At 34.2% G+C, this 230686-nt stretch carries 181 protein-coding genes and 5 tRNA genes (1 of these 186 cut by a window edge); 91 read left to right on the top strand and 95 right to left on the bottom strand.

Annotation, left to right across the window (positions count from 1 at the left end; all coding sequences use genetic code 11):
• Together B4N66_RS01365 and B4N66_RS01360 are read right to left on the bottom strand one after the other, a co-directional pair.
• On the bottom strand, positions 1 to 660 hold the beginning of the coding sequence (locus B4N66_RS01365; protein WP_291091950.1) for a peptide MFS transporter. It extends 948 nt beyond the left edge of the window; 660 of the gene's 1608 nt are visible here — the first part of the coding sequence; its start codon is at positions 658 to 660; its stop codon lies beyond the left edge, outside the window.
• A gap of 8 nt (positions 661 to 668) precedes the next feature.
• Positions 669 to 2843: a S9 family peptidase gene (locus B4N66_RS01360; RefSeq protein WP_291091949.1), complete on the bottom strand. Its 2175-nt coding sequence runs from the start codon at positions 2841 to 2843 to the stop codon at positions 669 to 671.
• 183 nt (positions 2844 to 3026) lie between these two features.
• On the opposite strand from B4N66_RS01360, the gene B4N66_RS01355 reads away from it, so the two are divergent.
• Together B4N66_RS01355 and B4N66_RS01350 are read left to right on the top strand one after the other, a co-directional pair.
• On the top strand, positions 3027 to 4343 hold the full coding sequence (locus B4N66_RS01355; RefSeq protein WP_291091948.1) for a hydroxymethylglutaryl-CoA reductase, degradative: 1317 nt from the start codon (positions 3027 to 3029) through the stop codon (positions 4341 to 4343).
• Between the two features lie 6 nt (positions 4344 to 4349).
• Positions 4350 to 5261 (top strand): GYDIA family GHMP kinase, encoded by a 912-nt coding sequence (locus tag B4N66_RS01350; protein WP_291091947.1) that lies wholly within the window; start codon positions 4350 to 4352, stop codon positions 5259 to 5261.
• Between the two features lie 53 nt (positions 5262 to 5314).
• Here B4N66_RS01350 and B4N66_RS01345 read toward each other — a convergent pair whose 3' ends face one another.
• The 7 genes from B4N66_RS01345 to B4N66_RS01315 all read right to left on the bottom strand — a co-directional run bounded on the left by B4N66_RS01345 (position 5315) and on the right by B4N66_RS01315 (position 12977).
• A complete protein-coding gene (locus B4N66_RS01345) occupies positions 5315 to 7417 on the bottom strand; it encodes a peptidylprolyl isomerase (protein ID WP_291091946.1) in 2103 nt (700 codons plus the stop codon).
• Positions 7418 to 7582: 165 nt separating this feature from the next.
• Positions 7583 to 8854, bottom strand: coding sequence for a hemolysin family protein (locus tag B4N66_RS01340; RefSeq protein WP_291091945.1), 1272 nt, complete (start codon positions 8852 to 8854; stop codon positions 7583 to 7585).
• A 6-nt stretch (positions 8855 to 8860) separates the two neighbouring features.
• Entirely contained in the window at positions 8861 to 9052 is a 192-nt protein-coding gene (locus B4N66_RS01335; protein ID WP_291091944.1) for a hypothetical protein, read from the bottom strand.
• Between the two features lie 12 nt (positions 9053 to 9064).
• Positions 9065 to 9619, bottom strand: coding sequence for an LPS export ABC transporter periplasmic protein LptC (lptC, locus tag B4N66_RS01330; RefSeq protein WP_291091943.1), 555 nt, complete (start codon positions 9617 to 9619; stop codon positions 9065 to 9067).
• 3 nt (positions 9620 to 9622) lie between these two features.
• Positions 9623 to 10978, bottom strand: coding sequence for a tetratricopeptide repeat protein (locus B4N66_RS01325; RefSeq protein ID WP_291091942.1), 1356 nt, complete (start codon positions 10976 to 10978; stop codon positions 9623 to 9625).
• 18 nt (positions 10979 to 10996) lie between these two features.
• Positions 10997 to 12250 (bottom strand): OmpP1/FadL family transporter, encoded by a 1254-nt coding sequence (locus B4N66_RS01320; protein WP_291091941.1) that lies wholly within the window; start codon positions 12248 to 12250, stop codon positions 10997 to 10999.
• The gene (locus B4N66_RS01315; RefSeq protein WP_291091940.1) at positions 12243 to 12977 is read right to left on the bottom strand and encodes a type III pantothenate kinase; all 735 of its coding nucleotides are present in this window, start codon (positions 12975 to 12977) and stop codon (positions 12243 to 12245) included. The genes B4N66_RS01320 and B4N66_RS01315 overlap by 8 nt, the downstream gene beginning before the upstream one ends.
• A 122-nt stretch (positions 12978 to 13099) precedes the next feature.
• Between B4N66_RS01315 and B4N66_RS01310 the strand changes: the two genes are divergently transcribed.
• A tRNA-Phe gene (locus B4N66_RS01310) sits at positions 13100 to 13172 on the top strand.
• A gap of 51 nt (positions 13173 to 13223) precedes the next feature.
• On the opposite strand, the gene B4N66_RS01305 is transcribed toward B4N66_RS01310, so the two are convergent.
• From B4N66_RS01305 to B4N66_RS01285, 5 genes are all read right to left on the bottom strand, one after another.
• Positions 13224 to 16043 carry an AsmA family protein gene (locus B4N66_RS01305; RefSeq protein WP_291091939.1) on the bottom strand — a complete coding sequence of 940 codons (2820 nt, stop codon included), beginning with the start codon at positions 16041 to 16043 and terminating at the stop codon, positions 13224 to 13226.
• Between the two features lie 112 nt (positions 16044 to 16155).
• A complete protein-coding gene (locus B4N66_RS01300; RefSeq protein ID WP_291091938.1) occupies positions 16156 to 19041 on the bottom strand; it encodes an alpha-amylase family glycosyl hydrolase in 2886 nt (961 codons plus the stop codon).
• 65 nt (positions 19042 to 19106) lie between these two features.
• Positions 19107 to 20195: a SusE domain-containing protein gene (locus tag B4N66_RS01295; RefSeq protein ID WP_291091937.1), complete on the bottom strand. Its 1089-nt coding sequence runs from the start codon at positions 20193 to 20195 to the stop codon at positions 19107 to 19109.
• A 17-nt stretch (positions 20196 to 20212) separates the two neighbouring features.
• The gene (locus tag B4N66_RS01290) at positions 20213 to 21754 is read right to left on the bottom strand and encodes a RagB/SusD family nutrient uptake outer membrane protein (protein ID WP_291091936.1); all 1542 of its coding nucleotides are present in this window, start codon (positions 21752 to 21754) and stop codon (positions 20213 to 20215) included.
• Between the two features lie 11 nt (positions 21755 to 21765).
• Positions 21766 to 24858 (bottom strand): SusC/RagA family TonB-linked outer membrane protein, encoded by a 3093-nt coding sequence (locus B4N66_RS01285; RefSeq protein WP_291091935.1) that lies wholly within the window; start codon positions 24856 to 24858, stop codon positions 21766 to 21768.
• A gap of 226 nt (positions 24859 to 25084) precedes the next feature.
• On the opposite strand from B4N66_RS01285, the gene B4N66_RS01280 reads away from it, so the two are divergent.
• The 15 genes from B4N66_RS01280 to B4N66_RS01210 all read left to right on the top strand — a co-directional run bounded on the left by B4N66_RS01280 (position 25085) and on the right by B4N66_RS01210 (position 51783).
• Positions 25085 to 26110 (top strand): LacI family DNA-binding transcriptional regulator, encoded by a 1026-nt coding sequence (locus B4N66_RS01280; protein WP_291091934.1) that lies wholly within the window; start codon positions 25085 to 25087, stop codon positions 26108 to 26110.
• A 199-nt stretch (positions 26111 to 26309) separates the two neighbouring features.
• The gene (locus tag B4N66_RS01275; protein WP_291091933.1) at positions 26310 to 27656 is read left to right on the top strand and encodes an MFS transporter; all 1347 of its coding nucleotides are present in this window, start codon (positions 26310 to 26312) and stop codon (positions 27654 to 27656) included.
• On the top strand, positions 27656 to 28312 hold the full coding sequence (gene pgmB, locus B4N66_RS01270; protein ID WP_291091932.1) for a beta-phosphoglucomutase: 657 nt from the start codon (positions 27656 to 27658) through the stop codon (positions 28310 to 28312). The genes B4N66_RS01275 and pgmB overlap by 1 nt, the downstream gene beginning before the upstream one ends.
• An 81-nt stretch (positions 28313 to 28393) precedes the next feature.
• The gene (locus tag B4N66_RS01265) at positions 28394 to 30697 is read left to right on the top strand and encodes a glycoside hydrolase family 65 protein (RefSeq protein WP_291091931.1); all 2304 of its coding nucleotides are present in this window, start codon (positions 28394 to 28396) and stop codon (positions 30695 to 30697) included.
• Between the two features lie 90 nt (positions 30698 to 30787).
• Complete coding sequence (locus B4N66_RS01260) at positions 30788 to 31192, top strand: GxxExxY protein (protein ID WP_291091930.1); 405 nt, start codon at positions 30788 to 30790, stop codon at positions 31190 to 31192.
• Between the two features lie 129 nt (positions 31193 to 31321).
• Positions 31322 to 33178 carry a glycoside hydrolase family 13 protein gene (locus B4N66_RS01255; RefSeq protein ID WP_291091929.1) on the top strand — a complete coding sequence of 619 codons (1857 nt, stop codon included), beginning with the start codon at positions 31322 to 31324 and terminating at the stop codon, positions 33176 to 33178.
• Between the two features lie 3 nt (positions 33179 to 33181).
• The gene (locus B4N66_RS01250; RefSeq protein ID WP_291091928.1) at positions 33182 to 35581 is read left to right on the top strand and encodes a TIM-barrel domain-containing protein; all 2400 of its coding nucleotides are present in this window, start codon (positions 33182 to 33184) and stop codon (positions 35579 to 35581) included.
• Positions 35578 to 37227 (top strand): alpha-amylase family glycosyl hydrolase, encoded by a 1650-nt coding sequence (locus B4N66_RS01245; RefSeq protein ID WP_291091927.1) that lies wholly within the window; start codon positions 35578 to 35580, stop codon positions 37225 to 37227. The genes B4N66_RS01250 and B4N66_RS01245 overlap by 4 nt, the downstream gene beginning before the upstream one ends.
• A gap of 143 nt (positions 37228 to 37370) precedes the next feature.
• Positions 37371 to 41078 (top strand): BamA/TamA family outer membrane protein, encoded by a 3708-nt coding sequence (locus B4N66_RS01240; RefSeq protein ID WP_291091926.1) that lies wholly within the window; start codon positions 37371 to 37373, stop codon positions 41076 to 41078.
• 240 nt (positions 41079 to 41318) lie between these two features.
• Positions 41319 to 42005, top strand: a complete 687-nt coding sequence (locus tag B4N66_RS01235; RefSeq protein ID WP_291091925.1) for a glycerophosphodiester phosphodiesterase — start codon at positions 41319 to 41321, stop codon at positions 42003 to 42005.
• The gene (locus B4N66_RS01230; protein WP_414654069.1) at positions 42005 to 43213 is read left to right on the top strand and encodes an NAD(P)/FAD-dependent oxidoreductase; all 1209 of its coding nucleotides are present in this window, start codon (positions 42005 to 42007) and stop codon (positions 43211 to 43213) included. The genes B4N66_RS01235 and B4N66_RS01230 overlap by 1 nt, the downstream gene beginning before the upstream one ends.
• Before the next feature lie 79 nt (positions 43214 to 43292).
• Positions 43293 to 45605 carry a DUF7619 domain-containing protein gene (locus tag B4N66_RS01225; RefSeq protein WP_291091924.1) on the top strand — a complete coding sequence of 771 codons (2313 nt, stop codon included), beginning with the start codon at positions 43293 to 43295 and terminating at the stop codon, positions 45603 to 45605.
• Positions 45606 to 45709: 104 nt separating this feature from the next.
• Positions 45710 to 48766, top strand: coding sequence for a DUF7619 domain-containing protein (locus B4N66_RS01220; RefSeq protein WP_291091923.1), 3057 nt, complete (start codon positions 45710 to 45712; stop codon positions 48764 to 48766).
• A 3-nt stretch (positions 48767 to 48769) separates the two neighbouring features.
• Positions 48770 to 49423 carry a choice-of-anchor J domain-containing protein gene (locus B4N66_RS01215; protein ID WP_291091922.1) on the top strand — a complete coding sequence of 218 codons (654 nt, stop codon included), beginning with the start codon at positions 48770 to 48772 and terminating at the stop codon, positions 49421 to 49423.
• Positions 49420 to 51783 carry a DUF7619 domain-containing protein gene (locus tag B4N66_RS01210; RefSeq protein ID WP_291091921.1) on the top strand — a complete coding sequence of 788 codons (2364 nt, stop codon included), beginning with the start codon at positions 49420 to 49422 and terminating at the stop codon, positions 51781 to 51783. Before B4N66_RS01215 ends, B4N66_RS01210 begins: the two co-directional genes overlap by 4 nt.
• Positions 51784 to 52031: 248 nt before the next feature.
• Here B4N66_RS01210 and B4N66_RS01205 read toward each other — a convergent pair whose 3' ends face one another.
• A complete protein-coding gene (locus B4N66_RS01205; RefSeq protein WP_291091920.1) occupies positions 52032 to 52532 on the bottom strand; it encodes a DUF456 domain-containing protein in 501 nt (166 codons plus the stop codon).
• A gap of 59 nt (positions 52533 to 52591) precedes the next feature.
• On the opposite strand from B4N66_RS01205, the gene B4N66_RS01200 reads away from it, so the two are divergent.
• Complete coding sequence (locus B4N66_RS01200; RefSeq protein ID WP_291091919.1) at positions 52592 to 53071, top strand: hypothetical protein; 480 nt, start codon at positions 52592 to 52594, stop codon at positions 53069 to 53071.
• Here B4N66_RS01200 and B4N66_RS01195 read toward each other — a convergent pair.
• The gene (locus B4N66_RS01195; RefSeq protein ID WP_291091918.1) at positions 53068 to 54159 is read right to left on the bottom strand and encodes a glycosyltransferase; all 1092 of its coding nucleotides are present in this window, start codon (positions 54157 to 54159) and stop codon (positions 53068 to 53070) included. The genes B4N66_RS01200 and B4N66_RS01195 overlap by 4 nt on opposite strands.
• Positions 54156 to 55088: a lysylphosphatidylglycerol synthase domain-containing protein gene (locus tag B4N66_RS01190; RefSeq protein WP_291092042.1), complete on the bottom strand. Its 933-nt coding sequence runs from the start codon at positions 55086 to 55088 to the stop codon at positions 54156 to 54158. Before B4N66_RS01190 ends, B4N66_RS01195 begins: the two co-directional genes overlap by 4 nt.
• Positions 55089 to 55141: 53 nt before the next feature.
• Between B4N66_RS01190 and ruvC the strand changes: the two genes are divergently transcribed.
• On the top strand, positions 55142 to 55699 hold the full coding sequence (gene ruvC, locus B4N66_RS01185) for a crossover junction endodeoxyribonuclease RuvC (RefSeq protein ID WP_291091917.1): 558 nt from the start codon (positions 55142 to 55144) through the stop codon (positions 55697 to 55699).
• A 24-nt stretch (positions 55700 to 55723) separates the two neighbouring features.
• Here the strand turns inward: ruvC and B4N66_RS01180 are convergent, their stop codons facing one another.
• Positions 55724 to 56260: a DUF6252 family protein gene (locus B4N66_RS01180; protein WP_291091916.1), complete on the bottom strand. Its 537-nt coding sequence runs from the start codon at positions 56258 to 56260 to the stop codon at positions 55724 to 55726.
• 154 nt (positions 56261 to 56414) lie between these two features.
• On the opposite strand from B4N66_RS01180, the gene B4N66_RS01175 reads away from it, so the two are divergent.
• The 4 genes from B4N66_RS01175 (at position 56415) to B4N66_RS01160 (ending at position 59756) form a co-directional block, all read left to right on the top strand.
• Complete coding sequence (locus B4N66_RS01175) at positions 56415 to 57293, top strand: DUF6252 family protein (protein WP_291091915.1); 879 nt, start codon at positions 56415 to 56417, stop codon at positions 57291 to 57293.
• A 105-nt stretch (positions 57294 to 57398) separates the two neighbouring features.
• Complete coding sequence (gene hemW / locus B4N66_RS01170; protein WP_291091914.1) at positions 57399 to 58532, top strand: radical SAM family heme chaperone HemW; 1134 nt, start codon at positions 57399 to 57401, stop codon at positions 58530 to 58532.
• An 87-nt stretch (positions 58533 to 58619) separates the two neighbouring features.
• A complete protein-coding gene (locus tag B4N66_RS01165) occupies positions 58620 to 59384 on the top strand; it encodes a cyclase family protein (protein ID WP_291091913.1) in 765 nt (254 codons plus the stop codon).
• Between the two features lie 6 nt (positions 59385 to 59390).
• On the top strand, positions 59391 to 59756 hold the full coding sequence (locus B4N66_RS01160; RefSeq protein ID WP_291091912.1) for an MmcQ/YjbR family DNA-binding protein: 366 nt from the start codon (positions 59391 to 59393) through the stop codon (positions 59754 to 59756).
• A gap of 110 nt (positions 59757 to 59866) precedes the next feature.
• On the opposite strand, the gene B4N66_RS01155 is transcribed toward B4N66_RS01160, so the two are convergent.
• Both B4N66_RS01155 and B4N66_RS01150 read right to left on the bottom strand, forming a co-directional pair.
• Positions 59867 to 60967: a DUF4407 domain-containing protein gene (locus tag B4N66_RS01155; RefSeq protein WP_291091911.1), complete on the bottom strand. Its 1101-nt coding sequence runs from the start codon at positions 60965 to 60967 to the stop codon at positions 59867 to 59869.
• 395 nt (positions 60968 to 61362) lie between these two features.
• A complete protein-coding gene (locus B4N66_RS01150) occupies positions 61363 to 62751 on the bottom strand; it encodes a dipeptidase (protein WP_291091910.1) in 1389 nt (462 codons plus the stop codon).
• A gap of 541 nt (positions 62752 to 63292) precedes the next feature.
• Between B4N66_RS01150 and B4N66_RS01145 the strand changes: the two genes are divergently transcribed.
• Positions 63293 to 63374, top strand: a tRNA-Leu gene (locus B4N66_RS01145).
• A 100-nt stretch (positions 63375 to 63474) separates the two neighbouring features.
• On the opposite strand, the gene B4N66_RS01140 is transcribed toward B4N66_RS01145, so the two are convergent.
• Together B4N66_RS01140 and B4N66_RS01135 are read right to left on the bottom strand one after the other, a co-directional pair.
• Positions 63475 to 64476: an OmpA family protein gene (locus B4N66_RS01140; RefSeq protein ID WP_291091909.1), complete on the bottom strand. Its 1002-nt coding sequence runs from the start codon at positions 64474 to 64476 to the stop codon at positions 63475 to 63477.
• Between the two features lie 4 nt (positions 64477 to 64480).
• A complete protein-coding gene (locus B4N66_RS01135) occupies positions 64481 to 66820 on the bottom strand; it encodes a hypothetical protein (protein ID WP_291091908.1) in 2340 nt (779 codons plus the stop codon).
• Between the two features lie 823 nt (positions 66821 to 67643).
• Here B4N66_RS01135 and B4N66_RS01130 point away from each other — a divergent pair.
• Entirely contained in the window at positions 67644 to 70358 is a 2715-nt protein-coding gene (locus B4N66_RS01130) for a gliding motility-associated C-terminal domain-containing protein (protein WP_291091907.1), read from the top strand.
• A gap of 130 nt (positions 70359 to 70488) precedes the next feature.
• On the top strand, positions 70489 to 72615 hold the full coding sequence (locus B4N66_RS01125) for a M3 family metallopeptidase (RefSeq protein WP_291091905.1): 2127 nt from the start codon (positions 70489 to 70491) through the stop codon (positions 72613 to 72615).
• A gap of 74 nt (positions 72616 to 72689) precedes the next feature.
• Here B4N66_RS01125 and B4N66_RS01120 read toward each other — a convergent pair whose 3' ends face one another.
• The 5 genes from B4N66_RS01120 to mvaD all read right to left on the bottom strand — a co-directional run bounded on the left by B4N66_RS01120 (position 72690) and on the right by mvaD (position 77079).
• The gene (locus B4N66_RS01120; RefSeq protein ID WP_291091903.1) at positions 72690 to 73049 is read right to left on the bottom strand and encodes a nuclear transport factor 2 family protein; all 360 of its coding nucleotides are present in this window, start codon (positions 73047 to 73049) and stop codon (positions 72690 to 72692) included.
• A complete protein-coding gene (locus B4N66_RS01115; RefSeq protein WP_291091901.1) occupies positions 73049 to 73954 on the bottom strand; it encodes a pseudouridine synthase in 906 nt (301 codons plus the stop codon). The genes B4N66_RS01120 and B4N66_RS01115 overlap by 1 nt, the downstream gene beginning before the upstream one ends.
• A gap of 66 nt (positions 73955 to 74020) precedes the next feature.
• A complete protein-coding gene (locus tag B4N66_RS01110; protein ID WP_291091899.1) occupies positions 74021 to 74941 on the bottom strand; it encodes a geranylgeranylglycerol-phosphate geranylgeranyltransferase in 921 nt (306 codons plus the stop codon).
• A gap of 80 nt (positions 74942 to 75021) precedes the next feature.
• Positions 75022 to 75960 (bottom strand): mevalonate kinase family protein, encoded by a 939-nt coding sequence (locus B4N66_RS01105; protein ID WP_291091897.1) that lies wholly within the window; start codon positions 75958 to 75960, stop codon positions 75022 to 75024.
• Between the two features lie 30 nt (positions 75961 to 75990).
• The gene (gene mvaD / locus B4N66_RS01100) at positions 75991 to 77079 is read right to left on the bottom strand and encodes a diphosphomevalonate decarboxylase (protein ID WP_291091894.1); all 1089 of its coding nucleotides are present in this window, start codon (positions 77077 to 77079) and stop codon (positions 75991 to 75993) included.
• A gap of 86 nt (positions 77080 to 77165) precedes the next feature.
• On the opposite strand from mvaD, the gene B4N66_RS01095 reads away from it, so the two are divergent.
• Positions 77166 to 77642 (top strand): TspO/MBR family protein, encoded by a 477-nt coding sequence (locus B4N66_RS01095; protein WP_291091892.1) that lies wholly within the window; start codon positions 77166 to 77168, stop codon positions 77640 to 77642.
• Positions 77643 to 77682: 40 nt separating this feature from the next.
• Here B4N66_RS01095 and B4N66_RS01090 read toward each other — a convergent pair whose 3' ends face one another.
• The 5 genes from B4N66_RS01090 to B4N66_RS01070 form a co-directional block, all read right to left on the bottom strand.
• Positions 77683 to 78255: a pseudouridine synthase gene (locus B4N66_RS01090; RefSeq protein ID WP_291091890.1), complete on the bottom strand. Its 573-nt coding sequence runs from the start codon at positions 78253 to 78255 to the stop codon at positions 77683 to 77685.
• A 223-nt stretch (positions 78256 to 78478) separates the two neighbouring features.
• Positions 78479 to 78552 (bottom strand) — tRNA-Asp (locus tag B4N66_RS01085).
• An 86-nt stretch (positions 78553 to 78638) separates the two neighbouring features.
• Positions 78639 to 79565 (bottom strand): DUF58 domain-containing protein, encoded by a 927-nt coding sequence (locus tag B4N66_RS01080; RefSeq protein WP_291091888.1) that lies wholly within the window; start codon positions 79563 to 79565, stop codon positions 78639 to 78641.
• Positions 79566 to 79632: 67 nt separating this feature from the next.
• Positions 79633 to 80427 (bottom strand): SDR family NAD(P)-dependent oxidoreductase, encoded by a 795-nt coding sequence (locus B4N66_RS01075; protein ID WP_291091886.1) that lies wholly within the window; start codon positions 80425 to 80427, stop codon positions 79633 to 79635.
• 132 nt (positions 80428 to 80559) lie between these two features.
• On the bottom strand, positions 80560 to 83562 hold the full coding sequence (locus B4N66_RS01070) for a tail fiber domain-containing protein (protein WP_291091884.1): 3003 nt from the start codon (positions 83560 to 83562) through the stop codon (positions 80560 to 80562).
• A 147-nt stretch (positions 83563 to 83709) separates the two neighbouring features.
• Between B4N66_RS01070 and B4N66_RS01065 the strand changes: the two genes are divergently transcribed.
• Both B4N66_RS01065 and B4N66_RS01060 read left to right on the top strand, forming a co-directional pair.
• On the top strand, positions 83710 to 84414 hold the full coding sequence (locus tag B4N66_RS01065) for a LytR/AlgR family response regulator transcription factor (protein WP_291091882.1): 705 nt from the start codon (positions 83710 to 83712) through the stop codon (positions 84412 to 84414).
• On the top strand, positions 84411 to 86384 hold the full coding sequence (locus B4N66_RS01060) for a tetratricopeptide repeat-containing sensor histidine kinase (RefSeq protein ID WP_291091880.1): 1974 nt from the start codon (positions 84411 to 84413) through the stop codon (positions 86382 to 86384). Before B4N66_RS01065 ends, B4N66_RS01060 begins: the two co-directional genes overlap by 4 nt.
• Before the next feature lie 60 nt (positions 86385 to 86444).
• Here B4N66_RS01060 and trxA read toward each other — a convergent pair whose 3' ends face one another.
• From trxA to B4N66_RS01040, 4 genes are all read right to left on the bottom strand, one after another.
• A complete protein-coding gene (gene trxA, locus B4N66_RS01055) occupies positions 86445 to 86762 on the bottom strand; it encodes a thioredoxin (protein WP_112085032.1) in 318 nt (105 codons plus the stop codon).
• Positions 86763 to 86883: 121 nt separating this feature from the next.
• Positions 86884 to 91398, bottom strand: coding sequence for a DNA polymerase III subunit alpha (dnaE, locus tag B4N66_RS01050; protein ID WP_291091877.1), 4515 nt, complete (start codon positions 91396 to 91398; stop codon positions 86884 to 86886).
• 168 nt (positions 91399 to 91566) lie between these two features.
• Complete coding sequence (locus tag B4N66_RS01045) at positions 91567 to 91941, bottom strand: RNA recognition motif domain-containing protein (protein ID WP_291091875.1); 375 nt, start codon at positions 91939 to 91941, stop codon at positions 91567 to 91569.
• Positions 91942 to 92089: 148 nt separating this feature from the next.
• Complete coding sequence (locus tag B4N66_RS01040; RefSeq protein WP_291091873.1) at positions 92090 to 92587, bottom strand: DUF6252 family protein; 498 nt, start codon at positions 92585 to 92587, stop codon at positions 92090 to 92092.
• A gap of 205 nt (positions 92588 to 92792) precedes the next feature.
• Here B4N66_RS01040 and B4N66_RS01035 point away from each other — a divergent pair, with 205 nt between their 5' ends.
• The 3 genes from B4N66_RS01035 (at position 92793) to B4N66_RS01025 (ending at position 94725) form a co-directional block, all read left to right on the top strand.
• On the top strand, positions 92793 to 93377 hold the full coding sequence (locus B4N66_RS01035) for a 30S ribosomal protein S16 (protein ID WP_291091871.1): 585 nt from the start codon (positions 92793 to 92795) through the stop codon (positions 93375 to 93377).
• A gap of 12 nt (positions 93378 to 93389) precedes the next feature.
• Positions 93390 to 93914 (top strand): ribosome maturation factor RimM, encoded by a 525-nt coding sequence (gene rimM / locus B4N66_RS01030; protein ID WP_291091869.1) that lies wholly within the window; start codon positions 93390 to 93392, stop codon positions 93912 to 93914.
• A gap of 148 nt (positions 93915 to 94062) precedes the next feature.
• Entirely contained in the window at positions 94063 to 94725 is a 663-nt protein-coding gene (locus tag B4N66_RS01025; protein ID WP_291091867.1) for a tRNA1(Val) (adenine(37)-N6)-methyltransferase, read from the top strand.
• Here the strand turns inward: B4N66_RS01025 and B4N66_RS01020 are convergent, their stop codons facing one another.
• The 4 genes from B4N66_RS01020 to B4N66_RS01005 all read right to left on the bottom strand — a co-directional run bounded on the left by B4N66_RS01020 (position 94726) and on the right by B4N66_RS01005 (position 104533).
• The gene (locus tag B4N66_RS01020; RefSeq protein WP_291091865.1) at positions 94726 to 95523 is read right to left on the bottom strand and encodes a tetratricopeptide repeat protein; all 798 of its coding nucleotides are present in this window, start codon (positions 95521 to 95523) and stop codon (positions 94726 to 94728) included.
• 135 nt (positions 95524 to 95658) lie between these two features.
• Positions 95659 to 96909, bottom strand: coding sequence for a gliding motility-associated C-terminal domain-containing protein (locus tag B4N66_RS01015; RefSeq protein WP_291091863.1), 1251 nt, complete (start codon positions 96907 to 96909; stop codon positions 95659 to 95661).
• Between the two features lie 54 nt (positions 96910 to 96963).
• Positions 96964 to 98217, bottom strand: a complete 1254-nt coding sequence (locus B4N66_RS01010; RefSeq protein WP_291091861.1) for a hypothetical protein — start codon at positions 98215 to 98217, stop codon at positions 96964 to 96966.
• Between the two features lie 10 nt (positions 98218 to 98227).
• Entirely contained in the window at positions 98228 to 104533 is a 6306-nt protein-coding gene (locus tag B4N66_RS01005) for a hypothetical protein (protein WP_291091859.1), read from the bottom strand.
• Positions 104534 to 104919: 386 nt separating this feature from the next.
• On the opposite strand from B4N66_RS01005, the gene B4N66_RS01000 reads away from it, so the two are divergent.
• The 5 genes from B4N66_RS01000 to B4N66_RS00980 all read left to right on the top strand — a co-directional run bounded on the left by B4N66_RS01000 (position 104920) and on the right by B4N66_RS00980 (position 110787).
• A complete protein-coding gene (locus tag B4N66_RS01000) occupies positions 104920 to 106098 on the top strand; it encodes an acyl-CoA dehydrogenase family protein (protein ID WP_291091857.1) in 1179 nt (392 codons plus the stop codon).
• A gap of 111 nt (positions 106099 to 106209) precedes the next feature.
• A complete protein-coding gene (locus B4N66_RS00995; RefSeq protein ID WP_291091855.1) occupies positions 106210 to 106998 on the top strand; it encodes a DUF3050 domain-containing protein in 789 nt (262 codons plus the stop codon).
• A 54-nt stretch (positions 106999 to 107052) separates the two neighbouring features.
• Positions 107053 to 109086 carry a M43 family zinc metalloprotease gene (locus B4N66_RS00990; protein ID WP_291091853.1) on the top strand — a complete coding sequence of 678 codons (2034 nt, stop codon included), beginning with the start codon at positions 107053 to 107055 and terminating at the stop codon, positions 109084 to 109086.
• An 82-nt stretch (positions 109087 to 109168) separates the two neighbouring features.
• Positions 109169 to 110077: a serine/threonine protein phosphatase gene (locus tag B4N66_RS00985; RefSeq protein WP_291091851.1), complete on the top strand. Its 909-nt coding sequence runs from the start codon at positions 109169 to 109171 to the stop codon at positions 110075 to 110077.
• Positions 110074 to 110787: an SGNH/GDSL hydrolase family protein gene (locus tag B4N66_RS00980; RefSeq protein ID WP_291091849.1), complete on the top strand. Its 714-nt coding sequence runs from the start codon at positions 110074 to 110076 to the stop codon at positions 110785 to 110787. Before B4N66_RS00985 ends, B4N66_RS00980 begins: the two co-directional genes overlap by 4 nt.
• On the opposite strand, the gene B4N66_RS00975 is transcribed toward B4N66_RS00980, so the two are convergent.
• From B4N66_RS00975 to B4N66_RS00940, 8 genes are all read right to left on the bottom strand, one after another.
• Positions 110788 to 111126, bottom strand: a complete 339-nt coding sequence (locus B4N66_RS00975; protein ID WP_291091847.1) for a ferredoxin — start codon at positions 111124 to 111126, stop codon at positions 110788 to 110790.
• 72 nt (positions 111127 to 111198) lie between these two features.
• A complete protein-coding gene (locus B4N66_RS00970; protein ID WP_291091845.1) occupies positions 111199 to 112257 on the bottom strand; it encodes an NAD(P)/FAD-dependent oxidoreductase in 1059 nt (352 codons plus the stop codon).
• Positions 112258 to 112531: 274 nt separating this feature from the next.
• Positions 112532 to 112771, bottom strand: coding sequence for a NifU family protein (locus tag B4N66_RS00965; RefSeq protein ID WP_248432573.1), 240 nt, complete (start codon positions 112769 to 112771; stop codon positions 112532 to 112534).
• On the bottom strand, positions 112771 to 113916 hold the full coding sequence (locus B4N66_RS00960) for an Mrp/NBP35 family ATP-binding protein (protein WP_291091842.1): 1146 nt from the start codon (positions 113914 to 113916) through the stop codon (positions 112771 to 112773). Before B4N66_RS00960 ends, B4N66_RS00965 begins: the two co-directional genes overlap by 1 nt.
• A 297-nt stretch (positions 113917 to 114213) precedes the next feature.
• On the bottom strand, positions 114214 to 115515 hold the full coding sequence (locus B4N66_RS00955; RefSeq protein WP_291091840.1) for a TolC family protein: 1302 nt from the start codon (positions 115513 to 115515) through the stop codon (positions 114214 to 114216).
• Positions 115508 to 117937, bottom strand: a complete 2430-nt coding sequence (locus B4N66_RS00950) for an ABC transporter permease (RefSeq protein ID WP_291091838.1) — start codon at positions 117935 to 117937, stop codon at positions 115508 to 115510. Before B4N66_RS00950 ends, B4N66_RS00955 begins: the two co-directional genes overlap by 8 nt.
• An 11-nt stretch (positions 117938 to 117948) precedes the next feature.
• Complete coding sequence (locus B4N66_RS00945; RefSeq protein WP_291091837.1) at positions 117949 to 118653, bottom strand: ABC transporter ATP-binding protein; 705 nt, start codon at positions 118651 to 118653, stop codon at positions 117949 to 117951.
• A 23-nt stretch (positions 118654 to 118676) separates the two neighbouring features.
• Positions 118677 to 119921, bottom strand: a complete 1245-nt coding sequence (locus B4N66_RS00940) for an efflux RND transporter periplasmic adaptor subunit (RefSeq protein ID WP_291091836.1) — start codon at positions 119919 to 119921, stop codon at positions 118677 to 118679.
• 142 nt (positions 119922 to 120063) lie between these two features.
• Here B4N66_RS00940 and B4N66_RS00935 point away from each other — a divergent pair, with 142 nt between their 5' ends.
• From B4N66_RS00935 to B4N66_RS00920, 4 genes are all read left to right on the top strand, one after another.
• Positions 120064 to 121416, top strand: a complete 1353-nt coding sequence (locus tag B4N66_RS00935) for a sigma-54-dependent transcriptional regulator (protein WP_291091834.1) — start codon at positions 120064 to 120066, stop codon at positions 121414 to 121416.
• A gap of 12 nt (positions 121417 to 121428) precedes the next feature.
• Positions 121429 to 122757: a sensor histidine kinase gene (locus B4N66_RS00930; RefSeq protein WP_291091832.1), complete on the top strand. Its 1329-nt coding sequence runs from the start codon at positions 121429 to 121431 to the stop codon at positions 122755 to 122757.
• A 60-nt stretch (positions 122758 to 122817) separates the two neighbouring features.
• Complete coding sequence (locus tag B4N66_RS00925) at positions 122818 to 123402, top strand: hypothetical protein (protein WP_291091829.1); 585 nt, start codon at positions 122818 to 122820, stop codon at positions 123400 to 123402.
• Between the two features lie 71 nt (positions 123403 to 123473).
• On the top strand, positions 123474 to 124238 hold the full coding sequence (locus tag B4N66_RS00920) for a hypothetical protein (protein ID WP_291091826.1): 765 nt from the start codon (positions 123474 to 123476) through the stop codon (positions 124236 to 124238).
• 49 nt (positions 124239 to 124287) lie between these two features.
• Here B4N66_RS00920 and B4N66_RS00915 read toward each other — a convergent pair whose 3' ends face one another.
• Genes B4N66_RS00915 through trmB form a run of 3 tightly spaced genes read right to left on the bottom strand, consistent with a single transcriptional unit; the run spans position 124288 to position 125946 of the window.
• On the bottom strand, positions 124288 to 124617 hold the full coding sequence (locus B4N66_RS00915; protein ID WP_291091823.1) for an MGMT family protein: 330 nt from the start codon (positions 124615 to 124617) through the stop codon (positions 124288 to 124290).
• An 11-nt stretch (positions 124618 to 124628) separates the two neighbouring features.
• Entirely contained in the window at positions 124629 to 125261 is a 633-nt protein-coding gene (locus B4N66_RS00910) for a LysE family transporter (RefSeq protein WP_291091821.1), read from the bottom strand.
• 10 nt (positions 125262 to 125271) lie between these two features.
• Positions 125272 to 125946 carry a tRNA (guanosine(46)-N7)-methyltransferase TrmB gene (gene trmB / locus B4N66_RS00905; RefSeq protein ID WP_112084914.1) on the bottom strand — a complete coding sequence of 225 codons (675 nt, stop codon included), beginning with the start codon at positions 125944 to 125946 and terminating at the stop codon, positions 125272 to 125274.
• An 86-nt stretch (positions 125947 to 126032) separates the two neighbouring features.
• On the opposite strand from trmB, the gene B4N66_RS00900 reads away from it, so the two are divergent.
• Positions 126033 to 127097, top strand: a complete 1065-nt coding sequence (locus B4N66_RS00900; protein WP_291091814.1) for a glycosyltransferase — start codon at positions 126033 to 126035, stop codon at positions 127095 to 127097.
• Here B4N66_RS00900 and B4N66_RS00895 read toward each other — a convergent pair.
• Both B4N66_RS00895 and B4N66_RS00890 read right to left on the bottom strand, forming a co-directional pair.
• Positions 127071 to 128114, bottom strand: a complete 1044-nt coding sequence (locus B4N66_RS00895; protein ID WP_291091812.1) for a sensor histidine kinase — start codon at positions 128112 to 128114, stop codon at positions 127071 to 127073. The two genes, B4N66_RS00900 and B4N66_RS00895, sit on opposite strands and share 27 nt — an antisense overlap.
• 69 nt (positions 128115 to 128183) lie before the next feature.
• Positions 128184 to 128867, bottom strand: a complete 684-nt coding sequence (locus tag B4N66_RS00890) for a response regulator transcription factor (RefSeq protein WP_291091808.1) — start codon at positions 128865 to 128867, stop codon at positions 128184 to 128186.
• Between the two features lie 182 nt (positions 128868 to 129049).
• Between B4N66_RS00890 and B4N66_RS00885 the strand changes: the two genes are divergently transcribed.
• From B4N66_RS00885 to B4N66_RS00860, 6 genes are all read left to right on the top strand, one after another.
• A complete protein-coding gene (locus B4N66_RS00885) occupies positions 129050 to 131851 on the top strand; it encodes a TonB-dependent receptor (protein ID WP_291091805.1) in 2802 nt (933 codons plus the stop codon).
• 35 nt (positions 131852 to 131886) lie between these two features.
• Positions 131887 to 133299, top strand: coding sequence for a hypothetical protein (locus tag B4N66_RS00880; RefSeq protein WP_291091803.1), 1413 nt, complete (start codon positions 131887 to 131889; stop codon positions 133297 to 133299).
• Between the two features lie 71 nt (positions 133300 to 133370).
• A complete protein-coding gene (locus B4N66_RS00875; RefSeq protein ID WP_291091802.1) occupies positions 133371 to 133946 on the top strand; it encodes a hypothetical protein in 576 nt (191 codons plus the stop codon).
• A gap of 96 nt (positions 133947 to 134042) precedes the next feature.
• Positions 134043 to 134384 carry a T9SS type A sorting domain-containing protein gene (locus B4N66_RS00870; protein WP_291091799.1) on the top strand — a complete coding sequence of 114 codons (342 nt, stop codon included), beginning with the start codon at positions 134043 to 134045 and terminating at the stop codon, positions 134382 to 134384.
• Positions 134385 to 134485: 101 nt separating this feature from the next.
• The gene (locus B4N66_RS00865) at positions 134486 to 136162 is read left to right on the top strand and encodes a T9SS type A sorting domain-containing protein (protein WP_291091794.1); all 1677 of its coding nucleotides are present in this window, start codon (positions 134486 to 134488) and stop codon (positions 136160 to 136162) included.
• A gap of 69 nt (positions 136163 to 136231) precedes the next feature.
• Entirely contained in the window at positions 136232 to 137212 is a 981-nt protein-coding gene (locus tag B4N66_RS00860; RefSeq protein WP_291091792.1) for an acyl transferase, read from the top strand.
• Between the two features lie 27 nt (positions 137213 to 137239).
• Here B4N66_RS00860 and tyrS read toward each other — a convergent pair whose 3' ends face one another.
• Positions 137240 to 138547 (bottom strand): tyrosine--tRNA ligase, encoded by a 1308-nt coding sequence (gene tyrS, locus B4N66_RS00855; RefSeq protein WP_291091790.1) that lies wholly within the window; start codon positions 138545 to 138547, stop codon positions 137240 to 137242.
• A gap of 162 nt (positions 138548 to 138709) precedes the next feature.
• Between tyrS and B4N66_RS00850 the strand changes: the two genes are divergently transcribed.
• The gene (locus B4N66_RS00850; protein WP_291091788.1) at positions 138710 to 139714 is read left to right on the top strand and encodes an NAD-dependent epimerase/dehydratase family protein; all 1005 of its coding nucleotides are present in this window, start codon (positions 138710 to 138712) and stop codon (positions 139712 to 139714) included.
• Here B4N66_RS00850 and B4N66_RS00845 read toward each other — a convergent pair.
• The 3 genes from B4N66_RS00845 to B4N66_RS00835 are packed head-to-tail and all read right to left on the bottom strand — an operon-like array spanning position 139686 to position 142222.
• Positions 139686 to 140144: a DUF4296 domain-containing protein gene (locus tag B4N66_RS00845; protein ID WP_291091786.1), complete on the bottom strand. Its 459-nt coding sequence runs from the start codon at positions 140142 to 140144 to the stop codon at positions 139686 to 139688. The genes B4N66_RS00850 and B4N66_RS00845 overlap by 29 nt on opposite strands.
• A gap of 3 nt (positions 140145 to 140147) precedes the next feature.
• A complete protein-coding gene (locus B4N66_RS00840) occupies positions 140148 to 141485 on the bottom strand; it encodes a dihydroorotase (protein ID WP_291091780.1) in 1338 nt (445 codons plus the stop codon).
• Positions 141486 to 141496: 11 nt separating this feature from the next.
• Entirely contained in the window at positions 141497 to 142222 is a 726-nt protein-coding gene (locus tag B4N66_RS00835) for a polyprenol monophosphomannose synthase (protein ID WP_291091778.1), read from the bottom strand.
• Between the two features lie 108 nt (positions 142223 to 142330).
• Here B4N66_RS00835 and B4N66_RS00830 point away from each other — a divergent pair, with 108 nt between their 5' ends.
• Positions 142331 to 142993, top strand: coding sequence for a DUF4271 domain-containing protein (locus B4N66_RS00830; protein ID WP_291091776.1), 663 nt, complete (start codon positions 142331 to 142333; stop codon positions 142991 to 142993).
• Positions 142994 to 143012: 19 nt separating this feature from the next.
• Positions 143013 to 143762, top strand: coding sequence for a uroporphyrinogen-III synthase (locus tag B4N66_RS00825; protein WP_291091774.1), 750 nt, complete (start codon positions 143013 to 143015; stop codon positions 143760 to 143762).
• A 75-nt stretch (positions 143763 to 143837) separates the two neighbouring features.
• Here B4N66_RS00825 and pckA read toward each other — a convergent pair whose 3' ends face one another.
• Positions 143838 to 145463 carry a phosphoenolpyruvate carboxykinase (ATP) gene (gene pckA, locus B4N66_RS00820; protein ID WP_291091772.1) on the bottom strand — a complete coding sequence of 542 codons (1626 nt, stop codon included), beginning with the start codon at positions 145461 to 145463 and terminating at the stop codon, positions 143838 to 143840.
• Positions 145464 to 145541: 78 nt separating this feature from the next.
• Entirely contained in the window at positions 145542 to 145928 is a 387-nt protein-coding gene (locus tag B4N66_RS00815) for a DUF423 domain-containing protein (protein WP_291091770.1), read from the bottom strand.
• Between the two features lie 122 nt (positions 145929 to 146050).
• On the opposite strand from B4N66_RS00815, the gene B4N66_RS00810 reads away from it, so the two are divergent.
• Positions 146051 to 147421, top strand: a complete 1371-nt coding sequence (locus B4N66_RS00810; RefSeq protein WP_291091768.1) for a saccharopine dehydrogenase family protein — start codon at positions 146051 to 146053, stop codon at positions 147419 to 147421.
• Here the strand turns inward: B4N66_RS00810 and B4N66_RS00805 are convergent, their stop codons facing one another.
• On the bottom strand, positions 147422 to 148024 hold the full coding sequence (locus B4N66_RS00805) for a tRNA (guanine-N1)-methyltransferase (protein ID WP_291091766.1): 603 nt from the start codon (positions 148022 to 148024) through the stop codon (positions 147422 to 147424). It abuts the gene before it with no gap.
• Between the two features lie 185 nt (positions 148025 to 148209).
• Here B4N66_RS00805 and B4N66_RS00800 point away from each other — a divergent pair, with 185 nt between their 5' ends.
• Complete coding sequence (locus B4N66_RS00800) at positions 148210 to 148680, top strand: Lrp/AsnC family transcriptional regulator (RefSeq protein WP_248432505.1); 471 nt, start codon at positions 148210 to 148212, stop codon at positions 148678 to 148680.
• A gap of 359 nt (positions 148681 to 149039) precedes the next feature.
• Here the strand turns inward: B4N66_RS00800 and B4N66_RS00795 are convergent, their stop codons facing one another.
• From B4N66_RS00795 to B4N66_RS00770, 6 genes are all read right to left on the bottom strand, one after another.
• Entirely contained in the window at positions 149040 to 149735 is a 696-nt protein-coding gene (locus B4N66_RS00795) for a zinc metallopeptidase (RefSeq protein ID WP_291091762.1), read from the bottom strand.
• 128 nt (positions 149736 to 149863) lie between these two features.
• Positions 149864 to 150502 carry a hypothetical protein gene (locus tag B4N66_RS00790; RefSeq protein WP_291091760.1) on the bottom strand — a complete coding sequence of 213 codons (639 nt, stop codon included), beginning with the start codon at positions 150500 to 150502 and terminating at the stop codon, positions 149864 to 149866.
• Between the two features lie 33 nt (positions 150503 to 150535).
• On the bottom strand, positions 150536 to 151498 hold the full coding sequence (locus B4N66_RS00785) for a Na/Pi cotransporter family protein (RefSeq protein WP_291091757.1): 963 nt from the start codon (positions 151496 to 151498) through the stop codon (positions 150536 to 150538).
• Between the two features lie 103 nt (positions 151499 to 151601).
• Positions 151602 to 152285 (bottom strand): hypothetical protein, encoded by a 684-nt coding sequence (locus B4N66_RS00780; RefSeq protein ID WP_291091755.1) that lies wholly within the window; start codon positions 152283 to 152285, stop codon positions 151602 to 151604.
• Positions 152286 to 152394: 109 nt separating this feature from the next.
• Positions 152395 to 153036: a hypothetical protein gene (locus B4N66_RS00775; protein ID WP_291091753.1), complete on the bottom strand. Its 642-nt coding sequence runs from the start codon at positions 153034 to 153036 to the stop codon at positions 152395 to 152397.
• A gap of 144 nt (positions 153037 to 153180) precedes the next feature.
• The gene (locus tag B4N66_RS00770) at positions 153181 to 156285 is read right to left on the bottom strand and encodes a leucine--tRNA ligase (protein WP_291091752.1); all 3105 of its coding nucleotides are present in this window, start codon (positions 156283 to 156285) and stop codon (positions 153181 to 153183) included.
• A 150-nt stretch (positions 156286 to 156435) separates the two neighbouring features.
• Between B4N66_RS00770 and B4N66_RS00765 the strand changes: the two genes are divergently transcribed.
• Genes B4N66_RS00765 through B4N66_RS00735 form a run of 7 tightly spaced genes read left to right on the top strand, consistent with a single transcriptional unit; the run spans position 156436 to position 160237 of the window.
• Positions 156436 to 157311 carry a cell division protein FtsX gene (locus B4N66_RS00765; RefSeq protein WP_291091749.1) on the top strand — a complete coding sequence of 292 codons (876 nt, stop codon included), beginning with the start codon at positions 156436 to 156438 and terminating at the stop codon, positions 157309 to 157311.
• Positions 157312 to 157326: 15 nt separating this feature from the next.
• On the top strand, positions 157327 to 157587 hold the full coding sequence (locus B4N66_RS00760; RefSeq protein WP_291091747.1) for a DUF3098 domain-containing protein: 261 nt from the start codon (positions 157327 to 157329) through the stop codon (positions 157585 to 157587).
• Positions 157588 to 157606: 19 nt separating this feature from the next.
• Positions 157607 to 158401 carry an undecaprenyl-diphosphatase UppP gene (uppP, locus tag B4N66_RS00755; protein WP_291091746.1) on the top strand — a complete coding sequence of 265 codons (795 nt, stop codon included), beginning with the start codon at positions 157607 to 157609 and terminating at the stop codon, positions 158399 to 158401.
• 3 nt (positions 158402 to 158404) lie between these two features.
• Complete coding sequence (truB, locus tag B4N66_RS00750; RefSeq protein WP_291091744.1) at positions 158405 to 159100, top strand: tRNA pseudouridine(55) synthase TruB; 696 nt, start codon at positions 158405 to 158407, stop codon at positions 159098 to 159100.
• A gap of 44 nt (positions 159101 to 159144) precedes the next feature.
• Positions 159145 to 159309, top strand: coding sequence for a hypothetical protein (locus B4N66_RS00745; protein WP_181456875.1), 165 nt, complete (start codon positions 159145 to 159147; stop codon positions 159307 to 159309).
• Positions 159285 to 159617: a type II toxin-antitoxin system RelE/ParE family toxin gene (locus B4N66_RS00740; protein WP_291091739.1), complete on the top strand. Its 333-nt coding sequence runs from the start codon at positions 159285 to 159287 to the stop codon at positions 159615 to 159617. Before B4N66_RS00745 ends, B4N66_RS00740 begins: the two co-directional genes overlap by 25 nt.
• Complete coding sequence (locus tag B4N66_RS00735; RefSeq protein WP_291091737.1) at positions 159614 to 160237, top strand: YiiX/YebB-like N1pC/P60 family cysteine hydrolase; 624 nt, start codon at positions 159614 to 159616, stop codon at positions 160235 to 160237. The genes B4N66_RS00740 and B4N66_RS00735 overlap by 4 nt, the downstream gene beginning before the upstream one ends.
• Here B4N66_RS00735 and B4N66_RS00730 read toward each other — a convergent pair.
• Positions 160229 to 160843, bottom strand: a complete 615-nt coding sequence (locus B4N66_RS00730; RefSeq protein WP_291091735.1) for a thioredoxin family protein — start codon at positions 160841 to 160843, stop codon at positions 160229 to 160231. The two genes, B4N66_RS00735 and B4N66_RS00730, sit on opposite strands and share 9 nt — an antisense overlap.
• 95 nt (positions 160844 to 160938) lie before the next feature.
• Here B4N66_RS00730 and B4N66_RS00725 point away from each other — a divergent pair, with 95 nt between their 5' ends.
• From B4N66_RS00725 to B4N66_RS00690, 8 genes are all read left to right on the top strand, one after another.
• A complete protein-coding gene (locus B4N66_RS00725) occupies positions 160939 to 161733 on the top strand; it encodes a patatin-like phospholipase family protein (protein WP_291092041.1) in 795 nt (264 codons plus the stop codon).
• 65 nt (positions 161734 to 161798) lie between these two features.
• Positions 161799 to 162506 carry a UMP kinase gene (pyrH, locus tag B4N66_RS00720; protein WP_291091733.1) on the top strand — a complete coding sequence of 236 codons (708 nt, stop codon included), beginning with the start codon at positions 161799 to 161801 and terminating at the stop codon, positions 162504 to 162506.
• A gap of 48 nt (positions 162507 to 162554) precedes the next feature.
• Positions 162555 to 163118, top strand: coding sequence for a ribosome recycling factor (gene frr / locus B4N66_RS00715; protein ID WP_291091731.1), 564 nt, complete (start codon positions 162555 to 162557; stop codon positions 163116 to 163118).
• A 72-nt stretch (positions 163119 to 163190) separates the two neighbouring features.
• Complete coding sequence (locus B4N66_RS00710; protein WP_291091729.1) at positions 163191 to 165671, top strand: DUF5686 family protein; 2481 nt, start codon at positions 163191 to 163193, stop codon at positions 165669 to 165671.
• A 99-nt stretch (positions 165672 to 165770) separates the two neighbouring features.
• Positions 165771 to 168182 (top strand): efflux RND transporter permease subunit, encoded by a 2412-nt coding sequence (locus tag B4N66_RS00705; protein ID WP_291091727.1) that lies wholly within the window; start codon positions 165771 to 165773, stop codon positions 168180 to 168182.
• A 48-nt stretch (positions 168183 to 168230) separates the two neighbouring features.
• Entirely contained in the window at positions 168231 to 169679 is a 1449-nt protein-coding gene (asnS, locus tag B4N66_RS00700; protein WP_291091724.1) for an asparagine--tRNA ligase, read from the top strand.
• An 87-nt stretch (positions 169680 to 169766) separates the two neighbouring features.
• Positions 169767 to 171230, top strand: coding sequence for an RNA polymerase factor sigma-54 (gene rpoN, locus B4N66_RS00695; protein WP_291091722.1), 1464 nt, complete (start codon positions 169767 to 169769; stop codon positions 171228 to 171230).
• A gap of 5 nt (positions 171231 to 171235) precedes the next feature.
• Positions 171236 to 171841 (top strand): hypothetical protein, encoded by a 606-nt coding sequence (locus tag B4N66_RS00690; RefSeq protein ID WP_291091720.1) that lies wholly within the window; start codon positions 171236 to 171238, stop codon positions 171839 to 171841.
• Here B4N66_RS00690 and B4N66_RS00685 read toward each other — a convergent pair.
• The 9 genes from B4N66_RS00685 to B4N66_RS00645 all read right to left on the bottom strand — a co-directional run bounded on the left by B4N66_RS00685 (position 171836) and on the right by B4N66_RS00645 (position 178178).
• Complete coding sequence (locus B4N66_RS00685; RefSeq protein WP_291091718.1) at positions 171836 to 172522, bottom strand: porin family protein; 687 nt, start codon at positions 172520 to 172522, stop codon at positions 171836 to 171838. The genes B4N66_RS00690 and B4N66_RS00685 overlap by 6 nt on opposite strands.
• 75 nt (positions 172523 to 172597) lie before the next feature.
• Complete coding sequence (locus B4N66_RS00680; RefSeq protein WP_291091716.1) at positions 172598 to 173071, bottom strand: ExbD/TolR family protein; 474 nt, start codon at positions 173069 to 173071, stop codon at positions 172598 to 172600.
• Positions 173072 to 173088: 17 nt separating this feature from the next.
• A complete protein-coding gene (locus tag B4N66_RS00675; protein WP_291091714.1) occupies positions 173089 to 173700 on the bottom strand; it encodes an ExbD/TolR family protein in 612 nt (203 codons plus the stop codon).
• A gap of 3 nt (positions 173701 to 173703) precedes the next feature.
• A complete protein-coding gene (locus tag B4N66_RS00670; RefSeq protein ID WP_291091711.1) occupies positions 173704 to 174117 on the bottom strand; it encodes a hypothetical protein in 414 nt (137 codons plus the stop codon).
• A gap of 18 nt (positions 174118 to 174135) precedes the next feature.
• A complete protein-coding gene (locus B4N66_RS00665) occupies positions 174136 to 174948 on the bottom strand; it encodes a MotA/TolQ/ExbB proton channel family protein (protein WP_291091708.1) in 813 nt (270 codons plus the stop codon).
• Positions 174949 to 175027: 79 nt separating this feature from the next.
• Positions 175028 to 175118, bottom strand: a tRNA-Ser gene (locus B4N66_RS00660).
• Between the two features lie 75 nt (positions 175119 to 175193).
• Positions 175194 to 176222, bottom strand: a complete 1029-nt coding sequence (locus tag B4N66_RS00655) for an asparaginase (protein ID WP_291091706.1) — start codon at positions 176220 to 176222, stop codon at positions 175194 to 175196.
• Entirely contained in the window at positions 176212 to 177348 is a 1137-nt protein-coding gene (locus B4N66_RS00650) for a 1-acyl-sn-glycerol-3-phosphate acyltransferase (protein ID WP_291091705.1), read from the bottom strand. Before B4N66_RS00650 ends, B4N66_RS00655 begins: the two co-directional genes overlap by 11 nt.
• Before the next feature lie 62 nt (positions 177349 to 177410).
• Entirely contained in the window at positions 177411 to 178178 is a 768-nt protein-coding gene (locus B4N66_RS00645) for a TatD family hydrolase (RefSeq protein WP_291091704.1), read from the bottom strand.
• 87 nt (positions 178179 to 178265) lie between these two features.
• Between B4N66_RS00645 and B4N66_RS00640 the strand changes: the two genes are divergently transcribed.
• The 3 genes from B4N66_RS00640 (at position 178266) to B4N66_RS00630 (ending at position 180733) form a co-directional block, all read left to right on the top strand.
• A complete protein-coding gene (locus B4N66_RS00640; RefSeq protein ID WP_291091702.1) occupies positions 178266 to 178703 on the top strand; it encodes a retropepsin-like aspartic protease in 438 nt (145 codons plus the stop codon).
• 36 nt (positions 178704 to 178739) lie between these two features.
• Positions 178740 to 179702, top strand: a complete 963-nt coding sequence (locus B4N66_RS00635) for a T9SS type A sorting domain-containing protein (protein WP_291091700.1) — start codon at positions 178740 to 178742, stop codon at positions 179700 to 179702.
• 83 nt (positions 179703 to 179785) lie between these two features.
• Positions 179786 to 180733, top strand: a complete 948-nt coding sequence (locus B4N66_RS00630; protein ID WP_291091698.1) for a DUF4476 domain-containing protein — start codon at positions 179786 to 179788, stop codon at positions 180731 to 180733.
• 70 nt (positions 180734 to 180803) lie between these two features.
• Here the strand turns inward: B4N66_RS00630 and B4N66_RS00625 are convergent, their stop codons facing one another.
• The 4 genes from B4N66_RS00625 to B4N66_RS00610 all read right to left on the bottom strand — a co-directional run bounded on the left by B4N66_RS00625 (position 180804) and on the right by B4N66_RS00610 (position 191100).
• Positions 180804 to 184841 (bottom strand): fibronectin type III domain-containing protein, encoded by a 4038-nt coding sequence (locus B4N66_RS00625; RefSeq protein WP_291091696.1) that lies wholly within the window; start codon positions 184839 to 184841, stop codon positions 180804 to 180806.
• A gap of 142 nt (positions 184842 to 184983) precedes the next feature.
• Positions 184984 to 186690, bottom strand: coding sequence for a helix-turn-helix domain-containing protein (locus B4N66_RS00620; protein ID WP_291091695.1), 1707 nt, complete (start codon positions 186688 to 186690; stop codon positions 184984 to 184986).
• Between the two features lie 207 nt (positions 186691 to 186897).
• Positions 186898 to 188127 (bottom strand): 2-oxoglutarate dehydrogenase complex dihydrolipoyllysine-residue succinyltransferase, encoded by a 1230-nt coding sequence (gene odhB, locus B4N66_RS00615; RefSeq protein ID WP_291091693.1) that lies wholly within the window; start codon positions 188125 to 188127, stop codon positions 186898 to 186900.
• Between the two features lie 201 nt (positions 188128 to 188328).
• Positions 188329 to 191100, bottom strand: coding sequence for a 2-oxoglutarate dehydrogenase E1 component (locus B4N66_RS00610; protein WP_291091692.1), 2772 nt, complete (start codon positions 191098 to 191100; stop codon positions 188329 to 188331).
• A gap of 118 nt (positions 191101 to 191218) precedes the next feature.
• On the opposite strand from B4N66_RS00610, the gene B4N66_RS00605 reads away from it, so the two are divergent.
• On the top strand, positions 191219 to 191764 hold the full coding sequence (locus B4N66_RS00605) for a hypothetical protein (RefSeq protein ID WP_291091690.1): 546 nt from the start codon (positions 191219 to 191221) through the stop codon (positions 191762 to 191764).
• On the opposite strand, the gene B4N66_RS00600 is transcribed toward B4N66_RS00605, so the two are convergent.
• Both B4N66_RS00600 and B4N66_RS00595 read right to left on the bottom strand, forming a co-directional pair.
• A complete protein-coding gene (locus tag B4N66_RS00600; protein ID WP_291091688.1) occupies positions 191748 to 192098 on the bottom strand; it encodes a hypothetical protein in 351 nt (116 codons plus the stop codon). The genes B4N66_RS00605 and B4N66_RS00600 overlap by 17 nt on opposite strands.
• 285 nt (positions 192099 to 192383) lie before the next feature.
• On the bottom strand, positions 192384 to 193358 hold the full coding sequence (locus B4N66_RS00595) for a polyprenyl synthetase family protein (RefSeq protein ID WP_291091686.1): 975 nt from the start codon (positions 193356 to 193358) through the stop codon (positions 192384 to 192386).
• 185 nt (positions 193359 to 193543) lie between these two features.
• On the opposite strand from B4N66_RS00595, the gene B4N66_RS00590 reads away from it, so the two are divergent.
• Genes B4N66_RS00590 through B4N66_RS00570 form a run of 5 tightly spaced genes read left to right on the top strand, consistent with a single transcriptional unit; the run spans position 193544 to position 200819 of the window.
• The gene (locus tag B4N66_RS00590; RefSeq protein ID WP_291091684.1) at positions 193544 to 194143 is read left to right on the top strand and encodes a TetR/AcrR family transcriptional regulator; all 600 of its coding nucleotides are present in this window, start codon (positions 193544 to 193546) and stop codon (positions 194141 to 194143) included.
• Between the two features lie 15 nt (positions 194144 to 194158).
• Positions 194159 to 195505, top strand: coding sequence for a TolC family protein (locus B4N66_RS00585; RefSeq protein WP_291091683.1), 1347 nt, complete (start codon positions 194159 to 194161; stop codon positions 195503 to 195505).
• Between the two features lie 28 nt (positions 195506 to 195533).
• Positions 195534 to 196700: an efflux RND transporter periplasmic adaptor subunit gene (locus B4N66_RS00580; RefSeq protein ID WP_291091681.1), complete on the top strand. Its 1167-nt coding sequence runs from the start codon at positions 195534 to 195536 to the stop codon at positions 196698 to 196700.
• Positions 196701 to 196724: 24 nt separating this feature from the next.
• A complete protein-coding gene (locus tag B4N66_RS00575; protein WP_291091679.1) occupies positions 196725 to 200195 on the top strand; it encodes an efflux RND transporter permease subunit in 3471 nt (1156 codons plus the stop codon).
• Between the two features lie 54 nt (positions 200196 to 200249).
• Positions 200250 to 200819 carry a hypothetical protein gene (locus B4N66_RS00570; protein ID WP_291091677.1) on the top strand — a complete coding sequence of 190 codons (570 nt, stop codon included), beginning with the start codon at positions 200250 to 200252 and terminating at the stop codon, positions 200817 to 200819.
• Between the two features lie 49 nt (positions 200820 to 200868).
• On the opposite strand, the gene B4N66_RS00565 is transcribed toward B4N66_RS00570, so the two are convergent.
• A complete protein-coding gene (locus tag B4N66_RS00565; RefSeq protein WP_291091675.1) occupies positions 200869 to 201222 on the bottom strand; it encodes a toxin-antitoxin system YwqK family antitoxin in 354 nt (117 codons plus the stop codon).
• 553 nt (positions 201223 to 201775) lie between these two features.
• On the opposite strand from B4N66_RS00565, the gene aspS reads away from it, so the two are divergent.
• From aspS to B4N66_RS00535, 6 genes are all read left to right on the top strand, one after another.
• Positions 201776 to 203527: an aspartate--tRNA ligase gene (gene aspS / locus B4N66_RS00560; RefSeq protein WP_291091673.1), complete on the top strand. Its 1752-nt coding sequence runs from the start codon at positions 201776 to 201778 to the stop codon at positions 203525 to 203527.
• A 4-nt stretch (positions 203528 to 203531) separates the two neighbouring features.
• Positions 203532 to 203765, top strand: a complete 234-nt coding sequence (locus B4N66_RS00555; RefSeq protein WP_248436691.1) for a hypothetical protein — start codon at positions 203532 to 203534, stop codon at positions 203763 to 203765.
• Between the two features lie 85 nt (positions 203766 to 203850).
• Positions 203851 to 204048, top strand: a complete 198-nt coding sequence (locus B4N66_RS00550) for a cold-shock protein (RefSeq protein WP_112084984.1) — start codon at positions 203851 to 203853, stop codon at positions 204046 to 204048.
• Positions 204049 to 204345: 297 nt separating this feature from the next.
• On the top strand, positions 204346 to 204849 hold the full coding sequence (locus tag B4N66_RS00545) for a GNAT family N-acetyltransferase (protein WP_291091667.1): 504 nt from the start codon (positions 204346 to 204348) through the stop codon (positions 204847 to 204849).
• Positions 204850 to 205203: 354 nt separating this feature from the next.
• Positions 205204 to 206469 (top strand): Y-family DNA polymerase, encoded by a 1266-nt coding sequence (locus B4N66_RS00540; RefSeq protein ID WP_291091665.1) that lies wholly within the window; start codon positions 205204 to 205206, stop codon positions 206467 to 206469.
• Positions 206470 to 206532: 63 nt separating this feature from the next.
• Complete coding sequence (locus B4N66_RS00535; protein WP_291091663.1) at positions 206533 to 206967, top strand: LexA family protein; 435 nt, start codon at positions 206533 to 206535, stop codon at positions 206965 to 206967.
• Between the two features lie 20 nt (positions 206968 to 206987).
• Here the strand turns inward: B4N66_RS00535 and B4N66_RS00530 are convergent, their stop codons facing one another.
• The 9 genes from B4N66_RS00530 to B4N66_RS00490 all read right to left on the bottom strand — a co-directional run bounded on the left by B4N66_RS00530 (position 206988) and on the right by B4N66_RS00490 (position 216832).
• Positions 206988 to 207884 carry a WG repeat-containing protein gene (locus B4N66_RS00530; protein ID WP_291091661.1) on the bottom strand — a complete coding sequence of 299 codons (897 nt, stop codon included), beginning with the start codon at positions 207882 to 207884 and terminating at the stop codon, positions 206988 to 206990.
• A 152-nt stretch (positions 207885 to 208036) separates the two neighbouring features.
• On the bottom strand, positions 208037 to 208453 hold the full coding sequence (locus B4N66_RS00525; RefSeq protein ID WP_291091659.1) for a hypothetical protein: 417 nt from the start codon (positions 208451 to 208453) through the stop codon (positions 208037 to 208039).
• Between the two features lie 88 nt (positions 208454 to 208541).
• Positions 208542 to 209423: a DUF808 domain-containing protein gene (locus B4N66_RS00520; RefSeq protein ID WP_291091657.1), complete on the bottom strand. Its 882-nt coding sequence runs from the start codon at positions 209421 to 209423 to the stop codon at positions 208542 to 208544.
• A 188-nt stretch (positions 209424 to 209611) separates the two neighbouring features.
• Positions 209612 to 210046: a hypothetical protein gene (locus B4N66_RS00515; RefSeq protein ID WP_291091655.1), complete on the bottom strand. Its 435-nt coding sequence runs from the start codon at positions 210044 to 210046 to the stop codon at positions 209612 to 209614.
• 11 nt (positions 210047 to 210057) lie between these two features.
• Positions 210058 to 213630, bottom strand: coding sequence for a tail fiber domain-containing protein (locus B4N66_RS00510; protein ID WP_291091653.1), 3573 nt, complete (start codon positions 213628 to 213630; stop codon positions 210058 to 210060).
• Positions 213631 to 213884: 254 nt separating this feature from the next.
• Complete coding sequence (locus tag B4N66_RS00505; RefSeq protein ID WP_291091652.1) at positions 213885 to 215639, bottom strand: sensor histidine kinase; 1755 nt, start codon at positions 215637 to 215639, stop codon at positions 213885 to 213887.
• Positions 215640 to 215649: 10 nt separating this feature from the next.
• The gene (locus B4N66_RS00500) at positions 215650 to 216276 is read right to left on the bottom strand and encodes a response regulator transcription factor (protein WP_291091650.1); all 627 of its coding nucleotides are present in this window, start codon (positions 216274 to 216276) and stop codon (positions 215650 to 215652) included.
• 152 nt (positions 216277 to 216428) lie between these two features.
• Positions 216429 to 216722 (bottom strand): GIY-YIG nuclease family protein, encoded by a 294-nt coding sequence (locus tag B4N66_RS00495; RefSeq protein WP_291091648.1) that lies wholly within the window; start codon positions 216720 to 216722, stop codon positions 216429 to 216431.
• Between the two features lie 30 nt (positions 216723 to 216752).
• Positions 216753 to 216832, bottom strand: a tRNA-Leu gene (locus B4N66_RS00490).
• Positions 216833 to 216986: 154 nt separating this feature from the next.
• Here B4N66_RS00490 and B4N66_RS00485 point away from each other — a divergent pair.
• The 4 genes from B4N66_RS00485 to B4N66_RS00470 all read left to right on the top strand — a co-directional run bounded on the left by B4N66_RS00485 (position 216987) and on the right by B4N66_RS00470 (position 220110).
• The gene (locus B4N66_RS00485; protein ID WP_291091646.1) at positions 216987 to 217928 is read left to right on the top strand and encodes a ribose-phosphate pyrophosphokinase; all 942 of its coding nucleotides are present in this window, start codon (positions 216987 to 216989) and stop codon (positions 217926 to 217928) included.
• An 84-nt stretch (positions 217929 to 218012) separates the two neighbouring features.
• Positions 218013 to 218621 (top strand): 50S ribosomal protein L25/general stress protein Ctc, encoded by a 609-nt coding sequence (locus B4N66_RS00480; RefSeq protein ID WP_291091644.1) that lies wholly within the window; start codon positions 218013 to 218015, stop codon positions 218619 to 218621.
• 322 nt (positions 218622 to 218943) lie between these two features.
• Positions 218944 to 219567 (top strand): aminoacyl-tRNA hydrolase, encoded by a 624-nt coding sequence (gene pth, locus B4N66_RS00475; protein WP_291091642.1) that lies wholly within the window; start codon positions 218944 to 218946, stop codon positions 219565 to 219567.
• A gap of 39 nt (positions 219568 to 219606) precedes the next feature.
• Positions 219607 to 220110 carry a hypothetical protein gene (locus B4N66_RS00470; protein ID WP_291091640.1) on the top strand — a complete coding sequence of 168 codons (504 nt, stop codon included), beginning with the start codon at positions 219607 to 219609 and terminating at the stop codon, positions 220108 to 220110.
• Positions 220111 to 220177: 67 nt separating this feature from the next.
• Here B4N66_RS00470 and B4N66_RS00465 read toward each other — a convergent pair whose 3' ends face one another.
• Together B4N66_RS00465 and B4N66_RS00460 are read right to left on the bottom strand one after the other, a co-directional pair.
• Positions 220178 to 223465, bottom strand: a complete 3288-nt coding sequence (locus B4N66_RS00465) for a reprolysin-like metallopeptidase (protein ID WP_291091638.1) — start codon at positions 223463 to 223465, stop codon at positions 220178 to 220180.
• 107 nt (positions 223466 to 223572) lie between these two features.
• The gene (locus B4N66_RS00460) at positions 223573 to 226269 is read right to left on the bottom strand and encodes a reprolysin-like metallopeptidase (RefSeq protein WP_291091636.1); all 2697 of its coding nucleotides are present in this window, start codon (positions 226267 to 226269) and stop codon (positions 223573 to 223575) included.
• A gap of 164 nt (positions 226270 to 226433) precedes the next feature.
• On the opposite strand from B4N66_RS00460, the gene B4N66_RS00455 reads away from it, so the two are divergent.
• The 3 genes from B4N66_RS00455 (at position 226434) to bioB (ending at position 229874) form a co-directional block, all read left to right on the top strand.
• Positions 226434 to 227363: a bifunctional riboflavin kinase/FAD synthetase gene (locus tag B4N66_RS00455; RefSeq protein ID WP_291091634.1), complete on the top strand. Its 930-nt coding sequence runs from the start codon at positions 226434 to 226436 to the stop codon at positions 227361 to 227363.
• Entirely contained in the window at positions 227363 to 228697 is a 1335-nt protein-coding gene (locus tag B4N66_RS00450; protein ID WP_291091632.1) for an HTTM domain-containing protein, read from the top strand. Before B4N66_RS00455 ends, B4N66_RS00450 begins: the two co-directional genes overlap by 1 nt.
• A 91-nt stretch (positions 228698 to 228788) precedes the next feature.
• A complete protein-coding gene (gene bioB / locus B4N66_RS00445; protein ID WP_291091630.1) occupies positions 228789 to 229874 on the top strand; it encodes a biotin synthase BioB in 1086 nt (361 codons plus the stop codon).
• Positions 229875 to 229961: 87 nt separating this feature from the next.
• Here bioB and B4N66_RS00440 read toward each other — a convergent pair whose 3' ends face one another.
• Complete coding sequence (locus B4N66_RS00440; RefSeq protein WP_291091628.1) at positions 229962 to 230294, bottom strand: DUF6252 family protein; 333 nt, start codon at positions 230292 to 230294, stop codon at positions 229962 to 229964.
• Positions 230295 to 230686: the final 392 nt, after the last annotated feature.

The following is a 230686-nucleotide window of genomic DNA, read 5'->3' as shown; positions in this document are numbered from 1 at the left end:
TTCTCCTTTACCTTGAAAATATTTTCTTCCATAAATAAATGTAATTAGACCAAAAAACATCCCGACACCTGCTGCCCCAAAGCCATAACTCCATCCGTATTTTTCTCCTAACCAAACACAAATTATAGTAGAAAGAACAGAACCTAAATTAATACCCATATAAAAAATAGTAAAACCTGAATCTCTTCTGTTATCACCTTTTTCATAAAGTTCACCTACTAAAGATGATATGTTTGCTTTTAAAAACCCAACTCCTATTATGATAAAAGCCAGAGATAAATAAAATACTTGTAAAGCAAAAGTATCTTGTTCGATTACACCTTGAATTGATTTTGTGGCTGCATTTCCTTCATAAGCCATTCCAATATGACCTAAAACTAATAAAATACCACCGAAAACAATAGCTTTTCTAAATCCAAGATATCTATCGGCTATAAAACCTCCAACAACTGGAATCGCATACACTAAAGCGGCATAGCTACCTACTAACAAATTACTATTGGAATCGGTAAAAAGATGATATTTCGTAAGATAAAAAACCAACAACGCCTTCATCCCATAAAATGAGAAACGTTCCCACATTTCTGTAAAAAATAAAATAAAAAGTCCGATTGGATGTCCGAATAATTCTTTTTTGTCCAGCGAAGTATCGTTTGTCATAAGTTTGATTATAAATTAGCTTTAAGGTAGTTAGTCATTTTAGTATATAATTGTAAGCGTATTTTTCCGCCGTAAATTCCATGATTGGTATCTGGATAAATAGCTTGGTCAAATTGTTTGTTGGCCAATTGCAACGCACGAATCATACGAGTTGCATTTTGAAAATGTACATTGTCATCTGCCGTTCCGTGAATGATCAGGTAATTTCCTTTTAATTTATCAACGTGATTGATGGGAGAATTATCATCATACCCACTTGCGTTTTCTTGTGGCGTTTGCATATATCGTTCCGTATAAATCGTGTCATAAAAACGCCAATTGGTCACAGGAGCAACGGCAATGGCTGTTTTAAATACGTCATTTCCTTTTAAGATACAGTTGCTTGACATAAATCCTCCGTAACTCCAACCCCAAATTCCAATTCGGGTTTTGTCGATGAAAGGATAATTTCCGAGAACTTTTGCGGCATCAATTTGATCTTCAACTTCGTATTTTCCTAACTCTTTTTGAGTCACTTTTTTGAAAGCTGCTCCTTTGAATCCGGTTCCTCTTCCATCTACACAAGCTACCAAATAGCCTTCTTGAGCCAGCATCATATGCCAAAAATCATTCGCTCCCAACCATTGATTGGCAACTTGTTGTGAACCCGGTCCGCTATATTGAAATAATAATAATGGATATTTTTTAGAAGCATCAAAATCTTTTGGTTTGATGATGTAAGCATTTAATTTATGCCCTTTTTCGGTCGTTAATTCGAAAAATTCTTTGGTGGGAAGATTGTAACTTTCTAATTTGGAAGCTAATTCTTTATTATCAACTATGGATTGAACTTGCTTTCCGTCTTTGGAATTGTGTAATGTGAACGAAGTTGGTTCGGTTGAACTGGAAAAAGAATTGATAAAATATTGAAAATTCGGACTAAAAGTTGCCTTGTTGGTTCCGGTTTTATTCGTTAATCGAACTTTATTCTTTCCGTCTAATTTGACTTTATAAACATCACGATTAATTGAACCATTTTCAACCGATTGATAATAAACTTGTCCATTTTTCTCATCAAAACCGTAATAGGAAGTCACTTCCCAATTTCCTTTCGTGATTTGATTGCGAAGTTTTCCGTTTTTGTCGTAATGATAAATGTGATTAAATCCGTCTTTTTCGGAAGTCCAAATAAAACTATTGTCTTTCAAAAAGGTCAAATTATCGGTTACATCAACATAAGCGGCATCTTTTTCATTTAAAACAACTTTTGTACTGCCGGTTTTAGCATCAACAAAAAGTAAATCTAAATTATTTTGATGACGGTTTAACACTTGAATGCTTAATGCATTGGCATCATTTGTCCATTTCATTCGAGCAATATAAAAATCATTATACTGACTCAAATTGATGTTTTTGGTTTGATTTGAAGCTATTTCATACGTATGCAAAGAAACCAACGCGTTTTTTTCGCCCGCTTTCGGGTATTTAAAAACTTCTTGCGAAGGATATAATTCTTTCCCAAACACATCCATTGAAAATTCAGGAACATCAGTTTCATCAAATTTAATGTAGGCTAAATGTGTGCTTGAACTATTCCAATCAAAAGCTCTTACGAAAGCAAACTCTTCTTCATACACCCAATCGGTAATTCCGTTAATGATTTGATTTTTCTTTCCATCAGTAGTAATTTGAGTATGTTTATCGGAAGCTAAATCATACACATATAAATTATTTTCAAAACCGTAGGCAATCTTTTTTCCATCCGGCGAAAACGTTGGTTCTTGAATTTTATAATCGGCTACTTTTTGTAATTTCTTCGATGATAAGTCATAAATATAAAAATCAGCCACAGAAGAATGTCGGTAAATTTGTTCCGAATTCAAAGCAATCAGCAATTGCGTTTCAGTTGAATTGAATGTGTAACTATCAATGGATTTTAATTCTGAATGATTTTTCGTATCAACAAGCGTGCTCACTTTCTTCAACGTAGCAAAATCGTACAAATCGATTTGAAAAGTATTGGAATTTCTGTCAAAATTTAAAACAGTATATTGATTGGTATTTTTGAGAGCTTGCAAAGCGTCCATCCCTTTTGTTCGGAAAGTTCCTGAGGACCAGATGTCTTCTAAAGTAATTTTTTGCTGAGCAATGGCGGTCGCCGATACAAGAAGTAAGAAACAAACGAGTTTTGAGAATTGATTCATTTTTGATGCATTAAAAAAAGATTCAATTTTAGTGAAAAATTCGGAATAAATCGTGTTTTTTTCTGTTAAATAGCAATTTTTGGAATTTTGAATGGTTTGGAATTAAAAGAATCTTATTATCATTTTGAAAAACCGCTCTAAAATTTTTTCTTCATTATCTTTGCACCACAATAAGCAACAAAAATGAACCACGAAATTTCCGGATTTTCTAAATTATCCAAAGTTGAAAAAATTGAATGGATTGCAAAACAGTATTTTTCACAACCTGAAGAAGGTATTTCATTAATCAAAAACTATTGGAATACAGATGAAAAACTGCAACAATTGCACGACGAATTCATCGAAAATACGATTTCCAATTTTTATTTACCGTTGGGAATTGCACCGAATTTCAACATCAACGGAAAAAATTATACCGTTCCGATGGTGATTGAAGAAAGTTCGGTTGTGGCGGCTGCGGCTAAATCGGCTAAATTCTGGTCGAAACGTGGCGGATTTAAAACGACGGTTTTGAACACCGAAAAAATCGGACAAGTTCATTTTATTTATAAAGGGGATAAATCAAAATTAGTTGCTTTTTTTAATCAAACGAAACCAAAATTCTATTCAGAAACGGAAAGCATTACTAAAAATATGCAAAAACGCGGTGGCGGAATTTTGGATATTATATTGAATGATAAAACCGCTGAACTCGAAAATTATTATCAGTTGCATGCTACTTTTGAAACCAAAGATAGCATGGGAGCAAATTTTATCAATTCCTGTCTGGAACAATTTGCCAAAACCTTGAAACAAGAAGCTCAAACTTTTGAAATTTTTTCGGAAGAAGAAAAAAACATCGAAGTGGTGATGAGTATTTTATCGAATTATGTGACGAATTGCATTGTTCGAGCAGAAGTTTCCTGTTCAATTGAAGATTTAGCCGAAAAACAAATCGAAAACCCAAAAGAATTTGCCGAGAAGTTTGTTCGAGCCGTTCAAATTGCACAAATTGAACCTTATCGTGCCGTAACGCACAACAAAGGCATTATGAACGGAATTGATGCCGTAGTTTTAGCAACCGGAAACGATTTTAGAGCTGTTGAAGCCGGAGCACACGCGTACGCAAGTCGAAATGGAAAATACAGTAGTTTATCGCACGCTAAAATTGAAAACGGTATTTTTAAATTTTGGTTAGAAATTCCATTAGCACTAGGAACCTTGGGCGGATTAACCTCGTTGCATCCATTAGTGAAATTGAATTTAGAAATTTTAGAAAAACCATCGGCTCGCGAATTAATGCAAGTTGTTGCCGCTGTTGGATTAGCACAAAATTTTGCTGCCTTGCGATCATTGACTACGAAAGGAATTCAGGAAGGTCATATGAAAATGCACATCAACAATATTTTAAATCAATATCATGCTACTGCAGAAGAGAGAATAAAAGTAGCGGAGTATTTTAAAGATAATACGATTTCACACGCTTCTGTAGCGGGATTTTTGGAAGAAATTAGAAAATAAATCACCTTGAAACAAATCTTTTACAGCAACGGAAAATTACTCTTAACCGGAGAATATGTAGTTCTTGATGGAGCTTTAGCTTTAGCTTTACCAACAAAATATGGACAGAATTTAACCGTAGAAACAATTCCATCAAAGCAAATTCTATGGAAAAGTTTTGATCAAGACGGAAGCACTTGGTTTGAAGATGAATTTACGTTTGACGAAATCATCAACAAACCTTTTGATGCAGAAAATTCAGTTCGAAATACGTTGCTGGAGATTTTGAATGAAGCTTTTCAAATGAATCCGGATTTTTTAGATAAAAATGGTTTCAAGATCGAAACCAATTTGACTTTTCCAAAAAATTGGGGTTTGGGCACTTCTTCCACATTAATCAACAACATTGGGCAATGGTTAAACATCGATGCTTTTGAATTGTTGAACCGAAGTTTTGGCGGAAGTGGCTATGATATTGCTTGTGCAAAAAGAGATTCGCCAATCGTTTATCAATTATTAAATAATCAACCTCAGTTTAAAACGGTTGAATTTTATCCGGAATTTCGAAACAACTTGTATTTTGTTTATTTGAACCGAAAACAAAGTAGTAAATCGGCCATTGCCAATTACATCAACAACCAACACAACATTGGAAAAACCATTGAAAAAATCAATAAGATTACAAATTCTGTCCTTTCCTCTTCCGATTTAAAGTCCTTTGTTTATGATATGGAAAAACACGAGAGTATTATGAGCGAGGTGCTGGAAACCATTACCATCAAGGAAGCCTTTTTTTATGATTTTAAAGGCGTAATTAAGAGCTTAGGAGCTTGGGGTGGAGATTTTGTGCTTGTCGTTTCAAAAGATGATCCCAGCGGGTATTTTAAAGAACGAGGTTTTGAAACTATTCTTCGTTATGATGAAATGATATTAAAATAAAAAAATCCCAACCTTATGAAGAGTTGGGATTTTAAATTCAATACAGTTTAGAATTAATAATTAAACTGCAATCTGTTATCTTTAATTTTAGCTTTATCTTTTAATGCTCCAAACACTCTACCTACAGCAGAAGCGTTTTGAGATTTTAAAGTATTCACTTGAGTTGTAAAATCTTTAGCAGGCAAAGGCTCTGTTACTTTAGTAGTTTTAACCACAAATACACTCGCATTACCTTCAATTGGTGCAGAAAGTTTGTTTGCTGCCGTTCCAAAAGCTGTTCCAACTACTTTAGGCTCATATCCCGCAGAAGCTACTGATGGATTTTCTAACGTAACATCTGTAGCCGTTTGCACTTGAACAGCATTAGCTTGAGCAATAGCCTCCAATGAAGTTGCTTTCATTTTTGCCATGATTTTCTCAGCTTTCTTTTTGTTCTTTAAAATTGGTTCTACTTGAATTCTTGCGTCTTCAATAGCTAATAAACCTTCTTCGTTTACCTTTTTCAATTTAGCAATTAAGTGACCCACTTTAGGTAATTCGAAACGTTTTACATCATTCACATCCGTATTTTTTTCAAAAGCCCAACGAATAACTTGTCTTTGCGAACCATATTGACCTAACATTTCGTCTAATGCTTTTACACGAACAGATGGATTAACGGTTAATTTAGCTTCTTTTGCAGCAGTTTCAAATGATTTTTCGTTAGCCGCTAATTCAAATTTCACTGCGTTAGTATATGCATTTTCAGAAGTTTTTTCTGAAGCTTCAATTTTTTGAGCGATAGTTGCTAATCGAATTGCATCTTGTTTGTCGGTTACTTTGATGATGTGATAACCAAATTCAGTTTCTACTAAACCAACTTTTCCAATTGGATTGTTGAAAACGAAATCATTAAATGCAGGAACCATTTGACCAGGTCCGAAGAAATCTAAATCTCCACCTTTTTGTGCAGAACCTTGATCTTCAGAAGCTGTAAATGCTTGCATTGTAAATGCGTCAGGATTTGCGGTAACTTCTGCCAAAATTCCTTCTGCTTTCACTTTTGCTTCTTCTTTAGTTCTGTCTTCTTTTGGTTGAGCTCTTGAACCTGTGAAACTGATTAAAATATGACTTGCCCTTGCTTTTGCTCCTGCTTTTCTTCCCATCGAACGGCTTAAAGCAAAATACTCACCATATTGATATGGACCATAAACTTGTCCATCGGCTAAGTTGAAAATAGCTTCTGCATGTTCAGCGGGTAAATCTGATTTTCCGATATAAGTTGAATCGTAAGGAAATTGAGAATTTTCATTTACAAATTTAATAACATCAGTTGTAGCTGAAAAACTTGGAATAGTATCATTTGAATTTGTTTCCTTATTATAGATTGCTCTTGAAGTTAAGAATGAATTCAATTTATTTTTGATATCATTTTTATCAGCTTCAGAAGGTTGATCCTCAATAACAACATATTCTATTTCGCGAGTTTCGTCTGCTTTGTATTTTTTCTCATTCTTTTTCATGTACTCGATAATTTCTGCATCAGAAACTTTCACATCGCTGTCTTTTACTGAAGAATAAGGAACGGCAACAAAATCAAAAGTAACTTTTTTGTTTTCTAAATTATATTTGAATTTAGCATCATTTTGAGTTGTAAAAAATCCTGACTTAACCAAACTGCTGTACAATTGGTATTTTGCATTGATATTTGCATTTTCTTCAACATTTTGAAAATAGTCCTTTTCTTGTTGATTTGAGCTTGCTTTTATGTATTCTCGGTATTTATTGATATCAAATTGCTGTAATTCATTTTGAAAAGAAGGATTTTGGCCAAAATTAGGGTCTGATTTCAATGTCTCAATCAAGTGGTTTTCACCAATTCTGATGCCTAACTTTTCAAGTTCTTCTGTTAATAAGGCAAGGTTGATTTCTTGATTCCAAACTTGATTAACCGCTTGGGTGTTAGACATTCCTTGACCTGATTTTTCTGCATTTCCTACTTTCATTCTAAATTCTTCAAACGGAATATCTTTCCCATTAATGGTTCCCACATTGTTTGAAGTTTGGCTAAAACCGCCACTTTGAATTACATCTGCTAATACAAAAGAGAATAATGCCAACGCAATAATCACTATAAGAATAAATGAACGTTGTCTAATTTTTCCTAAAATCGCCATTTCTATTTATGTTTAATTTTATTTCAGTTTGCGAAAATACAATTATCTGTGAAATAATTATAAAGAATTCAATATATTTTGTGGATTTTTTACACAGCGAAAAATAATGCTACTCAATAAAGAAGAATATTCGCTTTTATAACTTCAAAAGCCAATTGATTTAATTTAATCTGAAAAATCAATTATCATTTTTACCAACTCAATTTTCTTGTTAGAAGCTTCTTCCACTAAAAACTGAAAATTATCAATTTCTATCACTTCGCCTTTTTGTGGAATTTCTTTAACATGATCAACAATAAATCCTCCTAAAGTTAAATATGAATCATCTTCAGGGATATTTAATTTATATACTTCATTAATATATTCAACATCCAAACGAGTAGAAAATCTGAACTCTTTTTCACTTAATTGTTCTTCAATCAACGTTTCATCAGAATCGTGTTCATCTTGAATTTCTCCAAAAAGTTCTTCAACAATATCTTCAATGGTAATCATTCCGGAAGTTCCGCCATATTCATCTAACACAATAGCAACACTTTTTCTTTTTTTGGTTAAAAGGTTCATGACATCTTTTATAAACATTGTTTCTGGAACAAATTCTACCGGAATCATGACCGATTTGATTGTTCTGGGTTTTCGAAACAATTCAAACGAATGCACATAACCAATAATATCATCTAATGAAGATTGATAAACCAGTACTTTAGAAAAACCTGTTTCAATAAAAAGTGCTTTTAATTCTTTAACCGAGTCATGAATTTCTACGGCAGAAATTTCGGTTCTTGGAATCATAATATCCCGAGCTTTTACGCCTGAAAATTCTAAAGCATTTTGAAAGATTTGAATTTCAGAATCAACCGTATTGTGGTCTTCAACTGAATTCATTTGCTCTGAAATAAAATTTCCTAATTCTACTTTACTGAAAAAAAGTTGTGCTTCATCTCCTTCGGTTTTGAATAGTTTTCTAAGAAAAAAGTCGGAAATCCAAATTACAAAAGAAGAAATATAATAGAGTAATTGATAAAAAACATAAGCAGGAACAGCAAATATTTTAATAAAGGTATTGGCATAAATTTGAAAAAACACTTTTGGTAAAAATTCGGCTGTAACCAAAATAATTGCTGTTGAAATAAGTGTTTGAATCATTAAAACCTGAAATGGCAAATCATCACTATTGATGAATTGTGGGTAAATTAATTTAATAATTAAATCACCCATAGTAAAGCCATAAATTACTAAAGTAATATTATTTCCCACCAACATAGAGGCGATGAACTTTGATGGATTTTGGGTTATTTTGGTTAAAATTTTAGCCACAAACCCATCTTGCATTTTTTCAATACCCAGATACACTTTATTGGAGGAAACAAAAGCAATTTCCATTCCGGAAAAAAATGCCGAAAGCAGTAAACAAATTAAAATTATACTAATTTCCATGACGTTTTATTTTTTGTCACGATTATCCATTTTATTTAAAAATCGTCTTCTGAAAAAGAACATAAAAATGGCCATCGCTGCAAAAAAGAACATCAACCACGGACTTTTTTCCTCGGAGTTTAAATTTGTAAAACCTTGGTAAATAAAAAATCCGGCTGCAAAAAGATAAAAATATTGAATGTATTTTAAGTAAGTCATGTTTGTTGTCGTTTATTCGGCTTCGTTAATTACACCGGAAACTTTTTGAAAGTTTATTCGTTTAAAATCTTTACTAAAATCTAAACCATCACCTTGGGTTTCTCCTTTGTATGGGTCTGTAAATTTAAACTTTTTTTCTGTAAAAAACCATTCGTTTTTTTGGTCGTAATACAATTGTTCTGTTTCCAAATATTGCCCTCCTTCAGATGTCATTCTAACATTGCCTTGCATGTCAATAATATCTGTTCCTTTGAACGTAACGGCATAATCCGATTTGATAAAGTTTTTTTTACCATCTTGATCATACAATGTGACTTCAATTCCTTTTGGAAACTCTGTAAAAGGATAAAGAACTGTTCCGTAATCCATCATTTTCGGACTTACCATAATGGCTTTAATTCTACCGGAGTCGGTATATTTTAGATTGACAGAATCTGCTTCGCCGGAAGCCATAAATTCTGACACATTAATCCGTTGGATATCCTTAAAATTGCTTTGGCAACCAAAAAACAATGTCACAGCAAAAACTGTGACACTGATATTGATTATTTTGTGTATGCGAAGCATAGTTTATAAGTTAGGAACAGTAACGCTTCTTCCCACCCAACAACTAAAACGGATTGTTTCACCTGCTCTACCTGAACTATGAATTTCAGCTCTTGTTGGAGCTAATTTATCATACGATGATGCTGCTGCGTTACCAGATGATGTTCCTGCTTTTCTAGCAGTTTGAGACGCTAACCAATAGATCGCTCTTTTTTCGAAAGGATCGTTTCCACATTCGTTAGCACTGTTTGCGTAAAGCTGAGCGATAAAAACGTGAGCTTCTCCATAAGATGGCTTTGCAGCTAATGCTTTTTCTGCATAAGATCGTGCTTGAGATTTATTACTGCTACCATATATATTTCTTGCAATAGTGTAATATACGTTTGCCTTTTTAGTATTGTCTTTTTGCAATTCAGCAGACTGGTTAAAATACTCTAATGCTTTAGTTGTATTCTTTTTGTTGTAAAAAGAAACACCAAGATTATAAGCAGATTCTGCAGTTGGGTTTAACGCATGTAATGCATCTGAAATTTTAGAAAACAATGGATCAGAAGCACATCCTTTTTTATCTAAACGATCTGCAGCTCTTTTTAACCATTCTGCGTCACCTTTTTTCTCTTCAAAGCTTGCTCCTAAAAATGGCACCAATCGATCACATGTTGACAATTGAGCAATTTTATTATCCATGCTCGTTCTGATAGTTTGAAAAGCGTCTAAGTTAATTTGGTTAGCATTCTTAACGCTAGCTTCTTTTTTAGTTAACTCTGTACCGGTTTCTTCTTTTTGTAAAATAACATCTAACTCATCAGAAAGTTTTTTCTCTTCTTCATCAATTTTATCTGAAATTTCATCATACTTGTTGAATAAATCTTGTAACTGAATACCTTTTTTACCTGATTCAAAATCATTTACATAAATTTCAAAATAAACATATAATGCTTTTGCATTTGTAAAGTTAGCTCTATCTGTTTTGAAAGCATCATCAAGTATATTATACACTTCTTCCGGAGTTCCAACATTGTTTTCGAACAATGCCATTGCTTTTCTTACTTTATTTCCTCTGTTATTGTCAGGAAAATGAGTATCAAACTCTCCATACATTTTTACCAAATCACGAACTTCAGTTTCTTTTTCAGCAGGTGTTTTGGCATTTTCAATACGGTAATTTAAAATTTGCTCTCCTCTAATATATATTGCATTGTGAAAAGATGCACAATTTTTTCGAGAATACATCCATGGTTCATAAGCCGCTGTAAAATCTTTTGCTTTACAAAGCTCATTAAAAATGGATAATTTTTCTGCACAATCAGCGGCGTTCTGAGCCTTTCCATTCATCATTCCAATTAGAAACGCAAATACAATAATTAATTTAGTTTTCATAGTTATAAAATTTCTGTATTATTCATATTTTCTTTTAACAAACCATCTATCATTTAATGATAAACTTATAAATACATTGGTGTAGTTCTCTTCTACCAGTCCGGCATTGGTTGTTCCTCTTTTTCCATACTCAAAACCTACATTGATATTTGAAAAACTTCCCCCAAGTGGTAGACCTAAACCAAAAGTTATGCCATAATTATTTATTGACTCATTGTTTATGATTAAACCGGTGTTTTCATAATTAAAACCTGCTCTGTAAGTAACTCTTTCCAAATATCTATTAAATGAATTATATTTAGGAATATAATATCCTCCTAAACTAAACTTAGTAGAATTTTCATACTCCACATTATCAATATCATTAAAACGATTTCCAAAATTACTCGTTTGTTGTAAAGTAAGTTCAGTTCCAACTGCCCATTTTCTAACTTCACCAATACCCGCACCAAAAACATATTTTGAAGGCAATTTAAGTTTTGATGTGCTCACTTGAGTTATACCGTCTTCTTGGGGAATTACAGCAAAATTTGTTGTCACTAAAACAGTAGTAATATTTCTTTCATTATCAATATTCAAAGAACCCTCAGGTGAATAGGCCAAACTTCCAAAAAGGGTTAATTTTTCAGTGATTTTTCTATTATACATTGCACCAAAATTAAAATTAACACCTCTTACTCTACTCGTGTTTAATTCTCTTGTGCCATATTGAATGACAGGAATAAATTCGACTGAATTTGTTGAAATATTTCCAAAATTATAATTTATATCGGCACCAATGCTCAAATTATCATTAAATTTATATCCCAGTCCACCAAAAAATCGATTCACACCACCTTCCCCAAAATATTTTGAACTTGGTTGAGAGGAATCTTCATTAACGTTTTCAATTTTATATCCAACTGATGAAAAAGGAAGAAGACCAAGTGCCGCACCAAATTTCTTAGATATTGGCATAGCGACCACTAAATAATCAATAGTTGTTCTTGTTGCTTTTTCTGACTCTGCATCAGTTTTTAATTTTACATTATTATAATTTGCTCCGACTGCGAAGGTTGTAAATTTTAAATGTGAAAACGAAGCCGGATTTTGTAAATTTACATGAATTGAATCGCTAAACACACTAACACCTCCCATTGAACGATTTTCTACAGCACCTTTAAATTTTACATCTCCAATTCCGTAAAAAGAATAAGGAGAAGCTGTACCTTCCTGAGCCCACGTTACTGCTGATAAAAATAAGCAAAAGCCTATCAGAATTTTTTTAATCATTTTTGATTTTATATTGAAAAAATTTATTCAAACTATCCAAAAGGAAATTTGAATTGGCAAATATGGTATTTTTTAATCTTTTTGCCAAAAAAACAGTGTCTCCTCCCGTTAAAATTATGGTAAAGTTTTCATATTGCTGTTTATAACGGTCTATAAAGCCATCCATTTCACAGATTAAACCATTCACTACTCCCGAATGAATGGACTGATTTGTTGAGTTACCAACTAAGTCAATAGGCTCTTCAAGTGTTAACAATGGTAATTTCGCTGTAAACTGATGTAACGATTCATACCTAAGTCTAAATCCTGGCGAAATAGCTCCTCCCCAATAATTATCATTTTCATCTACAAAGTCGTAAGTAATACATGTTCCTGCATCAATAATTAAACGATTTTGATTTGGATATAACAGTGTTGCTCCGGCTGCTAGAATCATTCTGTCAACTCCTAATGTTTTTGGTGTAACATACTTATTTTGAAAAGGAAAACTATCTAAATTGGAAACAAAGTGGACATTTAGAGTGTTTGAGAGTGTTTGCAAATCAAAATTTAAATCTTTTGCAACTGAAGAAATGATTAAATCAGTGATTTTTGGATACGAGAAAAAAATATTTTTAAAATTATTTTCAGCTACTTCATCAGTAAACACATAAGACTCCATGAGTGTATTAAGCTCATAAACAGCACATTTAATTCTAGTATTTCCTATATCAACAACTAAAACCATAGTTTACATTTCTGCCGACGAAGGTACGAATAGATTTTTTTTAATAATTGTTTTGTATAAAATAAAAATCGTTCTATATTTGCACCCGCAATCAACAAGCAGTAATGCTCAAAATTGCAAAAGGTACCTTAGCTCAGATGGTAGAGCAATGGACTGAAAATCCATGTGTCCCTGGTTCGATCCCTGGAGGTACCACAAAAACCCGAATAGGAATATTCGGGTTTTTTGTTTTTACTACATTCTGATTTAATCCGTTTCTAGCGAATCTTTTACTGTTTGAGGTTGCAATTCATCAGAGACAATTGAAGTTGTTGTGGTTTTGACTACGGGTTTTGCTAACTCCATTCCTTCCACATATTCGGTTTCCTCTAAATCTTCAGTTTTTTTACCGATACCAATTTCGGGATTTTCTTGTGTTCCGGTAACTTTTATTGGAATTCCGATGATTCCTAATGGCGGAAGACCAATTCGCATTTTCAAATTAATTTTTCCGTCAAAACTCGTTTCTCCCTCAATTCTGGGTCTAAAACCGGCAGCTTTAAATTTGAACCGCTCAATTTGAATCAAATTATTTTTTACTGTTGTTTTGATGTCGATTTTGGAAATATCCGGATCTTTTAAAGCGGCTGTTTCTGTTTTTTGACTAACTACGTTGAATAGTTTAAATCCTTTCATCTTTACATTTTTAACAGAAAGTGTTCCTCCTCCAACTAACGAAGGAAAAACAGGCGTCATGTTTCCATCTAATTTTCCGGAAATTTTGTAGTCTAATGAAACGATTCCTTCTGCATATTCTGCCGCAGAAGCCATTTCACGAAATAGTGCAATTTCATTGTAAGCTCGCTTTATATCAAAATCGTTGGCTCTAATTTTATAATCAAAATCAGCTCTGGTTGGCGTTTCGTGGAAATAAACTGCATCCATACTCACTTTTGTTCCAATTAATGAAAAACTAGTGTTTTGTAGGAACAATTTTCCTTGGTTAACATTTACTTTTCCTACCAAATTTTCGATACTCAAATCATCAAAATTGATTTTTTTTACGTTAGCATTCAAATCAAAATTAAATTTAGATGGAATTACGACCACGCCACTTTGATCTGTAATGTCTTTTGCTTCTTGTGTTTCATTTGCAAAAGCCATGAATTCATTAATTTGAATAAAATCGGAATCAACAGAAAAACTGCCATTCAAAATCTCACTATCCGAAAGTGCAAAATTGATGACATTTTCCATATAACCATTCATTTTGAAATCAGATTGCCCGTAGGAAGCGATAAAATTATTGAAATTCATCTTATCCTGATTAAATATAAACAACCCTTCACTGATTATAAATGGTTTAGGTAAAAATTCAGAATTAATCTTAATTTCTTTAAGTTCTAATGTTCCATTATTATTCAAATTGCCATATTTGCCTGATGAAGCATCACTTTGTTTACCTTTAAATGCCACATCCATTTTAGCAAAACCGGTTACACCTAATCCTTTTTTCGAAAAAACTTTGTAGATTTTTTCGATGTTTAATTCGCCTTTTGCTTTGATGTCATAGGCAATATCTTCAAAATTTTGAAGTGATGCATACAGATTAAAAGGTTTTTCTTCAAATTCTAATGAAGCGGGAGAAATTAGTAAAGTTAAATCGTTGAGTTGGCCTGTAGCATTGTTTGCAACGGCTTTAAAATTGATATTTTTAATAGGATTTGGATAATAGAGTGACTTTACAAAACCATTTTTAAGTTCTAAATTACCTCTCGTTTCGGGAAATTTTTTCTTTTCCTTGTTGTATTCTCCTTTGGAAACTATGTTAGCAGAAAAACTTCCTTTTAAATCGATATTTTCAATTCCTAGAGCCTGATCCAATTTAGCTAAATCTAACTTTGATCGAATTCTGGCATCAATCTTTGGACTTGACAAACCATTAACTTTTACATTTCCGTTGAAAAAATCTTTTCCAACATCAAAGTAGATGGAATCTATTTTTAAAACCAGCTTTTCTGTATCTAAAGAAGGTAATTTCGTGTCAAAATTCAGGAAAATATTCTCCGCAGGAAGTGGTGCTTTGTTGTATGAAATAAATCCATCTCTAATTTTCATATTAAAGTGAATATCCGGTTTTTTATTTTCTTCTGCAATGTATTTCCCTTTTAACGAAAAAAGCAAATCAGTTTTTCCTTTGATGTTTGTTTTGGTTAGCCAAGTAATGAATTGTGGCGGTAAGGCCGTAAAAAAATCATTAAGTTGACTGTTTTGTGATTTTACATTGAAATCTAAATCGTATCCATTTTTCAAGAAATCTAACTTCCCTTTAAATTCAACCGGGAGTTTATTTATCATCAAATTATTTTCTTCAAAAATTAAGGATAGAGAGTTGGTGTTTATTTTGGTAATGAGTTCTGCGTTTACATTTTTATTTTTTAAATAATCTTCGTTTCCAAATGAAAAATCGAAGCCTTCAATTTGAGCTTTGGTTTTTAAATCGAAAATTGACTCGTGTAAATCTCCTTTGCCCAAATAATTAAATTCTTTGGCTTTGATGAGCATTTTTGCAGATTGATCTTCATAATTCAATCGTATTTTTTTTATGTCTATACGTTCCAATTTTATAGAAGCGGAAGTTGAGTCTGTCGATTCTTCATTACTTGCTGAAACATACACATTGTAATTAGGCTGACCCTTTTTGTTCACTTTTATATTGATAAACCCATCTGCAACAAAGACTTTGTCAATTTTAATTTTTTCATCAAAAAAGATAGATTTTACATTAATTCCGAATGCGATTTCTTTAGCAGAAATTAAAGTATCTTTCTGAAAAGGAGCCGAACCTTTTAATAAAAACTCATCTAAAGTTAAGGTTAATGAAGGAAAATGAGTAAAAAAAGAAAGATTGGTTTCTTTAAAGCTTAATTCTCCATTTAGCTTTTCGTTTGCAAAAGACTTAACCTTGTTCGTTATGGTTTCGGGAAAAAGTGTAGGCAACAAAAAAAGCAACAACAATAATACTACTAAAGTGATTCCTGTTATTTTTAGCACCTTAAAAACGATTGTTTTTATTGACTTTTTCATAGCACGAAATTAAATCATTCGTACCGAATTTACAATAGTTTTAAAAAAACAAAAAACCCAGCTAAATAACTGGGTTTAATGGCATTGTAATATAATTAACTAACTCTCAATATTAATTTTTGAGTAACTTCATCGTTTTTTCACTTCCGTTTTCATCGGCTGCTTTAACAAAATAAATTCCTTTGTTTAAATCACTTACATCAAAAGAATAGTTGTTATCAAACGAATTATTGAATGATTTTACCAATTGTCCTGTTACAGAGTAAACTTCAACTTTTGTTGTAGCAACTGAAATAGTAAACGATCTAGAAGTTGGGTTTGGAGCCAACGTCACGTTAGAATTCATTTCATAATTATTGGTAGACAAAGTGGAAGGTTGATTTCCATAAACTCTGAATTGTCCTGGTTGAAGATTGATAGCTGTTGTAGTGTTTGTGACAGTAATTGGAGTGTCGTCCATCAAATTATACCAAGTTCCCGTGTATGGGAAATCTGGGGTAATGTTTTGGGCTGCAACTGAAAAATTAGCTAAAATCACTACATTTTTTAATTGAGAAGCAGGTAAAGAATTATCGAAAACATAAATTCGTTGACGAATATTACTACCATTTGGACTAATTGAGTATTCTCCATTGAAGACCGGTTCGTTGATTTTTAATTTAATCATTCTTGCCCAGTCGTCATAAATAGCTGTTCTTCTTGGATCTGAAAGCCAATTTTGTGTCCACTGAACTTGTTCTTTGGTATCTAATTTACAATCGCCCGGCAAAAACGAACCTTCATCATTAATAGAGCCATCAGGACAGGTATAAATGGATTGATTATTACCTAATTCTCCAAAATGCCAAATCATTTTTGGTCCTGGAACTAAGATGCTGGTTGCTCCTATAGCTCCCATTCTTGCTAAAGCATTAGTCAGGTTTCCATTAACAGGTGCTGAACCTCCACCATTTCCATAGGTAATTGCTTCATACATTAAACGGTCTTTATCGTGGCTTTCCGGATAACCAATCAATCTTTTTCCAGCAAAACCTCTGCTTACATGCCCCATTCTAGTAATATTTTGGGTAGCAAATCCCATGGCAAGTTCTTTGTATTGTGTATACATTTCTCCCCACATCAAAATTCCTTTACCTTCGTTTAATTTGTAATTTGCCCACTGTTGTTCTTCGTTGTCAGACCCTAAATGCTCAAAAATTACAATATGATTTGGATCTAAACTCCAAGAATAATCAGCGTAGTCTTTTAAAACTTGTACTCTATCTGCTTGATAAGCATTGGTACATCCGTCATCACCACCGGTACAATTTTGGGTAAATCCTTTGGTTAGATCCCATCTAAAGCCATCGATTTTAAATTCTTCAACCCATTGTTTGATAACTCTTCTTGTGTAATATTGAGTTAATGCAGATTGATGATTAAAATCGTCCCCAACACTATAACTATGTCTAGCTGTTGTATTGTAATAAGGGTTGTCAGTAGAAGGTGGTCCCCAACCGTCAGCTTCAGGATCATTCATCCACATTCTGATTCCTGGATTTCTTCCGAAAGAATGATTTAAAGCTACATCTAAAATAACTGCTATTCCATTTTGGTGACATACATCTATAAATTCTTTAAATTTTGCAGGTGTTCCATAAAATTTGTCTAATGCCATGTGAAAAGAGGTATTATAACCCCAACTTTCATTACCTTCAAACTCCATAACAGGCATAAGTTGAATGGCATTAATTCCTAAATCTTTAAAATAATCAATTTTATTAATAAGGTCTTGATAATTTCTATTTGCATCAAAATCTCTTACTAAAACTTCATAAACTACTAAATTATCTTTACTTGGTTTTACAAAATTTAAAGTAGCATCACTCCAGTTGTAAGGAGTTTGACCGGTTTGTAGTACGGTTACTTCTCTTTCTTGACCTGCTGGAAAAGGCGGTAAATTTGGATAAGTAGCTTCTGGTATCCATTGATCATCAAAAGGAGACAAAACTAATGTTGAATACATATCAGCTGTTTTGACTAAAACAGGTGAGTTTGCAACAGGGGTTTGATCAACTACCCAATATTGGTAAGTATAAATTTGACCCGGTGTTAATCCGGTTAATTCTAACCAAAAAATATTTGTTGATGGATCTCTTTTCATTGCATATGAAGTATCAGGTTGCCAATTATTAAAACTTCCTGCAACATACACAAAATCTTTTCCGGGAGCATTCAATTTCAAAGTTGCTTTTGTTGGATCGGATGGGTTATAATTGATACCATCTTCTAATCCGGTTGGTATTGCTTGTGAAATTGTTCCTGGATTTACAACTGCACTAAATCTTCTTGTAATTGTTGAGGAGCCTAATGTTATTTGTAACTCATAACTTTGATTAGAAGTAATATTTGTATGATTGAATGCATAACTTGAAGTTGAAGCATTTGTATTAATAGTCACTCCATTTGCTTTTAAAACATAGCTAGCATTTCCGCCGGTGTTTGTAGCCGCAACAGAAATATTCCCGCCTGAATTAATGATTGTAGAACTGTTATTACCTGGAGAAGTTAAATTAACTTGAAAAGTTCCTACATTAAAAATAAAATCTCCACAAGAAGGAGGTAATTTTAATGTTTGAGCTCCATTAGCATTCCTAAATACCATTCCTAACTTAGTAGCATTTGCTTGTTGAGTAGCATTTATACCAAAATAAGTACTTGGTGTCAAAGTAATTGACCATGTACCATTTCCATTATTCGTCATTAAACCAATATTGTCATCTTGACCCCAATTTCCAATAACAGCAAAACCAAAAGCATTTGTATCGTCTCCAATACCGGCATGCATATATACTTTAGTGGGATTGGGTGCTATTTGATTACAAGCTTGAGCAGCAGTAGAAACTGTAATAGTAATTTGATCATCAACATTAAATGATGCCGGCGTTATTGTTACCTGACCAAATGATAGTGATGAAATAAAGGTTAATAAAAAAGTAAAAAAATAATTTCTTTTCATAGTAGTAATTTTAAATGATAAAAAAGGGCTGTAGGAATACAGCCCTTTTTATTTAATTAACTTTCTTAAAGAGCTATTAACTCATAAGTATATTGTCTTGGATTAGACAAGTCTAAAATAACTTTATAATTTCCTTCAGGACCATCAAATGTTAAGTCTCCACCACCTAATAGAAATCCATCTTCATCCACAGTTCCAAAATCGAAACCATTACTCCACGCATTATTCCCTCTGAATTTAAAAAGACCAGGAGTCATATATATACTGGCTAATTCTAGTTTTTTTGTAGTAGGATTATATATTAAATCAGTATCAGAATCCCATCCTGTAGGTGTTGCTGCACCAATAATTCCCCAGCTAACTTGAACAGTTGAATACGTTAAACCGTCAGGATTTGTTGCGGTAACTTCACCAGTGTTAGCTCTTACTCTGTAATATCCGGGAGTTGCTACGCAATTAGATTCGTTTTCATGTGCTAAGATCCCTGAAAAATCACCATTGTCTCCCCAATCTTTATTTCCCCATTCAAAAACTCCATCTAATGGTTCAACAAATTTAAACTGAGTCTCAAGCCACATATATCCTTCAAAATCAGTTTTACCAAAAGCTGATGCAGAAATCCTTGGTGCAACCGAGGGTCCACCATCCCAATCTGGCCCCAAGTGGTTACCAGGAACAGCCAACTGTGGTAAGTCTAATGTAAACGGTATTACAGCCAAGCTAATTGTATTTGAATACATTGGCATTGAATCATTACTTCCCAAATATGCTTTAATTCTAACATCTATATTTGAAGAAACAAAAGGTACTGCTCCAATTTCTAACATTGCAGCGTTCATTTCAGAAACAGTTACTTTTCTAAAGCGTTGAGTAGATGGTCCAATTTCAGAAACTGCCGCAAATTCTGTACCCGCCAGTGCAAATTGCAGCACATAATTTACTTCCGTTTGAACATCATAATCAGCATGATTCCAAACAAATGTTGTGGCTTCTGCCTCTGTATTCTCTGGAGAGAGGTTGTACTCATTTCCGCTTTCAGGGGTTAATAATTCAGGTCCTCCTGTAGCAGTTGCAACAGAAAAATCGTCATTTTCACATGACACTGCAATCAAAAAAAGTGATGCAAATGATAAGCTTTTTAATATTTTTTTCATTTCTATTTTTTTTTAAATTAATATCCTGGGTTTTGTGTTAAATTAGGGTTTGCTCCAATCGCAGATTGGGGGATTGGGAAAAGGTTGTAGTGACTAGGAATAGATGTCCCATTAACATTATTTCCTTTCCAAGGCCATAAATAGCTACCGCCAGTAAATTTACCAAATCTGATTAAGTCTGTTCTTCTGTGACCTTCAAAATTTAATTCTCTACCTCTTTCTTCAATGATAAAATCAAGTGTTAATGCACCTGGTGTAATTTCACTAGCGTTAGATCTTGTTCGAATTTGGTTAACATAATTTACTGCTTGCGTAAGATTTCCGCCAGCTGCTCCTCTAACCACACACTCTGCATACATTAAATAAGCATCTGCTAATCTAAATAATGGGAAATCTGTTCCTGAAAATTCAGTTTGACCTGAAGAAGATCCAAAATTAGAATTTCTAAACTTAATTGATGGATAACCATTGTTCCACTCTTTGTAGTCGTTCATTTCAAAAGTGTGACCTGCTGTCCAAAAAAGTGAAGCTCTTATGTCTGTAGAGGTATTCAAATTACCAAACAAACCATACCATGCTTTGGTTGCTCTGTGTCCACCCCAACCTGCAGTTGCTCCGTAGTCGGCCAAATTCATTGTTTCTGGATTTAAACTTCCATTTACAATATAAGTAGTATTTCCATAACTTTGACTTACCAAAGCATCAGCAATTAATGGATAAATTATTTCTGGTGAAGTATGATTATCTCCAGAAAATATTCTAACAAAATTAGGGTCTAAAGAATAGTTCCCTTCCGTAATAACTTTATTAGAATAAGTTAAAGCCTCATCGTATCTAGCGACACCAGTGTAAACTTCAGCATTAATATACAATTTTGCTAATAACATTCTAGCCGCAGATTTATTTGCTCTACCATAAGAATTGTTATCAGGAAGTTTAGTTTCGGCATCCAATAATTCTGCTTCAACAAAATCGAATAATTCTTGACGACTAGATTGTGGCAATGGAGAACCTGAGCTTGAGTTCTCCTCAGTAACCAAAACACCCTTTCCAAAACAATCAATCATGTAAAAGTATGCAAGTGCTCTTAAAAATTTAACTTCTCCAACGACTTGATCTTTTTCAGGAAAATCAATAGAATTTAGAACAGGTAATAAATTATTACATTGTGGAACAGTGTAATAAACTCGATTATATAAATACCTGAAGAATTTATTGTTAGCATCCCAACCAGATGTTGTAGTTAATTGGTCTAAACCATCATCTCCCCATCTGTTTTTAATACCATCTGCTGTAAACTCTTGCAGATTTATAATACCTCTTAAAAAGGGAGATTCTCCAGCATCATCACCAGATATATCAGAACTTCCTGGTCCATTTGGTCCTGACAACGCAAAAGAGCCATATAATTTTGACATAATACCATCAATCGCATTGGGATCTTGTTGTAAAAGTTGATCCAATGACAACTCTACTTTTGGCACGGTATCCAAATCATCTGAACAAGACAATCCGGCCAAAAGCAGAATACTTAATCCGTAAAACTTAATTTTTTTCATATTTATTTTTTTTAAAAATCAAAACTTAATCCAACAGTATATACTCTTGGTCTAGGATAGAAATTATTATCAATTGAGTTAAAATTCTCAGGATCTTGACCAGAGTATTTTGTTATTATAAATGGATTATTTAAAGCCGCATAAACTCTCAATGATGTTGACTTATAAAATTTATTAAATCGATATCCTAAGATAATGTTTTCACAACGCAAGAAGGTAGCATCTTCAAGAAAATAGTCAGATAATGGAATATTACCATTTATATTTATAAAATTATCATCTGCTTCTCCCGAATAAAAATCCAAGACGTTACTCAAGCTGTTATTATTTACAGGAAGAGCTCTATCTACCCAACCGGAGGTAAGTTTTCTAGAATTATAAACTTGACCACCAATTTGTCCTCTAAAACTTGAACTTAAATCCCAATTTTTATAATTGAAATTAAATCCAAATCCAAATGTCCAATTAGGTCTTAATGCCTTATAGTATCTATCTTCATTAGTAATTTGTCCATCTCCGTTTCTATCTACATAAGCTCCAACAACAGGATTTCCTGAGCCATCATATAATTGACGAAAAACCCAAGCTGAATAAGGCTGTTGACCTACTGCATGGTTTGCCAAGAATAGACCTGTTTGCACAGGTAATCTTGACTCACCGGCTTGAATAGATTGAACATCTTCTAAATTTGTAACTTCTGAAAAGTTGTAGGCCATGTTAGAATTAAATTCCAAACTTGCACTTTCTGTTTTCAAAAGCTTTAATCCTAAATTAAGCTCAAAACCTTTACTATCCGTATTACCAACATTCTTTACAAAAGCGTTTGTTAGCCCTTGTCCAGGTGGTAAATCGACTCTTGCGAGTAGGTCTGATGTCTCTCTGGAATAGAAATCTAAACTACCAGTTAAAAAAGAATTTTTAAACAAATCAAAATCAATACCAACGTTATACGATGTTGTTTTTTCCCATGTCAAATCCTCGTTAAAAGGTATTGCAGAATATAGATTAGAACCCGGTAAGTACTGACTGGCATTACTTCCTAATCCAAATAATGGAATAGAAGGATAGTATCCCACAATTCCAGTAATATCTTGTTGTCCAGTTTTACCCCAACCTAGTCTGATTTTCAAATCGTTTACCGCTTTGGAATCTCTTAAAAAAGTTTCTTCTTTAACTTTCCAAGCAACTGCTGCTGCTGGAAAATAACCCCATCTATTCTCTTCTCTAAATAATGAAGATCCATCTGCTCTTAATGAGAAAGTAAATAAATATTTATTAACTAAATCCAAATTCATTCTTCCGAAGTAAGACTGAAGATTTAATACATTGTAATATCTATTAGTCGGATTTTGTTCATTTATTTCTGGTTCTCTAATACCAGAGTCTATGTTATATCTAAAACGATCACTGAATCCATCATTTTTGAAATTCTGATAAGAATAACCTCCTTGAACGTCAATATTAGTAATAATACTATTTTCCATCCTTTTGCCATAGGCTAAATAAGCATCCATAGTTGTGTTGGTAATTCTTTGCTTCTCAAAATAATTCAATCCTGGATTAAACACATAATTTGTATTAGGGTCTGTTCCTTGATTAAACCTATAAGTAGCAATTGAATTGTTTCCAAAATTTTGTCTTATTAAAGATTGAGATGCATCCAAACCAAGGTTTACGATAGCTCTCAATTCAGGTAGAAAATGCATTTTATAATCAAACTCAACATTCGTTAACAATCTTTGATTTTTTTGAGGATTACTTTGTTGTTCAAGTAATGCCAATGGATTAGCTTGTCCATTTAGTATATTTCTATTTCCATTTAAGAGTAAATCCTGATAGTATCCTCCAAAAATATTAGAAGGAGAATTATCATATATTGGTTTTGTTGGGTCCATATTTATTGATCCACCAAGAGCTCCACCTTCATCGATGTTGTTTTTTAAACTGTGAATTCCTTTTAAATTGAAATCAATTTTTAAATGATCTTTTAAAAGTGTAGGTGTAAATTTCAAAGAGTAAGTAAAACGCTCATAATCATTTGTTTTCACCAATCCTTCGTTTTTAGTGTAACCAAAAGATCCTCTAAAAGGAACTTTTCCACCTAAATTAGCATTCGCACTGAAATTATGATCCGTTGAAAAAGAATTTCTAAAAATAGCATCCTGCCAATCCGTATCATAAATAATTCTTCCTTCAATTTGCGGAGTTGCTAAATCATCTGTTGTACCTAAAGGTGCGTCAGGATCTGCAACACCCAAAAGATTGGTAAAAGACGGGTGATACTCTTGAATAAATCTCACAAATTCCCCTGAATTCATCACATTAATTTTTTTACCAACTTGGCCAAAAGAAAAGTTAGAGGAATAATTGAATGTTGGAGCACCTTTTGAACCTTTTTTGGTGGTAATAATAATAACACCATTTGATGCTCTTGAACCATAGATAGCAGTTGCGGAAGCATCTTTTAATACTGTAAAACTCTCAACATCATTAGGGTTAATTAATGACAATGGATTACCCACACCTGCTGGATTAACATTGTCTACAGGAATTCCATCAATCACAATTAATGGATTGTTGTTGGCACTAATAGATGAACCACCACGGATCCTGATGTTTGGTGCAGCATCCGGCTGACCACCATTTGAAGTAATTCTTACTCCAGCAGCTTTACCAGTTAATAACTGATCAGCAGAAACAATAGCTCCTTTGTTAAATTCTTTAGAAGTCACTTGAGTTACCGATCCAGTTGCGTCTTTTTTCTTAACTGAACCATAACCAATCAAGACAACCTCCTCAAGATTATCTACTTCTTCTTCAAGTGAAACATCAATTGTTTTTTGAATAGAGTAAGGCACATCTATTGTTTTGTAACCAATAAATGTAAACTCAATCACTTCTCCACTATTCACATTTGACAGCATATACTTACCATCAAAATCGGTTGTAGTACCCTTTGTAGTACCTTTAATAATTACGTTTACTCCCGGCAAGGGTTGTCCAGACGATTTGTCGGTAACAACACCACTTACAGTGCTCTGAGCCAGCACACTTAGCGGCAGTAGTAGCAATAAAAATAACAACTTTTTAGAAATTGTTTTCATACAGTTTGTTTAGGTTAAAAATTGTGTTTTTTGCTTGTATTTTTGACTTCGAATGTTAAATTTAAGTAAAATTTTTGTCTTTTTGAATAAACATTTGTTAAACAGCCTCCGAAAACGTTTTCGTGTTGAAAACTTTTACAATAATGCTTATTTTTAAGCTAAAAATTCCGATTCTAAAAAATAAAATTTATCTTTATTCGCAAATCATTAATAAGCCCAAAAAAACATGAAAAGAAAAGTTACATTAAAGCAAATTGCAAAAGAATTAGATGTTTCCATTTCTACCGTTTCAAAATCATTAAAAGACAGTGCCGAAATAAGCGAAGATACCCGTCAAAAGGTGCAAGCTTTTGCTAAATTATACAACTACAAGCCTAACAACATTGCACTTAGCCTAAAAAATAAAAAAACTAAAACAATTGGAATTATTATCCCTGAAATTGTACATCATTTTTTTGCTACCGTAATCAGTGGTGTAGAAAATGTGGCAAATGAGCACGGCTATAACGTAATAGTTTGTTTATCAGACGAGTCCTTTGACAAAGAAGTCATCAACATGGAAATGTTGGCCAACGGAAGTATAGATGGATTCATTATGTCACTATCAAAAGAAACACAACAAAAACGCGATTTTCACCATATTTCGGAAGTTATAAATCAAGGCATGCCCGTGGTGATGTTTGACCGCGTTACCAATGATATTTTATGTGATAAGGTGATTATTGATGATAATTTATCCGCCATTCAAGCGGTTCAAACGCTTATCGATAAAGGTTTGAAAAAAATAGCTCTAATAACTACTGTAGATTATGTCAGCGTTGGAAAATTGAGAACCGAAGGTTATCTGAAAGCTTTAAAATCAAATGACATTAAAATTGATGAGAATTTAATTCTTAAAATTGAAGATATTGAACATTGTGATGAAGCGATTGACAATCTAATCAACACTCAAAAAATCGACGCTATTTTTGCAGTAAACGAACTTTTTGCTGTCACCGCTATCAAAGCAGCTTTAAAAATAGGTTTAAAAATTCCGGAAGATATTGCTGTTATCGGCTTTACAGACGGAATTATTTCTAAATATTCTTCCCCAAGCATTACAACCGTGAGTCAAAACGGAATAAAAATGGGCGGAAAAGCAGCGAAAATGCTGATTGAAAGGTTGGAAAGTGAAGACGAAGATGACGAACATTACAGAACAGAAGTTATAGAAACTCATTTGGTCGAAAGAGAATCTACGCCAACGTTGTAGTAACTGTAAACCATTGATTTTATTGACTTTGAAAATTATAAATCAGAAAAATGACTTTCATAATTTTTTTAAAAAAATAATTTCGCTTTAAAAAAAAACTATATTTGTACTAATTATCAAAGCTTGTATTTTTACTTCGAACCTAAGTTTTGATAAGCCATAAACCGCTTATCGTATTATTAATCAATTAATTACGATAATGGAAAAGCGTAAGTTAAGTTTCTGGGAAATTTGGAACATGAGTTTCGGTTTCTTGGGGATACAAATGGGTTTTGCCCTTCAAAATGCAAATGCCAGTAGAATTCTTCAAAAATTTGGTGCCGATGTTCACGAACTTTCGTGGTTTTGGATTATTGCTCCACTCACTGGATTAATTGTTCAACCAATTATCGGTCATTATAGCGATAATACTTGGGGTCGCTTTGGAAGGAGAAAACCGTTTTTCTTACTTGGTGCTGTTCTTGCATCGGTTGGTTTAATTTTAATGCCACAGTCTGAAATTTTCATAGCATTTTTACCTGCTCTTTGGGTTGGTGCCGGAATGCTTATGATTATGGATGTTTCTTTTAACATTGCGATGGAGCCTTTTCGTGCTTTGGTTGGAGACAATCTTCGAACTGATCAAAGAACACTAGGTTTTAGTGTGCAAACAGCTTTAATTGGAATGGGAGCTGTTGTCGGTTCCATTCTTCCTTCTTTTTTAAGATGGGCTGGTGCCACAGGCGAAACCGAAAGCGGAATTCCAAATGATTTAATTTGGTCATTCGTTATTGGTGCAGCCATTTTAATTATTACCATTTTGGTTACTGTAATTACTACACATGAATATTCGCCACAAGAATTAGAAAATTTTACAGACGAAAAAGCTCATAAAGATGCGATTGGTGATGAAAAACCAGCAAGATTGTTAGACATTTTTGAAGATTTTGCCAAAATGCCAACCACTATGCGACAATTAAGTATGGTGCAATTCTTTTCTTGGTTCGGACTTTTCGGAATGTGGGTATTTACAACTCCAGCTATTGCTCAACATATTTATGGTTTGGCATCAGATGATGTGAAAAACCCATTGTTTGATGATGCTGGAAATTGGGTTGGAATTCTTTTTGGGGTTTACAATTTCGTTTCGATGATTTTTGCTTTTACACTTCCATATATTGCGAAACAAATTGGACGAAAGAAAACACATGCAATTTCTTTAATTATTGGTGGAATCGGTTTAATATCTGTGTACTTCATGCCAAACAAAGATGCACTAATTTTTTCGATGATTTGTGTCGGAATTGCTTGGGCGAGTATTTTATCAATGCCTTATGCCATTCTTGCCGGATCAATTCAACCTAAGAAAATGGGAGTTTACATGGGAATTTTCAATTTCTTTATCGTAATTCCGCAGATTATTAATGCCCTCATTGGAGGATTACTTGTTAAATATTTATATAATGATCATGCCATTTTTGCTTTAGTAACTAGCGGTGTCAGTTTTTTAATTGCCGCAGCCTTAGTTTACAAAGTAAAAGATGTGGATGATGTAGTACAAAACTAATGAATCAAAAATGTTTCATATTCGACCTCGACGGTGTAATCGTTGATACAGCAAAATATCACTATTTAGCTTGGCAAAAGGTTGCTCACCAACTTGGAATCGAATTTACGCCCGAACACAACGAAGAACTAAAAGGTGTAAGTCGTGTTCGATCACTCGACCTCATTTTAGCCTTAGGAAATATGGAAGCTTCTCAGGAAGACAAGAACAGATGGCTCGTTCAAAAAAACGAAGACTATCTTTCCTATTTGGTGAATATGGACGAAAGTGAAATCTTGCCGGGAGTTTTACCGGTTCTCATTTATCTTAAAGAAAACAACCAAAAAATCGTATTGGGTTCTGCCAGTAAAAACGCAAAACCAATTTTAGAAAAAGCAAAAATTATTGATTATTTTGATGCTATTGTGGATGGAAACGATGTATCAAATGCCAAACCGGATCCGGAAGTTTTTATTCAAGGAGCCAAAAAAGTGAATTTTTCAAACGAAAAATGTATCGTTTTTGAAGATTCTGTTGCCGGAGTTCAAGCCGCAAATATTGCCGGAATGACGAGTGTTGGAATTGGAGAAGAAAGTATTTTAAATGAAGCTCAATTCGTATTTCCTGATTTTACACACATCGATTTGAATTTTATACAAAACCTAATAAATAAATAGTAAAATTTTAATGTTATCAAGATTTTGAAATTATTCAACAAAAACTTGAAACTTGAAACTTGAAACTTTAAACTAAAATTAATGAACCAAGATTATATCATACCAGATAACTGGTCGATTATTGAAGAAGGATTTGAACAAGACCTGGTTAAGTCTTCCGAAAGTTTGTTCAGCATTGGAAACGGTGCGATGGGACAACGTGCAAATTTTGAAGAATATTATTCCGGAAAAACGTTCCAAGGAAGTTATATTGCCGGAATTTATTATCCCGATAAAACAAAAGTGGGTTGGTGGAAAAACGGTTATCCCGAATATTTTGCCAAAGTGCTTAATGCTCCAAATTGGATTGGTATTAACATCGAAATTAACGGTGAAAATTTAGATTTGGCCAATTGTGCAGCAGTGAAAAATTTTCGTAGAGAGTTGAATATGAAAGAAGGTTGGTATCATCGTTCTTTTACAGCAACCCTTCAAAACGGAACTGAAATTGAAGTGCAAGTTCATCGTTTTCTTTCATTAGATTTGGATGAAGTGGGTGTAATTAATTATCAAGTTACTGCTTTAAATCAGGATGCTAAGATTGTTTTCAAACCATATATTGATGCTGGTGTTCACAACGAAGATGCCAACTGGGAAGAAAAATTTTGGGAACCATTACATGTAAAAAATAATGGAAACGAAGCTTTTGTAACCGCAAGAACCTTCAAAACACATTTCACGGCAACCACTTTTATGCAAAACATGATTTTGGTGGATGGGAAAAATGTAAATGCATCTCCATCCAACGTTACGTCTTCCAATGATAAAATTGAATTTTCGTATGAAGTTTCAATTGCCAAAAACCAATCAGCTACCATTCAAAAAATAGGTGGTTACACGGTTTCGATGAACCATGAAAATACAGAAGAAGCAGCTAAAAAAGTTGTATCTGAAGCAATTTCCATCGGTTACAACCAACTATTAGAAGACCAAATCAAAGCTTGGGCAAAAATTTGGGAAATGAGTGACATTACCATCGATGGTGATGTGAAAGCTCAACAAGGAATTCGTTTCAATATTTTTCAATTAAATCAAACCTATTTAGGGAAAGATTCTCGTTTAAATATTGGTCCAAAAGGATTTACCGGCGAAAAATATGGTGGATCAACTTATTGGGATACGGAAGCTTATTGTATTCCTTTTTATATGGCAACCAAAGACCAACAAGTAGCCAGAAATCTATTGACTTATCGCTACAATCATTTAGAAAAAGCGATTGAAAATGCTGCAAAACTAGGTTTTAAAAACGGAGCTGCTTTGTATCCGATGGTGACTATGAACGGCGAAGAATGCCATAACGAATGGGAAATTACGTTTGAAGAAATTCACCGAAATGGTGCGATTGCTTTTGCTATTTTTAATTATTACCGTTTTACTGGAGATTACAGCTATATTCCTGAAAAAGGTCTTGAAGTTTTAATCGGAATAGCTCGTTTTTGGCATCAAAGAGCCACCTACTCTACCTATCGAAATCAATATGTAATTTTAGGTGTAACAGGTCCGAATGAATATGAAAATAACGTAAATAATAATTTTTACACTAATTATATTGCAAAATGGTGTATTGATTATACGATCGACCAAATTCAAAAAATTGAAAAAGAATATACATCGGATTATACACGAATTTTAAATAAAGTAAAACTTTCTGTGGCTGAAATTAACCATTGGAAAGAAGTTGCCGATAATATGTATTTTCCTTTTTCGGAAGAACATGATGTGTATTTGCAACAAGATGGTTTCTTAGATAAAGAATTAGTAAAAGTTTCTGATTTGGATAAAAGTCAGCGACCTATTAACCAAAAATGGTCGTGGGATAGAATTTTGCGTTCGCCTTATATCAAACAAGCTGATACTTTACAAGGGTTTTATTTCTTTGAAGATCATTTCACAAAAGAACAATTAGAGAAACATTTTGATTTTTACGAACCATTTACCGTTCACGAAAGTTCGCTTTCGCCTTGTGTCCACTCAATTCAAGCTGCCGTTTTGGATAGAATGGAACAAGCATACACGTTCTATTTACGAACTTCTCGTTTGGATTTAGATGATTATAATAAAGAAGTGCACGAAGGTTTACATATCACGTCGATGGCCGGAACATGGATGAGTATAGTAGAAGGTTTTGGTGGAATGCGGGTTAAAAATGAAACCCTACATTTTGAACCAAAAATTCCAACACAGTGGAAAGGATATTCGTTTAAAATTAATTTCAGAAATCAAATTTTAAAAGTTTCTGTTCAATCTAATGAAACGAAATTTTCTCTGGAAGGAAACAAACCAATTACTGTTTTTGTAAAAGGAAAAGAAATCTTGGTTGAACCGAATAGTTTGGTAACGGTTTAGCTTTAACATTAAGGAGTTAAGGTTGTTTCATTAAGAAAATTAAGTTTAAATTTTTGTAACAACCTAAACTCCATATTTGATTTTATCAATATGACAAAAAAAGAAGTAACCCAATTGAGTTATGATATTGTTGGCTGTGCGATTACCGTTCACAAAACATTGGGGCCAGGTTTACTTGAATCAGTCTATGAAAAATGCCTTCAAAAAGAGTTAGAGTACAATGGTTTTTATGTTGAAACCCAGAGAAAAATTAAATTAGAGTATAGAGATATATTGATTGAAACGGAATTAAGACTCGATTTAATTGTAAACAACACCATAATTGTTGAAATAAAATCGATTGAAAATTTACTTCCTGTTCATGAAGCTCAATTATTAACATATATGAGCTTGCTTGAAAAACCGCAAGGATTGTTAATCAATTTTTATACTGATAACATTACAAAATCAGTTAAACCTCTGGTTAATGAGTGTTTTAAAACACTTGAACCTTAATTAAATTTTATTCGGTTCATAACTTAATAACCTTAATGTAATTGTCTTCTTAATGTTTAAAAGCATTTCTGTTTTGTATTTCTTAATGTCACTTAATGAAACAACCTTAACTTCTTAATGTTAAAAAAAATGAAAAAGCTACTTATTTTTTTACTATTTTCAACAGTTGCAATAGCTCAAGTCAATCGAATTGAACCACCTAACTGGTGGACAGGATTTAAAAATGAAAACCTGCAATTGCTCGTGCATCATCCGAACATCGGAAATGCAACTCCAAAAATTTCATACGATGGTGTTTCAATTATCAAAGTTCACAAGGCCAAAAGTCCAAATTACTTATTCATCGATGTAAAGATTGCTCAATCCACCAAACCCGGAAAATTCAATATCATTTTCGAATCGGAAAAAGGAAAAAAAATCACACAATCGTACGAATTAAAACCGAAATCAAAACCTTCTGAAGATTTCATCGGTTTCAATAGTTCTGATGCCATTTACCTCATCACACCCGATCGTTTTGCCAACGGAAATGAAGCGAATGATGTCGTGAAATCAATGCAAGAAACTACGTTAGACAGAACTCACGATTATAAACGTCACGGTGGCGATATTCAAGGAATTACAAACCATATTGATTACATCAAAAACTTAGGATTTACCGCTATTTGGCCAACTCCGGTTTTGACGAATGATATGAAAAGCGGTTCGTATCACGGCTATGCAATGACCGATTTTTATCAAGTAGACCCACGATTTGGAACTTTAGCGGATTATAAAATTCTATCCGAAAAACTTCATCAAAACGGCATGAAACTCATTATGGATCAAGTGGCCAATCATTGCGGTAGCGAACATTGGTGGATGAAAGATTTACCTTTTTCAGATTGGGTAAATTATCAAGAACTGTTTGAAAAAGAAAAAAAATACGTCACTTCCAATCACCGAAGAACAAGCAACCAAGATTTGTATGCTTCAGAAAAAGATAAAAGAGAAATGACAGACGGTTGGTTTGTTTCTACAATGCCTGATTTGAATCAACGCAATCCTTTTCTAGCGAGATACATCATCCAAAACAGCATTTGGTGGATTGAAACACTTCATTTAGGCGGAATTCGTCAAGATACTTATCCTTACCCTGACAAAATTTTTATGTCGAATTGGGCAGGTGAAATTATGAATGAATATCCTAATTTTAATATTGTTGGCGAAGAATGGAGTTCGAATCCGTTGCTCATTGGTTATTGGCAAAAAGGTGCAAATAATAAAGATGGCTACGAATCCAATTTGCGTTCGACGATGGATTTTGCTATGCAAACACTCATTCCGCAAGCCATTAAAGAAACAGAAAGTTGGGATAAAGGTTTGGCGAAAATTTACGATGGTTTAGCCAACGATTTTCATTATGCTTCGCCAAAAGACATTATGATTTTTCCTGACAATCACGATATGGATCGCATTTTTACACAGATGGAGGAAAATGTAGAAAACACAAAAATGGCTTTGGCTACTTATTTAGTTTTACCAAGAATTCCGCAGTTGTATTATGGAACAGAAATTCTAATGCAAAACACAGCTAAACCCGGTGATCACGGCTTAATCAGAACCGATTTTCCCGGAGGATGGAAAGGTGATAAAGTAAATGCTTTTACCGGCGAAGGACTTTCTTCAGAAAAAAAAGATATGCAAAGCTATTTGACTAAAATTTTAAATTACAGAAAAAACAGTAAAGCCATTCACGACGGAAAAACGATTCATTTTGCACCAAATAATGGCGTTTATACCTTATTTAGAATGTTGAATGATGAAATTGTTGTTTTAATTTTAAATAAAAATGAATCTGCAAAAGTTGATCTTTCTACTTATAAAGAATTAGGTTTTGAAGGTAAAAAAATGAAAAACATTGTAACCGGAGAAGAAATTATTTGGGATAAAGAATTGACTTTAAACAAAAAAGGAGCCTATCTTTTTACGACAAAAATGAATTAAAGAATGAAAAAACTCTTTTTACTATTATTACTTTCAACAATTGGATTTGCTCAAAATGTAAATCGAAAATACATTTCGCATCAATTGAATGAAAACGTTTTGGAAGTAAAAACTTCAGATGGAATGTATTTTCTTCAATTATATAATGATAAAATTGTTGAAACTTCTTTCGTTCCAAACGGTGAAAAATTCAATCCAAATTCGCACGCTGTTGTTTTAAAACCGGACAATAATGGTTTTCAATTTAAACAATCAACGGATTATTTAGAGATTAAAACAAACGATTTAGAAATTCAAATTGCAAAGTCACCTTTTAAAATTTCGTATTACAAAAAAGGTGAATTATTACTTTCTGAAAAATTAGGTTATTTCAAACGCAAACACGAACCGCTTGAAAAAGTAAAAGGAAATATTGTGTATGATTCAACAGAAGTCATTCAATTCAATATCAATGCAACCGAAAAACTGTATGGTGGCGGAGCAAGAGTTTTAGGCATGAACCGTCGTGGCAACCGATTAGCTTTGTACAACCGTGCCGATTACGGTTACGAAACCCGTTCCGAATTGATGAATTTCACTATTCCAATCGTCATATCTTCGCAAAAATATATGGTTCATTTTGACAATGCTCCTATTGGTTATTTAGATTTGGATAGTAAAAAAGAAAATGTCTTAGAATACGAAACCATTTCCGGCAGAAAAACCTATCAAGTGATTGTAGGTAATACGTGGGAAGATTTGATTTACAATTATACCGAATTAACCGGAAGACAACCATTGCCGCCTCGTTGGGCTTTGGGTAATTTCTCCTCACGTTTTGGTTATCATTCCGAAGCGGAAGCACGAAGAACCATTCAAAAATTTCAAGATGAAAACATTCCGGTAGATGCCATTATTTTAGATTTATATTGGTTTGGAAAAGAATTGCAAGGCACAATGGGAAATCTAGAAGTGTATCGCGACAGCTTTCCAACATTTGAAAAAATGGTGGATGATTTTTCTAAAATGGGCATCAAAACCATTCCGATTACCGAACCATTTATTTTAACGACTTCCAAAAAATGGCAAGAAGCCGTAGATAAAAAAATCTTAGCAACAGATTCTATCGGAAATCCTTTTACGTATGATTTTTATTTTGGAAATACCGGAATCATTGACATTTTTAAACCAACAGGAAAAAATTGGTTTTGGGATATTTATAAAGGATTAGCCAACAAAGGCGTAAGTGGTGTTTGGGGCGATTTGGGTGAACCCGAAGTGTTTCCTGCCGCTGCTCGAACTTTTGGCGGAACAGCCGATGAAGTGCATAACATTTACGGACACAATTGGGCAAAATTGGTTTTTGAAGGTTATCAGAAAGATTTTCCAACGCAAAGACCTTTTATTTTGATGCGTTCCGGTTATTCGGGTTCGCAGCGTTATGGAATGATTCCGTGGAGTGGCGATGTGAATCGAACTTGGGGCGGATTATCCGGTCAAGTGGAAATTTCATTGCAGATGGGAATGCAAGGTTTGGCTTATATGCATTCTGATTTGGGCGGATTTGCGGGTGCCAACTTAGATGACGAATTATATGTTCGTTGGTTGCAATATGGTGTTTTCAATCCGATATTTCGGCCGCATGCACAATCAGATGTGGCTTCTGAACCGATTTTCAGAAGTGATTGGGCGAAAAATTTAGCGAAACAAACGATTGAATTACGCTATCAAATGCTTCCTTACAATTATAGTTTGGCTTATGAAAATTCGCAAACGGGAAAACCGTTGATGCGTCCACTGTTTTTTGAAGAACCTGAAAATGAAGCACTATTGACTAAATCAGACGGATATTTGTGGGGAAAAGATTATCTGGTTTATCCGATTATGGAAGCAAAACAGAAAGTAAAAGAAGTTTATTTTCCTAAAAATGGAGATTGGATAGATTTTTATTCGAATAAAAAACACGTCGGTGGTTCAACCGAAAAAATAAATGTATCTGAAAATCATATTCCAACTTTTGTGCGAAGTGGCGTTTTGATTCCGATGACAAAAATTGTGCAAACAAGCAACAATTATCAAAATTCAAACTTAGATTTACATCTTTATTTTGATGAAAAAGTAACGTCAAGCGAACGGCAATTCTATTTTGACGAAGGAAATAATTCATCTGAAAATAATCCGGAATTGCTTACTTGCGAAACAGAAATTTCCAAAGAAGAACTATTGATTTCAATGGAAAGTAATTCATTACAATCAAAAGGGAAAAACGGTAAATTTCACATTTATCATTTGAATAAAAAACCGAAATCCATCATCGTCAATAATAAAAAAATGAAATTTCAATACAACAAAAAATCAAAAAAATTGGAATTTGATTATTTGCTAAGTACTAATAAAATGAACATAAAAATTAAATTAAAATGAAACAATTCTTTTCCACACTAATCTTATGTTGTATGATTGCAGGATGTTCACCAAAAAAAGAAACCGTTCAAGTGGAAACACCTTTTGTTTGGGAAGGTGCCAATTTGTACTTCCTACTTATCGACCGATTTAACAACGGAAATCCTGAAAATGACTCAATCATTCGAAGAGATAAAGAAACCGGCGTACTTCGTAATTTTATGGGTGGCGATATCAAAGGGATTACGCAAAAAATTGACGAAGGCTATTTTACCGATTTGGGAATTAATGCCATTTGGATGACTCCTGTTGTGGAACAAATTCACGGATCAGTGGATGAAGGAACCGGAAATTCGTATGGTTTCCACGGCTATTGGACGAAAGATTGGACAAGCATCGACCCAAGTTTTGGATCAAAAGATGATTTGAAAGAATTGGTTGAAAAAGCTCACGCCAAAGGAATCCGAATTGTGTTGGATGCCGTGATTAATCACACCGGGCCTGTAACCGAATTAGATCCTGTTTGGCCTGAAAGTTGGGTGCGAACCGGTCCAAAATGTTCGTATGACACGTATCAAAACTTCATTGATTGTACGTTAGTTGAAAATCTTCCGGACATTAAAACCGAAAGTAATGAGGATGTTGAATTGCCTCCAGCTTTAGTTGAAAAATGGAAAAAAGAAGGTCGTTACGAACAAGAAGTTGCCGAGTTAGATGAATTTTTCAAACGAACAGGTTATCCAAGAGCACCGAAATACTACATTATGAAATGGTTGTCCGATTACATCACCGATTATGGAATTGATGGTTATCGAGTGGATACAGTAAAACACACCACCGAAGACGTTTGGGCTGATTTTGAAAAAGTGTGTAAAGACGCTTTTGCACAATACAAAAAAGACAATCCTGCCAAAGTGCTAGACGATAATGAATTTTTTATTGTGGGTGAAGTGTACGGTTACGGCATCAGTGGTAAACAACTTTATAATTTTGGCGATAAAAAAGTGAATTACTTTGAAAACGGATTTATTTCACTCATCAATTTTGATTTTAAAGGCGATGCCAATAAACCGTACGAAGAACTTTTCAATACTTATTCTTCGGTTTTAAGTTCCGATTTAAAAGGGTTGAGTGTGATGAACTATGTTTCTTCGCACGATGATGGCTGGCCATTTGATAAAAAAAGAGAAAAAGCATTTGATGCCGGAACAAAATTATTACTAACACCCGGAATTTCACAAGTCTATTATGGCGATGAAACAGCTCGGTCATTAGAAATTGAAGGAACCGAGGGCGATGCTACCTTACGTTCGTTTATGAACTGGGAAGACATCAAAACCAATGAAAACACCAAAAATGTATTGACGCATTTTCAAAAAATAGGTCAGTTTAGAAAAAACCATCCGGCTGTTGGAGCGGGAATTCATAAAGAAATTTCTAAAGCTCCGTTTTATACTTTTAGTAGAACATTTACCAAAGGTGATTTTACAGATAAAGTGGTAATTGGTTTGGAATTGCCTTTCGGTAAAAAAGAAATCAATGTCTCAACCATTTTTGAAGATGGCACAGAAGTTCACGATGCTTTTTCCGGAATTTCAACTACCGTAAAAGATGGAAAAGTGATGATTGATAGTCAAATGGGAATTGTGTTGTTGGAGAGTAAATAAATTCAAAAATACTTTTACTTAATCAAAAGCGTTTATAATCAAACAGATTGTAAACGCTTTTTTTAAATCATTTTTTTTAGAGTTAAAAGATTACTTGCTTTATTCCTATATTTGAACACATCAATAAAAAACAACTTTTTTTAATGAAATTTTTCAGCATAAATCATGTTTCAAAGCCACTTCGACAACGAATTGTTCTATTGTTTTTTATTGGATTATTGACCGGTTGCACTTCCTACAAAACTCAAATGGGAAGTCAGGCAACATCGTTTTATAACAATCAAACGCTTGATACTACGACTATTGTTTATTCGGTTTTTTTAACCGGAAATGCAGCTAATACTCAAAATGACGAAGCAACTCCTTCCCTATCCAATTTTAAAAAAAGATTGGAAAAAGCTTCAAAAAACAGTACAACTCTTTTTTTAGGCAATACTATTTTTCCGTTAAACGGATTCAATCAAAACAAAACAAAAGCCGAAGAAAAAATAACCAATCAATTAAATTTAACCGAAAAATTCAAAGGAAAAGTATTTTTTATTCCCGGCAAAAGCGATTGGGGAAATTCAACTTCTTCCATTTTTGCTCAAGAAAATTTTATTTCAAAATATAAGAAAAAGGAAAGCCAACTAATTCCTCAAAATGCATGTGGTATTGAATTTATATCGCTGAGCAATGAAGTTGAATTGGTTGCCATCGACTCGCAATGGTTTCTGGAAGATTGGAATGAGCACACCGAAATTAACAAAGGATGCAGCATTAAAACCCGAGAACAATTTTTTGATGAACTCGACAGTCATCTATTGGAAAATCAAGAAAAAACAATTCTCTTAGCCATTCATCATCCGCTTTTGAGTAATGGAATTTATGGTGGTCAGTATTCCTTGAACGAACAACTTTTTCCGTTTGACACGAAAATTCCTCTTCCAATTGCCGGAAGTGTTTATAATCTTTTCCGAAAAGCAAGCGGCTATAAAATCGAGGATTTGCAACATGCTTCCTATCGCGAAATGGCCGATAGAATAAAATCTACTGTGCAAAAATACAATCATGTTGTCGTAGTTTCCGGTCATGAACAAAATTTGCAGTACATCAACAAAGATGGTATTCAACAAATCATTAGTGGTTCCGGTGCTCATTTTTCAGCAGCAAGAGCAGTTAACCCAAAAGATTTTAGCTATGGTGGCTATGGTTATGCCGTGTTGGATGTTTATGAAAACGGAGCTTCAACCGTTTCTTATTACACTACTTCTAACCGAAAAGAAGTATTGTTATTTAAACAAAAAATAAGAGAACCTGAACTAAATATAAAGCATCAAAATTATCCGAAACAATTTGAACCAACCATAAAAAAATCTATTTTCGGAAAACCGGTTAGCCGAAAAAGCGACGTTTATCAATTCCTTTGGGGAAAACATTACAAAAGCTATTACAAACAAGAAATTGCATTAAGAACTGTTGGTTTAGACACGCTTTATGGCGGTTTAAAACCCATCGGTTTGGATAATGAAGGAACAACAAACTCCCTTTTACTAAAAGATAAAAATGGAAAAGAATTTGTGATGACTCCGCTTGAAAAAGATGCTTCTTCGTTTTTTAAATCGTTGGCTTATAAAAATGAAAAGCAAAAAAATCAGGCCGATAATGCTCTTTCAGAAGATTTTTTGAGGGATTATTTCACCACAATTCATCCGTTTACGCCGTTGGTTATTTCCGGACTTTCTCAGGCAATTGGCGTTAGTTCAACACAACCGAAATTATTTTACATTCCTAATCAAAATAGCTTAGGCAATTACAACGAAAATTTTGGGGGTAATTTATATTTTATTTCAGAAAAAATAAATTCTTCGCAAAAAAGTCTTTCTTCTTTTGGAAAACCGTCTTCCATTATTGATACGGATGAAATGCTTCACAACATTAGAACCGATAAAAATCATGTGGTAGATCAAGAAAAATATATTAGAGCCCGACTTTTTGATATGCTCATCGGCGATTGGGATAGGCAAGAAAAAAACTGGCGTTGGGGAGTTCATCAAGAGAAAGAGAAAACTATTTACCGCCCGATTTCGTTTAATCGCGACCAAGCTTTTGCCAAATATGACGGAGCGTTTTTGTGGCTGTTGAAAAGTATTCCGGCTATGGGTCAAATGCATTCCTATACCTACAATCTAAAACAAACCAAAAATTTCAATAAGCAAGCGTATGCTTTAGATTTGGCTCTTTTATCGGATATTGATGAAAAAGCATGGGAAAAACAGGCAAAATTTATTCAGGACAATTTAACTAACGACGTTATCAATAAAGCATTTCTACAATTGCCTTATAAATTGCAAGACGAAACCACTACAAAACTCAAACTGTACTTAAGAAACCGTCTTAAAAAGTTAAATCAAACAGCACAACATTATCAGAAGTTGTTAGACAAAAAAACATTAATAGTTGGAACCATGCAAGATGATGTTTTTGTGATTAATCGTTTATCCAATGGCAGAACTTCTGTTGTGGTTTATAACGGAAAGAAAACACCTGCCAACATTATTTTTGAAAAAACATTTACCAAAAAACAAACCAAAGAAATATGGCTTTTTGGATTGGAAGGAAAAGACGAATTTAGTATGGAAGGGAAAGAATTTAAGAACATCAAAATTAGATTAATTGGTGGTTTAAACCAAGATTCGTATGTGATTGAAAACGGTAAAAAAGTCAAAATTCATGATTTTAAATCGAATAATATTTTAAATGTAGACAAAAACACAACTGTTTTACTTTCAAACGATTATGAAACGAATACCTACAATTATAAAAAACCAAATTTTGATGAATTTACCGGAGTTCCTTTAGTTGGCTATAATCCCGATGACGGCATTCGATTAGGAGTTCGTTTGGATTTTACCAAAAAAGGATATTTAGGCAATCCATTTTCACAAAAACACACAGCCGATCTCAACTATTATTTTGCAACCAAAGGATATGAATTAGGTTATTCCGGCATTGTAAAAAAAGCATTTTCCCTTTTTGATTTAGTTATTGACGCTCAAGCAACCAGTTCTAATTTTGTACAGAACTTTTTTGGTTTTGGAAACGCAACTACCAATGATGCAGATGAATTTGATTTTAATCGAGTTCGCATCGCTTCCTATAAAGTGAGTCCGGGTCTAGTCTGGCAAAAAACCAAAAGCTCAAGTTTTACCGGTCGTGTAAATTTTGAAGCCTACAAAGTAGAAGACACTCCCGATCGATTTATTACAACCGATGTTGTAAATGACCGTGTTTTTGATTATCAAAATTTTGCCGGAGTTGGATTAGAATATCAGTTTAAAAATTATGATAATCCTTTTATTCCGTCTTTGGGAATGGGCTTTCAGATTTTAGGAAAATGGAATGCTAATTTAGGTGATTTTTCAAGACAAGTTCCTTCGGCAGAAGCTGCTGTAAATTTTGTTTTCCGATTGACACCCGATTCTCAATGGATTTTAGAAACAACTATCAAAGGAAAATCACTTTTCAGTTCAACGTACGAATTTTATCAAGCGGCCAATTTGGGTGGCGATAATGATTTGCGAGGTTTTAGAGACAATCGTTTTTCCGGAAAAACGGCGGCTTTTCAAGGAACCGATTTACGATACGCAATCGGACAAATTAAAAATCCTTTTGCTCCTGTTAATTACGGTGCTTTTGTTGGATTTGATTACGGAAGGGTTTGGTTTCCTGGCGAAAGTACTTCAAAATGGCATCAATCTTCCGGATTTGGATTATGGCTGAATAGTAGTAACATGATTTCTTCTACAATTTCGTATTTTCATTCAAGTGATGGCGGAAGGATTGCTTTTGGGATGAAGTTTAATTTTTAATTTCAATGATGATGTTGACACGGATTAGCTCAGATCTATAAAAATCAATTAAGAATAGTATTGAAAGAGAATATTAGTGTAAATCTGTGAAATTCGTGTCAAAATAAAATTAACCTAATCTTGATGCTGAAAAATAAGCTTTGTGAAATTGATTTCTAAACTTTGTGAAAATCTTTTCCAATGAAACCAAATTTCTATTTGTTAGTTATCTTCGCTTTAACATTACAGAATTGTTCTAAAATGAAAAAACCGCTTAACATTGGTCACCGAGGTGCCATGGGTCATGAAACAGAAAACACGATTGCTTCCGTTAAAAAAGCATTGGAATTGAATGTCGATATGATTGAAATTGATGTTTTTTTGATAAAGAGTGGCGAATTAGTCGTTTTTCATGATGAAATATTGGATAGCTTAACCGATACTTCGGGAAAAATTGAAGAATTTACGTGGGAAGAATTACAAAAAGTTGTGGTGAAAGGAAATCATCAAATTCCAACGTTAGACGTAGTAATCGAAACTACAGACAGATTAGTTGCGTTAAATATCGAATTGAAAGGAAAAAATACAGCTGAACCTACTTTCCAATTGCTCCAAAAATACTTTCAAAGAGGTTGGAAAAAAGACGATTTTGTTATTTCTAGTTTCTTATGGGATGAATTAGAAGCTTTTAGAAAATTAGATAAGCAAATTCCCATTGCAATTTTAACTGAAGAAAATCCGTTAGATGCAATTGCAATAGGAAAAAAGTTAAAAGCTGTTGCCATCAATCCTTGGTGGAAGACCTTGACAAAAGAAAACGTGCATCAAATTCACAACGAAGGTTTTCTTATTTATACCTACACAGTTAACGAACCTACAGACATTAAATTTGTAACAGAATTGGGTGTGGATGGAATTTTTTGTAATTTCCCCGAAAGATTACACTAATGTATGATGTCCTGATTGTAGGTGGTGGTGCAGCCGGTTTTTTTACCGCTATCAACCTCGCCGAAAAAAACCCTAATTATAAAATTGCCATTTTGGAACGTGGGAAAGAAGTGCTCACGAAAGTGCGTGTTTCCGGTGGCGGAAGATGCAACGTGACGCATGCGTGTTTTGTTCCGAATGATTTAGTGAAATTTTATCCGCGGGGCGAAAAAGAGTTGCGTGGTCCGTTTCATCAATTTTGTTCCGGAGATACGATTGAATGGTTTGAAAAACATGGTGTAGAATTAAAAATCGAAGAAGACGGACGAATGTTTCCGGTTTCAGATTCTTCTCAAACGATTATTGATTGCTTTTTAAATGCAACCAAAAAACATAAAATTGAAATTCTAACCGGACAAAGTGTGCAGTCTATTTTCCGTTCGGAAGATAATTGGAAAGTGGAAACTAATCAACAAACTTTTCGATGTGACAATTTAGTGATGACTACCGGAAGTAACCCAAAAATTTGGGAAATGTTGGAAAAATTAGGTCATACGATTGTTCCTCCGGTTCCTTCGTTATTTACATTTAATATCAAAGACAATCGAATTAAGGATTTGATGGGTGTTTCAGCTTTTGCCTCAGTAAAAGTGCAAAACTCAAAACTTTCGGCTTCGGGACCGCTTTTGATCACGCATTGGGGAATGAGTGGTCCGGGAATTTTGCGACTTTCCGCTTGGGGAGCTCGAGAGTTATTTGATAAAAATTATCAATTTATTTTGGAAGTTAATTGGCTCAACGATTCCACTTTTGAAGAAACTGAAAACCAATTGAAAGAACTCAAATTGGAACACGCCAAAAAAGTAGTAGCTAAAAAATCCCCTTTTGATTTCCCAAATCGATTATGGGAAAGTTTGGTTCTAGCTTCCGAAATTTCAATGGAAACAAAATGGGCAGATTTGTCTAAAAAACAACTCCAAAATTTAGCTTTACAACTCACCAATGGAAAATTTCAAGTAAATGGAAAAAGCACTTTTAAAGAAGAATTTGTCACAGCAGGAGGAATCGATTTAAAAGAAATTAATTTTAAAACAATGGAAAGCAAATTACTACCAAAAGTATTTTTTGCAGGAGAAATTGTGAATATTGATGCTATTACGGGTGGGTTTAATTTTCAAAATGCGTGGACGAGCGGGTTTATTGTGAGTGAGAGTGTCAACAAATTCTAGTTCAAACCTGAAGAATTCTCATTCCCATAATTATAATTGTCTAAAAATCAATTATATTTGATTAACCAAAACCAATACGATGAAAAAAACTTTACTTTTTCTTTTTCTTCTTTTAGTATCGAATTCATTTTTTGCTCAAATTACAACGCCTCCCGATTTAACTGCATGTGGTCTAGGCGGAGCAGCAGTATTTGATTTAACTATAAATCAATCAGTAATTTTAAGTAGTGTTTCAAATCCAAATGACTATACTGTTACTTATCATGAAACGCAGTTAGATGCAGAGAATAATGCTACTTCCATTCCGAATTCATCTTCCTTCATGAACATTAATAATCCGCAAACAATTTATGTTAGAGTAGAAAATATTGAAACAAGTGAGGTTGAATTTACCTCTTTTGAATTGTTAGTAAATCAAACACCTTTACCATTGGCAGCTGCTCTTTTTTGGTGTGATCCAATGGAATTAGCTATTTATAGTTTAGAAGAAGCTATTCCTCAAATTACTAACGGTGCATCCTCATTAACTGTAAGTTTCCATGAAACATTAAGTGATGCAGAATTTAATTCTAATGCAATTCCAAATGACATATATGCTCCAATGCAATTTCCAGTTCAAATTTTATTTGCACGGGTAGAAGATTTTTTTACAGGTTGTTTCGCAATAACAACCCTTACTTTAAACACAAACAATTGTAATCAATTCTGCTCTGCTCCTATTCAATTAACACTTTCAAACGTTACTGATACTTCTGCTACAATTAATTGGTCTTCTGAACCTAATAGTAGTAATTCCTATTGGCAAATTTCAATCGTTCCAGTTGGACAACAACCCGATCAAAATACTACTATTGTTTCTCAGTTAAATTCATTTACAGTTACCGGATTAACCCAAAATACATGTTATTCTTTTTATGTTAGAACAGTTTGTTTTGGTGTGCCTGGAGATTTTCAAGTAAGTGAATGGTCAGTTCCATTAGAGTTTTGTTTAATGGATTGCACCAACAACGGTCAATGTCCGGAACAATTAAATTTAATTGCATTTGTTGACGAAAATAATAATGGTATAAAAGAGGGAGATGAAATACTATTTAACAGCGGTTCATTTGTTTATGAAATAAATGATTCAGGAGAAACTATTTATGGAAATTCCGGAAATGGTAATTTTACAATTTTTGAACCTAATCCCGATAACAATTACCACTTTAGTTTTGAAGTAAACGAAGCTTTTTCTGCTTATTTTTCATCCACCACAACTTATTCGGATATAACTGCTCCGATAGGAAGTGGTACTTCAACCTATTATTTTCCTATTACTATAACTCAACCGTATGCCGATGTAAGTGTTACGCTATTTGCCAATTCGCAACCAAGACCCGGATTTACTTACACAAACACTATTGCTATCAAAAACAATAGTTATACAACTGTTCCATTCGGAAATATAAGTTTTACAAAAGATAATGATGTCACTATTATTTCTGTTTCAGAAATTAGCATTGTATCAACTGCTGAAGGATTTGATTATAGTTATTCGGATTTGACTCCATTTGAAACTCGTTATGTAAATGTTACGATGCAAGTGCCAACCATTCCAACAGTAAATTTAGGTGATATTTTGACCAACTCTGTTTCTATTGAAGCGATTGAAAATGAGGTTAATTTAGCCAATAACATTTCTACACTTTCTCAGATTGTGATTGGTTCGTATGACCCAAACGACAAAAATGAATCGCATGGTGGGAAAATTGTGTTTGCCGATTTTACAGCTGACGATTATTTATATTACACCATTCGTTTTGAAAATACCGGAACAGCCGCTGCAGAATTTATTCGAATTGAAGATACATTGGAAAACAGTTTAGATGAAACGACTTTTGAAATGCTAAACGCCAGTCATCAGTATAATGTAAGAAGAACTGATAATCAATTGGTTTGGAATTTCTTAGATATTGATTTACCACCAACTATTGAAGATGCAGAATTAAGTCATGGTTTTATTCATTTCAAAATCAAACCAAAACCTGGATTTGCTCTTGGCGATGTAATTGAAAACACGGCAGAAATTTATTTTGATTACAATCCGCCAATCATAACTAACACCATAGAAACTGAGTTTGTAGAAAATTTATCGGTTGCGGATTTTTCTGTTTCAACAGTGGTTTTGTATCCTAATCCCGTGAAAGATTCTTTTCAAATAAAACTAAATGGAAATGATTCTATTCAACGAATTTCGATTTTTGATATGGTTGGAAAAAGAATTTATTACAAAGAAAATTTGAATTTAAATTCAACTTCGGTTGATGTTAATAATTTCAATAGTGGAATTTATTTGGTTGAAGTGATTACTACATCGAATCAAAAACTAGTCAATAAAATTATTAAACAATAAAAGTTTCACTAGATTCTGAATTTTATTCAAACACAAAATATTATCATTCAAATAATTACAATTACCTAAAAATCAATTACTTTTGATAACCTAATCATTCAAAAATGAAAACAAAATTACTTTCTCTGACTTTATTTCTTTTTTTTGTTGCTTTTGGAACCCAAGCACAAGTTCAATTAACAGCTTGTGATACTGAATTCAACGGTTCTCAAACATTTGATTTAACAACTGTAATTCCTGAATTGTTGGGGAATGAAAATCCGGAAGATTTTTCAGTGACTTTTCATATCAGTCAAACAAATGCTATTGCAAATATAAATCCAATTCAAAACCCGACTAGTTATGTTAACGTTTCAAATCCACAACTAATTTGGGTGTCTTTTACCAATAATTCCACATCAGAAGTTACAATTAACTCGTTTTCATTACAAGTAAACCCTCTTCCGATACTTGCAATGGAAGTTGCTTCAGCTTGTGACGAAAATAACGATGGGTTTGCCAATTTTAATTTTGGTCTTGTTATGGACTTTACCTATCAGGCAAACAACGCAACTCCTAATACTATGTTAATTGAGTTTTATGAAACACTCGAAGACATGCAAACACAATCAAACCCTTTAGGTTTCAACTATACAAATATATATCCAAACCAGATTATTTATATCCGAATTGAGAATTTATTGACCGGATGTTTTTGGGGTGGTGAGTTCTTTTTGATGGTTGAAGATTGTTCTACAAGTTGTGAAATACCTACAAATTTAAGTTCAACCGGTATTTTTGAAAGCGGTGCTGTTTTAGGATGGACAAACCAATCCACCAGCAATACATTAAACGAAATCATTGTACTTCCTGCTGGTTCTCCTACCCCTGATCAAGGTTCACAAGGTTTTGTGATTGCCGCTAATCCATTCACTATTACAGCTCTTACTTGTGATACTGAATTCACTTTTTATGTTCGTTCCATTTGTGAAGATCAATCAACGACGGAGTGGTCCGAAGGACATACTTTTACAACTGCAGCTTGTGGCTCGACTGTTAATCCATACGTTAGTGTAAACACAACAACTTTTACACCGGAACAAATTTTAAATAACATCATTTTAAATTCAAGTTGTGGTATTATTGACAACGTAGTAACACAAGGGCCATGCGGCGTGGGCTATTTTAATGCTAATGATAGTGATTTTCCATTTGAACAAGGAATGATTATCAGAAGTGGACAAGCTTCTTTATCCCAAGGTCCATATTCCAATATTACAGGTACTTTGACTTCAAATTGTTCATTAATTGGTGATGCTCAATTAACTTCAATTATGCAGGCCAATGGTCAAAGCGGTTCCATCAATGATGTCTCTTTTGTTAAGTTTGATATTGTACCTACTTCCAATATTTTAAGTTTTAATTTTATTTTTGCTTCAAATGAATATGGCGAATACCAGTGTCAGTTTTCAGATGTTTTTGGTTTTATTTTAACTGATTTAACAACCAATCAAACGATAAATATTGCGGTAGTTCCGGGAACAAACACACCTATATCGGTTACAACCATACGAGATAGTGCCTATAACAATAGTTGCCCTTCTGTAAATTCGCAGTTTTTCAGTACATATAATGTTGGAAATTCATCAACGAGTTTGAATATGCGTGGTTATACTGTTCCGATGACTGCAATAGCTTCTGTCATTCCAAATCACACTTATTCGTTAAAATTAGCGGTTGGCGATTACCAAGATAACTCTTATGATTCTGCCGTTTTCATTGAAGGTGGTAGTTTGGCGTTAGGTAACCAATGTAGAGAAAATATACAAATCATTACCTTTTTAGATTCCAATAACAACGGAATTAAAGATGCAGGTGAGCCTAACTTTTTAAATGGTAATTTGAATTATCAATTAAATAATACCGGAGATACTGTTTCGGCTACATCGCACAACGGTGTGTTTTATATTTTCCCTGATAATGAAACAGATACTTATGATTTTGATTATTCAATTTATTCAGAATTTGCAAGTTTTTATGCAGAACCTATTAGTTTTGATGATGTTGTCTATTCTCAAACAGAATCAAATGTGTATTATATTCCAATTGTAAATACGACACCTTATAATGATGTAACGGTATCTTTAGTAGCTACAAACCAACCGGCAGCCGGATTTAATTATATTAACAAAATCTATTATTCAAACAACGGTATCGCTCCGGCATCCGGTACATTGAGTTTTGAGAAAGATCCTGCTTTAACCATAACCAACATTTCGGTTGGAGGAACAACTAATCTACCATCCGGATTTACGTTTGATTATGTAGATTTAATGCCATCTGAAACAAGAACAATTACCGTTATGATGAGTGTGCCGCCGATTCCAACGGTTGCTATTGGAGATTTGGTGACCAATTCTGTTTCTATTTCCAGTTTGACAACGGATGCTAATCCAGATAATAATTCTGCTTCGCTAACAAAACCAATTGTGGCTTCGTATGACCCAAATGATAAAAATGAGTCACATGGTGATAAAATTGCATTAGCAGATTTTACGGAAAATGATTATTTATATTACACGATTCGTTTTCAAAATACTGGAACTACCAATGCTACTTTTGTTCGGGTGGAAGATGTGTTGGATGCTCAATTGAATCCGGAAAGTTTGCGAATGATTGCAGCCAGTCATCCGTATGTTTTGGAACGCATTAATAATGAATTGGTTTGGAAATTTGACAACATTCAGTTAGTCCCACAAATTGTGAATGAAAATGCCAGTATCGGATTTGTACATTTCAAAATCAAACCAAATCAGGGTATTGCTGTTGGCGATATCATTCCAAATACGGCTGACATCTACTTTGACTTTAATCCGGTGATTGTGACCAACACATTTGAAACCGAATTTGTAGAAACGTTAAGCACACCTGATTTTACAAATTCAACTGTTGTACTTTCTCCGAATCCGACGAAAGACCGACTTCAAGTTCAATTGAATGGTAGTGAGACTATCGCACAAATTTCAGTTTATGATGTGATCGGAAAACGAGTTTATCATAGAAACAAAGTTGAACTAAATTCAACTTCTATTGATTTTTCTAGTTTACATCAAGGCGTTTATTTGGTGGAAGTGATTACGACTTCTAATCAGAAATTGGTCAATAAGGTAATTAAAAATTAAACCATGAAAAAAATAGTTCTACTCATTATTCTCATTTCTTGTGTAACAATTTCACGGGCTCAACTTTTTGAAGATTTTGAAGGAGACACTTTTCCACCGGAAGGTTGGTTAGTTACATCAGTAAGTAATTTTCCAGGTAATAATTGGACAAGAATTGGCACTAGCACTTCACCTCCAACAGTTTATAATGGCAATTGGGCTGCATTCGTTAATGGTGTTGAAAACATAGGATCAGGTAATACAGCTGAAAAATGGCTTATTTCTAAACCAACAACAATAACAGGAAATTCCATTTTATCATTTTGGTCAAGACCTACAATAAACGGTTTTCAAAATACAACCTATCAGGTCAGAATTCTGGCCAACGGAAGCCAAGATGATCTAGCCTCATATGAAATTTTGGCAGAATATATTGATAATGAGGAACCGCTGTTCTATGTAAACAAGAGTATTTCATTGGAAGAATATGAAGGACAAACTATTCATATTGCTTTTGTAATTGTAGTGAACCAACCTACAGCTGCACCAACAGGAGAAAGATGGATTATTGATGATATTTCTTTTGTTGATGAAGTAGTAAACACCGTCTGTGAAGTTCCAATCAATCTTTCTGCCACAAATGTTAGCGAAATTGGAGCGGAATTGAATTGGAATTGAATTGGACAAATATTTCATCAAACTTATTTCATCAAGTATACATTACAGTAGCAGGAGGAAATGAACCAACGGAAGGTACAGTTGGTTTAACAACTAACTCTAACTCTTTTGCCGTCACTTCTTTGAATTGTAATACTGAATACACATTTTATGTCCGTTCGCGTTGTCAAGATCAAACCTTTACAAACTGGTCTACTGGATATAATTTTACAACAGCTACTTGCGGAAGTTTTGATGACCCTATTGTAACAGTGAATACATTTTTATATACACCTGAACAAATAGTAAATGACGTTATTCTAAATTCCAGTTGCGGTATTATTGATAACGTAGTTACTCAAGGAACTTGTGGTGTAGGATATTTTAATGCAAATGATAGCGACTTTCCATTTCAAGAAGGGCTAGTCATCAGAAGCGGACAAGTTAACTTATCTCAAGGTCCATTTGTTAACGAAAACAATTTTCTTTCTTCAACTTGTTCTCAAACTGGCGACCCACAATTAAATGCTATTTTGCAATCTAGTGGACAAACTGGAACGATTAATGATGTTTCATATGTTAAGTTTGATATTGTACCAACTTCCAATATTTTGAGCTTCAACTTTATTTTTGCCTCTAACGAATACGGTCAATTTCAATGTAGTTTTTCAGATGTTTTTGGTTTTATCTTGACCGATTTAACAACCAATGAAACTATAAATATTGCGGTAGTACCGGGAACGAACACGCCTATTTCTGTTACAACCATTCGAGATAATACGAATAATAATTCCTGTGCTTCTGTTAATCCACAATTTTTTAGTACTTACAATGTTGGAAGTGCTAATGCCGGATTGAATATGCGAGGCTATACCATGCCTTTAACAGCAATAGCCTCTGTGACCCCTAATCATACTTATTCGCTAAAATTAGCTGTTGGTGATTATGGAGATACACAATATGATTCTGCCGTTTTTATAGAAGGAGGAAGTTTATCTTTGGGAAGTCAATGTAGAGACAACATTCAATTAATCGCTTTTTTGGATTCTAATAACAATGGAATTAAAGACACAGGGGAACCCAATTTTTTAAATGGTACACTTGATTACCAAATGAATAATACCGGAGATATAATTTCTAATACATCCTACAACGGCATACATTTTATATTTCCTGAAAATGAGACAGACACCTATGATTTTAGCTATGTCATCTACTCAGAATTTGAAGGCTTTTATGCAGAACCTATTAGTTTTAATGACATTACTTTTTCTGCTTCTGGTTCAAATGTTTATTATATTCCAATAGTAAATACTACTCCCTACAATGATGTAGCAGTTTCATTAGTGACGGCTAACCAAGCAGTAGCCGGATTTAATTATATTAACAAAATCTATTATTCAAACAACGGTATCGCTCCGGCATCTGGTACATTGAGTTTTGAGAAAGATCCTGCTTTAACCATCAGCAACATTTCGGTTGGAGGAACAACGAATCTACCAACCGGATTTACGTTTAATTATACGGATTTAATGCCATCTGAAACGAGATCGATTACTGTAACGATGAGCGTGCCACCCATTCCAACGGTAGCTATTGGCGATTTGGTGACCAATTCGGTTTCGATTTCCAGTTTAACTACGGATGCTAATCCAAATAACAATACTGCTTCGCAAACAAAACCAATTGTGGCTTCGTATGACCCGAATGATAAAAATGAAGCACATGGTAATAAAATTGCTTTAGCAGATTTTACTGAAGACGATTATTTGTATTACACCATTCGTTTTCAAAATACAGGAACTACCAACGCCACTTTTGTTCGTGTAGAAGATGTGTTGGATGCTCAACTAAATCCGGAAAGTTTGCGAATGATTGCAGCCAGTCATCCGTATGTTTTGGAACGCATTAATAATGAATTGGTTTGGAAATTTGACAACATTCAGTTAGTACCACAAATTGTAAATGAAAATGCGAGTATTGGATTTGTACATTTTAAAATTAAACCGATTCAAGGCATTGAAGTTGGTGATATCATTCCTAATAAAGCTGATATTTACTTTGATTTTAATCCGGTGATTGTCACCAACACGTTTGAAACCGAATTTGTAGAAACGTTAAGCACACCTGATTTTACAAATTCAACTGTTGTACTTTCTCCGAATCCGACGAAAGACCGACTTCAAGTTCAATTGAATGGTAGTGAGACTATCGCACAAATTTCAGTTTATGATGTGGTTGGAAAACGAATTTTCTATAAAGAAAACCTGAATTTAAATTCAACTTCGGTTGATGTTTCAAGTTTTAATAAGGGAATTTATTTGGTGGAAGTATTGACGAGTTCTAATCAGAAATTGATTAATAAGATAATTAAGCAATAATTTTTTCAATGATAGAAATAAAAAGGGTGAAAGAAATTTTGCCCTTTTTTTATGGATGATTTTGTGGTTAATCAACTTTTCCTTTGAAGCACTTCACCCCTGCCCGGGATTGAAACGGAAAGCCCGGAACAAAAAAACATTAATTTTCTTGAATCAAAAAAGCGACCAAAGGAAGCTCTTTTTGGTTTATAGAAAATTGTGTTTTTTTGTGAGGACTTGTAGTGAAAAGCCCGATAAGGCCCAAAAAATTAAAATAATTCGCTTCGGTATTCCCAAACTTTAAGCAGAAATAAACCGAAAAACACAACCGACACGACAAATTTCATAAACGTTGAAGCCAAAAAACCAATGAATGAACCAGTTGCAGCTTTGAATGCTTTTTGAGAATCTTTGGAATCATTGATCATTTCGCCTACAAAAGCTCCTACGAACGGACCAATGATAAATCCGAAGGGAATGGGAGCCAAAATGCCTACAACTAAACCAATGTTCGTTCCCCAAATACCATATTTACTGCCACCAAACCGCTTAGTTCCTTTTGCAGGAATGACGTAATCGAGAATGCCGACAAGGAGTGCAACAAATAAAGTTACGCCCAAAACGGTGTAGCTCATCGGCACGGCTTTGGTGAGATACAATAACAAAAGTCCGACCCAACTAATCGGTGGTCCGGGCAAAACGGGCAAAAAACTGCCGAGAATGCCAATTATCATTAAAATGAATGCGATGATTAAAAGTGCGATATCCATAAAATAATTTATTACTTTTGGTTAATCAAAAATACGCGTTGTTTTATTACAAACGAAAAATGAACAAATTTCTTTCGGTTTTTTCTTTATTATTTCTTTTGGTTTCGTGCCAATACTTCGAAAAGCGTGTGCCTTCGGAGGACGAATTATTACAAAAAAGATTGAAGGAAATCAATTGGAACGAAGTCACCGTCTATCCGTCTGTGGCGGAATGCGATAGTATTTTGGATAAAGAATTGCAGAAAGAATGTTTTTTCAACTATCTAACTGAAATCATTCACCAAAAAATTGCTCCGGATTCATTGCAAACCAACACAAAAATTCTGGATACCATTGAGGTAAGAGTGACTGTTTTTCCGGATTCTAAAATCACGTTTGAACCGCTTTTCCCCACTGATAGTTTAGCTTACGATAAGCAAAAAACTGATAGTATTATCAAAGCAAGATTAACCGATTTTCCTAAAATTGAACCCGCTCAAAAAGAAGGAATTCCGGTGAAAACGCAATTTATTTTGCCTGTGATTTTGAAAGCAGATTAAGATTTAAAACTTCTCCCCTTCCATTCATATTTTCCAAATAAGGAATAAAATGCGACGGTCGAACTGAAAAACGGATAAACTAAAGCCGTTAACAAAGTATTTTTGATTTTTATTTGATAAAATCGTGCGGTTTGATTGGCCAACATTAAATCGGAAATAACTTTTATAAGAAGTAAAATTATCATTTCAAAAAAACCAAAGACAATCAGAATAAGCGAAAGGATGAAAGCTAAATTTGCTAAAAAAACTGTCATCGCAACAAGTTTTCCAAAACCGGAAGAATATGCTTTTGATTTTCCGGCCCAACGAATACGTTGCTGAAAAAGTTCTGACCAATTTTCTGCTGGATTTGTTATTACTTTAAAATCTTTTTTGGGTAAAAACCCAACTTCAGCGGGAAAATTTTTAACCGCTTTTTGTAATAAAAACACATCGTCGCCGCTAGCAATTTTTTCATTTCCTTCAAAACCATTGAGTTGTTGAAAGAATTTTTTTGAATACGCAAAATTGGCTCCATTACACATGAAACCCAAATCAAAATCAAAACTTCCAATGGTGACAGCTTGCAAACTAATCATTTCAATTTGCTGAAAATCAAATAAAAAACCAGACTTATTTTTAAAAAAAACCGGTCCACAAACCATTTCTTTTTTTGTGTTTTGTATGTAATTATTCAAATCCAGAAGCCAGTTTTCAGGAACAATGCAATCCGCATCGGTTGTAATAATCCACTCAAATTTTGAATGAAGAATCGCAGTTTGAATAGCATCTTTTTTTGGTGAGGTTGATTGTCTTTGATTCGCAATCATTTGAACTTGAAACTTGAAACTTGAAACTTGAAACTTTTCTATCGACTCATCATCAACCAAAATCACTTCAAAATTCTCAATCGGAAAATTTAAATTTTCAATAGATTTTAAAAGAATCGGAAGGTTTTCAGTTTCATTTCGAAACGGAACAACGATGGAAAATGAAAGCTTTGCGTCTGATGAATTTTCATTTGATTTTGGCACTTTTTTAAATCCCATCCAAAAGAAAATCATCAAAAAAACATAAACCGAAATCACTAAAATTAGTAGATAAATCATAACTCTAATTTAGGTTTAAATTTCAGTACAAAAAGGCTTCCTATTAAAACCGGAATAACCAAATTCAAAAGCCACATTAATGTTGTTATGGAAACAATTGTCCATTGATTAACACCTAATTTACCAAATAAAACAACGGCTACACTTCCTTTTATCGCTACATCCATCAAATGAATACTTGGAACTATTGAAGCTAAAAAATACATTGAAAAAATGGTTGCTAATGCTAAAGAATACGAAATTTCAACTCCAAAAATCATCAATAAAAAATAGAATTGATGAGAGAAAATCAGAAATCGAATAACCGACAATTGTTGTGTTATTATCAATGAATTTCTAGAAAACGACTTTACTTTTTTGATTAATTTTTCAACCGAAAAACCATAAATATTTATTCTATTTCTGAAAACGAAAAAAAATAAAAAAATAAAAAAAAATGAAAGAAAAACAATTCCAATTTTATAACTGAAATAATCATAAAACAAACCTGTGATGAACAATCCTAAAACACCAAAAAAAACAGTTGTAGCCATTTGGGAACTGTTTCCTATAAAATTAAGCAGAATAATTTTTTTGGTTTCTGATTTTGGAAAATACAGCATTTTAGCTCCGTATTCTCCCACTCGATTGGGTGTAAATACCGAAGCGGTTAATGAACCTAACGATTGAAATGCAGCTTCCTTCAAAGAAATTTTATAAAAAGTATTGACTAAGTTTTGCCATTTCAAAATTTCAAAAAACCAATTTAAAACGCTTAAAAAGACAATTCCGACTAAACTAAAAAAGGTAAATTTAGTCGAGACAACTTGCCAATCGTCTAAGTTTTTTTTGCTCAATTCAGCATACAAATAATAAAAAGCAAAGCCCACAATCAAAAGTTTGACGAGAACCAGCAGGAATTGTTTAGCTTTGTAAGGAATTGAATTCATCAACACAAAGAAACAAACTTTAACCTGAAACATTAAACTTTAAACAAAAAAGATTGGCAAACGAACGCATCATCTTAGGCATCGACCCCGGAACGACCATTATGGGATTTGGTTTGATAAAAGTCGTGAACAAAAAAATGGAATTCATTCAGTTGAACGAATTGATTTTGAGTAAATACGACGACCATTACACCAAGTTAAAAATCATTTTTGAACGCACCATCGAATTGATTGAAACTCATCATCCGGATGAAATTGCGATTGAAGCTCCATTCTTTGGAAAAAACGTACAATCGATGCTCAAACTCGGTCGAGCTCAAGGAGTGGCGATGGCAGCAGGATTATCGCGACAAATTCCGATTACAGAATACGAACCTAAAAAGATAAAAATGGCGATTACCGGAAACGGAAATGCGAGTAAAGAACAAGTGGCTAAAATGCTACAACAGTTGCTTGGTTTGAAAGAATTACCAAAAAATTTAGATTCTACCGATGGTTTGGCGGCGGCGGTTTGTCATTTTTTTAATTCGGGGAAAGTAGTTGGAGAGAAAAGTTACTCAAGTTGGGATGCTTTTGTGAAGAATAATGAAAAAAGAATAAAAAAAAGCTAGATTCACGATCTAGCTTTTAATTTTTTAGTCTACTGCTTCGTACTGATAACGAAATTTTCCATTTGTTATCGTATAATTTATAACCGGACTTGGTAAATCCGGGCTGTCTGAAGTTGTAAACTCAAAAGTTCCTTTTACAATTTTAGTACTTGTATTAACTTCTGTAATTACAACTGTTCCTTCCACTGTATCTTCACCTTCATCATTACTGTTATCAATTAAGTCTATGGTATGTGTTGTGGGGTTAAACATATCCTCAGAAACTGGGTAAGTTCCAACTGCAATTTGAGATCTTTTTAACCATAAGTTAATTTCAGGATTACCAAAAACTCCTCCTGATCTACCTTGAAGCAATACATATTCTTCTATCGGAAAAACGTTAAATACATTTGTATTAGAAAACATGTTGTTGCCAAAGGGCGTATTAGCTTTAAACTCTGAACCGTTGATACTTGCCGTCATTGCAAATTCTGGAATAGCCTCTGCACCGGGCCCATCATCAGAAGAACAAGAAAATAACACAAATGGTAATGCTAATAATAAAGTTTTAATTTTTTTCATTGAATAAGTTTTAAATTTTGGCTAATATATAATAAATCCTACGTTTAAATATTTATTTTTAAATAAATATATTTTAATCAAATTAGATGAAAATTCTCAATTAAAAACAAAGAAATATATATATTTACAACCTAACATTTCTTAAACCATAAACATGAAAAAAATTAAATTATTATCATTTGTCTTTCTCATTGCTTTATTAACTTCTTGCTCATCAGATGATGGCAATGGTGACAATTCAGGGCCATTTACGCAATTTTTTGAACATTCTTTTGAAGGCCAAGAAATTAACATCACCCAGTGGCAAGCTGTAAAATCAGAAAACAATTTGGAAGTTTTAGGAACAAGTCCGGATGGAAGCTCTATCTCTGTTAGTTTCAATAAGTTTGGAAATGTCAATGATATCAGCACAACACCTGCCATTTCATCATCAGATCCTTGGATGTTTAGCTACTATAATTATTCATCAAACTACATTGATTTTGAATTAGTTTCTATTGATGAAGTGAATAAAAGAGTAGAAGTTAATTATTCCGGAAAAGTATATGAAGATGCTTACAATATTACATCTTCTTTTTCTACCATTGAAGGTAGTTTTCATGTTAACTATGTTGAAGCTACTCCACAACTTTCAGGATTACAGTTTACAGCAAAATTACAGAGTCAAGATTGGCATTCTGTTAAATCTGTTACATCACGCACAGGTTCAGGATTAAATGATTATTCCTTGCAACATGCCAGTGATGATGAATATGTGCTTAGTTTAAAATTCAATCACGAAACTACAAATGAAGGGGTTTACAACTTTTCTTCATCAGCAGAATCAAATAAAGTGGTTCTACTGAAATATAATACAACTTCTCACGAATATATTGAATATGAATGTGCAGGAACTTTAGATTTAACCGAAAAAACAAGTTTAGGCTTCTTTTATTTAGTAGAAGGCACATTCAGTTTTACAGCCACAAATCCTGATGACAACACTCAAATTCAGGTTACAAATGGTGTTTTTAAAGACATTTATACTTATTAATACAACAATAAAAAGAGCAAGTTAAAAAACCTTGCTCTTTTTTTTAACTTATAAAGTCAATACGAATACAATAGTATATTGTATAATTGTATATATTTTTTTTTAATGTCTGGCATCTACATCCATATTCCCTTCTGCAAACAAGCTTGCCATTATTGTGACTTTCACTTTTCAACATCAATGAACAAGAAAGACGAAATGATTTTGGCTTTGGCTAAAGAAATTCAGTTGCGAAAAGAAGAATTCAAAAATGAAATAGTAGAAACTATTTATTTTGGTGGAGGAACTCCAAGTGTATTAGCGATTGAAGATTTGCGATTGTTGATTGATGAAGTTTTTAAAAATTATAATGTTGTTGAAAACCCAGAGATTACTGTCGAAGCAAATCCTGACGACTTATCGAATAATCGAATAATCAAACTATCCAACAATCGAATTAATCGTCTCTCCATCGGCATTCAATCCTTTTTTGAAGACGATTTAAAACTGATGAATCGTGCTCATAATGCCGAAGAAGCCAAAAATTGTTTAGAACAAGCAACAAAACATTTCGATAATATTTCACTCGATTTGATTTATGGAATTCCGGGAATGAGCAACGAAAAATGGATTCAAAATATTGAAACTGCTTTGTCGTTTGGCATTCCGCATATTTCGAGTTATGCGTTGACGGTGGAACCAAAAACCGCTTTACATTCATTTATTCAAAAAGGAATAATTTCTGCACCGGAAGACGAAGTAGCTCAGGAACATTTTGAAATTTTAGTTGAAAAACTGGAAGAAGCCGGTTTTATTCATTACGAATTATCCAATTTTGGGAAGGAAAACTATTTTTCTAAAAACAATTCGAGTTATTGGTTGGGTAAAAAATATATCGGAATTGGTCCGTCTGCTCATAGTTATGATGGAGAAAAGCGAGGTTGGAATGTGTCTAATAATACGATGTATATCAAAACCATTCAAGAAGGAAAATTACCAATTGAAACCGAAACGTTGTCCAAAACCGATCGATATAACGAATATGTGATGACAGGATTGCGAACCATTTGGGGAATTTCTTTAGATAGAATTCAAACTGAATTTGGTCAAACCTATTTAGATTACCTCAACCAACAAGCTGCCAAATACATTGAAGATCATTTGCTTTTTGTAGATGAAAACATTTTGCGAACCACACGAAAAGGAAAGTTTTTGAGTGATGGGATTGCATCAGACTTATTTTTATTAAATTTGGAGTAAAATGGAACGCTGATTTTACGGATGCTAGCAACGCTGATTAATTCGTAAATATCCGCGTTAGAATATCCGGTAAACCCGCGTTCAACTATGCTAGCAACCATCACCCACCAAAACAAAACCTTCCAAGTAGATTTATCAAAACCCATTGATATTTCACTTCCATTATCCAATACTGAAAACAATCCGATTGCGTGGTACATTGAAAAACCGCAGATTGAACCCGTTCGTTTTGGTTCGTGGGTGGGAAGTGTAAAAGGCGGTGCGACCACTAATTTCAACAACATCTTTTTTAATCCACACGGACATGGAACGCACACGGAATGCTTGGGGCATATTACGAAGGAATTTTTCAGCATCAATCAAGCTCTGAAAACATTTTTCTTTACAGCAGAGTTGATTTCCATTCAACCCGAGAAAGTAGGGGAAGATTTTGTGATTACGAAAAATCAAGTTGAAAAAGCATTAGGTAATGCAATTCCGGAAGCAATTATCATCCGCACATTACCCAATTTACACGAAAAAAAATCAAAAAATTATTCGCATACCAATCCGCCTTATTTGCACGAAGAAGCAGCCATTTTTATTCGTGAAAAAGGAATTCAGCATTTACTTATTGATTTACCAAGTGTTGACAAAGAAAAGGACGAAGGCAAATTATTAGCTCACAAAGCCTTTTGGAATGTGAAAGATGTGAATAATTTAAATGAAGATGCTCGAAAAAACGCAACGATAACTGAATTGATTTTTGTTTCGGATGATATAGAAGATGGAAACTATTTGTTGAACTTACAAATTGCCTCCTTTGAGAATGATGCGAGTCCTAGTAAACCTATTCTCTTTGAACTTTTATAATTTATCATGAACATCGAACAACTTTATCAATTCTGCTTATCCAAAAAAGGCGTCACCGAACATTTCCCTTTCGATGAAGACACCTTAGTTTTTAAAGTGGGTGGAAAAATGTTTTGCCTAACTTCTTTAAAAGATTGGGAAGGTGGAACTCCTTCGTTAAATTTAAAATGTGATCCTGAAAGAGCTTTAGAACTTCGTGCAGAATATGATGCTATAACCGCAGGCTATCACATGAGTAAAGTGCATTGGAATACGGTTGCTTTTCACAGCGATGTGGATAATAAAATGATGCGGGAGTTGATTAACCATTCGTATGAATTGGTTTTCAAAAGTTTGACGAAGAAGTTACAAAGTGAAGTCGAAAATTCTTAACTGCAAAGTTCACAAAGGATTACGCAAAGAACGCTAAAAAACATCTTTGTGAACTTAATGAAACCTTAGCGTACTTTGCGGTTGAATAAAACTTTTAGCGGTTAAAAAACTTAAAGTGATTTTTTCTGCTTTTCCACAAAACCATCTGCTTGTAATTCTAACAATTCGATAGCTCGTTTTTTCTTGTAATCGTATAAACCTTTATCTTCTCGAATATCGGCATAGACTTTATCGTAGATGGAAGCATCGGTTTGTTTTTGCAAATCACTTTGGTATTTGTTTTGGGATAAAACGTTTTTAACTGCCAACTCGCCTTCTTCTTGTTTAAAATCATATTCGCCTCGTGGTGACAATAATTTGGCAATAATTGGAGACGTTTCGATGGCTAAGAAAAGTAACATGATGAAAAAAGAAGGCAACCATGGTAATTTATCTAATGCATTGATTCGAGCCATTAAACCATCAAATCCATCAATGATGGGTTGTGTTTCGGCAATTTTTTTATCTAAATCGGTTTGAAGTAGTTTTCCCTTTTCTTCCAATTCAGTAATTTTTGTTTGATTAGTTACTTTTAGAGTAGCTAATTCTTGTAAAGCTGCATCGTGTTTTTCGCGTTTTTCTTTGTAAACCGGACCTTTTCCGAGTTTTTTTGTCCCGGCGGTTCCTTCAGCTTCGGTGATGAAAACGGAATATAAATCGTTGACTTCTTTTTCTTTTTTTAAGATGTCTGATTTTAAACTATCGATTTGAGCTTTGTTTTGATCAACGTCGGATTGAAAATAATTGGCGACTTGCTTTTTATTATTCATTGCCATTTCGTTTTTTTCTTTCAACAAAACGGTATTGATTTCCTTTTCAAAAATTTTGATTTCCAACGGTTTTGAAATGACGATAGCGATGATAACCGCCAACACAATACGGGGTGAAGCCTGTATGAATTCATCCAGAAAGCTATCTCTTTTTTTGATGGTGGAAACAATAAAACGGTCGAGGTTAAAAATGAGTAAACCCCAAACGAAACCAAAAAATATAGCGGTGTAAACGTTATCAAAAACGGTGTAAAGAGCATAACTGCCGGCAATAAAAGCCATAACTGCCGTAAAGAAAACCGTTGCACCAATTCCGGCATATTTGTTTTGTTCGCCGTTTGAACAACTTTCGATGATTTGCTTGTCGGAACCCGAACAAAGCAGGAAGAATTTTTTGAGCATGATGATTGATTTTGATGATGATTGATACAAATTTAACGCCAAAAGTTTTAAATTGTTGTGATTCAGTTTATTTGTTTCAGGTTTAAAGTTTCAGGTTTCAGGTTGAAATGTTTTGATAGCACAATTTGCACCCGGGATGGCAGCGGAAAGCCCGGAACAAAAAAATGCCAATTTTCTCAAGCCAAAAATGCGACCAACGGAAGCTCTTTTTGGGTTGTAGAAAATGGCATTTTTTGTGAGGACTTGCAGCAAACAGCCCGAAATGGGGCCAAAAAAAATCCGCTTACTCTAATGAATTAGCGGTTTTAATGTTTTGCGTCTCTGCGACTTTGCGAGATTATTTCACGCAAAGTCGCAGAGACGCAAATATCTATTTTGTTAAAAAAAGCGTGATGCTATTTACTCAACTCAACAAAATATTTATAAAACAACGGAATGGTTTCGATTCCTTTTAAGTAATTGAAGATTCCGAAATGTTCGTTTGGTGAATGGATGGCGTCGCTGTCGAGACCGAATCCCATTAGGATGGTTTTGGATTTTAATTCTTTTTCGAACAGAGCGACAATTGGGATACTTCCACCGGAACGAACCGGAATGGCAGGCACTCCGAAGGTTTCGGTGTAAGCTTTGTTGGCCGCTTGATAACCGATGCTGTCGATTGGCGTGACGTAACCTTGCCCGCCGTGGTGTGGCGTCACTTTTACTTTTACCGATTTTGGAGCGATACTTTCGAAGTGATTTTTGAACAATTCGGTGATTTCTTGCCAATCTTGGTTAGGCACTAATCGCATAGAAATTTTGGCAAATGCTTTGCTGGCAATTACGGTTTTTGCTCCTTCGCCCGTGTAGCCGCCCCAGATTCCGTTAACGTCTAACGTTGGACGGATGGAATTGCGTTCGTTTGTGGTATATCCTGCTTCGCCATGAATATCATTGATATCTATTGATTTTTTATAGTTATCGAGTGAGAACGGTGCTTTGGCCATTTCGGCTCTTTCCTCCAACGATAATTCTTCTACTTTATCATAAAAACCGGGGATAGTAATGTGATTATTTTCATTGTGAAGTGACGCAATCATCTTGGTCAAAACATTGATTGGGTTGGCAACCGCACCGCCATAAAGTCCGGAATGCAAATCGCGGTTGGGTCCGGTCACTTCGACTTCTACATAACTTAAACCGCGTAAACCGGTGGTAATCGACGGTTGTTGGTTGGAAATCATTCCGGTATCGGAAATCAAAATTACGTCGTTGGCCAATTTTTCTTGATTGCGTTCTACGAACCAGCTTAGGCTTTTTGAACCGACTTCCTCCTCGCCTTCAATCATGAATTTGACGTTGCAAGGCAAGCAATTGTTGGCAATCATATATTCAAACGCTTTCACGTGCATGTACATTTGACCTTTGTCGTCGCAAGAACCACGGGCGAAAATTGCTCCTTCCGGGTGAATTTCGGTGGTTTTGATGACCGGTTCAAACGGTGGTGAAGTCCATAATTCCATTGGATCGGGTGGTTGAACGTCGTAATGACCGTACACTAAAACGGTTGGTAAATTCTTGTCGATGATTTTTTCTCCGTAAACGATTGGGTATCCGGGTGTTTCACAAAGTTCTACGAAATCGCAGCCGGCTTTTTCGAGGCTGGTTTTTACGGCTTCGGCTGTATTGATAACATCTTGTGAATAAGCAGAATCGGCACTTACAGAAGGTATTTTTAGTAATTCGATGAGTTCGTCAATGAATCGTTCTTTGTTTTGTTGAACGTAGTTTTTTATGTTGTTCATAGTAAAATATATAATAAAATCAAAGATACAAATTGAAATTACAAATTCCAATTGGATAAATTTTTAGATTCTTCTTTTGACACGGATTGCACGAATTGTCACGGATTAAAAAATTTCACAAATCCTATAAAACTTAAAAAATAGAAATCTCATAATTTTACTTCATCATCTGCATCCCTCTCCTTTGGAGAGGGGTTGTGGGTGAGATTTATTTGACACGGATTGCACCAATTGTCACGGATTAAAAAATTTCACAAATCCTATAAAACTTAAAAAATAGAAATCTCATAATTTTACTTCATCATCTGCACCCCTCTCCTTTGGAGAGGAGCTGGGGTGTGGTTTATTTGACACAGATTGCACGAATTGTCACGGATTAAAAAATCTCACAAATCCTTTGTAAGTTAAAAAAAATGGAGATTGTAGGGTTCGAATAGTTAAGAATAATAATTTTCTTGATTTTTAAATTTCTGATTTGGTATTTAAAAAATATAACTATATTTGCACCCACTTATTGAAACAGCTACTGTTTTATTCGCCCGCGGGTATGGTGAAATTGGTAGACACGCCAGACTTAGGATCTGGTGCCGCAAGGTGTGAAGGTTCGAGTCCTTTTACCCGCACTTTTTAAAAATGCAAAACCCTTAAAACCAGTGTTTTAAGGGTTTTTTTTTAAACCTAACAACTCTTCTTTTTAAGAACTAAGTTTTCTTTTTATCTACTTTATTTTACAATAATCGACATGTCTACACGTCGTCCGTGTTGTTCTGAAGACGAATGGTCTTCACCTCTAAACGATGTGATGATTCGAGTTTTTGCTATTCTGTTGTTGATGAAAACATTCTCCACAACTTCTGCTCTTTTCATGGAAAGTTGTTTATTGTAATTTATTTCTCCTTTTGGGCTTGCCCAACCTTCCAGCATTACTTTTGCTTCGGGATATTTCAACAGAATCTGTGTTAAATCTTGAATGTATTGATAATATTCGGCATCTAATTGTATTGAATTATTATCAAAATAAACTTGCTGTTTAAAGTACGACTTGTTTGTTTCTAGTTTTATAAGTTTTTCTGTTTTGACCACTTTTGTAGTCGTTTTCATTTTCAATTCCAGACTATCTAACTGACGACGAACATCTGACAGCCTATCATTAATTCTACTTAAACTATCTACATAGGATTCATTTTGATAAATTTCCTTGCTGGGTTTTGCATTTCGCAACATATCAATTTGATCTTGTAATTCTTTAATTTTTTTCTCATTGGAAGGAATAAATGTGGTTGTGCTTTGATTATTTGGAGTATAAATAGGATTAGGAGATGAATTACCTGGAATGATAAAGGTTGAATTATCTCTATTTATCGAAGGTAATGCGTTGTTATTATAACTAAGATTGTCTATTCTTTGGTTCAAATAACGTAATTCCCGAACTAATTGCTGATTTGAAATGTCATTGTATCCCATGTTTTGAACTACCGAACGTTGTTGATGTTTTAATCTCAACTCGGCCAAATCTTGTTTCAATTGTTTGTTTTCTCTCTCTTTGAGTTGTGAGCGTCTTGCTTCTGCCACTGTATTCAAAAAAGAAGTCAGTTCAGAATTTGTCATCACAATAGTACTTTTTTCAGCAGTCTTTTCGCTTTGTGCAAAAAGACTAACTGAAAACAATACAACTACAGAAAGAACAATTATTTTAAATTTGTCTACTGTGTTTTGCTGTCTCATTATCTTAAAAATTTAATTTATAGCCAATCGATATTCTGTGTATATCTACAAAGTTATGAGCGGTATAATCTGCAAATAACTTGCCTCCTAATAGATTAAAAGTAGTTCCTATCACTAGGTTTGGACTAAAAGTGCTTTCTCCAACTGCATCGTTATACCCAATTCCTAAACCAGCATAAGGCACACCAATGATTCCTTTATTTACTTCAAAAGGCAATACAACATTGGCGTTAATTCCAAAACCAGTATTTTTCCCCGGTGCTAAATAGAAATCCGGCATGAATTTAAATGGGGTATTTGTAAAAGCATAATTCCCTCTAACCCCTATAATGAGAGCGATGTCATCTGCTACTACAAATCCGGTGAAAACCGAAATTCCTTCATTCAATACATATCCGGTTGCAACAGCTGGACTATTCACTTCAGATTTTACCACTGTATTTCCTTGTTTATCCGTTTGCACTATTATTTCAGTTGGCTGCACCACTTGCGGCACAACAGCAGGTTGTTGACCTGAGGAAATTACGACGGTTTTATCTTGATTTTGTGCTGCACCCAAGTTATTGATTCTATTAGTGTTGCTATCAATTTTTGAATTGAGCTCATTTAATTTGTCAAGAATTCTTTGAGACGCATTTTCTTGACGTTCAGGCGTAAGGTTTTCTCTGTAAGTTCCTGTATTTACCTCTAACAGTAAACGTTCTAATCGATCCATACGGTCGTCTATTGTTTGTGTTTTACGTACATCTTCATCAACACCTTGGATCACTTTTTCGATAAGCTGTTCAAGTTCTTTTGGAGTCATTTCAACTCTGGATTCAGAATCGGTTTTTTTATCTTTACTCACCGGTTTCTCGTTGACTGCAGATTTAACCTGTTGTTCATTTTCTTTTCCAGCTTTCTCGTATTCTTTATTAAGTTGTTCCTCATCCATTTTACGTTCTAATTCTTTTTTCTCTTCAATAATTTCAACCGCTTTTTTGGTATCATTATTTTTGTAAGCATCAGACAATTCAGATTCCAACTCATCAATTCGCTGTTTATACATTTCTGTTCTTTCTTGAACTCTTAAATCGATTTCTCTTTTCAACAATTCATCTGTATCATCTGCTTTTTTACCGAATTGAAAACGGATTCCCGCAGAATACATGGTGTGTTGTCTCAATTCGTCAGGTGAAATACTGTTTTCCAAATCGGCATTAGCACGGTCTGAGGTAAACATCATATTCACATCGCCAAAAATTTCAACATTTCTTGTAACCGGCACATTTAAACCCAGACCACCTTTTGCAAAATATCCCGAAGAGGCACCCGTTAATCCGTTTGCTCCAACATAACTATTACTGTTGACATTTAGATATCCACCACCTACACTAATGTAAGGCACTAGACCACGAGAAACATTCAGTTTGGCAATAAAATCACCACCATACATTGCCATATCATCCCAATCCAGAGAAATTTGCTCATCTCTTGTTGCTTGATAATAGAAACCTCTAATGCCGATGTAATTATTTAAATCAAAACCTACTTTACCTCCTAAAAAGTAAGAGTCTGCCAAGTTGGTTTTGTTGTCAAAGTTGATATAAGCACCTGCCGGCTGTATAATTAATTTAAAACCGCCCATACCTCCCGAAAACTTGTTTCGATAGGCTCTGTCTAGAGGACTCAATTCTTCTGGGCTGCGTCCGCCAAGGTAAAGTTGTAAACCTGCCAAAACCGACCAGTTGTACATTCGCGTTTTATTGTTATCATTTAACCAGTTTTCAATATCGCTTTGATCTTGTCCGTCTTGGAATAAAACCGAAGCAGGATTCATATTGAAAATGGTGTTTTTAGCTTCTAAACTTAAGAAAAGTCTTCTGCCTAGTTTGATTTGTGTTCCTAGTCCAGCATTTATATAAATTTGTTCTGATTTAAGTTCTCTAGTAGGAGCACTAGTACTTGCTACATCTACAACTAATTTTTGTACACCACCACCAAATGTAATATAGGGAACAAATGTGCCTCGAGTTGGGATATTAGCTTTAAATTCTCCACCGATGCGTTCAATATCAACTGATCGAGAATTAAAGTTATTGACAAAATTATCAGAGAAGAAATCAAATCCTTCAATCGTATTCTTCAAATCTGAGGATCTTTCATAAATACCCCTTAATTCTATCGATTCACCAAAGCCAAAACCTACTCTAGCTCCATACATGACACCATCTTCAATGGCCGTGTTTTTGTCAAACCAATTGTAGCTAGCGATAGGTTGTAACGTAAGCGTTACATCTTTCATCTGTGCATTACTATTAGCTCCAAAAAAAGCTAACAGGCAAGTAATCGTAATTTTTTTCATGTTGTTAAAATTTATTCTTGTTAAATGGAAAAGCAACTCGGAAAAGATTTAAGATTTTTAAATTTAAAATCAATTGACTTTTTCTAGAATTAAAGTCATTAAGTGGAGAATGAAAAATGAATATTTTTAAATCTTCATCGTTTAATATGAAACACCGGCTTTATTTTGTTCGCTGTTACACTTTTTTAGTTGGCTTTATCAATGTTTAGCCATTGCCGCTTTTTGTGATTTTATTTGGTAGAATATAGTATTTATATCTATGCCGCAATTCCGGTGTAAAGGTACTTTATGCTTTTCGCTAAACCCTTACATAAGTTCTCCATAATCTTACAGAAATACCATGATTTTGTCGTTTTAGTCGGAATTTGATAAAAATCTATTAACAAGAAAACCTCCAAACAATTGCTGTTCTTTACTTGAAAGAAAAGCTTTGACAAACCTTAGAGCTATTTTACGACAGATCAAATAGTTTCGAAAGAACCTCGTTTTTAGTTTTAATTATTAAAACAAACGAAATTTCTGCAACAAATTCTAGCTCATTTTTAGCTTCATACACTTGCTAAAAAGTGAGGAAAATGGGTGCAATACAAAACGAAAGCACGTTGTATCTGATGAAAAAAGTTTAAGATTTTTCCTTTGTTTATTCAAAAAATCAATTTTATTAATTACGTTTTTTATTAATTTCTACTATGCGAAAATTTATTTATCAAACTATAACGTTTGAGATTTGATTTTTATAAAATTTTATTCTTAAAATATTCAGATTTTAATAAAATTAACTAATTTAGAAAGTTATTTAGTTTATTCATTACAAACCTATTTTATGAAACGAATTCTACTCCTTTGTTTATTTTTATTTTCTGCCAAATCGAGCTTACTTAACGCACAAAATTTTGGCACTTTTGCTTCTGCAGTTTGGATTACCGATTGTAATACCTCCAACTTTTTTAATACAACCGGAGAAGGTGCAAGCATCATTGGTCCGGTAGAAAATACTTTTACAGAGACAAATTTTGGTGTTTTTACTCAAAATTCAGGCACATTTATTTTACGTGGTGGCGAAGTGAAAACGTTTAAAAACAGTAGTGGAAACGCATGTAGTGTTCGAATGAATTATAGAATTTATTTGGAATCGGAAACTCCGGGTGCATTTTCAATAATTGATTTTCCTTTTTTTGAGGATTGTAATGTCGGTTCAAGTGAATTTCCATCCGGTGGACCGTGTGGTGAAGGCGATCAAAAATGGCAACGCGTAATTGCTGATGGAGAAACAACTCCTTTTTCGCCAATTGATTTAACGAATTTTAATCCAGGCAATTATGTTTTAGAAGTTTTTTATGACGCAACCGGCGATTTAAATTCGAATTCGGAGTGTAATGATACAGTTTTTGTAAATAATTCTGGCGAGAATTTTAAGGCTTATTTTGCCATCACAGAACAACCCGCATTTATTTTTGAAAACCCAACTACTTGCGATGGTTCAGAAGGAAGCATTACCATTTCAAATCTAAATGCCAATTCAGTTTATTTATTTTCATATTCGGATGATGGAGATACGATTGGTCCGAATTCAATTACGGCTGATGAAAACGGGAATTATTTGATTTCGGATTTGAATGCAGGCATCTATTCTGATTTTAATTTCATTATAAATAATTGTACTACAACTTCAAATATATCCATAAATTTAACTGACCCGATTGTCAATCCACCAACTTCGGTGGGAAATCAGACGGTATGTGAAGCTAGCCCAATTCAAACATTAACAGCAAATGCAACTACATCAGATGGTTCAATCGTTGTTTGGTATGATGCTGCTATGGATGGAAATATAATTACAAACCCAACTTTAGAAACTGTTGGAAGTATAACTTATTATGCTGAAGCACAAAATGAAACTTCCAATTGTATAAGCTCTACTCGAACAGCAGTTACGTTAACCATCAATCCTGCTCCTAATGCTCCAACCGGAGAAACGACTCAAACGATTTGTAGTCCTTTGGCAGTGATTTTTACACTAAATAATTTAATAGTTAATGGAGCCAATTTACAATGGTATGCAGATTTAGAAGGAACAATTCCTTTACCTTCAGACACTCCTTTAGCAAACAACACAACTTATTATGTGACTCAAACTGTTGATGGATGTGAAAGCAATGAATATCTAGCTGTATTGGTTATTTTGAATCAATTTGTTACTCCAACTTTTGCTTTTGAATCGGAATTAACCATTTGCGAAAATGACACTGTTCCGGTTTTAGAATTAATTTCTACTAATGGAATAGAAGGGAGTTGGAATCCCTCTTCAATTGACAACACGCAAAATGGAATTTATACTTTTTTTCCAACGGATGAATGTGCAACTAGTTTCACTTTAACCGTAACGATTACATCACCAGCGATACCAACTTTCAATTTTGAAAATGAAATTACAATTTGTACTGTTGCTCAAGCTCCAATCTTACCTATAACAGATAACAATGGAATTAGTGGCGAATGGAGTCCTGCTGTGATTAGTGAAGAAAATGGAAACACCTATACTTTTACTCCAAATGAAAATCAATGTGCTGATTTTTTCACACTAAATGTAATTATTAGTTCGTTTCCTTCGCCTGTTTTTAATTTTGGAAATACAATCACAATTTGTTCTGGAGATGATGTTCCGGTTTTGCCAGAAGTTGACAACAATGGAATTAATGGTTTTTGGGATCCTGCTGTAATTGATAATACAGCCGGAAACACCTACACTTTTATAGTAAATAATTCCGAATGTGCTTCTAATTTTACATTAGTAGTCACAGTAAATCAACCAACTACACCAACATTCTCATTACCGGAGTCTGTATGTTTCAATAGTGAATCATTTTCTCTGCCAACGATTTCAGATAATGGAATTGAGGGAGTTTGGAATCCTTCCGAAATTAATACAACACAAGAAATTAATTATATTTTTACTCCCAATTCTACTTTTTGTACCGATGAAATAACTACTTCTTTCATTATAATTGATGAATTTTCAATTTCTTTTGTTGAAAAATGTGAAAACAATGAATTTTCAGTTGAAGCAATTATAGATGAAAATATCGTTGGAACCAATTATGTCTGGATGAATGAAAATAATCAAACTATTGGTTCAAATTCGCCATTTCTAAATGTGACACAATACATCAGAAGTACTACTGAAACGGAGACATTTCCGTTAAATTTTTCTGTTACAGTTACAAATTCTGATGGTTGTATAAGTTCACAAAGTCTATCAATTGAAAATATTTTTTGTGGTATTCAAAAAGGGATTTCTCCCAATGGAGATAACTTAAATGACTATTTTGATTTGGCTTTATTGGATGTTGAAAAACTTAGTATTTTTAATCGTTATGGAAGAAAAGTATATTCACTAAACAATTACACCAATCAATGGTATGGTCAAACCGATGACGGAAAAGAACTTCCATCTGCAACATATTATTATGTGATAGAATTTAAAAATGGCGAATCAAAAACCGGATGGATTTATGTAATGCGAGAGGAAAGTCGATAAAATAATTTTATCCCAATTTAAAAAAAAGCTAATCGATTCATTTTGATTGGCTTTTTGTCTTAAAAATAAGTTAATCTAAAAAAGCTACCATCAAAAAATCACTACTTTGGCTTTTTAATTTATGTTACCAATGAAAAATAAAATTATTTTACTGATGCTTATGGGATTATCTGTTAGCCAAGTTGAAGCACAAGAACTCAAAAAATCATTTTCCTCTAATCCTTTTTTTAATTCGTACAATACTCCTTTTAATGTTCCTCCTTTTCATTTAATTAAAAATGAACATTTTAAACCGGCTATTGAAGAAGGAATTAAAAAACAAGAGGGTGAAATAAAAGCCATTACAAATAACAAAAATGTTGCTACGTTTGACAACACCATTTTAGCGTTGGAAAATTCAGGTGAATTATTGTCGAATGTTTCCACTGTTTTTTATAATTTGAATTCGGCAAATACGAACGAAGAAATTCAAAAAATTGCGACTGAAGTTGCACCGCTAATGTCCGCTCACGGAGACAATATTAACTTAAATGAAAAACTATTTGCCCGAGTTAAAACAGTTTGGGAACAAAAAGACAAACTGAAATTAAATCCGGAACAAAGTAAATTGTTAGAAAAAACATATAAACGATTTGTTCGAAGCGGAGCCAATTTAAATGAAAAAGACAAACAACGTCTTCGTGATTTAAACAGTGAATTAGCAGTTTTAACATTGAAATTTGGTCAAAATATTTTAGCCGAAACCAACAATTACGAATTAGTTATTAATTCTAAAGAAGATTTAGCCGGTCTTTCTGATGATTTAATTGATGCCGCTGCAGCTACTGCAAAAGCAAAAGGAAAACCAGGAAAATGGGTAATCACTTTATCGAATTCAAGTGTGATGCCGTTTCTTCAATATTCTTCGAACAGAAAATTAAGAGAAGAAGTTTGGACAGCCTATAAAAACAGATGCAACAACGGCAATGAATTTGACAATAACACCATTGCGGTTCGTTTAGCATCGATGCGTGCTGAAAAAGCAAAATTATTAGGTTACAAAACACATGCTCAATATATTTTAGAAGAAAGCATGGCAAAAACTCCTGAAAAAGTAATGGAATTTTTAAACCAACTTTGGGAACCAGCCTTAGAAAAAGCAAAAGTGGAAGAAGCTGAAATCAAGCAAATGATGGCTTCTGAGGGAATAAAAGATGACGTTCAGCCGTATGACTGGCGTTATTACAGCGAAAAAATCAGAAAACAAAAGTTTGATTTAGACGAACAGGAATTACGTCCTTATTTTAGTTTAGAAGCAGCAAGCGAAGGTGTTTTTATGGTTTGTGAAAAATTATACGGACTAAAATTCAAAGAATTAAAAGATGTTCCAACCTATCATAGCGATGCCACTGTTTGGGAAGTAACCGAAAAAGACGGAAAACATGTTGGGATTTTATACATGGATTTTTATCCAAGAGATTCAAAACGTGGTGGTGCTTGGATGACATCGTATCGTCCGCAAAAAACAGTAAACGGAAAACGAATTGCTCCGGTAATTTCTATTGTTTGTAATTTCTCTAAACCAACCGAAAACACTCCTGCTTTATTTACTTTTGATGAAGTAACGACTTATTTTCATGAATTTGGTCATGCCTTGCACGGATTATTATCTGATGTAACTTATCAAAGTTTAGCTGGAACAAGTGTTTCAAGGGATTTTGTTGAATTACCGTCACAAGTAATGGAAAACTGGGCATCTGATCCTGAAGTTCTAAAAATGTATGCTAAACATTATAAAACAGGACAAGTGATTCCTGATGCATTAATTCAAAAATTGGAAAATGCAGGTACTTATGGGCAAGGTTTTGCTACAGTTGAATATTTAGCTTCTGCCTTTTTAGATATGGATTTTCATACTTTGGAAGGAACAATTTCAGGTTCTGCCAATCAGTTTGAATTGAATTCTATGAAAAATAAAGGTTTAATAAAATCAATTATTCCGAGACATAGAGCAACTTATTTCAGTCATGTTTTTGCAGGAGGATATTCTGCTGGCTACTACAGCTATATTTGGTCTGGAGTTTTAGATACTGATGCCTTTGATCAATTCAAAAAAACATCATTGTTTAATACTGCAAAAGCAAATTCATTCCGAAAAAACATATTGGAAAGAGGTGGAACAGAAGAACCAATGGAATTATATAAAAAATTCAGAGGAGCAGAACCAAGCATTGAACCACTGTTGAAAAAACGAGGCTTAGACAAAAAATCAAAATAATTATATAGGTTAGGTTAATTTAATTCGAAAAAAATCCCGAGATGATTATCATTTCGGGATTTTTTGATTTTATTTTATCCGTGGTAAACTCTTGAGAAAACTATTTTACCATCTCTGATTTCAAGTACTTCTGCAACCAACAAATCTTCTTCATCGTTCACAGATCGAATATATTCCATAAAAACCCGGTCGGAATTAGCTGTTAGCGAAGTGACTTTATACTGTAAAGAAGGCAATCGATCAAAAGCATCTTTCCACCATTCTCTCAAAGCATCTTTTCCGGTTACAAAACCATTTGTCTCAGGCTTTTTAATTTTCAATTTCGGACTGTAATGTTGAGCATTATCATCATAAAGCGATAATAATTGTTCTAAATTATGCTGATTAAAAGCATAAAACCATTTGTAGGCGATAGACGTTGCTTGTGAATTCATTAATAATTCTTCAAGTTAATGATTTCCTGCTCTGTCAAAAATCGCCAATTCCCTCTTGGTAAATTCTTTTTGGTTAATCCCGCAAACGAAACGCGATCCACTTTTAAAACATCATATTTGAATTTTTCAAAAATAGCACGAACCACTTTTACGTTTGGAGTTCTAAGTTTTATTCCAATCTCTGTTTTTGGCTGATCTTCGATATAACTAATTTCATCTACATACAATTTATGTTCATCAAATGAAACGCCACCGGCAATCTTTTCTAAATCTTCAAATTTTAGATTTTTATCTAATGTAACCTGATAAATTTTAGTCGATTTTTGATTTGGCAAACTGAATTTACGAATCATATCAGTATCATTCGTAAACAACAAAAGTCCGGTTGTATTTTTATCCATTCTACCAATCGCTTGCACTTTGGCTTGCGTAGAATTTTTGATTAATTCAAAAACATTTCGCATATCGCGATCATCTTCCACGGAAGTGGTAAAGTTTTTCGGTTTATTCAATAAAATATATTCTTTCTTTTCGGGAATAATCGTTGATCCGTCAAAATTAACGACATCGCCAGGCTTAACTTGATAGCCCATTTCAGTGATAACGACACCGTTTACTTTTACGTTTCCTGATTGAATGTAGATATCGGCATCACGACGCGAGCACGCACCGGAATTGGATATGTATTTATTTAAACGAATATCGTCTGATTTTACTTTTGGTTTAGCCGCCGGAGTTGCTGCTGTAGTTTTTGACCCAGTAATTTTTGCCGCTGTTGAAGTTGCTTTTTTAGGCTTTTGCGAACGCTTATCCATCGCTGGTTTTGGCTTACTAAAACCCGTTGATTTGCCCTTTGTAGTTCTGTTGGAAGTTGATTTTCTGTTGCTTCCGTCTTTCTTGTCCATCCTTGAAAATTTTTGCAAAGATACGCAATTGGAAATTGGAATCGGAAGTTGTTTTACTTTTCAGTTTTATATATCCAAAACATCTCTTCCGTGCACCAAAACGGAAGGTTTAATAAGAACAATACTAAAAACGCCTGCAACGATGATAAACTTTATGATGTTATGTAACAGCAGATAATTTTCTTTAGAATCCGATTTCCATAATTTGATTAAGAAGAAAATTAAAATGATAAAACTTGTATAAAAATAAACATCCATATAACCAACATCATAAATTTCAATTAGAATATACACTGGAATTACTGTGCATAAAACCAGAAAAGTGATGATTTTTTTAGAAAAAGATTCGCCTAAAATAACCGGAATCGTTCTATAATTTTGTGCTAAATCACCAATAATATTTTCTAAATCTTTGATCATTTCCCGAATCAAAATCAGTAAAAACAAGAAAGAAGCATGGGCAAAAATGACGTAATATTTTTCATTATTTAAGTTAAAAATAATGGAATCAATTTTTTGGTAATACAACAGAATGGCAAAAAAAGGTAAAATTGCCAACAAAGCAGCCGTAATATTTCCGATAATTGGGTATTTTTTTATCTTATGCGAATAAAACCAAATCAGAAAAATGTAAGCAGAAAAAAAGAAAACAGCTCGCCAAGAAACCAATGTTGCAATCAGAAATACGAAAAAATTAAGTCCGAAATAAACTTGCAATTTAGTTTTTTGCGAAACCAATCGATCCAACATTGTTTTATTGGGTTTATTGATTAAATCTTTCTGACTGTCGTAAAAACTATTAATGATATAACCTGATGCGATTGTTAACGTAGAAGCCAATACGATAATAAACAGATTGAAATCTAAAATGACATCCAAAGCCCTCGTGTTAGGCGACAAAATAAAAATCGCCGAGAGGTATTGAGCTAAAATAATAATCGGAATATTATAGCCTCTTACCACCGAAAACAAACTGATTATTTTCATTAAAATCAATTTATTTTTTCTGGATAATGCCATAGTTTAAAGAAAAAATCAAGTGGAATTCTTGATTTTTATTAGGTTTTTTAAAATTGATAAACAACTTCTAACTTATAGTCTTTTAGCGATGCTTTGGCTTTTTCCAAATCTTGTGTAAAACCAAGAATGTAGCCACCACCACCTGAACCACAAAGTTTTAGATAATAGTCATTTGTATCGATTCCGTTTTGCCAAACATTGTGAAATTGTTCTGGAATCATTGGTTTAAAATTATTCAACACCACTTTAGATAATTTTTTGGTGTTGCTAAAAAGAGATTTCATATCGCCTTGTAAAAAGTTTTCTACGCAGGCGTCAGTATGTTTAACAAATTGTGTTTTAAGCATTTTTCTAAACCCTTGGTCTTTCAAGTTTTCCATAAAAATATTGACCATTGGAGCAGTTTCTCCAATAATTCCGGAATCCAACAAAAACACAGCACCTTTTCCGTTCGTAACTTGAGACGGAATTCCGGTTGGTTCAATGTTATCTTTTGAATTGATTAAAATCGGCAAACTTAAATAGCTATTCAGTGGATCTAAACCTGAACTTTTGCCGTGGAAAAACGATTCCATTTGCGAAAAAACTGCTTTTAATTGCAATAACTTTTCGCGGGTTAAATTCTCTAAAACAGTGATTTTATTGTTGGCATATTTATCATAAATAGCAGCCACTAAAGCACCGCTACTTCCAACACCATAACCTTGCGGGATTGAAGAATCAAAATACATTCCTCTATCAATATCTTGCTGAAGTAATTCTAAATTGAAAGTCACCAACTCCGGTTGCTCGGCTTGCAATTGCTCTAAATGAGCAGTAAATCGTCGTAAACTTTCATTCGATTTAATTGCTTCCGGCGATGGATTTTCACTCACTTTCAATGCTCCGTTATAAAAATTATATGGGATAGAAAGTCCTTTTGAATCTTTAATGATTCCGTATTCTCCAAAAAGAAGAATTTTTGAGTAAAAAAGTGGTCCTTTCATAGTAACTTTTATGTTATTGTGTAAAGATAATTAAAATTTGTTGAATTGAACTGCACCCAAACCAATTTCATCGCAAATATACTGTTCGTTTTGACAATGCACAACTAATTCATTCTTAATAAATTGCAAAACTTCTTCACGAACGTTTGCGGGATAAAGCACATGTACATTTGCACCGGCATCTAAAGTGAAACAAACTTGAATGACTGTTTCTTGCCTAAATTTCCAAATTTTGTTGATGATTTCTAATGTATTAGGTTTCATCAAAATAAAATAGGGCATTGAAGTCATCATCATCGCATGCAGTGTTAAAGCTTCACTTTCCACTAATTTGACAAATTCATTCACATCACCATTCGCTAAAATGGTTTTGATTTGCGACAAATTTTGATGAGCCTGTTCAAATCGTTTCTCGGCATACGGATGACCATTCATCAAATCGTGACCTAACGTGCTGGAAACTTGTTTTTCGCCTTTATCTACTAATAAAATCGTGTCTTGGTAATTTTTAAAATTTGGATGAAGTTCAGAAAATTCAATCCCAAATAAATCAGAACTGTTTTCAGTTTGCTGATGATTTCCCCAAATTACGACTTCGCCTTTTATACTTCTGCAAGCACTTCCTGAACCTAATCGGGCTAAAAAAGAAGCTTTTTGGTTAAAATATTCCTCTGTCATTTCAGGATTTAATTCCTTTTCCAAACTCATAAAATTCACTGCCAACGCAGCCATTCCGGAAGCTGAAGAGGCAATTCCTGAACTGTGTGGAAATGTATTTTGTGTATCAATCGTAAAATGATATTCTTTTAAAAAGGGCAAATAGACTTCAACTCGCTCCAGAAATTTTTGAATTTTTGGTCGGAATGATTCTTTTGGTTTTCCTTCAAACAATAAATCGAATGAAAAATTATCCTTTTTTTCAATTTTAGAAAAAGACAATTTTGTGATGGTTTTACAATTTTTCAACGTAAAACTGATGGACGGATTGGCGGGAATTTGATTTTCCTTTTTTCCCCAATATTTCACCAAGGCAATATTGCTGGGAGCCGACCATTCAAAACTTCCATATTCGACCGTTTTCGGATAATTTTTAGGAATAAAATCTGAAGGTGACAGCATTCGATTTATTTTTGGGCAAAGATACATTTTTTGAATGATTCGCACTTTTTTGAAAGCAGATTTGTTACTTTTGAATAAAAATTAGTATGTCAAAAATAGTTAAAATTGCGATTGCCGTTGCCATTTGTTTGGGCGTTGGTTATGGTTCGAGTTTAGTGACACAATCTTCGATTACTACTTGGTATCCAACCATAAATAAACCATCTTTTAATCCGCCTAACGAAGTTTTTGCTCCGGTTTGGACTATTTTGTATGTGATGATGGGTGTAAGTGCCGGATTAATTTGGAGCAAAATGGAAGCCGTTCCTATTTTGGTTAAAAAAGCACTTTGGGTTTTCATGATTCAATTGATTTTGAATGCCTTGTGGAGTTTTCTGTTTTTTGGATTACAGAATTCGTTTCTAGCTTTAGTTGAAATTATGTTACTTTGGTTAATGATTTTTGAAACCATCAAATTGTTCAAACCGATTGATGCACTGGCAAGTAAATTAATGATTCCGTATTTGCTTTGGGTAAGTTTTGCGATGATTTTGAATGGAAGTATTTGGTGGTTGAATAGGTAAAAAAAATAGCTGCTGATTCGCTGATTTACAAACCATTGATTTAAATCCCCAAAACACTTTCAATTTCCATAACTTCTCCTGATTGCAAATTAGCTAAGTGAAAATTTCCAATTCGCACACGAACTAAACGCAATGTTGGAAAACCGACAGCAGAAGTCATTTTTCGTACTTGACGAAATTTACCTTCAGTGAGCGTGATGGAAACCCAAGAGGTTGGGCCGTGCCGTTCGTCACGAATTTTCTGCGAGCGAAGAGGAAAATTTGGATCATCAATCAATTTTGCTTGACATTTTTTGGTTTTGTATTTGGTTCCTTTAAAACCAATTAAAACACTGTTTTGAAGTTGCTCTACGGCTTCTTGTGTGATGATTCCGTCCACTTGAGCATAGTATTCTTTTTCTACCTTTTTGCTTCGTACGACTTCGCTCATCATTCCGTCGGTGGTAAGAATGAGTAAGCCTTCGGAATCTTCGTCTAAACGACCAATCGCCATCGTTCCGGGCGGAAAATCGTGTAATTCGCCTAACAACTTTTTGGTTCGCTTTAGTTCATAGATAAATTGACTGAGGTAGCCGTAGGGTTTGTGGATTAAGAAGTGGCGGTGGTTATTCATATTAATGTACAAATACTAAATGGGATTCCTCCTATCGTCGGAATAACAAACTGAGTGGGAAACTGCTATAAATCAAAAAAGCTATCCACAAAAGTGGAAAGCTTTTCATTGGTCTAACTACTAAACCAGGACTTCCTTTCGGTCGTCCAAAACAACACAACTATTTTAAATGCTTTTTTGGGCAAAAAAGCGATTCATCTCTGAATCGCTTTTCCCAATTTAGCGGTCTGGACGGGACTCGAACCCGCGACCCCATGCGTGACAGGCATGTATTCTAACCAACTGAACTACCAAACCTTCGCTTAATTGCGGTTGCAAATATACAACAGATTTCAACATCTGCAAGTGTTTTGACTACTTTTTTTGGAATATTTTTTCATTCATTATCCAAACATTTGTTTTTCAACCAAGTATGTCGTTAATATTTTTTCAAAATTGGCTCCCACATTCACGGGAACATATTTTATTTTGTTTTGAGCACAAGTCATCGCTACTTTTTTGAAATAAGAATCGACACTTTTTTCGTAGGCTTCCTTGATATTTTCGGCAAATAAATTGACGGTTTCTCCGGTTTCAACATCAATAAATTTCCTTGGAGCATTATCAAAATCGAAGTTGAGTTCTCTTTTTTCATCCACAACGTGAAATAAAACGACTTTGTGTTTGTTGTGTTTCAAATGTTGAAGAGCGTTAAAAAGTGCTTCTTCTTCACCGGATTGAAACATATCGGTAAACAAAATAATCATTGAACGACGTTGCATTTTTTCGGCAATTTGATGTAAAAACGTAACAGTTTCGGTCGGTTTTGATGTTTTTGGATTTTCTAATAAATCTTCCAATTTGTTTAAAACCATTCGATGATGACGATCACTTCCTTTTTCGGGAGCATAATATTCATACGTATCCGAATAAACACTTAAACCCACAGCATCTCGTTGTTTTTTGAGCAAATTCATCAAAACAGCAGAAGCTAAAACGGCAAACCCAATTTTACTTTCATAAAAAGGTTCGTCATTTTTTAACTTAGGAAAATGCATCGAAGAAGAATTATCAATAATTAAATGACATCTCAAATTCGTTTCTTCTTCATACTTTTTGGTGTACAGGCGGTCGGTTTTTGCAAATAATTTCCAATCAATATGTTTAGTACTTTCACCTTTATTATACACTTTATGCTCGGCAAACTCGGCTGAAAATCCGTGAAATGGCGATTTATGCATTCCGGAAATAAAACCTTCTACTACTTGATTGGCAAGTAATTCTAAATGTTTAAAACCGGAAATTATTTCTTTTTGAGATTCGATGTTCATCTTTCAAAGATATCAAATCCCATTTGAGCTACAAAAGAAAATCACACAAGACTCCGCTAATTTTTTGTTAAGATGGTTTAGGTCCTTTCGCTATCATTTTTCTCATAAAGCTTGGAAACCAGCGTTGCATCCAGATAAAAAATTTACCGTGAGCAGTAAAAATATAATTTCGTTTTCGTTGCCAAATGGCTTTAACCATAACTTGTGCTGCTTTTTCAGTAGGCCACATCATTTTTTCAGGTCGGGGATCTTTGCGATTAGGATGCCAAACTCCTTCGTTATCAATTCGGGCTATTTCCGATTTAACAAAACCGGGGTGTAACGTTGTACAACTTACTCCAGTATCTTGTAATTCAACTTGGAATGTTAATCCAATGGAATTCACCGCTGCTTTTGAAGCTCCGTAGGCTCCAACATAAGGATTTGGAAGATAAGCACCAACACTCCCAACTAAAGCGAGTCTACCCTTGGTTTGTTTTAAATGAGGTAATGCATATTTAGCTGTTAAAGCAAGTCCAATTACATTTCCTTGAAATTGTCGTTGCCACTCTTCTTGAGTCAAATCTTCCATTTTTCCGAATACTCCAAAACCGGCATTGGCCACTGCTACATCTAATTTACCGAATGTGTCAATTATTTGATTTACACAGTTTTTAATACTCACTTCATCCAAAATATCACAGAAAAATGCTTTTGCTTTACCTCTGGAATTTTCAATTTCTGAAACTAATTTATCTAACTCATCCATTCTACGTGCGGAAACAGCAACAGTAGCACCGTTTTTGGCAAACTCTAATGCCATTGCTCGTCCTAAACCGGAAGAAGCACCGGTGATCCAAACGATATGATTTTGAAATTTCATATTAAATTGATTAAATCCTTACTATCCAACAACATAAAGGTACTAATTTTTATAATTAGGAATATAAAAAATTAAAAAAGGTTCAACTTTCGCTAAACCTCTTTACAACTAAATACATTCCAACTTATTTAGCTATTCTTTGTCTAATTTTTTTTCTAATTGTAAAACTCTTTCTTGAAGTTTTAAGATTATTTCTTGTTGTTCTTGAATCGCTTTTACTAGAGGCACAACGAATTCTGCATAACGAAGTCCATAAAAATCATCATCGTTTTTAGGCTTATCTACACCGGAAAATTCGAATCCCAATTCTTTGGCTACTTCTTCAACTTCTTGAGCGATAAATCCGGTTTGAATTTCTTGTTTTTTAACGGTTTCAGTTTCCGGTTTTCTTACTTCTGAAGGTGTTTTTAAATACGCATGAATGACATCCAAATCCAATTGATACGTAACCGGTTTTAGTTTGGATATAAATGAAAGTCCCGGTACATTGGTTTGCACATTGGTTTTAAAACGACCATCGGAAACATTGGTCCAATTGGCAAATCCGCCGATGGAAGTAACACCGGCATCGCCAATTCGAACTTGGTTATCTGCCGTTATTCCCGATGCGTCACCTATGGCAGTTGAGTTTATATAGTTTGTAGTGCTGAATGCATTTGTACCTAAAGCAGTATTGTAATTGCCTGTTGTAATATTTAAGCCACTATTACTGCCAATCGCTGCATTTCTAAAACCGGTTGTCGCTGAATTTAGAGCTCGATAACCAACACCTGTGTTGTTTGAAGTCGTTGAACTATATAAAGCTTCTGAACCGAGGGCGGTATTTTGATTGCCAGTTTGATTCAAATATAATGAGCGATTGCCAAGACTGTTGTTATTATTCCCTGTTGTGTTTGTATATTGAGATTCAACACCAATTGCTGTATTTGGTGTTCCTGTTGTATTATTTCTTAAAGAAGTAGTTCCAACGGCAGTGTTATAACTTCCAGTTGTATTTGCTCCAAGAGATAAACCACCATTCGCTGTATTAAAACTTCCTGTTGTATTTGTAGCTAAGGAACCATCCCCAAGAGCGGTATTAAAAATCCCTGTCGTGTTTTCATAAAGAGAGAGATTACCAATTGCTGTATTGTTTTGTCCCGTTGTATTAAAACGTAATGAAGACCTCCCGACGGCAGTATTATTACTACCTGTTGTATTTGAAGCTAGAGACAATGTTCCACTCGCTGTATTAAAACTCCCCGTTGTATTTGAACCTAAGGAAAAACTCCCTACGGCAGTATTATTAGTTCCTGTTGTATTAAAAAACATACTTGATCCACCTAGGGCGGTGTTGAAACTACCCGTTGTATTAGATCTCATGGCCGATGTCCCTATTGCCGTATTATCTATTGCCGTTGTATTAGAATTTAAGGAATAAACCCCAACAGCAGTATTAGAATTTCCGGTTGTATTTGAAAACAAGCTTTGAAAACCCATGGCTGTGTTTTCGTAACCTGTTGTATTAAACTCCATAGCTTTAGGTCCTATTGCCGTATTCCAGCCTCCGGTTGTGTTTAATCGTAATGCATCAACACCATTGGCAACATTGTAAACTCCAGTTGTATTTGAATATAATGTTTGATAACCATTTGCTGTATTATTATCTCCTGTTGTATTTGAAAACAAAGAATTTCTACCTATGGAAGTGTTATAATTTCCGGTTGTATTATTTCTTAAAGAGGCAGTTCCAACGCCTGTATTGTCTACCCCTGTAGTATTATTATTCAATGCCTCTCTACCCACCGCCGTATTCCAACTTCCGGTTGTGTTTAATCGCAAAGCGGTATTACCTACTGCTGTATTATCTTGACCTGTTGTGTTTGTAAATAATGCTGCAACGCCAAAAGCGGCATTATTACTTCCTGTTGTATTGGAATACAATGCATCAACTCCGTTGGCTATATTATAAATTCCTGTGGTGTTACTTTGTAAGGACTGAAAACCTATAGCAGTATTATAGTCGGCAGTATTATTCGTTAATGCATTTTGACCAATTGCAGTATTGTTTGAACCTGAAATTCCAAAACGCATGGCACTATTCCCAATCGCTACATTAAAATTCCCATTAATATTTGATCTATATGCGTCTGTTCCTACAACGGTATTATTAACTCCATTTGTATTTGCCTCCATACTTCCTGCACCAATGCTTACATTGTAATTACCTATTGTATTATTAAACAATGCATTTACCCCAACAGCTGTGTTTGCCAATCCTAAAGTATTATTTCTCAAAGAAGTCGCTCCTAATGCTGTATTAAATTCTCCTGTGGTATTTAGAAATAATGAATAATACCCTACAGCACTGTTATTTCCGCCCGTTGTATTAGTAGCCAATGATTGCCGTCCAATTGCTGTATTAAAACTTCCAGAATTATTTGAAATCATTGCATTACTTCCAACGGCAGTATTTTCATTACCCGTTTGATTAAATCGTAATGCATTATTCCCAAAAGCTGAGTTAAGAAAACCTGTAGTATTGGCAGCAATAGCATCATTCCCAACAGCGGTATTTCTATATCCTGTTGTATTTAAAAACAACGCATAAGCTCCGACAGCTACATTTACACTACCTGTAGTATTTGTATTTAAAGTGTTGTGCCCAATTGCAGTATTATATTGGCCAGTTGTATTATTTAAATATGCTTGACTACCTAATGCAATACTATTTGCTGAAATTCGACCAGAAATAAGATTATTTCGTCTAAAAACGACATCATTATTATCTATAGTTCCGATAAAATTTACGGCAGGATTTGTTCCTATATTACCAGTCAATTTCCAGCCGTCCTTGCTTCCATTTCCCACTGGAATCCATAAGTTTGAAGTATTATTCCAATAATAAAACCCAGGTTCATCGCTACCGGAAGTCGTGGTTAAATAAACCAACATTCCTTGTTGAGATGCAGTAGGATTCGTTAACGGAAAGGTGTCAACTTTTGGAATCAATAAACCATCTGTGTTGGCAGGAGTTGATTGATTACTTGATCGAATATCCAATTGTGCTTGAGGTGAAGTTGTATTGACACCTACTTGTGAAAAGGCAGTAAAAAAACACAAATGGAAAAAGACAATAATAAAATTCTTTTTCATGATATTGCTAATTAAAGTTGGAATTGAGAGCAAAATTGATTGAAAAAAGTAGTTGAAAAAAGCACAAAAGGACGAACGACATTTTTACTACACAAACAACCGATTTTAGGTAAATCTTTTTATATTTGAGTAAATATTCTCCTTACTATGAAGGTGTTTAGCTGTATCATTGTGGATGATGACGAGATGGATCGACTCGTGATGCAATCGTATGCCAAAAGATTTTTAAATTTAAAAGTTGTTGGTGTTTTTGAGTCCGCTGAAAAAGCACTTCTCTTTTTAAATCAGAATGAGGTTGATATCGCTTTTTTAGATATAGAAATGCCGGGCGAATCTGGCATAGAACTTCGTAAAAAAGCACTTTCCATTCCGATATGTGTTTTTATTTCTTCTCATGTTGAAAGTGCTGCTGAAACGTTTGAAATTCAAACTTTGGATTTTATTGTAAAACCGTTTAAATTTCCACGTTTTGAACAAACTGTTGAACGAATTGAAGAATACATGAACATCAAAACCAAAGCCGACTTGTATGAACAAACGACAGGCGGAGATGCTATATATATTAAAATTGGAACAGAAAAAGTCAAAATTCGATTGCATGAAATTTTATATTTAGAAGCTTTGAAAAATTATACCATTATTGCGACTGAGAGTAAACGACATTATGTTTTGAAAGGGTTAACCGAATTTTTAAGTGAAGATTTATTTCGTCAATTTGTTCGTATTCATAGAAGTTTTGCGGTGATGCCAGCTAAAATTAATAAATTCAATTCCAACGAAATAGAATTAATTAACGGTACATGCTTACCAATTGGGCGAAGCTTTAAAAATGATTTACATAATCAATTATGAAGAAAATATTACTTCTTTTTTTTCTGTTCTCAATCAAATTAACTTTTGGACAAATTCCAAAATCGTATGATTCATTAGAAGTATTTTTAAAAACAAAACCGATTGACACTAATTATATTAAAGCACTCAACAGCTTCACTTTTCTGAAAGTGAAACAAGGTAAATTTAATGAAGTGGATTCGCTTTTAAGCCAAATGAAAATTCACTCTACTCAATTAAAGTTTCCAAAAGGAGAATATTTAGTCATCAATATGAAAGGAGTCATTGCCTGGTCTAATCAAAAACCTGAAGAGGCTTTGACGCATTTTCTTGAAGCAAAAAAGTTTCTTGAAAAAAAGAACATGCCAAAAAAAATGCTTCAATTTTTGATGGAAAATATCATGTCCACTCATTCACAACTTGGCAATCGAGAAGATGCCACTAAAACAGCTTTTGAAATTATTGGATTACAAGATAAATATGATTTGAAACCAATTACCAGCCCGTATATTACTATTGCTCAAAATTTAAAATTGCACAATAAACATAAAGAAGCAATTGAATATCTTGAAAAAGCAATTGATATCAATACAAAAGAAAACAACAATTCAGGTCTTGGAATTAACTATAACAGATTAGGAAATATTTATGAAGATTTAGGTCAGATTGACAAATCTATTGATTGTTTTAAAAAAGGAATTTCCTTCGCACAAAAAGACGAATATGTTTTGCTTGAAGCAGAATTATCTGTGAATTTGGGAAGACTTTATATGACCAAAAAGGAGTTTTCAAATGCAGAAAAATATTTACTATTGGGTGAAAAACTCTGTAGAGAAGTTAATGCACCCCAAACGTTATTAATTGCTTGCTCTGATTTAGGAAATTATTATCTTGAAAATAATCAACTAGAAAAATCATTTGCTTATTATTCAGAGGCTTATGAATTGGCAAAAGAAAACAACAATTATAATTACATCGTCATTACAGCTGAAAATTTGGCCGATTATTATCAAAAAAAGAAAGATTACAATAAAGCTTTTACTTTTTTAAAAGAAGCATACATGGCTAAAGATTCTGTTTTTAACATGAAAGTAGCAGATAAAACTGAGGAACTTTTGCGAACGTATCAAAATGAACTGAAAGAGCAAAAAATAAAAAACCTTACTGTTGAAAATGATATTAAAAATTTAAAAATAAGTACGGCAAATAAACAAAGACTGTATTTATTTTTAGGATTATTTTTAGTGACTTGTATTGGAGCCATCCTTTTCTATCAAAACCAACAACGTAAAAAAACAAACCATAAACTTCAACAGCTTAACGCAGAACTCGACCAAGCCAATAAAGCTAAAACACGATTTTTCAGTATTTTGAATCACGATTTACGCGGGCCGGTTGCGAATTTGATTTTCTTCTTACAATTACAAAAAGAAAGTCCTGAAATGTTAGATGAAGAAAGTATCAAACGAATGCAAGACAAAACGATGAGTGGTGCAGAAAATTTGTTGAATTCAATGGAAGATATTTTACAATGGAGCAAAAGTCAGATGGAGAATTTTAAACCTCAACCTACCAACATTGAGATTAATTCGTTGTTTGAAGATACCAAAAAACACTTTTCAAGCACTGAACACATTCAGATTCAATTTGAAAATCCGAGTAATTTAAAGTTATTTACCGATGAAAATTACCTCAAAACCATCATTCGAAATTTGACTGGCAATGCCATAAAAGCATTAGAAGGAATTGACGATCCGAAAATAATTTGGAAAGCTTGGCAAAAAGACAATCAAACTTTTTTGTCCGTTTCAGATAATGGAAAAGGTGCAACTCAAGAACAATTCAAAGCACTTTATGATGATAAAGAAGTGGTTGGAATAAAATCCGGTTTGGGTTTGCACTTGATTCGGGATTTAGCAAAAGCGATTGACTGTGAAATTTTAGTGGATTCTAAATTGGGTGAAGGAACGACTTTTACTTTAAAATTATAATTTTGAGTTTAAAAAAAGGCCTGATTTTCATCAGACCTTGAAATTTATTTTTATTAAAAATTACAACAATGCATCAATTGCATCAGTGTAATTTTTCTTTGGAGCAACACCCACTTGTCTTCCAACTACTTCTCCATTTTGAAAAACTAAAACGGTTGGAATGTTTCTAACGCCGTATTTTGCTGCAAATTCTTGGTTTGCATCTACGTCAACTTTTCCAACAACAGCTTTTCCTTCATATTCTGTTGCGATTTCATCAATAACCGGTCCAACCATTCTACATGGTCCGCACCATGCTGCCCAAAAATCTACTACTACCGGTTTATCTGATTTTAAAACTACTTCATCAAAAGTAGCGTCTGTTATTGCTAATGCCATTTTATATTTTTTTATTGATTATTATTTCTTTATTTAACACTGCAAATTTAAAAATTTAAAACTTAAAGTCGTGTTAATTGAAAATTAGTTTTGATTATGAATGTATTGGTGGAATTGATGACTAATTCAACCTAAAATCAACCTGCTTTTTCTCCAACTCACTTAATAATTCATTCGAGATTTGAACTTTTAGTTTGCGGCTTGGCATACTTAACTTCGTTACCATTCTTATTTCTTCGGTTGGAGCTTCGATTTCCATTTCAATATCCTCTAAATTCTCAATGTCTAAATCATCATCCGAAGCAATTACAACGGGCTTAATTTCTACTTCTTTTTTTACTTTTTCCAATTCCATTACTTCAAACGTAACCGCATTATCACCTTGAAATGTTTTAAAAATGGCACTCAAATCGGAAATCAAATTTTGTTGCAATGCCATAATGTCCATTTGAATTGTCAATTTTTTAGCAAATTGTGGCAAAACATCTTGCAAATATTGAATTAGTTGAAATGTAATTCGCGGATCTCCTTTTTTACCGGTTTCTTTGTTTGCCCATCCTTCACGCACCATCACTTTCATAAATGTAAAATTATTTTGGATGATAAAATGTCGGAATTTTAAATATTCTTCACCATAAATTCTAAATTCGTGGCTTTCATCATATCCTTCCAACATAAACGAAGCCCAGCCTTTACCATTTTGAGCTATGCGATGTTGAACATTCGTTATAATTCCGCCAAAAGTCAACGTCTTATTCACGTGTTGCTCTAAATTTTTAAGGTATTCTAATTTTGAATTACAGAAATATTTCATCTCAAAACGAAAATCATCTAATGGATGTCCGGAAATATAAATCCCAACAACTTCTTTTTCTTTGGCTAATTTCTCCATCGTACTCCATTCATCGCAAGGTGGAACCAGTGGCTCCGCAATTTGAACATCGCTTGCTTCACCAAACAAACTCACTTGAGCCGAATTTTCATTTTCCTGAAATTTTGCTCCGTAACGGATCGCTTTTTCCAAAAACGTGATGTTATCACCGTCATGATGAAAATATTGTGCACGATGCGTTGCCGAAAAACCATCAAAACCACCTGCTAAAGCTAAATTTTCAAAGGCTTTTTTGTTGGCTGCACGCAAATCAATTCGTTTTGCTAAATCAAAAATAGATTTATATTTTCCATCTTTCAATCGGTTTTGTACGATGGTTTCCACTGCACCGGCTCCTACTCCTTTGATAGCTCCCATTCCAAAACGAATCGCACCATCATCATTTACGGTGAATTTATAAAACGATTCATTCACATCCGGACTCAATACTTTCATACCCATTCGTTTGCATTCTTCCATAAAAAACGAAACCTGTTTGATATCGTTCATATTGTTAGAAAGCACCGCCGCCATATATTCCGCAGGATAATGAGCTTTTAGATAGGCCGTTTGATAGCCAATCCAAGCATAGCAAGTGGAATGCGATTTATTGAAAGCATAACTTGCAAAAGCTTCCCAATCTTTCCAAATTTTTTCTAAAACAGTTGCATCGTGACCTTTAGATGCTGCTTGTTCTATAAATTTTGGTTTCATTTTATCCAACGTTGCTCTATCTTTTTTACCCATTGCTTTACGCAAAACGTCGGCATCACCTTTTGAAAAATCGGCTAAAGATTGCGACAAAAGCATTACTTGCTCTTGATATACTGTAATTCCGTACGTCTCGCTTAAATATTCTGCACAAGCATCTAAGTCATATTTTATTTCTTCTTGGCCATTTTTTCTAAGAACGAAAGATGGAATATATTCTAATGGTCCCGGACGATACAAGGCATTCATCGCAATTAAATCGCCAAAAACAGTTGGCTTTAAATCACGAAGGTATTTTTGCATTCCAACCGATTCGTATTGAAAAATTCCAACTGTTTCTCCCCGTTGAAAAAGCTCATACGTTTTGACATCATCAATTGGAAAAGCATCCGGATCGAGTTCTTTTCCGGTTCGATATTTAATTAATTTAACCGTATCTTTTATTAACGTAAGGGTTTTTAATCCCAAAAAGTCCATCTTTAACAAACCGGCACTTTCAACCACCGAGTTGTCAAATTGAGTGACATATAAATCGGAATCTTTTGCTGTTGCCACAGGAACGAAATTGGTAATGTCGCTTGGCGTAATGATGACTCCACACGCGTGAATTCCGGTATTTCGCAACGATCCTTCTAATACTTTTGCTTGTTGGATGGTTTCTCCGGCTAATTCACCTTGATTGGCTATCGCAATTAATTCTTTAATGTTATCAAATTCATCCGAACGAACGGCTTTTTTTACTTCATCGATTGAATCGGATAAAAATCGGGCTAAGCTCCATTTTCCAGGCATCATTCCCGGAATTAATTTAGCTAATTTATCGGCTTCAAAAAGAGGTAAATCGAGCACACGAGCGGTATCTCTTAACGAAGATTTGGTCGCCATTTTTCCATACGTGATGATCTGTGCCACCTGATTTGAACCGTATTTATCAATTACATATTGCATCACGCGACCACGACCTTCATCATCAAAATCGATATCAATATCGGGCATCGAAACCCTGTCAGGATTTAGGAAACGCTCAAAAAGCAAATCGTATTCTAATGGGTCAATGTTCGTAATCCACAAACAATAGGCAACCACTGAACCGGCAGCCGAACCACGTCCGGGTCCCACCGAAACATCCATTTCACGAGCGGCTCTGATAAAATCTTGAACAATCAAAAAGTATCCTGGGTAACCTGTGTTTTCAATTGTTTTTAATTCAAAATCAAGACGTTCTTCAATTTCTGGCGTGATTATTTCGTATCGTTTTTTTGCCCCTTCATACGTAAGATGTCTTAAAAATAAATTTTCACCTCTTTTTCCTCCATCTTCTTCATCTTCAGGAACTAAAAATTCTTCAGGAATGTCAAACTTTGGAAGCAAAACTCCACGAGCCAAGTCGAAAATTTCAATTTTATCAACTACTTCGGTGATGTTTAAAATGGCTTCGGGTAAATCGGAGAAAAGTTTTTTCATCTCGTCACCCGTCTTAAAATAATATTCTTGATTGGGCAAACCGTAACGATAACCGCGACCTCTTCCTATGGGTGTGGCTTGTTTTTCACCATCGCGAACACAAAGCAAAATGTCGTGAGCATTGGCATTTTCTTTATCCACATAAAAAACATTGTTGGTAGCCACCGTTTTTACGTTATGCTTTTTGGCCAATGAAATCAACGAAGTATTCACTCGATTCTCATCTTCTTGATTGTGTCGCATCAATTCGATGTAAAAATCATCACCGAATTCATTTTTCCACCAAAGCAACGCTTCTTCTGCTTGATTTTCGCCGATATTTAAAAGTTTATTCGGAATTTCGCCGGACAAACTTCCCGACAAAACAATCAAATCTTCTTTATATTTTTGAATAACTTCTTTGTCAATTCGGGGAACATAATAAAATCCGTCAGTATAACCAATGGATGACATTTTGGCTAAATTATGATAACCCTTTTTATTCTTAGCCAAAAAAACCACTTGATAGCCATTGTCTTTTCGGGTTTTATCTTTGTGATTATCGCAGACAAAAAATTCGCATCCCACAATTGGTTTTACAATTGTTTCTGTGGGATTTTCTCCGGCCTCAATTGCTGCTTTGTTTTTAGCTTCGGCTGATTTATTATGGTATAAAACGTCGCGGACAAAATGAAAAGCTCCCATCATATTGCCAATATCGGTCATTGCGACTGCAGGCATTTTATTCTTTACGGCTGCTTTCACCAAATCGGCAACAGAAATTGTAGATTGTAAAACTGAAAATTGCGAATGATTATGCAAATGCACAAAATCAACATCGACTAATGTTTTTTGGTTTTCAACTAAATCTGTCTTTGCAACTTCTTTTGGTTGTTCTTTTTGAAATTGTTTCCGAATTGCTTCAGAAGCTTCCTTTAAATTAATATGTTTTAATCCGATAAGTTGAATTTCTTTCGGATTTTGTTCATTAAAATTTTTGAAATAATCGGCAGGAACATCGAGTTCTTCTTTGGTGAAAATTTCTTTTCTTATTAATTCCAAAAAACACCTTGTCGTTGCCTCCACGTCGGCAGTTGCATTATGAGCTTCTGAAAAAGGAACGCCAAAAAGGTATTGATGTAATTCGGTTAGGGTAGGCAATTTGAATTTCCCTCCACGTCCGCCGGGAAGTTTCAACAAATTGGCTGTTACTTCGGTACACGTATCTAAAACCGGTTTAAAAGTCAGTGGAGAATTTAGATTCATCCGATGAAATTCGCATCCCATAATATTCACATCAAAACCAACATTTTGACCAACAATGAATTTGGCTTTGCTTAAAGCGATGTTGAATTTTTCGAGAACTTCACTCAAAGGAATTCCGTCTTGTTGAGCCAATTCGGTTGAAATACCGTGAATTCGTTCGGCATCATACGGAATATTAAATCCGTCCGGTTGCACGAGATAATCTTGATGTTCGAGCAAATTTCCCATTTCGTCGTGCAATTGCCAAGCAATTTGAATGCAACGAGGCCAGTTGTCGGTATCGGTTAATGGTGCATCCCATCGTTTGGGCAAGCCGGTGGTTTCGGTATCGAAGATTAAAAACATGTGAGAGTGATTAGTGAAAAGTGATTCGTAATTAGCGGAAAAACCAATTGACAATTCTATTTTCAAAAATACATTTTAAGGAAGAGAATGTCAACTTTAGTTATCAACAAAACAAAAAACCATCCTGATTGCTCAAGATGGTTTTGTTGATGTTATAAAGAAAAAATACTAGTATCTTCCTCCTCCGCCACCGCGACTGTTTCCACCACCGCTGTAGCCACCGCCACCACGACTGTTTCCACCACCACCGTAACCACCACCGCCTGAACGGTTATTGTTAAAGCTTCTTTTTTCGCCTTCCGGTTTTGGTTCTGATTTGTTTACCACAATAGCACGACCTTGAACGGTAGCTCCGTTTAGTTCGTCAATAGCTTTTTGACCTTCTTCGTCATTAGGCATTTCAACAAAACCAAAACCTTTACTTTTTCCGGTAAATTTATCAGTAATTACTTTCACAGAGTCTACAACTCCATAAGCCTCGAAAGACTCTCTTAAATCTGCTTCCTCAATACTCCAAGGAAGGCTTCCTACAAAAATGTTCATAAAAAATAATATTATTTGAAACAAAGGTAAACTATTAAAATGGCAAACCATCTTAAAAAGTAAACTTTATTTCATAAAATGTTGAAAATAAATAAAAAAGCCATTTCGTTTTTGATTCGAAATGGCTTTTTTGGGACTTTATTTCTTATTAATCTTCTTCGATTCCGGTTACAGGCACCTTATAAAAAACTCCTTGATTGAAGTTTAATATTTCTCCTCCCAACGGATTGTTTGCCATGTTAACGGCATTAAATCGGAATGAGCCGGAAACAGTTCCGTTTTCTGCATCAAATTCTGTGATTTTTATTTCTCCGTCTCCTTGATACTCCTCTTCAGTAGTCACACCCGTGCTGTAAAACAATTCACTATCATCATAATCAAATACAAAAGTTGCAACTCGTGATTGGTTTTGACCCAAAACATAGGTTCCAACATTTCTAGAAGGAATTCTTAAAGTCATTGTTTGCAAACGAGCTTTTGCAGTGATTACTAAACCACCATTTGGTTGCAAAACAGCATCGGAATCAATTGCTCTCCAAAACGTGTTTTCTAATCTTCCTTGAACTGAGGGTGAATTTAAAACAACATCTTCTTCGCAGGAAATGAATAAAAAAGCAATAGCTAAAAGAGAAAAATATTTTTTCATTGTATCAATTGTGTTTATTTCTAAAGTACAAAAATAGTTTTTCTACTGAATAAACGACATACTTTTTTGTTAAAAACACATAAAACACACTGAATCAAACAATTTAAATAAATTTTGAATCATTCATTTCTAATCCAAAAAACTTTTATATATTTGCACCCTTAATTAACAGAGGTCGAGAACCTCACAATTTAATCATACGATTATGCCAGTAAAAATTAGATTACAAAGACACGGAAAAAAAGGAAAACCTTTTTTCTGGATCGTGGCTGCTGATGCAAGAGCCAAAAGAGATGGTAAATTCTTAGACAAAATCGGAACTTACAATCCAAACACTAACCCTGCAACAATTGATTTAAACTTGGACAGTGCTGTTCAATGGTTACACAATGGTGCTCAACCAACTGATACTGCAAGAGCTATCCTTTCTTATAAAGGTGCGTTATTGAAACATCACTTGGATGGTGGAGTTAGAAAAGGTGCTCTTACACAAGAACAAGCAGATGCTAAATTAGCAGCTTGGATTGATGAAAAAGCAAACAAAGTTACTTCTAAAAAAGAAGGTTTAACTAAAGCACAAGAGAAAGCAAGAGCTGAGGCATTAAAAGCTGAAAAAGTTGCAAATGAAAAACGTGCAAATGCTGCTGCTGATGCGTTGAAAGCTGCTGAAGCAACTGAAGAGGTTGCTGAAGAAGTTAGCGAAGTTGCAACTGAAGTAGCTGTTGAGGAAACTCCTGCTGTTGAAGAAGCTCCTGCTGCTGAAGAAACAAACGAAGAAAAAGAAGCTTAATATTCTGCGATAATGCGTAAAGAAGAATGTTTCTATCTTGGCAAAATCGCTAAAAAATTTAGTTTCAAAGGTGAAGTTTTGGTCTATTTAGACACAGACGAGCCCGAATTATATGAAAATATGGAATCAGTTTTTGTTGAATTAAACAAAAATCTGGTTCCATTTTTTATTGAAAACAGTTCACTACATAAAAATGACTTTCTGAGAGTCAAATTTGAAGATGTTGAAACAGAAGAGGATGCTGATGCCATTATGGGTTGTGAACTTTATCTTCCACTTTCGTTTTTACCAAAATTAGAAGGAAATCAATTTTATTATCACGAAGTAATTGGTTTTGAAGTAGAAGACCAACGACTTGGAGTGGTGGGAAAAATTGTTTCTATCAATGATACAACTGCTCAACCACTTTTTGAAGTTTTGAATGGTAATGTTGAAATGCTTATTCCGATGATTGATCAGTTTTTGGTTAAAATTGATCGTGATAACAAGAAGGTGGTTATGAATTTGCCGGAAGGTTTGGTTGAGATGTATCTTTAGAAAGTTTCAAGTTTAGCTTCGCTCTATTCGGCTCCGCCTCGGGTCAGGTTTCAAATTTCAAGTTCTGGAATCAAAATTCTTCATTCAAAAATCGTTAATCACAGTGTTTCAATTCAAACAATTTTCTATTCAACAAGATCGATGTGCTATGAAAGTAGGAACTGATAGTGTGTTATTGGGAGCTTGGTGTCCGATTGAAAACAATCCTTTTTCAGTATTGGATATTGGTGCAGGGACGGGAATTTTATCATTAATGATAGCCCAACGAAGCAATGCCGAACAAATTGACGCATTAGAAATTGACGAAGATGCGTACGAACAATGCGTAGAAAATTTTGAAAATTCGCCTTGGGGAGAAAGACTCTTTTGTTTTCACGCCGGTTTGGATGAGTTTGTCGATGAACCGGAAGATGAGTATGATTTAATCATTTCTAATCCGCCTTTTTATTCCGAAGATTATAAAACCGAAAATTCGCAACGTGATTTAGCCAGATTTCAAGAAGCGATGCCTTTTGAAGATTTGATTGAAGCGGCTGATTTATTACTTTCTGAAAATGGAATTTTTGCCGTGATTATCCCTTACAAAGAAGAAGAAAAATTTATCGATTTGTGTGCAGAAGTGGAACTTTATCCGATTAAAGTAACTCGTGTAAAAGGCACTTCAACCACAGAAATCAAACGAAGTTTGCTGGCTTTTAAACGTTATGAATTAAGCACTTTAACGGCTGATGAATTGGTTATCGAAATTAATCGTCACGAATATACAGATGATTATATCAATCTTACCAAAGATTTTTATTTAAAGATGTAATTACCATTTCACTTTATACGGATATACTTCGAAAATCATATTATCTTCATTAATTGTGTAGCCGTTTTTAGCATCAGTTTTAGCTTCCAACAACAAATCATTTGCTCTTTTTTCCTGACCAATTCTTCCTAAACAAAAAGCTTTGTAAACTTTTGCATCCGAAAAGTTTTCATATTGAGAGATGGCTTTATCAAATTCTTCGATGGCTTGTTCCCACTTTTTTTGTTCATATAATGTTATTCCGTAGTAAAATAAATCAAGGTGATGAGCTTCACCTCTTAAATCAGTTTGTTCTGCAATATCAGTTTTAAAGATTTCTTCTGCTTTGTCAAATTCATTCAATTGTAAATGTGATAAGGCAATGTAGAAGTTATATGTATGATCCATTTCATAACTATTGCCGGACATTTCTTTGCACTTTTCAAAATCGATAATTGCTTCTCTATATGTTCTTGCGAAAATGCATTTGATATATGCTCGATACGAAAGCCATCGATGTGGATCATGTTCTACTGCTTTATCACAAAAAACCATTCCGGCTTCATACTTTTTCATTTTAAATAAAGGCATTGCTTTTTGTTGCCATAAATAGGCAATGGTTGGATCTTTTTTGAGTCCTTCATCCAAACATTCTTGTAGTTCATTCATATTATAAAATGAATAATTTTTAGCACAATTGTGCACGTATTCATCTACAATTTTTTGTTGGGCTTCTTTTTGAACTGCATTGGCTTGGCTATTTTGAGCCATCAAAGAGACCGCAAATAATAGTAGAACGAAAGTAAAACAGATTTTCATTTTTAGGCTTTTAATAATTTTATGAAAAGTAAAAAATTACTTTAAATGGCGAGGTTAATAAGATGTTAATGGAGATAAAAAAACATTCAACATTGAAATCTCAACGTTGAATGTTCAATCAATTTAGCTTAATTTTTATAAACTAATATATAAATAACCTGCTTTTTTGGTTCTTATTCCTCCATTTTCATCTAAGAAATTGATGTGATAAAAATAAGTTCCCACAGGTAATTTTTCATTTTTTGCAATTGTTACACGTCCATCAGAATAGCCATTAAAAACATTACCGTTTGTGTTATAGGAAGTTGTTTCATATACTTTTACACCCCAACGATTATAGATTTCAACTGTATTTTGTGGACATTCTTCAATTCCGTCGATAATAAAATAATCATTCCTTCCGTCTTCATTTGCAGAAATGGCATTGTAGATTACAACTCCCCTTCCGCCGCAAGGCAAGATGTCTTCTGATCGAACACGAGCCAATGTAAAAACCCCATACTGCGTAAGTGGATCGATAACAGTAGTTACTTCTTTTGTATTTATGTCTGCCACACCACCTTCATCAACCCATCTGTTTTCGGAAACATCCCACCGAACGATGTGAATATCTTCTAAAGGAGCTGCATATATTTCTGTTGGAGTTGTATCTTCATCCCATGAAAGAGTTAGAAAAATATTGCTGTTTCCTGCTGTTTTATCAACTGTCCAATACTCTGCATTATCTATCAAAGTAATTATCCCTGTTCTGTTTTCGAGTGGATAAAGCGGATTAGAATTTTCCCAGAAATATTTTCCGGTAAACGCATCAATAGATAATTGAGGAGCAGAAATGGAAGCATATCGAAACTGACCTCCATCACCAATTGGAAATTGAAAAAATTGATTTCCGTTTTTACGAACATAACCATCTACATGACTTTGATCTGATGTGCTATTATGAAATGCATTATCTTCAAAAACAAATAAACCGCCATGGTTATCATTGTCTACAATTCCTTGTAAAAAATTTGATTCGTTAAACACATTGATTTGGTTTGACAAATGAAAAGCAGGTTGAAGCAAATTATTGTTGAATTCAACATCAAATAAATCCATGGGAACGGTGCCGGAAATATTTTGAAAACCATATATGCCATTCACTCTCGTTATTCCAGCACTTATTCCCGATGAAAAAGTTACTATACCATCATTGTTGTAATGATTGTAAACATAAAAGTCTCCATCATTAATTAATTCTCCCGTAGCGTTATTGTCTATTGCTGCCAATGTTCCAGTAATTCCTTGAACGGAAAGAATCCCTTGATTATTTAGCTTTGTTTGAGCCATTAATCCTGCGGTTGCTGAAACAAAAACGATCAATAACTTTATTATTATTTTTATCATCTTACATGATTTAGTTTTCTAAACTGAAATTCTATTTCAATTTAATGAATTATGTTAGAAACGAACCATTAGTACGCCTGTTGCTGTTCTATAAAGTCCGCCTACCGGAACACCGGCAGCTGTTGCCGCAACGTTGTCGGGATAAACCTCACAACCTTCGATGATTGCAGGAGTTAAATCGGCTCCCGTTTTTACAACATGAATAGTTGCTTGTGGAGTATAAATATTTCCGAAACCGATTTTCCCATTTTTCAATATGGTAATCATATTAGATCTATTTGCTGGTCCTGAACCATTGCCCAACTGAAAATAAGGATCTAACGGTACAGAAAAGTTAGTTGGATCACCACCAATAAGAGCATTATATCTACCAAAAACCATGCTGCCCATTGCACCGGCAATGTTTCCAACACCTAATGTATAGCTATAATCGGCAATGGATTGGTTATTTAAGCCATAAGCAACAGCAATTTCACCATCGGCAATATTTTCTCTACCCATTGCAGAGGCTAAATTACCCGTTACAACATTGGCTTCTCCAACAGTAAAACTTTTAGTGGCATTAACAACGTTACCAATTCCAATTGCCATTGCATTATTTGAATTGATTGTATTGTTTTCTCCAATTGCACCGGAAATTGATCCTAAAACAACATTATTTACCCCTGTTGCTGATGAATTTGACCCTGAAACTGTGTTATTTGTTCCAAAAGTAACAGAGTTTAAACCAACAACTCCTGTATTTCCTGCTCCCGCTCTAACAGCACCTCTCACATCAAGAGCGACACCATCTAACATGTCGTTTGTTCCAATACCTACATTACCTATTTGATAGATATTTTGTGTATTTAAAGAAGCTTTATCAGCTGTTCCTTCCACTTGCCATGGTTCTATTTTTAGGGAATTTAAGTCAATAGGTGCATTATTATTAAATTCGTTTACGTAGAATAATTCGCTTGTTAATGGATTAAAAGATAAATCTGTATTTGTCTCAGTTACAGAACCAGAGCCATTTGAAATTCTTTCCCATTTATCAATATACCAATAATAAAATCCGGGAGTAACATCGGCTTGCGTTGCTTCGTTAAAGACAAGCAAACTATTCACGTTTCCATTATTAATAGTACTGGCGTCTGTTGTATTTAATAGATTTAAACGTGGAATTAACAAACCCCTCGTATTCCCTTCCACATCTATTGCTGTTACGTCTAAATTAGCCGATGGATTTGGAAGAGCATCTCCGATACTAACTTGTGAAAAAGTTGTAGCAGAAAAAAGTAGGGCGGCAAGTATAATTTTTACTTTCATAATTATTTTTTTAGAATATAATTTTCTTTGTTATTAACTGATTATCTGACATTTTCAGTTGGATTAAAATTGTTTGATTGGCTATGTTTAGATCAGATATAATTGTTTCTTTTGTTTTAATCTTCTTTTGATAAATTTTTCTTCCAGTAAGATCAAATAAAGTTATTTCATTTATTTCATCTAAGGATGATTTTACGTGAATTTCATTATTTTTGACAAATGCAGTAACCGAACCAACATTGAAATCGGGCTGACTTAAATTAGAATTTTGATAGACTAATTGAAATCGATTATTCATCACACCTTTTTCTGCTTGGAAATGATAAGGGCTTTCTTTTAAATCGTGGATTAAATTTAATGAATTATCCTTTAAATAGACAGAAGTATAATCAAACAAACCATCTATCCCTGCAATAGCGATTGTATATTGACCTTGAGTAGGAACATTTAACCCTATGGAAACCTCATCGTTGTTGTCAAACGGAAGTGGTCGGGCCTGAGTTGTTGTTTTTGAATCTTCTGCAAAAGAATAAATTTGAAGAGCACCTATTTCTTTGGTTGTTGCATCATACAAATCGTCTAATCCAAAAGTTGCACCTTCAGCATAACCCAAAAGTGTTCTGTTGGATGATAAATTTGCATCTAAAACATCAAGCCAAATTCGGTGTTTTTCAAATGTAAAATCAATAAAATCGATAAGATTGGATGTTCTATAGAAATTTGCATTTGTATAATTTTTACTTCGCATCGAATTATTAAAATAGACAAAATCACTTGCTGCCGTTCCGTCTTGCATTTGAACAAAAAAACCTTGTCCACCACCAATCATAAAATCATCTTCTAAAGCTGGACAACAATTTGAACCTAATAAAGTGTAAATTATATAATCATTTGATGTATAATTATAGGCAAACGAACCATAAAAAGGATCTTGGTATGAAATTGATGGGCTGTTTCCGTGGGTCCAAACTCTAACACCGCCAATTATACTTCCGCCATTTGCAAGTGTATTTCTATAAATAAATCGTGCAGCACTGATAGCAGATGGATATGGATTTCCTATCAAATTAAAATTATCGTCTAAATTAGTTATAGTTTGACCATTCAATCCGATATAATCAAGTCCGGTATAATCGCCTCGATAAATTGGGTAATTCAAATCTCCGTTAAAAGGAACGCCACTAAATAATGCTTGATAAGGTTGATTAATTGTTTCACTAAATGAATTAGGTGCTCGAACAATATATCCTTTACCCGACTCCATTAGATTTGCGTTTGCGTTTACCCAAATTCCTTGACTGATGTTTCCTCCGGTTCCGTTGTTATTATTTTGTAAAGTGTTCCATTTGTATTTTGGTCCGGTAATTTCTGTCGGGTTTGCCGAAAGGTTGTTAATATTAAATCCGGTCACACCATTACTTCCAACAACCGGAGAAGACCAATAAACATAGTCTAATTTTTTTATACTTGCTATTCGATTGTATTCAATATCACCGGTATTTGCGACATTGTTAATTTGAACTAAGCTTGCTTTATCTTCAAAAATTAGGTTTGCTCCGGCTTCCACTACGACTTCATTTAACACAGTTAGGAAGATATCTGATGCAACTGTTACTGTTCTACCTGATTTTACCAAAACCGAACAAGCATCGAGGTTGGAAGAAATAACTAAATCATCATCAATCACAACTGCTTTTCCAATATCAGGTGTTGAACTCCAGCTTCCTAATGCGTAGGTTGCAATTGCTCCACCTAAAGTCAACGTGTTTGGTGAGGTTGGATGAGTGGTTACAGAATTGACATTACACGCTACCAATCCACTTCCGGGAACGGTTCCAATTTTTGACAATTTATCTTGTGCAATCACATAATAACTCAATGTTCCGGCGGATAATCCGGTGAGAGTGAAGTTCCAAAATCCATTCAACTCATCTCCGGAAACTAATATTCCGGCAACACTTGACCAAGCTCCAGAATCAATTCTATAGTATAATCGTGGAACAAAACTTCCTGTTGTAATTGTTCCAAAACTATCTGTTATTTGAACATTTTCTAAAACTAATGATGTTGGCACCAAACCACATCCGTTTAATGTTAAGGGTGAATAAACGATTTCCGGTGCTTCAACAGTTTGACCATTAAACTGAATAGCACCCATATCAATAGCATTTCCACGGCTAATGCCATTGAAATCTAAATCATAAATTGGATCAATAAGTTGTGCTCCTAATTCGGCAAATGTTTCGCCAATTGGTGTCCAAATACCTTCTTGGTCACCGGTTCCTTCAACTAATGTTACATTTTGATAGAAGCTGTCAGAATCAGAACCTGCCATTAAGGTTTTGTATCTGCTTGTACACCCTGAAAATGAAGGGTTTATGTTAAAATTTGGATCATTAGCCTGAATTGTATTATGATCTATATTAAAACGATTATATTCCGTTCCAAAACCATCACCTTCACAATAAATATAGGATCTTCTTCCGTGTACAGATGGCGAATAAAACAAATTGTTATTAGAAACTGCTTTATAATTTACTGGTCTTATCCCCGTTTGCCCTGGATTTGTGAAAAAATCTGAAAAAATAACATCATGGCTTTTAATCGCTCCTAAAGCAGAAGTATAGCCTGTTCCTCTTGGAAGAAGATTAGTGTAAAGGATGTTATTTCTCAAATCAAGTCCGCCACTGCCAAGTCTATTTACAAATCCCACAGCTGAACCTCCAAAATTTCCGGTTGTATTACTTGTAATTTGAGTTAGGTTATCTCCAATTAAAATGGTGTTGTGATAAACTTTATAATTTATATTTTTTGTTGATAATGTTAGTCCGAAAACAGCACCAATTTTTGATGCATTTCCATGATATAATTTTGATATAGAATTATTTACAATTGTATAATCATTTAGCGTTTGGTTATCGTATATTCTAACCCAAATTCCGTTTGTGTTTGCCGGAATATCTGTGTTATAATCAGGATGAAGTGTGGTAATATTGTTATTAAAGTAAAGATTAAAAATTCTGTTGTTTTTTATTAACGCATTATAACTTGCACCAATAACATAAATTCCTGAAAGATAGACCCTATTATTTGCCGTTCCATTGGAAGACACATTGCTAATTAAATTATTCTCAATTACCGGATTATTAGCATTTTCTAAAAAAATTCCAGCCACTTCTAAATAGGTTGTTCCCCTACCCATGGAGCCATAAACCTTTATAATTTTATTATTTATAAGTTGAGAATTATTCCCGCCTGAACGAATACCAAAAACATATCCATACCAAGTCAACGGAGTTTCATCACCATTTGAAATAACCGTGTGGTCTATGGTGTTGTTTTCAATTAGGGAGTCTGATCCATTACTATATAAACCATAACCCCCAACGCCTCCTGTCTCTGAAGTAAAATTAGTTAGTATGCTATTATTTCTTACAATAGAAGCTGATTCAGAACGAATACCGTAAGAACTTGTAATACTTGTTTGAGCATTCGCTATAACTTCAACTTCATTATTTTCAATACTACCTAACCCAAGAATTCCATGAGTTGTTGAAGATGTTGCTGCATTAGATGTTATTACAATATTTTGATTATCTTTTATTTGTGAAATTACTGAAGAACTTATCCCTCTTGTGTTTGATATGTTTGTTGTGGATGTAGAATTTGCAAATAAATTGTTGTTTTCAATAATTTGAGCATTTATTCCTGAGTTATTAATAATCATTAAAGTGGATGTTGAAACTGCAGTTCCGGTTACATTCATAAAATCATTATTTTGAATAATTACATCACTTCCTGAAGAAATTATGCCATATGCAATAGAAGTAGTGGCTGAATTTGACGTTACTTCCATTGAATTATTTCCAGAAATCATTGTTGTTGAACCAGCATCTGAAATCCCTCTTATATCTATAGATGCTCCTGTTAATGCGTTAACTTTCATCAAATTATTATTTGAAATTATAGTTCCCGAACCACTATTAGCTATCCCTCTCAAATTACTTGTGCCACTACCATTAGTTATGACTTCAATTGAATTATTTTGATCAATCAATGTTGTTGAACCCGTATTTAGTATTCCTCTTGCATTTATAGTTGTTCCTGAAGTTGAATTCACCCTCATTAAGCCATTATTTCTGATGGTTACATCTGCAGCAGAATTATTAATTCCATTCACAGTTACAATTCCATTATTAGCAGAAGAAAAAACGTCTATTCCGGAATTTGAGGTGATTATAGAGTTAATAGCTGTGGACAGATTATTAATCCCACTAACAGTAACTGCTCCCGTACCCGTTGAAGTTGAATAACACTTAATTAATGGATTGTTACTTATCTGTCCTGACGAAGCTGAATTATGAATTCCATTTACAACTAACACCCAAGACGTTAACGCACTTATATCAACAGAATTATTATTTATTACTGCATTCGGTTTAGTGTTATTTATTCCATGAGCGGTAAAAGTGGAAGTTAAAGGTGACACAACTGTTGCATAGATATTAATTTCATTATCCGTGAGGTTTCCTTGACCTATGTCATTATTAATTCCGTTTACTCTTTGAGTATTCGGTATATTATCCGTTGAAAAAATAATTTTATTATTTGTTGCTATGTTCACAGTAGATCCTGTTGTAAAGAAAATTCCGTTAACGGTAGGTGAATAGTTTGAAATTGAAATCTCATTATCAATTATATAAACAGTGCCTGATTTGGCAACAAAGACACCATGAGTAGTCCCTCCACTATTATAGCCATGTATATTGATTTTGTTTTCTACTATTTGTTTATGAGTGGCCGAGGTACCATCATTGTTATATACTCCATAAATATTAGTAGCTAAATTTGCAATGTCTCCATTAATTAAATCCACTTCATTTCCACTTATCACATAGGGTTGAGCAACAGAATTTTGGTTATGGCTGTAAACTCCAGACAAAAGACTTGCAGAAGAAACATTCCCTTTATCGATATTAATTTTATTCAGATTGATAATTAATTCTCCTGAAGATAACCCACTATGAGAAATTCCGAACACCATTCCGGAAGTTTTGAGAGATTTTCCAATTGGAGTAAATAAATTATTATTTAAAATTTCCCGTTTGATGCTTGTGGGAATATCTGATTGAATAAAGTAAACAGTATGATTATGATCCACACCTTCATAATTTATTGAAACAGAATTTTCTGAACACAAAAACTCCCCTATTATTACTTCCTGAAGTATTCCTTTTGTAAATTTACCAGAAACTGCTGTCAAAGAATTATTTTCAATTAGTATAGAATTATTTTCAATTTCGATTTTAGAGCTTGTATTTCCAATTCTACTCCATATCCCAAAAGTATTTTCAGAAAAGCTTTGATAAACTTCTATTGTATTATTCCGAATTGTATTCGTATATCCTACAGCAGTAGGCTGACTTATTGTTCCTGACCAACCCATCACAATCCCGGCCATTTGTATTGTGGATGTGAATGTTGTACTTATACTTGTTATTACATTATTTTGTAAAGTAAAATTATAACATTGATTGATTAAAATACCCTCAATTGAAACACCTAATTTTTGATAAGCAGACATTGTTTCTCCATTTCCGATGCCAAAACCCGTAATCAAATTACCATCAATCTCCCATCCTGAATCCATGGCTACAGCTGTATTAGATCCTATTACTGCTATTCCGATATTCGCACCAACAACTGAATTATTTAGAATTACGTTGTCAGAGTTTGAACCTGCTTGTGTACTTGCTGTTGAAACCAGTACTCCATTGATAGAGCTAGTAACAGTTGTGGAAAAAATACCAATCGTATTTTGATAATTAGTCAAACCTGTATTTAAATTAATAGAACAGTTTTTGACACTATTATTTTTTGCTCCATCCGTATTAGAGTTTTTAAAAATTGCATATCCAAATTCGGTCATGTTGTTTGAAGCAATATCGGTAATTGTATTGAGTGGATTTTCAGACACATCAATTCCATCAAAAGTTATATGATCAGATCCAACAAATTTTATGATAGCGTCCATAATTCCTCCGGAAAAATGATTTTCGCCAGCTATAACTAAAGGATTTGTTCCAATTCCACTTTTTTGAAAAACAATTGTATTTGTAAAACTTGTTCCTGAAATATTTCCAAAAACGATTCCTCCCGGCAACAAAGCACTTACACCGGAAGGTGCAGTTTCTGTATGATTAACAGCTACGTTAAAAATCACAGAACCACTTATTCCAAATGTATTTAAAGCAATTGCAGCATCGCTAATTGTGTTATAATCTCCCGGAATAGAATACGTACCTGATAATGGCATGAGTGCTTTCGACTTACTTATTACAAGCGAGTTTGATAGACAAAAATAATTTGTCAACAGAAAGAATAGTATGAATATCGTAAACCTCATCTTAAATTTATAAACCACTTTGCAGTTTAAGTTTATGTATTGATTATTAACCACATATACAATTAACAAATGTAATAAGAATAATATTCATTGTCTGTAGAACAAACACTATTCGAGTGTAGTATTATTTCTATAAAGTTAAGCTTTTTAAAGTAAACTATCTTTTATATTAGAATTTGCTACTTTTTGCTTTACTATTTGCACTAAATAGCATTTAAAAAACTTAAAAATATAACAATTGTTAATTGATTTGTTACATTTCTTTACTTACTTTTGTCCAACTTAAATTGATTCAAATGAAACCAGACTTATTTCAAGCTCCTGATTATTATTTATTAGACGATTTGTTAACGGATGAGCATAAATTAGTGCGTGATTCTGCACGTGCTTGGGTTAAAAGAGAAGTTTCTCCAATAATTGAAGATTACGCTCAACGGGCAGAATTTCCAAAACAAATCATAAAAGGTTTGGGGGAAATCGGGGGTTTTGGACCTTATATACCAGAAGAATATGGTGGTGCAGGCTTAGACCAAATTTCTTATGGATTAATCATGCAGGAAATCGAAAGAGGTGATTCTGGAGTTCGTTCTACATCGTCTGTTCAGTCTTCTTTAGTTATGTATCCAATTTGGAAATATGGAAACGAAGAACAACGCATGAAATATTTACCAAAATTAGCCACAGGTGAAATGATGGGTTGCTTTGGTTTAACTGAACCTGACCACGGCTCAAATCCGGGCGGAATGACAACTAACTTTAAAGATAAAGGTGATTATTATTTGTTAAACGGAGCCAAAATGTGGATTTCCAATGCTCCTTTTGCAGATATTGCAGTTGTTTGGGCAAAAAATGAAGAAGGAAGAATTCACGGCTTAATAGTAGAACGCGGAATGGAAGGTTTTACTACTCCTGAAACACACAATAAATGGTCACTTCGTGCATCTGCAACTGGTGAATTAATTTTTGATAATGTAAAAGTGCCAAAGGAAAATCTATTGCCAAATAAATCAGGTTTAGGTGCTCCACTAGGCTGTTTAGATTCTGCTCGTTACGGAATTGCTTGGGGTGCGATTGGTGCTGCTATGGATTGTTATGATACGGCTTTACGCTATGCAAAAGAGCGAATTCAGTTTGATAAGCCTATTGCTGCAACACAACTGCAACAAAAAAAATTAGCCGAAATGATTACCGAAATCACAAAAGCTCAATTGTTAACCTGGCGTTTAGGTGTTTTGCGAAATGAAGGAAAAGCAACCACTGCTCAAATTTCTATGGCAAAAAGAAATAATGTGGACATGGCTATAAATATTGCTAGAGAAGCTCGTCAAATACTTGGCGGAATGGGAATTACAGGTGAATATTCAATCATGCGACACAGTATGAATTTAGAATCTGTGATTACGTATGAAGGCACGCACGACATTCACTTACTTATTACCGGAGCAGATATTACCGGTATGCAGGCATTCAAATAAGTAAACAATCATTAAAATAATCCAAAAAGCTTCTTCGTTCGAGGAAGCTTTTTTAGCTTTGTAAAGTAAAACTATCAACCTTTATACTTCGTATTTATAAATAAAAAAGCTATGAACATTTCTACCATCAACAAAAAAATACAACCACAAAAAGAACAATTATTACATCATCCTTTATATGAAAAAATCAAAACCATTGATGATTTAAGGCAATTTCAGGAATGTCACATTTATGCCGTTTGGGATTTTATGTCGCTCCTCAAAGCTCTACAAGCCACTTTAACGTGTACGGTTACTCCGTGGTTACCTATCGGAAATCCGGAAACGAGGTATTTGATTAATGAAATTGTATTGGCTGAAGAAACCGATATTTCTCTTGACGGAAAAAGACAAAGTCACTATGAAATGTATATTGATGCAATGAAATCATCTGGTGCAGATACCAAACCGATTGAATCATTTTTAGTAAATGTCATTCAAACCCAAAACATATTTGTTTCCATTAGAAAAAGTGATTTACATCCAAACATAAAAGATTTTCTTGATTTTACTTTCCGAGTGATTGAACAAGGCAAACCGCACGAAATTGCTGCCGCTTTCACTTTTGGACGAGAAGATTTAATTCCGGAAATGTTTACCGCTATTTTGAAAAATTTTCAAACTAATTTTCCCGAAACCGATTTATCTAAATTGATTTATTATTTTGAAAGACATATCGAGTTAGACGGAGATGAACACGGTCCGATGGCAATGCTAATGATAAACGAATTATGTGGAGAAAGTGAAACCAAATGGAAAGAGGTGGAAGAAATTTCCATTCAAGCATTAGAAAAACGAATTGGTCTTTGGAATGCGATTGAAGAAAAAATTCTTGAAGCAAATCTTACTTTAAGTGAATAAGTAGTTAAAATTATTTATATATTGCGACCTTTAAATCACTTACAGACAGCAAATATGAATAAAAATTTTACTTCAACACTTTTCTTTTTATCGTTTGTTTTGTTCTCACATTTTTCCGTTATCGGACAAAATAATGGAAATGCAATTCAATTTGGAAAATCGAAATTAGAAAAAATTAAATGTGCAACCACTGAAAACGAGCAAAAACTTCGGGAACTTTATCCAAACCGAAATAGTGATACTCAATTTGAAAATTGGTTAGCCCCAAAAATTGAAGCCATCAAAGCAAACAGATTGGCTTCAAGGCAAAATGATAATTCGATTTTAAATGTCATTACCATTCCGGTTGTTGTTCACGTCATTCACAACGGTGACGGATTAGGTGTAAATGAAAATATTACCGATGCACAAATTCTTTCACAAATTGCAGTTTTAAATCAGGATTTCGGAAGAATTGCAGGAACTCCCGGATTCAACACAAATCCGGTAGGAGTTGATACTGAAATTCAGTTTTGTATGGCTCAACGCGATCCAAACGGATTATTTACGACCGGTATAAATCGTTACAATTTAGGAAGCGAAGCCAGTTGGGAAATGGATGAAATAAATGAAGAAATAAAACCTCAAACACAATGGAATCCCAACGAATATTTAAATATTTGGGTGGTTAATAAAGTTGCTCTCAAATTTTTTGGCTTTGAAATTGGCGAAATTTTAGGCTATGCTCAGTTTCCGTCAGGCTCCGGATTAGAAGGGCTTGAAGAAGGAACCGGCCCTGCAAACACAGACGGTGTAGTTATTGGTCATCGCTATTTTGGCTCAAGCGATATTTATCCAGCGGGAACTTATTTTGCTCCAAATGACAAAGGAAGAACCACAACGCACGAAGTTGGCCACTACTTAGGATTAAGACATATTTGGGGTGATGGAAATTGCGATGCGGATGATTATTGCGAAGATACACCAAGAGCTTCTGCAGCAAATAGTGGTTGTTCGGTTGGAATGGATTCTTGCCCGTCATTTCCTGGTTTAGATATGGTTGAAAATTATATGGATTATTCGGACGATGCTTGTATGAACGTATTTACACAAGATCAAAAGGATAGAATGACTGCTGTTTTGACGAATGCACAACGAAGAGCGACTTTAGGAGCTTCATTAGGTTGTCAACCTGGTCAAACGTATGACAATGACGGATCACTTGATATTTTAGATTTAAATTTAGCTGAATGTGGCACCACATTATCTCCATCTTTACGATTAACAAATATTGGTAACAATACAATTTCCTCAGCTGAAATCACCTATAATACAGATGGAAATAATGACTTAACATTCAACTGGAATGGTACACTTACAAACGGTCAAAATGCAATTATTAATTTACCTTCTTTAACAACTAACGCAGGAAACAATACATTCAATGCCTCTGTAACATCTGTAAATGGTGTTAATGACGACAATGAATTAAACAGCACAAAAAGTCAAAATTTTGATGTTGTGTTAGCTAATACAGAACAAATTACAATTACTATTTTAACAGATGATTATGGAGATGAAACCACTTGGGTTTTGTTAGATAGTAATAACAATGAAATAGCTAGCGGCGGTCCTTACGAAGACAATACTGAGTATAATGAAACTATAGCCGTTTTAGATAATGAGTGTTACACTTTTACAATTTTTGATGAATTTGAAGATGGAATTTGTTGTGAGTATGGAATTGGAATTTATGAAATTAAAACCTTTGAAAATGAAATAATCGTTTCAGGTGGAGAATTTGGAGCATCTGAATCAAGAACATTTGGAATAGATCAAAACTTAAGCACAAATGAAAATAGTTTTTCAAATGGAATCAAGATATATCCAAATCCGGTTAGTTCACAATTAAATATCACTATTTCCGACGAAATTGGTCTACCAAATCAATTCACAGTCTACAACAGTTTAGGTCAAATAATTGAGAATAAAAAAGTAAATTCAAATTCCGATTTAACTGTAAACACAGCCACTTACAGTTCCGGAGTTTACTTCATCAAAATTATCAAAGAGGATCAATCAACAGTTATTCGATTTATAAAAAATTAAACTTAAACAAATTATAATTTTTAACCTCCAAAGCAATTTTGGAGGTTTTTTTTATATCTTTAAGATTCGATTATTTCTAATTATGTCATCACAAACCCGACTTACAAGAGCTTTTGAAAATGCGAAAAGAATTTCGTTTGACAATAAGTCAAAGTTCATTCTTTTTAGCGATTGTCATCGTGGAGATGCCAGTTTTGCTGATGATTTTGCAAACAATCGAAACATCTATTTCCACGCAATGAATCATTATTTTACTGAGGGTTTTAGCTATTGCGAATTGGGCGACGGTGATGAATTATGGGAAAACCTATTTTTTAAAGAAATTTTTGAAGCCCATAAAAATGTTTATATGCTTTTGAAAAAATTTCACGATTCCAATCGCCTGCATATGATTTATGGCAATCACGATATGGTTTATCGAGACAAAGATTTTGTAAAGAAAAAATTAAGCACTTTCTTCGATCCTAAAACGGAGAAAGATGAACCCCTTTTCCCTGGAATTGAATATAGTGAGGCCATTGTTTTAGAAAATTCAGAAACAGGTCAAAAGCTCTTTTTTGCACATGTTCATCAAGCTGATTTTATGAATTATATCGGATGGAAAATCAATCGGTTTTTAGTTCAAATTTTATGGAAGCCACTTCAGGTTTGGGGAATACAAGATCCAACGAGTCCGGCAAAAAATTATGTTGAATTAATTAAAGTCGAACGACGAATTAAAAAATGGATAGTAAGTAATCACAACATCATAACTATTACCGGTCACACACATCGGCCGCGATTTCCCAATACTAATGACAATTCAATAAATTATTTTAATTCCGGAAGTTGTGTCCATCCCAGAAGTATAACCGGAATCGAAATTGTGGAAGGTACGATTTCGTTAATTAAATGGTTTATTGATACCAAATCCGATGGAACGTTGCAAATTGTAAAAGAAATATTAGAAGGACCAGTTGAATTAATAGCTTATCAAAAAAAGGAAATATGAAAAGGCAAATTTATTTATTTATCATTCTTTTTTTATCATTCTTCGGATGTTCCAATGATGATGAAACAGTGCAAAACATTCCAAATCCAACAGTTAGAAATATAAAATATTTGGCTTTGGGTGATAGTTATACCATTGGTCAAAGTGTTTGTGATTATTGTCGATTTCCTGCACAATTGAAAGATAGTTTGAAAAATTATCTACCCGATACAGATGATATTTCAGTGAAAGTTGTGGCTCAAACCGGTTGGACAACAACCAACTTAAAAAACGCCATTGCGAATGAAAATTTAATAGCAGAATATGATTTAGTTACGTTGTTAATTGGTGTGAATAATCAATACCAAAACAGACCTTTTTCATTATACGAAACTGAATTTCCTGAGTTGTTACAAACAGCAATTACATTAGCAAAAGGAGACAAAAATCGTGTTATTGTAGTTTCAATTCCGGATTATGCTTTTACACCTTTCGGACAAGGAAGTTCAAATCCGGAGAATATTTCAGATCAAATTGATGAATATAATTTATTCGCAAAAAACCATACTGAATCACTGGGAATTGAATTTGTAAACATCACAGATATTACTCGAGAAGGATTAAACCACCCAGATTTGGTTGCTTCCGATAATTTGCATCCGTCTGAATTGGCTTATTCAAAATTTGTAGAAAGACTACTTCCTATCGGAAAGAATATTTTGGGGATTTAACTATTGTGCAGGAGCCAATTCAATTTCCAAACCGTTAATTTCCGTTGTAATGTGAATTTGACAACCTAATCTGCTGTTTTCTTTAACGTGATAGGCTTCCCAAAGCATCGCATCTTCGTCAGGTGATTTTTCCGGAAGCGGAACGTCGTTTTCATTCAAAACGTAACATTGACAAGAAGCACACATCGCCATTCCACCACAAACACCAATAGTTCCTTCTTCAGCTAGCTCATAAGCACGAACCAATTCCATGATGTTCATGTTCATATCGGTTGGAGCTTGGACTTCGTGTTTTGTTCCGTTTCGGTCGATGATTTTGATAGTGATGTCTTGGGACATAGTTTTTTGTTTCAGGTTTCAAGTTTCAGGTTACCAAAAAACTTGAAACCTGAAACTTGAAACAAAAATAAATTATTCTATCGATTTAACAACTGCTTTCTCGGCTTCTTTTCGTGTTCCGTCAAAACCATCGACACCGGAAACGGTGGTGTATTTCAGTACGTACTTTTTTCCGGGATTTAGTCGATTATAAACACTTTGACACATTAAAGTGGCTTCGTGGAATCCGCATAAAATGAGTTTTAATTTTCCGGGATAAATATTTACGTCGCCAATGGCATAAATTCCTTCGATGTTGGTTTGATAGTCTAGTGCATTATTAACTTTGATAGCATTCTTTTCGATTTCCAATCCCCAGTTGGCGATTGCTCCGAGTTTTGGTGTTAAACCAAAAAGCGGAATAAAATAATCAGTCTCAACATTCATTCTTGCTCCGTTGATTTCGATGTCAACCGATTCGATGCGTTCGGATCCTTTGAAACCAATGACTTCTGCAGGCGTGATTAATTTTATTTTCCCGGAATTTTTTAATTCTTGTACTTTTTCTACCGAATCTAATGCTCCACGAAATTCGTTTCTACGGTGAACTAAGGTTACTTCAGAAGCCACATCAGATAGAAAAATACTCCAATCTAAAGCTGAATCACCACCACCGGAAATGACGATTTTTTTTCCGCGATACTTTTCAGGATCTTTTACGAAATAATCTACTCCACGATCGTTTTGTTCGTAGAATTCGATGTCTTTAAGAATTGGTTTTCTGGGTTCGAATGTTCCTAAACCACCTGCAATTGCGATGGCTTTTGCTTGATGTTGTGTGCCTTTGTTGGTGGTCACAATAAAACTTCCGTCTTCTAGTTTTTCGATGGTTTCGGCGGTTTCCCCCAAGGTAAATCCGGGTTGGAATTGCTTGATTTGTTCCATTAAGTTGTTGACCAAATCGCCAGCCAATACTTCGGGATAACCCGGAATATCGTAAATTGGTTTTTTGGGATATAATTCGGCTAATTGGCCTCCGGGTTGCGGAAGTGCATCAATTATATGGCATTTTAATTTTAATAATCCTGCTTCGAAAACGGCAAAAAGTCCGGTTGGGCCGGCTCCAATGATGAGTATATCGGTTTGTATCATTCTTTTAAGTTGCTGAGTTACTGAGAAACTGAGTTACTGAGTTTTTAGATTTTACTTTGCGAAAATAGTTTTTCTTTTTTCTTTTGGATATGATATTTGTCAGTTAGCACGGTCTGCGTGAGGGATAGTAGCGGAAAGCCCGGAGCACAAAAAAACAAATTTTCTTGGGCTCAAAAAGCGACCAGCGGAAGCTCTTTTGTGACCATAGAAAATTGTTTTTTTGGGCGAGGACTTGGAGCGGATAGCCCGACCCTTGCGGTCACGCCCAAAAAATTTAAGCTACGTTTTCGACTGTTTCGATTTGTGGCACATATTTTTTGATGGTCGTTTCTACACCGGCTTTCAACGTCATTTGGTTTACGCTACAGCCTACGCAGGCTCCTTCGAGTCGTACTTTTACGTGTTTGTCGTCGAGCACGTCGATGAGTGAAATATCGCCGCCATCTGATTTGAGGAACGGACGGATTTCGTCTAGTGCTTTTTCGATTTCTACTCTAATTTCTTCGTTTGTCATTATTTCTTTCCTTTTACAGCCGAACATCCGGCCATTGTGGTTATTTTGATTGCTTCGGTTGGTGGTAAACTTTCGTTTCGGTTCACAACTTCTTGCACTACATTTCGGGCAATTTCTTCGAAAGCGGCTTCCAGCGGCGTTGCGGTTTGAAGAGCGGCCGGACGACCGTAGTCTCCTGCTTCGCGAATGCTTTGAATTAACGGAATTTCTCCTAACATTGGTACTTGCAAATCTTCGGCTAAATTTTTGGCTCCTTCTTTTCCAAAGATATAATATTTGTTATTTGGAAGTTCTTCCGGCGTGAAATAAGCCATATTTTCAATGATACCTAACACGGGAACGCTAATTGCATCTGATAAAAACATTGAAACACCTTTTTTAGCGTCGGCTAAAGCCACGGCTTGCGGTGTGCTCACCACAACAGCTCCTGTGATGGGCAGCGATTGCATAATGGAAAGGTGAATGTCGCCTGTTCCGGGTGGTAAATCGATGAGCAGGAAGTCGAGTTGACCCCAATCGGCATCAAAAATCATTTGGTTTAAGGCTTTTGCAGCCATTGGTCCACGCCAAATGACAGCTTGGTCGGGTTTGGTGAAAAATCCGATGGAAAGAATTTTTACTTCGTAACTTTCAACCGGTTTCATTTTTGATTTTCCGTCGACCTCAACTGAGATTGGTTTTGAGTGCTCAACGTCGAACATAATTGGCATCGATGGTCCGTAAATATCGGCATCTAAAACACCAACATTGAATCCCATTTTGGCTAATGTTACGGCTAAATTGGCTGTTACGGTAGATTTTCCAACGCCGCCTTTTCCGGATGCAATGGCAACAATGTTGCTGATTCCGGGAATTGGTTTTCCTTTGATTAGGTTTGGATTTTCAGGTTTTTCGGGAGCTTCTACTTTGATGTTTACTTTTACTTTCGCTTTTTCGTACACCAAATCGTGTATGGTTTTGATGATGTCAACTTCTGCTCTTTTCTTAATATGTAAAGCAGGAGTTGATAATACTAATTCTACCACTACTTCGTCGCCAAAAGTGAGTACGTTTTGCACGGCTCCGCTTTCAACCATATTCTTTCCTTCGCCAGCCACAGAAATGGTTTCTAAGGCTTTGAGTATTTCTTTTCTGTCGAGTTTCATATATAATTTTATCTCTAACTATGAACCATTTTTAATTACTAAAAAATCAGTTTTATTTATACTGAGTTTAGATTACAAAGATAATACGAAAAGTGCAGAAACAGTAGTTAAAGAATTGAAAATGTTTATGGAGGGATAAGCGGAAGGTTATGGGTAAACAATCGCATTTTTTTCAGTTGGACACTTTATAAATTGAAAATTGATTTTTACAACTGATTTTTACAATATTGCTGTATGAATTAAATAATTATCCCACGGTTGAAACCGTGGGCTATGTTTAACTATCTGAAGAAAATATTACAACTGATTTTTAGTAAGCAAATTGATTCTCACAGAAGTATATTGAAACAACAAATCATTTTTTAAAACTTCGTATTCGGCATTTAATCGCTGGTTTTTAATGGTTGAAAACACAACTGCATCTGTTTTTCCGGTTAAGAATTTTGCTTGCGAAGTGGTAAACATTTTTTCTGCCAAGTCAAGTGAATTTTTGAGTTTTTGATTGCGTTGCAAATAGTTATTCTTTTGCGTTTTTTCTAATTCGATTTGTTGATTGATTTTAATTTTCTCTTGTTCGGCTTCCCATTTGGTTTTTTCGGTTTGAATTTTTGCCGCAGCAATTCTTCGGTTATGTTTGAATCCGGTGAAAATGGGTATTTGCAATTGCAATCCGGTTTGATGGTATTTATTATTGTCAAATTGTGTTTGAAAATTATCTACCACTACATCCGGTCTGTTTATCGGAGCAGAATAAAACGTTGAAAACCCATAAAAAGCAGATAAGGTCGGAAGGTTGTCTCCTCGCAGAACACCTACTTCTTTTTTGGAACTTTTATAATTAATTTCGGCAAATTTCAGTTTTGGATTGTTGGTGATTTCAACATTATTTTCATTTGAATTTGTAGCAAAATAAGGTTCTAAAATTACATTTTTTGTATTTGTTTCATTATCATTCATTAACTGAAAAAGTTCTTTTTTTTGGTATTCGTACAATTGTTCAGAAACTAAAATTTGATTTTCTTCCTGCGAGAAATTGAATTGCATATCATATAAATCACTTTTGGGTTTGCTTCCGATTTCGACTTCTTTTTGAATTCTTTCTAAATTGTAAATTGCATTTTCGAATTGTTCTTTTTGGATTTTCAGTTGTTCTTGACTGTATAAAACTTCAAAATATTTTTCAAGTAGTTGCAATTTATATTCGTACTCAATCACTTCTTTGTCGGCTTTGCTTAATTCGATTTCCAATTTATTTTTTCGAGCTGTAGATAAGGTAGAAAAATCGAGTACATTGATGCTGGCATTCAAATTCACGTTATCCCACTGAATATCTGAACTCACTCTGGCATTGGTGCTCGGGTCAATCGTTGAACCAAAATTATAACTATGATTAGCACTTAATCCTACCGAAGGAACCAATTCCAAAATAGGATGCGTATAATTTTTCTTGGAACGCGAAATCTCTAACTGCTGAATTTTTATGTCGATATTGTTATTCAAAGCCACATCAAAACACTTTTGCAGTGACCAAGAAATTTCTTGGCCACGCACAAAAATGCTCGAAGTAAATAAGAACACAATTAGTAACCTCTTATTCATATTTTAAGTAATTTAAAACTTCCACTTTAGTAGCTTGATAGGCTTTGGAAAGCACTACGACCAGCGTTAAAATCAATAGAATCACAAAACCAATGAAAAACGGCATTAGTGTAATATCAATACGATAAACGAAATTTTCTAACCATTTTCCGAGTAAAAAATAGACCGGAAAGAGAGCCAATAAAAATCCGATAAGGCAAAAAACGATATACTGTTTTGATAAATCTTTTAGTAATGTTTTGGTTTCTGCACCCAATGTTTTGCGGATGGCAATTTCTTTCATTCTTCGTTGGATGGAATAAGATGCTAACGAAAACAATCCGAACAACGCAATCAAAATCACGATGACGTTGAGTAACGAGAAAAGGTCTTTTTGTTTGACGTAGGTTTCATACGTTCTTGCAAAATGTTTATCTACAAAATCATAGGTGAACGGATAATCGCCATCGATCTTTTTGATCCAAAACTTTTCGATATCGGCTTTGGTTGTTTCCAATTCTTCGGGATTCACTTTTACATAAATTTTATTGACATTAAAAATCATCCAATCGACTGTTTTGAAGTGAAAGAAAGCCATCGGCGGAATTTCGTTATGTGGTCCGTTGAGATGAAAGTCTGTAACCACACCAACTATTTTAAGTTTTTTTCCGTTCCAATCAATTTCTTTTCCCAAAACATCTTTTTCATTCATCATTTTTTCGGCTGTTTCGTTAATTAAAATGGATGAAATTGAATCGGATGCATATTTTTCAGAAAGCCCTCTTCCTTTTTTTATTTTAATATTCATCATATCGAGCATGTCAAAATCCATACCCATATTTTGCCCTTGAATAGTAACTTCGTTATGGCTAAAACTTGACGATGAGTTTGCTCCATTTCCGAAAGAAAATGATCCGGTTGCTACTTGTTTGACTCCTTTTATTTTAGACAATTCTTGTTTGATAGTTAAATACCTTGACAGCAATTTTTCTCGCATTCCTTGTTTTGAAAAGTCATACGGATTTCGGTAATCAATTTGAATGATTTGTTCACCTTTGAAACCCAATTCTTTATTTTGCAAATAATTTACTTGTTGGTAAACAATGTACGAACCAATGATAAAAAATGATGCGATTCCGAATTGAAGAATGAGCATCGCATTTCGCAACCAAACGCCACTTTTACTTCTGCCAAAATTACCTTTTAGCACTTTCAGCGTTTCAAAATTGGACACATAAACAGAAGGAAAAATTCCCGCTACGATGATTACGATTAGAAAAATCACTATCAATTGGATGTAGAATTGGCTTCCGTGAATGAGTAAAGTTTTACCTAAAAATTCATTGTAATACGGCAATGATAATTCAACAATAACTAATGCTACTAAAATGGAGAAAGTTGTAATTAATACTGTTTCAAAAATAAATTGTTTTACAATATTGCTTTTGGATGCTCCTAAAATCTTTCTAACACCCACTTCTTTGGCTCTTTGAATGGCATTGGCTGTAGCCAAATTGATATAATTAACAATCGAAAGAATTAAAATTAAAACCGATAATCCTACCATAATCATCAAAAACTGATAATTTCCTTGTCCTTCTGCATAACCATCCACTTTGCTGTGAAGACGAGCATTTTCTAATGGTTCTAAAAGAATTTGTGTTTGAAATCCGCCTTGCTTTTTCCATTCATCTAAGGTAATTCCTTGCTCTTTAGCCCATTTTAACTCACGGTTTTCACTCATTAACCTTTGTAATTTGAATGCTACTTTTTCTGCATCAGATGGGTTTTTTAATTTAAGTAATAATCCAAACGTAAAATTGCCCCACTGGTCTTTGTCTTCTTCTAATCTACTGTTTATTAAATTGGTTACTGCTTGCGGCTCTAGGGATGATTTTCCTGAAATTTTATAAACTCCTCTTACTACTAATTTTCGACCGGAATAAGTCACTTCTTTCCCAATTGGTTCCTCATTTCCAAATAATTTTTCCGCTGTTTCTTCCGATATTGCAATGCTGTTTTTGTCCGGAAGAGGATTTTTACTATTTCCTTTGACAAATTCAAAAGGGAAAAATTCAAAGAAAGTTTTTTGTGCGTCAATAATAGGAACAATTTCTTTTTTGTTTTTAAACTGAATTATTTCGTTGTAATACCATTGATTTAAGTAACAATAGGAATCCAATTCGGGAAATGATTTTTGAAGATACGGTTCAAAAGTCGCAACCGAAGTTGCCCAGTATGTATCGTAAGAAACATAACTTACTGCGTGCATAACGTGTTTTTTGTGCGGATTCCAATCATTATAACTCTGCTCATCGTTCCAGTACAAAATAGCAAAAATTAATCCTGCGATTCCTAAACTCAAACCTAATGTGTTGAGAATAGTGAAAAGTTTATTTTTTTTGAGTTGATATAAAAATATCTTGATCCAATTATTAATCATAATTTCACTGTTTAATTGGTTACCAATACGTCAACATTTCTACTGTTTTGTTTTTCTGAAATCACCATTCCGTCTTTCATATAAATGGTTTTTTGCGAAAAAGAAGCGTCATAATCAGAATGCGTTACCATTAAAATAGTGGCTCCATTGGCGTGTAAATCGGTTAACAATTCCATCACTTCATTACCGTTTTTACTGTCTAAATTTCCGGTAGGTTCATCAGCCAAAATGATTTTTGGATCATTAATTAAAGCTCTAGCCACGGCAACTCTTTGCTGCTGACCGCCGGAAAGCTGTTGTGGAAAATGTTTTAAACGATGTGAAATTGCCAAACGTTCGGCAATTGCTTCAACTTTTTTCTTTCTTTCTGACGTTGGAACATTGTTATAAATAAGTGGTAATTCGATATTGTCAAACACGGAAAGTTCATCAATCAAGTTGAAATTTTGAAAAATAAATCCAATGTTTTGTTTTCTGATTTTCGATTTTTCTGATTCACTCAAACCATTCATTTCCTGATTCAACAATTGATAACTTCCTCCTGAAGCACTGTCTAACAAACCCACAATATTGAGCAAAGTTGATTTTCCGCAACCGGAAGCTCCCATAATGGTAATGAATTCACCTTGATTGACAACCAAATCAATTTCGTTTAATGCTTTGGTTTCTACTTCTTCGGTTCGGAAAATTTTTGATAATTTTTTGATTGTGATCATATTATTCGTTTTTTGATTGATGATTAATTTTTATTTAAATTTAAAACTTCTACTTCTGCATAATCTTTATAACCGGAAGTTATTACTTTTTCGCCAACTTTTAATCCGGAAAGCACTTCATAATACAATGGATTTTCTCTTCCTAATTTAATTTCTCTGCGTTCTGCTTTATCACCATTGACAACAAAAATCCATTTTCCGGCAGTTTCCTGATAAAAACTTCCTTTTGGAATGACGGTTGATTTTGTTTTTTCGGATAATAAAAGTCGTACTCCAAAGCTTAATCCTTGACGTAAATCGAGTTCTTTATTGTTTGCAAACTGCAATTCTACTTGAAACCGACCATTTTTTACTTCCGGAATTACTTTGGAAACGATAACTGAAATTATTTTCTCTTTGTATTCGATGTTTGCTTTTTGACCTTCAGAGACTTTTTCCAAATAAAACTCATCCACATCAGCCATTAATTTATAGCCTTTCATCACATCAATTTTACCGATGGTTTCTCCGGCGGAGTAATTTTTTCCTAAGACTGGTTCAAATGATGAAAGCCTTCCTGCCAAGGATGCCACCACTAAAAAATTCTTTTTGTTTTCACGTAAGATTTGCAAACTTTTTTGCATAATTCCTTGCGATTGATTGATTTGTGCGATTAAAATTTGATTGTCTTTTTTCTCCTTTTGAACACTTTGTTGAATGATGTTTTTTCGTTCGGTTTGATATCGAAAATTTTCCTGCGTAGTTTCCCATTCATTTTTGGAAAGAATTTCTTGTTTGTATAATTTCTGATTCAAATCATATAAATTTTTGGCGTCAAAATAATCGTGTTCAATAGAAATTAAATCTTTTGCCAAATTTAATTCCTGTGTTCGCAAATCGAGTTTGGCTTTATTCAAATTATTGATTTGTTCAATCATCGCCGTTTCTTGATTCATAAAACTTAATTCGGTATTTGGGTTGTATAATCGAGCTAAAGGCTGACCTTTTTCGACAAAATCGCCGTTTTCAACAAAAATTTCCTGAATGGAACCACCTTCAATGACATTAATCAGCATTGAATTTAAAGGTTCAACTTTCGCCTGAAAAACAATATAATCTTCAAAATTTTCAACCATAACGGATTTAATTGAAACTTCCGAAGAAGAAACATCTAAACTTCTTTTTTTGGTCATACTCATCACGACCAAAACAGTCAATAGCAAAAAAACTACAGAAGCGATCAGTATGTATTTATTTTTTCTATTTTTACGAGGAACGATGGTGTCCATAATACATTTATTTGTAATGGTTTATATCAATTTTGTGCCAAAAATTAAAGTTTTGTAACGTATTGATTTTTAACTCATCTCAAAATCAACAAAAAATCAAGTGTTCATTTTCGGACACAGATTGTTCGCAATTGAACAGCTTATGAAAAAAACAAATGCCAACATTTTAATCATTGACGATCAAGAAGACATTCTTTTTGCTTGTAAAATGGTTTTGAAGAAACATTTTGAAACTATTTTTACGATCAATAATCCTAAAAAAGTTGTTGAGCTTTTGGCTGATAATGAGATTGACGTCGTTTTGCTCGATATGAATTACCGTATTGGTTTTGAAGACGGAAGAGAAGGAATTTATTTGTTGAAGGAAATCAAAACGCTTTCACCTAAAACGACTGTGATTTTAATGACTGCTTTTGGAAAAGTTGAAACCGCCGTTGAAGGATTGAAATTAGGAGCTTTTGATTATATTTTAAAACCATGGGACAATGAAAAATTGGTTTCAGTTGTGAAATTTGCTGTTGATGAAAGCCGAAAAGTTAGAAAGAAATCGATAACTTCAGAAAAGTTAGATTCTTTTTTCATCGGAAAATCGATAGCTATTCAAAAAGCATATTCTTTAGCGGACAAAGTAGCTAAAACAGATGCAAATGTTTTGATTTTAGGTGAAAACGGAACAGGAAAGTTTGTTTTAGCACATTATATTCATCAACAATCCAACCGAAAAAAAGAACCTTTTGTGCACGTTGATTTGGGTTCGCTGAGTGAAAGTATTTTTGAAAGTGAGTTGTTTGGCTATGTAAAAGGAGCTTTTACAGATGCTAAAAACGATACGCCGGGACGATTTGAAGCGGCTCAAAACGGTACGATTTTTTTAGATGAAATTGGCAATGTACCGTTACATTTGCAAACTAAATTATTGCAAGTTATTCAAAATAAATCGGTTACACGAGTGGGTGAATCCAAGGCTAGACCTTTGAATATTCGAATTATTACGGCGACAAATCTTGATTTGAAAAAAGAAGTCAACACAAAAAATTTCAGAGAAGATTTGTATTACCGCATCAATACAATGGAAATTAAACTTCCTTCGCTTCACGAACGAAAAGAAGATATTGTTCCGTTGGCTACTTTTTTATTAGAAAAAATTACTGAAAAATATGAGCGAGAGGAAATTGTTTTTGATGAAAAAGCGTTGGAACAAATTCAGAAACACGCTTGGAAAGGAAACATTCGCGAGATGGAAAACCGCATTGAACGTGCTGTGATTTTGTGTGAAAACAATACCATCAAAAGTTCCGATTTAGATTTGGATGTGATAAACTTTTCACTCATTGAAATGGAAGAAATGCCCTTGTCCGACATTGAAAAAATTTCCATTGAAAAAGTGTTGAATAAAAACAATTTCAACATTAGTAAATCGGCGGAAGAACTCGGACTTTCAAGAGCGGCTTTGTATCGAAGAATGGAAAAATACAATTTGGGTTCAACCGATTAATCACAAATAGGTTTGAAAAATTTAAAATTATATCATCAACTTTTTATCCGATTATTACTATTGCTTTTGGTATTTATCGGCAGTTTTTTGTTGTTGTATAACTCCTTAGTTTATTCATCAATTTTTGGCTTTTTACTTTTTTTATTAATGGGAATTGAGTTTTTTTCTTTTCTTCGAAATACGTTTTTATTTTATGATAAAACCATTGCAGCGATTTTAAACAATGATTTTTCGGCGGATTTTTCTAAACATAAATCGTATGATAATTATAAAAATTTGTTTCGATTATATGATTCATTGAAACAGAATCAAAACGAACAAGTTTCGAAAGATTTGGTTTATCGATCCATTTTGAACAATATTGAAACCGGTGTTTTAATTCTTCAAAAATCAGAAGAAGACTGGAATATTTTTTTGATGAACGACTATTTTTCGAGTCATTTTATGGTTCCGAAAGTGTCAAAATGGATGTATTTAAAAAATCAATTGCCTTCGCTTTGCGAAATTATTGAAGAACGAAATTTTGAAGAATTGAAAACGTCTCTGCAAATTCGAGTGAACAAAGAAGACGCCCAAACCTTTATGCTTCAAGCTTCAAAAACAAAAGCTTACAACCAGGAATATTACATTGTATTGTTGGATTCCATTCAAAAAGTAGTTGAGAAAAAAGAAAAAGAAGCTTGGATTAATTTGATGAAAGTCATCTCGCACGAATTGATGAATTCGATTACGCCTATTCGTTCGCTTACTCAGAATTTGAATGAGTTGATGCAACAAGATTCGCTTTCAAAAGACGATTTAGACGACATTAAAGAAAGTGTTTCTACGATGATTCACCGTAGCAATCATCTGCAAAATTTTGTGGAAAGCTATCGGAAAATAGCAATGCTTCCATCTCCTAAAAAGGAAAAAACAGAACTCAATCAGTTGATGAAAAACGCACTTCAATTGATGAATCCATTGTTTAAAAAAGAAAATATTATTATTAAAAATACTATTTCTTTCAATAGATGGATTATGGTTGATTCACTTCAAATGGAACAAGTGCTGATTAATTTATTAACCAATAGTTTGTATGCTTTGGAAGGAAAAGACGAAAAAATCATTGAAATTTCGGCTGAACAAAAGAACAAACGATTGTTTATTTCTATTTCCGATTCAGGAATTGGTATTGATGCAGAAATTGAAGACAAAATTTTTCTACCGTTTTTCACCACCCGAAAAGAAGGAGCCGGCATTGGATTGACCTTATCAAAAAATATTATTGAAGCTCACGGTGGTTATCTGAATTATCAAATGGATGAAAATAAAACACGATTTATTATTTGTTTGGTGGAATGAGATTTGTAATTATTTGTAAATTTTTGAAAAATTAGGAAAAATTAGGAAAAAATACGAAATATGGGATTAACTATTCATTACAGCGGAAAATTAAAATCTGCATCATTACTTTCAGAATTAATTGATGAAATAAAAGATATTGCAAAAACGAATGAATGGAAATATTTTGTTTTTGAAGATAAATTTCCAAAAGATAGTTTTTCAAAAGAAATTGACAAAAAGAATTTATATGGAATAATGTTAAATCCACCAGGTTCGGAACCAGTTTGTTTTTCATTTTTGAATAATGGAAAAATGTGTGGAATTTTAAATCACAATCATTTGCAAATTGATCCATCCATCAATGGGATTATGTTATATACAATTTCAACAAAAACACAATTTTCAACTCCTGAAATTCATCAAAAAATCATACTTTTATTGGATTATGTCAAGACAAAATACCTCAAAAAATTTGAATGTTATGACGAAGGAAAATTTTGGGAAACGAGAGATAAAGAAACATTAGTCGAAATTTTTGAACGCAATGAACGATTAATCAATAGTTTTTCGAGTGCAATAGAAATGATTCCGAAAAATGAAGGTGAAAATTTGGAGGATTATTTGATTCGAATGGCGGAAATAATAAATAGTAAAGAAAAATAAAAGGAGATTGATTTTTGAGTAGGAAACATTTAGCGGTCAGGATAAAAGACGGCACCCAACAAAACAACTAAATGACTAAAACTAAGAAGATAGTAGGAATTATATTGACAATAATCTTGACGGCATTGTTGGGTCTTTTATACTATTCTATTGAGAACTTTTTTCATAGTGACTTTGGTTGTGGCTGTAGTTCAACTTGCAGAGTCTATTATCCAGTTTTGACTTCTCGACTTGTTGGATATTCAATGATGACAAGCTCTGTAGTTTTGTTCATTGCGAGTGTTTGGAAGTTTAAAGATCTTTCAAGATGGTGGACAATCTTAGCAACACTCATTTTCTCATTAGCATTTTACGGAAACGGTTTTATGATTTTTAATAAAGGAGTTTGTGGGTACTCACTAAACAAAGCGACATTCTTCATTAATCAAACAAAGTTGGGTGATTTCGCTAAATCAGACGGTGAAACAATTAATCTTGACAGTTTAGATGCAGGAAAATATAAAGGTAAATTATTAGGATATTCATTCAAAGGTAATAAATTGAAAATCTTCAAAATCGGAGATGAACCAGAAGTTCTTAGCACCAGATTTCTATTTTGGAAAATACGAAATAATATAATACTTAACGATTTTTCTTATGGACTAAACTCTTTCAGAAATTTTGAAGTTGAAAAAACAAAAGGTCATTATGAATTTATTGGCGGACAAGGAATGACAGAAAAAGACTTTTTGGACGAATTTATTCTTACCCAAAAGGATTTAACTATTAATTTGAAGAACAAAAGAATAATTAATCATAATGACGGTACAACAAGATTTATATTTGAAACTAACTAATGAAATATTTAGCAATTTCTAATTTAGCAAAAACTAAAATGTTGTTTAATTACTTCAAATCACCAACCTCGGGCTCCCAAAAAACCTTTTCAAAATCCACAATCTGATTATCAACCACCTCAATACCTTCGCTTTCCAGTAATTGTTGCATTAAATTAGTGCCTTGAAAGTGATGTTTTCCGGAAAGTATTCCTTTTCGATTTACTACTCGATGTGCAGGAACGTCTTCCATATTGTGCGAAGCATTCATTGCCCAACCAACCATTCTGGCTGAACGAGCTGTTCCTAAAGCTTTGGCAATTGCTCCGTATGAAGTGACTTTTCCATACGGAATTTGTCTGGCGATGGTATACACTCTTTCAAAAAAATTTTCTTCCATCTTTAAAGAAATTATTGCGAGAAAATTTTGAACAAAGTAATCAATGCTACTATTCCGGTTATAGAACCGATGACATAATTGATGTTTCTGGATAAAAAAGAATCCTTTTTTTCTTTCCCTTTAAAAAAAGAAATGTATCCGAAAAAAACTAAAAAAGCGGCAATGGCTGAAGCGGCAGAAAAAGAATAAATAAAGAACGTATCAAAATTAAAATAACCATACGAACCTAATGTGATACTCACAAAAACATAATACGGAATTGGAAATAAATTAAGTAAAGACAACAACATTCCTAAAAAGAAACGACTGGATTTGCTTCGCATTTTAATTTCTTCTTTCTTTTTTTTGGTTTTAGGTTTTTTGGCAATCCATAAGAAATAAACCGTTAAGACCGTAAAAATGACTAAACCAATTTCTTGTAAAACAGCACTGATATCGGCTCTTCTATCAATAAACCGAGCAAATAAAACAGCCAATAAGGTTTGAAAAAAAACAATTATTGAAGCTCCAAATGCAAACCATAACGCACGATTTCTTCCGTCACGCATACTCACTTTTGCGGCAGTCATGTTGAGCAATCCGGGTGGAGTTGTTCCTATGGCTGCTGCTGAAAGTCCGAGGATGATAGGAAGGGTGAGGTTCATTTATGGCGTTTTACTTTATTTTAAATTGAATATATGTGATTGCTTTATTAATTTCTAAATATTGCTTTTCGTAAAATGTTTGAATGGCCGTCACCACTTCCGGTGAACCTTCATTCCGATAGACATTATGATTGGCATATATCACTTCGTGACCTTCACCGTGCAATAAACCAAGTGTGTAGCCGTGCATGAATTCGCTATCGGTTTTCAGGTGAACAATTCCGTCTTTTTTGAGCACTTTTTTATAGCGTTGTAAAAATTCGGTATTTGTCATTCTGTGTTTGGTTCGTTTGTATTTGATTTGTGGATCGGGAAAGGTTATCCAAATTTCATCCACTTCATTTTCGGCAAAGCAATATTCGATTAATTCAATTTGTGTGCGAAGAAAACCAACGTTATTCAATCCTGTTTCTACAGCTGTTTTTGCACCACGCCAAAATCGAGCACCTTTAATATCGATTCCGATAAAGTTTTTGTTAGGATAACGTTCTGCTAAACCTACTGAATATTCTCCTTTTCCACATCCTAATTCTAAAACAATTGGATTATCATTTTTAAAAAAGTTCTTATTCCAATTTCCTTTCCATTCAAAATCGCCCGAAACTACTTCCTCACGAGTTGGTTCTATTACATTTTGAAACGTTTCATTTTCTTTAAAACGTTTTAATTTATTCTTACTTCCCACTTAATTTAATTTTTTGGTAAAATTAGGGAAATATAACCAATCAAAATTAGTACTACTTTTACAGTTATTAAATGAGTTATTAAGACTTGGAAACTGCCAAACCAAAAATTCTCGTTGCTCCATTAAATTGGGGCTTGGGACACGCCACACGATGCATTCCTATTATCGAAGCTTTGTTGGAAAACGATTTTGAACCCGTTATTGCTTCCGATGGTGTTGCTTTGCACATTTTACAGAAAGAATTTCCGGAATTAATTTTTTTGGAATTACCTTCCTATCAGATTGAATATGCCAAAAATGGAGCTTTTTTTAAGTGGAAACTGATAAAAAATAGCCCAAAAATGATGGAAGCCATTTATTTGGAAAGAAAATTGGTGAAAAAGTGGGTAAAAGAATATGATCTTTCAGGCATCATTTCCGATAATCGATTAGGCATTTATTCTAAAAAAGTGCCTTCTGTTTTTATCACGCATCAATTGAATGTTTTAACCGGAAATACGAGTTGGATTACCAGTAAATTGCATCAATATATCATTAAAAAATATGAAGAATGTTGGGTTCCGGATGTGGCAGAAATTCCGAACCTCACAGGAAAATTAGGTCATTTGAAAAATCCGCATTTTAAGATAAATTACATTGGTCCGTTAAGCCGTTTGAACAAAAAAGAATTACCAAAAAAATATGATTTAATGGTTATTCTTTCCGGTCCTGAACCGCAACGATCGATGTTGGAAATGCATTTGAAAGAAGAAATCAAACGCTATGTTGGCGATGTTGTTTTTGTTCGTGGCATCATTGAACCAGAACAAAAATCGGAACAAATTGACCATGTGACTTTTTATAATTTCATGACATCGGGACAGCTTGAACAAACCTTTAATGAAAGTGAATTAGTGCTTTGTCGTTCAGGTTACACCACCGTTATGGATTTGGCAAAATTGGGTAAAAAAGCCTTTTTTATTCCAACTCCAGGACAATTTGAGCAGGAATATTTGGCTAAGAAATATAAAAAAGACGGTGTTGTTCCGTTTGCAAAGCAGGAAAAATTTGTAATCGAAAATTTATATGAAGTAGATTTATATAAAGGATTACAAAGTTTTAAAAACAACTTAAATTGGAAAAATTTATTTTTGCTTTTCGAGCGTAAATGAAAATTCTGAACCCACGCCAAATTGACTTTCTACGTAGATTTTTTCGTTGTGACCTTCGATGATATGTTTCACAATGGCTAATCCTAAACCGGAACCACCTTCTGAACGAGCACCACTTTTATCAACCCTAAAAAATCTCTCAAAAAGTCTGGGGATGTACTGTTTTTGAATTCCTTCTCCGTTATCTGTTATTCTAACGATAATTTTATTTTTCACTAAGTTTTCAATGCTCACTTCGGTTGTTCCGCCTTCTTTTCCGTATTTGATGGAATTCATAACCAAATTAGTAACCACCTGTTGGATTTTTTCCTGATCAGCTCGCACATAAATCGGGTTTGCATATTTTGTATCAAAAGTGAGTGTGATGTGTTTTTTGGAGGCTCGCATTTCAAGTAATTCAAACACATTTTTAACTAATTCTACCACATCAAAAATCGAGTAATCCAAGTTTAAATCACCGGTTTCAAGTTTGGTAATCATGTCTAAATCTTTTACGATATAGATTAATCGCTCCACTCCTTTTTCGGCTCGTTCAAGGTACTTTTTTCGAAGGGTTTTGTCACTCATGGCTCCATCCAACAAGGTTGAAATATAACCTTGCACGGTGAATAAAGGTGTTTTTAATTCGTGGGAAACGTTTCCTAAAAATTCTCTTCGATATTCTTCGCGGACTTTTAGCGTTTCAATTTCGAGTTTTTTATCGGTGGCAAATTTTTTAACTTCTTTTGTTAAAGTGGCCATATCTGTTGTAATTGGCTGACTTCTAAACGTTGTAGAATCTAATAAAGATACATCATCGTAGATTTTTTTTACCCTACGATAAATAAAGCGTTCCACCCGATATTGAATTACAAAAAACGAAAAAAGGTAGATGGAAAGTCCGAAAACAGTAATAAAGAGCCAATTTATTTCATAAAAAAAATAAGTCGTCAACACTAAAAACCCAATGGAAAACAAGGAAACATAAAGTGCTGATTTTATAGCAAATTTGTATGTTTTTTTAAAACTAATGGCCATTAAAAACAGTTTTCAGTTGGTTAATATGCTCTCAAAAGTAAACTATTTTCAACAAAAGAGGAAATTGAATTATACTTCCAGTTTGTAACCAACACCTTTGATGGTTTTAAAAAGATCGTCGCCAATTTTTTCTCTTAATTTTCTGATGTGTACGTCGATGGTTCTTCCGCCAACAACCACTTCATTACCCCAAACTTTATCTAAAATTTCTTCTCTTTTGAATACTTTTCCGGGTTTTGAAGCTAATAAATAGAACAATTCAAATTCTTTTCTAGGTAATACAATTTCTTTGCCTCCTTGAATAATTTTGTATTCTTCTCTATTTACTTCGATATTTCCAACGGTTAAGACATCGCTTTTGGTTTCATCTTCTTTCAAACGACGTAGAAGTGCTTTCACTTTACTTACCAATACTTTTGGCTTGATTGGTTTGGCGATATAATCATCGGCACCGGCTTCAAAACCGGCTACTTGTGAGTAATCTTCGCTTCTTGCAGTTAAAAATGCTACAATAACATTACTTAATTCGGGAATCTTTCGAATGTGTTCACAGGCTTCCATTCCATCCATTTCCGGCATCATCACATCCATAATAATTAAATGCGGCAATTCTTTTTTTGCTTTTTGAACGGCTTCTTTTCCGTTGACAGCAGTAACAATTTGATAGCCTTCTTGAGCTAGATTATACCCTACAATTTCGAGTATATCTTGTTCATCATCAACTAATAAGATTTTAATTTCCTTTTTTTTCATATCCAAAATAGTGTGCGTTTTGCGATGTAAAGGTAAAGATAATACAAAATGAATTACGTTGTTAACGGTAATTTAATCTGTTAACGATTTGGTAACTCAAGTGAAACAAAATCGTAACAAGTGGATAACACCAACTTTACAAGGTAGCCGTTTCTTTGCCCCATAATTTAAAACACAACCTGATGAAATTTAGATTACTCTTACTTACTTTATTTGTTGCACTCTTTTCACATGCACAGAAAGGAACAGTAAACGGAACATTATCTGACAAAGATATGAACAATTCACCTCTTCCGTTTGCAAATGTTCAACTTAAAGGAACAACTATTGGAACAACTACTGATGAAAACGGAAAATATAGGATTGAAGCGGAACCAGGAAATTATATATTGGTTTTAAGTTTTTTGGGGTATGAAAGTGTAGAAGTTCCTGTAAACATTAAGGCAAACCAAACAGTCACAATCAACAGATCACTTAGTGCTGGAAGTGGTGTTCAATTACAAGATGTTGTGGTTGCCACTTCGAGAAGAAAAAATACTGAAGTGGCTATAATGACCGAAATGAAAGAAGCCAAACAAGTTGTTAGTGCTATTTCTGCAGAACAAATGAGTAAAGGAACAGATGGAAATGCTGCCGAAGCTGTTCAAAGAGTTCCGGGAGTAACAATTGTTGATGGAAAATTTGTTATGATAAGAGGACTTAGCGAGCGATATAATAATGTTTTAATTAATAATTCGATCGCACCAAGTACAGAAGTAGATAAAAGAACATTTTCTTTTGACTTAATTCCAACCGATGCAATTGATAAAATTGTAATTTATAAAACAGCCTCTGCGGACAAACCGGGAGATTTTTCCGGTGGTGTAATTGCTATCACAACGTCAGAAAGTGGAGCAGAGTTTACAAGAGCAAGCATTGGAATTGGCTACAGAGCAAACACTTCTTTTAATGATTATTTTCAAAGTGAAGGTTCTAACACTGACTTCTTAGGTTTTGACCTAAATTATAGAGCATTACCGTATGGTTTTCCGAGTAAATCGCAAATCAATGATTTACCTGGTGTGAATGCTGCTGCGTCACAACGCTTAAAAAACAATTTCAACCCAACTCAATCAACTGCGTTTTTTGACAACAGTGTTGGATTTAGTTTAGGAAGAAACATAAACTTTGCAAACGGAATGAAACTTTCAACCGTAAATGCATTAAATTATTCTGAAGGATTTCAATCATACAAAAGACAATTCACAAGATATACATCATTAAACGAAGGCGAAACCAGACCGCCACTTTGGTTTGATTATCAAGATGATACCTATAAAAAAGAAAATAGAATAACTGTTTTATCTAACTGGATTTGGAAATTAAACAACAACAGTACAATTAAATTTAAAAACTTGTTTAACCAAATTGGAGAAAATGAAACCATTTTGAGAAGTGGTAGTAACTTTTTGCAACGTGGAGAGGATAAATTTAAAAACTATTTATTGGGATACAAAGCCAGATCTATTTATATCGGCCAATTTGAAGGTAATCACAACCTAGGATCAAAAGGAAAACTAGACTGGACAATTGGAGGAAATTATATTTATGAATCTGAACCAGACTTGAGAAGATTCAGAACTATTCAGCCCTTCGACGATCCAAATGCACCGTTTGAAATGATTGACCCTGCTTCTTCTAACTTATTTGATACAGGTCGTTATTTTGGTTTCTTGAGTGAATATTCCTTAAACAACTCAATTAATTACACACATACTATTGAACGTGTAAAAAATGATGAAGAGATTGGAAGTATTGTTTTAAAAACAGGATATTTAACAGATTACAGACAACGAAATTTTGATGCGAGGTATTTCTCTTATTTGCTTCCGGGTTCGGTTGTTGAAAACAGAAACGAGTTAAAACAATTGCCTTTAACAGAAATATTTAACTCAATAAATGTTAATCCAAACGATGGTTGGGTATTTAACGAAGGAACAAGAGCAATCGACTCATATGATTCCAGTAATTTTTTACTTGCCGGATATGCTTTTGCAGAAATACCGTTTTATAAATTTAACTTCACAGGAGGTTTACGTGTTGAGCATAATGTTTTGAAATTAAACTCGAATAACGAAACAGAACCAATTAATATAGAAAATCCTGTAACCTCGGTTTTACCCTCTTTAAATATAGCTTACAACGTAAGTGATCGTTCTATCTTACGTTTGGCTTATGGTAGAACTGTTAATAGACCTGAGTTTAGAGAAATCGCTCCTTTTGTATTTTATGATTTTGAAAATGAAGCAGGTAGAAGAGGTTCCGAAAATTTAAAAACAGCTACAATCGATAATATTGATTTTAGATACGAATTCTATCCAAACAAAGGTGAAACAATGAGTTTAGGAGCCTTTTACAAAAACTTTAAAGACCCAATTGAAAATGTCACTGAAATTACCACAGAACAACCACAATTTAAATACAAAAACGCTGAAAATGCTTATAGTTATGGTTTAGAAGTAGAAATTAGAAAATCATTTAAAGACATTTCATCTGTTCCATTTTTTAGCAGATTATCAACTAATTTAAACGCTTCCTATATTATATCTGAAGTTGATTTAGGATCAGATGTAACTTCGCAAGCTCAAAAACGTGTTCTACAAGGTCAATCTCCATACATTATTAATGCTGCTTTGGGTTATGAAGATGAAAAAGGATTTTCTGCAAACGTGATTTACAACCGCTTTGGTAATAGAATTTTCTCTGTAGGAGATAATATATTCCCGACTATTTATGAATTATCAAGAGACAATATCGATTTAACGTTGTCTAAAAGATTTAACAAAGTAACTTATAAAATTGGGATTCAAGATTTGCTAAATGCAAAATACAGATTCTATGAAGATTCTAACAGAGATGAAAAAATTGAAGACTCAAAAGACAACCCAACATCAGTATTCAGAAGAGGAACACTTTTTACATTTAATGTAACTTATAACTTTTAAAAAACAATAACACAATTAAATTTAAACTAATGATCATGAAAAAAAATCTATTTTATTTAACTAGCGTTTTATGCTCTTTGCTAGTTTTTTCAGCATGTACTTATGAGGAAGCACCACCAATTACAATTATTGTTGAAAACGGCGGAAACAACCCAGACCCACAAGAAGACTATATCGAATTAATAGGAAACTTAGAAACGCAAACGTTAACCAATGACAATAAATATTTACTTAAAGGACAAGTATTTGTTAGAGAAAATCAAATTTTAACAATCGAACCTGGTACAATTATCTTTGGAGATAAAGGATCAAAAGGTACTTTGATAATTGATCGCGGAGGTAAAATTATTGCCGAAGGAACAGCAAATGAACCAATCGTGTTTACTTCAGCTCTACCGGCAGGCTCAAGAGATCGTGGTGACTGGGGCGGTATAGTTGTCTTAGGAAGAGCTCCTGTTAACCAAGCAGATCCGGTAATTGAAGGTGTTACACCAACTGTAGTTTTTGGTGGAACTGACAACAACGATAACTCTGGAGTTTTAAAATATGTACGTGTAGAATTTGCAGGAATCGAATTAACGCCAAACAATGAAACTAACTCAATCACATTAGGAGGTGTTGGAAGTGCAACTGTAATGGATTATTGCCAAGTATCTTGGGGTGGAGATGATGGATTTGAATGGTTTGGCGGTTCTGTTAACTCAAAATACCTTATTGCCTTTGGAATGTGGGATGATTGTTTTGACGTAGATTATGGATTTACTGGTAAAGTACAATTTGGAATGTCTATCCGTTACGGAAGTTATGCCGACCAATCAGGTTCAAATATTTTTGAAACAGATAACGGACCAAACGACAACTTAACAACTTTGTTAACTACAGGTGTTTTCTCGAACATTACTGGTATCGGACCAAGATTAACAAACACACAATCTATCAACGGTAACTATCAACATGCTTTAGATTTACGTAGAAGAACAGCATTAACAATTGCAAACTCTGTTTTTGTTGGTATGCCTAGAGGTTTAAGAATGAACCAACAATCTGTTTATGATAACTATAATAATGGAACTGGCTCTCTTTTAAACAATGTTATGGTTGCACCAACTACAACTTTTTCAGTTGGAACAGGTATGACTGCTACAGCTACTAATGTTGAAGCATTATGGAATGCATCAAATGAAACAATAGTTAACACAGACTTAGCAGCTGTTTATGCTCAATTAGGGTTAAATCAAAATATCTTCTTTGGTACAGCCACAAGTACTGGTTATACTCAAAACCCAACTTTTACTGTAACAGCAGGAACTTTAACAACAGGAGCTTCTTTTACAGACCCAAAATTATCTGACGCATTCTTTACACCAACCACTTATAGAGGTGCTTTTGGTGCAACAGATTGGACAGATGGTTGGGCAGAATTCAACCCAATTATGAAAGCATATTAAAAATTTTAATAATTTTACATAAAAAAAGAGCTTAGTCCTTTGATTAAGCTCTTTTTATAATTAAAAAAAACATGAAATACGTTTTAATTTTTATATCTCTTTTTTATTTGGTCGGATGTGAAAAAGAGTCTAACAATATAGATCCAAATTCGCATTTAAGTGAAGTGGAGCAAAATAACTTTAACTATTCCATAATTCGCTATACTGGTAGATTAGCAAAAAAAGCAACTCATGAAACCAAGTTTGATGAAAAATTTGATGAAGAATATACTGCTTTAGCAAATGCATGTGATTTGCTGTTTTATTATCCAAACTCCAAAACAGGTGAAATCTATTTTGCAATTACAAAAATTGCACCTAGCCTAAAAATTAAAAAAGTGGCAACGGTTGGAAAATTAAAAAAAGATGATAAAGGAAATATAGTAACCTACGAAGAAGCTTTCAGAACATGGAAAATGGAAGAATCAGAATTAAAGCAAAAAACTGAACTTTTATTTAGAAAATACATCAACGGAGAGGATCTATCTGCCTATTACACGAAGAATTCTCAACCCGATTTTTATATTGAATTTCCGGATGACAACACCTATTATGATAAAACAGATAAAATTTGGATTTCAAAAATTGAATTAGATTACAAAAATTAATTAAAAAATAAAGTTTTAAAGTTTTTTTGGTCAATATAATTTTTTGGTACACTATTTGAAATATTTTTTATACATTTACCAAACCAAATCGGAAAGATGAAAAAAAATTACTTTTATACTATTCTTTTAGCGGTTTTTCTTGTTTCTCTGACAGCCTCTGCTCAGGAAAACAAGCCACAGCAACCCAACAAAACTCAGGAAACTACCATTGAGGGGCTTAGCTTTTATCCTAATCCGGTGAGTAACGGAAAAGTGTATATCACTTCCAAATCATCATTAGCCAAAGAAGTAACCATTTTTGATATTCTTGGAAAAGTTGTGCTTCAAAGCACAATTAATACTAAAGAATTGAATGTTTCTTCACTTTCTCCGGGCATCTACATGATTAAAATCAAAGAAGGTGATGCTACTGCTACCCGAAAATTGATTATCAGGTAGTTAGAAATTCCCCTTTATTCCCAATTTACAATTTTTTAATAAGGTTATCTTTTATAACTTATTAATTGTTGTTATCTTTGTACAATAAATTTTATAAAAAAATGAAAAAACTTTACACTTTATTATTTTTAGCATTTTCATTGTTTACTGCTCAAGCTCAGTACACTGTTGATTTTGAAAATGAAACAAAAGGATCTTATGCTTCTGCAACTGTAACCTTGTCAGGAATTGATTGGGATATGACAGAATCATTGATTGGAAACGCAACTGCAGATTGGAAAAACGGAACTAAGTCTGCCCGTATGAGAGGTTATGCCGCATCTTCGATGACCATGTTGGCCAACAAAACAAACGGAATTGGAAATTTGTCTTTCTTGTACAGAAGATACGGTACTGATGCACAAGTGGATTGGAAAGTAGAATATTCTGTTAATGATGGTGCTGACTGGACACAAGTTGGTGATGCTTTTACAGCTCCTGCTACCGATGATGTGCAAACATTTTCAGCTCAATTAGACATCAATGCTGATGTAAGAATCAGAATTAAAAGAGCTACTGAAACAGGTGCATCAAATAATCGTTTAAATATTGATGATATCGTTATGACTGATTTTGGTGCTGCAGCATCGCCAAGTTTAGCAATCGGTTCTCCATCAAACGGAACCGTTTTTGCTCCAAATTCAGATGTTACTGTTAATATCACTGTTTCTAACTTTGTTGTTGGTAATCCAGGTGCAGGTATAGACGGGCACATTCATTATACATTAACTCCAGGTGGTTCAATGGTTATGAAATATGACACTAACCCAATTGTATTTTCAGGTTTAGCTGCGGGAGAATATACTTTAAACATGGAATTAGTTGATAATACTCACACACCAATTGTTCCTGCTGTAATGGCTAGCGTAACTTTTGAAATTGCTGCGTTAAACGTAATAGGTAACTTAGGTGAAATGCGTGCTGATGTAATTGCTAACGGTGCAGGAAAATATTACCAAATTCTTGAAGCACCGGTTGTAACTTATGCCAGAACAACACGTAATCAAAAATATGTTGAAGATGCTAGCGGAGCTGTTTTAATTGATGACCTTGCCGGTATCATTTCTACTCCATTTGTAGCTGGTGATGCTATGGCTGGTTTAACGGGAAGAACTTCACTTTTTAGTGGTTTACTTCAATTTACGCCTACTGCCAACGCAACGGTTGCTTCTTCAGGAAATACAGTATCTCCTCAAGTAGTAACAATTGCTCAACTTGCTGCTGATGTGCAAGCATACGAAAGCAGATTAGTTCAACTTAATGGTGTTACTTTTGAAGATGGAAATGGAACAACAACTTTCGTTAACCCTCCTGCAACCAACTATAACTTTTCAGACGGTACAGATACAATGATTTTTAGAACTGCATTTGCAGAATCTAATTATATCGGTTCACTAGTTCCTTCCGGTACAACTGGTTTTATTGCTTTGGTTGGTAACTTTAATGGAGCTGCTCAATTAACTGCTCGTTCATTAAATGATCTTACTTTATCAATTAGAAACAATACAATTTCAGGTTTAAAAGTTTACCCTAATCCAGTTGCTGACGGAACATTATATATTTCTACAGAATTAAATGCTGAAAGAAATGTTCAAGTGTATGACTTATTAGGAAAACAAGTAATGAATGTAACTACTTCAAATGAAGCAATTAATATTTCAACTTTAAACACTGGTCTTTACGTAGTAAAAATCATTGAAGGCGGAAATTCTGCTACTGTGAAATTAGCAGTTAAGTAATCTTTCATTTCAAACATAAATCAAGCATCAACGAAAGTTGGTGCTTTTTTTATTGCTATTTTTGCACCAATGAATCCTTATCCCGACATATTTTCCATCAGTAGTCAAAAAGAATTTGAGAAAATAACACTCAAAGTTTTTAGGCATCAATATGATAACAATTTGGTTTATCAGGATTTTTGTTCGTTGTTGAAAAAAGACAAATCCAATGTAAAATCTATTGAAGAAATTCCCTTTTTACCGATTCAGTTTTTTAAAAGTCATGAGATTTTAAGTTCACAAAATACGATTCAAGAAATATTTACCAGTAGCGGAACAACCGGAACTTTGACAAGTAATCATTTGGTAACTGATGTAACTTTATACGAACAAAGTTTTCGAAAAGCGTTTTCTCAATTCTATGGAAACATCGAAGATTACGTAGTTTTAGCTCTACTTCCCTCCTATTTAGAACGAGATGGCTCGTCGTTGATTTATATGGTAAATGATTTGATTGAAAGCTCAAACCATTCTGAAAGCGGATTTTATTTGAATAATTATGATGAATTAATTCAGCAACTTATTGAGCTAGACTCCTCCGGTCAGAATGTTTTATTGATTGGTGTAACATATGCTCTTTTAGATTTGATTGAAAAACAATCCTTTCAATTAAAAAACACTATTGTCATGGAAACCGGCGGAATGAAAGGCAAACGAAAAGAAATCATCCGTGAAGAATTACATTCAATTCTATGCAACGGTTTTGACGTTCCCGCCATTCATTCAGAATATGGTATGACCGAGTTATTATCGCAAGCCTATTCGTTAGGAAAAGGTATTTTCGAATGTCCTCCCTGGATGTCCATTCTCATTCGTGATACGGAAGATGCGTTAACGTATGTTGATTACGGAAAAACAGGCGGAATTAATGTCATCGATTTGGCAAATATCAATTCCTGCTCTTTTATTGCAACGCAAGATTTGGGCAAAAAATATCCCAACCATTCGTTTGAAGTGTTGGGACGTTTTGATTCTAGCGATATTCGCGGTTGTAACTTGATGGTGGTTTAAAATGGTTTCAAGTTTCAGGTTTCAAGTTTAAACTGCTCGTAAAATAAAATAGTTTCTTCTTCCGCGTTGTAATAAAACAAACTCATTTATAATTAAGTCATTGTTTGAAAGTATAAATTCTTCCGTCACTTTTTCACGATTCACCGAAATAGAATTTTCTTTTAACGCTCTTCTGGCTTCGCTATTGGAAGGTAAAAATCCCGATTTTGCCGATAAAGCATCAATTATACCGATTCCGTTTTCCAAATCTGATTTTGAAATTTCGGCTTGTGTAATTCCGTCAAAAACATCTAAAAATGTTTGCGAATCCAATTGTTTCAAATCTTCTGATGTTGAATTTCCAAACAAAATGTTTGACGCTTTTACCGCCTTTTCATATTCTTCTTTTGAATGAACAAAAACCGTAATTTCTTCTGCTAATTTCTTTTGCAATAAACGTAAATGTGGTTCTTGTCTGTGTTTTTCAATTAATTCTTCAATCGTTTCTTTATCTAAAAAGGTAAAAATTTTGATGTATTTTTCTGCATCTTCATCGGATGAATTAAACCAAAATTGATAGAATTTGTATGGCGATGTTTTATCCGCAGTTAACCAAACATTTCCACCTTCCGATTTTCCAAATTTTGAACCGTCGGCTTTCGTGATTAATGGTGTGGTCAAGGCAAATGCTTTTGCTCCTTCGTCTTCGGTGTTTACGTTTAATCTTCGGACTAATTCCGTTCCGGTTGTGATATTTCCCCACTGATCGGAACCACCCATTTGAAGTAAGCAGTTGTAATTTTTATATAAATGATAAAAATCGTATCCTTGAATTAATTGATACGTGAATTCCGTAAACGACATTCCTTCTCCATCTCCTGAAAAACGTTTCTTTACCGAATCTTTCGACATCATATAGTTCACAGTAATTCGTTTACCCACATCACGAGCAAAATCGATAAACGAAAAATCTTTCATCCAATCATAATTATTCACCATAATTGGAGCATTGGCATCCGTTGAATTAAAATCTAAAAAACGAGACAAAACACCTTTAATTCCTTCTACATTTTTATTCAAAGTCGCTTCGTCCAACAAATTTCGCTCATCTGATTTTCCGGATGGATCGCCAATCATTCCGGTAGCTCCACCCACTAAAGCGATGGGTTGATGACCAAAATTTTTAAGGTGAACCAACAAGATAATTTGCACCATACTTCCAATATGTAACGAGTCGGCAGTTGGGTCAAATCCGATATAGGCAGTCGTAGATTCTTTTAGCAATTGCTCCTCTGTTCCCGGCATCATATCGTGAAACAATCCTCTCCAACGTAATTCTTCTACTAAATTTTTCATGTGTGGATTTTATTGATTTTTAAAGGTCACATGGAATCGCTTATTTTTATCGGTGTTTATTCAAACTTCTTTTTGTAGCGATTTCATCAAATTAATTTTGGCAAAGATAGTTTTAATTCGATAATTTGAAAATGTAGAACAGAAACATTTATCTTTGTTTTTATGAATTTAGTTACAGGCGGAACCGGCTTAGTTGGTGCACATTTATTACTTCATTTACTTCAGAATGGCGAAAAAGTTCGGGCTTTATTTCGTACAGAAAATAGTATTCAAAAAACCAAAAAGCTATTTAATCAATTTAATAACAGTGATTTATTTAATAAAATTGAATGGGTTTCAGGCAATGTAAACGATGTTCCTTCGCTTGAAAAAGCGTTTGAGAATGTGGAATATGTTTATCATTGTGCAGCTCTAATTTCGTTTGATGGTGTTGAAGAAGAAAATCTCAGAAAAATTAATATCGAAGGAACAGCCAACATGGTCAATTGTGCATTGGCTTTTGGTGTAAAAAAATTCTGCTACGTAAGTTCTATTGCTGCTTTGGGTGATTTAAAGGAAAGTGAAACCGTGATTAGCGAAGAAACCGAATGGAATCCTGAAAAACCACACAGCGATTATGCTCTTTCAAAATTTGGTGCAGAAATGGAGATTTGGCGAGCTCAACAAGAAGGATTAAATTGTGTTATTGTTAATCCCGGAGTCATTTTAGGTACAGGTTTTTGGGATTCTGGAAGTGGTGAGATTTTTATGAAAGTGAAAAATGGAATTCCGTTTTACACTAAAGGTTCAACCGGATTTGTGGCTGTTGAAGATGTTGTAACTGTGATGTATCAGCTTATGAAAAGTGATATTTCAGGAGAACGATTTACATTAATCAGTGAAAACATTGTTTTTAAGGATTTGATTTTTTGGATAGCTGAAGGGATAAACATTAAAAAACCTACTATGTATGCAAAACCTTGGATGACATCTATTGCTTGGCGATTAGATTGGTTCTTTTCAATATTGTTTTTTCAAAAAAGAAAATTATCAAGAGCAACCGCAACATCGTTGCACACAACTGTTTTGTATTCTAATGAAAAAATTAGGCAACAAATGAATTTTGAATTTCAACCAATAAAAGAAGTCGTGAAAAAAGTTACTTTTGATTTTTCAATAACTCATTAGCTTCTTTCATATTTCGAGGTTTTTTAATTGAATCTTTCTTTAACAATCTCAATTCCTCAGCTTTTTTATTGTCTTCTTTTTGTTTTATTTTCAAAAGACTGTCTGCTACTTTTTTATTTTCTTCAATTCGTTTTTCAACTGTTTCATACATCTTTTTATACTTCTTTAAATCCGAGGCATAAAAAGCTGTATTCTCTACAAATTGTAAACTATCAATACTATACTTTCTGTAAATATAGGTTTGGGAATCGATATTATTTTCATCTAAAACCTTTGGATTACTAGATTTTAAAGCATCTAAAATACTTAAATCATAAAGAATATCAACCATTTTTTCCTCTTCAATAAGTTTTGATGGTTTTTTTACTCCATCATCATTACATGAAAGAAACACTAGTAAAAAAAACAATATAGTAGATTTAAATTTCATCTTTTATCGGTTAAAGAGTAATCGCATTCCGGCTTTGGTATCATTTACTTTTGAATTCTGATAAACCAGTTCACCATTCACAAATGTGTGTGTAATTCGCGATTTAAAATTAGTTCCTTCCAAAGGTGACCAACCACATTTGTAGAGAATATTTTCTTTTTTCACGTTCCAAGGCATCGCTGGATTTATTAAAACCAAATCGGCATAAAAGCCTTCTTTAATGAAACCTCTGTTTTCAATTTTAAAAATTTTAGCCGGATTATGAGCCATTTTCTCTACAATTTTCTCTACAGATATTTTACCTTGATGGTAAGCTTCAAACATTGCCACAACAGCATGTTGCACCAACGGACCGCCAGACGGTGCTTGAAGATAAGGTTGTTTTTTTTCTTCTAATGTATGTGGAGCATGATCGGTGGCAATCACATCAATTCGGTCATCTAAAAGTGCTTGCCAAAGTGCTGCTCGATCGGCTTCAGTTTTTACAGCGGGATTCCATTTGATCAAGTTTCCTTTGGTGTCGTAATCGGCATTAGTAAACCACAAATGATGAATGCACACTTCGGCTGTAATTTGTTTCTCTTTTAACGGAATTTTATTGGTAAACAATTCCAATTCCTTCGCTGTGGAAAGATGAAAAACGTGCAATCGTGCACCGGTTTTTTTTGCTAATGCGATGGCTTTGGAAGAAGAAAGATAGCACGCTTCTTCACTTCTAATTAAATGATGAAACTTCACAGGAACATCATCTCCGTATTTTTCTTTGTATAAAGCTAAATTCTTTTGGATTGTCGCTTCGTCTTCACAATGAACCGCAATCAGCATTTTTGTTGAAGAAAATATTTTTTCTAACACTTCTTCATTGTCCACCAACATATTTCCGGTTGAAGAGCCTAAAAACAATTTGATTCCGGCTACATTTCTGGGATTGGTTTTTAAAACTTCTTCTAAATTATCATTGGTTCCACCCATCATAAACGAATAATTGGCAAACGATGTTTCGGCAGCTATTTGGTATTTTTGTTCCAGCAATTCTTGCGTTACCGCATTCGGAACAGTATTTGGTTGTTCTATAAACGATGTAATTCCGCCTGCCACAGCTGCTCTGGATTCGGAAGCAATGTCGGCTTTGTGTGTTAATCCTGGTTCGCGAAAATGAACTTGATCATCAATGGCTCCGGGAATTAAAAAATTTCCCTCTGCATCAATGACTTTATAATCAGGTTTGGCACTAATACTGTCAGCTATTTCAGTAATAAGTTGATTTTCGATGAGTAAATCACCTTCAAATATCTTTCCTTCGTTAACAATTTTGGCGTTTTTTATTAAGATCCTTTTCATTTTCATTTCGATTATAATCGATTAAATAGTTTTTTTATGCGTAACGAAATAACTCCAAAAACAGCTTCCTTTATGATGGAATTACTCATTTTGGATTGTCCTTTTGTTCTGTCTGTAAAGATAATAGGAACTTCTTTAATTTTAAAACCTTTGCAATACGTTCTGTATTTCATTTCGATTTGAAACGCATAGCCTACGAATTTAATTTTGTCGAGATTAATTTTTTCAAGTACTTCTCTTCTGTAACAAATAAAACCTGCAGTGGCGTCATGAATTTTCATACCGGTAATTATTTTTACATAAACCGAAGCAAAATAAGAAAGTAAAACCCTGCTTAATGGCCAATTTACCACATTCACTCCTCGAACATAACGCGAACCTATTGCCATATCGGCTTCTCCGGCTTGACATGCTTCGTAGAGTTTATTTAAATCTTGTGGATTATGAGAAAAATCGGCATCCATCTCAAAAATAAAATCATAGTTATTTTGCAACGCCCATTTAAATCCGTGCACATATGCTGTTCCCAAACCGGATTTCTTTTTTCTAACTTTCAAAAAAAGTTGTGTTGGAAATTCATTTTGTAAGGATTCCACTTTTTCATGGGTTTTATCCGGTGAATTGTCATCCACAATCAGTATGTGAAAAGGCTTTTCGAGAGCAAAAACTGCCCGAATAATACTTTCAACATTTTCAATTTCGTTGTAGGTTGGAATGACTACTAATCCGTTACTCATAAAAAGACAAAATTTCAAAGCAAAAGTAAACTTTTTATGAACGTTGATTCATAATAAAATTATAATAAAGTGATTGAATTAAAAAAATAGTAATTTTACAAACGAATTATGGACTACATTTTAGAGCAACGAATATTGGATAGTAAAGATTGGGCAACAGTTCTGTTTGTCTTGAGCTTTGCATTGATTGCGGTGACCAAAACTTTTTTTGAAGCCCGTTTTAATGAATTTCTAAAATTGTTTGTTACTGATAAATACCTTAAAATCTACAAAGACCCATCGCATATGATGAGCTGGTTTACGATCAGTTTGTTTTTTGTGCAATTGATTTCGTTTGCTTTTTTTATTCTGATTTTGTTGAATTATTTCGATTTAGCCTCTAAAACCGATTGGGTAAAATATATTCAGATTATTACTTTGTTAGGTGTTTTTGTACTTTCTAAATACTTGGTTGAAAAGATTATTGCTACTTCCTTTAAAATTGAAGATTTTATGGAACAATTTAATCTTCAAAAAGTAAGTTACCGCACGTTTATTGGGTTGTTAATTCTTCCGGTTAATATAATTTTGTATTATAATGATATTTCTTCAAACATAATTATTTACGGAATTCTATTGATTATATTGATAGTAAATGCATTAACTTACCTTATTTCATTAAAATCTTATCAAAGTTTACTAATAAGTAAGATGTTTTATTTTATTTTGTATCTTTGTGCCCTTGAAATAGCCCCCTACTATTTTATGTATTATTGGTTTACAAGACGTTAGTTTTACAACAAATTTCGATATGAAAGTGAAAACAATTTTGGTGTCACAACCAGAACCCAAAGTAGAAAATTCTCCATACTTTGAGCTCATTCAAAAGCATAAAGTAAAAATCGATTTCAGACCCTTTATTCATGTCGAAGGTGTTCCGGTAAAAGACATTAGAAGTCAAAAAATTGACTTGCATAATTACACCGCAATCATCCTAACTAGTAGAAACTCTGTAGATCATTTTTTTAGGGTAGCCGAAGAAATGCGGTATAAAGTTCCTGAAGATTTGAAATATTTTTGTCAATCAGAAGCTGTTGCTTTTTATTTACAGAAATACGTTATCTACAGAAAACGCAAAATATATGTAGGTCAAAAAGATTTTGTAGATTTATCTCCGCTGATTAAAAAGTACAAAGAAGAAAAGTTTTTGTTACCTGCTTCTGACCAATTAAATTTTGATGTTCCTCAAACTTTAGACGGTTTAAAAGTAAACTGGACACAAGGTATATTTTATAGAACCGTAATGAGCGATTTAACCGATTTAGCTGATGTTTACTATGACGTTTTGGCCTTTTTTAGCCCAACCGGAATAAAATCATTGTTTAAAAACTTCCCTGATTTTCAACAAAATGAAACAAGAATTGCGGTTTTTGGAAGTACAACACAAAAAGAAGCGATAGATCATGGTTTACGTGTAGATATTATGGCTCCGTCTCCGGAAGCTCCATCGATGACAATGGCTTTAGAAAAATATATTGCAAAGACGAATAAGGATAAATAATCCTCAATTTCATATAAATTAAAAAGAGTCCCACAAAATTGCGGGACTCTTTTCGTTTGGTTAGTTAGTGTAAAATTATAATTGAGGTCCGGACTTCACTAAGTTTCGTCCTTCTTCATTGTCTGTATATTGTACGAAGTTTTTAATAAACAAATCAGCTAAATTAGATGCTTTTGCTGTCCAATCATCTGGGTTATTATATGTGTCTCGAGGATCTAAAATAGCAGAATTAACATCATGTAACGCCGTTGGCACTTCAAAATTAAAAATCGGAATTAATTTAGTTTCCGCTTTTTCAATTGAACCATCCAAGATTGCATCAATAATTGCTCTGGTATCTTTAATCGAAATTCTTTTTCCTGTTCCGTTCCAACCGGTGTTAACCATATAAGCAGTCGCTTTGTGTTGCTCCATTTTCTTAACCAATTCTTGTCCGTATTTCGTTGGATGAAGTGATAAAAATGCTTTTCCGAAACAAGCCGAAAAAGTCGGTTGTGGTTCAGTTACACCTCTTTCTGTTCCGGCTAATTTGGCTGTAAATCCGGAAAGGAAATAATATTTTGTTTGTTCAGGTGTCAATTTAGAAACCGGAGGCATCACACCAAAAGCATCAGCTGTCAAGAAAATAACTTTAGTTGCATGACCCGCTTTTGAAACCGGTTTTACAATATTTTGAATGTGATTAATCGGATAAGAAACTCGCGTATTTTGCGTCACAGAACCATCTTTAAAATCGATTTTTCCGTTTGCATCCAACGTTACATTTTCTAACAAAGCATCTTTTTTGATGGCTCCGTAAATACCCGGTTCGTTTTCTTTGCTCAAATCGATGGTTTTTGCATAACATCCACCTTCAAAGTTAAAAACACCTTCGTCATCCCAACCGTGTTCATCATCACCAATTAATTCACGTTTTGGATCAGTTGATAAAGTTGTTTTTCCTGTTCCTGATAAACCAAAGAAAACTGCCACATCGCCATCTTTACCTTTGTTAGCAGAACAATGCATCGAAGCAATTCCTTGTAAAGGCAAATAGTAATTCATCATCGAGAAAAGTCCTTTTTTCATTTCTCCACCATACCAAGTTCCGCCGATGATTTGAACTTTTTCGGTTAAATTAAAAGCAACATACACTTCAGAATTTAATCCGTGCTCTTCATAATTTTTAAAAGACGTTTTAGAACCATTCATTACAACAAAATCAGGCTCACCAAAACTTTCCAATTCTTGTTCCGTTGGGCGGATGAACATATTTTTCACAAAATGGGCTTGCCAAGCCACTTCCATAATGAATCGAACTTTTAAACGAGTGTTTTCGTTTGCACCACAAAAAGCATCCACTACAAATAATCTTTTTCCAGAAAGTTGATTAACTGTTGTTTCCTTTAAAGCATCCCAAGTCACTTTTGAAATGGGTTTGTTATCATTCGGTGCTTTTGGAGAGTTCCACCAAATGGTATCTCTTGTCACGTCGTCTTCTACAATATATTTATCTTTTGGCGATCTCCCGGTAAATTCTCCCGTCATTACATTTACCGCTCCTAATTCTGACAATTGTCCTTTTTCGTATCCTTCTAACTTTGAACTTAGTTCTTCTTCATATAGAAATTCAAACGATGGATTATAAACAATTTCTTGTGTGTTTTTGATTCCGTACTTTTCTAACGAAATCGATTTCGTAAATTGAGCGTATGTTTCCATAAATTTACCGTTTAGTTGTGTTTAAATATTTGGCAAAAGTAAAAATTAAATCTTTACAATTGATAATTTGTTGAAAATTTATCCCTTTTGTTTAAGAATATTCAAAAACAGAGCTACCCAAGCACCTATTAATAGCAATCCTCCAATTGGTGTAATTGGTCCTAAAAACTTAAAATCAATAGAAGTTAAGTCGTTTGTTGCCAATAAATAGATTGAACCCGAGAAAAACAAAACCCCAACTAAAACCAATGTCAAAATAATGTTTTTTGTTTTATCAGATAACAAAACGGATGTTCCTAAAAACAATAAAAATAGTGCGTGATAAAATTGGTAGCGAACACCGGTTTCAAAACTGACTAATTGATTTTCGTTTAAAACTTCTTTTAACGCGTGAGCTCCAAATGCTCCTAAAATAATTGAAATTACTCCTAAAATCGAAGCAAAAAGTATAATTTTTCTGTTCATTCTATTTTATAATAGTCAAATTTACGGAATTAATTTTCAACCTCAAACGGAATTAACAGTCTAAAATTTGTTAGAAATATAACATTTGTTTACTTTCGTGTGATTTTTATAGAAAAACAAAAATGAGAAATATCCTGATTATTGGTGCCGGTCGATCTGCTTCTTCGTTGATAAAGTATTTGTTAAACAAAGCAATCACAGAAGATTTGCATCTTACTATAGCTGATTTATCTTTGGAATTGGCGAAGAAAAAAACCAATAATCATCCGAACGCAACCCCTATTTTATTGGATATTTCGAATGTGGAGAACCGTCAGAAAGAAATTCAAAAAGCCGATATAGTGATTTCGATGCTTCCGGCTCATTTGCACATTGAAATTGCCGAAGATTGTCTTGCTTTCAACAAACACATGGTGACGGCTTCCTACATCAGTCCGAAAATGCAAGAATTGGACAGTCAAGCGAAAGAAAAAGGATTAATTTTTATGAATGAAATTGGCCTTGATCCCGGAATTGACCATATGAGTGCCATGAAAATAATTGATGAAATTAGAGAAAAAGGTGGAAAAATGATTCAATTTGAGTCATTTTGTGGCGGATTAGTAGCTCCTGAAAGTGACACAAATTTATGGAATTATAAATTTTCCTGGAATCCGAGAAATGTGGTTTTAGCCGGACAAGGCGGTGTTTCAAAATTTATTCAGGAAGGAAAATACAAGTACATTCCATACAACAAACTATTTCGTAGGACTGAATTTTTGGAAGTCGAAGGCTACGGACGTTTTGAAGGTTATGCCAACCGTGATTCTTTAAAATACAGAAGCATTTATGGTTTGGATGATATTTTAACGATGTATCGCGGCACTTTACGAAGAGTAGGTTATTCAAAAGCGTGGGATATGTTAGTTCAACTAGGAATGACGGATGACACCTATTCTATGGAAAATTCGGAAACTATGACTTACCGTGATTTTACGAATTCATTTTTACCTTATCACCCTTCGGATTCGGTGGAATTGAAGTTACGTCACTACCTGAAAATTGATCAAGACGATGTGATTTGGGATAAATTTGAGGAATTGGATTTATTTGATTCTACCAAAAAAGCAGGGATTAAAAATGCAACACCTGCTCAATATTTAGAACATATTTTAGCCGAAAAATGGGCTCTTCAACCCGAAGATAAAGATATGATTGTGATGTATCACAAATTTGGGTATGAACTTAACGGTCAGAAAAAACAAATCGACAGTAGTATGGTTTGTTTAGGTGATGATCAAACGTACACAGCCATGGCGAAAACAGTCGGACTTCCTGTCGCGATGGCAACGTTACAAATTTTGAACGGAAACATCACTACTCCAGGAGTGCAATTACCAATTAAAAAAGAGGTTTATCTTCCTATTTTGGAGGAATTGGAATCGTTTGGTGTAATTTTTACAGACAAAGAAGTGCCGTATATGGGTTACAACCCGAATAATGTTGGCAGTTAATTATTTGGAAGATTTATTTTGTTTGTTAATTTCGTCTTGCAATTGACGACCTAACTTTTGCTCTTTTTCGAGGGCTTTTCGTTTGTAATCTTCGTAGTCTTCTTCAAGCTTTTCCAGATTGTTTTTGGCATCGTTGGATGTGGATTTGGCTCCTTTTAGTTGAAACAAGAACACAATTAAAATTAGCAATAAAACCGAAACAATTCCCCACATAATCAAATTGTAGTTGGTTTTGCTAATTGGAGCCCCAAGAAACGAAACATTATCCTGAGCTGTTTTAAGTTTATCAAGCTCAGCCTGTGTTGTTTTTAATGTATCTTTTAATTGCTGAACAGTTTCAGAATGTGAAGCAAACTCTGCTTTTAAATCGGCTAATTCAGTTTTAAAACGATTGACTGAATCAAGACTATTTCGCTTTAAAATTGTTAAGAAATCCCTTTTTACAACTTTGTATTCCTGAAAATTATTTGATTTTTGAACAACATAATCAAATTGTTTATCCAATGTTCCGTTCATTGAAGCCTGACCGTTTTGGATAGAATCTTGAGCAAATAAAAGTGTTATTGAAAATAAAAAAATAAGTGATAGAATATATTTTTTCATGAGATGTTGTTTAGTCGAGATGATTGAGTTGATTAACAAATTTAATTTTTTTAGTTTAAGAATCCTAATAGATTTTTTAATCTTGAAATGAATAAGTTTTTTTGAATATATACTATTGAAACTTTAAAATTGATTTTTTAGTATTTTTGAAAGTAATTTTATATTTTTAATTAAAATTTATAACAATGAAAATCAATTCGCTTGAAATAGAAATTGACGGTATAGACAAAGAAATTCTTCGTGATTTGATGGAAGATGCTCGAAAACCCATTTTACAAATTGCCAATAAAATAGGAATTTCCGGTGCGGCGATTCATCAGCGGTTGCGAAAATTGGAAGAAGCCGGTGTGATTTCGGGTTCTAAATTTGTGATTAATAATAAGGTGTTAGGGTATAAAACGATGGCTTTTGTTGGGATTTATTTGGATAAAGCTTCAAGTAATTCGGATGCTGTGCGAGAATTGAAAAAAATTCCAGAAGTGTTGGAATGTCATTATACCACAGGAAATTGGAGCATTTTGGTTAAGATAATTTGTAGAGATAACGAACATTTGATGCAATTGCTCAATAAAAAGATTCAGCCGATTGATGGTGTTTCGAGAACGGAGACGTTTATTTCGTTGGAACAGCAGATTGAACGGCAGATACAGTTGTAGGGGTTGCGGGTTGCGGGTTGCGGGTTTTTTGCCGCGAAGTGAGGAGGGCACGAAGTTTTTGTTTGCGATGAAGACAATGTAGAATGAAAATTATTTGAAAACTGAAGGTGAAAACTTTTTTCTCACAGAAGGCACGGAAAACACTGAAAAGAGATTGCTTCGCAATGACAAGATTGGGTGAAAACTGCCAACTGATTACCATTCCTCTCTAGCCCAGATTGAGCCGGTAGCTCCCGTTTTTTAAAACGGGACTAAAGGCGAAAGCGGGAATATGGTTTCCTGAAAAAGCCCGAGCCATTCGCTTCCAAAAAAAAAATCCGCTACGATTGTAACGGATTTTGTTGTTTTCATTTTTTGAATTAGTCTCTTGAACCAAATACTTGGAGAGCCCAATATAATAAGGAAGCTAATGCTCCAATTGCAGCAACCAAATAGGTTCTGGCGGCCCATTTTAAGGCATCTTGAGCTCCTTCGTATTCTTGTTGACCAACCATATTTGCTTTCTTTAACCAAGCTAATGCTCTGTTACTCGCATCGTATTCCACAGGTAAAGTAATGAAACTAAATGTGGTGGCTAAGGCCATCATCACTAAACCGGCGATGGCTACGTAAAATCCGATTGCACTTCCGGAGGCGGCTCCTAAAATTAAACCACCGATTACTAACCATTGCGACATTCCAGAGGAAACACTCACTACAGGTACTAATTTGGAACGTAATGTTAACCATTCGTACGCGGTTGCGTGTTGCACGGCGTGACCAACTTCGTGAGCGGCAACGGCTGCTGCTGCGGCATTTCGTTGGTTGTAAACGGCTTCACTCAAGTTTACTGTTTTGTCAGTTGGGTTGTAGTGATCGGTTAAACGACCGGGAGTTGAGATGACTTTTACATCATAAATTCCATGGTCTTCAAGCATTCGTTGAGCAATTTCGGCTCCACTCATTCCGTTACGCAATTGAACTTTTGAATAAAATTCAAATTTTTTCTTCAGCTGACGACTTACTAACCAACTTACTAAAGCAATTGCACCAATTAAAATATAATATCCTATCATTTTTTTATTTTTTTAAAAGTATAAAGTTACAAATATATAGCAAATTGTAAGCCAAAGTTGTGTGAATTCTTTTTGCTGAAATTTTGGCAGAGACTTTGGTGTGAAAATCAATAATCTTGCATAAATAGTTAAATAAGCTTTTCTAAAGTTCGGAACAATTGTCTTATGGTTTGTGTTGCCATTCCATTTACCATTAATAATAAGGAGATATCTTTTTCTTGAATTAATTTTTTTTCAATTGCCTCTGCTATTTTTTCAACTACCATTTTATAATCCTGTTTAATCTGATTATTATAAACTTCCAAGGTTTGTTTTTCTAATGATTCTTCCAAGATTTTGTGCAATAAAACTAAGTTTGAATTGGTGGTGTCGCAAATTAATATCATTAATTGACTAACCGATGTGTTTTCAGACGACTCAATTTCTTCTATTTCGGGACCAATATTAATAACCGTTTTGGCAACTTGAGAAAGTGTTATAACCATGTTATTGTAATGAGCAAGCTCTCTTCGCTCTAACTCCTCCAAATCATGTACCGGAATTTTAGAAGCAAACACCATAATTGATTTATTAGTAGAAAGAATGTTATTAAATAAATCAGCTGGTGTTTTATCTTTTTTTGTGTTGAAGAGTAACTCTGAAAAAAAACCACTCCCTTCTTTTGCTTTTGATTGATTTAAATGAAAAACAAGTCCGATTAAATCTAAAGTAATCTTAAAAATATGAATCGTTTCATTTCGAACTGCAACAAGTGCAGCTTCTGGCAAATCTGGTGTAGTATTTGAAATGAATTGAGTTGTTTAGTTTCTTTTTTCAGGATAAACTCTTTGAAGAAATTTCACTAAAAAGCCAATAAATGGTAAAAACAAAAGCACACCCAATAAATTGAACAACGTATGAAACAATGTAACAGCTAAAACTGCATTGTTGTCTTCATTAATTAAAAAGAGTATTAATTTGGTAAGGAGTGGTAAGGATAAAAATGCAACAACTCCGGTAAAAATATTGAAAATTAAATGACTTAACGCTACTTGTTTTTTTATTGGAATACCTCCCATTGCTCCAAGCATAATTGTTGTGGTAGTTCCAATATTTGCACCTATCACCATGGCAGCTCCCTCTGAGAACGATAGTAACCCCGTATGTAAACCTGTCAAAATGATCGCAATTGTGGCTGAACTCGATTGCATAACTGAAGTCATAATAATAGCAAGGAAAACATAAAAAAGTGAGCCATAATGTGGCATGGAAGCCAAGTCAAATGACGAAGTAAATCCTTCAACGCTAAGTTTCATGTATTCTAAACCCATGAACAAAAAACCAAGTCCTACTAACAATCGGCTAATTCCGTTGTAGCGAGGTGATTTACTCAAAAAAATTAATCCCAAACCACCCAAACCAATCAAAGGCAAAAACAAACCCTCTACATTTATTTTAAAACCGATTGTAGCTACAAGCCAACTCGTGGCAGTGGTTCCTAAATTGGTTCCCATCACTACACCTATAGCATTCTGCATAGTGATTAAACCGGCCCCAACAAATGTTAGTGTCATTAATGTTACAGCGGAACTGCTTTGCAAAACTGTAGTAGAAAATAATCCTGTAAAAATCGATCGAATTCTGCCTGTTGTAGATTTCCTAATTAATGTCTTAAATGCTTTACCGGATAATTGCTTTATGGCCTCTTCCAATAAAAACATACCGTACATAAAAATACCTAATCCAGCTAGAAACTTCCATATATCAAAATCAGACCAATGCATAATGTTATTTTAATAACCACAAGTTACAAAAAACAAATCATAAAAAAACCTGAAAAATAATTTGTTCAGGTTTAAAATTTTCATTTTTAAAATCGATTGCTCATTAAAAGAACACAACATCAACCATTAATCTATTTTGACCATTTTCTTTTACAGTATTGGACACATTGGCATAATCGGATTTCCATTTTCCGTTGGTGAATGCAAACTCGTAACCCACATTTAAACGAATACTCAATTTTTCTTTACGTTTCAAATTGAATGCTATTGAAGGTCCGGCATAAAAAATATCATTTTTTAAACTTACGTGACCTGAATTATTTTCTGGATTCAAATCGTTTAAGTTGATATCATTATCTCGAGAATATAAATTAAAATCGTTATGTGTGTAAGCCACATTTAATCCCCCAGACAATAAAACTCTTGGTTTATTTACAAAATTATAATGTCCGCGAAGTCTAAAAGTTCCACTGGCCAATTTATTCTCGGTTGTACTGTTTTTCTTGGTTGAATACGTGGAAGACAATTCAGCGTCAAAAGAATACTTTTCCCATAACGTATTTATTCCGACTAAGAATTCCGGCATACTTTCTCGAATCTCGGGCATTCCCGATGCACTGATTTTTTGATTTAAATTAAAATCATTGTAAAAAATACCGCCCACACCAACGTATAAATCAAGTTTTGGAACTTCACATTTTTTTTCGTCGGTTGAAATGGTTTGTTCCTCTTGTGCAAAAGAAAATTGAGCGAACATAAATCCAGCAATTAAAAAGATTTTTTTCATGTTTTTTAAGTTTAAAATTGTGTTTAATATAAGTGCGAAATTATTTAGAAATTGAATATATGATTTTCATACAATAACTTTCTTTTTGTATAAATAGTATGCTTTTTTACTAATAAGTTACAAATCCAATTAACGAAATTCCTATTCCAACATAATAATTTGTAAAATCACTTGTGGTAGCAAATTTTGGTGTTCCCATCGCTTGTCGGTATTTTGCTTTGGCGGTGAGATAAACATCCGGAAAGCGATCATTGTCATATACTCTAACAGCCGCTTCAATGCCGGGTTGCAGAATGTAGAAATAATTGGTTTCTATACGTTTGGCTGATTCGGTCACGCCATATTCATCCCAAAACTCTTCTGTAACATCACGATCAACCAAAGTAGCCATTGCTAAACCGTTGCTCAATTGCAGACCGATTCTGAATTTTTCTTTTTTGAGTAAATCAAATTGGTTGAGCCAACTTATTTCACTGTATTGAACGGCAGGATTAAATACATCATATTGAAAATCGGTTTTCATTTTTCGGGAAGCATAGCTTATGTTGATACCGGTGGACCAATTTTCACGAACGTAATATCTGATGTCCATTGAAAAACCGATGAAATTGGTAGATAAAATTGGGCTGTAGAAACCAGAAAAATCAAAAGCAATTTCGTTTGGTAAGACTTGCGTTTCAACCATTTCTTCTTCTTGAGCGAACAAAAAGGAACTGCAAAAGAGAGCAAAGAATAGTAGTCGTGATTTCATAAGCAGAAGGAATTTGAATTAAATTTATGAAATCAAAAAATCTGCCAAAAAAATTGCTTTAGGTATTGTTTAACAATTGTTGATGAAAAAAGCCACGGATTCACAATTGAATTTGCAAATCCGTGGCTAAATCTTTTTATAAAATTATCCCACTAAGTTGATAATTTTTCCGGGAACAATAATCACTTTATTTGGTGTTCTCCCCTGCAATTGAGCTTGTGTGCGTTCGTCTGCCATTACAATTTCTTCAATTTGAGCAGCGGTTAAATCTAGTGGCAATTTGATTGTAAAACGCATTTTTCCGTTGAAGGAAACCGGATATTCTTTTTCTGATTCTACTAAATATTTCTCTTCAAAAATTGGAAATGCTACGGTTGAAACCGAACCTTCGTGACCCAATTGACTCCATAATTCTTCGGCAATGTGTGGAGCATACGGTGAAACTAAAATAGCTAATGGTTCTAAAATTTTTCGGTGATTGCATTTTAATTGAACCAATTCGTTCACACAAATCATAAATTGTGAAACAGAAGTATTGAACGAGAAATTCTCGATGTCTTCTGTCACTTTTTTGATGGTTTTGTGTAATGATTTGTACATTTCTGCCGTTGGTTCATCGTTGTTTACGATTAAACCATTGTCATCAAAATACAGTCGCCATAATTTTTTCAAGAAGCCTGAAACTCCGGTAATTCCGGCAGTATTCCACGGTTTTGCTTGTTCTAAGGGACCAAGGAACATTTCGTATAAACGTAAGGTATCGGCTCCGTATTGGTTGCAAATGTCGTCTGGGTTTACGACGTTGTATTTAGATTTGGACATTTTTTCGACTTCGCGACCGACAATGTATTTGCCATCTTCTAAAATAAATTCTGCATTTTTATAATCGGAATATAATGGATGGGATTTAAATTTTTCAATATCTAATTCATTTGTAACATCATTTATAACTGATAAATCTACTGCTATAGGAGTAAAAGTGAATCCTTTAATTTCAATTTTTCTATCATATTTCAAAATATCTAACGCATCTTTTGGACTTTCAGGTAAAGATTTATTAGCTTCTTCAATTATGTAATTTTTGACGCTAATATCAAGCAAATCAAAATTTAAAAGATATGGATGAAAAATAATTCTTAAGTCATTTTTAAAATCGCTAATATGTTTTTTGGAATAAAAAAACTTCGTCCCAAAAGATCCTGAGTATATAGGATCAAAAATAGCTGGTAAACTATTATTGATGATAATTGCCATTGATTCTTCAGTTAATGAAAATTTTAAATCAAATTCAACTCCTAATCTATATGCGAACGCCGAATTCCCTAAAATCATCCCTTGATTAATCAATTTTTTAAACGGTTCTTCGGGTGTGATGAAGCCGCGGTCTTTTAGAAATTTATTCCAAAAACGAGAATACAATAAATGTCCGGTGGCGTGTTCGCTACCACCAATGTATAAATCTACATTTTCCCAATAGTTCAAGGCATCTTGGCTGGCAAATTCGTTTTCGTTATGAGCATCCATATACCGCATCCAATACCACGAAGAACCTGCCCAACCCGGCATCGTGTTCAATTCTAATGGGAAAACTGTTTTGTTATCAATCAACTGATTACTAACAACTGTAGACTGAACACTGTCCCAAGCCCAATGCGTAGCATTTCCTAACGGCGGTTGTCCGTCTTCGGTTGGTAAATATTTCTCTACTTCCGGTAAAATGATTGGAAGATGTTTAACATCAATCATTTGTGGTAAATCATTAACGTAGTAAACCGGAAACGGTTCGCCCCAATAGCGTTGTCTTGAGAAAACCGCATCACGCAAGCGGTAATTAGTTTTTCCTTTACCTTGACCAATTTGTTCTAAAGCTTCGATGGCTTTTTTGGTGGCTTCTTTGTAACCTAGACCATTTAAAAAATCAGAATTGACTATTTCAAAACCACTTTTTTCTGCAAAAGCAGCTTCGGAAATATCTTGATTGAAAATGTTTTTAATTTCGGGCATTCCTTCTTTTCCTTTGAAGAAATTAGCGAATGCATAGTCGCGTTCATCGCCACACGGAACGGCCATTACAGCTCCTGTTCCATAACCGGCTAACACATAATCGCCTATCCAAACCGGAATGGGTTCTTTGGTAAACGGATGCTCAGCATACGCTCCTGTGAAAACACCGGAAATGGTTTTTACATCGGCCATACGTTCTCTTTCGGAGCGTTTTGATGTTGCTTCTACGTAAGCTTGAACTGCTGCTTTTTGTTCAGAAGTTGTGATTTGTGCAACCAAATCGTGCTCGGGTGCGAGGGTCATAAAGGTTACTCCGAAGATGGTGTCGGGTCTTGTCGTAAATACCTCAACCTGAAACTTGGAACCTGAAACCTGAAACTTAACAGTTGCCCCAACACTCTTCCCAATCCAATTTCGTTGACTTTCTTTAATGCTTTCGCTCCAATCGATCGTTTCTAAACCTTGCAATAAACGTTCAGCATATGCAGAAATTCGCATATTCCATTGGGTCATTTTTTTTCGGATAACTGGATGACCTCCACGTTCGGAGACCCCATTGACGATTTCGTCGTTCGCTAAAACGGTTCCTAAAGCGGGACACCAATTTACCTCGGTTTCGGCTAGGTAAGTTAAGCGATATTTTAATAAAATTTGTTGTTGTTTTTCAGATGAAAATGCATTCCATTCTGAGGCTGAAAAAATTTCTATGTTGTCATCACATACGATATCCACATTGGCATTTCCTTCGGCTTCAAACACTTTTACCAATTCTGAAATTGGAAACGCTTGATCGGAATGTTTACAATAATACGAATCAAACAATTGAATAAAAATCCATTGCGTCCATTTGTAATAATCCGGATTTGAGGTACGAACTTCTCTACTCCAATCGAACGAAAAACCGATTTTATCCAGTTGCTCACGGTAACGAGCGATATTTTCTTTGGTCGTTTTTTCGGGATGTTGTCCGGTTTGAATGGCATATTGCTCCGCCGGAAGTCCGAATGAATCATATCCTTGCGGATGCAACACATTAAAACCTTTGTGTCTTTTGTAACGAGCCACGATGTCTGAAGCAATGTATCCCAGCGGATGACCTACGTGCAAACCTGCTCCGGATGGGTACGGAAACATATCCAACACATAATATTTTGGTTTTTCAGAATTATTTTGTGCGGCAAAGGTTTGGTTTTTAGCCCAATATTCTTGCCATTTGGCTTCGATTTTTTCGTGGAAGTATTTCATATTCTAAGGTGCTGAGGAACTGAGTTTCTGAGTTGCTAAGGTTTTTTAAACGGCAAATTTACGTTTATTGTACTAAACTCAAAACTTTCAACGTTATAAACTGTGGTTTAACCAATTTCTTTTTTAATTTTACGGCTTAAATTAATTTCTATGGCATCATCTTACGAAAAGTATCAAAAAAGACGACTTATTTCTTCCTATTTTTCTGTGGTATTAAGTGTGTTTTTAGTGCTTTTTTTATTGGGAATTCTTGGGTTTTTTGTGATTAATTCGAAAAAATTATCGGATGATTTTAAAGAAGAAATTCCAATGTCAGTCTATTTTAAAGATGCTGCCAACGATAGTGTGCTTAAAAATTTTGAAGCCAAATTAAAAGCGGCGGCTTATGTAAAAACAGACACTTTTGTATCAAAAGAAACGGCAGCTTCAAAACATAAAGATATTATTGGTGAAGATTTTATGCAGTTTTTAGGATTTAATCCGTTGCAGAATTCCTTTGATATTCATCTAAAAGCAGATTATGTTGAAGCCGATAGCATCAAAAATATCGAGCAAGAATTCAAGGAAAACAAAATGATTTCTGATATTGTTTACGATAAACATTTAGTTGATTTAGTGAATGATAACATTAAAAAAATCACTTTTTGGATGTTAATTGTGACCGGATTTTTAGCGTTAATTGCTGTTTTATTAATCAACAGTTCGATGCGTTTATCCATTTATTCAAACCGATTTATCATCAAAACGATGCAAATGGTGGGAGCAACAAAATCTTTCATTAGAAAACCTTTCATTATGCGAAGTATTAAATTAGGAATAATTGGTGCTCTATTGGCCATTATTGCAATCATTGGCGTACTATTTTACATCGATGCTAATTTTCCAAAACTTGGTATTTTAGAAGACAAGATAATGATTGGTGCTGTGTTATTGGGAGTTTTAGTTTTAGGAATTTTAATTTCTTGGTTCAGTACTTTCTTTGCCACTCAAAAATTCTTAAACCTTAGAACAGACGATTTATATTAATTTTTATTTGAAAAAATGAGCAGTAAAAACGAACAAAAACAAGAATTTATCTTTGAGAAAATTAATTATAAAATTCTTTTAGTTGGAATTGGAATTATCATCTTAGGTTTCATTTTAATGAGTGGTGGTGGCAGCGATGACCCAAAAGTTTTTAGCGAAGCTATTTTTGACTTTCGAAGAATTCGTTTAGCTCCAACTGTTGTTTTGGCGGGATTTGGTGTGGTGATTTATGCTATTATGAAAAATCCGAAAAAGCAATCAAATCCATCTAATTAATTATTTTATCTAATCCAAAATGGGCATTTTAGAAGCTATTATTTTAGGAATTATTCAAGGTTTAACAGAGTTTCTTCCCGTTTCTTCCAGTGGACACTTAGAACTTACCAAAGCTATTTTAGGCGAAGACAAAATGCCGGAAGAAGGATTGCTATTTACCGTTATTGTTCATTTTGCCACAGCATTAAGTACGGTTGTGGTTTTTAGAAAAGATATTCTGGAAATTATTAATGGTTTGTTTCAATTTAAATGGAATGAATCTTTTCAGTTTTCATTGAAAATTATTCTATCAATGATTCCTGCTGTAATCATTGGATTATTATTTGAAAAAGAATTAGAGCAACTTTTTGACGGCAATGTCGTTTTTGTTGGTTTTATGTTGATCGTAACTGCTATACTACTTTTTTTTGCAGATAAAGCCCAAAATACTTTAAAGCCTGTTAGTTTTAAAAACGCTTTGTTCATCGGAATTGCTCAAGCGATTGCAATGCTTCCGGGAATTTCTCGTTCCGGAGCAACCATTTCAACTTCTGTTTTATTAGGTGTTGATAAAAGCAAAGCAGCTCGTTTCTCTTTTTTGATGGTGGTTCCGCTGATTTTTGGAAAAATTGCCAAAGATCTTATGAGTGGTGATTTAGTTTATAACGAATCAAGTTTTGGTTATTTATCTGCTGGGTTTTTAGCAGCTTTTATCGCAGGTTTATTTGCTTGTAGCTGGATGGTTAAATTGGTTAGAAACAGCAAATTAAAATATTTTTCAATTTATTGTTTAGTTGTGGGTTTACTGGCAATTATCATCGGTTTAACGCTTTAACGAATGAAAGCGGAAGAAATTTTAGAAGGACAAGTCATTTTAGTTGATAAACCATTAACGTGGTCCTCTTTTCAGGCGGTTAATAAGTTAAAATATGCTTTGAAACGCGAATTAGGTCTTCCTAAAAAATTTAAAATTGGTCACGCCGGAACGCTAGATCCTTTAGCCACCGGATTATTGATTATTTGCACAGGAAAATTCACCAAACGTATCACAGAAATTCAAGGTCAACCTAAAGAATATACCGGAACGTTCAAATTGGGTGCCACTACTCCATCGTATGATTTGGAAACTGAAATTGATGAAAATTTTTCAATAAATCATATTAACGAAAAATTAATTAATCAAATCTTACCTCAATTTTTAGGTGAAATTGATCAAAAACCACCTGTTTTTTCAGCCATTAAAAAAGACGGAATTCGAATGTATGAACACGCTCGTGCCGGTGTAGAAATGGAAATGGAAAGTAGAAAAACCTCCATTCATGAATTTGAAATTACACGAATTGATTTACCCGAAGTTGATTTTAGAGTAGTTTGTAGCAAAGGAACTTATATTCGTTCGTTAGCTCACGACTTTGGAAAAGCTCTTGAATCCGGTGCTCATTTGACGGTTTTACGTCGCACAAAAATTGGCGATTATTCGGTTGAAAATGCAGTTTCGCCGGATGATTTTGAATCAAATTTATTGAAAAAATAAGAAGCATTTATTTTTTTCTTATCTTTACTATTCAATTCATAGCCATGAAAACATCAAAAGATAAATCTAAAAACTTAGCAACTCCAGGCAAACCTATGTCGCAGGATGAATTTGTTTCGCTTATTAAAGAAGCGGAAGAAGGTGAATTTATGACTTTAGAAGAATCTAAACGAAAATTTAACGAATGGAGATTACAAAGAAAAAAGTAATTACTTCCACTCCGTTTGACACTATAGATTTACTTGATATTTACGAATATGAAGAAGCTACTTTTGGTCAAAAACTAGCAGAAGGTTTTACTGAAATTTATCAATCACTTGATAAATTCGAAACACAATACCTCCTTCATCCCGAATGTCGTCATCTTGAAACCAAAACCAAAATTTACAGAAATATCATTTTAGGTTCTTATTTAATTATCTACCGAATTAGAGCCAATAAAATTGAAGTTTTGAGAGCTTTTCACGGAAGTCGTTCGCCAAAAATCATCAAACAAGTCAGAAAAATCAAAACATGATTCGCAATTTATTCTCCTCTATTTTTCTTCTTGTCTCTTTTATAATTTTTGGACAATCTTCCAAATTAATAACCGGCGATTTACTTTTTCAAAAGATGAATTGTGGCGATTTATGCGAAGCCATTCACGCTGTAACCGAAGGATATGACGGCAATGATTTTAGTCATTTGGGATTGGTTTTAATTGAAAATGATTCTGTCTTTATTATCGAAGCAGCTGGAAATGCCGTTCGAAAAGTGACGTTAGAACAGTTTTCAAAAAACACACAAACTACTATGTTTATTGGAAGAGTAAAATCGAAATATACAAAACTAATTCCGCAAGTTATTTCGTTTTCCAAACAGCAAATCGGGATTCCGTATGATGATGATTATTTGTATGATAACGGAAAATATTATTGTTCTGAATTGATTTATGATGCTTTTTTGAATGCTTACGGCGAACCTTTTTTCGAATTACAACCGATGACATTCAAACAACCCAATACAAATGAATTTTTCCCTGCTTGGGTTGATTATTATCAAAACCTAAAAATAGAAATTCCGGAAGGAAAACTGGGTTGTAATCCGGGTGGAATTTCTACTTCTGATAAAATTAAAATTGTTGGGAAGTTAAACTAATTGCTTTTCGCATTTTTCAACCAAAGCCATAATTTCAGTTTGAGTGCTCAGCCCTTTATCATGCAAATACCATTTTTGCAAGTTGGTTTTTGCAATTTCATCCACAATTCCAAATTGAGCTTTATAGTCTAAAATTAGGTTTTTTGCACCTTCCGGTCTTGGTCCCCAATCGCTTAAAACGGTTAAAGTTTCTGCATCCAAAATCAATAATTTCGGAATGGCTTTTCCACCATTCGTCAAATATTGATTCATTAAATCTTCATTTTCGTCACGAAAAACAATTCGTAAATCAATATTTTCTGAAAGTTCAGCCATTTTATTGATAATTGGCAACAATTGAGCCGCATCGCCACACCAACCTTCAGAAATGACTATCCATAAATAGTTTGCTTGTAAATTACTTAAACCAATTTTAACTTCATCAGAAATCTGAATAGTTTTATCTAAGCGATTCATTCGAACTTCGTTCAGTTCACTATATTTTGTCAAATCTTCCGATTGTTCATTTCCAGTTGATTTTCCTTCTTTCAATAAATCGGTAACTTGTTTACGATAATCAGCATAAGTCAAACTTTTTGCTAAACTGTTTTTAAAAATCTCTTGCATGAATTGTAATTTTACGGCACAAAAATAGAATTTATTTTGCTTTTACTATGTAACGCTTGTCACAGTTACTAATAAAAATGTATTTTTGGAACTGTATGGATATGAAATCAAAAAACATAGGTTTAGTTCTTTCAGGCGGTGGTTCAAAAGGTTTAGCCCATGCCGGAGTTCTTCATTTTTTAGAAGAACAAAACATTAGACCCACTCAAATTGCAGGAAGCAGTGCAGGATCCATCGTAGCCGCTTTGTATAGTTTTGGAAAAAGTCCGAAAGAAATTTTATCCTTTTTTCAATCCATTTACTTTTTTCATTGGAAGCATTTTACTTTCACCAAAGCCGGAATTATTGATAGTTTATCTTTTAAAAAATATTTTACAGATGTTTTTGGTGATGCAACTATTGGCGATTTAAAAATTCCGATTCACGTGACGGCAACAGATATGGTGAAAGGAAAAATTAAAATATTTGATAGAGACACTTCAATCGTTGATGCAATCTTGGCTTCGAGTGCTTTTCCCGGAATTATTTCTCCTTATGTAATTGATGATAATTGGTATAGCGATGGCGGAATTCTAAACCACTTTCCAACCGATATTTTACAAGGAAGATGCGACATTATTATTGGTGTTTATGTGAGTCCGATTCAAAAAATTGAAGCGAAAGATCTAAATTCTATTAAAGCAGTAACATCGCGAGCTTTTGATTTACTAACAGCAAACACAACCATGCAAAAATTTACTTTGTGCGATTGGGTCATTGAACCCGAAGAATTATCGAAATACGGAACATTCGAAACCAACAAAATTAAAATGGAAATTATTTTTAACCACGGTTACGAAGCAGCCAAAAAATCATTTCCGGATTTTCAATCCCATATCGAAAATAGGTAAACTACTCTGATTTTTATATTGATAAAATCAATAATTCTTTATATTTGCACCACAAAAAACATCTTATGAAATACAAAAGAATACTTCTAAAACTAAGTGGAGAAGCTTTAATGGGCGACCGTCAGTATGGAATTGACCCAAAAAGACTGGCAGAATATGCTCAAGAAATTAAACAAATTCACAATCAAGGAGTAGAAATTGCCATCGTTATTGGTGGTGGAAATATTTTTAGAGGTGTTGCCGGAGCCAGCAATGGAATGGACAGAGTGCAAGGCGATTATATGGGAATGCTTGCCACGGTGATTAACGGAATGGCGTTGCAAGGTGCGTTAGAAGAAGCCGGAATGTTGACTCGTTTGCAAACCGCTTTAAAAATCGAAGCAATTGCAGAACCTTATATTAAAAGAAGAGCCGTTCGCCATTTAGAAAAAGGCAGAATTGTTATTTTTGGAGCAGGAACAGGAAATCCTTATTTTACAACGGATACCGCTGCTGTTTTAAGAGGTGTTGAAGTGGGTGCCGATGTAATTTTAAAAGGAACTCGCGTTGATGGAGTATATAATGCCGATCCGGAAAAGCACAAAGATGCTGTAAAATTTGATTATATTTCGTTTGAAGATGTCTTGAGCAAAGGTTTAAATGTGATGGATACCACCGCATTTACGTTAAGTCAAGAAAATAAATTGCCAATTATCGTGTTTGATATGAATAAACCGGGTAATTTATTGAAAGTTTGCAATGGCGAAACCATCGGAACTACCGTTACTATTTAATTTGGCTTTATTTTTGAATAATAGAATACGATTAAAAAAAATACTATCATGACAGAAGAAATAGATTTTATCATTGATACCGCAAAAGAACACATGGATGGTTCGATTGCTCATTTGGAAAAAGAATTTTTAAATATTAGAGCCGGAAAAGCGACACCACAAATGTTAGGTGGGGTTTTTGTAGATTATTATGGTTCGCAAACGCCGCTTTCGCAAGTGGCGAATATCAACGTTCCCGATGCTAGAACCATCACGGTTACACCTTGGGAAAAAGGAATGTTGCATCCGATTGAAAAAGCAATTATGATTGCCAATTTAGGTTTTAACCCAATGAATAATGGCGATAATATCATCATTTCTGTACCACCATTAACGGAAGAACGCAGAAGAGATTTGGTTAAACAAGCCAAATCAGAAGCGGAAGATGCTAAAATCGGAATTAGAAATGCCCGAAAAGATGCCAATACCGACATTAAGAAAGAAGAAAAAAACGGAACTTCAGAAGACATTTGTAAATCTGCTGAAGAAAGCATTCAGAAATTAACCGATGCTTACATTAAAAAAATTGATGATATTCTGGCCGTCAAAGAAGCCGAAATCATGAAAGTATAAATTGAAATCCACTTGAAAGAGTGGATTTTTTGTTTTAATCAAGTACATTTGTGATTCGCATTTTTACAACACATGAAATACCTCGCTTTTCTATTTCTTTTTTGCTCGCTTTGTGTTCAGGCACAATTTAGAGTAACCGGAATTATTAAAGACGAAGCATCTAAAAAACCGTTGCCTTTTGCCACCATACAATCTTCATCCGGCAGAACAACAATTGCAGATGTAACAGGAAAATTTGAATTCATCAGTTCATCAGCTGGTGAAAAGATGGTTATTTCATATCTAAACTACAAAAGCAAAGAGTTTATAATTGACAAAACCAGTTACTTTTCAGTGTTTTTACAATCTGGAAAGGAATTATCAGAAACCGAATTAATCCAAAAACAAGAACAATCAAAAAGATTTCTCAATTCAGTTTATACCTCAATTGAGCAAAACAATCCCAAAAAAGCACTATCAACCTTTCAATATAAAGGCTATAACAAAATTGTTGTTACGGCTCATCCCGATTCAATAAAAGGAAAAATTGATACAATCAAAAAATCAAAAAAAATTAAAATTGATTCAACGGATTTTAAATTTAAAAAACTAATTAGTAAGCAACATTTATTTGTTACCGAAAAAGTTTCTCTATTTCAATTTAGCGATGATAAATTCAAAGAAACGGTTTTAGCTTCGCAAATGTCCGGTTTCAAAAGTCCAATTTATGAAGTCATTGGCTTTAACCTTCAATCCTATTCTGTTTATGAACCTCGTTATGAATTATTGGAAACAAAGTATGTAAATCCGATTTCAAAATTAGGACTTCGTGATTATGATTTTGAGCTATTAGATACGATTTCACTTTCAAACCGAAAAACGGTTTTGGTGTATTTTAAAAACAAAAAAAGAATCAATAAAAAAGGTATGGAAGGACTACTTTTTATTGATCAAGAAAATTTTGCTGTAGCCAAAGCTATCATGCGTGTGCGAGGAATTATCGATTTAACCGCTATTCATGAATATGAATTTTTATTAAATGAAAAAATTTGGTTTCCAAACACTTATGAACTAAAAATCATCAAAGGAAAAAATGATGATCCTATAAAAATTTTAGGAGGAACAATTGAATTTGAAGGAGAATATGACGAATTAGGAAAAAAACGTGAAAAAGCAGCTTCTGATTTTTCTTATATGCTGTCCAAAACATTTTTTTATGATCGTGAAATAAATATTCCTCTAAGCATAGCCCGAAACTCTGTTGCGATAGAAATAGACGATGATGTTGCTAAAAAAGACACAACATTTTGGTTAAAAAACAGAAAAGACCGTTTTTCCAAAAGAGACCGAAACACATTTGCAGTGAAAGATAGTTTGGCTTTTTTTAAAGGGATAAATGCCAAGCTTTTCTTTGGCAGAAAAATAATCAACGGCTATGTTCCAATTGGGTTTTTTGATTTCGATCTCCGGTATTTAATGAGCTATAACAATTATGAAGGTTTCCGTTTTGGACTCGGCGGAACAACCAATGAACGGTTTTCTAAAAATTTTAAATTAGACGGATATGCGGCGTATGGACTAAAAGATGATGAATTAAAGTATCACTTAGGCGGTTCTACCCGAGTAGGAAACTTTTCTAATACTTGGGCAGGACTTTCCTATACAGACGATGTGCAAGAAATTGGTAGTACCAAGTTTAATATTGACAAAAGGGTTTTTAAAATCTACGACCCAAGACCTATCAACGTGAGTACTTTTTATCATCATCAAACATGGAAAGGCTACGTAGAGACTAATTTTTTGCCCAAAACGGAAAGTATTTGGCAGTTGAATCATTCAAAAATTGAACCTTTGTTTAATTATGCTTTTTTTGATGGTGAAAATTTATATAATCAATACACGATGACCACCGCTTCTGTTTCAATTCAATGGAATCCGTTTAGCGATTATATGCATACGCCAAGTGGGAAAATTGAAATTGAGAAGAGATTTCCTAAATTCACATTCCAATTTACAGAATCGTTACCGGACTTTTTAGGAAATGATTTTCAATTTGGAAAAATTGACGCCCGAGCAGAATATGAAAAACAATTCATAAACGGTCAAAAATCCACAGTTTTAATTCAGGCAGGTTATGCTTTTGGCGATGTCCCGCTGACTCATTTATACAACAATTCGCCTAACAATTTAGACCGTGAAGTATTGCTACAAAGATTAACCGTTGCCGGAAAAAACAGTTTTGAAACCATGCGTTTCAATGAATTTTTCTCCAGTCAATATGTAATGCTTCATTTTAAACATGGATTTAAAAGAGTAGAACTATTTAAAAAAGTAAAACCTTCCTTAGTCTTGGTGACTCGCATGGCTTGGGGAAATATGGAGAAACCCGAACAGCATGTTGGGCTGAATTATAAAACCATCAACGAAGGTTATTTTGAATCAGGAATCGAATTAAACCAGATTTTCAGCGGATTTGGATTGGCTGGATTTTATCGCTACGGGCCAAATCAATTGAGTCGATTTGAAGATAATATTGCTATCAAACTAACTTTCGTTCTTGATTTAGGTTTATAAAAGCTATTCGTTTTATTGATTATTTTAAAGATTAAATTACGGTTAAAACCATCTATTTAGTATTGATTTCACTACCTTTGCATCCGTTAAAATTATCGTATGGCTAAATGGTTTAGCGTAGGTTTTTGGGAATCAATCGCCCGAATAATCCTCAGAAACAGAATCACAATTCTTTCTATCGTTTTTCTTTTGACTGTGTTTTTGGCATTGCAATGGAAAAACATGCAATTTACGTACACAGAGGCTAATCTCCTACCCGATCATCACGAAGTAAACGAACAATACAATCAATTTTTAGATAAGTTCGGTGAAGAAGGAAACCTGATTATCATTGGTATTCAAGATTCAACTTTTTTTACTCCAAAGCAATTTACCGCATGGAAAAATTTGATGACAAACCTAAAAAAGTCAAAAGAAGTTGATTTAATTATTTCGGTTGATGATTTAAAAAAATTAAATAAAAATGAATCATTAGAAACTTTTGAGTTAGTTGATTTTATTGATTCTACCAAAATTAAAAATGCAAAATACTTACTAGACAAACGCAAAGAACTTTTTGAACGTCTACCCTTTTATGAGCATTTATTGTTCAGTAAAAAAACCGGAACGATTAGAGCCGCTATTTATTTGGATAAGAAAATTGTTAACACAATTATCCGAAAAGATTTTGTAGTAAAGAATTTGATTCCGCAAATAGAAGCATTCGAAAAAGAGACCAATATCGATTTAAAAGTCTCTGGAATGCCTTATATCCGAACGCTTAATTCACAAAATATTGTTGACGAAATTGGCATTTTTATCGGAGCGGCACTTTTGGTCACTTCATTAATTTTCTTCTTCTTTTTCCGTAGTTTCAGAGCGACTTTTATTTCCATGTGTGTGGTAATTATTGGTGTAATGTGGGCTTTTGGAACGTTAGGATTATTAGGATTTGAAATCACCGTTTTAACCGCAATTATTCCGCCATTAATCATCGTAATCGGAATTCCAAACTGTATTTTTCTAATCAACAAATACCAGCAAGAAGTAAAAAAACACGGAAATCAGGCCAAATCATTACAACGCGTTATTTCTAAAGTTGGAAATGCCACTTTGATGACCAATTTGACTACCGCTGCCGGTTTCGCTACATTTATCGTAACTGATAGTGAATTGCTAACAGAATTTGGAATTATTGCATCAATCAACATTGTTTTACTTTTCATTCTTTGTTTATTGGTTATTCCGATTATTTATAGCTTTATGCCTTTGCCAAAGGATAAACATTTGGAGCATCTTGATAAAACCTACACCAAAACATTTGTAAATTGGATTGAAAAAACGGTAAAAAATCATAGTATTTCTATTTATATCACCTCCGTTATTCTTCTTGTTGTGAGTATCATCGGGATATATCAAATGAAAATTTCCGGCAGTTTGATTGAAGACATGCCTAAAAAAACCGGTTTTTTTAAAGATATTTTGTTCTTTGAAAAAGAATTTGATGGTGTGATGCCTTTGGAAATAATGATTGACACCAAACGAAAAAAAGGTGTAATAAAACTTTCCACTTTGCGAAAAATGGAAGAAGTGCAAGAAATCATTAGTGAAATTCCTGAACTTTCTCAACCGATGTCGATTGTAAATGTCGTAAAATATTCGAAGCAAGCCTACTACAATGGAAATCCTGATTATTATGAATTACCCACTGCACAAGAGCAAGGCTTTATTTTAAGTTATGCCAAAAATGCAACCCAAAACAGTAAAGAAAATTTCATGAAAAGTTATGTGGATTCCACAGGTCAATATGCCCGAATTACAACTTTTATGAAAGACATTGGCACTGATAAAATGGAAAAAATTGAAGAAAAGCTTTGGGATAAAATCAATAAAGTTTTTCCGCCGGATCGCTACACGGTTACCTTGACAGGAAAAGCATTAGTGTTCCAAAAAGGAACAAATTATTTGGTAACCAATTTGGTTTTATCCTTGTTATTTGCCATTTTTCTGATTTCGCTTTTTATGGCATATTTGTTTCGTTCGTTCAAAATGGTACTTATTTCCTTAATTCCAAACTTATTACCGTTGATAATTACAGCAGGAGTTATGGGTTATTTGGGAGTTCCGATAAAACCATCAACCATTTTAGTTTTTAGTATTGCTTTCGGAATTTCGGTTGATGATACGATTCACTTCTTAGCCAAATACCGCCAAGAATTACAAGCAAACAATTGGAAAATCAGAAAATCAGTGTTCAACGCTTTGCGAGAAACGGGTGTCAGTATGTTTTACACTTCCATCGTTTTGTTCTTTGGATTTTCAGTATTCATGATTTCCAGTTTTGGTGGAACGGTTGCTTTGGGCGGATTAGTTTCGGCTACTTTGCTTTTTGCCATGCTATCTAATTTATTATTATTGCCGGCATTATTACTATCTTTAGAAAAAACAATTGCCAATCAAGAAGAATTCCCTCAACCTACCATTGATATTTTGGTGGAAGAAGATGAAAAAGAAACTCAATCTAAATCCTAGTCAAAAAAATTATAATCTAGTATATTTGCATAGTAAACTTAAAACAAAATGAAGAAGCACACGAAAGTTAACGAATTACTAACAGCCACACCTGTTTTAACCGAGGTAACCGTAAAAGGTTGGGTTAGAACATTTAGAAATAACCAATTTATTGCTTTAAATGATGGTTCTACCATCAATAATATCCAGTGTGTCGTAGATTTTGAAAACACACCGGAAGAAACTCTAAAAAGAATCACTACCGGAGCTGCCGTTTCGTTAACCGGAACTTTGACAGAAAGCAAAGGTGCAGGTCAAAAAGTAGAAATTCAAGTTTCTAAAGTAGAAATTTTGGGCGATTCTGATGCGGAAAAATATCCGATGCAACCCAAAAAACATTCGTTAGAATTTTTAAGAGAAAATGCTCATTTACGTGTGCGTACCAATGCGTTTGGTGCAATTATGCGAGTGCGATCAACACTTTCATTTGCTGTACATCAGTATTTTCAGGAAAGAGGTTTTTTCTATGTAAACACGCCAATTATTACTGGTTCTGATGCTGAAGGTGCGGGTGAAATGTTTAAAGTAACCGCACTTCCATTCGATAACACCCCAAGAACAGAAGAAGGAAAAGTAAATTATAAAGAAGATTTTTTTGGTAAAGAAACCAATCTAACTGTTTCGGGACAATTGGAAGCCGAAACCTATGCAATGGCTTTGGGCCAAGTTTATACATTTGGACCAACATTTAGAGCGGAAAATTCAAATACATCTCGCCATTTAGCCGAATTTTGGATGATTGAACCGGAAGTAGCGTTTAATGAGTTGGCGGATAATATGGATTTGGCGGAAGATTTCATCAAATATGTTATTAAATATACGGTTGACAAACACGAAGATGACCTGAAGTTTTTAGAACAACGTTTGTTAGACGAAGAAAAAAACAAACCACAAACTGAACGAAGCGAAATGAGTTTGTTAGAAAAGTTAAATTTTGTGTTAGAAAATAATTTCAAACGAGTTACTTATACAGAAGCAATTGATATTTTAAGAAATTCAAAACCAAATAAAAACAAGAAATTCCAATATTTAATTGAAGAATGGGGTGCCGATTTGCAAAGTGAGCATGAACGCTTTTTAGTTGAAAAACACTTTAAATGCCCTGTAATTTTATATGATTATCCGGCAAAAATTAAAGCATTTTACATGCGTTTGAATGACAATACAGAGCCAGGAAAAGAAACCGTTCGAGCAATGGACATTTTATTCCCGGGAATTGGTGAAATTGTTGGTGGTTCGCAAAGAGAAGAACGTCATGATGTTTTAATTGAAAAAATGAAAGCATTAGGAATTGATGAAGAAGAATTATGGTGGTATTTGGATACGCGTCGTTTTGGAACAGCTGTTCACTCCGGTTTCGGTTTAGGATTTGAACGATTAGTTCTTTTTGTCACCGGAATGACTAATATTCGCGATGTAATTCCGTTCCCGAGAACACCGCAGAATGCTGAATTCTAAATTTGTTTCAAGTTTAAAGTTTCAAGTTGTTGTACGTTCAGCAACTTGAAACTTGAAACCTTAAACTTTTAAACAAAAAATTTAATAATGTTAAAACAAAATCTACAATTCAAATTATCTCAAAAATTATCTCCTCAACAAATTCAGTTGATGAAGTTAATTCAATTACCTACGCAGGCTTTTGAACAACGATTAAAAGAGGAAATGAATGAAAATCCGGCTTTGGAAGGCGGAAAAGAGGAAGATGAATTTGAAGATGAATTTGAAAAAGAAGAGTTTGACGATTACGAAGAAGATGAATATGATCGAATTGATGCAGAAGACATCAACATCGATGAATACTTAAGTGACGACGAAACTCCCGAATATAAACTACAAGCCAATAATTACAGTGATGATGACGAAGACCGTGAAACGCCTTTTGCTGCTCCGGTTACTTTTCATCAGGATTTGATAAATCAATTAAACACCTTTATTCTCTCCGAAGAAGATAGAGAAATTGCAGAATTTTTGGTCGGAAGTATTGACGACATGGGTTACATCCGTCGATCGATAGCGGATATTGTAGATGATTTAGCGTTTACACAAGGTATTTACACCGATGAACAAGCTGTTGAACGTATACTGCATATTGTGCACGAATTAGAACCTTCCGGGGTTGGTGCTCGTGATTTGCAAGAATGTTTGTTGTTGCAACTCAAACATAAAACACCATCAGAATCAGTTGATTTGGCTATTGATATCATTGAAAATCAGTTTGAACAATTTACAAAAAAACATTACGACAAACTTCTTCATAAATACGGTGTTTCGCAAGATCAGCTTAAAAAAGCAATCGAAGAAATTGAAAAGTTAAACCCAAAACCGGGTGGAGCTTTTACCGGAAACAATAAAATGATTGAACATGTTGTTCCCGATTTTACCATTCGAATTGTTGAAGGCGAACTTGAACTTTTGTTAAACGGAAGAAATGCACCGGAGCTTCATGTGTCGAAGGATTATCAAGACATGTTGCGAACGTATAAAGATTCTCGCGACAAATCGAATGCTCAAAAAGATGCAGTTCAGTTTATCAAACAAAAATTAGATTCAGCAAAATGGTTTATCGATGCCATTAGACAACGTCAGGAAACGTTGTTTGTAACAATGAACGCCATCATGCACTATCAACAGGAATACTTTTTAGAAGGTGATGAAACCAAACTTCGTCCGATGATTCTCAAAGATATTGCAGATATGATTGGATTGGATATTTCCACCGTTTCCAGAGTTGCTAATAGTAAGTATGTTGAAACTCCGTATGGAACGAAACTCATCAAAGAATTCTTTTCGGAATCAATGAAAAATGATCAAGGTGAAGATGTTTCTACGTTGGAGATTAAAAAAATTCTTCAAAATGTGATTGAGGAAGAAGACAAACAAAAGCCACTTCCGGATGATCAGTTGGCCGAAATTCTTAAAGAAAAAGGTTATCCAATTGCCCGAAGAACTGTTGCAAAATACCGCGAACAATTGGATATTCCGGTTGCTCGAATGAGGAAAAAAATATAAGTTTTTTGAAAAGCATTCTCCCTATATTCTCCTATATTTTTCATCCGCTTTTTATATCGGTTTATGCGGCAGCTTTCTTTTTTGTTTTGTTTTGGGATTTTTTTGTGTTGCAGGAAATCTACCTGTATATGATTCAGATTGTGATCATTACGGTGTTAATTCCTATTTCATTATTTTATCTATTATTATCATTGGGGAAAGTTGATTCCGTCATGGTAGCACAACTTTCACAGAGAAAAATACCGTTAACGGTAAATTGTATTCTATTGCTTATTCTTACCCAAAAGAGTATAACTATTGATCGCATTCCTGAACTTTACTTTTTCTTTTTTGGAGCATTTTGGAGTACAATTTTAGCTATTCTATTTCTATTTCTAAAGGTGAAAGCGAGTTTGCATATGCTCGGAATAGCTGCGTTGACTTTTTTTATTATCGGATTAAGTTCGAGGGTAGAAATATCATTGCTTTATACTATCGCCACTTTTATAACACTCAACGGATTTGTGGCTTCTTCAAGATTACAAATGAAAGCTCACACACTATTTGAATTAGTTGTGGGATTCTTTTGCGGAGCAATTCCACAGTTTTGTTTGTGGTATTTTTGGTTATAGAATATAAAATTGTAGCCCTAAATTCAGCGTACTCAATTCCATAGGTCTTCCATCAAATTTTGCCTCTGATTTAAAGATGGTATTAAAACCATAATAGGCATAAAAATTCCAAGTATTGTAACCGGTTGCAAGGTAAACGCCATACTGAAAAGCGTTAAATTGTTTATTGTTATTAATTTTGATATCGCCAGAATTAGAGATAAATCGTGAGTTATTAAAAAGCATATAACTCAACTTAAATCCGGAATATAGTCTAAAAAACTTATGGCTATCCGGTGTCGAGGTACGCCAACGAAATTCAATAGGTAAATCAACATTAACAAAAGAAAATTGATTTTTTTTGAACGAAATATCGCGATCAATAACGGTATAAGTGAAGTTATTATCGGTATCAGAGATAAGTAAGTTTTGATTATACGCTTGATAAGCTAAACCAACTCCGGCTGCAACGGCAAATGTTCTGCTAGTATTAATCGGCATGTCACGTAGAAAACCAAAATGTAATCCTGTAGAAAAGCCATCTTGCGAGACACCACTGGGTTTATTTTGCAAGACATTATATGCAAATCCAAAATAAAATTGATCTTCTCGGTATAACGAATCTATTTTCTTTTCATAATACAAAGTGTCTTGTGCCAACAACGTACACGAAAAGAAAAACATAAAAAGATTTAGTTTCATAAAAACTCATTTGTGAATATAAAATTACAAAAAAAGCCACGCAAATGCGTGGCTTCTGTATCTAAATTTGATGCATTAATTTGTTACTTTACCTTGGTTGGTAGTATAATTAATTTTTAACGCTTCAACTTTTCTTAATTCTTGTTTAATCTCGGTAACAAGACCCATTTTAACCTCTTTATCTACTTTTAGTGATGTTGTTAAAACATTTTCTAATTCAGGTGGTCTTGCAGCTCTCTCTGCCAAAACAAAATTTCTAATCTCAGAAACATCAGAAAGACGATCGTTTAACTGAATTCGAGCTCCTTCACCATACTGTGAACGATATTTTTCATGCGGTTTCCCGGCAAAAATAAACATTACACGGTCTTTCTTTTCCAGTTTCGTAACTTGATCTGCTTTTGGCAAGGCATTTTGAATCATTAAATCATTATCTTTCATTACGGTGGCTACCATAAAGAAAAATAATAACATGAATACAATGTCAGGCAAAGATGCAGTTGAAATCGCTGGCACATCGCCACCTTTTTTCTTTTTAAATTTAGACATACTTCTAAAATTTACTATTAATTACGTTTAGGCTCAGCTTCAGAAAGCTTTTGTGGAAATAATGCTTGGATATCTTTAATTAAAGGCTCAATTCTCTCACGTTGAGCATCTTTCGTTTTCGGATCATCAAACATAGCTTCTAATTCTCGGAAACTTTTATTATATCTAGCCATACTCTCTCTATCTCTTAGAAAATAATAGGCCGCTACCAACTCATTTTGAACCGAAATATAAGCTTCATAGGATGTTTCTGAATCATTTTGCAAGGATATTACTGCTTTATCCGGATTATCCGATGAAGCTACATCTCTAGCTCCTTTACAATAATTACAAGAACCATCTCCTCCATTGTCAAGAAAAGCTATTGCTGCTTTTCTTAAATCTTTTAGATCCATTGGTACATCATCAACTAATAATTGATCGTTTTTATTAATCAATACGGTGAAAATGTTTTTTTCCTTAATTTCAGGTGGATCTACTACATCTTCAATCGGGGGTAACTTTCTGTTAATCCCCTGATCGGTCTGAATAGTTGTAGTCACCAGGAAGAAAATCAACAGCAGGAACGCAATATCTGCCATCGATCCGGCATTCACTTCCGGTGGTGCATCTCTGTGTTTTCTAGCCATTTTTTATCTTTTAATTCTTTTATATCCTGAGAAAAACATTAGTCCTACAGCAAATAAAGCTAATATGTAAAAAGCATTTAGACCTGTACTAACCATTTTTGAGCCAAACGAAGAAACTTCGCCACCATCTTTTAATGGTACTGGAGTTCCGTCAGCAAAAATAAAGGCAATTAATATCACGGCTAAAAATGCTCCAACACTAATAAGTGTTTTTTTCAAATCTTTTGAAGCAAGATTTTTAAGCGTGTACAACAACACCAATACAATTGCTATGAAAAGTGTTAAATAAGCAACATAAATAAACGGCTCAATCATCCCTCCATCAGGAGCGTCAGATGCCATAATTGTTGCCAGAAACACAATAGAAATTATACTTAATACAATAACTATTAATCTGGATAACTTTTTTAAGTTCATACTGATAGTTATTTTAAATTATCTTTTGTTTTTATAGTCCACAAGGATATCAACTAAACTAATAGAAGCATCTTCCATGTCGTTTACAATTGAATCAATTTTAGCAATAATGTAGTTATAGAATACTTGAAGAATCATGGCAACAATTAGACCAAATACCGTTGTTAATAACGCTACTTTAATACCTCCTGCTACAAGTGATGCATCCATGTTACCGGCAGCTTCGATTTTATCGAAAGCTTGAATCATCCCGATTACAGTTCCCATGAACCCTAACATCGGTGCTAATGCGATGAACAATGAAATCCAAGATACGTTTTTCTCTAATTGACCCATTTGCACTCCACCGTAAGAAACAACCGCTTTTTCAGCTGATTCTACACCATGATCAATACGGTCTAAACCTTGATAGAAAATAGATGCAACAGGACCAGCAGTATTTCTACATACTTCTTTTGCAGCATTTACACCACCAGATTGAAGAGCATCTTCAACATCTTTGATTAATTTTTTTGAATTTGTTGTAGAAAGATTTAAGTAAATAATTCTTTCAATAGCAATAGCCAAACCTAAAATTAAACATAACAAAACGATCCCCATAAATCCAGGACCCCCTTGAATAAATCTTTCTTTTAACTCTTGTGTAAATGGTTTGTCTGCACCTGCAGTTTCGTCGTCAGCAACAGTTTCAACAGTTGCTACTTCTTCTACAGGAGCTGGTGCTGCTGTTTCAACAGCTGGCTCAGTTGTTTGAGTTGTGTCTTCTTGTGCTTGAACTGTTCCAAACGTCAATAGACCTGTGATTGCCAAAATAGAAAATAATCTTTTCATTGCTTTTGTTCTTAATTTAATTAGTTAATCAGGTTAAAGGTATAAATTTATTTTTAATTAATCACACATTATAAAAAAATGGCGGAGAGAAAGGGATTCGAACCCTTGATACCCTTTTGGAGTATACACACTTTCCAGGCGTGCTCCTTCGACCACTCGGACACCTCTCCTCATTGTTTACAACGTATTTTAAGAGTGCCAAATAACAAAAAAAAACTCACCTAGAAAAATTAATTTTGTTATTTTTATGACAATTCGCCTCGCAAAGAAGTTTCAAAAATGGTTTTGAACACTTTAGCAGAAACATTTTGTCCTAAAAGATACATCAACTTTGTAATAGCTGCCTCTGTGGTGATGTCTTTTCCTGAGATTACTCCTATCTTTTTTAAATACGTACTCGTTTCATATTGCCCCATATTGACACTTCCGCCAGAACACTGCGTCACGTTTATAACGTGAATTCCTTTTTTTATTGCCTTTTTCAAGACAGAAATAAACCATTCTTCGGTTGGAGCATTTCCGGCTCCGTAGGTTTCTAAAACAATTCCCTTTAAATTTGGTATATCAAATAAAGAAGCCAAAACATTCTGATTTAGTCCCGGAAACATTTTTATTATCGCCACATTCGAATCTAATTCCTTATGAACAAACATTTTTTTGGTTAAACTTAACTGAAAAAGTGATTCGTTATTTATTTTAATATGCACTCCCGATTCTGCTAAAGCAGGAAAATTAGGTGAAGCAAAAGCCATAAAATGCTCTGCATTTATTTTACTTGTTCGATTTCCTCTGTATAATTTATATTCAAAATAGAGACAAACTTCTTTAAAAATTGGTTTACCATTTTTTTTGAGGGAGGCTATTTGGATTGCTGTAATCAAATTTTCTTTAGCATCTGTACGCAAATCACCAATTGGTAATTGAGAGCCTGTAAAAACAATTGGCTTTGAAAGATTTTCAAACATAAAACTCAATGCCGATGCAGAATAAGACATGGTATCAGAGCCATGAAGCACCACGAATCCGTCAAATTTTTCGTAATTATCTTCAATAATTTGTGCCATTTCCACCCATTTTTGCGGATTCATATTGGAGGAATCGATGGGCTTTTCAAATGAAATGGTTTCAATATCACACTCCAATTGTTTTAATTCCGGAATTCGTTGCAGCAGTTTTTTAAAGTTGAATGCTTTTAACGCACCGGTTTCAAAATCTTTCATCATTCCGATGGTTCCACCAGTGTAAATTAAAAGTATGTTGGCTTTAGAATGCATTGTGGTATTTCATCTTATTAGTTACCGGATTGGCGTACATAGCCAAAAAGCTTTCAACCATTTTTGGATTAGTTGAGTCAATTTTTATTTCTAATCTCCTTTCAAACAATGATTTTTCTTCGTCAGTATATAAATGATTATATTGAGTGGAATTATACATCAAATCATGTGCAATAAAGTTAGTTGGCCACAATTTATAGGAACTCAAAATAGAATCATCAATCACTTGTGCTAATGCCTGAATTTGACGATTCGAATTGTCTTCATTGCCTTTAATTTGATCCATTTCAGACTCTAAAACATCCCCAATATGCATATGGATGCGTTTTTTTTGACCCATTATTCCACTTAACAAAGTGATAAAATCTTCATTTTTTTCCTTAATATAAACTTCATTATTTGCCTCAGCCATCAATTGAGGCATTTTCAATGCATCGGTAGGATCATATTCGTACGAAATAGAAACTGGAACAATTTTTAATTTCTTAAAATAATCCATCACGTTTTCCTCATCAGAACCCATTCCTAACATTTTTAAAACACCTTGATGGGTAGCATCATTTCCGTCTTTGGTTCTTCCTTCACGTTGTGCAATCCAAACTGAGCGGTTTTCTCTCATTAATAATTGACCAATATATTCCGACATTAATTTTGAACTTTGCAGTAATTCTCTTGGCGACAATCCACGTTGAACTAAAAAATTTCGGTTGAGTTTTGATAATTTATATAAGAAATCTTTTTTAACCAAATTATCGCCAATTGCTGAAGCAGTCATGACCAAGCCATGTTCATAAAGTGCAACATTTAGCAAAGATGTATCCAATATAATGTCACGATGATTAGATATAAAAAGATAGGAAGCATTTTTTTCTAACTTTTCGAAACCGGATGTTGTTAACCCCTCCGAACTGCGTTCAAGTACTTTTTGCACCGAATGATAAACAAAGTTTATCTGAAAATCCCTGATTGAATGTGTTTTTTGAAGTTGGTCTATCCACACATTTTCATCAACATCAGGAAAAGTAAAATTCATCAACGCTTTCATCATCGGATGATGAATCACCGAACGGATTCCTTCGTTTACTTCGCTATCGTAATAAGGTCGAATCGTATCAAATTTTGACATTAATCAGATTTTTTGAATGCACAAATGAACAAAAAAATTGTGACTTTTGAAGTAATATTTCGTTAAATACCAAAAACTGCTTTTGAGTTTTCGGTCGTAATTTGAGCAACTTCATCAATTGAAACACCATAAATGGAAGCTAATTTTTCGGCAACCAAATAAACATAACTACTTTCGTTACGCTTTCCACGAAAAGGAACCGGAGCTAAATAAGGCGAATCTGTTTCTAAAACAATGTGTTTCATTTCGATTTGATGAAGAAATTGATCGATTTTTCCGTTTTTAAAAGTCACAACGCCACCAATTCCAAGTTTCATATTAAGCGAAATAGCTTGCTGAGCTTGTTCAAAATTTCCGGTGAAACAATGAAAAATTCCAAATAAATCTTCACTTCTTTCCGATTCTAAGACTTCAAAAATTTCCTCAAATGATTCTCGACAATGAATGACAATCGGTAATTTATGCTTTTTGGCTAATTGTATTTGATGCTTGAAAGCTGTTTTCTGAATTTCGAGCGTTGATTTATCCCAAAATAAATCGATACCAATTTCGCCAATGGCGATGAACTTTCGTTTGGCTAATTCGGTTTCGATGTGATTTAATTCATCCAAATAATTCTCTTTGACATAGCACGGATGTAATCCCATCATCAAAAAAACATTTTCCGGATAGTTTCTTTCCAATTCATACATTGATTCGGTGCAAGTGGAATCGATGGCCGGTACAAAAAAACGAGTTACTCCTTTTGAAATGGCTCTTTGCATCATTTCGTTTCTATCCAAATCAAATTCTTCAGAATATAAATGTGTATGGGTGTCGGTTAAAATCATCCGGCAAAAATAAGTAAATTTCAAGATAATTTCTACAGCTTTGTTTTGACTTTAATTTGAATTACTTTTGAACTTCAAAATCTCAAAATGAAGAATTTACAAGATCTTTTAAAAGATTCAGGATATAAAAAAATTGCTTTTAAGGTTTCTAAAACCCAACATCTGTTGATAAAAGCCTCTATAAATGGCGTAAAAGGAAATTTTATTTTAGACACCGGAGCATCCAATAGTTGTATTGGCTTTGATAAAGTTGAGCATTTTAATGTGAATGCAAAAGCATCTAAAACCAAAGCTGCTGGTGCCGGAGCAACCGGAATGGAGACACAAATTGGCAAAAATGTTACTTTAAAAATTGGTCGTTGGAAAACCAAAAATCTGCATTTAGTTATTTTTGATTTAACCCACGTGAATTTAGCCTTAACGCAGTACAAAGCCAAACCTGTTCACGGAATAATTGGTGCTGATGTTTTGTTGGAGGGAAAAGCGATTATTGATTATTACAATCATTGTTTATATTTGAATTAATAATACTACATTTGATAAAATTGTTATCCTTTTATCATGAAAAATAAGTATTTACATCAATGCATAATTGTTTTACTTATTACTCTTTTTATTGCTAGTTCAAACGCACAAAATAATTCTTGTGAGGTTGAGGAACAATGCATCTATACGGTTTATTTAGAGAGTTTAGATAATTCCGGGTGGAATGGCAATACGATGACTTTTTATCAAAATGGTGAAGCCATCAAAATAATTGGTGAGAATTTTACTTCCGGAGATTTTGTTTCTGACATTATATTTTTTTGTGACGGCGTTCATTTTCAAATGGTTTGGAACGAAGGCGGAAATTCTCCTGAACAAATAAAGGTTACGCTTTTGAGCTCAAACAATAATGTCATTTTTATTAAAAATTATGGTGAAGGAGAGCCAAATTCAACTTTATTTAGTGGTATTTCTAATTGCTCAACCGATTGTTGCTTTTTTGCACCATTTGATTTAGAATTTATTTCCAGTACAGAAACAACAGCTCAATTAACTTGGTCAACGACTTACAACCCACCTCAATATGATGTTTTTCTGACTACTGATTTGTCGCAAGATGCACAATCAAATTCAAATCCTCCATACATTACAGTTAACAGCAACCCCGCGGAAATCATTGACCTTTTGCCTTGTACTGATTATAAGTATCAAGTACGATATAGATGTTCAGAATTTGAACATGGATTATGGTCAACCGAAAGCGTTTTGTTTTCAACAGAATGTGAATTAAACCTTGACGAAAATAAGTTTAAAAATTTGGAAATTTTTCCAAATCCAGTAGCTGATTTTTTAACAGTTAGTAACTCTTCCGAAATCCATGAAATTGAAATAATCTCCGCTTTAGGTCAACCTATAATTTCGTTAAAAACAAATCAAGAGGAAACTTCACTTGATTTAAGTATTTTGCCAACCGGAATTTATTTTCTAAAACTAAAAAGCGTTGATGATTATGAAACAATTAAAATTGTGAAAAAATAAATTAAATCATCTCATTTTTTTGGCATTATTTTTGGAAATATCGTTTCATATTAATTAATTTTAGAACTTTAAAACAATTGTATATGAAACTAAAAACTACTTTTACTTGTTTATTACTTATTGCTTCAGCCCTTTCATTTGGGCAGATTCAGCCGTTTGGTCATTTAACCATTTTTTCTGAAGACGGTGACAAATTTTACTTGATTTTGAATGGCGAACGAATGAATGATGAGCCGCAAACGAACCTTCGTGTAGAAGAATTAGTACAACCTTATTACAACGCTAAAATTATTTTTGAGGACAAAACTCGTCAGGAAATCTCCAAAAACTTTCTTCAAATTGCAGATGTTGATGGTGCTTTTATGGATGTAACGTATAAAATTCGTCGTGACAAAAACAAACCGTCCAAAATGAAATTGAATTTCTTTTCGATGATTCCTGTTGTAGATGGTTTTATACCGCCTTCCAATGTTTATGTAAGACGTTGGGGTCAGCCTGCTCCACCTCAACAAGTGATTGTGCAACAAACTGCTCCGGTTGGCGTTGTGCAACAAACTACTACCACAACAACATCTGTTGGCGGAGTAAATGCTGGTGTTAATGTTGGCGGAGTTGGTGTGAATATATCAATTAATGACCCTCTTCTTGGCGGAAGTACTACAATTACCGAAACAACTACTGTGACTACAGGAAATTCTAACATAGGTTATCAAGAACCGATACAAGAAGGTTGTTATGGTGCAAGACCTATGAATAATGGTAATTTTAACAGTGCTTTACAAACCATTAGAAACCAAGGATTTGACGAGTCAAGACTAAAAACCGCAAAACAAATTGCACAAAATAATTGTTTGAATACGAATCAAATTGTGGAAATCTGTAAAATTTTTGGTTTTGAAGAAACGCGTTTAGATTTTGCAAAATTTGCTTTTGATGCTTGTGTGGAACCGCAAAATTACTTTAAAGTTAATAATGTGTTTGATTTTACTTCTAGTGCAGATGAATTAAATGATTTTATTTCTAGGAGATAAACACGCTTAAAATTAAACAAAAAAAACCCAAATTCTAAAGGAATTTGGGTTTTTTATATACTTTTAAATTCTACTGCTTCACAATTTTAGTGGTTTTTGCAATATCACCAGCACTTACTTTTACCATATAAGTTCCAGATGCTAAAGTAGAAACATCAATCGTCGTTTCATTTGCGTTGATTGATCTAGAAAATACTTCCTGACCCAATAAATTGTATATCGATACAGAAGAAATCCCGTGTTCAAATGAAATAGTTAGAATGTCATTAACTGGGTTTGGATAGACTTTTACAGTGTTCGTTTCTGTAAAGTCGCCAATTCCTAGATTATTTGTTGGACAAGCAATAGGTGTTAATGTAATTCTATCAATTGTAGTACCATCTCCTAATCGTCCTTGTCCATTTAATCCGCATACTTTAAGTGAACCATCCACATTTAATGACAAGGTATGAAATGCTCCTGCTGAGATTTGTAAGTGATTAGTTGAATTGGTTAGAGCTACCCAACTTCTATTTTCTATAGTACCATCACCTAGTTGACCGTAAACATTTTGCCCAGTAAGCAACATATTTCCAAATGTTGTTGTTCCAACAGTATAATTCCATCCCGCATCAATACTTTGAACACCATCATATACCGCTACCGGTGTATTTTTATTAATAGTTGTACCATCTCCAAGTTGTCCGTAAACATTGTTACCCCAAGTCATAAGAATACCGTTTGACTTTCTACCCACAGAATGATAATATCCTGCTGCTACATTTGCCCAATCGTTTTCTGAACCTATTTGTGTTGGAACTGACAAATTGGTCGTTGTTCCATTTCCAAGTTGACCATATAAATTGCTACCCCAAGCCCAAAGTGTACCATTTGTTTTGATGGCTAATGAAAAACCAGATCCTGCAGCAACACTTTGCCAATTAGTAGCTGTTCCAACTTGTGTTGGCACAATTTTGTTTGTAGTTGTACCATCACCTAACTGACCAAGATTATTGTACCCCCAAGACCAAAGTGTACCATTGTCCTTTACTGCTAAAGCAAATCCTTCTCCTGTTGCAACACTATTCCAGTTGGTCGCTGTACCAATTTGCGTTGGCGTGGTTCTATTTGTAGTTGTTCCATCGCCCAATTGACCAAAGGTATTATTTCCCCAAGCCCAAAGCGTTCCATTTGCTTTTATGGCAATGGTAAAACCACCACTTGCAGAAATACTTTCCCAGTTGTTTGCTGATCCTATTTGGGTTGGTGTATTTTTACTTATTGTTGTTCCGTCACCTAATTGGCCGTAACCATTGTCTCCCCAAGCCCATAAAGTGCCATCAGTTTTTACACCTACTGAATGGGTATAACCGGCACTAATTGTTTGCCAACAAGCTGTTGCGGCTGCAGGTGTGGTAAAAGAACCACCATAAGCCCACTCACTTAAACTGCTTACACAATCTGAAGCAACCCACCAATAATACGTAGTATTCGGTAATAAATCGTTCAAATCTGCATTGGTAGAAGAAGTACTTCCATCAATACCACCAATTGTAGGGATTGTATTATACACATATAAATAGCCTCCGTTTGGTGCTGATATGGAAGGTATCCAGGCAATTACTGCTGATGTTGAAGAGAGCACTTCACTTACAAAATTAGTTGGAGGATTACAAGAAGTAGCATTCACACAAGTGATCGAACGAACTCTAGACGTATTCTGCACGCCACAATTTGCATTGGTGTGAAAGTAGTATCTAATTAGTCCAGATGTAGCATTTGAATTCCAAACTAATGGTGTTACTCCAGTAGCAAAAACCGTTGTTCCTGTAGCATTTGTGATAGTAATATAATCCGTAGCGATAGAGCTGGTAAATGTATATTGTTTATTTGGTTGAATATTCACATTGGTATATTCTCCAGCCCACGCATTGGTAATAATTTGTTCTGTTTGTCCTGAACAAGCAGGTGTATATGGATTATCTGGATACAATCCATAGAAAGCACCATTACAACTTGACGAAGGAATAGTAGTAAAACTTCCTGCCGCTACCCATGCACTTCTTGTTCCATTGCAATTAGAACGCACCCATAAGTAATAAGTAGTTACTGGAAATAACCCATTTATATAAGCAACAAAGTTAGTTGTACTAGCTAAACTCGGATTAGTTGAAGCTAGTGGAGCCGTATTGGTCGTACTATAATAGACGTCATAGTTAGTTGGAGTCGGAGTCGGAGCCGACCAAAACATACGACATGAATCGGAGGTAATGTTAGTAATAACAAATCCAGAAGGCAATCCACAACTAGTTACAGCTGAACATTGAATATACTTACCTCTGTCTGCGTTTTGTTCACCACAATTCACATTTAGATGCGTATAGTAACGAATTACTCCAGCATAAGAACCAGAAGCCCAACTTAAAGGTGTTGTGCCACTAGCTAAAACAACATTGTTGCTATTGGTTATGGTAATAAAATCGGTTGCTACAGAAGTTGAAAAAGTATATTGTCTGTTAGTAATTACATTAACATTAGCATATTCTCCAGCATAAGCGTTAAGTGCTATGGTTTCACTAGCTCCAGTACAAGCCGGTGTAAAGGTTGCAGCAGGAAAAAGACCAAAGCCAGCTGTAGTACAACCCGACAATGAATTTGTTACAAAATTTCCGGCAGGTGTCCAGCTGCTTTTTGTAGCACCACAATTAGAACGAACCCAATAAAAATAAGAGGTTGCAGGAGTTAAACCACTTGGAATGTTTACATTGGTTGTATTACTTGTATAAGTAGGTGTAGTAGTTGTAATTGGAGCAACATTAATAGTAGACAAATACACTTCATAGCCATTGCTAGGAACTGATGTTGGTGCAGTCCAAGTTATTCCACACGAAGTAGCTCCTAAGTTATATACGTTTGTGTTGGTTGGTGCAGTACAAGTAGCGGCTTGTGGTGTATAAAAGAAACCTCCATATACCCAATTAGTTTGTTGTTCGCCACAAACAGAAGCAACCCACCAGTGATAATCAGTGTTTGGGGTTAAATTCTCTAAAGATAAGGAAGTAGAAACTGTAGCGTCTTGTATACCACCAATTTCATTTGTAGTATTGTATCGAATCACATAACTATCAGGTGCCGGACCTGCAGGAATCCAATTAAGAGTAGCTGTAGTGGCTGTGATATTTTGACTCCAGAACTGTGTCGGTGAACTACAAGTTGATGCGATTGGTGTCATTTTAGTTAAACCCAGTTGCAATGTTCCTACCCAAATTGTACCGTTAGCTTGAGTTCTAACTGTACTTAAATAGTTGTCTGGCAAACCTGAGTTAGAAGTATAAGAAATACAGTCTGTAAAATTCTGCAAACCTTCACCTTGAAATGCAATCCATACTTTGTTGTTGTTATTTACGTCCAAAGCGTTAAGTTGATATCCTGCAAGACAAGAAGTGCTTTGAAAATATAAATCATAAGCACCTCCATTGATGGTATAAGTCATTAAACCATCAAAAGCATCTATATAAATAGTATTGTTAGCTATTCGAAGTATTTTTTGAACTCCATCAGTAATGATGTCAAAATCAGTTCCATTAAATTTATATAATAAATTTCCTGTTGATATCCAAACACCGTTATTGCTATCTGTTGCAACAGAATTAATATTGGTTAGTGAGTTATAAGTTGTCCAAGTAGTTCCGTTGAACTTTGAAAGTCCTGACGCAGTTGCTACCCAAAGATTATTTAAACCGTCTACCGCAATGTCATTAATTGCATTATTCGGAAGTCCGGAATTTGAAGTTGTGTAATTGGTCCAAGTAGCTCCATTCAAACGGCTGATTCCGTTGGATTGTGTTGCCATCCATTTTCTATTCAAACCATCAATTTGAATTTTTATAATTGAGTTGGATGTAATACCGGAATTGCTGGTATTGTAGTTGGTAAAAGTGGTTCCGTTAAAAGTAGAGGCTCCTGAATAAGAAGCTATCCATAATAAACCGTTGGCATCCACTTTAAGATCACCTATATAGTTGCTTGCTATATTTGAATTAGAAATGTTGTAAATCGTATAGTCGTAGCTCTGAGCAAAAGCCGAAAACGACAATAGAGTAATAAATAAAAAGTAAATTTTTTTCATTAGTTTTAAGTAAATTAAGTAAGCTTTTTTAGTTAATTTTCGCCAAATCTATACAATATGCTAGGCTGTAGCAATTTGTATATTGGACTATTTATAAAAAATCAACTAAAAAAAAGAACTTAAAATAATGAAAAACAAATGCTTAACTTTTATTTTCTAATTTTTCAATATAATAACTTGGGGAAAGACCTGTTTGTTTTTTAAATACGCGAACAAAGGTATTGGCGTCTTTATAACCAACTTCTTCAGCTATAGCTTGTAAAGTATAATTGCGAAAATAAGGAGCATCTTTAAGCTTTTGAAGTACGTATTGTGTTCGCAAATGTTGCGTGTACTCTGAAAAGGTTTTTTGCATAACTTGATTGAAATATTGGGATAAATAAGCCGTATTTGTATTTAATTTTTTAGCCACAAAAGCCAATTTAAAATTGGGGTCTAAATAAGATTCTTTCTGCTCTAATTTTTTTAACCCGGATGAAAATTTTTCAATAAGGTCTTTATCAATTGTTTGCTTCGACTGTAATTCAGGTTTATCAATTGAGATACTAGTAATCTCCGGTTTGTTTGATTCTTTGAGGTCTTGAATAATTTTTAAAAATCGATAATGTTTTTCTTTCTGAAGCTTGTAATAATAATAAAAACCCAAAACAACACTAGCTAACACGATTAAGATACTTATGAGAGAAATTTTAAAGTAATTCTTTGAAGTTATAATTTTTTTTGACTCCTCTTTGATACTGTTTAAATCATAGTTGTGAAGAAAATGTAAGGATTTATTTTTAATGTCTTCTGTTGAGTGAATTAAATCTAAACTTTTCTGAGCATAGAGATAGGCATTTCTATTGTCACTTTTTTTGCTGTAACATTGTGACATAATGTTATATGCCATCAATAAATTTTCTTTTGAAACCTTAGTAATTTCATAACTTTCTATATATTTTTTTGAATAGAAAAGTGCCGAATCAACCTGCTTTAAATGATGAAAACAATCGGCCATTCCTAAATCAAATAATTGCTCTGTTCGCATATTATCTTTAATGACGGGAAATTTATTTCTCATTCTATATAAGGACAATGATTTTACGTAATCGCCCTCCAAAGCAGCACTTTTTGCTTTTCTCATATACAATAATGCTTTTGTATACTCAGGCTCAAAATTGTCTTGTAGTAACATAGTTGCCGCTTCATCAAAAAAGTAATTTGCAGAATCTAACAAAATTGCATTTTTTGACCGGATATAATACGCTTGATAAGCTTCACCCAAGATGTTGTATTTATCAGCAAATAATTTTTTATTCATTGTCTTTTTTTCACCTTTACCTAATTGAAGATGTGGTGAAGTCTTTAATTCTTTTTTCAACAAAGCGATACCATCAGCATAATCCCCCATAGCAACTTTTACTAAGCCATATTGTTCATTAAAAGGGTTATTAGGTACACTTTTTTTGTATTTGTCAAGAAAAAGCAATGCCAAGTCATACTCTCCCAAATTCTTATAAATATAGAAAAGTTTATTGACACACATACCAATCAAATCTTGGTAGACTTTACTTGATTTCGCATACTTACTTTTCTCAATCGTTTTTAAGAGGGCTATGAGCAGTTGTTTAGAATGTGTAAATTCTGATTTGTTATAAAAATAATTCGCCACATAATATTGCCCAAAAAAACCGAACAATTCGTCTTCAGAATCACTTATTTCCAAAGCTTCAGCGTAGGCTTGCTCTGGGTTTGAAATCAGTAATTCTTGAATGTTACGGGTTATTGCTATTTGCGACTCATTTAGCTCCTGAGCAAATACTGATGAGAAAGATAATAGTAGTATTAAAAGATAGGTAAACTTGTTCATCGTGAAAAAACGGGCCGTTCTTCTTAAAAAATTTAGTATGCTAAATTAGATAATAAATTCAAAGTAAATACAAATTATACGAAGAATGATTTTTACTCTTAAAACTTCTTTTTTAAAATCTGATGTTTAGATTTAACATTTTACTATTAAAAAAATATCCCAGTCATAAATTGATGGGATATTTAAATAATATGGAATAAAAAAAATCTACAGCTCCAACGCTTTCTTAGCATTTCCACCCATCAAATGTTCTACTGGGTTTTCTAAAGCTTCTTTTACTGCTACTAAGAAACCAACTGATTCTCTTCCGTCGATTATTCTGTGATCGTATGATAAAGCCACAAACATAACAGGAGCAATTACGATTTGACCGTTTTTAACTACTGCTCTTTCTACCACATTGTGCATTCCAAGAATACCGGATTGTGGTGGGTTGATGATTGGAGTTGATAACATACTCCCAAAAACACCACCATTTGAAATGGTAAATGTTCCTCCAGTCATTTCGTCAACGGTGATTTGACCATCACGGGCACGAATAGCCAAACGTTTGATTTCAGCCTCGACTCCTCTAAAAGAAAGGGTTTCTGCATTTCGCATTACAGGAACCATTAATCCTTTTGGACCGGAAACAGCTACTGAAATATCACAGAAATCATACGTGATTTTCTCCTGACCATCAATCATTGAATTTACGTCAGGATATAGCTGTAATGCTCTTGTTACGGCTTTGGTAAAGAAAGACATAAAGCCTAATCCTAATCCGTGTTTTTCTTTGAAAGCATCTTTATATTCTGCTCTTAAATCGTAAATAGCAGTCATATCAACTTCGTTGAACGTAGTTAACATTGCTGTTTCGTTTTTAGCCGAAACTAATCTCTCGGCTACTTTACGACGCAACATTGATAATTTTGAACGTTCTGAACCACGGTTTCCACCAGTTGGCGTTCCCATAGATGGAACAGCATTTACTGCATCATCTTTTGTGATTCTTCCGCCTTTTCCGGTCCCAACGATATCAGAAGGTTGAATATTTTTTTCGTATAAAATTTTACGAGCTGCCGGTGAAGGTGCTTGTGTTGCATACGTTTTTTCAGGAGTTGGAGCTGCTTTTGGAGCTTCAACTTTTTTCTCTTCTACTTTTGGTGCTTCAGCTACTGGTTTTGCTTCAGCTTTTGGAGCATCACCGCTTGGTTTTGCAGCAGAAGTATCGATTAAACAAACAACGGCTCCAACGGCTACTGCATCGCCTTCTTCAGCCTTTAGCGTGATGATTCCGCTAGCCTCGGCTGGTAATTCTAATGTGGCTTTGTCTGAATCAACCTCAGCAATCGCTTGGTCTTTTTCTACGTAATCGCCATCTTTTACTAACCAAGTTGCGATTTCTACTTCTTTTATAGATTCTCCCGGAGAGGGAACTTTCATTTCTAAAATCATCTTTTTATGTTTTTAATTATGAATTTTAATTTTTTATTGTGTGTTGTTATCTCGTTTTAGCCCTGATAGCAGCGGAAATCCTTTTGCCTTTTTTTGTTAGTTTTTGTTGGCAAAAAAAAAGCGACCTTGGGAGCTCTTTTTTTGACTTACAAAAACAACAAAAAATGGTAAAAGATTGAAGCGGATAGCAGGATTAGCTTCTTATCTAAACAAATTTTTGTCAAATACCATTCTGATTGCATCGGCGTGGCGTCTTCTGTCTCTGGTATGACTTCCGGCGGCTGGTGCTGCATAGGCTTTTAACGACGCTAATCGCCATTTTACCAAGTCAAAATTCATTAACATAAAACTGTATGCTCCCATGTTTTTGGGTTCTTCTTGTGCCCAAACGTAATCGTCTGCGTTGGGATATTTGGCTATTATTTCTTTTAATTGCTCGATTGGTAACGGGAACAATTGCTCGATTCGAACCAAAGCTACGTCATTTCTGCCTAAGTTTTCTCTTTCGGCTAAAATATCGTAGTAGAATTTTCCGGTGCAAAATACGAGTGTTTTTACTTTCTTTTTGTCAACTGAATTGTCGTCGATGGTTTCTTGGAAACTTCCGTTATACAATTCTTCTTTTGTCGATACACATAATGGATGACGCAACAAACTTTTAGGTGAAAACACTACCAACGGTTTGCGGAACTTAGTTTTCATTTGTCTTCGCAACAAGTGGAAAAAGTTGGCAGGCGTTGTACAATCTGCTACATACATATTGTGACGGGCACAAAGTTGCAGGTAACGTTCCATTCTGGCGGAAGAGTGCTCGGCACCTTGACCTTCGTAACCGTGAGGCAATAGCATAACGATTCCGTTTTGGTTGTTCCATTTGTCTTCACCACACGAAATGTATTGGTCAATCATAATTTGGGCACCGTTTGAGAAATCGCCAAATTGTGCTTCCCAAATGGTTAATGCGTTTGGATTGGCTAAGGCATAACCGTAGTCGAAACCTAACACGCCATATTCGGAAAGGAACGAGTTGAACACGCTGAACTTTCCTTTTTTATCTTTTAATCCGTTTAATAAAATTACTTCTTCTTCACTGTCTTCCACTTTTACAACGGCGTGACGGTGCGAGAATGTTCCTCTTTCTACATCTTGACCGGAAATTCTAACATCGAAACCTTCGGTTAATAATGTTCCGTAGGCCAACGTTTCGGCAGTTCCCCAATCGATGGTATCGTTATCGTACATTGTTTTTCTGTCGGTAACAATTTTGCTGATTTTATTGATGAATTTTTTATCAGATGGTAAAGTTGAAATGGATTCAGCAATCACATCCAATTTCTTTTTGTCGAATGTTGTTTTGACTTTTTTCAACATTTCATCGTCCGAAACTTGCTCAAATCCTTCCCATTCATTTTGCATAAATGGTGTGATGATGGTCAATTCTTTTTTGCGGGAAGCTTCTAAGTTTTGATCTAACTTGGCTTTGTAATCGCTTTCAATTTTGTTGATGTAGGTTTGGTCAACAATTCCATCAACAATCAACTTTTCAGCATAAATATCTCTAGGATTTCTATGTTTGGCGATGATTTTGTATAAAACCGGTTGGGTAAAACGTGGTTCATCACCTTCGTTGTGACCGTATTTTCTATACCCTAATAAATCGATAAATACATCGCGACCAAAAGTCATTCTGAAATCTAACGCAAAGAGCATCGCGTGAACTACGGCTTCGGTGTCGTCTGCATTGACGTGAAGCACTGGAGATAATGTCACTTTCGCTACATCCGTACAATAAATAGACGAACGAGCATCGAGGTAATTAGTTGTAAATCCGACTTGGTTGTTTATCACCAAGTGGATTGTTCCTCCGGTTTTATAACCATCTAATTGCGACATTTGAACAATTTCATACACGATTCCTTGTCCGGCCACTGCGGCATCTCCGTGAACGGCGATTGGCAATACTTTTGAGAAATCGTTCGGGAAATATTTGTCTTGCTTTGCTCTGGTAATTCCTTCAATTACCGCACCAACCGTTTCTAAATGCGAAGGGTTTGGAGCCAAATTGATGTTGATGTTTTTACCTGATTTTGTTTTTCTGTCGGCAGTTAAACCTAAATGGTATTTTACGTCGCCGTCAAAATATTCTTTATCGTAATCTTTTCCGTCAAATTCGGAGAAAATGTCTTGGGTTGGTTTGCCAAAAATGTTGGCTAAGATATTCAAACGACCACGGTGAGCCATTCCCATCACAAATTGCTCAACGCCTTTTTCGGCAGCAGATTCAATTAATGCGTCTAACGCTGGGATGATGCTCTCTCCTCCTTCTAATGAAAAACGTTTTTGACCTACATATTTAGTATGTAAAAAGTTTTCGAAAGAAACGGCTTCGTTTAATTTATTAAGAATATGCTTTTTCTCATCTCCGGAGAAATTAGGTAAATTATCATTGATGTTTAATCGTCTTTGAATCCACTCGATTACTTCCGGTTTACGAATGTACATGTATTCAATTCCGATGGATTGGCAATAGACATTGTCAAGATGTTTAACAATTTCACGCAATGGTTTAGGTTCGTGACCCAATACTTTGGCGGCATCAAAAACAGTTTCTAAGTCTGATGATGCTAATCCGAAATTTTCTAAAGCTAAGGTTGGAGCATACACTCTTCGCTCACGAACAGGATTGGTTTTGGTGAATAAATGACCACGCGTTCTGTAGGCATCAATTAATTTTAGAACATTAAATTCTTTTTGTAATTTATCAGAAACGAGACTACAGTCTTGATTTCCGGCAGAAAAATCGGCCAATTGGGTAACGGCTTCATTGTCGCTTGCAGATTCTAAACCAAAATCAAACCCTTGAAAAAAGGCTCTCCAACTTGGTTCAACAGCATCCGGATTAACGGTATATTGTTCGTAAAGATCTGCAAAAAATTGTGTGTGTGCTGCGTTTAAAAAGGAAAACCTATCCATAATTAGTAGTAATAAACCTTATTTGTTAAAAATAGTTTTGCAAAAGTACAATATTTGCAATAATCTTTTATCTATTTTTACATACTTTTATGTTTTTAATTGCTAAAATGATATAGAGATGAAATATGCTGTAAAACTTACAATTTTTAGTTTCTTTTTGTCTGCATTTTTTAATTCGGAAAATGCTTTTTGTCAAGAAAATAATAGTCTTTCTCAAAACCAAAAAAGTGAATTTTGGTCAAAAGTTCGTTTTGGAGGCGGAATAGGTTTGGCTATTGGAAACAACTATACTGATATTACACTGGCTCCCGGAGCGATTTATGATTTTAACCAATACATTAGTCTTGGCTTTGGAGTGCAAGGAAGTTATGTAAAGCAAAAGAACTTTTTTGAATCGTATATTTATGGTGCGAGTATGATTGTGTTGGGAAATCCAATTCCGGAAATTCAGTTATCTGCTGAATTGGAGCAACTTCGAGTGAACACGACTTATAAAGACAATTTTGGTTCTTTGAAAGATAATTTTTGGAACACCGGATTATTTTTAGGTGTTGGTTATCAAACGAATAATGTAACAATTGGTCTTCGTTATAATGTGTTGCACAACGACAATCGAAATGTGTATTCTGAGGCTTGGATGCCGTTTGTTAGAGTCTATTTCTAAACCAAACCTTTTGCCATTCTCTTTTTAAAATTAAGAACGCCACTTGTTCAGCCAATTCGGCAATGTCATCTCCATTGAGTTTTTTGACTTCATCTTCGGAAACATCGATGATGTAGAGTAAATTTAAATATTCGGCAAATTTGTATTGAATAAGTCGATATACTTTTTCGTGCAATTGAATTTTTAATTCGTTTGACGAAGTGCTTAACGGAAAATCAACCGGTTCGTTTGCAAAATTGAAATCTTTGTTGAGTTGTTCAATGAGTTTGAGGTAAAGATTTTCTTTTTCTGCTTCGGTTAGAAGATGGTCGGTTGATGTTGGGATGGGATACATTTGATTAACGATTGTTGATTTTTGATTTTTAATTGCACACGGATTGGTGGGATTTAATGGATGTTCGCTGATTTTTTTGTTCGCAGGCGAAAATGGATTTGGATGGATTTTTTCTGTTTACTTTTTATTTTATAATGACTCCTTTACTATCAACTCCTAACTGAAAAACTAAAAACTCACAACTCTAGACTGAAAACTGCCTCCTTAAGAGGAGATTCCTATTTCGACTTCGTCATCTTGCGGAATGACAAAGAACCCGAAACCCGCAACTTTCAAACCCGCAACTTACACATCTCGCTTCATCAACTTCTCGCCAAACGCTCTCAAAACCATTTTTTTATCTTCGCCAATTTGCATTTTGGTTAAGGTTTCAAAGGCTTTCATCGTATAATTTTCAATTGCTTTTTGTGTGGCTTTTGAAGCTCCGGTAAGATTGAAAAATTCTTTTACAGATTCAATCTTTTCGGAATTATCATTGGGTTGAATGGAATATAAATGCAACAATTGCTCACGTTCATCTGCTTTTGCAAATTCCATTGCTTTAAGGTAAAGATAGGTTTTTTTGTTTTCGATAATATCGCCACCCACTTGTTTACCAAAAGTCTCCGGATTTCCAAAACAATCTAAATAATCGTCTTGCAATTGAAAGGCGATGCCCAAATTCAAGCCGAAATCATAAATTAAATTGGAATTTTCTTCTGATGTTTCGGCAATAATCGCTCCCATTTTCATTGCAGCTCCTACCAAAACAGCGGTTTTAAATTCAATCATTTTTAAATATTCGGGAATGGAAACATCGTCTCTGGTTTCAAAATCAACATCGTATTGCTGACCTTCGCAAACTTGCAAAGCCGTTTTGCTGAATAATTTTGCTAAAGCTCTAAAGATTGTTGGTTCATAACTTTCAAAATATTGATAAGCCAAAATCAACATGGCATCTCCTGATAAAATTCCGGTGTTTAGATTCCATTTTTCGTGGACGGTTTCTTTTCCTCTTCTTAATGGAGCATCGTCCATAATATCATCGTGAACTAACGAAAAATTATGAAAAACCTCCACGGCCGTTGCCGCAGAAAGTGCTTTTTTAAAATCGGCATCAAAAATCTCAGCTGCCATTAAGGTCAAAACCGGACGCATTCTTTTTCCGCCCAAACGCAAAATATAATCTATTGGTTCATACAGATTTTTTGGTTCTTTTAAAATGTTCTGATTTTCTAAATGAGCAAGAAAATGTTCTTGATAAACCGCAATAGAATGCATTGATGAAAAATTTTTAGTTTAATGGAATACAAAGAAAACCAAAAAAAACCGAATGCAGAAACCTGACGAATAATTACATCCAAAACAAATGTTAAATAATTGTAAATACTTTGGAAACTATTTTGGTGTTAAAAGTTTCCGTTATACATTTGCGGCGAATTTTAGACATAAAAATCAACATCATAATGCAAGAACAAATAATTGAAAAAGCAACGGAAATGTATTTAACGCTAGGTTTTAAAAGTGTTACAATGGATGACATTGCCAATGAAATGGGGATTTCAAAAAAAACGATTTACCAGCATTTTGCCAACAAAAATGATTTGGTGGAAGCGGTGACCATGCAAATGTTTGATTCTATATCGTGTGGTATAGACCAAATTTGTCAACCGGACAAAAATGCAATTGAAGAGTTATTTGAAATTAAAGATTTTGTTTTACATAAATTAAAGGATGAAAAAGCTTCGCCCATTTTTCAGTTGCAAAAATATTTTCCAAAAATCTATAAAACTTTACATGGGAAGGAATATTGCAAAATGCAAGATTGCGTTGTAACCAATCTTAAAAAAGGAGTTGAAACGGGCCTTTACCGACCGGAAATAGACATTGAATTCATCAGTAAAATATACTATTCCTGTGTTCATGCTTTAAAAGATAAAAATGTCTTTTCGGATGAATCATACAATTTTAGGATGATGGAAGAATTATACCTCGACTATCATGTGCGTGCCATTTCAACCACCAAAGGACTCCAAGTTTTAGAAAAAATAACCAATAAATCATAATCATCAATCTATACTATGAAGAAATTATCACTCTTCCTCTTGCTCGCTTGTTTAGGTATGCAGGCACAAGAAACAAAAAAAAGCTACTCGTTTTCGCTTCAGCAGGCGATTGATCACGCTTTACAATATAATTACACGGCCATTAATTCCGGTCGTGACATTGAAGCGGCCAAAAAGAAAAAATGGGAAACTACCGCTGCGGGTTTACCACAAATTAACGCCGGTTTAGATTATGCAAATAATTTTAAGCTTCAAACACAAGCTGTATCAGGTAATTTATTTGATCCAGATGGCGATCCAAACCAAATTTCAACATTTGCGTTTGGCACCAAGCATTCTATGGTAGCCCGCTCAACTTTGAGTCAATTGATTTTTGACGGTTCCTATATTGTGGCACTTCAAGCTTCAAAAACGTATTTGCAATATTATGAAAGTTCAAAGAAGAAAACCGATTTGGAAATTCGTGAAATGATTATCAATTCGTATGGAAATGTGTTATTAGCAGAAGAGAATATTGCAATTTTAGAAAAGAATAAAGCAACCTTGGATAAAACCTTATTTGATACTGAACAAACCTTCAAAAACGGTTTAATTGAAGAAGAAAATGTGGAACAACTAAAAATTACACTTTCCAGTATTAACAGCAGTTTGAATTATACTAAAAGATTAAAGGACATTTCGTATAATATGCTTAAAATCAATTTAGGAATTGAATTGGAAGAGGATCTTTCTTTAACAGACAAATTAGAAAACCTGACTGCTTCCAATTTAGACATGGCTTTAACCGGTTCATCGTTCGAAGTAAAAAACAGTATTGATTATGCTCTTTCAACAAATTTTGTAGAGCAAAGAACCCTTGAAATGAAGTTAGAAAAAAGCAAGTTTTTACCCTCACTTTCAGCTAATTTGAATTTCGGGTACAATGCTTTTGGTGATCAATTTGAGTTTTTTACTCAAAATCAAAGATGGTTCAACTATTCCAATTTAGGTGTTGGTTTAAACGTACCTATTTTTAGCAGTTTTGGTAAAAACGCAAAAGTACAACAATCAAAAATTGCATTAGAGCAAGCACAAACGCAGTTGACTGAGACCGAACAACGCTTGAAACTTCAATACCAAAATGCCAAAAGCGATTATGAATACAGCGTAGAACAATATTTCAGTTCAAAAGAAAATTTATCCTTAGCCGAACGTATTGAGAAAAAACAACAAGTGAAATTTACGGAAGGTATTTCAACCAGTTTTGATTTTACGGATGCTCAACGTCAATTATATTCAGCTCAACAAAGCTACCTTCAATCGATGGTAGATGTCATCAGTAGAAAAGCAGCTTTGGAAAAAGCAATCGGACAAACAAAATAAATCAATCAAAATTCAATCTATATATAACATGAAAAAAATTCTATACTTAGTTACTTTTTCACTTTTACTTTCGGCTTGTTCAGGCGAAAAAAGTGATGTAAACGTGGATGATGTTGTTAAATCAAAAGATTTAAATCAAATCAAATCATCCAGAGAAATCGTTCATAAAGAATATGAAAAATTAGTGGCCGATTTAGCAAAATTAGACAAAGCTATCGCCGAATTAGATCCGAACAAAAAAAATCCGTTAGTAAAAACAGTTACTTTAAAAGACTCTTTGTTTACACATTACATCGAAATTCAGGGAAATGTGGATACGAAAGAAAACATCGTAATTAGTCCAGAATATTCAGGAATTCTAACGCAAGTTTATGTGAAAGCCGGTCAAAAAGTTTCAAAAGGACAAATTTTGGGCAGAATAGACGATGGCGGAATGGGTTCTCAATTGGCTCAAGCTGAAACACAATTAGCTTTAGCAAAAACTACTTTTGAAAGACAAAAAAATCTTTGGGATCAAAAAATTGGTTCGGAAATTCAGTTTTTACAAGCTAAAACTTCATTAGAAAGTCAACAAAAAGCAGTGGCTCAAATCAAATCACAATTAAACAAAACCAACGTGGTTGCTCCATTCTCTGGAACAATTGATGAAGTGATTACCGAAAGAGGAAAAGTTGTTTCTCCCGGGATGGAATTGTTTAGAATTGTGAATTTAAGTAACATGTATGTGAGTGCAAATGTGCCGGAAAATTACATCAGCCAATTAAAAGTGGGTGCTGTTGTAGAAGTGTATTTGAATTCATTAGGAAAAACATACCAAGGAAAAGTACGTCAAGTGGGCAATTACATCAACCCAAATAACCGAACATTCGGAATTGAAATTGCCCTCCCAAATCCGGATAATTTATTGAGACCGAATCAAGTTGCAGTGTTGAAAATTGAAGATTATAAAAACCCAAAAGCATTATTGCTTCCTGAAAACATCATTCAGGAAAATGCTGAAGGAAAGAAAATTGTTTACACAGTTGCGAATGTTGACAGCAAAAACAATGCTAAAGCAGTTCAAAAAACAGTAGAATTAGGTTATACAACCGGTGCTTTTGTTGAAATAAAATCAGGCCTAGAACCCGGAGAAATGGTGGTTACTGATGGTGCAAAATCATTGAAAGACGGCATCACTGTTGAAGTTATCAAATAAATAAACTCATAAAACAAACCTCTGATGAGTAAGATAAATAAAGAATTTGCCATTTCAACGTGGGCAATTAACAATAAAATGACGGTTTATGTCATCACAGCCATACTATTGATTGGTGGATTGATGTCGTATTATTCAATGCCGAGAGAGAGTTTTCCCGAAATTATTGAAACTAAAATTTATGTTAGTTCGATAAATCCGGGGAATTCGGCTGAAGATGTAGAGAAACTGATAACCAAACCTTTGGAAGAAGAATTCAACAATATTTCGGGTGTAACAAAAATCACATCCAATACATTGGAAGATTATTCCATGATTTTGGTTGAATTTGACGAAGATATTTCAGTTGAAGATGCCAAACAAAAGGTAAAAGACAAGGTCGACCTTGTAAAATCTGATACTGAATGGCCAACAATCGACGGCGGTGGAAAAGTAGAACCAAACGTTTTTGATTTGAATATTGCCGAAGAAGTTCCGATTTTGAACATCAATATTACAGGCGATTTTTCATCAGAAAAACTGAAAGAATATGCTGAATATTTAGAAGATCAAATCGAAAGACTTCCGCAAATTAAAGAAGCGGCCATTCGTGGTGCGGAAGATAAAGAGGTTGAAATTGCGGTTGATATGTATAAAATGTCTTCTGCAAAAGTAAGTTTTGACGACATTATCAATTCGGTGAAATATGAAAACAAAACCGTTTCCGGTGGAGGCGTTTCCAACAACGGAATTAAGAAAAATATCCGTGTAATTGGTGAAATCGAAAAACCGTCTGATTTAGAAAACATCATCGTTAAAAAACAAGATGGAAATGTTTACTTAAAAGATATTGCGACCATTACTTTCCAAGAAAAAGAACGAACAACTTTTGCAAGAGATTATGGTAAGCCCGTTGTGATGCTCGACATTAAAAAAAGAAGTGGTAAAAATATGGTGGAGGCCGTTGATGGTGTAAAAACAATTATCGACAAAGCCAAAGAAAATTACTTTCCGGAAGGATTAACCATTACTTACGCAAACGATCAATCTACCCGAACCATTGCCCAAGTAGATGATTTGGTGAACAATATCATTTTTGGGGTAATTCTTGTTATTGGTGTTTTGATGTTTTTCTTAGGATTTAGAAATGCATTATTTGTTGGTTTTGCTATTCCGCTTTCGATGTTCATGTCGTATATGATTTTGGCTTCTTTCGGGATTACACTGAATACTATGGTACTTTTCGGACTCGTTATGGGACTTGGAATGTTGGTGGATAACGGAATCGTTGTGGTGGAAAACGTTTACACATTAATGAGCGAAGGAAAATCCAGAAAACAAGCCGCTATTGAAGGTATTGGCGAAATTGCGTGGCCAATTATCGCATCCACTGCAACCACATTGGCAGCCTTTTTCCCATTAGGATTATGGCCCGGAACGATGGGGAAATTTATGATTTATTTTCCGATGACATTGTCCGTGGTATTATTTTCTTCTTTGTTTGTGGCGTTAGTTATCAATGCGATGCTAACTTCCGATTTCATGAAATTGAAAGAAGAAGAAATGAGTAAAAAATCACTCATCAAATTAAGTGGATTAGTGGGCGGAATTGGATTAGTTATGCTTATTTCAGGATTTATTTCAGAATCCGGCGGATTAAAAGGTCTTGGAAACTTGATGCTTTTCTTCGCCATCATGTTATGGATTTACAAATATTTTCTGGTTGGAGCACAAGATTATTTTCAACGAATCATCTTAGTTTGGCTTGAAAATAAATACCGTAATTTTTTACAATTTGCGTTAGGCGGAAGAAAACCTTGGGCATTTTTTCTTGGAACATTTGGTTTATTGATTTTATCATTTGTAGCAGTTGGAATTGCTAAACCAAATGTGTTGTTCTTTCCTGAAAATCAACCGAATCAAATTATGGTTTACATTGAATTTCCTGAAGGAACAGACATCAAAAAAACCAATGAATTTACGAAAGAAATAGAGCAAAAAGTATACGCCATTGCCAATAAATATGTAGAAGACGGCGATAATTATATGGTAGAAAGTGCCATTGGCCAAGTAGGTCAAGGTGCCGGAAATCCGCAAACGGAAGGTGGTGCTCAAAACGATATGCCAAATCGTGGAAAAGTAACATTAACAATGCGGGAATTCAAATACCGTAAAGGTTTAAACAGTTTGGATGTGATGGAAGAAATCCGTTCGGCTGTGCAAGGTTATGCCGGCGTTTCGGTCATTGTAGAAAAAGAGCAAAACGGTCCGCCTGCCGGATATCCTGTAAACATCGAAATTTCTGGAGAAGATTATGATGCGATGTTGATGGAAGCCAAAAAAATGAAAAGTTTTATTGACGGAAAAAATATCGCCGGAATTGAAGAACTTAAAATTGATGTAAATAAAGAAAAACCAGGTGTTGATGTAACCGTTGATTTGGATAAAGCCGGTCAACTCGGAATTACGTCTGGTCAAGTGGGTCAAACATTGCGAAGAGCTATTTTTGGTGAGAAAATCTCAACTTACAAAGACGGTAAAGACGATTTCGAAATCAATGTTCGTTTACCGGAAGCTCAACGAAATGACAATAACATCATTTACAATCAACCGATAACATTTAGAGATCAGGCTTCAGGAAAATTAGTTCAAGTTCCGATTTCATCCATTACTTCTAATCAGAATTCTACCACTTTTAATACGATAAAAAGAAAGAATTTAAAACGAATTATTACCGTTTATTCTAATGTTGTTACCGGTTATAATGGTAATGAAATCGTAGAAAAAATTAAAAAAGAATTAGAAGATTACGAAATAGGAAAAGACATTAATTTCTCTTTCACCGGAGAACAAGAAGAGCAATCGAAAAATATGAGTTTCTTGGTGAATGCTTTATTAATTGCGTTGGGCGGAATCATTTTAATCTTGGTTGCTCAATTTAACTCAGTTTCTAAACCAATTATTATTATGGTTTCGGTTTTACTAAGTTTTGGTGGTGTATTTTTTGGAATGGCTTTCTTTGGTGACGATTTTGTCATCATTATGACGATGATGGGAATTATTTCGTTGGCCGGAATTGTTGTAAATAATGCTATTGTTTTGATTGATTACACCCAATTACTTATCGATAGAAAATTAAATGAAAAAGGGTTAGATGAAGACGGCTTACTAAACAAACAAGAATATTTAGATGTAATTGTTGAAGGTGGACGTTCTCGTTTAAGACCGGTTTTATTAACCGCAATTACCACCGTTTTAGGATTAGTTCCGTTAGCAATGGGATTGAACGTTGACTTTTTTGGATTATTTATTGATTACAACCCAAACATTTATATGGGAGGTGATAACGTAATTTTCTGGGGTCCATTGGCCAAAACCGTAATCTACGGATTAATTTTTGCCACTTTCCTTACTTTAGTAATTGTTCCGGTGATGTTCTATTTACTACATAAAGGAAAAATCAAAGTAAAAAAGAAAAAGAAGAAAAAACTAGATTTAAATACCGAAACAAATTAACCAATTAAACCACGTGAAAGCGTGGTTTTTTTTTATCTTGCATAAAATTTTCAAATGAAAACAATCAGAATTAGTTGCTATATTTTAATTTCCTTTGTGATGGTAAGTTGTGCCAATGAAGAAATTCAATCCATCAAAATTAAAGGACAATACGAAATTGAGTTACCCAAAACACTTTCCAAAGCAGATAATTTGCATGAAGATGCTTCGCTGCAATACCAAAATATCCTCAATGAATTTTATACGATTGTAATTGATGAACCAATTTCCGATTTCAATGATTTAGTGACTCAAGATGAATATTTAGCAGAAAGTTACAAGCCAAATTTAACCGGATATTCTAATTTACTAAAAGATAATTTATCCGTTAGTATTAAAAATGGAAAGTTCTCCAACTTTGAAGACACCAAAATCAACGGAATGGATGCAAAACTCATGAACGTGAGCGGAACTGTTGATAATATTGACATTTATTATCAATTTGGATTTGTGAAAGGAAAAGATCGATACTATCAAATCGTCAACTGGACAGAACTAAAAAGTAAAAAAGAACATTCAAAAGCAATGGAAAAAATCATTTCATCCTTCAAAGAATTAAATCGTTCCAAAAAGAAAATAGAATAAAAAAAGAGCTTCAATTATGAAGCTCTTTTAAGGTTGAGTTTAGGTATAGTTAATTTTTGTTCACTTGTACAATAGCACCTTGCGACCATTTTTTCACTTGTGCAATTCTACTGTCAGAATAATCTACTTCAGTTAAATCAGCTCCGGTCCAAAAGAACCATTTGCCAATTTTCATTCCGTTTTGATATTGACCCATGGCCACTTTATTTCCGCTTTCATCATACGAAACCCATTGTCCGTGCACTTTTCCATCTTTATAAAAACCTTCTTGTTGCACTTGACCATTATCGTGATAAAAAGTTGATTTAACCATTTGGTCAACCACTTCGTGTTTTGCATTATCATCTTGAGCAAATAATGCTCCTGAAACTACCAGCATTGCTGCAATAAATAACTTTTTCATACTCTTTAATTTTTAGCAGGTTAACAATTACAAAACAAATGTACACAAAAGTTTACATTAAAAAAACTTTTTGGTAACAATTTGGTAACATTAGATAAAAACTTAACATTGGAAATTGGTGATGGGTAATCGATAAAAGGTAAACGGAACTTCAAAAATTCTAAAGATTCTGCGAGAAAACTATCCGCAAACCAAGAAATCCGCTTCAATCCATTTTCGCTTGCGAACAAATAAATCAGCGTAAATCCATTTAGTCCACCTAATCCGTGTTCCATTAAAATAAGTTTAGAGTTGGCAGTTTGGAGTTAGGAGTAAAAGTTGTTATAAAAAAGTAAGCAGAATAAAATCCATCCAAATCCATTCTCGCTTGCGAACAAAGAAATCAGCTTAAATCCATTTAATCCATCTAATACGTGTTCTATTTTGATAAAGATTTGAAACAAATCATATTCACTCAACCCCTTTACCAATCACCTATCACCTTTTACCCTAAAAAAATCAAAATTCTTCAAACAAAATAGTACTTTTGCAACTCAAAAAATTTCGAATCAAAATGTACAGAAGTCATACTTGCGGAGAATTAAACAGTTCGCACATCAATACAGAAGTTACCTTAGCCGGATGGGTGCAAAAATCACGTGATAAAGGATTTATGAATTGGGTCGATTTACGCGATCGTTACGGAATCACTCAATTAATATTTGATGAAAGCCGAACCGAAAAATCGGTTTTTGAAGCATCAAAATCACTCGGAAGAGAATTCGTGATTCAAGTAAAAGGAACCGTAATCGAACGCGAGGCAAAAAATAAAAACATTCCAACCGGAGAAATTGAAATCTTAGTTTCTGAATTAACGATTTTAAATGCAGCTCAACTTCCTCCTTTCACCATTGAAGATGAAACTGATGGTGGCGAAGACATTCGAATGAAATACCGCTATTTAGATATCCGAAGAAATCCGGTAAAAAACTCCTTGATTTTCCGTCATAAAGTATCGATGGAAGTACGCAATTATTTGTCTAAACAAGGTTTTTGCGAAATAGAAACACCTTATTTAATCAAATCTACTCCCGAAGGAGCAAGAGATTTTGTCGTTCCAAGTCGCATGAACGAAGGACAATTTTATGCTTTACCTCAATCGCCACAAACCTTCAAACAATTGTTGATGGTAGGCGGAATGGATAAATATTTTCAAATCGTAAAATGTTTTAGAGACGAAGATTTGCGTGCCGACCGTCAACCGGAATTCACACAAATCGATTGCGAAATGGCATTCGTGGAACAAGAAGATATTTTAAATGTTTTTGAAGGATTGACTCGTCATTTATTAAAAGAAATCAAAGGCGTTGAAGTAGATAAATTCCCAAGAATTACCTACGACTATGCAATGAAAACCTACGGAAACGACAAACCGGATATTCGTTTTGACATGAAATTCGGAGAGCTAAACGCAGTAGCTCAAAACAAAGATTTTCCGGTATTTAATTCGGCCGAATTAATAGTCGGAATTGCCGTTCCCGGCTGTGCCTCCTATTCCAGAAAAGAAATTGATGCGTTGATTGATTGGATCAAACGTCCGCAAATTGGTGCTACCGGAATGGTCTATGTAAAATACGAATTGGACGGAAGTCTAAAATCCTCCGTAGATAAATTTTATGACGAAGCCGATTTAAAAAAATGGGCCGAAATCACCAACGCCAAACCCGGCGATTTAATTCTAATTCTTTCCGGAAAAGCCGACAAAACCAGAACACAATTATCGGCACTTCGTATGGAAGTTGCCACTCGTTTAGGCTTGCGAAAACCGGACGAATTTGCTCCACTTTGGGTAGTCGATTTTCCGTTATTGGAATGGGATGAAGATTCGCAACGCTACCACGCCATGCACCATCCGTTCACTTCGCCAAAACCGGAAGATATGAAACTGATCGAAACCGAACCCGGAAAAGTGCGTGCCAACGCCTACGATATGGTGTTAAACGGAAACGAAATCGGTGGTGGTTCCATCCGTATTCACGACCGTGATTTACAAAGTAGAATGTTCTCGTTGTTAGGATTTTCTCCCGAACAAGCCGAAAACCAATTCGGATTTTTAATGAACGCTTTCCAATTCGGAGCACCGCCACACGGAGGTTTAGCTTTCGGATTAGACCGTTTGGTGGCTATTTTAGGTGGACAAGAAACCATTCGTGACTTCATCGCTTTCCCAAAAAACAACAGCGGTCGCGATGTGATGATTGATGCTCCATCCACAATCGACGAAGCACAATTAAACGAATTACACATCAAATTAAACCTAAAATAAAACCATGAAATACGTCATTCGCATCCTGTTTTTTATCGTTTTAGCCTTTATTGGCTACGGATTTTACATCAAAAACACAATCGGAGACGAAGGCGATAAATGGGTTGGTATCGGTGTATTAATCAGTGCATTAGTGCTCATGCCTGTTTTTTTATGGCATCGCTATAAAAACAAGAAATTAGAAGACTATATGTTTAAATTCGATAAAAAAAACGAGGAAAATACTGAAAATCAATAATTTTCACAAAAAAGTAACATTGTTTTAACATTCGTATTTAATTATAGATTACCTTTGGGCATTATTAATTTTTTTTATTATCACAATGCGTACAGGTACAGTAAAATTTTTCAATGAGTCAAAAGGTTACGGATTCATCACAGATGAAGAAACCGGAAAAGACATCTTCGTTCACGCAACCGGAATCAAAGCTGAAGAGCTAAGAGAAGGTGACAGAGTTCACTACGAAGAAGAAGAAGGTAGAAAAGGTAAAGTAGCAGCTCAAGTAGCTGTGATCGAATAATAGATATTATTTAGATTACCGAATGAAATGACAACGTCTCGAGCAATCGGGACGTTTTTTTATTTTTAAAATTTTGGGCGTTTCCCAAGGGTCGGGCTTTCTGTTACAAGTCCTCACCACAAAACAGCAATTTTCTAAAGACCCAAAAGAGCTTCCTTTGGTCGCTTTTTGTGCCTAAGAAAATTTGCTGTTTTGAGGTTCCGGGCTTTTCACTTCAATCCCTAACGCGAATGCTGCTTCAATAGAAAATTGTGCTAACTTTGTAATTTATTTCATTAGATGCCAGAACCAAATAAAATGAACTACCAATTCAGAAAAGCCACCACCACCGATGCTCCACAAATCTGGATCATCCTTCAAAAAGCCATCCTCCGACGAAAAGCCGACGGCAGCAACCAATGGCAAGACGGTTATCCCAACCCGGAAATCATTCAACAAGACATCGAAAAAGGAATTGGTTATGTGCTAACTGATGGTGAAATTATTATAGGTTATTCTGCCGTTTTAATCAATGACGAACCAGAATATGCAAACTTACAAGGCGAATGGTTGACCACAAGTGATTTTGTGGTTTTTCATCGTGTGGCGATTGCTCAGGAATACATCGGTCAAAACTTATCCAAAAAAATGATTGAGCATATCGAAGCATTTGCGTTAGCCAATAACATCCACAGCCTCAAAGCCGATACCAACCACGATAATTTTGCTATGATGAGTATCTTTGAAAAATCAGGTTTTGTGTTTTGTGGCATCGTGCATTTTAGAGGAAGTCCGAGACGAGCGTATGAGAAGGTGTTGTGAGTTGTCGGTTGAAAACTGCGACTGCGATTGAAAACTTCCAAATAATCACTAACTCAAATGGAACACGGATAGCACGGATAAAACTGATTTTTTTAGATTCGCTTTGCGAAAATGGATGAACACGGATTTATCATTACAAAATTAGTAGTGTTTTCAACTTTTAGTCTCCTCCATCTTTGAAAAATCTCAATATAGATTTAATTTAAACTATTTTTTTATCAAAACTATCAACCAAAACCGATAACGGTTAACCATTTATCTTTGCTCTGTTTTCTTTTTTCTATTCTCTTTTTTCTTATCAACATTAACATTCCTTCGCTTCCAAAAAAAACAATAATCCACTAACTTTACACCATGTATGCTTTAGTCGATTGTAACAATTTTTATGCTTCGTGCGAACGTGTTTTCCAACCTCAACTGAATGGAAAACCCATTGTTATTTTGTCTAACAACGACGGCTGTATCATCTCTCGCAGCGACGAAGCCAAAGCATTAGGCATCCCGATGGGAGCACCGGAATTTAAGGTACGCGACGAACTGAAACAAAAAAACATCACCGTTTTTTCTTCCAATTATGCTTTGTATGGCGATTTGAGTAATCGGGTGATGACTATCTTAGGACAATTCACTCCCAACATTGAAGTGTACAGCATTGACGAAGCTTTTCTCAACTTTGACGGAATGACTATTCCTGATTATCAGCAATACGGTCTGGAAATGAAAAAGCGAACGCTGAAATGGTTAAGCATTCCCGTTTCTGTTGGCTTTGCTCCTACCAAAGCATTAGCAAAAGTAGCGAATAAAATTGCCCGAAAATTTCCAACACAAACCTTGGGAAGTTATGTCATCGACACCGAAGAAAAACGCATCAAAGGATTAAAATGGACCAAAATTGAAGACGTGTGGGGCATTGGTTATCGGTTAACCAAAAAAATGAAGGCACAAAATATTCATACCGCCTACGATTTTACTTTGCCACACAACGAAGCTTTTATTAAAAAAGAAATGGGCGTCGTAGGCAACCGCTTGCGATTGGAATTATTGGGTCAATCCGTTTTAGAACTCGAAGAACCCAAAGACCGCAAAAACATTGCCATCACCCGAAGTTTTGACGGCAACATCACTACGTTTGATGAAATGAAAGAACGTGTTTCTACCTTTGCCACCGTTTGTGCGGAGAAGCTTCGTAAACAAAATTCCTGTTGTTATGGTGTTATTTTATATTTGCGGAAAGACAAATACAAAGTCGATAAACCGAAATATAATTTTTATAAGATGGAAACGTTGCCTTTTGGGAGTAATTCCAGTATAACCATCAGTGCATTGGCTGTCAAAATGTTGAAAGAAATCTTTGAAGAAGGCGAAATTTATAAAAAAGCAGGAGTAATTGTAACCCAAATTATTCCGCAAGACCAAAAGCAATTTCATTTGTTTGAAGAAGAAAATCCGAAGCACCAAAAAATCATGGAAGTGATGGATGCTTTTCATAAAAAAACCGGCGAACGAAAAATTCGATTAGGTAATCAGGATTTGCAACGCACTTGGAAAATGAAACAGAATTTGCTTTCACCTAAATATACGACGGATATTCGGGATATTTTTAAGGTAAGAATTGGTTAATGTGGCAATGGGACAATGTGGCAATTAGCCAATGAAGGAATGAGGCAATTTGAAAATTAAATTATGTCAAAAAATAAACTTACCTTTTTTACACCGGATTTAGATAATCCAATTGAACTTCCGTTTATTACGGCGGGAATCAAGGCTGGATTTCCTTCGCCGGCGGCAGATTTTGATGAAACAAAAATTAGTCTTGATGCTGTAGTAGTCAAAAATAGGGAAAGTACCTTTTATGCCAAAGCCACCGGAACCTCCATGATTGGTGCCGGAATAGATGATGGTGATATTTTAGTGATCGATCGAAGTTTAGAACCCCAAAACAACAAAGTCGCTGTATGTTTTTTAGATGGCGAATTCACTGTAAAACGGATTAAAGTAAGCAAAGAAGAAATGCTTTTGATGCCGGAAAACAAATCGTTTGAGCCGATCAAAATCACTGAAGAAAATCAATTAATCATTTGGGGAATTGTGACGTATGTGATTAAGAAAGTGTATTAGAGAGTTTACAAGAACGTTTTTTAGTATTCGTAAGCGTAAACTTCGTCGTTTTTATTTTTCCTTTTCAATATAATATATTCTTTTCGCAATTCTATACTATCATAAATTGGTTCTTTGGTTATAGTTCCATTAACATTTATTAGTCCAATTTTATTGTTCTTTTTGATTAAGTAATATCGCCAGTTTTGTGATGATTTAAGTTCATCATAAATGGTTGGGATTATTATTTCATTTTTTGAATTAATAAGACCGAACTTATCTTCCTTTTTTATGATTTGAAATAAATTTTCACCCATTGCATAATGCTTAATCGTTTCAATTAGTTCAATTTTTTCTTCTAAAATAATGCTGTTTTGCAAATTCTGAATGTCAATAATTTGGGATTCGTTATCTTTTGTTGCAAATATTCTATGCTTGTCAATTGTATAGAACTTATACTCTTCAGGGATTATGTTTTTTCCATTGTAATCATAAACTCCACTTAAATTATTATCATTTTCTGTTATGTAAAAATCATCATTTTCTATAGAAAAAACCCTTTTATATTTTATTGGTATAATAATTTTTCCATTAATATCTGATAATCCATATATTGATTTTTTTGTACAAAGGATAAATCTTTCGTTTTTACGAGGTGACATAAATTGAAATTCTAAAGGAAGAAGTTCTGTATAATCTAAAGAATAAAGACCATTTAAATTATTCTTTCTTATAATTAATCTTTGGTTTTTAAACTCAATAAAATCATACATAAACGGAATTATCACATTTTTTAAACTGTCGGTAATTCCGAATTTATTTTCTCTTCTTTCAATAAATCGATTTTCTTCAATCTTTGTTTTTGAATCTTGACAATAGATAAATGTAGTTAAAAGCAAGAATAGTATGGTTGAAATAGTTTTTATCGTTGGCATCATATTAAAAAGTTTTTAACGTTTTGCAGCTTGGCGAAGTGGCGGATTTTGAAGCACTTACTTTCAATTTAGCACTAAACTTCATTAGAAAACCAAATGTTCAATTTAGCACTAAACCCGCCATTTTGCCAAACTGCTGTTATCTGCTGGCGTTCCTAATTTTCAATTATTTCGTCTACATTTAAATCAATCAAGATTGCAGAAATAATATTTCCTTTCTTTTTAAATACTATTTCAGCGTCAACATCATAAAACTCATTTCCTTTTTCTGGAATCATAATATTTACTACGTTGTAATTTTCAAAATCAATTTCTGGTTTTAGATTTTTTAATTGCTGCAATATAGAAGTCCAATTATTTTCAATTTTCTTAAAATAATCAACTTGATAATTTGAAATTTGAGATTGGATTACAGGAAAAAGTAATTCAATGTTTTGTCCAATAATTGAATTGATAATTCCTTTATAGTTTTTAGTTCCATCAAATTCTGTGAATAAAAATTTACCAATACTATTAATAATTGGTTTTATTTGTTCGTCTTTATTCGATTTAAAGAAGTTTAAAAATCTCATATCTTAATAAACTATTTAAATTTTTTATGTTACTTATTTTTCTTAGCTAAATGTTATTTTTCACGGTCTGCCATACGCTTGCATATAACTATACAGTAACCTTATCTTTCTTTACAATTTTCTTAAAAATATTCACTACAAAAACGCAAAGTAAACCCACGATTAAACCCAGTAAAAATTCAAGCAACATGCTTGGCATAAAATCGACCGCGTGATGTAAAGCAGGCAATTGATGCGAAAATATTCCACCAGAGACTAACAGTAAGGCAAGTGTTCCCACCACTGCTAAAACTTGAATAACGCGTGGTAATGCTTTTACTAAAAGCGTTCCCACTGATTGAAGTATTTTATTTCGTCCTGCACTCCACTGAATCAGCTTATACCCGGCTTCGTCCATTCGAACAATTAAGGCTACAATGCCGTAAACGCCAACGGTTGCAATAAATGCAACGACACTTACGACCATGACTTGCATCCAAAAATCCTGGCCTACAACAGTTCCCATGGCGATGATAATGATTTCAACAGAAAGAATAAAATCGGTTACGATGGCTGATTTAATTTTACCTTTTTCCAGGGCTAAAATTTCTGCTTCTGATAATTCTTTAAAGACTTCAATTTTTCTAGCTGGAGCATGTGGGAAAAAATATTCATATATTTTCTCTGCTCCTTCATACGCCAAATACAATCCTCCCAGAATTAAAACCACCGTAATGAGCCAAGGTACAAAATAGGATAGTAAAAAGGCAATAGGTAAAATAATGACTTTATTCAGAGCAGATCCTTTAGTAATTGCCCACAAAACAGGTAGTTCTCGTGAGGATACAAACCCGGACGCTTTTTCGGCATTCACAGCCAAATCATCGCCTAAAATTCCGGCCGTTTTTTTGGTAGCCATTTTACTCATGGTTGCTACATCATCCATCAATAAAGCAATATCATCTAACAATGCAAAAAATCCTGAAGCCATTTTTTTCTAAATTTGAGTGTAAAAATACGATAGTTTGGCAATTTTCCAATGTGGCAATTTGTCAATGTGAGAATTAAGTGCAAAAAGTATTCAAAAAAGATCCCCTTCCGCAAACCACTCGCCGGAAGGGGATCAACCACTAAAACTAATTTCCAATTTTTAATTATTTTTATTCCTTTTTACTGACGTTAAAACCAAATTGTAGCAGTTCCTATACTGGTTGCAAAACGTACTGTAGTATCGCGTGGAATGCTTGAAATGGTTAAATAAGCCCTTCTAACCCTATTAAATCGCATAACACCGGATTGTGAATCTTCAGGAATCACTGTTTTAATTGTTCCCGTTGCTGTTTCCACCACTAAGGTTACACAACTATTTCCACCGCCCTGATTATTAATATCAATAAAAACTGTAGCATTAGTAGGCGTTTCAAATAGATTCTGAATGCTACCGTTTTTTTGTGTACAAGTATTAGCGTTACCATCGATGACCAAATCTCCTCCAACTTGTCCGTTTAATGATTGTCCAATATTGTAATTTATAGTTTTTTGATTACTTTGAGAAAAAGCATTTACACTGATAAAAAAAACGAAGAGTAATGCTGTAATTATGTTATTTTTCATGATTTTTGATTTTATTTATTTTCTATTTTTTCTAACCGTTCTACAATTGATTTGTATTGTTCTTGCAGTTGTTGTTTTAGTAAATTAATTTCTTCTTTTTGTTGCTCAATAACCAATTGTTGTTCTTGAGTTGCTTTGATTAATACCGGAATCAAATCGCTGTAGTAAACCCCTAAAATGGGCGAAGCTACTTTTTTTCGATTACCTTGTTCATCCTCTTCCCAATCCCAATCGCGAACGACTTCGGGGACTACTTGTTGTAATTCTTGAGCTATTAAACCTAATTTTGTTCCGCTTCCATCGTCTTTTTTCCATTCAAAACTTACCGGACGAAGTTGCATTAATGTAGTTAAGCCATAATTCAAATTTTGAATGTTTTTCTTTTCTCTTTCATCGCTGGTGTTGATTGTACCATTGGAAGCGAAGAGTGTATTCCAACGGTTTGCTGTTTGACCTAAACTGATGGTTGCATCGGTCATGGGCATAAATCTTGAACCTTGAAATTGGTATAAATTATTTATAGTTGCTAAATCGTCAGCACTATTCCCTAAAGTTAAGTTAGCTCCAATATTAAATATTCTCCAGTCCGTATTAGCATTTCCACCTCTTAAAAAATCTATTGCTACATTGCTAGTAGTACCTGTTAAGGAAGTATTTCCAATTCGTATAGCTGTTAAACCAGCTGGTCCGGAGACATGTAATTTTTGTAACGGATTGTTAGTTCCTACTCCTAAATTTCCTACTGATGTTAACCTTACTAATCCACTATTGGTATTAAAGTCTATTCCACCGGCATTACCTCCACTAGCATTTGTACTGCCATAAAGTGCCATAGCTCCACCATTAGCACTACTCCCTGATTGAGGCCCTAGAAACATGTAATCAGCGTTGTTTTGATATAAAAGTGCAGCATTAGTTGCAGAAAAGCCATTGGTTAGTAATGTTCTTCCGGCTACGTGTAATCGTTCTCCGGGCGTTGAAGACCCAATGCCTGTGTTACCGTTTTTTAAAATTACCAAAGCGTTACTTCTTTCACTATTATCAACAACATCATCATTGTCGGCATCAATAGCATTTCCAACTACTAACAATCTATCTGTTGCATTGGCGATTCTAAATTGATTTGCACCATTTGTTGAGGGTGTATAGGTAGTTGCTCCAATACCTAACACTACTTCACCAAAACTTTCAGCTTCATTATTTACTCCAAAAGAAGTTGATGCTCGTCCCGATGTGCTTGTTTGATATCCAAATGCAGTTGAATACACGTTGTTAGTATTCGTACCCAGACCGAATGCTGTTGATTGAGTTGCATTAGCGTTTACAAACCAACCAAAAGCAACTGAACCAAGTCCTGATGCTGAGCAATTACTTCCTAATGCAATACAAGAGTTTCCAGTTGCTCTGGTTCCAAAACCCATAGCAATTGAATTATCACCAACATTAACATCATCCCATTCTGTTCCTGAAACTCTTCCGGCTCTAAATGCACTTTTTCGAGGATTCCAAACCATTCTTGTTCCTGCTCCAGATGGCGAAATTGCTCCAACCCCTGCTGTTCCTGATGAAACTAAACCATCTGTTCCATTTATAGTAACAGCCCCATTATCTGCTGTTATGGTTCTACCGTTTCCTGCACCGCCAAAATCATAAGCTTGGTCTAACGTACCAGATGTGCTACTTTGTAAATATTCTTTAGTAACCACTGCTTTACCATCGGCGGCATCTATCATTGTGTTTGTTGTTGATGGCAAACGAGTAAGACCACTTTTTAAAACAATCATTGCATCACTTCTCTCTGACGCGTCAACAGTGTTATTATTATTTGTATCAATAGCATTGCCAATTACAAATAATCGATCTGTAGCATTTGCACTTCTGAATTGTGTTGAACCATTTGTAGTTGTTGCATAGGTTGTCGCTCCTATTCCAAAAATTGTCTCCGCATAACTATTCCCAAAATTATTTCTTCCCGCCACAAATGAATGGTCACCATTTGCAAGATTAATTCTGCCAAAAACAGTAGAAACATTACCATTAGCATCTGTGTTTATTCCAAAGGCAGTAGAAACTCCACCATTGGCATTTGCATCGTTTCCAAATGCAGTAGAAAAAGCACCAAATGCTCTAGTAGCATGTCCCATTGCCACAGATTTTATACCAACATTAGCATCATCCCATTCATTTGTAAAAACCTCTCCTGCTCTAAATGCAGCTTTCCGTGGATTCCAAAACATTTTTACTCCAGCACCACTAGGAGATAACGAACCAGAGAATAAAGTACCTGTAGAAACCAAACCATCCGTTCCATCAATTAAAACTGCTCCGGCATCTGCAGTTATTGTTCTACCATTTCCTCCACCTTCAAAATCGTAGGCTTGGTCTAGTGTGCCAGATGTATTGCTTTGTAAATATTCTTTAGTAACTACTGCTTTACCATCGGCGGCATCTATCATTGTGTTTGTTGTTGATGGCAAACGAGTAAGACCACTTTTTAAAACTATCATTGCATCACTTCGTTCAGAGTTATCAACAAAATCATCATTATCTGCATCAATTGCATTTCCAATAACAAATAATCTATCATTTGCATTGGCAAGTCTAAATTGGGTATTGCCATTAATTGACGGATTAAAAATTGTTGCTCCAATACCTATCACTACTTCACCGTAACTTCGTGAGATATTTTGAAAACCGAAAGTGGTAGCATGATTTCCTGAAGAAACATTGTTTCTACCAAAAGCATATGATGCTAAACCTGTTGTTTGACAGGTCTCTCCAAATGCTGCTGAGTAAGACCCTGAAGCGATTATTGATAAACCCGAAGAAAAAGAAAGAAATCCTGATGCTGTGGAAAATATGCCAAAAGCAGTTGAACCTGATCCCAGTGCTTGTGCATGCTGACCTGATGCAAAAGAGCCTACTCCACTTGCTATTGAATTAGAACCAAATGCAGTTGAACCTGATCCCAGTGCTTGTGCATTTTGACCTGATGCAAAAGAGCCTACTCCACTCGCTATTGAATTAGAACCAAATGCGGTTGAACTTTCTCCAATGTTTGTATCATCCCATTGATCAAAAGTAACACGTCCAGCTCTAAACGCCGCTTTTCTTGGATTCCAAACCATCCTTGTACCTGCTCCACTCGGAGCAACTTCACCAGAGCTTAAAGTACCTGTAGATACCAACCCATCCGTTCCATTTATAGTTACAGCACCCGCATCAGCAGTAATGGTTCTTCCATTACCTGGACCACCAAAGTCATAGGCTTGGTCGAGTGTTCCACCATCTGTCCCTTTCACTGAAATCCAACTCGTTGTTACATTATCCCAATAATAAAAACCCGGTTGATTACTTCCAACATTTGTAGTCAAATAAACCAACATTCCTTGTTGATCGACAGCAGGATTTGTTGCCGGAAATGTGTCGATTTTAGGGATTAACATTCCATCTGTCGAAGTTGGTGCAACTTGATTTGACGATCGAATGTCCAATTGTGCATTCGGTGTGGTGGTATTAATTCCCACTTGTGCAAAAAGTGAAGTGGAAAACAATACAAAAAAGTAAAATATCAATTTCTTCATGACTTTGGTTTTTTAAATAACAGAACAAGCTGCTTTTAGTGATTTCCGAAGTATAAAATTCACATAATCAATGTGATACCACAATACGATATTATCCGTAGTGATTTTATCATGTTTTTGAAGAAGATAATCAGATAATAATGGGCTTTTCGAAGTATGTCGATTAAAATTTAAAAATAACTGTTTAAATAACGCACAAAAAAATACGCCCTTTAGCGTATTCCAATTTTCTTACAAAATGATTTTACTCAAATTTATAGAGGAATTGTCAAGATGGTAAGCAATCCTTTATCGGTTTTCATAGAAAAAGTTCCATTCATCTGTTCTACTCTGTTTTGGATGTTTTTCAAACCGTTTCCAAATGCATTTTCTTTATTAATTCCGGTTCCGTTATCGTGAATGGTTATTTGAAGTTGTTTAGATGAAATTAACTTCATCTTTACATCAATTTTAGTGGCTTGAGCATGTTTGAGTGAATTATTTAGGACTTCTTTCATCGCGTAAAATAAATTCTTTCGTAATTGACCATTCATTTTTATCGATTCACTGTCTTCAACGTTAGTACTAAATGAAAATGCAATTGGTGTTTCTTCAAAAAGTGTTGCTCCATATAATTTTACATATTCTGAAAAATGTTGAAGTGTATTGTGTTCAGTATTTAATGACCAAATAAATGTGTTTAATCGTTGTGAAATTTCTTTTCCGGTTAGGTTAATTTTAGAAGCCAATATTTTTTGTTTTTCAGATGTTTCATCATTTTTTAACAACAAATCGGCGTGAATGAGAATGCTGCTTAAACCGCTTCCGATATCGTCGTGCAAATCCTTGCTGATTTCATTTTTTTGTTGCAGTAAGGTTTTTTGAATTTTATTTTTTCTTCGGATAATGATAATCACCAAGGACAAAATAATTACTGAAAGTAGAGCGGCAATCAGTTGAAGAATAGTAAACTTTCGTTGTTTTTTTAATTCCTCCACCTGAAGTAAAAGTAATTTATTTTCGTTTTTGGCATATTGTTCGGTAATGTTTTGAATGTTCATGTTCCCTTTTAAGCGGGTTTCCTCATTGATGCTGATTAATTTGTCCTGAACAAAAGAAAGTTTTTCGATTTGATTTGTCTCTTTAAAAACACTCAATGCAATTTTGTAAAAATAATGTTGAAACGTAGCGTTGATAATTTTTTGATCAATCAATTCCAGACCTTTTTCATACCATCGATTATTCTCTATTTGATTGTCTTCGAAACACTGCATCATAAAACCATAATTGAGCAAAACAATATCAAAATATTCGCTTTTTTGAGCGGAAAGAATGCTCTTTTGAAAATAGAAAAGAGCACTATCCATTTTCTTTTCTTCTAAATAAATTTGACCAAACGTTTGTTCAACATTTGGAATTCCTCTTTTGCTTTTGGCATTTTTTGCAAATTGATACGCTTTTGCATTATACCAAACGGCAGAATCTGCTTGACGAATTTTCAACTTCAGTTGAGCAATGTTATTGAAAATATGTTCGTGTTGAATGGTGCTTCTGATATGCGATTTACTGTAACTTTCCGGTTGATAATCTCTTGCTTTCCAAAGCGATTTTTCTGCTTCTTTTAATTCATTCATTTCAATCTGGTTAATTCCTTTAAAAAAATAACCATTGGCAATAAAGAAATTATCTTCAAGTTGTTTTGCCCTTTGTATAGCTTTTTCCGCTTCATTTGTACCAAATTGAAATAATCCGTCGTAATAAAAAAGTTCGGACTGGAGACTGTGAATAAAAATAATTGTGGTGTCCGATTGTGCAGGTGAAACTAAATCTTTTGTACTATCCAGCCATTTTTGAGAAGATTGAATATCATCGGTTTCTAAATAATATTCTGCCAAAAGAAATGATTTAGAAATCTTGCATTGAGTCGTTTTGCAGTTTTTGAGTTCTTGCAATTTAGTGTTTTCCGATACATTTTGAGCACTTCCGAGAGCGAAAATCAATACTAAAAATAAGTTTAAAGAAAATCTCATATCTTTATTTTTAGCGTTTCAAATATAAATTTACCGCTTCTACCCTCGTGTTGACGTGTAATTTTTCATAAATATTTTGGATGTGTTTTCGAACCGTTCCATTACTAATTTCCAATTGATAGGCCACTTCTTTATTCATTTGCCCTTTTGCCAATAAATCTAAAATTTCCTTTTCTCTGGCTGTAAGGGTTTCGGTTAATTTATTTAGCGATTCCATTTTAGAAAAACTCGCCACCACTTTTCGGGCAATGCTGCTACTCATCGGACTACCGCCCTCAAACAATTCATCTAATGCTCCAATGATTTTTGCCGGCCCTTCGGTTTTAAGAATATAACCACTTGCTCCGGCTTCTAAACTTTGGAAAATTTTATCGTCATCTTCGTATGAAGTACACATCAGAACTAATACATTCGGGCAGGAATTTTTCAATTTATTGACACATATAATTCCGCTTTCACCGGGTAAATTAATATCCATCAAAACGGCATCCACATCCAAAGTGGGTAATTCTTTTAAAGCCAATTCGGCGTTTTCAAAACTTCCGGCTAATTCATACTGATCGGTAAATTGAATCATCATACCCAATGCTTCTCGCAAATCGCGGTCGTCTTCCACTATGCCAATTCGTTTTTTCATAAGTAAAGAATTACTATGCAATATTAAAAATAGTAAAACTTTTTTGAAATACGTAAATGAGCGTAGAAAATAAAAAAAACCTCCCATTTCTGAGAGGTTTTGTAATAGGATTTGGGAACCTGCCTGCCGGCAGGCAGGTCGAAACCACACACCTAAGTACACGAGTTTGAGTCTTCATTTTCAAAATTATCTCTAATAATTTTCAACTTTTCCTTTCCAACCCCTGATTTAAAATATTTTTCTCTCGTTCTAGCTTCTAATCTTGTGGCACATTCTTCAAAATAAATAACTTTAAATGGCCTGTAAGGTTTTGTTGTTTTATTTCTTCCTGAATTATGTTCAAAAAAACGTCTTTCTAAATTATCTGTTAATCCAACATAGATATAATTTCTTTCTAAACTTGATATGGCATATACGAAGAACATTGATTTTAATTTTAATTTCATAAAAAAACCTCCCATTTCTGAGAGGTTTTGTACCCGGAGTGGGAATCGAACCCACACACCTAAGTACACGAGTTTGAGTCGTGCGCGTCTACCAATTCCGCCATCCGGGCAGGGATGCTTATTTGTGGGTGCAAATGTAAATAAATTTTTGACACATTTTCAAGAAATTTGTGGAAAAATTCCTTTCCAAGTTGATTTTTATTTCTAAATTTGCACCTCGTTTCGGCGACACACAACTAACTAACTACATAACAACGAATTAAAATGTCACACAACGAACCGGAAGCAAAAATATTTGCTTGTTCAAAAAGTGTATACTTAGCCGAACAAATAGCCAAAAACTATGGAATTCCGCTAGGTAAAGTAACGTTCTCTGAATATAGTGACGGTGAGTTTCAACCGTCTTTTGAAGAATCCATTCGCGGATTGCGGGTCTTCATCGTTTGCTCCACTTTTCCAAGTGCAGACAACCTGATGGAACTTTTGTTAATGATTGACGCTGCCAAAAGAGCATCAGCCAGACACATAACCCCTGTAATTCCTTATTTCGGATGGGCCAGACAAGACAGAAAAGACAAACCAAGAGTGCCAATCGGAGCAAAACTAGTAGCAAAATTACTGGAAACTGCCGGAGCAACCCGAATTATGACGATGGATTTACACGCCGATCAGATTCAAGGTTTCTTTGAAAAACCAGTTGACCATTTGTTCGCATCCACCATCTTTTTGCCGTATGTAAAAAGTTTGAATTTGGAGAATCTAACAATCGCTTCACCAGATATGGGCGGTTCCAAAAGAGCCTACGCCTATTCTAAATTTTTAGAATCAGATGTCGTAATTTGTTACAAACAACGAAAAGTTGCCAACGTAATCGATACAATGGAACTTATCGGAGAAGTAAAAGGAAGAAACGTCGTTTTAGTTGACGATATGATTGATACCGGCGGAACCCTTGCAAAGGCAGCCGATTTAATGATTGAAAAAGGAGCTCTGAGCGTTCGAGCCATTTGTACACACGCCATTTTATCCGGCGATGCCTACGAAAAAATCGAAAACTCAAAATTGAGCGAATTGATCGTAACCGATTCTATTCCGTTAAAGAAAGAATCAAACAAAATCAGAGTGGTGAGTTGTGCACCGCTTTTTGCAGAAGTAATGCACATGGTGCAACACAACAATTCCATCAGTGGAAAATTTTTAATGTAGATTAGGACTTCGAAAAATCTAAAAATCGAACAATCCAAAAATCTAAAAAAGTGTTTTTTATTTATTAACTATATATTATTTACAATGAAATCGATTACGATTAAAGGATCAGAAAGAGAAAACGTAGGCAAAAAAGCAACGAAGGCCGTACGTGATGCTGGAATGGTTCCTTGCGTTATTTACGGAGGAGATCAACCAGTGCATTTTACAGCAGAAGAAAAAGCGTTCAAAAACTTGGTGTACACTCCAAACGCACACACTGTTGTGATCGAACTAAATAGCGGTAAAAAAGCAGATGTAATTTTACAAGACATCCAATTTCACCCGGTATCAGACAAAATTTTACACATCGACTTCTATGCGTTAAAAGACGACAAAGAAATCGTTATGGAAATCCCTGTAAAAGTAACAGGAACATCGCCAGGTGTATTGGCCGGTGGAGTTTTACGTTTAAACCAAAGAAGATTAAAAGTGAAAGCTTTACCAAAAAATCTTCCAGATTTCGTAGAAGCGAACATCACGCCATTAGAAATGGGTAACAAATTATACGTTACAAAAATTGAAACCAACAACTTCAAATTAATGCACCCTGACAACACTGTTGTAGCTCAAGTGAGAATTTCACGTGCCGCTATGAAAGCCGCTCAAGAAGCTGCAAAAGCAGAAAAAGGTGGAGCAAAAAAGAAAAAATAATTTCAATTTTCTCAATAACAAAAGCATCGGTTCACGCCGGTGCTTTTTTTTATTCTGAACTTTTTTCAGAATCACAATCCCAGAAAACTCTCAACAGACAACCGACAACCGACAACTTTTTCCAGAACCTAATCCCGCTGTTCACTACAAGCTTGTTTGCCACAACCGTTTTTTCTAAGCCACCCCAAGAGCTTCCGTTGGTCGCTTTGGGTCAGCAAGAAAAAATCGGTTTTGGCGGCACAAGGCTATCCGTTACCATCAGGGGTAGAACGTGCTCCAAATCAAAATCTGCTAGAATTAGAAACTTTCGTACTTTTGCAGTATGATCAACTGGATAAAATCACTTTTTCAAACCCAAAAAACCGTCACAGAACCGGATATGAAAAAATTTCTAATCGTCGGACTCGGAAACATCGGAGCCGAATATGCCAATACTCGCCACAACATCGGATTCAAAATACTCGACCATTTTGCCAAAAAAGAAAGCATTTCTTTTCAAACAGCCAAGTTGGGCGATGTAGCCGAGTTTAAAATCAAAGGACGAACATTGATTCTTCTCAAACCCAACACCTATATGAACCTTAGCGGAAAAGCAGTGAAATATTGGATGGAAAAAGAAAATATCGAAAAAGAAAATATTTTAGTTATCACCGACGATTTAAACCTAAGTTTTGGCACCATCCGCATCAAAACCAAAGGAAGCGACGGCGGTCACAACGGATTAAAAAGTATCCAAAGTTTATTAAACACCACCGAATATCCACGTTTTCGTTTTGGCATCAGCGACCAATTCAAAAAAGGGCAACAAGTGAATTACGTTTTAGGTGAATGGGACGAAGAAGAAAAATCAAAACTAACTGAACGATTAGAATTATCTGCTCAAATCATTCAATCGTTTGCTTTAGCCGGATTAAACAACACAATGAACGAATTCAACGGAAAATAATTGGCTTGCTTTTTGAAACATTCATTTAAAACATCAACCATGAAAAAAATAATTGCTCTATTTTTATTTGGATTATTATTTTCCTGTAACGCTCAGAAAAACGTTTCATCAACTATGTCAAAACTCAGCAGTGAATGTCCATCAGACGGAACCTGTGAAGTAGAAATTCTAAAAAACAAACAACTCATTCTGCATTACGACGATTTGGGAGGAATGTACTACGACATTAAAGATCAAGAAGGAACAACCGTAATTCATTATCAATATAACAAAACTACACAAGCTAATTTGCAAGACGGTCATTATCGTGAAGACATCATTTTTGAAATTAAAAATTCAGATAAATTATTAGACCTTACTGATTCTGAACTTCAACAAGTCAAACTAATTTTTGGTCGTCATTGTTTTTGCAAAGGACAAACCGGTTATTTTAAAATCGACAAAGGAAATTTACAACTATCGGCTAAGAATGCCATACGCTTCGATTTAAATTTTACCTGCGATAAAGTGCCGCAGATTATCAAAAATGTTTCTGTAAAATAATTTTCTATTAAAATAAAAAGACGGCATTGCTTTGAAGCAGTGCCGTCTTTTTTTTCTTTACACTATTTTATTCCACTATTAAACGTTTCACTTCTTTATTATTTCCATCAGAAACTTTTACTAAATAAATTCCTGCTTGCGGATTTGCTAATTGAATTTCTTGATTGAAAGTTCCATTACTTGAATAAGATTGATCAAAAATCAATCGCCCACGCAAATCATAAACAGCTATACCAAGTTTATCTGCCTGAACATTATTCATTTGAACTGAGAAATTACCTTTGGTAGGATTTGGATACAATGCGAAATTTAATGCGGTAACTTCTTCAATGCTGGCCGGTGCATTTTCACTACAAATATCCAAACTCCAACTATTAATAGAACCACCATCTTGGTTGAAAACATCTTGTACTCTTAGTGTCCAAACACCTTGGGAGTTTTGACCGTTTAATGCAGACAAGGGTTGTTCCGGCAGTAATATTCCAGACAAAGCAGGATTAGGAACGGTTGCACAAACAACTGCTATACCTGAATCATCAAAAGTTACTGATGCGTTCTGAAAATTAGCACTATTTGCACACTCTCGATTCATTAATTGTATTTGTGTTCCGCTTGGGCTTATTAATGTTACAATTAAATCATTTATATAAGTATGCAAAATATCTACAGTAACTGTAACTTTTTGTATGATAACATTATCTACTGTTGGAACTGTTAGTGTTGAATTAACTGTTGGAGTTCCAGAAGAAGGAATAACAATCGGTACATCTGTTGAAACAGCTGTGCCGCAATATGTTGTAGTAAAAGAAAAGACTGTCGAATAATTACCTAAACATGTACTATTTCCGGGCGATACTCTCCAATAAAATGTTGAAGCGTTTGGTAAACTTGATGAAATGTAGCTATTTGTAGCAACAGAACTCTCTTCCACTACCGTATTAAATGAAGGATCAGATGCTATTTGAATTGAATAAAGTGTAGCATTTGGGTCTGCATTCCAAGCAAAAGATACTCCCGAAGGTTCTACTATTGCTCCATTTGAAGGTGAATTTAGTGTAACTACTCCAAAATTACCACTCACAACCTCTAGGTACATATTCACAGTTTTGGTAGTTGCCCCTGAAGTTGCTGTTACAACAATAGTATGTAATCCAATTGGCGTGGAGGCACTGGTTGTTATTTGCATTTGAATTGTTCCTTGTGTTGTAACAGTAGAGGGAACAAATGCAACCGTTGTTCCGGCTGGGTTACCTGTCGCTGAAAAAGTAGTAGAAGTACTAAATCCAGCGAATGTTTGGTAGGCTAAATTATATACAGTATTATTCCCTTGACAAACTGATTTATTTTGTTCTCCCTCAACTCCGTTAAAAGCGATAGCCATTGTTGAAGTTGGAGCTGTAATTGAAAAATTTGTATTCGATACATCTAAAAAAATATTCTTATGTCCTTTTACCATTATTCTATTGGTCGTTCCAATAGTGTTAGGCACGGTTATAACTTCTGAACCATCATTTGGAACTTTACTTGCTAATAAAACCGGAAAACTTGATCCTCCATTGGTAGATAAATAAATATCAACATAAGGTGTATCAACGCCATTTGCAGTTGTGCCGGCAACATTCCAAGTTACATTTTGGTTGGACCCAGCTACCCAAGATACATTTGTATTTGGGGCAGTAATCACAAATGGTCCTGCATTAGCCACTGTTGTAACGGTCATATTTGTTTTGGCTGTTTGACCTCCGTTTGGAGTTGCATTATCTCTAACAACCAAAGAAAAATTCATGGTTTTTGCAATAGAAGGAACTACTTCCCACTGGTTTGAAGTTGCCCCTGTTAAAATGGTTGTCATAAAAGGCAGATACCTATTTGGACTGGTTGACGGATTTCTTGAACGAAATCTTGGTCCATTTGCTGCATCTGTTGCTGTTGGAGGTTGAATAGCAATTCCTGTATCGGTTTGTTCCCAACAGTAAGTCAACGCATCACCATTAGCATCCGTGGCATTTCCTTCCAAAACAAAAGCAGTACTTCTTGGAATAGTATAGTTTTGAATTGGTTGAATTATTGGAGCGTCATTGTTGTTACTAATATTATTTGAACAATTCCCTGTTCCCGCTACAAAGTTGTCCATTTGAGCCAAACTTGCAACGTGAAAATAGGCATCAGAATTATTTTGAACATTTGGCGAACATATACCAGCATACCCCATTATGGTTGAAGCACTACCAGGCTCAATTGCGGTGGCAGAACTTCTTTGACAATTATTGTTTTGTGTATGAGTTGCCCCAAATTGATGCCCCATTTCATGTGCTACATAATCTACATCAAAAGGGTCGCCAACTGGTGCAAACGAACCTGTAATTCCTCTTGCTTTACTTCCTGTACAAGGAGAATTAAGCTGTGCTAAACCTCCACCACCTGTGCTTACAGTATGACCTATATCGTAATTGGCTGATCCTATCACATTATCAATCACTGTTTGACTTTGATTTATTAAAGCTCCTGCATTATTATTATCAAAAGTATCTGATGTAATAAAAATAATATTTAAATTATTAGGAACCAACTGCATAGTTAATGACATATCTCTTTCATAAATTCCGTTAATTCTAGTCATTGAAACGTTCATGGCCGCCAAAACTGCTGCTTTTCTAGTTGCTTCGGGTGTGGCTACCGTCATTCCTGCCGCCTGCCAATGAAATTGTGCATATTCTATTGTGCATGCCATTGCTAATCGATAGGTTCTAAAAATACCTGTGTCAGATGATATACTGTTGTTGTTTCTTGGGGAGAAATGAATCCCGTCTACTTCATCTGCAATTTCATCTTCAACTAAACAACTAAAAGTTGAACTCGGTGAGATGTTTTTTCTTGAATAGACAATATATTGACTTAAATCGTTTGTGTAAGTGTCAATATAATTAACCTCTCTGTCTCCTGCAAATAGCATGGCGTGTACTCCAAATAAGGTTGTACTAAAACGCACCATAGCAGTTTTATTTTCAACGCCAACACCAACATATGATTTAATAGCCGGAAATTGAGCTTGTAAATCGGGATGCATCACAGAAGCTTCATAAATTCTGAAGCTTTCAAATTCTCCATTGGCATTAGGAAAGTTCAGGATTACATTTGAAAGTGAGTTGGAAAATTCTCTTTTAGGTGCTTGAAGCAATTCTGCATTAAAATTTTGTAGATCTAATGAAAAGACTTCGAACTCAGATGGAATTGTAGTTCTTTGAACCCTTTGAATTGGTAATGAGTTTTCCTTAGTTATTTTTTCCCAAAAATTCTTCTGCGAAAAACTGAAGAAAGAAATCATTAAGCAAAACAGTAATAATAATTTTTTCATGAATTTTAGTTTTTAGGCTTTAAAAATAATGAATTTTATTTATAAAACACAAAAAAAAGACCATCAAAAATGATGGTCTTCTATAGTATTAATAAAAATTGTGAATTTTATTCAACAATTATTCGTTTCACTTCTTTTCTATCACCATTAGTAAGGTTTAATAAATAAACACCACTCTGAGCGTTTTCTAATTGAATGTTTTGGTTAAAAGTTGATCCGGATTGGTAGTTGTTTTCAAATATTTTTCTACCTCTCATATCCACAACAGAAATAGTTACCATTTCATCTGTAGGATTGTCAAAACTAACCGTAAAATTACCTTTATTCGGGTTTGGATATACAATAAATGATTGCAAGGTCTCAAACTCTTCATTACCAAGAGTACATCCGAAATTAACAGACCATGAGTTTAAAATTCCTGTATCTCCATTATAAAAATCGGTTACCCTTAAAGTCCAGTTACCACTTTTAGGTTTTCCTATAAATGGAGCTAGTGCCTGAACCGGACTATAAGTTCCTGAAGTTGGAGACCCGCAAACTATAGCACCTGACCCATCTTTGAATGTTACATTAATATTTCCGTATTGAGGATTATTACATGTTCTATTCCACAGATTTATTGATGTTCCATCAGGATGAACAAGAGCTATAACCAAATCGCCAATCCATGAGTGGTTAACATTTACAGTAACTTCAATTGAAGTTATATTACCTGTTTCGTTTGAACTTATATTAGAAACTGTCGTTGCTCCGGCTTGATTTGCTCCAAGTCCGTCAGCAATTGTAGCAGCAGTATTGCTTGAAATCAAAGAACAACTATATCCAATAGAAAAAGGAACTGTGTTAAGTGCATAATAAATGTTTCCTGTTGGTTTAATCATAATTCTGCATGATTGAGCAGCAATATTAGGAACAGTAATATTTTCACTTCCATCATTAGGAGTATTAGATGCTAATACAGTAGAGAATGTTTGACCTCCGTCTGTGGATAACAAAATATCCACATTAGCCGATCCGGTTAGGCCTGATGTGCCATTAACAGCCCAAGTTATGGCTTGAGTAGTACCTTGACTCCATGATACACCAGATGCATTTTGGGAAGTAACTGCAAAAGGTCCAACTGTGCCACTTACTGTAATATTTGCAGAAGCAGTGCTGGTTTGACCTCCATTAGCAATATTATCTCGAGCTGTCAAAGTAAATGTCATAGATCTTCCAATTGTTAAAACAGATTCCCAAGTTGTACTCAAACTGTTATTAAGTACCGAACTGAATGCCGGCATATATCTTACCGGAGTATTAACCGGAGGCAATGATCTAAAGTTTGGACCTGCTGGTTTGGTTGGATAACAAATACTATTAGCTCCTGTTACGGCACTAGTTGCACTATTGTTTTGTTCCCATGTAAATGTAGCTCCAGGATTATTTGTTGGGTTTGTTCCGGTTAGAACAAAAGCTGTTCCGTTAGGAATAGTCCAGTTTCCGCCGGAAGTAATTGTTAAAGCCGGATTACTTAATGTGATATTGTTTGCACAAGGCTTGTTGGCTAAGTTATTTTGAATTTGCAAAATACTTCTGTAAGTAAAATAATCATCACTATTACCCTGAACGTTGTATTCCGTAATTCCTGCATAGGCCATAATTGTTGATCCACTTCCTGGTTCAACATTTACGCCTGATCCTTCCACAAATTCAGAAAAAGTATGATTTGCTCCTAATTGATGTCCTAATTCATGAGCTACATAATCAACATCAAAAAAATCTCCGGCCGGAACTCCATCCGCTGGAGAAGTAATTCCACTTCCTTTATAGTTAATTGGGCGAGTAACTCCTTGAACAACAGCAGTTGTTTGGTCATTGCTGCAAACACATCCAATACAACCCGCATTACCTCCTCCACCTGTTGCACCAAAAAGATGTCCTATATCAAAATTTGCATTGCCAATAACAGAAGAAAGGGTATTCATCAATTGTAAATTCCAATTGTCAATTCCGGATGCTGGAGAATATGGATCTGTAGCTGCATTTGTATAAATCACTAAATTATTATTTGCAATTATATTTAATCTTACAGCTAAATCCTTTTCAAAAACACCGTTTACTCTAGTCATTGTTGCATTCATTGCGGCTAATGCCCCAGCTACAGTTCCGCCGTGATAGGATGTATATTCACCAGTACATGACAAAGCTAACCTGAATGTTTTTAAAACACCATTATTTGCCATCACCTCATTACTATCAACTTCTTCAGAAAGACGACCACTAACAGCGTGATCAACTGTGGAACATGTGAATGGCATCTTTCCCTTTTGTCTAGAAGACTCATAGGCTGCATAAACAAGTCCATTTTCTGAATAAGGCTCCATGAATTCGGTTTTTTTACCGGCTCTAAAAATCATTGTTTGAACTCCTCTTGGATCAATACTCATTCTTAATTGAGCCTTAGGGTCATCAATACCTATTCCAACATACGATCTGATTTCTGGATATTGGGCTTGCAATTCCGGTTCAAAATTAGATGCTTCGAACAATTCAAATCGTTCTATTGCACCATTTGAATTAGGCAATGTAACAACTACACCATCTTCAGACAAAAAACGATCCGGAGCTGTAGCTAAAACAACTTTAAATGCCTCAATATTGAGACTATACAAAGTAAAATTTGAAGGGAATGATTCTCTTTGAGCAGTTTTTGATACTGCTGTTACATTTTCATTTACAGCTGTCCAAAAATTATTTTTTTGGGCACTCATGTCTGTAAAAGACATAACTGTAAATAAGGCTAATAGTATTATTTTTTTCATTTTTTGGAAATTAATTAGGCAACAAATATATCATATTTTTAATAATTCTTATTTATTTTTAATGATTTACGTATTTTTTTACTTGTTAGGATTAGAATATTCTTATTAATTATAAAGTTGTTGTATTTATTTTAATAATAATTAAATTTGTAAAAAAAAAATCTTTGAAAACTTTTCAATCCATATACAACTTTCATCCAAAAAATAAATCCGTATTAACCCTTGGAACTTTTGACGGGGTTCATTTTGGTCATAAAAAAATCATTGAAAAATTAATTCAAAATTCCTCACTATGCGAATGCGAAAGTTTGGTGCTCACTTTTTTCCCACACCCAAGAATGGTGCTACAAGATAATAATGAAATTAAACTTTTGAACACTATTGAAGAACGCACTGAACTTTTAAAAAAATCGGGTTTAGACAACTTAATTATTCATCCTTTTGACCAAGCCTTTTCAAGATTAACCGCCGAAGAATTTGTTTCTGCTATTTTAGTAGACCAATTTAACGTAAGAAAAATTATAATTGGTTATGATCATCGATTTGGCAGAAACAGAACTGCTGATATTAATGATTTAATTGCATTTGGAGAAAAATATGATTTTGAAGTGGAACAAATCTCTGCCCAAGAAATAGATGAAGTATCTGTTAGCTCTACAAAAATTAGAAATGCTCTGATGAATGGGCACGTAAAATTGGCAAATGATTATTTGGGATATAACTATCTATTAACTGGAGTTGTAGCAAGAGGAAAAGGTCTTGGCAGAACTTTAAACTTTCCCACAGCAAATTTACAAATAGAAGAATCTTATAAATTGATTCCCAAAAACGGTGTTTATATCGTTCAGAGTTTGATAGAAAACAAATTGGTTTATGGCATGATGAACATCGGATTCAACCCAACTGTTAATGGCGAATCAAAATCAATTGAAATACACTTTTTTGATTTTGATAGAGATTTATATTCTAAAAAAATTCAAATTCAGCTTTTAGATCGAATTCGTGACGAAGTAAAATTTGAAAACATTGAAAAACTGAAAGAACAGCTTTTAAAAGATAAAATAGTAGCTATTCAACACATAAATTCTTTATAATGCTAAAAAAAGCTTTTGATCCAATCGACAATTCTCCGTTAATTCTTTTTAGAATAACGTTTGGTCTTTTGATTGCGGCCGAAAGCATTGTTGCTATTTTTACAGGTTGGGTAAAAAAAAATTTAATTGATCCCACGGTTTCGATTCCACATATCGGCTTTGATTTTTTGGTGCCTCTTCCCGGTTATGGCATGTATGTTTATTTTAGCATAATGGGTGTTTTGGGGATGTTAATTATGCTTGGCTACAAATACCGTTATACTTTAGGATTATACACTTTGCTTTGGACAAGTGTTTATTTAATGCAAAAAGCATCGTACAACAACCATTATTATTTACTTATTTTGGTATGCTTAATTATGCTTTTTCTTCCTGCCAATCAATATGCTTCAATGGATGCTAAAAAAAATCCAGACTTAAAAAGTCTTACGATGCCGAGATGGTGCTCTTGGGTTATGATTTGTCAAATGACAATTGTTTATTTTTTTGCAACATTAGCAAAATTTTATCCAGATTGGTTAGATGGAACTTTTACCGGAATTCTATTTTCAAACCTTTCCAATTTCCCGGTTTTAGGCTCAGTGTTTACTGAAAAATGGTTTCATGTTTTTATTGCTTATGCGGGAATTTTCTTTGACGGATTAATCATTCCAGCACTTCTTTGGAAGAGAACCAGAAATATTGCCTTTGTGGCCAGTTTGCTTTTTCATTTGTTTAATTCTGTTACGTTACAAATTGGTATTTTCCCTTATTTTGCTTTAAGTTTTATTGTGTTTTTCTATTCGCCGGAAACCATTCGACACATCTTTTTCAAAAAGAAACCTCAACTTCAGCCGGAGGATTTAAGCAAAAATTATTCTTTTTCTAATGCTATCACTTATTTTTTTATTCCTTTTTTTATCATACAACTCATTCTTCCCATCAGACATTTTTTTATTAAAGGTGATGTGCTTTGGACAGAAGAAGCCCATCGTTTAAGTTGGCGAATGATGCTTAGACAAAAAAGTGGTATTACACATTTTAAAGTTATTGACAAAAAAACCAATCAAGAACTTCCTTATAATATTGTTGAAAAATTAACCCGAAAACAACTTGGTTTGGTTTCCAGCAAACCGGACGGAATGTGGCAAATGGCTCAACATATCAAAAAAGAATTCGCAGAAAAAGGCTTAGAAGTAAGTATTTTTATTGATTCAAAACTTTCTGTTAACAATAAACCATACAAAACCTTTATTGATCCAACAGTTGATTTTGCAGATGCTGAATGGAATTATTTTGGACATAATGATTGGATTCTTCTCTATGACAAAGAAGGAAATCTGATTGAAAAATAATTTTTTGTTGATTAAATCTTTATAAAATCTACTACACTGCTTTACATAAATCTATAGAAAATAAGTATTTTTGACTTATAATAATTAACCTATGAGCATTACTAAACATAATTGGACCAAAGAAGAAGTTATAGCGATATACAATAAACCGATGATGGACTTGCTTTTTGAAGCAGCTTCCATTCATCGTGAACATCATGACCCTAATGTGGTTCAAGTTTCTACGTTACTATCCATAAAAACGGGTGGTTGTCCGGAAGATTGTGGCTATTGTCCGCAAGCAGCAAGATATCATACCAACATTGAAGGAAACGATTTAATGAGCGTTCAACAAGTAAAGGCTCAAGCATTACGTGCCAAATCATCGGGTTCTTCACGCGTATGCATGGGAGCTGCTTGGCGAAATGTGAAAGATGGTCCGGAATTTGATCAAGTATTAGAAATGGTACGAACCATTAACAAACTAGATATGGAAGTTTGTTGTACGTTAGGCATGCTTACAGAAAATCAAGCTCATCGTTTGGCCGAAGCCGGATTATATGCCTATAATCACAACCTTGACACTTCTGAAGAATATTATAAGGAAGTGATTTCAACACGTGGTTTTGAAGACCGTTTGCAAACCATTGATAATGTTAGAAAAACAAATGTTACGGTTTGTAGCGGTGGAATTATTGGTATGGGAGAAAGTATAGAAGACCGAGCAGGAATGTTAGTGGCTTTATCTACTTTAAATCCTCAACCGGAATCGGTGCCTATTAATGCTTTGGTTGCTGTGGAAGGAACTCCTTTAGAAGAACAAAACCCAATTGAAATATGGGAAATGGTTCGAATGGTAGCTACTACACGAATTGTTATGCCGGAAACGCAAGTACGTTTGTCCGCCGGTAGAACCGAAATGAGTAGAGAAGGACAAGCGTTATGCTTTTTTTCCGGAGCTAATTCTATTTTTGCTGGAGATAAATTATTAACCACACCCAATCCGGATGTTAATGAGGATATGAAAATGTTTGATTTGTTGGGATTAAAACCTCAAAAACCATTCATTAAAATCATGCAACCAACAACAGTCGAAGCAGAAGATTCAAAATTTCAAGCTTTGGGCGAAAAACCAAAATGGTCAAGACCGGGTCACAATATTGAACGAAACTTGGAAGCTTCGATTAAAAATAAATAAAATTGTAAAAAATTAACCAAAAAGACCTCCGATTTCTCGGAGGTCTTTTTGGTTCTAATTGAAACGCTTTGTTATGTGAAAAACGTATTATCTGTAAGCTCTAAAAGTTCCGTTTGTTACTGTTACGCTAGTACCTTCATCATTTGTACCAGAAAAACTAAAAGTTCCCTTAACATACTCGTCATCTAATTCTGTTATAACTAATGCTCCTGTAGAAGCATCGATTACTTCGTCGTCCATCCATATATCAGCAGAATAAAGTGTTTCTAAGTTAGAAGCTGTTGATGTAGCATCTGTAATTGTAAATGTACCTGTTTCAATGTCAGCAGGCATCCATAATGAAATTTTTCCATTGTCTGAACTCCCTTGATTATCACCTAATATTAATTTTCTATCAGATGTAATTGTAGCCGGATCCATATACTCCTTTTGTTCTCCATTTAAATTAAATCTTATATATAATTCATCTTCAGGGTCATTTGATGAATCGTCATCAGATCAACAAGAAGTTAGGCTTAAAGTAAATACTGCAACAAGAAGGTAAAATAAATTTTTCATAATAGTTAATGGTTTATATTTTTAATTGGCCGCAAATGTAACTTTTTAATTTTCAATATTTTACCATTAATTAAGTCTAAATGATAAATTGAAAATATTGCTATTCTTTTTACGAAAATAGTAATAAAAAAAACCTCCGATTTCTCGGAGGTTTTCATTATTTAACTCAGCTACTGTGTAGCTCAAGCATCTTGATTATTGTTTCAACACTCTCACAGTTCTCGTTTCTTCACCTTGTGTTACAATCACGTTGT

Origin of the sequence: Flavobacterium sp. UBA2787 (assembly GCA_002352205.1) — a bacterium.
GTDB lineage: Bacteria > Bacteroidota > Bacteroidia > Flavobacteriales > Flavobacteriaceae > Flavobacterium.
The sequence above is the reverse complement of the archived record's forward strand: the minus strand, read 5'-3'. Positions and strand labels throughout refer to the sequence as shown.

What these genes read in the sequence shown, in the direction of transcription:
- B4N66_RS00680 (WP_291091716.1), bottom strand. Translation starts at nt 173,071, where the DNA reads ATGTCTAAATTTAAAAAGAAAAAAGGTGGCGATGTGCCAGCGATTTCA.
- B4N66_RS01175 (WP_291091915.1), top strand. Translation starts at nt 56,415, where the DNA reads ATGAAAAAAATTAAATTATTATCATTTGTCTTTCTCATTGCTTTATTA.
- B4N66_RS01000 (WP_291091857.1), top strand. Translation starts at nt 104,920, where the DNA reads ATGAAACCAGACTTATTTCAAGCTCCTGATTATTATTTATTAGACGAT.
- bioB (WP_291091630.1), top strand. Translation starts at nt 228,789, where the DNA reads ATGAGCATTACTAAACATAATTGGACCAAAGAAGAAGTTATAGCGATA.
- B4N66_RS00705 (WP_291091727.1), top strand. Translation starts at nt 165,771, where the DNA reads ATGGCTAAATGGTTTAGCGTAGGTTTTTGGGAATCAATCGCCCGAATA.
- B4N66_RS01190 (WP_291092042.1), bottom strand. Translation starts at nt 55,088, where the DNA reads ATGAATTCAATTCCTTACAAAGCTAAACAATTCCTGCTGGTTCTCGTC.
- B4N66_RS00685 (WP_291091718.1), bottom strand. Translation starts at nt 172,522, where the DNA reads ATGAAACTAAATCTTTTTATGTTTTTCTTTTCGTGTACGTTGTTGGCA.
- B4N66_RS00945 (WP_291091837.1), bottom strand. Translation starts at nt 118,653, where the DNA reads ATGATCACAATCAAAAAATTATCAAAAATTTTCCGAACCGAAGAAGTA.
- B4N66_RS00840 (WP_291091780.1), bottom strand. Translation starts at nt 141,485, where the DNA reads ATGAAAAGGATCTTAATAAAAAACGCCAAAATTGTTAACGAAGGAAAG.
- B4N66_RS01240 (WP_291091926.1), top strand. Translation starts at nt 37,371, where the DNA reads ATGAAATTTTTCAGCATAAATCATGTTTCAAAGCCACTTCGACAACGA.
- trxA (WP_112085032.1), bottom strand. Translation starts at nt 86,762, where the DNA reads ATGGCATTAGCAATAACAGACGCTACTTTTGATGAAGTAGTTTTAAAA.
- B4N66_RS01300 (WP_291091938.1), bottom strand. Translation starts at nt 19,041, where the DNA reads ATGAAAAGAAATTATTTTTTTACTTTTTTATTAACCTTTATTTCATCA.
- B4N66_RS00980 (WP_291091849.1), top strand. Translation starts at nt 110,074, where the DNA reads ATGAAAAGGCAAATTTATTTATTTATCATTCTTTTTTTATCATTCTTC.
- B4N66_RS00805 (WP_291091766.1), bottom strand. Translation starts at nt 148,024, where the DNA reads ATGAAAAAATATATTCTATCACTTATTTTTTTATTTTCAATAACACTT.
- B4N66_RS01105 (WP_291091897.1), bottom strand. Translation starts at nt 75,960, where the DNA reads ATGAAAGGACCACTTTTTTACTCAAAAATTCTTCTTTTTGGAGAATAC.
- B4N66_RS00935 (WP_291091834.1), top strand. Translation starts at nt 120,064, where the DNA reads ATGAAAAAAACAAATGCCAACATTTTAATCATTGACGATCAAGAAGAC.
- B4N66_RS01005 (WP_291091859.1), bottom strand. Translation starts at nt 104,533, where the DNA reads ATGCCATTATCAGGTACGTATTCTATTCCGGGAGATTATAACACAATT.
- B4N66_RS00670 (WP_291091711.1), bottom strand. Translation starts at nt 174,117, where the DNA reads ATGAACTTAAAAAAGTTATCCAGATTAATAGTTATTGTATTAAGTATA.
- B4N66_RS01245 (WP_291091927.1), top strand. Translation starts at nt 35,578, where the DNA reads ATGAAACAATTCTTTTCCACACTAATCTTATGTTGTATGATTGCAGGA.
- B4N66_RS00595 (WP_291091686.1), bottom strand. Translation starts at nt 193,358, where the DNA reads ATGCATTCTATTGCGGTTTATCAAGAACATTTTCTTGCTCATTTAGAA.
- B4N66_RS01260 (WP_291091930.1), top strand. Translation starts at nt 30,788, where the DNA reads ATGACAAAAAAAGAAGTAACCCAATTGAGTTATGATATTGTTGGCTGT.
- B4N66_RS00795 (WP_291091762.1), bottom strand. Translation starts at nt 149,735, where the DNA reads ATGATAGGATATTATATTTTAATTGGTGCAATTGCTTTAGTAAGTTGG.
- tyrS (WP_291091790.1), bottom strand. Translation starts at nt 138,547, where the DNA reads ATGAAAAATTTAGTAGAAGAATTACGTTGGAGAGGATTGTTTCACGAT.
- B4N66_RS01130 (WP_291091907.1), top strand. Translation starts at nt 67,644, where the DNA reads ATGAAACGAATTCTACTCCTTTGTTTATTTTTATTTTCTGCCAAATCG.
- B4N66_RS00925 (WP_291091829.1), top strand. Translation starts at nt 122,818, where the DNA reads ATGGGATTAACTATTCATTACAGCGGAAAATTAAAATCTGCATCATTA.
- B4N66_RS00885 (WP_291091805.1), top strand. Translation starts at nt 129,050, where the DNA reads ATGAAATTTAGATTACTCTTACTTACTTTATTTGTTGCACTCTTTTCA.
- B4N66_RS00955 (WP_291091840.1), bottom strand. Translation starts at nt 115,515, where the DNA reads ATGAATAAGAGGTTACTAATTGTGTTCTTATTTACTTCGAGCATTTTT.
- B4N66_RS00880 (WP_291091803.1), top strand. Translation starts at nt 131,887, where the DNA reads ATGAAAAAAAATCTATTTTATTTAACTAGCGTTTTATGCTCTTTGCTA.
- B4N66_RS01045 (WP_291091875.1), bottom strand. Translation starts at nt 91,941, where the DNA reads ATGAACATTTTTGTAGGAAGCCTTCCTTGGAGTATTGAGGAAGCAGAT.
- B4N66_RS01115 (WP_291091901.1), bottom strand. Translation starts at nt 73,954, where the DNA reads ATGGACAAGAAAGACGGAAGCAACAGAAAATCAACTTCCAACAGAACT.
- odhB (WP_291091693.1), bottom strand. Translation starts at nt 188,127, where the DNA reads ATGATTTTAGAAATGAAAGTTCCCTCTCCGGGAGAATCTATAAAAGAA.
- B4N66_RS00500 (WP_291091650.1), bottom strand. Translation starts at nt 216,276, where the DNA reads ATGAAAAAACGAATTGGCATAGTGGAAGACGACCGCGATTTGCGAGAA.
- B4N66_RS00605 (WP_291091690.1), top strand. Translation starts at nt 191,219, where the DNA reads ATGAAATATGCTGTAAAACTTACAATTTTTAGTTTCTTTTTGTCTGCA.
- pyrH (WP_291091733.1), top strand. Translation starts at nt 161,799, where the DNA reads ATGAAATACAAAAGAATACTTCTAAAACTAAGTGGAGAAGCTTTAATG.
- B4N66_RS00760 (WP_291091747.1), top strand. Translation starts at nt 157,327, where the DNA reads ATGAGCAGTAAAAACGAACAAAAACAAGAATTTATCTTTGAGAAAATT.
- B4N66_RS01110 (WP_291091899.1), bottom strand. Translation starts at nt 74,941, where the DNA reads ATGAAAATAATCAGTTTGTTTTCGGTGGTAAGAGGCTATAATATTCCG.
- B4N66_RS00600 (WP_291091688.1), bottom strand. Translation starts at nt 192,098, where the DNA reads ATGTATCCCATCCCAACATCAACCGACCATCTTCTAACCGAAGCAGAA.
- B4N66_RS00965 (WP_248432573.1), bottom strand. Translation starts at nt 112,771, where the DNA reads ATGACAAACGAAGAAATTAGAGTAGAAATCGAAAAAGCACTAGACGAA.
- B4N66_RS01230 (WP_414654069.1), top strand. Translation starts at nt 42,005, where the DNA reads ATGTATGATGTCCTGATTGTAGGTGGTGGTGCAGCCGGTTTTTTTACC.
- B4N66_RS00540 (WP_291091665.1), top strand. Translation starts at nt 205,204, where the DNA reads ATGTATGCTTTAGTCGATTGTAACAATTTTTATGCTTCGTGCGAACGT.
- B4N66_RS00480 (WP_291091644.1), top strand. Translation starts at nt 218,013, where the DNA reads ATGAAATCGATTACGATTAAAGGATCAGAAAGAGAAAACGTAGGCAAA.
- B4N66_RS00985 (WP_291091851.1), top strand. Translation starts at nt 109,169, where the DNA reads ATGTCATCACAAACCCGACTTACAAGAGCTTTTGAAAATGCGAAAAGA.
- B4N66_RS01015 (WP_291091863.1), bottom strand. Translation starts at nt 96,909, where the DNA reads ATGATAAAAATAATAATAAAGTTATTGATCGTTTTTGTTTCAGCAACC.
- B4N66_RS01200 (WP_291091919.1), top strand. Translation starts at nt 52,592, where the DNA reads ATGAACAAATTTCTTTCGGTTTTTTCTTTATTATTTCTTTTGGTTTCG.
- B4N66_RS01095 (WP_291091892.1), top strand. Translation starts at nt 77,166, where the DNA reads ATGTCAAAAATAGTTAAAATTGCGATTGCCGTTGCCATTTGTTTGGGC.
- B4N66_RS00775 (WP_291091753.1), bottom strand. Translation starts at nt 153,036, where the DNA reads ATGAAATCACGACTACTATTCTTTGCTCTCTTTTGCAGTTCCTTTTTG.
- B4N66_RS00545 (WP_291091667.1), top strand. Translation starts at nt 204,346, where the DNA reads ATGAACTACCAATTCAGAAAAGCCACCACCACCGATGCTCCACAAATC.
- B4N66_RS00635 (WP_291091700.1), top strand. Translation starts at nt 178,740, where the DNA reads ATGAAAAATAAGTATTTACATCAATGCATAATTGTTTTACTTATTACT.
- B4N66_RS00470 (WP_291091640.1), top strand. Translation starts at nt 219,607, where the DNA reads ATGAAAAAAATAATTGCTCTATTTTTATTTGGATTATTATTTTCCTGT.
- B4N66_RS00505 (WP_291091652.1), bottom strand. Translation starts at nt 215,639, where the DNA reads ATGAGATTTTCTTTAAACTTATTTTTAGTATTGATTTTCGCTCTCGGA.
- B4N66_RS00845 (WP_291091786.1), bottom strand. Translation starts at nt 140,144, where the DNA reads ATGAAATTTAAATCTACTATATTGTTTTTTTTACTAGTGTTTCTTTCA.
- B4N66_RS00535 (WP_291091663.1), top strand. Translation starts at nt 206,533, where the DNA reads ATGTCAAAAAATAAACTTACCTTTTTTACACCGGATTTAGATAATCCA.
- B4N66_RS01250 (WP_291091928.1), top strand. Translation starts at nt 33,182, where the DNA reads ATGAAAAAACTCTTTTTACTATTATTACTTTCAACAATTGGATTTGCT.
- truB (WP_291091744.1), top strand. Translation starts at nt 158,405, where the DNA reads ATGAAAGCGGAAGAAATTTTAGAAGGACAAGTCATTTTAGTTGATAAA.
- B4N66_RS01120 (WP_291091903.1), bottom strand. Translation starts at nt 73,049, where the DNA reads ATGAATTCACAAGCAACGTCTATCGCCTACAAATGGTTTTATGCTTTT.
- B4N66_RS01020 (WP_291091865.1), bottom strand. Translation starts at nt 95,523, where the DNA reads ATGAAAATCTGTTTTACTTTCGTTCTACTATTATTTGCGGTCTCTTTG.
- B4N66_RS00920 (WP_291091826.1), top strand. Translation starts at nt 123,474, where the DNA reads ATGACTAAAACTAAGAAGATAGTAGGAATTATATTGACAATAATCTTG.
- B4N66_RS01320 (WP_291091941.1), bottom strand. Translation starts at nt 12,250, where the DNA reads ATGATTAAAAAAATTCTGATAGGCTTTTGCTTATTTTTATCAGCAGTA.
- B4N66_RS01360 (WP_291091949.1), bottom strand. Translation starts at nt 2,843, where the DNA reads ATGAATCAATTCTCAAAACTCGTTTGTTTCTTACTTCTTGTATCGGCG.
- B4N66_RS00960 (WP_291091842.1), bottom strand. Translation starts at nt 113,916, where the DNA reads ATGAAACTCGACAGAAAAGAAATACTCAAAGCCTTAGAAACCATTTCT.
- B4N66_RS01150 (WP_291091910.1), bottom strand. Translation starts at nt 62,751, where the DNA reads ATGAACAACATAAAAAACTACGTTCAACAAAACAAAGAACGATTCATT.
- frr (WP_291091731.1), top strand. Translation starts at nt 162,555, where the DNA reads ATGACAGAAGAAATAGATTTTATCATTGATACCGCAAAAGAACACATG.
- B4N66_RS01125 (WP_291091905.1), top strand. Translation starts at nt 70,489, where the DNA reads ATGAAAAATAAAATTATTTTACTGATGCTTATGGGATTATCTGTTAGC.
- B4N66_RS00860 (WP_291091792.1), top strand. Translation starts at nt 136,232, where the DNA reads ATGAATCCTTATCCCGACATATTTTCCATCAGTAGTCAAAAAGAATTT.
- B4N66_RS00665 (WP_291091708.1), bottom strand. Translation starts at nt 174,948, where the DNA reads ATGAAAAGATTATTTTCTATTTTGGCAATCACAGGTCTATTGACGTTT.
- B4N66_RS01305 (WP_291091939.1), bottom strand. Translation starts at nt 16,043, where the DNA reads ATGAAAAAGTCAATAAAAACAATCGTTTTTAAGGTGCTAAAAATAACA.
- B4N66_RS00815 (WP_291091770.1), bottom strand. Translation starts at nt 145,928, where the DNA reads ATGAACAGAAAAATTATACTTTTTGCTTCGATTTTAGGAGTAATTTCA.
- B4N66_RS00585 (WP_291091683.1), top strand. Translation starts at nt 194,159, where the DNA reads ATGAAGAAATTATCACTCTTCCTCTTGCTCGCTTGTTTAGGTATGCAG.
- B4N66_RS01135 (WP_291091908.1), bottom strand. Translation starts at nt 66,820, where the DNA reads ATGAAAAAAATTACGATTACTTGCCTGTTAGCTTTTTTTGGAGCTAAT.
- B4N66_RS00450 (WP_291091632.1), top strand. Translation starts at nt 227,363, where the DNA reads ATGCTAAAAAAAGCTTTTGATCCAATCGACAATTCTCCGTTAATTCTT.
- B4N66_RS00555 (WP_248436691.1), top strand. Translation starts at nt 203,532, where the DNA reads ATGAAATACGTCATTCGCATCCTGTTTTTTATCGTTTTAGCCTTTATT.
- B4N66_RS00515 (WP_291091655.1), bottom strand. Translation starts at nt 210,046, where the DNA reads ATGAAAAATAACATAATTACAGCATTACTCTTCGTTTTTTTTATCAGT.
- B4N66_RS00645 (WP_291091704.1), bottom strand. Translation starts at nt 178,178, where the DNA reads ATGATTTTAACCGACACCCATACACATTTATATTCTGAAGAATTTGAT.
- B4N66_RS00910 (WP_291091821.1), bottom strand. Translation starts at nt 125,261, where the DNA reads ATGAACCTCACCCTTCCTATCATCCTCGGACTTTCAGCAGCAGCCATA.
- B4N66_RS01180 (WP_291091916.1), bottom strand. Translation starts at nt 56,260, where the DNA reads ATGAAAAAAATTAAAACTTTATTATTAGCATTACCATTTGTGTTATTT.
- B4N66_RS00825 (WP_291091774.1), top strand. Translation starts at nt 143,013, where the DNA reads ATGAAAGTGAAAACAATTTTGGTGTCACAACCAGAACCCAAAGTAGAA.
- lptC (WP_291091943.1), bottom strand. Translation starts at nt 9,619, where the DNA reads ATGCTTCGCATACACAAAATAATCAATATCAGTGTCACAGTTTTTGCT.
- B4N66_RS01205 (WP_291091920.1), bottom strand. Translation starts at nt 52,532, where the DNA reads ATGGATATCGCACTTTTAATCATCGCATTCATTTTAATGATAATTGGC.
- B4N66_RS00625 (WP_291091696.1), bottom strand. Translation starts at nt 184,841, where the DNA reads ATGAAAAAAATTTACTTTTTATTTATTACTCTATTGTCGTTTTCGGCT.
- uppP (WP_291091746.1), top strand. Translation starts at nt 157,607, where the DNA reads ATGGGCATTTTAGAAGCTATTATTTTAGGAATTATTCAAGGTTTAACA.
- B4N66_RS00630 (WP_291091698.1), top strand. Translation starts at nt 179,786, where the DNA reads ATGAAACTAAAAACTACTTTTACTTGTTTATTACTTATTGCTTCAGCC.
- B4N66_RS01080 (WP_291091888.1), bottom strand. Translation starts at nt 79,565, where the DNA reads ATGAACATCGAATCTCAAAAAGAAATAATTTCCGGTTTTAAACATTTA.
- B4N66_RS01060 (WP_291091880.1), top strand. Translation starts at nt 84,411, where the DNA reads ATGAAGAAAATATTACTTCTTTTTTTTCTGTTCTCAATCAAATTAACT.
- B4N66_RS00575 (WP_291091679.1), top strand. Translation starts at nt 196,725, where the DNA reads ATGAGTAAGATAAATAAAGAATTTGCCATTTCAACGTGGGCAATTAAC.
- B4N66_RS01075 (WP_291091886.1), bottom strand. Translation starts at nt 80,427, where the DNA reads ATGAAATTTCAAAATCATATCGTTTGGATCACCGGTGCTTCTTCCGGT.
- B4N66_RS00565 (WP_291091675.1), bottom strand. Translation starts at nt 201,222, where the DNA reads ATGAAAAAGTTATTTATTGCAGCAATGCTGGTAGTTTCAGGAGCATTA.
- B4N66_RS00995 (WP_291091855.1), top strand. Translation starts at nt 106,210, where the DNA reads ATGAACATTTCTACCATCAACAAAAAAATACAACCACAAAAAGAACAA.
- B4N66_RS00590 (WP_291091684.1), top strand. Translation starts at nt 193,544, where the DNA reads ATGCAAGAACAAATAATTGAAAAAGCAACGGAAATGTATTTAACGCTA.
- B4N66_RS00730 (WP_291091735.1), bottom strand. Translation starts at nt 160,843, where the DNA reads ATGCAAGAGATTTTTAAAAACAGTTTAGCAAAAAGTTTGACTTATGCT.
- B4N66_RS01090 (WP_291091890.1), bottom strand. Translation starts at nt 78,255, where the DNA reads ATGAATAACCACCGCCACTTCTTAATCCACAAACCCTACGGCTACCTC.
- B4N66_RS00865 (WP_291091794.1), top strand. Translation starts at nt 134,486, where the DNA reads ATGAAAAAACTTTACACTTTATTATTTTTAGCATTTTCATTGTTTACT.
- B4N66_RS00520 (WP_291091657.1), bottom strand. Translation starts at nt 209,423, where the DNA reads ATGGCTTCAGGATTTTTTGCATTGTTAGATGATATTGCTTTATTGATG.
- B4N66_RS01160 (WP_291091912.1), top strand. Translation starts at nt 59,391, where the DNA reads ATGAACATCGAACAACTTTATCAATTCTGCTTATCCAAAAAAGGCGTC.
- B4N66_RS00735 (WP_291091737.1), top strand. Translation starts at nt 159,614, where the DNA reads ATGATTCGCAATTTATTCTCCTCTATTTTTCTTCTTGTCTCTTTTATA.
- B4N66_RS00570 (WP_291091677.1), top strand. Translation starts at nt 200,250, where the DNA reads ATGAAAACAATCAGAATTAGTTGCTATATTTTAATTTCCTTTGTGATG.
- B4N66_RS01040 (WP_291091873.1), bottom strand. Translation starts at nt 92,587, where the DNA reads ATGAAAAAATATTTTTCTCTTTTAGCTATTGCTTTTTTATTCATTTCC.
- B4N66_RS01070 (WP_291091884.1), bottom strand. Translation starts at nt 83,562, where the DNA reads ATGAAAAAGAATTTTATTATTGTCTTTTTCCATTTGTGTTTTTTTACT.
- B4N66_RS00875 (WP_291091802.1), top strand. Translation starts at nt 133,371, where the DNA reads ATGAAATACGTTTTAATTTTTATATCTCTTTTTTATTTGGTCGGATGT.
- B4N66_RS01155 (WP_291091911.1), bottom strand. Translation starts at nt 60,967, where the DNA reads ATGCTCAAAAAATTCTTCCTGCTTTGTTCGGGTTCCGACAAGCAAATC.
- B4N66_RS00460 (WP_291091636.1), bottom strand. Translation starts at nt 226,269, where the DNA reads ATGAAAAAAATAATACTATTAGCCTTATTTACAGTTATGTCTTTTACA.
- B4N66_RS01235 (WP_291091925.1), top strand. Translation starts at nt 41,319, where the DNA reads ATGAAAAAACCGCTTAACATTGGTCACCGAGGTGCCATGGGTCATGAA.
- B4N66_RS01010 (WP_291091861.1), bottom strand. Translation starts at nt 98,217, where the DNA reads ATGAAAGTAAAAATTATACTTGCCGCCCTACTTTTTTCTGCTACAACT.
- hemW (WP_291091914.1), top strand. Translation starts at nt 57,399, where the DNA reads ATGTCTGGCATCTACATCCATATTCCCTTCTGCAAACAAGCTTGCCAT.
- B4N66_RS01285 (WP_291091935.1), bottom strand. Translation starts at nt 24,858, where the DNA reads ATGAAAACAATTTCTAAAAAGTTGTTATTTTTATTGCTACTACTGCCG.
- B4N66_RS00970 (WP_291091845.1), bottom strand. Translation starts at nt 112,257, where the DNA reads ATGATACAAACCGATATACTCATCATTGGAGCCGGCCCAACCGGACTT.
- B4N66_RS00440 (WP_291091628.1), bottom strand. Translation starts at nt 230,294, where the DNA reads ATGGATCCGGCTACAATTACATCTGATAGAAAATTAATATTAGGTGAT.
- B4N66_RS01065 (WP_291091882.1), top strand. Translation starts at nt 83,710, where the DNA reads ATGAAGGTGTTTAGCTGTATCATTGTGGATGATGACGAGATGGATCGA.
- B4N66_RS00725 (WP_291092041.1), top strand. Translation starts at nt 160,939, where the DNA reads ATGGATATGAAATCAAAAAACATAGGTTTAGTTCTTTCAGGCGGTGGT.
- pgmB (WP_291091932.1), top strand. Translation starts at nt 27,656, where the DNA reads ATGAATCAAAAATGTTTCATATTCGACCTCGACGGTGTAATCGTTGAT.
- B4N66_RS00495 (WP_291091648.1), bottom strand. Translation starts at nt 216,722, where the DNA reads ATGAAATTAAAATTAAAATCAATGTTCTTCGTATATGCCATATCAAGT.
- B4N66_RS00525 (WP_291091659.1), bottom strand. Translation starts at nt 208,453, where the DNA reads ATGAGATTTTTAAACTTCTTTAAATCGAATAAAGACGAACAAATAAAA.
- B4N66_RS01265 (WP_291091931.1), top strand. Translation starts at nt 28,394, where the DNA reads ATGAACCAAGATTATATCATACCAGATAACTGGTCGATTATTGAAGAA.
- B4N66_RS00745 (WP_181456875.1), top strand. Translation starts at nt 159,145, where the DNA reads ATGAAAACATCAAAAGATAAATCTAAAAACTTAGCAACTCCAGGCAAA.
- B4N66_RS01025 (WP_291091867.1), top strand. Translation starts at nt 94,063, where the DNA reads ATGAAAGTAGGAACTGATAGTGTGTTATTGGGAGCTTGGTGTCCGATT.
- pckA (WP_291091772.1), bottom strand. Translation starts at nt 145,463, where the DNA reads ATGGAAACATACGCTCAATTTACGAAATCGATTTCGTTAGAAAAGTAC.
- B4N66_RS00655 (WP_291091706.1), bottom strand. Translation starts at nt 176,222, where the DNA reads ATGCATTCTAAAGCCAACATACTTTTAATTTACACTGGTGGAACCATC.
- B4N66_RS00640 (WP_291091702.1), top strand. Translation starts at nt 178,266, where the DNA reads ATGAAGAATTTACAAGATCTTTTAAAAGATTCAGGATATAAAAAAATT.
- B4N66_RS01195 (WP_291091918.1), bottom strand. Translation starts at nt 54,159, where the DNA reads ATGATTTATCTACTAATTTTAGTGATTTCGGTTTATGTTTTTTTGATG.
- B4N66_RS01220 (WP_291091923.1), top strand. Translation starts at nt 45,710, where the DNA reads ATGAAAACAAAATTACTTTCTCTGACTTTATTTCTTTTTTTTGTTGCT.
- B4N66_RS00770 (WP_291091752.1), bottom strand. Translation starts at nt 156,285, where the DNA reads ATGAAATACTTCCACGAAAAAATCGAAGCCAAATGGCAAGAATATTGG.
- B4N66_RS00950 (WP_291091838.1), bottom strand. Translation starts at nt 117,937, where the DNA reads ATGATTAATAATTGGATCAAGATATTTTTATATCAACTCAAAAAAAAT.
- B4N66_RS01035 (WP_291091871.1), top strand. Translation starts at nt 92,793, where the DNA reads ATGCCAGTAAAAATTAGATTACAAAGACACGGAAAAAAAGGAAAACCT.
- B4N66_RS00890 (WP_291091808.1), bottom strand. Translation starts at nt 128,867, where the DNA reads ATGAAAAAAAAGGAAATTAAAATCTTATTAGTTGATGATGAACAAGAT.
- B4N66_RS00800 (WP_248432505.1), top strand. Translation starts at nt 148,210, where the DNA reads ATGAAAATCAATTCGCTTGAAATAGAAATTGACGGTATAGACAAAGAA.
- B4N66_RS01225 (WP_291091924.1), top strand. Translation starts at nt 43,293, where the DNA reads ATGAAAAAAACTTTACTTTTTCTTTTTCTTCTTTTAGTATCGAATTCA.
- B4N66_RS00870 (WP_291091799.1), top strand. Translation starts at nt 134,043, where the DNA reads ATGAAAAAAAATTACTTTTATACTATTCTTTTAGCGGTTTTTCTTGTT.
- B4N66_RS00940 (WP_291091836.1), bottom strand. Translation starts at nt 119,921, where the DNA reads ATGGACACCATCGTTCCTCGTAAAAATAGAAAAAATAAATACATACTG.
- B4N66_RS00675 (WP_291091714.1), bottom strand. Translation starts at nt 173,700, where the DNA reads ATGGCTAGAAAACACAGAGATGCACCACCGGAAGTGAATGCCGGATCG.
- B4N66_RS00580 (WP_291091681.1), top strand. Translation starts at nt 195,534, where the DNA reads ATGAAAAAAATTCTATACTTAGTTACTTTTTCACTTTTACTTTCGGCT.
- B4N66_RS01255 (WP_291091929.1), top strand. Translation starts at nt 31,322, where the DNA reads ATGAAAAAGCTACTTATTTTTTTACTATTTTCAACAGTTGCAATAGCT.
- rimM (WP_291091869.1), top strand. Translation starts at nt 93,390, where the DNA reads ATGCGTAAAGAAGAATGTTTCTATCTTGGCAAAATCGCTAAAAAATTT.
- B4N66_RS00895 (WP_291091812.1), bottom strand. Translation starts at nt 128,114, where the DNA reads ATGGCCATTAGTTTTAAAAAAACATACAAATTTGCTATAAAATCAGCA.
- B4N66_RS00765 (WP_291091749.1), top strand. Translation starts at nt 156,436, where the DNA reads ATGGCATCATCTTACGAAAAGTATCAAAAAAGACGACTTATTTCTTCC.
- B4N66_RS00830 (WP_291091776.1), top strand. Translation starts at nt 142,331, where the DNA reads ATGGACTACATTTTAGAGCAACGAATATTGGATAGTAAAGATTGGGCA.
- B4N66_RS00835 (WP_291091778.1), bottom strand. Translation starts at nt 142,222, where the DNA reads ATGAGTAACGGATTAGTAGTCATTCCAACCTACAACGAAATTGAAAAT.
- B4N66_RS00710 (WP_291091729.1), top strand. Translation starts at nt 163,191, where the DNA reads ATGAAATACCTCGCTTTTCTATTTCTTTTTTGCTCGCTTTGTGTTCAG.
- B4N66_RS01140 (WP_291091909.1), bottom strand. Translation starts at nt 64,476, where the DNA reads ATGAGACAGCAAAACACAGTAGACAAATTTAAAATAATTGTTCTTTCT.
- B4N66_RS00510 (WP_291091653.1), bottom strand. Translation starts at nt 213,630, where the DNA reads ATGAAGAAATTGATATTTTACTTTTTTGTATTGTTTTCCACTTCACTT.
- B4N66_RS00915 (WP_291091823.1), bottom strand. Translation starts at nt 124,617, where the DNA reads ATGGAAGAAAATTTTTTTGAAAGAGTGTATACCATCGCCAGACAAATT.
- B4N66_RS00530 (WP_291091661.1), bottom strand. Translation starts at nt 207,884, where the DNA reads ATGATGCCAACGATAAAAACTATTTCAACCATACTATTCTTGCTTTTA.
- rpoN (WP_291091722.1), top strand. Translation starts at nt 169,767, where the DNA reads ATGTTAAAACAAAATCTACAATTCAAATTATCTCAAAAATTATCTCCT.
- B4N66_RS01335 (WP_291091944.1), bottom strand. Translation starts at nt 9,052, where the DNA reads ATGACTTACTTAAAATACATTCAATATTTTTATCTTTTTGCAGCCGGA.
- B4N66_RS00485 (WP_291091646.1), top strand. Translation starts at nt 216,987, where the DNA reads ATGTCACACAACGAACCGGAAGCAAAAATATTTGCTTGTTCAAAAAGT.
- B4N66_RS01345 (WP_291091946.1), bottom strand. Translation starts at nt 7,417, where the DNA reads ATGGCGATTTTAGGAAAAATTAGACAACGTTCATTTATTCTTATAGTG.
- B4N66_RS01165 (WP_291091913.1), top strand. Translation starts at nt 58,620, where the DNA reads ATGCTAGCAACCATCACCCACCAAAACAAAACCTTCCAAGTAGATTTA.
- B4N66_RS00465 (WP_291091638.1), bottom strand. Translation starts at nt 223,465, where the DNA reads ATGAAAAAATTATTATTACTGTTTTGCTTAATGATTTCTTTCTTCAGT.
- B4N66_RS00780 (WP_291091755.1), bottom strand. Translation starts at nt 152,285, where the DNA reads ATGAAAAAAATCTTTTTAATTGCTGGATTTATGTTCGCTCAATTTTCT.
- B4N66_RS01325 (WP_291091942.1), bottom strand. Translation starts at nt 10,978, where the DNA reads ATGAAAACTAAATTAATTATTGTATTTGCGTTTCTAATTGGAATGATG.
- B4N66_RS01295 (WP_291091937.1), bottom strand. Translation starts at nt 20,195, where the DNA reads ATGAAAAAAATATTAAAAAGCTTATCATTTGCATCACTTTTTTTGATT.
- B4N66_RS00550 (WP_112084984.1), top strand. Translation starts at nt 203,851, where the DNA reads ATGCGTACAGGTACAGTAAAATTTTTCAATGAGTCAAAAGGTTACGGA.
- B4N66_RS01340 (WP_291091945.1), bottom strand. Translation starts at nt 8,854, where the DNA reads ATGGAAATTAGTATAATTTTAATTTGTTTACTGCTTTCGGCATTTTTT.
- B4N66_RS01355 (WP_291091948.1), top strand. Translation starts at nt 3,027, where the DNA reads ATGAACCACGAAATTTCCGGATTTTCTAAATTATCCAAAGTTGAAAAA.
- B4N66_RS00785 (WP_291091757.1), bottom strand. Translation starts at nt 151,498, where the DNA reads ATGCATTGGTCTGATTTTGATATATGGAAGTTTCTAGCTGGATTAGGT.
- B4N66_RS00975 (WP_291091847.1), bottom strand. Translation starts at nt 111,126, where the DNA reads ATGTCCCAAGACATCACTATCAAAATCATCGACCGAAACGGAACAAAA.
- B4N66_RS00620 (WP_291091695.1), bottom strand. Translation starts at nt 186,690, where the DNA reads ATGAACAAGTTTACCTATCTTTTAATACTACTATTATCTTTCTCATCA.
- dnaE (WP_291091877.1), bottom strand. Translation starts at nt 91,398, where the DNA reads ATGTTTTTAATCTTCGATACCGAAACCACCGGCTTGCCCAAACGATGG.
- B4N66_RS00850 (WP_291091788.1), top strand. Translation starts at nt 138,710, where the DNA reads ATGAATTTAGTTACAGGCGGAACCGGCTTAGTTGGTGCACATTTATTA.
- B4N66_RS01215 (WP_291091922.1), top strand. Translation starts at nt 48,770, where the DNA reads ATGAAAAAAATAGTTCTACTCATTATTCTCATTTCTTGTGTAACAATT.
- B4N66_RS00740 (WP_291091739.1), top strand. Translation starts at nt 159,285, where the DNA reads ATGGAGATTACAAAGAAAAAAGTAATTACTTCCACTCCGTTTGACACT.
- B4N66_RS00610 (WP_291091692.1), bottom strand. Translation starts at nt 191,100, where the DNA reads ATGGATAGGTTTTCCTTTTTAAACGCAGCACACACACAATTTTTTGCA.
- pth (WP_291091642.1), top strand. Translation starts at nt 218,944, where the DNA reads ATGATCAACTGGATAAAATCACTTTTTCAAACCCAAAAAACCGTCACA.
- B4N66_RS01275 (WP_291091933.1), top strand. Translation starts at nt 26,310, where the DNA reads ATGGAAAAGCGTAAGTTAAGTTTCTGGGAAATTTGGAACATGAGTTTC.
- B4N66_RS01315 (WP_291091940.1), bottom strand. Translation starts at nt 12,977, where the DNA reads ATGGTTTTAGTTGTTGATATAGGAAATACTAGAATTAAATGTGCTGTT.
- B4N66_RS00990 (WP_291091853.1), top strand. Translation starts at nt 107,053, where the DNA reads ATGAATAAAAATTTTACTTCAACACTTTTCTTTTTATCGTTTGTTTTG.
- B4N66_RS00650 (WP_291091705.1), bottom strand. Translation starts at nt 177,348, where the DNA reads ATGTCAAAATTTGATACGATTCGACCTTATTACGATAGCGAAGTAAAC.
- B4N66_RS01280 (WP_291091934.1), top strand. Translation starts at nt 25,085, where the DNA reads ATGAAAAGAAAAGTTACATTAAAGCAAATTGCAAAAGAATTAGATGTT.
- asnS (WP_291091724.1), top strand. Translation starts at nt 168,231, where the DNA reads ATGAAGAAGCACACGAAAGTTAACGAATTACTAACAGCCACACCTGTT.
- B4N66_RS00810 (WP_291091768.1), top strand. Translation starts at nt 146,051, where the DNA reads ATGAGAAATATCCTGATTATTGGTGCCGGTCGATCTGCTTCTTCGTTG.
- B4N66_RS01290 (WP_291091936.1), bottom strand. Translation starts at nt 21,754, where the DNA reads ATGAAAAAAATTAAGTTTTACGGATTAAGTATTCTGCTTTTGGCCGGA.
- aspS (WP_291091673.1), top strand. Translation starts at nt 201,776, where the DNA reads ATGTACAGAAGTCATACTTGCGGAGAATTAAACAGTTCGCACATCAAT.
- mvaD (WP_291091894.1), bottom strand. Translation starts at nt 77,079, where the DNA reads ATGCTGTCACCTTCAGATTTTATTCCTAAAAATTATCCGAAAACGGTC.